Raw genomic sequence first — 223,510 nt, 5'->3', positions numbered from 1 at the left:
TACAAAGTATATCTGTAATTTCCGATAAGGTAATTGCTGAACAAGGAGCCCTTACCATTACAGATGCGGTAAGAAATGTACCGGGTGTAACACTATTTGGTTCTTACGGTGGCGTAAAAGAAAGTATGTCATCCAGAGGCTTCAGAGGTATCCCTGTTTTGAAGAACGGAGTGAGAATGGACTCTCAGTTCCAAACTGCATCAGGTATAGCTGACATGCAGGGGGTTGAAAGCATTCAAATGATAAAAGGCTCTGCTGCTATCACACAAGGAGTTATCACAGACTTAGGAAATGCCGGAGGTGTAATAAACGTAGTAACCAAAACTCCTAAATTCGTAAATGGAGGAGAAGTAGGAGTACGCGTAGGAAGCTGGGGGCAATTCCGTCCGACTTTTGACGTACAATCGGTTTTGGACAAAAACAACACTGTAGCATTCCGTCTAAATGGAGCTTACGAACGTAAAGACAACTACAGACCTGTAGTATCTATGGACAGGGTGTATATAAATCCATCTTTGGAATGGCGTCCGGATGATAAAACAACCGTTACACTTGAAATGGATTATCTGAATGACAACACAACTCCAGTAACCAGTACTGTAAATTTTGCAGACATTAGTACAAATGCATTGTATGACATGCCATATAGCAAATTTTTAGGTTTTGAAAATGATAATGTCAATACGAAGCTATTAACTTATTCAGCTCGCATCAACAGAAAACTTACAGATAACCTAAGTGTTCGCGCAGCCTATTTCAATTCAGCATACAATGTTGACAACACATCAACTGCACTCGACACTATCAATGTTTACGGGGCTAAAGATATTCGTAACTACGAAGACCCTCGAAGAAAAAGAACACTAAGCAGATCGTTAAGAGATGACAAAAATACGACATTCCAATTAGACTTGATCGGTCAGGATGTTTATACAGGAACAGTTAAGCATACTTTCCAATTAGGATTTGATTATAGAACTGCAAATGCTCAAACAAAAACTTTAGGATATAGATCAATAGATGTCATTGATGTATTAAATGGTAAAATCAACAATGCACAACAAAGTGTTACGTTCTCAAACCCAGAGTTAATAATGCCTATAATATCCGAGTATACGACATACGGCATCATGGGACAAGAGATCATTACTTTCAACAAATATTTGAAAGCTATTCTGGGATTACGTTACAGCTCAATCTCTACTCTAACTGCAACAGATAAAACATCTGACGCCGGAAGAACAGAAAGAGACGCATGGGATCCAAGCTTTGGGATCATGATATCACCTATCGAAAATGTAAACATATTCGGATCATATACAACAAGTACAAGTCTGAGATCTGCTGCACAAATTTTAACTGACAGTACAAAGGCTGGTCCTTCCAGAACAAAACAATGGGAAGTCGGCGTTAAGTCAGACTGGCTCGATAACAGGCTTCGCTTCAATTTCACTTACTTCCATATCTTCACAGATAACCTGACAAATCCCGAGTATGTTGGAACTCAACCAACAAAACTTTATTATAAGGCGGGAGACTTAAAACGTGATGGTATCGAGGTTGAACTGAATGGTCGTATTTTATCAAATCTGCAAGTAATGTTAGGATATGCTTATCTGAATGCAAGATATGACGACAGTCCTTCGTATGTAAACGGTTCAGCCCCGATGAATGCACCAAAACATACTGCTAACGGATGGGTATATTATACTGTAGACAGAGGCCCGGTTAAAGGATTATCTCTAGGATTAGGAGCATATTATGTAGGCAAACGTCCAGTGAACGAATTCAGCACACAATACGATGGCCACACATACAATCCGGGTGTAAAACCATTTGATATGCCTGCCTATACAACAGTAAATGCACAGGTAGCATATACATACAAGAAAGTGACGGCACGCGTGTTCTTCAATAATATATTTGACGAGCTTGGATACAATTCATATTTCCGTGGAGGCTACATCAACCAGATCGACCCTCGCAACTTTGCCGGAGTAGTATCTTATCGCTTTTAATCACTATTTATTGTGATTGAACGACACAAATATCATCATTTATTGTGATTGTAGGATAGTATTAAAACACCGACCTTTGTAATGATGATAGTTTAAAGAATTACTTAACTTTGATGATAGTTTGATTCCGGTGTCTTAGCAGTGCTAATTCACCGGAATTTTTCTTTATAAACGCTTAATAATAGTATATGAGACCATTCTTAAAAAAACTCCATAAATGGCTTTCCCTTCCTGTAGGAATTATAATTACAATTGTTTGCCTTACGGGAGCGATTCTTGTTTTTCAGGACGAGATATTAGAGCTATCCAATCCCTCTCACTACTTTGTAGATGAGGTAAAGGAAAAGCCTATGCGGTTGGAAGAGCTCATCCCAAAAGTAAACGCTCAATTAGATAGTAATTCTGTAGCAAGTGTACAGATATCTGACGACCCCAAGCGCACTTACCGCATGACCTTAGCCGAAGGATTCAGGATCACCGCATTTGTCAACCAGTATACCGGAGAAGTGACGGGAATGTATAAATTTCAGGAAAGCCCCTTCTATACCATCATGGTACTACACCGCTGGCTGATGGATGGTAGCCGCACATGGGGTAAATATACGGTAGGAATCTCTACGCTCATTTTCGTATTCATTCTCATTTCGGGGGTTATTGTCTGGATGCCAAAAAGATGGAATAGAAGCCGCTTCAAAATTCAATTCAGAAAAGGGCGCAAACGCCTCTTTTACGATATGCACAATGTACTCGGGGTATATGCTTGTTTAGTATTGCTTATCTGTGCACTTACAGGCATGGTTTGGTCGTTCGAATGGTATCGAAATGGATTCTTCAGGCTCTTTGGTGTCGAAGTCGCCGAATCCGGAGGACATGGAGGCGGAAGAGGTGGTCGTGGCGGACAACAGGAAGAAAAGAAAGAATTGAATGTAGCTAATTGGCAAACGGTATTCAATTCTTTACAGACATCAAATCCTGATTATGAGTATATACGGGTGCAAGACGGTTCTGCCGCCGTTCACCTGAAATCATCTGTTACATCACGAGCTACAGACCAATACAAGTTTGACAAAAAAACAGGAGAGATTACAGCTACAACCATATTTAAGGATCAGGAAGGCACTACCAAAATATGGGCTTGGGTGTATTCTCTCCATGTAGGAAACTATTGGGGCATATGGTCAAAAATATTCACCTGTATATTCGCCCTTATCGGGGCAAGCCTTCCACTCACAGGTTACTACATCTTTTTTGTGAAAAGAAAAAACAAAAAAGATGTACGGAAACGAAAAGAAATAAAAATCGCTTAATTGCATAATTTCGACAAGGGAGTAATATGAACTACTCCCTTTTTTGTTTCACTCATCATTCATTTTACCATTATTATATAAATGACTGATCTACACATCACCAAAAAATATTACCTTTGTCCACTAGGGCAAGAGCACTTCTAATTGTTATTATTTAGAATAGCATTATTCCGACACACTAGAAATATTGCATTGCTTTATTGAGAGATCTTATTCTCTAAAATAATGATGAAATATAATTTATAACCTATTAATACCTTACTTATGTTCAATAAAAGACATTCGAAATTCTATGTAAGTTTGATGATATTAATGCTAATGTCATTGGTACAAATCAACGCTCAAGATTTTATTCCGGGTCAACTCTGGACAGGCTTGAAGCAACCACAACCCCAATCTGAATTACCTAAAGGAAAAGCCCCCTTTCAAACATCAGAAAGAGTCGCAAAAAGGAATATACCAACAGCCCTTGTCCCTGTACAAAGCGGAGAATGGATTATCTCGGACGGATGGGAAATGACAGACGGAAAAACAGCAATGGCGTCGAACAAATCTATTTTCGACCCTCAATATAACACTTCTGCATGGTATAATGCAACTGTTCCGGGTACAGTGCTTACCACTCTTGTCAATCAAGGAGTGTACGCCGACCCTTATTTCGGGTTGAATAATATGAATATACCTGAATCACTAAGTCGCACCGACTGGTGGTACAGATGTAAGTTTACAGTGCCAAAAGATATTGACGGCAACCAACTGCGCTTACTTTTCAATGGCATCAACTACAAAGCAGATATATACCTCAACGGAAAAAGCCTGGGAGATATGAAAGGTGCTTTTATCCGGGGCGAGTTTAATATAACAGATCTTGTAAATAAAAATGGAGAAAACATACTTGCTGTTCATGTTTTTCCTCCACACAATCCGGGTATCCCTCACGAGCAATCTATGATTGCCGGACAGGGACTAAACGGAGGAGTACTCAGTACAGACGGACCTACATTTATCTCTTCGATAGGATGGGACTGGATTCCCGGAATACGTGACCGTAACACGGGCATCTGGCAAGATGTAAGACTAAAAGTCGGGGGCGATATCATTATCGGTGATCCTCTTGTAACCACAGATATTTTACTTCCCGATACGACACAAGCCAAAATATCAATAAAAAATATTGTAAAAAATATTACCTCTAAAACTGTCAATGGTACGCTAACTGCAAAAATTGAAAATATAAACATATCGCTACCTTTTACGTTGGCTGCGAACGAAGAAAAAGAGATAACATTTACTCCAGAGCAGTTTAAAGAACTGAATATAAAAAACCCACGTTTGTGGTGGCCAAACGGTTACGGAAGACCCGAGTTATATAATCTGGATTTAACCGTAGAGGCAAATAATAAAGTATCGGACACAAAATCCCTGAAATTTGGGATAAGAGAAATGTCGTACGAACTGATGGTAAACGACAACAGCCAAAACAAGCGTGTTCTTTATACTCCAAATGAAACAGTAAACAAAGGAAAACCCGTATTCGATTACATCAATCGTGTTGCATTCACCAAAGACAACAATCTGCCTACTATTGCTAAGGATGCAGACACTTCGGGGTTACAGCCACTATCTAACGATGATCCTGTAGGACCATTCTTTGCGATAAGAGTAAACGGAGTAAGAATTTTTTGCCGTGGTGGCAACTGGGGAATGGACGATGGCATGAAACGTGTATCAAGAGAACGTCTTGAGCCATATATCAGACTGCACAAAGATGCAAACTTCAACATTATTCGCAACTGGACAGGAGAAACAACCGAAGAGGATTTCTACGCATTGTGCGACGAATACGGGATGCTTGTGTGGAACGACTTCTGGATTACAACGGACGATACGGTAGAACCTAGCGATTTTCCTCTATTTGTGAAAAATGCAACAGATGCTGTTCGCCGTTTCCGCAACCACCCATCTATAGCAGTGTGGTGCCCTCGCAACGAAGGATTTGCACCTAAACAATTAGAAGAGAGCATCTCTGCAATGATGGCTAAAGAAGACCCTACACGCCACTATCACGGACAATCTCGCTTCTTGAATATGGGAACCAGCGGACCATGGGGATACTTCAAAGACCCATCTAAATATTATACCGAGAATGCGAAAGGATTCAATACCGAAATGGGTAGCTATGCAATTCCTACGGCAAATACAATCCGTAAATTTATTGCACCGGAAGACCAGTGGCCTATCAATGACGTATGGGCTTATCATGATCTGCACCATACGACTCAGAATTTCGGAGACTTTATCAATGCAGTAGACCGCTATGGAAAAGCAGAAAGCATGGAAGATTTTTCACGCAAATCGCAATTTGTAACTTACGATGCATGGCGCAATATGCTCGAAGCATGGAACAGCAAAATGTGGAACAATACCACAGGACTTATCCTTTGGATGAGCCACCCGGCATGGCCAAGTATGATATGGCAAACATATACTTACGATTACGAAACACCGGGATCTTATTTCGGTGCAAAAAAAGCATGCGAGCCTATTCACATACAAATGAATTTGCCAGAAAATGATGTTATGATTATTAATACAACATTGAATGATTACAAGTCTGTAACTGCCGGTCTGCGTTTCATCGATCTTCAAGGAAAAGAATTATATAAGAAGAATATAAAATTAGACTCAAAAGCAAACTCAGCAACGAAATGTTTTGTTCCCGAAAAAGGGAATAACTTACCGCAGTTGTATCTGGCTCGCCTTGAATTAAAAGATGCAAAAGGGAAAGTGCTATCAATCAATGATTATTGGATGACAAATGGAGATAAAAAATCATACGAAGCCATAAATACGTTATCGTCAACAACAGTAATTATTAAAACGATCAGCAGCAAAGGTAAAACATGGGTAGAAGTATCAAATCCCTCGAAAACATTAGCAGTTGCGGTAAAACTAAATGTAGTGGACAAAAACTCTAAAGAGATATTACTCCCTGCTTACTTCTCTGATGGATATATTAACTTGCTAGGCGGAGAAAAAAGATTAGTAGAATTGGATATACCTAAAAGTATCACCAACTACAACATAGTAGCTGAAGGTTACAATACAAAAAGTAAATAGTAATTTATCTAGTATTAGATAATAAATGTAACACAAAGGGTGACAAATAAGAATGAGTGAAAACCTGTTACTTTTGTCACCTTTTTTAGATAATACCCTGTCACCCAGTGTGACAAAAAATAAACAAATGAAAAGAATACTATTAACAATAAGCATAGCACTAGCAACAGCCAGCCTGTCTGCTCAAACAGATCCTGTTGACTATGTAAATCCATTTATAGGAACAACAAACTACGGAACAACGAACCCCGGAGCGATGTGTCCTCAAGGATTTATGTCGGTAACACCATTCAACGTAATGGGCTCTCCCGAAAACAAAAGAGACAAAGACACCGGATGGTGGTCTACTCCGTATTCGTACGACAATAGCGTATTTACCGGTTATGCGCATGTCAACCTCAGTGGTGTGGGGTGCCCCGATATGAGTAGTCTACTCTTGATGCCTATAAGCGGCGAGCTGGAAGTAGATTATAAAAAATACGGGAGTAAGTACAAAGATGAAAAAGCAACTCCGGGATATTATACTAATTTCCTGACCAAGTACAATATCAAAACCGAAGTTAGTGCAACACCTCGAGTAGGTATAGCCCGTTTCACATTTCCCAAAGGACAGAATCATATCCTACTAAATCTAGGTGAAGGGCTAACAAACGAAACAGGCGCGATGGTTCGCAAAGTAAGCGATACTGAAATAGAGGGAACAAAACTACTTGGAACATTCTGTTATACTCAGAATCAGGCAGTATTTCCTATTTACTTTGTGATGCGTGTAAGCAAAGCTCCGCAAAAATCGGGTTACTGGAAATTCCAACGCCCCGGAGGAAACTGGGAAAAAGACTGGAACAAAGATGCAGGAACATATAAGATTTATACAAAATACGAAAAAGAAATAGCCGGCGATGATGTAGGAGCTTATTTCACTTTCGACTGCGCAGAAGGAGAAACAGTAGAAGTGCAAATGGGAGTTTCTTTTGTTAGCATGGAGAATGCACGCCAGAATCTAGAGAAGGAACAACCAAAACCCGACTTCGATGCGATCCGTCTTGCTGCACGCAAAATGTGGAACGACGACCTGTCACGCATTCTTGTAGAAGGAGGCTCGGAAGACCAAAAGGTAGTATTCTACACAGGGCTTTACCACATGCTTATCCACCCGAATATCTTACAAGATGTAAACGGACAATATCCGGCAATGGAAAGCTCGGAGATAAAAACAACGAAAGAAAACCGCTATACCGTATATTCTTTGTGGGATACATACCGCAATCTCCACCAGATGATGACTCTCTTGTATCCCGATCGTCAGTTGCAGATGGTACGCACCATGATAGATATGTATAAAGAGTCGGGCTGGATGCCAAAGTGGGAATTATACTCTCGCGAATCGCTAACGATGGAGGGTGACCCTGCCATCCCTGTAATTACAGACACATGGATGAAAGGATTAAGAGATTTTGATATCAATACAGCATACGAAGCTTTTATAAAGTCTGCAACAACTCCGGGACCTCAAAACTTACTTCGTCCCGATAATGATGATTATATGAAACTGGGCTATGTACCATTAAGAGAAAAATATGACAACTCTGTTTCTCATGCCTTAGAGTATTATATGGCAGACTGGACATTGGCCGAATTGGCAAACTCTTTGGGCAAAAAAGAAGATGCAGAAAAGTTTTATAAACGTTCGCTAGGCTATAAGCATTACTACAGCAAAGAGTATGGTACATTCAGACCAATCTTGCCTAACGGAGAATTCTTAACTCCTTTCAGCCCGTTACAAGGTGCGAACTTTGAGCCTAATCCGGGTTTCCACGAAGGGAATGCATGGAATTATACATTTGCTGTTCCGCACGATATCCCGGGACTTATCAAGTTGATGGGAGGCAAGAAAAGCTTTGTAGATAAGCTACAAGCAGTATTCGACAATGGTTATTTCGATGTAACAAATGAGCCTGATATACACTATCCGTACCTGTTTAGCCAGATCAAGGGAGAAGAGTGGCGCACACAAAAGCTTGTTACAGAGATACTAGCCAAGCATTTCACGAATACGCCGGGAGGACTTCCGGGCAATGATGATACAGGTACTATATCGGGTTGGGCTGTATTCAGCATGATGGGCATGTATCCCGAATGTCCGGGAAAACCAGACTATACACTGACAACTCCTACATTCAGCAAAATAACAATCAAACTCGATCCTAAGTACTATAAGTCGGATAAGGTTGTTATTAATGTGATTAAACCTCAGGATGTGGCGGCAAATTATATAAAAGAAGTGAGAGTTGACGGCAAAACACTGAATGGATATGCCCTATCTCATGATGCGTTGACAGGAGCTAAAGAAATTACCTATGTACTGAAACCAAGTAAATAAGATACAATATCATTCTAAGGGAGTGAAGAAGGATATTCTTCACTCCCTTTAGATTTATAAAGAATTACAAGTTGCTCTTAAATCTCTCGAACTCATTCTTAGACCTGTTCACACAATCCTCCAAAGACAAACCATAGTAGTAATTGCCCAACAGATAAACACTATCGTTCTTTCGCATAGCCTGTACTTTCTCATCCATATGCAAATGATCCAATCGCATTGCAGGCAAACTATGTTCTATGAATGAAGTCTCTATTATATCGGATTGTTGAATATTCAATACATTGCATATTAGCTCCAGCTTTTCTTTCTCTGATTTTTTGCCTTTTTCAAAGTGAAAAGTAAAGCTTCTATACTCGCCATTCTCTATCAGATATCTGGATACTGCCGAAAGGAAGTCGTCTGACAAAGGAATAATACCTGCTATTTCTTTCAGCTCTATTTTATCTTTCTTTATGGTAATGTTCAAAGATTCGGAAGCAAATATCGGGATGGAGGATAACAATCCGGCTAACTCCGGTTCTATATCCTTCAGCAGACTAGAGCTCACTTTCGGATTTGCCGCCATTGCAATATTTCGTGCATAAAAGATTTGCCCGTTTGCTGTTGAAAGTAAAAAGACATCACCTTCTTTCTTTATATCAATGACTTCACTTAAAGTATTGACTTCAAGATCTCCGCTCTCTACTACTGCATTGATAAACGACGATAAGCCTCCTTTGAATGTAAAGCGTCGGGAAATATCCTTTTCTCTTTTGTCTCTCTTTTTAAGAAATATTTCCGCAGGATAATCATCCGCCGGTTGACAGATCACAGCTTTGAATGCATTCGCAAACAATCGGTCATAATTAGAAGCCCCTACGATAGGACGAAAATATTCGCGGGTAGTTTTCCCTGCTTTATCTGAAAAGAAATACTTCGGAAAGTGAAGTAGACATGATAGCTTGGATACTTCAGACATAATACTTTTTATCTTGCCCGAAGCATATAGCACATAACTGAATTTTCCGAGAGGTACTATTATGTCTGTTCTCCGTATTTCTTTCACGATAGACAACAAGCTGGTATATGAATTGTAGCAGGTATGGGACCCAAGCTCGTACCAGAAGTCGGGTTGAGCAGAAAGATGCCCTGTTTGCAATTGCCCTCCGGTATTCTGATTCTTCTCCAAGACCAATACGGCTTTACCTTCTTTTTTCAGATAGTGTGCAAAAGTAACCCCACTTATGCCCCCTCCTACAACGATACAATCATATACTTTTTGGCTCATGCTCTTCATTTTTTTACTCTATACAAATATACAAGGAATGTATGGAATAATGATATTTTACATTCCAACCCTACCCTCAAAAAAGCTATTCAATATTACCTATTTATACTTTAGGCATTTTTCACCTCTCCTAATAGACTGCAAGTCAAAACCAAAGAGATAAATTCTTTAATAATTATTTTCATTTTAAGGATTCGACTACTCTTATTTTGCAATGAGTATCCAAATATTTTTCTTACTTTTGTCCTTTCTTTTTAGAGTCTAAAAAAAATAAAACGTAAAGTCGTGGCTAATACGAAGTATATATTTGTTACAGGAGGAGTCATATCTTCCTTAGGTAAAGGTATTATAGCATCCTCACTAGGTAAACTACTACAAGCCAGAGGTTATAAAGTAACTATCCAGAAATTAGACCCCTACATCAACATCGACCCCGGTACACTAAACCCTTACGAGCATGGCGAATGCTATGTAACCGTTGACGGACATGAAGCCGATCTCGATTTGGGACACTATGAAAGATTTCTGAATCAGCCTACACATAAAGATAACAACATCACCACAGGACGCATCTATCAGAATGTGATCAATAAAGAAAGAAAAGGTGATTATCTGGGTAAAACTGTTCAGATCGTACCTCATATCACAGATGAGATTAAGCGCAACATCAAAATGTTGGGCACAAAATACAACTATGATTTTGTTATTACCGAAATTGGTGGTACAGTAGGTGACATAGAGTCACTTCCTTTTATCGAAAGCGTACGCCAGTTGCGTTGGGAACTAGGCAAAAACTGCCTATGTGTACACCTTACTTATGTTCCTTATATTGCAGCGGCAAAAGAGGTGAAAACAAAACCAACACAGCACTCCGTAAAACAATTACAATCGGAAGGGGTACAGCCTGACATGCTTGTTCTGCGTACCGAACATCCGTTGAATAAAGATATATTACGTAAGGTTGCTCTATTTTGTAATGTAGAAGTAGACGCTGTGGTACAGTCTGTCGATGTATCTACTATTTATGAAGTTCCACTCAAGATGCAGGAACAGAATATGGACGAAATAGTTCTTCGTAAATTAGGAATGCCAATAGGAGAAAAACCTGAAATGCAACCTTGGCGTGACTTCTTAAGCAAGAAAAAACATGCCAAAAGTACAATTAAAATTGGACTGGTAGGTAAGTATGTTGAGCTACCCGATGCATACAAATCTATCAACGAATCGTTGCTGCAAGCGGCAACATATAACGAGCATAAGCTCGACCTCCACTTTATACTATCTGACAAACTGACCGAAGAGAATATAGAGAAAACACTGTCATCAATGGATGGCATACTTATTGCTCCGGGATTTGGACAAAGAGGAATGGAGGGTAAAATCCATGCATTAAAATATGCCCGCGAACATGACGTTCCTACATTTGGAGTTTGTCTGGGTATGCAATGTATGGTTGTTGAATTCGCTCGCAACGTGTTAGGCCTTGAAGAAGCCAATTCTACCGAGATGAATAATCATACTCCATTTAAGGTGATAGACCTGATGGAAGAGCAAAAGAATATCACCAATATGGGAGGCACAATGCGTCTTGGAGCATATAAATGCGAATTGGAAAAAGGTTCTCTTGTATACAAAGCTTATGGCAAAAAGATGATAGAAGAACGTCATCGCCATCGCTTTGAATTCAATAACGATTTCAGAGAAGACTTTGAAAAGAATGGAATGAAGTGCACAGGAATCAATCCGGAAATGGATCTTGTGGAAGTGGTAGAAATTCCCGGAAAAAAATGGTACTTAGGCGTACAATTCCATCCGGAATATAATAGCACAGTTGTTTCACCCAATCCATTGTTTTTAAGCTTTATAAAAGCCGTTGTAGATAATAAAGAAAAAAAATAAGAAAGGAATAAAACATATAATTATAAATGGACAAGAATACGATTACCGGGTTTATCCTGATCGCAGCCGTAATTATTGGATTCACATTATTGAGTAGGCCTTCGTCGGAAGACATCGAACGCCAGAAGCAACAGCGCATAAAAGATTCTATCGAATATGCTCAAACTCTACAACGTGAGCAAGAAAATAAAATAGACACCTCTGTAGTTGAAAAAAAGACCGAGAAGATTGACGATTTCTTCAGTGCTTCCGCTCAGCAAAGCGACTCTACTGTAGCAGTTACCGACTCGCTTCCATCAGCAGAACAAAAAACGGAACAATTCATAACCCTTGAAAACAGCAAACTAAAAGCTACATTTTCTACCAAAGGAGGACGAATGGTTCGTGTTCAGCTCAAGGACTACATGAGCTACAACAGAGACGACAAGAAGAATACCGACTCTCTTTACCTATTCAACAATGATGCCGACTTTACCTTATTGCTGACCAACAAGCAACAGAAGGTTTTGAGTACAGGCAAATTGATATTTACTCCTATACAAAAAGAAGGTGACAACTCGCTGATCATGCGCTATGCATACTCAGACAGCCAGTATATCGATTTTGTGTACAAACTGGCTGATGACGACTACATGATGAAATACGACATCAATATGGTAGGCATGCAGCCGATGCTAGCCCGTACCTATAACGATGTATTCGAGATGAAGTGGTCACAGAGAATGCGCAGACAAGAGAAAAGCGTGAAGAACGAACAGCGTTATTCTCATCTCACTTACAAATATGTGGGTGGCGATGTAAAGGAAATGAGCAGTGATAAAAATGAAGAAATAGAAGTTAAAGAGCCTGCAAAATGGATCGCCTTCAAAAATCAATTCTTTGCTCCAATCCTAATTGCTGATGACAAAATAGAGACGGCTCTCCTTAACTCGAAAGTTTTGCAAACGGACGAAAATAGCGAGTATCTGAAAAGCTTTGAAGCAACACTATATGTACCTGCAAAACCGGGAGCAGCACCAGAGAGCATCACAGCAGGATTCTCTTACTACCTAGGACCAATGTCTTACTCTTTGTTGAAGAACTATGACAGTAATGTTAAAGACGCAAACAAAGAACTGGATTTAGACAAACTGGTTCCACTGGGTTGGACTTTATTCCGTTGGGTTAATCAATACTTTATAGTTCCTATATTTAATTTATTGAGCAATACCGGACTATCTATGGGTATTGTAATCTTACTACTAACAATCATTGTTAAATTAGTAATTTCCCCTCTGACATACAAGTCATTTATGTCTTCTGCCAAAATGCGTGTTCTACGCCCTCAGGTAGAAGAAATAAACGAGAAGTATCCGAAGCAGGAACAAGCAATGGAAAAACAACAGGCTACAATGGCTCTCTATAGCAAGGCGGGGGTCAATCCGATGAGTGGCTGTGTACCGATGTTGCTTCAGATGCCGATATTGATCGCCTTGTTCTCGTTCTTCCCTAATGCGATAGAATTGCGTCAGCAAAGCTTCTTGTGGGCTACCGATTTATCAACTTATGATGCCATCTTTGAATGGAAAAATCATATCCCATTGATTGGAACTCATATCAGTCTATTCTGTATTCTGATGACCATTACGAATATCATCTATACAAAGTTCAATATGGAGATGACCAATACCGGACAACAACAAATGCCGGGTATGAAATGGATGATGTATCTGATGCCGCTTATATTCTTGTTTATGTTGAATGACTATCCGTCAGGACTTACATACTATTACTTCCTTTCACTATTGATTACAATATTGCTTACTATTGCTTTCCGTTACATTATCAACGAAGAAAAAGTTTTAGCTAAGTTGGAAGCAAATAAAGCTAAGCCGAAAAAGAAATCTGGCTTTATGGCACGTCTGGCAGAGGCTCAACGTATACAACAGCAACAGCTGAACGAGAGAAACAAATCGAACAGCACAAAGAAGAAAAGATAATATAAACATCACTAAATAAAAAGAGACTGATTCTGTATAGGAATCAGTCTCTTTTTATTTGTATCCGAAATCTTTAGATTATCTTTCTCTTGTTGCGCTTGAAGAACTACTTTCTTCTGTTTTTTTCTCTGCACTTCTTCCACTACTCTTATCGTTTGTGTTAGCTGGTCTTCCGCTAGTAGATGTAGATGGACGAGTACTTTCGTTTGGTCTTGCTGCCGGACGCTCATTGGATGGACGTTCGTTTGATGGACGCTCAGGCCTTGTTGGCTCATTAGGCGTAGTAGGTCTACCCGAACTGGAATTTCCGGGACGAGTTGCTTCTCCCGGACGACTAGGACGACCGGAGCTTGAGTTTCCGGGACGATCTGTTTCAGGACGGCTAGGGCGACTAGGTCTGCTTGGACGACTAGGACGATCGATATAGATAGGTCTGCCATAGTCCGGTAATATCATCGGAGGAGCCGGAGCTATATATTCCACATCCTCGTATAAGAATTCATACCCTACAAGATAGTCATCAATAAATTCCAAAGCATAAACCTCATTTCTTGGGGTTCTGTATTCCAAAACCTCCTGATATCCATTCTGCGTATTATTCACAGCTAATATGCGGCTAGGGTCACCAACAGCTTGCACCACCTGCTCTTTTGTCATACCCGTTCTCAATTTACTTAAATCAAGAGTCTTAAACATCCCACAAGAGATGAATACAACAGATATAATCAAAAACGAAATCAGTTTTTTCATCTTTAATAGTTTTGTTTCGTTATTATCATTAATACTTATAATAGATTAAACAATATTTTGAGTCTGAGAGTTCTTTAAATACATCAAAAAGAATAGGATGTAAAAAGGTCGCCTTCTAAACAAAGCGACCTTCTATATCTTAATTTCTCAGAAATTATTTTTCTATTTCAAGAAGCTCCACTTCAAATATAAGATTAGAGAATGGTTTGATTTTGCCTGCATCTCTTCCTCCGTAAGCAAGATCGTAAGGGATATACAGAATCCATTTCGAACCAACCGGCATCAATTCCAGAGCCTCTGTCCATCCTTTTATCACCTGACCAACGCCGAAAACAGTAGGCTCTCCACGTTCCACACTACTATCGAACACAGTACCATCCATCAATGTACCATGATAATGAACTTTCACACGATCAGTAGCTGTTGGTTTTTCTCCTGTACCATTTGTGATAACCTTATATTGCAAGCCGCTAGGTAAAGTCACAACCCCATCCTTCGCCTTATTTTCTTCCATAAACTTATCGCCCTCAGCTATCTGATCGGCATACTGAGCTTTCTGTGCCTCTTCTTGTTTTGCCTGCATCTTAGCTTGAGCATCCTGCATTTTTTCGTTGAATGCTTCTGCCGGATTCTCTATATCAAAAGTACCGCCACTCATAGCAGTATACATCGCTGACACAAAAGCCTCATTGTTAAACTTTTCTGTATACCCTTCACCATACATCTGCTGCAAAAGCCCCGGCATCATTTGTTTCAGGATTTGCCCCCCTACCGAAAGACCTGTGTTGTATGCATTTTTTGCCTCAGGAGCATCCAATCCTGCTTTTAACCCTGCAATAAACTCAGATCTGTTACTCTTATTAGCGTTCAAAATAGAATCACGCTTCATTGCAGACTCCACTCCTGTAGTATCGGCAACCACACCAAGTTGGCGTAGATACATAGACAATCCTTGCTCGTAAAGACTGGCGCCAAACATATAAGACAATGAGTCCATCTCTGTCTTAAGAACAGGTTTGGCCGCTGCAACACCTGCTTTTAGAGGCTGCTTTTGTGCCGAAGTTTTTTTCTGTGCCGACAAAGCCATTGGACTTAGCATGACACAAGAAGCAAAAGAGAAAAGTAAAAATTTCTTCATATTATTTCAAATTTAATAGATATGCGATTTTATAGTTTCTGAAAATGTGTTTTTTACATCAAGCTACAAAAATAGCATTTTTATTCTTTAATTTGACAACCGCTTTAGTTTTGTTAAATATTTATGCACAGGCGTATCCGAACCAACAAAAAGAGAGCTATACTACAAAATTATATCGAATTTAGACCTTCTATTTATATCACTATCTAGCCTTTATAAGACAGTTAAAACAAAGTTATTACCCAATTATTGTAAAAACTTGAAAACTAATTACTACCTTTGCGCGTCCTTTTGACAGGCTCTCTTATGTCGAATAATTTTGGGGTGGGAGTAAGTCAAAAAAAATGAAGGGCTTTTTACCACAAAAGATATTTGAAAATTTTTAATGAAAACATTTGAAGAGTTAGGGGTTGCCGCGAATATTCGCAAAGCAATCGAAGAAATGGGTTATGAGAGCCCAATGCCTGTGCAAGAAGAAGTGATTCCATATTTGCTTGGCGAAACGAATGATGTAATTGCGCTCGCGCAAACCGGAACAGGAAAGACCGCAGCTTTTGGTCTTCCTATATTACAAAAAATAGATACAAACCAGAACGTTCCTCAGGCACTTATCCTTTGTCCTACACGTGAACTATGTCTGCAAATAGCAGGAGACTTATCCGATTATTCAAAATATATAGATAACCTAAGAGTTCTTCCCGTATATGGAGGATCAAGTATCGAGAGTCAGATAAAATCACTAAAGAGAGGCGTACAGATTATTGTTGCTACTCCGGGACGACTGATTGACCTTATCAACCGTAGAACAGTAGAGTTATCGAATGTAAAATATGTAGTACTCGATGAGTCGGACGAAATGCTTAACATGGGATTCATGGAAAGTATCGACGAGATATTATCTAAAGTGCCGGATGAGAGATTGATGCTACTATTTTCGGCTACTATGCCTAAAGAAATAGCTAAGATTACAAAAAAATACATGCAGAACCCGAAAGAAATTACTATCGGAAGAAAGAACGAAGGTTCGAACAGCGTGAAGCATGTATACTATCTTGTTCATGCTAAAGATAAATATCTGGCATTAAAACGCATAGCAGACTATTATCCGAATATATACGGAATTATATTTTGCCGTACCCGTCGCGAGACACAAGAAATTGCCGACAAGCTGATACAAGATGGTTATAATGCAGACTCTCTGCACGGAGATCTATCTCAAGCTCAGCGTGACTATGTGATGCAAAAATTCCGCATAAAAAACATACAGTTGCTTGTAGCTACAGACGTGGCAGCAAGAGGACTGGATGTAGATAGCTTGACACACGTTATCAATTATGGTTTGCCGGATGATATAGAGTCATATACTCATAGAAGTGGACGTACCGGTCGTGCCGGAAAAACAGGTACTTCTATCGCAATTATCCACGTAAAAGAAAAAGGAAAAGTAAGAGAGATTGAAAAAATAATCAACAAAAAGTTTGAGCAGGGAGCTATACCTTCGGGCGAAGCTATTTGCGAAAAACAGTTATTCAGTCTGGTAGACAGAATAGAGAAAGTAAAAGTAAATGAAGATGAAATCTCAAACATACTTCCTTCTGTTTACAGAAAACTCGATTGGCTCGAAAAAGAAGATATCATCAAACGTGTAGTAGCACTTGAGTTCAATCGTCTTATCGATTACTACCGCGATGCACAAGAAATAGAATCACCATCCGAACGTTCGTCTCGCGATGATAAGTCATTCCCTAAACGTAAAGACAGAGATCGTTCCGATCGCTCAGACCGCTCGGATCGTTCTTCCGGCGGACGCTCTGCCGAAAGAGGGTACTCTCGTTTGTTTATTAATGTAGGACGTACCGACAATGTAAATCCGGCAACGCTGATGGGACTTGTTAACGACTATGTTCCGGAAAAGGTAAATATCGGACGGATTGATATAATGCAAAACTTCTCTTTCTTCGAAGTGCCTGAAAAAGATGCGCAAAAAGTTATAAAATCCATGAGCAAACAAGAACAGAACGGACGACGTATTTCTGTAGAGGTAGCTCAAGGTGGTGGAGGCGGAAACGCTAAAGACCGTGGTGGAGATAGAGGCCGTAAAAACTTCAGCACTCGCTCAGATATCGGAACACGAAAAAGCTCTGATTATAATTCACCAAAACACTCTGATAAGAATAAAGGACGGAGTGGGCGAAAACCAAAATATTCTTAAATATCCATTTATACGAAAAGCACCGAATTTTAAAATTCGGTGCTTTTTTTATTAAAAAACATCCTATATTTACACCTACCGGTAACAATAGATAATAAAAAAAGGGAATCTCAGAAAAAAATCTAAATACTTTGTCCCGAAATTAAAAACCCGATTGTCTTATAAATACATAACAGAATTATTAACTTAGAATAAAAAATAATGAAAGAATTTTTATTACTAATTCGGGAAAATGTAGATTATGGAGATCTGTCCGTAGAAGATATGCAAGCAAACATTCAGGAACACATCAAATGGGTAGAAACGCTAGTCGAAAACGGGAACTTTAAAGATGGAAATCCCCTCGATTCTGCTGGTGTTACCTTGAAAGATGGTATTGCTACAGACGGTCCTTATGTTGAAACCAAAGAGTGTGTGAGCGGCTATTATTTCCTCCTTGCCAACTCTTTAGACGAAGCAAAAGAACTGGCAAAAGGCTGTCCCGATCTGAAACGTGGAGCAACCCTAGAAATCCGTAGAATCATCAACACTGATGAAGAACAACACTGATGAAAATATAAAAACACTTACGAGCCATCTTTTCAGAGAACATTATGGAAAGATGGTTTCCTATTTATCTCAAAAGTATGGCTATCATAAGATTGAGGATATACTAGACGCAGTTCAAGAATCTTTCGAAACAGCTCTAAATACATGGAGGTTTGGAGAAGTTCCCGAGAATCCCTTTGCGTGGCTTTATAGAGTTGCAAACAACAAGTTACTGAATAAAATCCGGCAATCAAACATCGCACAAACACACTTCAATTACCTTGCATCCACAGAAAAAGACTGTGACGAATACTCCGAAAAGGAAGTAGAGGACAGCTTACTTAAATTATTGATTTACTTTTCAAGAGCGTCTTTCTCTGAAAGGAATAAGCTAATTATTTCACTTTATTTCCTTTGTGGATTCAACTATTCGGAAATTGCCAATGCGCTGATCATTAAAACAGAAACCGTCAAGAAAGTTGTTTTAAGGAGTAAAGAAACGATCAAAGAATTTTCAGAGATTTACGATGATTTTCAGATTCAGACCATTGAGGAATTAAGCCATCTGCTTAAGATTATATACCTGCTCTACAATGAAGGATATAAAAGTTCGCAAAGAGCCGGAACCATAAATTTAGACTTGTGCTTTGAAGCCATCAGGTTAGGGAAATTATTACACCAGTATCATCCCGAAAACCCTGAAATCAATTCTCTCCTGGCAGGTATGTTTTTCAACTCCTCAAGATTTCCTGCACGAACCGAGGACGATACGTGGATATCATTGGAGAATCAGAACAGAACACTTTGGAATAATGATTTAATAAAAGAAGGTTTCTATTACTTGGAAACAGCAAAGAAGCACTTGCAAACTTTAGATAAATATTATTTAGAAGCTTTGATTTCATCCATGCATTGCTCTTCCGAATCGTATGAAAAAACAGACTGGAGAACGATTGTTTATCTATATAAACAACTCGAAAAAATGGAACCATATTCGATTTCAGTAAAGCTAAACAGAATTATTGCTGAAAGTAACTTTAAGAGTCTGCACGATCTGCTGCCTGAGCTAATTACTATGGAAAGCATGATGAACGAAGAAACAGAATTTATCTATCTCAGCACCAAGGCTCACTTTTATGCAAAAATGGAGGAATGGAATTTGGCCATTCATAATTATGAATTGTCGCTGAATTGCACCAAAAATAAAACCGATATAAACTTCATCAGCGGAAAAGTAAATCTTATAAAGAAAAAGTTGGAGAATTAATAATGATTCATTTTCTGAGAAAGTCCCAAAATCAAATTTTGATCAAAAAAATCGAAACATTTTAACTTTACATATCCTCCTAATAAATAGTAACAAATACGGACTACATGGTTGTTTACATTCTATTTACAAAGAACATTAATCAATCTCTTTTGTTTATATTATTATAACTAGGTCTAATCCTGTCTTATTTTTAAGAGAATATCTTATTCTAAATAGCTTTTGTTTTATATATTTGCTTGTTTATTACAATAGTAATAAAGATTTTTCTTCATTCCAATAGAATTTTTATGGACGAACAAAACAACAATATATCAGTATTACAGACAATAAACTCTCCCTCTGACCTTAAAAATCTAAGCATCGAGGAGCTTGAGTCTCTATGTACTGAACTTAGAAGTTTTCTTATTGATCAACTAAGCAAAAATCCCGGACATTTTGGCTCCAGTCTGGGTACAGTAGAGCTTACTGTGGCTCTGCATTACATATACAACACACCTTACGACCGCATTGTATGGGATGTGGGTCACCAAGCATATAGCCACAAAATACTGACAGGCAGAAGAGACCTGTTTCATACAAATCGTAAATTTGGTGGTCTTTCAGGGTTTCCAAATCCAAAAGAAAGCGAATACGATGCCTTTATTGCAGGACATGCTTCAAATTCAATTTCGGCAGCACTAGGTATGGCTGTCGCTTCCTCTCTCAAACATGAGAAGAGGCATGTGGTAGCCGTAATAGGTGATGGATCAATGACCGGAGGATTAGCTTATGAAGCTCTCAACAATGCAAGCTCTCAACCAAATGATATCCTTATCATACTCAATGATAATGATATGGCTATAGATGATAATGTTGGGGGTATGCGCGATTATTTGGTAAAAATGACTACCTCGCCCACCTATAACAGGGTAAGGAATGATGTTTATCAAAAGTTCAAGAAAGGAAACCTTATCACCGAACAAGGTAAAAATCTTATCCTTCGTTTCAACAATAGCTTGAAATCACTGTTGACCAAACAACAAAACATGTTTGAAGGCTTTAATATACGATATTTTGGCCCTATCGATGGACACGATTTACCAAACCTAATTCGGATACTACAAAATATAAAGGATATGAAAGGGCCTAAGATTCTACATATCCACACTATTAAAGGAAAAGGATTTAAGCCGGCAGAAGTTTCGGCTACAGTATGGCATGCTCCGGGTAAGTTTGACAAAGAAACCGGAGAACGTATTGTGACAAAGTCTAAAGATCAGCCACAACTCTTTCAGGACGTTTTTGGACATACGCTTGTAGAACTGGCTAAGAAAGATAAACGCGTTGTAGGTATTACACCTGCTATGCCTACCGGATCGTCTATGACCTATATGATGAAAGAATTCCCGGACAGGGCATTCGATGTAGGTATTGCCGAAGCACATGCTGTCACCTATTCGGCCGGATTGGCAAAAGAAGGACTATTACCGTTCTGTAATATCTACTCATCATTTATGCAACGAGCTTACGATCAGGTCATACATGATGTAGCACTTCAAAAACTGCATGTAATTATGTGCCTCGACCGAGCAGGATTGGTAGGAGAAGACGGGCCAACACACCATGGAGCATTCGATCTTGCTTATATGCGCTGTGTCCCGAACCTGACTATCGCCGCTCCTTTCGACGAGCATTATTTGCGCCACTTGATGTATACTGCTGCTTACGGTAACGAAGGCCCATTTGTGATCCGATACCCAAGAGGACAGGGTATACTGAAAGATTGGGAATGCGAAATGCAAAAGCTGGAAATAGGAAAAGGACGCAAGTTGAAAGATGGTAAAGATCTTGCCGTTTTATCAATAGGCGCAATAGGAAATACTGCACGTGAAGCTATCCACATCGTTGAAGACGAAGGCTATTCTATCGCACATTACGACATGATATTCCTTAAACCTTTGGATACTGCAATCTTAAAAGAGGTGGCAGAGAATTTTACCCATGTACTGACGATCGAAAACGGTGTTATCAACGGAGGATTCGGTAGTGCTGTTTTAGAATACTTTGCTGACAATAACTATCTGAACATAAATGTAGTGCGTGCAGGCATACAAGATAAATTTGTAACACACGGTTCGGTTGCTGACCTGAAAAAACTATGTGAGCTTGACATACAAGGATTGGTAAAACGAATGCAGTCTATCTTGCATAAACAAATAAGCCCTAATAATATAGAAGAAAAAATATATAAGTAAGAGTCGATGAGAATTGTAATTGCAGGTGCAGGTGCTGTAGGAACACATTTAGCAAAACTATTATCAGCAGAAAACCAAGACGTTGTACTCATGGACGCTGATAAAGAGAAGCTCAACTTCCTTGGCTCTAATCTTGAAATAATGACGATGACCGGGTCTTGTACTTCCCTAAAAGATTTGATGGAGGTGGATATAAAAGAAGCGGATTTCTTTATTGGTGTCACCCCTGACGAATCTACAAACATAACAGCCTGCTTATTGGCTGCGAATATGGGAGCAAAAAAAACCTTTGCTCGCATCGATAATTACGAATACCTCTTACCCAAGAATAAAGAGTTTTTTGAAAAGCTAGGGATCAACTCTATGGTTTATCCCGAAATGCTTGCGGCAAAAGAAATAGTATCAGCCTTAAAACGTCCGTGGGTACGCCAATGGATAGAACTTTGCGATGGCAATATATTACTCGCCGGAATCAAGATAAGAGAAAACTCGGAGTTGGTAAATAAATACCTCTTCGATTTAAGCAGCAAAGACAAAAAATTCCACATCGTTGCCATTAAACGAAAGAATGTAACTATCATTCCTACAGGAAAGGATATGGTTTTAGCGGGCGACATCGTATTCTTTACTGCAACAAAAGAAAACGTGAACGAACTGCCCGTAATAGCAGGCAAAGCCAGTTTTGAGGTTAAAAACATTATGATAATGGGTGGAAGCCGTATAGCTATCCGTACCTGCCAGTATTTGCCCGACAATACAAACATCAAACTATTAGAATCCGATAAAGAGAAAAGCTACCAACTTTTAGAAAAGCTGCCAAAGAATGTAACCGTGTTTCATAATGACGGCCGTAATGCTGAGTTCCTTTTGCAAGAGGGAATCAAGGATATAGACGCATTTGTGGCTGTAACCGGAAACTCGGAGGCAAACATTCTCGCATGTATGGCTGCCAAACGCTTTGGAGTACGCAAGACTGTAGCCGAAGTTGAAAATATGGACTATATGTCGATGGCTGAGAATCTGGATATCGGCTCTATTATAAATAAGAAACTAATAACAGTAAGCAACATATACAGATTTCTGCTCAGTGCAGACGTATCTAACGTAAAGTCATTAACAATCGCCAATGCAGACGTAGCGGAGATTATAGCTCGGCCAAACTCTTATGTAACCAAGAAGGAGGTAAAAAAGCTAACTCTACCCAAGAATGTTACTTTGGGCGGATTGATACGCAATGGAGAACCGATGATGATCGATGGAGATACTTTGATAGAGCCTTACGATCATGTGGTCGTTTTCTGTTTGGATGACACCCTACGTGATGCCGAGAAAATGTTCCATTAACAGGAAAAAAGTCCATGAGCAATTTTAATTACCGGTTTGTACTAAAAACAATTGGATTTTTGCTTGTCATCGAATCGCTATTCATGATGAGTGCTACCATTGTTTCATTTTACTTACACGAAGCGGCCGGCGATGCAATGCTCATAAGCTCTACAATAACATTCTTTGCAGGAGCTTTAATCCGATTGGTAGGAACCGAAGATTTCCCAAAACCGATCGGAAAACGAGAGAGCTTCTTTATGGTGGCTATTTCGTGGATCGTACTATCTGCATTCGGTATGCTTCCTTATTATCTGAGCAACTCGATACCCAGCGTCAGTAATGCCTATTTCGAAACCATTTCGGGACTAACAGCAACCGGTGCAACCATCCTAAACGACATAGAGAGTATGCCCAAGGGACTTCTCTTCTGGCGGAGTATAACCCAATGGATGGGAGGATTAGGAATCGTATTGTTCGTGGCCACGATTCTACCCATGGGAGGTAATGCATCTGTAATGTACGATGCCGAAGTCACAGGGATAGGCTACGATCGTTTTCGCCCCCGCATATCACAAATAGCCAAACGCCTATGGCTCGTTTATATATTCCTCACAGGAATTCTTATCATACTGCTTTGGATAGGGCCAATGAGCTTATTCGACGCTGTTTGCCATGCTTTTACAACGATATCCACTGCCGGATTTTCGACAAAGCAAGACAGTATCGCCCATTGGAATTCAGCCTATATAGAATATGTCATTACCCTCTTTATGTTCATCGGTGGAATAAACTTTACGCTGATCTACTTCTTTATGAAAGGCAGTGCTAAAAAGTTGTATCAGAATGAAGAATTTAAATGGTATGTATCAATTATCATTCTCTTTGTTGTCATTATTGCCATCGGGCTTTACTGTTCGGGCAAGATAGAAGGAGTAGAAAAAGCCTTCCGCACATCATTGTTTCAGGTAGTATCGATGCTTACCACCACCTGCTTCTCTACTGACAATATAATAAGTTGGGGTTCTTTCTATCAGTTCTTAGTTGTCATCTTTATGGTGTTCGGAGCATGTGCCGGATCTACAGCGGGAGGTATCAAGATAGTGAGGATCATTATCTTGTTCAAGAATTCGATCAATGAGTTTAAACGTCAGGTACACCCCAATGCGATACTCCCTATTCGATTGAATAACCATGTGATTTCGATAGACGTAGTAACCAAGGTCTTGGCTTTTATCTTCTTATACCTTGCCATCCTTATTTTCAGCTGTTTACTTTTGTCCTTATCGGGAATGCAATTCGAGAATGCTCTCGGAGCAGCAGTTTCATGCCTCGGAAACGTGGGTGGCGGATTGGCAGAGATAGGCAATACAGGTAGTTTCTCGGAAGTGCCAACCGAGTCGAAATGGTATCTCAGCTTCCTTATGCTAACAGGACGTTTAGAGCTATTTACTGTACTTTCTTTATTTATGCCTGCATTCTGGAGAAGATAACAATCATATATTCTTCCACTTACACAATATACTATCGAGCAGATCGACGATCAGGAATAAGATAAAACCGATCAGAGAAAGAACAATTATACCAAAATACATTTGGACGTAATCCACACGCATTTGGGAATCGGTAATGTAAAATCCCAATCCTTTATCCGTTCCGAATGTTTCAATAAAGAATAAGGCCGATGTTGCGATACCCAATGCCACACGAAGCGAAGAAAAGACTTCGGGCAAAATAGCAGGCAAGGTAATATGTCTCATTTTTTGTAAGCCCGTTGCCCCAAATGAAATAAGAACATAGTAATTTTCTTTCGATATATTTTTTACAGCATCACGTATCGTTATGATCAACTGAAAAACGACTATCAATATAACAATAACAATCTTTGATGTTTCGCCCAAATCGAATAATACCATGATGATAGGTAAAAGAGCTAATTTAGGAATAGGATAAGAAAAATAAATCATAGGACCCAACAGACTATTCACCCTCTTACTATATCCCATCCATACACCTAATACTAAAGCTATCCCCAAAGATATACCTATGCTATATGCTATCCGTCGCAAGCTGGCGAATGTGTGGTCTAATATCCCGTTTTCGAAAGCTTTGGAGTATCCACCATAAACCTCTGTAGGGAAAGGCAGTGCCTTCAGGCTAAGACCGGCAGCAAGAATATACCATATAACATTAAACAGGATAAAGCCACCTATTATGTAGCCGAAATAATTGCAAATATGTTTTCTACGTTTTGTCATCAGTACCCTATTTTATTGATAATAGATGCCACAAACCTCAACTTTTCCTCTTGGTACTCAGATACGTTGAACAAGGGGTTTTCTACCTGATGAATAATCCTTCCCGGCGATTTACTCATTACAATAATATGCTCACCAATAGATACAGCCTCATGTATATTATGTGTAATAAAAAGAGTGGTTACTTTGTATTTCTCCCACAGGCGCAGAAAAAGCCGTTGCGATGCTTCGGAAGTAAATGTATCTAATGATGAAAACGGTTCGTCCATCAAAAGAATATCGGGCTGAGAAATAAAGGCACGAGCCAGAGCCACACGTTGTTTCTGCCCCCCACTCAATTGCGAAGGATAGCGGTTTTGAATATCATCAATCTCTAACGAGTTGATAATCTCTGAAACTTCTGCCTCTCTTAACACCTTAGTGCTATTGAGCTTATAAGAGAGGAAAATGTTTTCTTTCACAGTCTTCCATTCCAACAAACCATAGTGTTGTGGTACATATCCGATAGATACTTCTCTGGGTGTAAACGCTCTCCCATTAAAAGCAATATGTCCGCTATAATTTCTTATGATCCCGCAAAGCACCTTCAATAAAGTAGACTTGCCGCATCCCGAAGGGCCTATAAGAGAATATATTTCCCCCTTTTTTATAGTCAGGGAGAAATCATTCAAAGCTACAGTATTTCCGTATTTTACCTCCAGGTTTTCGATCGACAGCATCTCTATTATTTAGTCAGTTGATCATTTATAAGATTCTCAACTTTGAAATCAGCTTTAAGCAGATTTTTGCCTCCAAGCCAGCTTATCACTTGTTGTATATCTTTGTCTGCAACAGTTACAGGCTGAGCATCGGTATAAGCAGGTAGAGTGACCTTCTCTGCAACAGGCTCAGGAAACTGAAGCTCTTTTACCAATATATCTTTTATATCTGCTACAGTATGTGAGTTAAGATAAGCCACACCATCATTGTAAGCGGCATACATTTTCTTAATAGCCTCACTCTTCGTGTCTATCACCTTCTGTGAAAAGACAATACCTGTAACAGTATATTTCAGGCTATCCATAGATACAAGCAGCTTGCAACCTTCGCTTGCGGCGATCAGGGCAAACGGATTAGGTAATCCCGTAGCATCTATTTTATTATTCCGCAACATCTCGAAGCGAGTCGGAATTTTATTTATCTCCACTTTCTCTACATCATTAGGAGTAAGGCCTACACTAGCCAAAGCCATATCTACACAGAAATCGATCACTGTGTTTTGAGAAACGGCTATCTTCTTGCCTTTCAGCTCCGACAAGTTCTTTATCCCCGACTGCGCACCGGCTACAATATAAAAAGGTGCTTGACATTTAGAAGTAAGCTTCATATCAAACCCACCCGAAGCTAGCAATGCTGCACTGGTATAATCGGTTACTCCTCCGTCTACAGTTCCGCTCTGAAAAGCCATATCTCGTTCATTGGCAGACATAAATTTTTGAATTTTTACATCTACACCATGTTTTGCAAAATAACCTTCACGCTGAGCTACTGCAAGAGGAAGATAATCCATCGAAGACATTACCCCCACCGTAAGCGTTTGTACCTCTGCACTTTCTTGTTTTTTACCCGAACAAGCACTTAACAATAAACTGATAGATAGAATTGAAAATATAATATGTTTCATAATTTGTATAAATAAAATAATATGTGATTACAAAAATAAGGGAAATAAATCAATAAAATTAGCAGAACGACCACAAAGAAGCAGCACAGACTCTCTCATATATCCAACTCCAAATTATTAAAAGTGACAACCAGCAGTCACAGGAGCGAAGCGTATGTAAAGGTGACAGTTTTCAGCACTTTTTATATTGTCACTTTTCATCATAACCAAACAATGACTAAAAGCCATCATATATAAGACAATTACGTCATTAATAAATAATACGACAATTATCATAACGCTGAAAATTACGCTCTGACATTAAATATCTCATGCCCCTGACCTTTTACTCACAACTTCTTTTTACCTTTGCATCCTGAATATTTTTAATCGATAAGTAATGTCACAACCTTCAATTCCTAAAGGAACAAGAGATTTTTCGCCGGAAGAAATGGCGAAGCGTAACTATATTTTCGACACTATCCGTGAAGTTTTCAAACTCTATGGCTTTCGTCAGATAGAAACTCCGGCAATGGAAAACCTATCAACACTGATGGGAAAATACGGAGAAGAGGGAGATAAGCTTCTATTCAAGATACTCAATTCGGGCGATTACCTGAAAGATTTATCCAATGAAGAATTGTTGGAGAAAAACTCTACCCGCCTTGCAACTAAAATAAGCGAGAAAGGACTTCGTTACGACCTCACTGTGCCATTTGCACGCTATGTTGTAATGCACCGAAACGAAATAACATTCCCTTTCAAACGTTATCAGATACAACCCGTTTGGCGTGCCGACCGACCACAAAAAGGACGTTACCGCGAATTCTTCCAGTGCGATGCTGACATCGTTGGCTCCGATTCCCTTATCAACGAAGTAGAGTTGATTCAAATAGCAGATGAAGTATTCAGCCGTTTCGGCATTCGGGTGAGCATCAAACTCAACAACCGCAAGATACTGTCAGGTATTGCTGAGATTATTGGAGAGGCAGAAAAAATTACAGACATTACTGTTGCTATCGACAAACTCGATAAAATAGGCCTGGAAAAGGTAAACGAAGAACTTGCTTCGAAGGGTATCCCACAAAAAGCGATCGAGCAACTTCAACCTATTATCCTTTTACAAGGGACAAACGAAGAGAAATTGAACACCTTGAAAACAGTTCTCAAAGATTCTGAGACCGGAATACAGGGCGTTAACGAACTTGAATATATACTCAACAAACTAAAAATTGTAGGAATCCGTTGCGAGCTTGAGCTCGACCTTACTCTTGCCAGAGGATTGAATTACTACACGGGTGCTATCATCGAAGTAAAAGCTCTTGATGTGCAAATAGGCAGCATCACCGGAGGAGGACGCTATGATAACCTGACAGGTATTTTCGGATTGTCGGGCGTTTCGGGCGTGGGTATTTCCTTCGGAGCAGACCGCATATTCGATGTATTGAATCAACTCGATTTATACCCAAAAGATTCTATACAGAACACACAGGTTTTGTTTGTCAACTTTGGCGAAAAAGAAGAAGCTCACATATTGCCTCTGATCTTAAAAATGCGTCAGGAAGGAATCTCTACAGAGATATTCCCCGAATCGGCAAAGATGAAAAAGCAAATGTCGTATGCCGATTCCAACAAGATTCCTTATGTAGCTATAGTTGGTGAAAATGAGATAAATGAAAACAAAATCACACTGAAAGATATGACTTCCGGCGAACAGAAATCATTGACCCTCGAAGAATGTATATCCATCCTTAGCTAATTTATTAACAGACATATTAATAAGTCCTGTCTTAGTTATTAACAAGGCAGGACTTATTTGTATATAAATACCTAATAATCAACAAACATATTCTTATCTCCCATTATTAATATTGTGTTTATAACCTGTTCATTTCATGTTGAAAACTTTTTCATACATTTTAAGTGGGGAAAGGTGGGGAAAAGTGTATAAATTTTATATCTTTACGTCGAATATTGTATATTGTTAAAATTCAAAGTATTAATGTTACAGTTTTTGGGAAATATCGAAGCAAAAATAGACGCGAAAGCACGTCTTTTTGTACCTGCTTCTTTTCGTAAGATATTGCAATCTTGCGACCAGAACACATTGATACTCAGAAAAGATCTATTTCAGAACTGCCTCGTTCTCTACCCGCTGGTAGTATGGGAAGAGGAAGTTGCGAAATTACGCTCACGCCTCAACAGGTGGGACATGGAGCAGCAAGCGTTGTTTCGTCAATTTGTTGTTGACGCCGAACGCCTCGAGATGGACACTAACGGACGTATCCTTATACCCAAAAGATACTGTCAGATGGTGGGCATTATTACAGACGTAAGATTCTTAGGAGTAGACAATACAATCGAAATTTGGACAAACGATGCTCTGGATAAAACGCTGATACCTGCCGAGGAATTCAGTGCTCGCATTCAGACATTAATGAATAACAGCTCACAAAACGACTAATCATGGCCGATGCATATCACATACCGGTTTTGCTTCACGAGAGTATTGACGGGATGAATCTTCACCCTGATAGTATTTGCGTCGATGTTACATTTGGCGGTGGCGGACACTCGAGAGAAATACTATCACGTCTCGGAGACAAAGGGCATCTCTATGCCTTCGATCAGGATGAAGATGCGATAAACAACATTGAAGCTAGCAGTAAGTTCACTTTCATCCGCAGCAATTTCCGATATCTTAAAAATTTCATCAAGTATCATAATGTAGACGGTGTAGATGCTATACTGGCTGATTTGGGCGTTTCGTCACATCACTTCGATGCCGAAGACAGAGGATTCTCTTTCCGTTTCGAAGACAGTGACTTGGATATGCGCATGAATCGCAAGGGAGGAAAAACGGCTGCGCAGATACTAAATACATACACAGAGGAAAAGCTGGCAGATGTTTTCTACCTGTATGGTGAACTAAAACAATCGCGGCGGATTGCTTCCGTGATTGTGAAAACAAGAAAAGAAAAACCTTACAAGAAAACAAGTGATTTGCTTGCAACACTCAATTCATTTGTAGGAAGAGGAGAAAAAGAGAAAAAGATACTGGCTCAGGCATTTCAGGCTCTTCGCATAGAAGTAAATGAAGAGATGGAAGTATTGAAGGAGATGTTGGAGCAGGCTCTTGACATACTAAAACCGGGGGGACGGTTGTCAGTCATTACATACCATTCGCTCGAAGACCGTATCGTCAAAAACTTCTTTAAGACAGGAAATTTTGAAGGCAAAGTAGAAAAAGACTTCTTTGGGAACTTCGAAACTCCGTTCAAGCTGATAAACAATAAAGTAATCACTCCATCGAAGGACGAGGAAGAACGCAACCCCCGATCAAGGAGTGCTAAACTAAGAGTTGCTGAAAAAGTTTGATATGACAGTAAAAGATATAAAAAAGAAGATTATGTACATTCTTGGGGGGACTGTTCTCACCGAGGATTTCTTTTGGAAAAACGCACGTTTTATCATCACGGTCTTCGTTATCATTGTGCTGTACATCAGCAATAGGTATAGCTGTATCGAGAAAATGGCGAAAATAGAATCTCTTCAGCGCGAACTAAAAGATGCGAAGTATGAGTCTCTCACCATATCGGCAGAGCTGATGGGTGTAAGCCGCGAATCGAAAGTAGAAGATATGGTTCAGAAAAACGGTGTTGATCTGAAACAAACAAAAGACCCAATATATAAACTGGGAAAGAAATAAATAGCAAGAAAGAATAGAAGATGGCGAAAAAATCTGAAGGAACATCAAAGAATATAGCGATCAGCCGATATGGGTGGATTGCACTTATTATGTCCCTGATATTTATTGCAATTCTAATATGTATATTCAATATAAAGTATGTAGAAGGCCCCATGTGGCGCGAACTAGGCATACAAGAAACCGTAAAAAAAGATAGAGAAATACGCCCCAACAGAGGTAATATTTATGCCGACGACGGACGCCTGCTGGCAACAAGCGAACCCCTCTACGGAGTATATGTCGACTTTATGGCCGATGGCATAAAGAAAGATACATTAATGAAATACGTTACACCTCTGTCACAAGCACTAGCGAAGAAGTTTCCCGACAGAAGTGCAGCCCAGTACAAAAGAGTAATATTAGACGGATGGGACTTGAGCCGTAAAGAGCTCGCCCAAATAGAAAGGAATAGGGAGAGCGGTTCAAACCAAAAAGTAAAGGTTCGCAGCCGCTATGTGCGCATTATTCGCCCCGATATAAACTATATAGACCTGAAAGAAGTTCTCACCTACCCATTTTTTAGTCAGAGAAGCAATAGGAGCGGCTTGTTTACAGAAGAAAAAACAATGCGTTTAAAACCTTTTGGTCGCCTTGCCGGAAGAACTGTAGGATCTATATACAAAGACTTTGACGCAGGAGGAGCCAGTGGCCTGGAACTAAAATACGACTCTGTACTAAAAGGAATTCCGGGTCTGAAAACACGCCAACGTGTACAGGGTCGCTGGATAGACGTTGTATTGAACGAGCCAACCGATGGATGGGATATAAAAACCACTTTGAATGTAGATGTCCAAGACTTAGCAGAGAAAGCTCTCTACAACAAACTGGTAGAGACCAATGCCGAATCCGGATGTGCTATTGTAATGGAAGTGGCTACAGGGGAGATAAAAGCCATAACCAATCTCGACCGCATGTCGCCCGGTGTTTATGCCGAAGGTAATCCAAATGCTTTTTCGTACATGTCCGAGCCGGGGTCTACCTTCAAGACAGTGTCACTGATGATTGCCCTCGAAGACGGAGTAGTTACCCCCGATGAAGAAATCTTTGTCGGCAACGGATTGTTCGAATATAAGGGACGCATCGTAAAAGACCATGACTGGCGTAAAGGACAAGACAAAGGCTATGTAACAGTGGCGAGAGGAATGTACTCTTCGCTGAACGTTGCTATCGCAAAAATGATATTAAAAGGTTATGAGAATAACCCTCAAAAATATGTACAGCGCATCCATGATCTGGGGCTTACAAAAAAAATAGAATGGGATGTTCCACTGCAAGGAAAAGAAGGAACTTCTGTCATTCGCTTCCCCGATGATAAATCAAACCCATGGTCTAAAACAACATTGCCATGGATGTCATTCGGCTATGAGACACAGGTACCACCTATTTACATGCTAATGTTTTATAATGGTATTGCAAATAAAGGGAAGATGATCAAGCCGTTTCTCACCAAAGCCTTCATGAGAGACGGAAAAATAGAAGAAGAATTTGAAACCGAGATTATAAATCCTTCATTATGTTCCGAAAAGACCCTCAAAGAGGTGCAAGATATTCTAAGAGGTGTTGTAACCGATGGTACAGGAAAAACCATTGAATCGGAAATGTTTCCTATCTCAGGAAAAACAGGAACAGCGATGATTGCAGCCAGAGGGGGATACGAAGGGTATTATGTATCATTTTGCGGATACTTCCCATCAGACAATCCCAAATATACTTGCTTTGTAGGTATACGCAGACCACAGGGAATTCCATCGGGAGGACTTATGCCGGGAGCGGTATTCAAAACCATTGCCGAAGGGATATATACTCGAAATACTGTAGCAACCCCTATCCTTGCTCAGAAAGATACAGTAAACTCACTTATACCTATCGTTAAAAGCGGTTCGTTCAAAAATACAGAGATTGTTTTGAAAAAATTAAAACAAGATTACAACTATTCGGGAGATAAAGTAGACTGGGTAAATACAGACTCTTCGATCAATGGTATTCTTCTTCAAAGCAATTCTTCTATCAAGCAAGGATTAGTCCCTAACGTCATAGGAATGGGCGCACGTGATGCCATATATTTATTAGAGATTGAAGGACTGAAAGTAAACCTTATAGGTGCAGGAAAAGTGAAACAGCAATCTATAGCTCCGGGAACAAGAACAACGAAAGGAGCAACCATAACCATAGAATTAAATTAACGAAAAAAATACAGATATGAAGTTGCAGGATTTACTTAAAAACATAGATGTAATAGAAATAAAGGGAGAACAGGATATAAATGTAACCGGAGTTTTTACAGACTCCCGCAAGGCAACTCCCGGATCGGTTTTCATTGCTCTTAAAGGCGTTCAGGTGGATGGTCATCTATATATAAAAAACGCTTTGGAACTAGGGGCTAAAGTTATTCTTCACGAAAGCAAAATAGATACTTCTAATGAAGGCATCACATATATAAAAGTAAAAGACAGTGCCGATGCTGCCGGAAAGATAGCGACACACTGGTATGGCGACCCGTCAAACAATCTGAAACTGGTAGGTGTGACAGGCACAAACGGAAAAACAACAACAGCCACACTACTTTATGAGATGTTCCGCAAGTTGGGATATAAAGTAGGCTTGTTGTCAACCGTAGCCAATTATATAGATGGCAAAGTATATCATGCCACACATACTACCCCCGACCCTATTTCGTTGAACGAAATGCTCAAAAATATGGTAGATGCAGGGTGCGAATATGCCTTTATGGAAGTAAGCTCGCACGCCATTCATCAGAAACGTATAAGTGGTCTAAAATTTGAAGGGGGAATATTTACCAACCTTACACAAGATCATTTGGACTACCATAAAACAATGGGCGAATACTTAAAAGCGAAGAAAGCTTTCTTCGACCAACTACCGGAAACAGCATTCGCTCTTACCAATATCGATGATAAAAACGGATTGGTAATGTTACAAAACACAAAGGCTAAAACAAGTACTTATTCTGTTCATTCTTTAGCCGATTTCAAAGCACGAATCATCGAAAAACACTTCGATGGTACTGCAATAGAAATCAATGGCAAAGAGTTGCAAGTACAGTTTGTGGGAGTATTTAATGTATACAACCTGCTTGCTGTTTACGGGGCAACCATATTGTTAGGACAAAGCTCGGAAGAAGCTCTGCTTGTACTTAGTACTCTGAAACCGGTATCAGGACGCTTCGAGACAATCCGTTCATCTCAAGGCTTTACTGCAATTGTAGACTATGCGCATACGCCCGATGCTCTCACCAATGTATTGGAAGCAATACACGAGGTATTGGAAGGAAACGGCCGTGTAATAACAGTTGTAGGTTGCGGAGGAAACAGGGATAAGACAAAACGTCCGATCATGGCACGCGAAGCTGTGCGTTTGAGCGATCAGGTTATACTTACTTCCGACAACCCTCGCTACGAAGAGCCGCAAGCTATAATCAATGATATGGCAGATGGGCTAAACAGCGAACAATTGAAAAAAGCACTTCTGATTGTAGAACGTGAACAGGCCATAAAAACAGCATGTGCATTAGCTAAAGCAGGAGATGTAATCCTCATTGCAGGAAAAGGGCACGAAGATTATCAAGATGTAAAAGGAGTAAAACATCATTTTGATGATAAAGAAATAGTTAAGAACATTTTTGGAGAATAACTAGAAAAATAAGAAAGACAAGATGCTATATTATTTATTCGATTACTTAGACAAATTAGATTTCCCGGGAGCAGGGATGTTTCGCTATGTCTCATTCAGGGCAGCCATGGCTGTAATATTCTCCTTGCTGATTTCTACGATTATAGGAAGACGGATCATCGACAAATTGCAAAAGCTGCAAATAGGTGAAACAGTCCGTAATCTTGGTCTTGAAGGACAACTAAGTAAAAAAGGAACCCCTACCATGGGCGGTGTTATCATTATTATAGCAATACTAACACCTGTACTACTTTTTGCCCGAATAGACAATGTATATATTATTCTCATGTTGATCACAACAATATGGCTTGGTGCACTGGGCTTTCTGGACGACTATATAAAAGTTTTCAAAAAAGATAAAGAAGGGTTACAAGGTAAATTTAAAATAGTGGCACAGGTCGGACTGGGATTGATAGTGGGTCTGACAATATACCTGAGTCCCGATATAATCATCCGTGAGAATATAGAATACCGTAATCAGGACAATGTAATAGAGCGTGTAAGCTATGTAGCTGAAGGAGTAAAATCCACTCAGACAACAATCCCATTTATGAAAAATAACAACCTCGACTACGAGGATCTTGTTGGCTTTATGGGAGAATATGCCGAACCGGCAGCATGGATACTGTTTGTGTTCATCGTTATTTTTATTGTAACTGCCGTATCCAATGGAGCCAACCTTACCGACGGACTGGATGGGTTAGCAGCCGGAAGCTCGGCCATTATCGGGGTAACACTCGGCATACTCGCGTATGTATCCGGACACATGGAGTTTGCCTCTTACCTTAATATTATGTTTATACCCGGCAGTCAGGAACTCGTAATATTTGCCGCTGCATTTATCGGGGCTACAATTGGATTCCTTTGGTATAACGCCTTCCCGGCACAGGTTTTCATGGGAGATACGGGTAGTCTGACATTAGGGGGAATTATCGGCGTTTTTGCCGTTGTTATTCACAAAGAATTATTACTCCCTATTCTCTGCGGAATATTCTTTGTTGAGAGTATTTCGGTAATGATGCAAGTGGCATTCTTCAAATTCACAAAGAAAAAATACGGAGAAGGCAGACGTGTTTTCAAAATGACTCCTTTGCACCATCATTTTCAGAAAGCAGGAAATTCGGGAATACAAGCCTTGTTTCAAAAACCAATAGGACCTATACCCGAGTCGAAGATTGTAGTGCGTTTTTGGATTATTGGAATTATTCTGGCAGTACTTACATTGGCAACATTAAAAATGCGATAAAAATAAATGATGAACAAGATTATCATATTAGGAGGAGGAGAGAGCGGCGTAGGCTCGGCTATACTGGCACAAGCAAAAGGATTTGATGTTTTTTTGTCTGACAGCGGGCCGTTAAAAGACCAGTACAAAGCCGAACTCGATCAGTATGGCATACCTTACGAGGAGAAAGGACATACCGAAGACCTCATACTGGCTGCAACCGAGATCATCAAAAGCCCGGGCATTCCTAATTATGCACCTCTTGTTCACAAAGCAGCAGAGAAGGGAATTCCTATCCTATCGGAGATGGAATTTGCCAAACGCTACACATCCGCAAAAATGATCTGTATTACAGGCAGTAATGGGAAGACAACCACTACCAGCCTCATCTACCATATACTGAAGTCAGCAGGACTAAATGTAGGTCTTGGAGGAAACATCGGAAGAAGTTTTGCCCGTCAGGTAGCAGAAGATAATTTCGACTATTATGTATTGGAACTAAGTAGTTTCCAGTTGGAAAACATGTACTCGTTTAAGGCAGATATCGCCATTCTTTTAAATATCACCCCCGATCATCTCGACAGATACGATCATGATATGCAAAAGTATGTTGATGCCAAAATGCGTATTGTACAAAACCAGACGGAAGAAGATGCTTTTATATTTTGGGAAGAAGACCCGATTGTAAGCAAAGAAATACAAAAGCTGATATCGAAAGGCAAACAATATACATTTGCCGACCACAAAGTGGGTAATGCTATTGCATACCCTGAAAACAATGAAATAAAAATAGATACTCCTAAATCGATTTTCATTATGAAAGAAGATTTACTAGCACTCGAAGGAACACATAACCTGTATAACTCGCTTGCATCAGGTATCACGGCAAAGTTGCTGGATATAACCGATGAAAACCTGCGCCACTCACTTAGTGATTTTCAGGGAGTAGAACATCGCCTTGAAAAAGTGGCCAAAGTGAGAGGTATACAGTTTATAAACGACTCCAAGGCGACTAATGTTAATTCGTGCTGGTATGCTTTACAAAGCATGAAAACGAAGGTTGTCCTTATTTTAGGAGGAACAGATAAGGGGAATGATTATACAGAGATCGAACAATTGGTTAAAGATAAAGTTCGCGCTTTGGTTTTCCTCGGAGTTGACAACAGTAAGCTGCATAAATTCTTTGATGGTAAAATAGACAATATTGTAGATACCTCATCAATGAAGGATGCAGTAGAAAAATCTTACGCATTGGCTCAAGAAGGAGATACGGTTTTACTATCGCCTTGCTGCGCCAGTTTCGACCTCTTCCAGAATTATGAGGATAGAGGTGATCAGTTTAAAGAATACGTCAGAAAACTGTAATCAAAAAATGGAATTCAATTTTTTAGGGCGGGCATTCAAAGGAGATAAAGTTATATGGTGTATATTTATCGCACTGTGTATTATCTCTTTGCTTGAAGTATTTAGTGCTACAAGTACAATTGCCTACCGTCAACATAGCCACTGGGCACCGATTCTGCGACATGCGGCATTCCTGCTTATTGGTTTTGCCCTCGTCATGTTTTTGCAGAGGGTTCCCAGCAAATATTTCTCAGTATTACTATTGGGAATACCGCTATCTGCTGTTCTGCTTGTTGTCACCATGTTTATGGGGCAAGATGTAAATGGGGCACAACGCTGGCTGGGTATCGGAGCATTTACGATACAACCTTCCGAGTTTGCTAAAATTTCAGCAATCGGCTTTGTCTCCTTCTTTTTAAGTAAGATGAAGCCTGATAATGAAGGTTGGATATTCAAGACTCTTATTATTGGTATTGGAGCTCTATGCTTACTTATTGCACCCGAAAACTTATCTACGGCATGTCTCCTTTTTGGCGTATGCTTTATGCTTATGTTTATCGGACAGGTCAGCCTCAGAAAGTTAGGATTGATTGCTTTTGTTGGGCTTGCTGCTGTAGCTATTTTGCTAGGCAGCCTTACGCTCCTACCCGACTCTTTTGCAAAAGAGTATTTACCGGGACGTTTGGCTACATGGAAAAACCGTATAGAAAGGCACTCGGAAGAAGATAAAGAGATGAGGAACGCCGACGGAACTATTGCTTATAAAATAACTGACGACAATTACCAGGTATCGCATGCCAAGATAGCTATAGCTAACGGCGGTATAATCGGTTTGCCGGGAAGCGGTGTTGAACGAGACTTTCTTCCACAAGCCTATTCCGACTTTATCTTTGCCATCATCCTTGAAGAAACAGGACTGCTTGGGGGGCTATTCGTCTTGCTTTTATATGTAGCTCTGATGTTCAGGTGTGGCGTTCTGGCTTCAAAATGCGAAAAGAAGTTCCCGAGATATCTTATACTCGGGTCTGCACTTATACTCACAATACAGGCTTTGGCTAATATGGCCGTAGCCGTCAATTTGATTCCTGTTACAGGACAACCTCTGCCTCTGGTAAGCCGGGGTGGAACGTCTACCATTATCACATGTGCCTATTTTGGCATTATCCTGGCATGCTCATCCCGACTCAACGATTCAGATCATGAAGATGTGGACGAAAGCATTGCCAATATAGATTTTGAACCCTATGTAAAAGATACAGAAGAACAATGAAAAATCTGAGAGTTATTATTAGCGGAGGTGGAACAGGAGGTCATATATTTCCGGCAATAGCTATTGCTAACACCATCAAAAAACGTTACGCTGACTCCGAAATACTTTTTGTGGGAGCCGAAGGACGCATGGAAATGGAAAAAGTTCCAAACGCAGGATACAAAATAGAAGGGTTAAATGTAGTCGGGATTAGCAGAAAAAATCCGATTAAGATATTTTCTACAATCTGGAAATTTCAGAAAAGCCTCAATCGGGCCAGCAAAATCATAAAAGGATTTAAGCCCGATATCGTGATTGGCGTGGGAGGATATGCCAGTGGCCCAACGTTGTATAAGGCAAGTAAACTTGGTATCCCTACCCTCATCCAAGAGCAAAATTCGTATGCCGGAATTACAAACAAGTTTTTAGGCAAGAAGGCTTCCAGTATCTGTGTTGCCTACGAAAATATGGAAAGATTCTTTCCGAAAGATAAAATAGTGATGACTGGCAACCCTTGTCGTGAAGAATTATTATCATCGAATATAACGAAAGAAGATGCCTATACAGAGTTTAACCTCGACCCGAATAAAAAAACGATTCTGGTTGTAGGTGGCAGCCTTGGTTCGAGAACAATAAACAAAAGTATATTTAACGGAATAGAAGCTTTGTCAGAGTCAGACATACAAATCATTTGGCAATGTGGGAAACTATACTTTTTCGAACTGAATATGGATCTGGCATCGAAAGGGAATCCACAGAATATTCATATCCATGAATTCATTTCCCGAATGGATTTAGCATATAAAGCAGCCGATTTGGTCATCTCAAGAGCAGGTGCAAGCTCTATCTCCGAACTATGCTTGTTGGGCAAACCGGTTATTCTTGTTCCTTCTCCAAATGTATCGGAAGATCATCAAACCAAAAATGCAATGGCACTGGTAAACAAAGATGCCGCTATCCTCATAAAGGATATTGAAGCAAACGATTTGCTAGTTAAAACAGCTTTGGAGACAATAAAGGATAAGGACAAATTAAAAACTCTGTCAGAAAATATTTTAAAATTGGCGCAACATGATTCGGCAAATCGGATTGTAGATGAAGCAATAGGACTAATAAAGCGAAAATAAAACATGAATAATATAAAAGCAGTATATTTCATCGGAATCGGTGGTATCGGGATGAGCAATCTGGCTCGCTACTTTATGTCGAAAGGTAAAAAGGTAGCAGGGTATGATCGTACCGAAACACCATTGACAAAAGAACTGGTAAAAGAAGGCGCAGAAATTCACTATTCGGATAGTGTAAGCCTGATACCGGAATACTGCAAAGACAAGGATACGACATTAGTGGTTTATACGCCGGCTGTTCCATCCGAGAACGAAGAAGTTATATATTTCCACGAGCAGAATTTTACGATACAGAAGCGTGCTCAGGTTTTAGGAACTATCACCAAATCGAGCAAAGCTCTTTGTTGTGCAGGAACACACGGAAAGACAACAACATCAAGTATGCTGGCTCACATCCTTAAACAATCGCACCTCGATTGTAATGCTTTCTTAGGCGGTATACTAAAAAATTATAGCAGCAATCTGATGCTTTCAGACAAGAGTGAGTTTACCGTTATCGAAGCTGATGAGTATGACCGCTCTTTCCACTGGCTGCACCCGTATATGGCTCTTATTACCTCTGTAGACCCAGATCATTTGGATATCTACGGAACGGAAGAAGAGTATCTCAAAAGCTTTGAGAAATTCACCACCCTCATTCAACAGGGAGGAGCGTTGGTTATGAAACACAATATAAAACTCTCACCCAAAGTTGGAGAAGGAGTTAAGGTATATACCTACTCTGAAGATAAAGGCGATTTCCATGCAAAGAACATAAAAATAGGCAACGGTGAAATTCGCTTCGACTTTGTTACTCCAAAGGAAGTAATAGACAACATACAACTTGGCGTTCCTGTAAGAATCAATATAGAGAATAGCATCGGAGCAATGGCTCTGGCATGGCTCAATGGTGCTACACCTGACGAACTGAGACATGCAATGCTCACATTTCAGGGGGCAAAACGTCGTTTCGATTTTATCCTTAAAACAGATAAGATCGTGATGATAGACGACTATGCGCACCACCCTCAGGAACTAGCTGCAAGCATTACTTCTGTGAAGGAGTTATATCCTGACCGCAAGGTTACAGGAGTTTTTCAGCCTCACCTCTATAGCCGGACAAAAGATTTTGCCGATGAGTTTGCAAAGAGTCTTTCTTTGCTTGACGAACTCATTTTACTGGATATATATCCTGCAAGGGAAAAACCGATAGAAGGTGTGACATCAAAAATAATTTTCGACAAGGTTACCTGTCCTAAAACATTGTGTAACAAGCAAGAATTATTACCTTTATTGGAAAATAAAAATGATATTGAGGTTCTATTAACAGTCGGAGCAGGAGATATCGATCAATTGTTGGAAGCAATAAAAGAAGTTTTAAAAGAGAAATGATAAAAAAAATATTAGTCATCGGAGGAATATGCCTTCTTGCAGGCTATCTTATTTTCTCGGCTTTTTATTTCGAAAAAAAGCCGCAGGATGACTTTTGTACAAGTTTTGAAGTAGAAATAAAAAATAGTGCCGAGGGCAATAAGTTTATCGAAACAAAAGATATTGTAAGTTACATCAAAGATAAAGGACTTGACCCTACAGGCAAACAATTAAAAAACATTAATACAAACAAGATAGAAGAGGCCATAATGGCCAATCAGCTGATAAAAGAAGCCAACGTATTTGTAACAAACAATAGAGCCGTAAAAGCCGTAATTGAAGAGCGGAAGCCGATTCTGCGTGTTATAAGCAGCCTTGGAGGAAACTATTATATAGATAATACGGGCAATAAAATGCCTCTTTCTAATCGCTCTACAGCATACCTCCCTATAGCAACAGGAGCAATAAAAGAAGAGTTTGCAAAGACCGACTTATATAAATTTGCATTATTTTTGCATAATGATGAGTTTTGGAATGCACAAATTGAACAAATAGTCGTACTACCTAACCAGGATATTAAATTAATACCCCGTGTCGGTGATCATCAGGTCATACTAGGCAGTGTGGACGGATGTAAAGAGAAGCTTGCCAAATTGCTCACCTTTTATCAAAACGGGCTTAACGAGACCGGGTGGAATAAATATTCAGTCATAAATCTGAAGTTTAACAAACAAGTTGTTTGTACAAAACGTTGAATAAAGAACAAGATCTGGACAATTCTTTCGAATTGGACTGTAAAGGAGAAGAAGATATATGGAACAATCAGGATTTATTGTAGGTATTGACCTTGGCACATCAAAAATTGTTGGTGTACTGGGACGTAAGAATGAACAAGGCGTTATTTCCATCTTGGCATCGGAATGTATACCTGCCGATTCATGTGTAAAATATGGGACAATATATAATATAGATGATGCCGCCGGCAAAATCAAAGGACTTATTCACCTGTTAGAAAACAAGACAGGGAAGAAAATAGGAAAAGCTTATGTTTCTGTTGCCGGAAAATCACTTCGGGCAATAGAACACAAAGAGACTAAATTGCTCGATAGCAACACTCCTATTACATTTGCCATACTCGACGGAATGGAACAGCAAGCTAAGCTGAACAAGCCCGATTTCTTTGCCAACTATAGCGTCCTTGCTCCTGAATACTACCTTGACGGACAATACGAAGAAGACCCGATTGATAAGGTTGCTTCTGTAATTGAAGGTCATTATCGTTTGGTTATCGGACGCCCTAATATAAAAAGCAATCTTGCAAAAAGCACAGAAAAGGCTCAGATCGATATTGCCGGATTTATTGTAGGTCCTGTAGCCGCAGGTGCTCTCGTTCTGGAAGAACAAGACAGACAAGCTGGATGTGCTCTGGTCGATTTTGGCGCAGGCACTACTACATTATCCATATATAAGGGCGGATTGCTTCGCTATATGGCAGTTGTTCCGTTCGGAGGACGTACGATTACGAAAGATGTTCAGGGATTAGGCTTTGTTTTCGAATCTGCCGAAACATACAAAATACGTTATGCCAAATTAGGTAAAGAAAAAGCAAGACCAACCAGTGATACCTCAGCCGATATAGACCTCCGAGAGTTGAACAAAGTGATACAACTACGTCAGGACGAAATTATCTTGAACGTGATTCATCAGATAAAAGAGTCAGGATTTGGAGATAAACTGGATGCCGGAATTATTATTATAGGTGGAGCATCGCAAATGACAGGGCTGGAAGAATACTTTGCAGACAAAGCACAACTTCCGGTAAAGCGGGCAACACCAAAACGTGTATATATTAATAATGCAGCCGAATTATTGCAAAATCCGGTATATACACAGGCTCTTAGCTTACTGCTTTTTGCAAATGAGAATTGCGAAAGGAAGGAAGCTTTCAGACCGGAACCTGTACCGGTTCAACAAACAACTCCTACTCCACCTGCTCCCGAAATTGAGGAAGAAGAGGATGAGGAAGAAGCTCCTAAGCCTAAAAAGGGAAAGAAAGATAAAAACAAAGGGCAAACATCGCTCTTTAGGTTCTTCGAAAAAGTACAAAACTTTGGAGGAACAGTATTCAACGATGAAGAATAATCGAAGTAAATCCCTTAAGTTATAACAAAACAAATACGCTAAGATATGGATGAAAAAATACTGGATTTTCAATTCCCAAGAAAAACTCAGACAATCATAAAGGTTATAGGTGTAGGTGGTGGTGGTGGTAACGCCGTAAATCACATGTTTAATGAAGGTATACATGATGTATCGTTTGCATTGTGCAATACCGATAATCAAGCATTGTGCGAATCTCCGGTAGAAACACGTGTCCAACTGGGAAGAAAAACCACGGAAGGACTTGGAGCAGGAAACCGCCCCGAAGTTGCAAAAGCTGCGGCAGAAGAGAGCCGTGAAGATTTGGAAAAACTATTGGGAGATGGAACCAAAATGGTATTTATCACTGCCGGAATGGGAGGTGGTACCGGAACAGGAGCAGCTCCTGTAGTAGCGCGTATTGCTAAAGATATGGGAATACTTACAGTTGGTATCGTTACTATACCATTTGTATTCGAAGGCCGTAAAAAGATTATACAAGCACTGAAAGGTGTAGAAAATATAGCACGCAACGTTGATGCACTGCTTGTGATCAACAATGAGAGACTGATTGATATCTATGCCGACCTGACTATCCCCAATGCTTTTGCAAAAGCTGATGATACACTCACAATCGCAGCTAAAGGTATTGCGGAGATAATCACAGTACACGGACATATAAATCTGGACTTTGCCGATGTGAAAACCATCTTGAAAGATGGCGGTGTAGCCATTATGAGTAGCGGACGAGGCGAAGGAGAAAACCGTGTGGAAGATGCTATTGTAAACGCACTTCACTCTCCATTATTGAATAACAATGATGTATTTGATGCCAAGAAGATTCTATTTAATATCTATTCGAGCGAAGAAGAACCGCTAATAGTAGAAGAGATGGAAGCTGTTGCCAACTTTATGAAGCGCTTTGGCCCAGAGATAGAAGTTATTTGGGGTACTGCTATAGATAAAAATCTAGGCAAGCAGGTAAAAATAACTTTACTGGCTACAGGATTCGGTATGTCGAGTATCCCGGGCATGGAAAGTGATCTTATCGAAATTGATGAGGAAGAAGAGGAAGAAAGAATCAGGCAGGAAGAAGAAGAAAAACGCCGTATCAACGAAATGATTGAAAAACATTACGGAAAAGATGGCGTGCAAACTGTAGCTGTCCGTTCTTCGTTTTTCGGACAAAAGCCGATTATCCTATCTACAGATGAATTGGATAATGATAAGATTATTGACGCTTTGGAAAATACTCCGGTATTCAAACGTGATGAGAAATTCAACCCAAGCGAATACAAACCGGAAATGAAGAAACAAGGTGGCCTTTTTAATGACTAAATCATAATAAAAAATACAACAATGAACTTATTTGATAAAGTAAGCGAAGATATCAAAGACGCAATGCGCGCAAAGGACAAAATAAGACTAGAGGCGTTGCGAGGAATCAAAAAAGAATTTCTTGAAGCAAAAACAGCGAAAGGAGCTAATGATGAATTATCTGACGAAGCAGCAACTCTTATCTTGCAAAAGATGGTGAAGCAACGTAAAGATAGCGCAGAAATATATAAGAATCAGGGTCGTGAAGACCTGGCCGGAGATGAATTAGCACAGATTGCTGTTATAGAAGCATATCTGCCAAAGCAATTATCACAAGAAGAACTGGATGCAAGAATCACCGAAATTATAGCTCAGGTAGGAGCTTCATCTCCTGCTGATATGGGTAAAGTGATGGGTGTAGCCACAAAAGCTCTTGCAGGTATTGCTGCCGGAAAAGCTATTTCTGAAACAGTAAAGAAGCTGTTGAATAAATAACACTGGTATAATTTTATTATAAATACAAAAAGCAGAATATTCGAATATTCTGCTTTTTGTATCTTATAGAGTATGAGAAATAACCGTCTCTAACATACTACTATTAAAAATAGATGCGGGGGAAATTACAACCTCATCTTTCGGTATTTTATCTCCGTATCGTTCTTTTAGTTTCTGTTGGACTTCTTCTCCTGTCAAGTCAAAGTCTCTTAAGTACTGGAGCTTGCCAACTTCAACTTCTGCTCCTCGCTTATATATTTTCCAGACAAGTTCAGAACAGTATATTTTTTCGTCCGACCAGTCAAATGCAGAGTCATAACTTTTTCCTAAAAATTTAGCCCCCTCCTCTTTCATTTTCTTCAACGTGTTAAAGGTTAATATCTGATTTGCAATCCTTAGCCGTTTGATTACATAATGACCATCCTTTCCCTTTGCTACCCACTCATCTAAAGGAGTCAGCTTTACAGTTTCAGCAGCCTCATAGACATAGAATCTACCATTATTCTTATAAATAATGCCACAGTGAGAATACTTTGAGTTTGTAGCTTGCTGAATAGCCTCACTCTGAGCCGAGAGTGAAGTCTGAAAGATTATATCGCCATCTTCTATCTGTTCTTCCCGAGTAGCCTTAGCCTTATCGGTAGAGACTGTCGTTGATGGATAAAAGTAGTAGGCACATAGCCCTAAAATAAAAAAGATACTAAAGATGAGAGAGATAATTTTCGCCTTTCTCATAGATAAATAGTTTAAGATTTACTTGAACATTTTCTCTATCGCATCATCTTCGAGCATAGAGATAATTGTTTTTCCATCAGGAGTATGTTTATATGCAGAGGAAGCAAAAAGCTGATCGACAATCTTATTCATCTCCTCTGTAGACAACGTATGCCCATAAGGGATTGATGCAGCATAAGCCATCGAAAGTGCTAGTGCTTCGCGTATTTCCTCTTTTACATCGCTACCGCTCTCTATACTCTTATTTATCATGTTGTGTACAAGCTGTACAGAGTCTATATTTGTTATTTCGGCAGGTGTACCATTTATAGCATAAGAATTATTCCCTAAATGACTCAGATCGAAGCCTACAGCCTCAAGATCGTCTGTCAGATAAGGCATCATAGCAGCCTCTGATGGAGACAGCTCGATAATCTCGGGGAATAGTGCCCGTTGTGAGATACCTCTTTTATGCTCTATCTGAGATAAAAACTGATCGAACAATATACGAATATGAGCACGATGCTGATCGATAAGCATTAGCCCCGATTTAACGGAGGTAAGGATATAGCGGTTCTTGTATTGATAATGTACCACCATTTCGGGAACTATCTTTTCAGAATCGCCTGTTTGTTGCTGACTAAAAATATCAACATCGGGGGCAACCTCTGTAGAAAAATCGGCAGTATTTTTATCACTTTCAAATCCTTTGTATAACTGATCCAAATCGAACTTTGGACGCTGATAGTTTGTCCTTGCGGGCGACTTGAATGGATTATATGACGGATCTACATTTACACGAGGCTGAGATATATTTTTTGAAGGATCGTGTATCGGTATATCTATAGCTCCTTCGGTATCAAAATCGATTGTAGGTACTTCATTAAACTTACCCAATGCCTCCTTGATGGCTGCGGTAAGAATTTGCCAGATAGGCTGTTCATTTTCAAACTTTATCTCTGTCTTTGTCGGATGTATATTTACATCAATAGTAGAAGGATCAACTTGAAAATAAATAAAATAGTTTGGATACTCGCCGTTCAGAATCAAAGGGTCGAATGCAGACTGTACAGCCTTATTAAAATATGCATGACGCATATACCTGTTATTCACAAAAAAGAACTGCTGGGCTCTGGCTTTTCGTGCCGATTCGGGCTTACCAATAAAGCCGGTTATCTTAGCCAGAGAAGTATCTATATCAATAGAGATAAGCTGCTGATTGAAGTTCTTACCTACAACATTAACGATACGCTGCCGTAAACCTCCAGCCGGGAATTTTAGTACCTCTACATCATTATCTATAAAAGTAAATTCAATGGAAGGGTTGACCAGAACAATACGCTCCAGTTCGGTAAGAATATTTCTACGTTCAGTATCGTTCGATTTCAAGAATTTACGACGGGCAGGAACATTATAGAATATGTTCTTTACAGAGAAATTACTCCCTACGGGACAAGCCACAGGCTCCTGACTTTCGACTCTCGACCCTGCTATTTGCAGCAAAGTACCGAGCTCATCTTCTGCCCTTCTTGTTTTAACTTCCACATGCGAGATAGCGGCAATAGAGGGCAAAGCCTCACCCCTGAACCCCATGGTGTGAAGATCAAACAAATCATCCGCCTTTCTTATCTTAGATGTAGCATGCCGTTCAAAGGCCATACGGGCATCTGTTGCCGACATTCCTTTTCCGTTATCTATCACCTGAATCAGTGTACGGCCGGCATCCTTAATGATAAGCTGTATACTTTCTGCACCGGCATCGATGGCATTTTCAACCAATTCCTTCACCACTGACGAAGGCCGTTGAATAACCTCTCCTGCCGCGATTTGATTGGCTATAGAATCGGGTAAAAGATGTATTATATCACTCATTATTATTCTATGGTTATTCTTCCCGATTAAAGACAGATGTTTTACTCCGTTGAGGTTTTACATCTGATGCTTTACGAGAAACTTTCCTGAATATATCATCTTTATCTAAAGGTCGTAAATAATCGTACCAATAGAAGTCTGTTAAACGCAATTGTTCGGGAGTAATCAGGTCGAAAGGTGTTGTTTTCCCTACAGATTTTGGCCAGGTAACAAGCTTCTCGAATGCTCCGTCCTTCATGAATATCTGTAGATAACTGCTTTCAAGCCAATTGAGAATACCTGACAGTTCCTTATTTTTCTCTTCGGGATACGATATTGTTTCCACATTTCCTTCTGCCAATACTCTTTGCAGTTGTTTATTCTGGAAGAAAAGCTTCATAGAACGCGATTTCAACTGATTGTAATGTAGCGAGTCTTTTTGCTCTATCGAGAAACTATATCGTTTGACATGCATATGATCGATTGTACTATCATTCATATAAATGTCTATCGTATCGCCATATAGTTGCCTGTTTGTATTCCACAGCACAGGGTCCTTATACATATGGAGTATAGAATCTCTTGAGTTGAACTGTAAAGAGTCACAAACCCCCTGCATGTCGGACCTATAAAAACGCACTCCGTAATATGCCTTTATCTCTCGGTAAGTAGTCACTTTAGGTTCTTCCTTTTTCGCGGGAGGTAATGCCGATGGCAAAGATTCGAGCGAAGAAGATATATTTACCGGCTGAGTATGCAAGGAATCGGAATGAAGCTTACCTATAGAATCGCTATGTAAAGAATCCACAGCGACTTTAGTATGCTTTTGTATCTTCTGATTGGTGGGTTTGATGCTATCTACTATTGCAATCAGCTTAAGAGTATCGGCATGGATATATAGTGTATCGCCTTGCGAATACTCGATACAGTAAGCCGAATCGGTAGCCAGCGCATAGTCTGTCAACTCATTATAGAAACCATAATGACCTCTTAGGATAACTTTTTTAGTCGTATCTTGCAAAAACATATTGCCAAATACCTCGCCATATCCTTTTGCCTTATGGTACGAGATGGAATCTCCTCTCAATATACGATTACCCTGCTTGTTTACAATCGTGGATTGATCCAACAAGAGGGACTCCTCGGTTGCAGTATTGTACCACCCTTTGCTGGAATAAATAATGCCACTGTCGGAAACAATTTTGGTAGGAGTATAGATTGTTGCAATCTTAGTATCCGTATTATACTTGAGACGATCGGAGTATAGCTTAAACTTATTGTTCACAAGAATCACGCTGTCCTTGAATGTTGCCAGCTTGAGTGCAGGCTCATATTGCCCCCAGTAGGACGTAAGCTCATTCAACGAATCGACAAGCATACCTCCATCAAAGTAATAACCGATATTCATCATACGGTCATAATTTAAACTGTCGGTAAAGAGTGTTCCGCTACCATGTTCGAGACGTACATTCTCTCTGAACATTACAACTCTTGTATTTCCATCATAATGCATATAGTTGCCGTAGAGAAATAGGGTATCGCCCTGTTCCATCCGTACGTTACTAAATGCATTAAAAGAGTTCATCTTTTCGTCATAGTAGGCACTATCGCAATACAGATACGCCCCATCGTGAAAGAATATAACACTATCTTTCAATATCTTAACATCTGAACCCGCTCGGGTAAAGAGCTCCTTGCTAAATACAATGTCTATTACTTTCTGCTTTCCTTTTGCCTGTTGAGGTTTTTGCTGACTCTGAGGCTTTTGAGGCACCTGAGAAATATCCACATTCATATGTGGAGAAATCATCATTTGTGCCGATGCATAAATAGCAATCAGGCATAAAACACTGATTGCAGATATTCTATGCCTTTGAGTTATGTATGTAATAAATTTCTTAAACACTTGTTATATTTACTTGCTAGCCTGATCTTTTTTAATCCAGTCGGGATATTGGAAATCACAGTTTTCCCAATCCTTATCTATTCTTACATAAGTACTCTTTATTTTTGTTTGGAGCCACTTTTTCAGAACCTCTTCATGCTTTTTGTTTTCTACAATCGCTTTCAATGTCTGATAGTCGTCAGAAACATTTGCGACATGTCCTTCGGTTTTGCTTTTCAACTTTATAATGGCAACAACTTCTTTACCGCTATTCTGCTTCATTGTGAATGCAGGCGATATATCTCCTACTTTCATATTGTTTACAATCTTGCCTATTTCGGTCGGTAGTTCTTCCATTGTAAAGCGAGGAGTACCATAGTTTGTACTCTCTTTGTAGTTTACCATCAAACCGTTATTCTTTCTTGTATTTTTATCGAAAGATAGGACTGTAGCATCTTCGAAAGTAAACTTGTTTGCCCTTATATCATTTGCAATAGAGTCTAGTCTGAATTTTGCTTTATTCATATCTTCTGTCGATACCTTCGGACGAAGTAGTATATGGCGGAAGTTAGCCCTATCACCTCTTCTTTCTATCAATTGAATAATATGGAAGCCGTATTCAGTCTCTACAATATTTGATACTTTTTTAGGATCAGACAAAGAAAATCCTACACTTGAGAACTCCGGCAATAACTCGGCACGTCCCATAAAGCCCAGTTCACCACCATTTGGAGCCGAACCCGGATCTTCGGAATACATAATTGCTAAAGTAGCGAAGTCGGCAGTTCCCGAGTTTATTCTGTTTGTATAATCTCTCAGTCGATCTTTTACCTGATCAATATCTTTTAATGGAATCACAGGTTCATTCGTAATAATCTGCACTTCAACCATTGTAGGGATATAAGGCAAACTATCTTTTGGCAGCTGAGCGTAATATTTTCGAACTTCGGAAGGAGTCAGATTCGTCTTTTTACCCACCAAGCTCTTCTTTACTTCTGAAACCAGATATTCATTACGAATTTGTTCGCGCCATTCGTCCCTGAGCTGTGCCATAGTAGAGCCTAGGTATTCTTCGGCTTTCTCTTTTGAACCCAGATTGGCAATAACATTATTCTCGTATCTCGATAGCTGGCTGTTAACTGCTGATGCCGGCACTTCTATACTATCTATCTTTGCCTGATCGAGGAACAGCTTTTGAACAGCGAGTTGCTCCGGAATCAAACAATAAGGGTCTCCCTCGATGCGTTCTCCGCGGGACAACATCCCCAAGCGAACTTTTTCCACATCCGATTTCAGGATAGCTTCATCCCCTACTACCCATATTATTTCATCTATAACATTATTCTGAGCGTAGGATAAAATACCCGACCCCAATAGTATTATTAATAAAATTAATTTTCTTGCCTTTTGCATCATTTTTGTCTGTTTATTAAAAAGTGGCGTAAATATAGTGATAATGTATCACTTTTTCTTAACGTAAAAAAAGAAGTTATAGTCTACTTATTATAAAACTTAATTTCATTATCCGAAATGGCCTTATTATACAAGTCCTGTTGCACCTTATTGAGGTAATCACTTTTCCTTTGTTCTGTATAAATTTCCATCAATTGATTTTTTATATACTCATAAGGAGCCTCACTTCCCACAGTCCTGTACTCTTTCACATTCAAAAGATATACGAATGAAGAATCCCGGGCTTCTATATTCTTGTTGATTTTCAAGAAGTCTGCCCCATTATCCACAGACAGTGGCATATTATCTATAATCTCGTTGAAGCTAACCCACCTATTGTAGAAATATTCGTATCCAACTGCATTCTTCAATGTATTCTTTTCTATATTTTCTACAGCTGCATCGGTCGGTTGTTTATACCACTTCAGAAAATTATTGAGTTCTTTTGAGTCAATCGGAACTTTCAGATATAGCCCCTTTATTATATTTTCTTTCAGCTTCAACTTTTCTTTATTCTGTTCATAAAAAGATTGCAATTCCCCATCGGATACGGATTTTGATAAATGCTCCGTCAACAATTGCTCTTGATATAAATTCGAAATAAGAGTTTTCCGATAATTTTCTATCAATCGTTCTATCTCCTCTTTATTTACTATATTTTTTTTCGCCTTGTCATACAGCAACTGATCATTTATCCACATTTTTATGTATGCATCTGCAGCGGCAGTACTATCTTGCGAAGAGAGTGTGCGAGGAACCGTATTGTTGAGCTCGTCCATATACAAGGTTTTATCCCCGACAGTAACTACAGGAACTTGGCTCAGATCAGGTGCATCAGTACTTCCTTTACTGCATGACAGCATAGATATCAAAATTGATGCAGATATTATAATAATATTATAGATTCTCATTTTATTGTATTCAATACAGAATTATTTATCTCCACTTTATATTTCTTGCGTAAATCAGCCTTCCATTGTTGTTCGAGCTGAGCTTGATAATCAGACTCAACAGCATGTCTCACATCATTATAGTCTATTGGCTTTGAAACAAAGTCACCCAAAACAATAAAGTACGGATACCCTATTTTTGCTTTTACTTCTTTTCCCTCAAAGACCTTATTATCTACATACGGGTTTTCGCCCTTAGCCCATATTCCGGGTTCCATCAGCACCCTAAGAGAATCTTTATTCAGAGCATGTCTTATTTTTTCAATAAGAACATCTCTGTTCTTCTCACTCTTGAACAATGATGTAGCAACAGTTAGTGCTTTTTCATCTTTTGCATAAACAATCAGCCCTCTATACTTTGTTCCGCCAAGAGAATATTTACTTTTATTTTTCTTGAAATATTCCGACAAACCTTTTTCATCAGTAGCGGCACGTTCCCATATATTCTTATTCATTACGCCAAAAGATAAAAGTCCATTTGAAATTTCATCTAATCGCTTCTTATATTCAGATTCTCTATCTGGTAGAGATAAGTAATAATAATCAGTCAGGCAACGTGAATAATATGCATTAAAATATTCTTTCAACACATCTGTGGATAACGAATTATTGATAGCCTCAGTATATACTACCGTTTCAGGAGCATCGGTCGGCTTATTAACCATCAAGTTTTGCCTCAATCGAATATATTCAACAAAGTTAGCAACAGTATACATCTTCTTATCTCCAAACGAAAATAAAATATCGTTATTATTATCAACATTTTTCAAAAAAGAAGAATCTTTAGGAGATATCTTATTTGCTATTTCATTCAGTCTGTCATAAGCCACACGATTGAAGTTAAAACCTAATTCTTGTGACATTCTTTTCCGTTTCTCAATAGTCATTTCTTCCGACTTGTCACTTTCTAGTATGCGAGCTTTCAGCGAACTCTTCATATCAGCATAAGACGGAACCGGAATTTTTTTCAGCAGCCGGATAATATGATATCCATATTCCGATTGTACAGGTTCGCTCACATCTCCTTCTTTCTTGAGATTAAATGCTGCTTCTATAAAAGCTGGAGATAGACGGGATTCCAAATTTAGAACTCCAAAATGGCACCCTTTTTCACCCATTTGCATTACACGAGTAAACTCATGACACAACGATTGATAATCTGAAGCTGTACGCATATTCCGATATTCTCTCCAAGCAACCTTCCCCACACTGTCTATTTGATTGAGGTCGGCAGGGATACGGGAAAAATTAAATAATACTTGCTCGATATCCACCGAACCTACAGCAGGGCGTTTATTTAAGACCTGTATAATATGATATCCATCCGAACATCTTATTGGCATACTGACCTCGTTAACAGGAAGAGAGTAAATCGCCTCCTCTACTTTAGCATTAAACATAAAAGGAGCAACCCAGCCAATATAGCCGTTTTGTTGATTATAATCCAAAACAGTAGAAGACGACAATACTTTATTATACCCTTCGGCAGCGAATCCATTTTTAGACAATCTGCGTTGCAGCTCTATCGCTTTTTGGTATAGAACGACTGTATCGGCAGGATATATTATTTTTTCTTCGAATGGGACAAGCACGTGATTTATTTCCACGTTTTGCTGCATCCTATTATATATCTTCAACAAATAATCATTTTCGTAAATCGTATCTTGCATATATTTACGAGACATGCCTACTCTTGCCGCAGATAAATCTCTTATATAATTTCCGGTTGTATCCACTCGCTGAGCTTTAGCCTCTGCAATATTCAACCTAAAATCTATATAAGATTGAACAAAGTCGGCAAGAGATTCTTTTTCAGCAGCAGGTCTTGAGGCATTACTTTCTCTGTAAGCTTTCTCCAATTCCGATTTCAATACAGGTTTTCCGTCAATCTGAATAGCGACAGGGTCTACCTGCTGTGCATGCAGATAGAAAGTAGCATGTAGTGTGATAAGAAAGAATATAAGTCGTCTTTTATTCATATATCAAGCTGATAAACTGTATAAAAAGCAAAGATACAAGAAATAAAGGCTCACAATGTTTTAAAATATTCTAAAATAAAGGAATACCAATAGTTTTTTTTAGTCTGAGTAACGATTAGTTAGCAGAAGTAATACCATCGAACAAGATGATAGAATATCAATAAATAGGAATGGCTACCGATTGGTAGCCATTCCTATTATAATAAATTTTGTCGAATCAAATTTTATTCTCCTCTGCTGTAATTTGGAGCTTCGCTTGTAATAGCAACATCGTGAGGATGACTTTCTGCAACACCAGCATTCGTGATACGAGTAAACTTAGCATTGTGCAGTTCATCAATATTCTTTGCTCCGCAATATCCCATTCCGGCACGAAGACCGCCGGTCATCTGGTAAACAACCTCAAACAACGACCCTTTGAAAGGAACGCGGGCAGCAATACCTTCTGGCACAAGCTTTTTAATATCAGCTTCCATATCTTGGAAATAACGGTCTTTTGAGCCTTTTTCCATTGCTTCCAAAGAACCCATACCACGATATGACTTAAACTTACGTCCATTGAAAATAATTGTTTCGCCCGGAGACTCTTCTACTCCGGCAAGCAACGACCCCATCATAACAGAGTAGCCTCCTGCAGCAAGAGCTTTCACAATATCTCCCGAATAGCGCAAACCTCCATCCGCAATCAACGGAACATTTGTCCCTTTCAGCGCTTTAGCAACATCATAGATAGCCGATAACTGAGGAACTCCGATACCTGCAACTACACGAGTAGTACAGATTGAACCCGGACCGATTCCCACCTTTACTGCATCTGCTCCGGCATCAACCAGATATTTTGCAGCATCGCCTGTTGCTATATTACCCACAACAATATCGATGTTGGAATAAGTAGCTTTTACTTTTTTCAACATTTCAACCACACCTCTTGAGTGTCCATGTGCAGTATCAATAACAATTGCATCCACTCCGGCCTGTACAAGAGCATCAACACGCTCTAAAGTATCATAGGTTACTCCTACACCGGCAGCAACACGCAAACGTCCGTTTTCGTCTTTGCAGGCAAATGGTTTATCTTTTGCCTTTGTAATATCTTTGTATGTGATTAGTCCGATTAGTTTATTATCGGCATCAACTACAGGTAGTTTTTCTATCTTATGTTGTTGAAGAATATCTGCTGCCGCTTCAAGGTCTGTAGTCTGGCGTGTTGTAATGATATTTTCTTTTGTCATCACATCATCGATCAACTCATTCATATCACGTCTGAAGCGCAGGTCACGATTGGTCACAATACCAACCAAACGGTTGTTTGTGTCCACAACAGGAATCCCCCCGATTTTGTATTCAGCCATCATTGCCAAGGCATGACCAACTGTTTTGTCTCGAAGAATACTTACAGGATTTGAGATCATTCCGTTTTCTGCACGTTTAACAAATCGAACCTGCTGCGCTTGAGCTTCTATAGACATGTTTTTATGTATAACGCCTATACCACCTTCACGAGCTATTGCGATAGCAAGCTTAGCCTCGGTAACAGTATCCATTGCAGCCGAAACGAACGGAATATTTAATTTGATATTGCGTGAGAAATTTGTCGACAAATCGACTTCGCGGGGGAGAACTTCTGAATAAGCGGGGATCAACAATACATCATCGAATGTCAATCCATCCATTACAACTTTATCTGCAATAAACGACATATATTAAAGAGCTTTTGAAATTTATTGCGCGCAAATATACATATTTTTGACGAATTATTAGCAACAAACTTTCAAAAAACGATACTTTTTTAACTTAAAAGGTTATTTCAATCTTAAAATAGGCTTATCTAACTTCCACATTAGATAAGCCTATTTAATATAACCTGAAAAGATTGTCAGGGAAATATATATTTATTTGTCAAATCATTTTTTTCTTATCAGTCTAATCAATTCGCCAATCCAGAGAACAACAGATGTGCCGCCTATAATAATGCCCCAATCTTGAATGGTTAGCGGCATAGTACGAAATACATCGCCGCCAAAAGTAACGATCAATATCTGTCCTACAAGAATAATTAAAGCTACCAACTCAAAGCCTGCGCTTTTATTTAATCCGGCAAAAGCGGATTTGCCTGTTGCATAAGCTTTGGCATTAAACATATTCCAGAATTGTAGTAGAACGAAGACTGTAAAGAAATACGACAAGAAGTAACGCTCCCTGTCTCCTTCGGCAACATAGCTAAAGAATGAATTCAAGTGAACAGTATCTGAAAAATAATACATCATTCCGAGAAGTAATATAACAAACATTACGCCTGTAAAAAGAATATGTTTAGCAATGGAAGGCGTCACGATAAAATCACTGTTCTTCCTAGGCTTAGTTTTCATCACATTCGGGTCAGGTGGTAATGAAGCTAATGCTCCGGCCGCAAAAGTATCCATAATCAGGTTTACCCAAAGCATCTGCGTTACGGTTAACGGCAATTGTTGTCCAAACACAGAACCCAAAAACACGATCAAAAGTGCAGCCACGTTGATAGTCAACTGGAACAGCATAAAGCGCTGTATGTTCTTATAGAGCGAACGTCCCCACATCACAGCAGTAGCAATACTACTGAACGAATCGTCAAGCAGGGTTATATCACTCGCCTCTTTGGCAACTGAAGTCCCCGAGCCCATAGACAAGCCTACATCAGCATAATTGAGAGCAGGAGCATCGTTTGTCCCGTCACCGGTAACAGCAACGATCTCCCCTTTCTGTTTCAGGAGATGCACAAGCCGTTGCTTATCTGTCGGACGAGCACGACACATTATCTTCAAGCCTTGCACTCTATTGAGCGCTTCCTCATCTGAGAGTTTTTCGAAATCAACACCGCCAATAATATTCAGATCGGTATCCTCATCATCCTTCCAAATACCAATCTGACGTCCTATTTCTTTAGCCGTACCATACGTGTCGCCTGTAACAATTTTTACGCCGACACCCGCACTCAAGCAATGTTGCACAGCCTCAGGAACATCAGAACGTACAGGATCGGAAATACCTGCTATTCCAAGAAATATTAATTCTCCTTTAATCAAATCTTCCACAGCCGCTTTTGCATCATCTACATACTGATATGCAAAACCGAGAGTCCGCATTGCCTGATTCTGATATTGCAATAGCTGACTATTAATTTTTTCTTTGTACTCACTTACAGGAACGAGACCTTCGGTAGTAATTACGTGCTTACATTTACTCAAAACTACTTCTGGTGCACCTTTTACATACAAAACTTTCTTTCTGAGTTTTGGAGAGTCTACAAAAGTTGCCATAAACTTACGTTCGGTAGAGAATGGCAATTGCTCTATGATAGCTTCTTTGTTACGAATATTACTATATAGTATTTTACTATTGTTGAGCCAAAGCAGCAAAGCTCCTTCGGTAGGATTTCCTAAAGCCGCCACTTTCTTAGGGTCTGAGAAATCTAAAAACGCAGTAGAGTTTACCGAAATATTTCCTATCACAAGACGGCTGATCTCGCTGTCGGTTAATCGCTGATCTTCCAATCCGTAGAAATTAGTGCTGGCAACCTGCATTTGGTTTTGAGTAAGTGTTCCTGTCTTATCTGTACAGATAACAGTGGTAGCTCCCATTGTTTCCACAGCATGCATTTTGCGCACAAGATTATTCATCTTCAACATACGACGCATACTAAGCGCAAGACTAAGCGTAACACTCATCGGCAAACCTTCGGGAACAGCAACAACAACCAATGTAACCGCCACCATAAAGGCCTGTAAGATCTCTGTGGCCGTATCCAGATTTATCCACGAACTACTATTCAGCGGATCTACGCCAAAAATATATCCGATCGATGAAATGGCAACCGTCAACAATGCTCCTGTAAAAAGCCACCTCAACCATCCTCCTTCTTTCACAGACTTAGGAAGTTTAGAGTCTTTACCGAGCAATTCGAGACCTCCATATATAATAGGCAACCATACTTTTATCATGCCCACTGCTACCCCCAACATTACACCGGCAAGCAAAGCAAGTTGTCTTTTTTGCATAGGTACAATAGGATCGAAAACAACATCCTTAAGGACAAGTACTAAAAATGTGAAAAGGGCTAATATAAGACCAACAACACCGATAAACTTAGCCAAAGAGTCTAACTGACGGTTTAATGGTGTTTCACCTTCAACTTTTTCGGTCGCCTTCACCGCTACTTTTCCAAATTCGGTATTATCTCCAATACGATGTACTTCAAAAACACCATGCCCATTTATAACCTTCGTTCCTCGAAGTACCCAGTTTGAAGGATAAGTAACTCCTTCTTCGAAATGTTCAGGGTCTGTAGTTTTATCTATACTCAGCTCTCCTGTAAGGCAGGACTCATCTATCTGCATTGATACAGCTTCGAGCAATTCGCCATCAGCCGGAACCTCGTTGCCTATCTCAAGCAAAACGATATCACCAACTACAATATCTTTTTTTGCAACCTGCTTTACATTTCCGTTGCGCATCACCATAATCTGGTCTTCGTCGTTCACCTGATTGAGGACGTCAAACTTTTTGTTGGCATCCATTTCGAACCAAAAAGAGACGCCCGTTGCCAGAAGAATAGCACAAAAAATACCGATAGTCTCTATATACTCATTATGTATAATAGAAATCCCTAAGGACAAGAATGCGGCAATAAGCAATATACGAATGATCGGATCTTCAAACTTTTTCAAAAAAAGTTTCCAAAGAGGTTCTTTTTTTGGGGGAGTGAGGATATTTGCACCATGCTTCTGCCTGCTTACTTTCACTTCACTATCGGAGAGACCTATGTATTTTTTTCTACCTTCCATTATTTATTGGTTATTTATCTTTAACGTCTTTAAAACCTTATTGGTTATTCAAAACCGACAAAGTTACGTTCATTTAACATAAGATGGAATATCTATCGGTTAAATTATTGTTACAAAATCATCTCCCCCATCATTCAATCATCATATAAACCGGGATTTAGAATCATATTTTTATTTACTTTACCTTATATTAGCACAAATGTAAATTTGATATTTTCTTATATTTACTCAACAAAGTAGAATGTTAATGTAGATGAAAAAAATTATCTTATATAAAAGGGGCTAATATGATTTGGAGAGAAAAGTTACAATCAAAGATGAACTAAACCTGTTACTTTTGTCACCTTTTTATATTTATCCAATTCTTTTATATTCCTTATATTTGCAAATAAGATTCAATAACATGATTAAAGAGCTATTAAATAAGAATCCTTTGTACGTTTTTGCACTGGAGAGTGAAGCCTCAGATAAGTTTGTAAATGAAAGTCCGCTTTTTATTGGTGTGGGAAAAGTAAATGCAGCGTATCATTTAACAAAACAGATAGCACAAAATAAACCAAGTATTATTATCAACCTCGGATCGGCAGGCAGCAACTTTTTTGAAAGAGGGGCAGTAATCTGCTGCACCCAGTTTATACAACGTGATATGAATGTAACAACACTCGGTTGTGAGTTATATGAAACACCTTTTTCTAACACAAAACCGATTCTGAAGTATGGAATCCGGGTCGACGGTCTGCAAGAAGGCATCTGCGGAACCGGAGACAGTTTCGAGGTGAGCCACAATACATCAGATTACAATATCGTGGATATGGAAGCATATCCATTGGCATATATTGCGAAAAAAGAGGACATTCCATTCCTATGTCTTAAATATATTTCGGATGGTGCTGATGACAATGCCGCCGAAGATTGGAATATTACAGTAAAAAAAGCCGCGGAGGCACTCAGACAAGCAATAGACGAACTAAAAAGATAGTAGTATTCAATCGTATAATAGCATTGAGGGGTTTCATTTTTTAAGTTAATAAGGTGGATGAAAAGAATCACTCTTTCTCATCATCAAACAAAAAATCATCGGAACATAGTTCTTCTATAGCAAGTGCGAGTTGCACATTTGAACTATCTTTCCTGTCAAGAGATTCGATTTCTTTCTTAGGAGCGTATTTCAAATTCTCCTTCTTGTTCTTGTCATCTTTCATATCCAACGTTCTTATTAGTGTATTTATCTAATTAGACGATTTAGATTTAAAAATATTTCAATTTACTTCTTTTTTTTCTTTTTTTATGATTTTACCTTTATTACGGCTTCAAAGGGAATATATTTGCTAATTTTACATCTTCAATAAGCCAAATCATGCTGAATAAGATTAAATCGTACATGATGCCTATAGCTATGCTTACCGGCATTCTGTTACACAAATATATGGGCGAACTTTCGTTCCTTACCCCTTACCTCATAGCATTAATGCTATTGATCACCTATTGCAATATTTCCTTTAAGGAGATACATTTTTCCCGACTGCATTTTTGGCTTATTGCGATACAGATATTGGGGAGCATTGGCGTTTACCTATTACTTCGCCCTTTAAATCCCATTGTCGCTCAAGGGGCAATGATTTGCGTTTTAGCCCCCACAGCCACATCTGCGCCTGTAATAACAGGCATGCTTGGAGGGAATGTTCCTAGCCTGATGGCTTATAGTTTACTCTGCAACATGGTTATTGTTATTGTTGCACCCATCCTGTTTTCATATACGGGAGAAATAGAGTCTAGTTCATTTCTTCAATCATTCTGGATTGTATTTCAAAAAGTCTCAATATTATTATTTCTTCCTCTGTTTGGCGCATTCTTACTCAAGAGGTTGTTACCCAGAGTACATCATGAGATTCAGAAAGCAAAAGGATTGTCTTTCTATCTTTGGTCGATAGCGTTGGTTATTATTACAGGAAAAACCGTACAGTTTATAATCGACCAAGAAAGTCCCAATTTTATAGTAGAACTATCGGTCGCTTTCTCGGCTTTAGCTATTTGTATAGCTCAATTTCTTGTAGGACGCCGTTTAGGCACTTATTACAACGACACGATAGCCGGAGGACAGGGATTAGGACAAAAAAATACCATCCTTGCTATCTGGATGGCTCAAACATATCTAAATCCTATATCATCTTTAGGACCCGGAGCTTATGTATTGTGGCAAAATGTGGTTAATTCTTATCAGGTATGGAGAAAGAGAAAAACCCTATAAAGAGAGTTTTTTATACTGATTGGCTCGCTTGATTCTCTGGAGATAGCAATACCATATTTTTAAGGTACTCAAATTCCAGTTCAAAACATTCACTAAAGATTTCATCGGCAAAACCCGCCTCTAATTGTTTTATAGTCCAGAACTTTCCATTCAATTTTCCGGTTCTCTTTATACTAAACTCATCGTCAACATTGGCTACAAACAAGAAATTCAAACGCTTTGTATCGTCATTCTCAAATACGTATTTGAGAACAAATTTCAAAGGAATATTTGTTTCTTCACCAAGCATTCGCCTTATACTGTTTCGTGCCGATAGGTTGATCTCATGATTAAAGAGCATATATTTTTCGAACGGATAATCCAGTTTCGAAGGGTTCAGCAAATCATTCTTGGGACGTTCCTGTAAATATATTTTCGATCCTGAAATGAGAGCTACCCGAACAACAGGATGCATAAATCGGTTCTTCATATTCAAGGATACGCTCTTGGCTATTTTACCTGTCACCTCCCCTTTCTCTGTAACGATAGGAATCCAATCTTCTTGTTTAAGTTTAGAGACCAAATTGCCTACTTTCACCGTTTGATATATTCCTATCAGAGAGATAATAAAGACCGGCGTAGCAACGAATATAACGATATCCGATGAGCGCAAAAAGTTATAATTAAAAGAGAACTGTCGATATAATAATATGGCAAAAATATGCAAAGTCAAGCCATACTGAACGAGTGTTGCACAACCATAAAACTCGCTCATGAGTGCCTTCTGAAGATGGTTTCTATGTCGAAAAAATCGTGTAGCAATATATGTCTTGCTTACTCTTAAAAGCATAAAGAGACATATTATTACAATTTCGCATATCACCAGATAGGTATTTAATTGCCAACTATATTTATGAGTTAGCAACCAGATAAACAAGGTAATAAAAATAGCTATTGCTGAAATATAGAACGTAATACTAAAGCCTCGGGTTTTGCAACACAGACGGACAAGAAACTCTCCAACTATAGCTGAGAAAAGACTGATAATTAGCGCTAATCCCTCTTCCACATTTGCTATATGAAGTATTACATATAAGAGAAATGGTAAAAGCCCGATTACCGGGTTGGACACATATTTTTTTATACCTTTGTTAAGCATTCCACATTAAAAATTCAAAAAAAAAATCTAGCTGAAATAAACAATAAACACTACTGAATATCCCTTCTTACCGGTAGTTCATTGTAAAATTTTAGAATACAAAATAAGTAAGGTTATCGTTATTCTTAATAGAACAATTAATATGGAATTTTGTTTTTAGTTGCTCGTGTAATTATTGCATTTATAATGTTAAAATATTACGTCTTACCTAGCCTCACTTTTGCTTGAAAGTAAAAAACTTATTGATTATAAATTGAATAGCAGCCACAATACATATAGCAAATGCTTTTGCCAACATATCATCCATCTTCATGACCCCAATAAACAATGTAAGCAACATGGAGCTTATAACCATGCCTACCAAAGCTATACCGGCAAAAGAAGTAAAGCGCTTCAGCTTGTTATCAGTTACCTTAAATGTAAAATAGCTGTTTAGTATAAAATTATTAATCACAGCCAGAGTGGAACTTATAATATTGGAAATAAGAATATCAAGCATCCCAACAGACATCTTTCCAGCTAAAAGAGTACTGATATGATTTGAAAAGGGGTAATGCACAGAATATTTAGTAACCAGTAAGTAGTAAATACCCATATCAATAACAAGTCCCACCACACCAACGAGACCATATTTTATCAATTGTTTTATCGAATCACTTTTAATCAGGTTACTAATTTGTTGCTTCATGTGTGTCTAATCGTTTGCTAAGGCTGAGTTAATTCCTCGATTTTATTCTATAAAATAACATCGAGGTTCTGTACTCGTTTAACTTATCACTTTTTTCTAAAAGTTCAAACTCGTATTTATTTCCATATTCTTGACGAATACTATCTGAATATTTCTCTAAGGTTACAAAATAACCTTCTTTTGGGGATTCTAAATCTATGTTCTTAAAGTTATTGTGCAGATAAAAATTTAACGCATAGAGATTGAAATACTTTTTCAGATTATTCGTAACGTATATCTCTCCATCGGGCTTATATTTCTCAGAAATCATTTCAGCAAATGGGCGAGCCGAATAAGTATCTTTAAAATTAGACAGTAAATAAGAATCCATGAAAACATTGATGGAGAACATAATTCCAAAACCTGCCATCAATATCTTTATATTGATTTTTTTGCGTAACAAATAAATGCTATTAATCGTAGCACATAGCAAAATCGAAATTCCAAATATGCCTAACCAACCTGGGGACTTGAACATGTCCGAGAAGATTTTGAAATCCTGAAGGGTTCTCTCTCTCTTAGAAAAATGTCCTGCAATAGATTCTATATCAATAATTCGTGTATATGTGAGTCCTATTATCAGAAGAGCGATAATTGAAATTCCTAACAGAATAGAGGTTGAAATACGAACCGCTTTCGGTTTTGCATCAACAAGATAGATAAAAAAGCGAGCGATAAATATTGCTATAAACGGATACACGGGCATTATATATACGCTCCTTTTCGACACAGGAATAGAATAGAACAATAGCGAAACAACAATAACTATAAGGCTATACAAAAGCGCTTTGTCCATAGTCATTATTTTACCGGCAATATTATTTATGATTTGTTTTACCGAGCCACTCATTCTTTTATACTTCAAGAAGAAAAGAGATATCACAAGCAAAATAGTCCAAGGTAAAAAGCCTGAAACCAGATATACGATGTAAATCCAAAACGGTCCTTCATGCCCCAGCTCATAGCTTGCATCCATATCAGCAGCCTTCAGATGAAGAAATCTGCCAAAATTCTCATAGAACACACGGTCGAAGAATGCCTCTCCTTTTACCTTATAAGCAGCATAATACCAAATCAGAGGTATAATAAACGCAGGGAGTGCAATCAAAATACATTTTACTGTTGCTTTGAAAAAGTTTTCTTTTTGGAACAACAAAAACACGCCGAATATCATGCATGGCAGTAAGACCCCTATAGGCCCCTTGGTGAGGGTAGCCATACTAAGAAGCAGCCAGATGGAAATAAGCTGATACGCCCGCCGCTTTTGATACCAAGCATACATTTGAATAATCGCTGCCACGAGGAGAAATGTAAGTACCATATCTACCCGAGTAGTCATGGCAGCCCTGTGTATTTCGAAGCAGGTAATCAAGATAAGACACGAAACAAAAGCCTCTATAACAGGCCTGCGACGAGCAAAAAACATAAAGCAGACCCCAATCATAGCAATAAATGCAATTGTAGATGGCAGACGCGATGTAAAAGGGGTAACTTCGCCATGCGTCAGAGCTAAAGAAAAGCCGGCTATAAGCCAATGATTAAATGGCGGTTTATATGCAAATTCATCTGCATAACTGGAAGGAATAACCCACTCTCCTTTCTCTATCATCGATACGGCCAATGCAGCCTCACGAGGTTCACCTTTGGTGTAAAAATCTCCTAATCCTATCCAAGGAAGAGTAGATAAGGTCGCTATAAGAAGAATCAGGAAGAGAGGTTTTTGCAAGTATAATGTTTGCAGAAAATGGGATTTCTTCATAGATAGTTATGACTGAATATTTCTGCAAATATAAGTTTTTATTTTTTTAATTACAGGTACTTGCTACAGTTATAATTTTGATATTGGACAAAATAGCATACTAAAATATTGTTTCTGAATAAAGAAAAATTTTAAGGTCTAGAACTATTTTCTCCGTTCAGAAACAACATATATGAATTTACGAAGCTGTGAGACAACTGGTCATCATATCATAAAATGCAGGCGATTTTGCAAGTTCACCTCTGCAATACCTCCATCGATATCCAGATACAAAATATTCATATTCGGATATATTTCCTTTATCCGTTTTTCTACCCCCTTGGCTACAATATGATTTGCAATACACCCGAACGGTTGCAGACAAACAACTTTATTTACACCCTTACGAGCATAATGAGCAATTTCTCCGGGGATAAGCCAACCTTCCCCAAACTGATTGGAGAGGTCTAAAACTTCTGAAGCTGCTTCCGCTTTCGCATAGATAGACTCTGAGGGCTCGTAAAATTTAAACTTGCTCAATATCATCTCCGACCTTTTCACTTTACTATTTATATACCACCAAATAAGGGGTTTTAGAGTCTTCGAAAAAATTGTTTCTTCACTAAGCCCATTTTCTACATTTACCTTACTGTTGACAAAAAACTGCATAAGGAAATCTAACAATGGAGGAGTAGAAACTTCTACATTACGAGACCGTAACCATTCCGATATATTTGACTGTGCATAATTATTGTACTTCACAAATATTTCTCCGATAAGTCCCACTTTAGAATATTCTTTATCGTATATAGGCACATTATTAAAATCCTCAACAGCCTCTTTCAGTAATCTATACAATGTTTTCGCATCCTTTGCCCGAACAGCATCAATGCCTCGTTCTATATAGAAATCAAATATCTGCTGCGACGACCCTTCCTTTTTTTCACGCACAGAAATAGCACTATGCATTTGTTGCAAGCCATCGCCATACAATACAATTGGAACTGCGATCTTTGCTATTTTTTTCCATTCCAACGTAAATTCACTCTCGTCATTCTGATACGTTTCTCCCGAACTGAGTGCTATTACAGGAATATCATTAAAGCCTGCATTTTGCAATCCGGCCTTGATCTGTGCTATATAATTTGTAGCACGGCATTGACCTCCTGTTTGTGTAATTGCCAGCACAATATCTTTCGCATCATGGTTCCCCGACTGGAGTGCATTGATAATATCTCCCAAAATGAGGGTAGACGGATAGCACACTTCATTGTTTCCATACATCAAACCAAGATCAGCAGATACTTTATTTGATTTAGGAAGATTCTCTACCTTCAACCCAAGAATTTCACCTAATGCCGGAGCAAATGGCGAGATAAAATCACAAAGCCAAGGAATAAGAACGGTTTTATTTTTGTCTTTCTCTTTTTTATATGGAGCAGAATAGCCTTTATATGAATCGCTTACTACCAGATCATAAGACTTTACAGCTTTGAGCGACTCTACCAATGAGCGCAAACGCAAACGAATAGAGCCCGGACTGGCTATCTCATCGATACGAAGAACGGTTATATTTTTGCCGGCAGCCTTCAATATATCTCGCGTCTCGTCCATAAAGAAGGAGTCGGGACCACAACCAAATGAGTTGAGCTGTACCAATTGTATATTTTGTGGCAACTTGGCTACTTCCATCGCTGCCTGTACGACACGGTTGGGGTAAGACCATTGCGAAATAATATTCAACTTACTAAAGCCTTGACTTTCGGGTTTGCGAAATACATCATCGGTGAGTACTATAACCCCGAGGTCTGAAAATATCTGACCTACCTTCTGATGAATCAATGGGTCTGTATGATATGGACGACCTGCAACGATAAATGTCAACTCCCCTGTCTCTAAGGCTTTATCCAACAACTCTTTCTGATAGCCATAAAGTTCTTGTTTTAAACTATCCTTTACAGCTAATGCTTGTTGGAATGCCTGATTAAAAACCTCTTTAGATACTCCCAAGCCCGAAAGATAGTTATAACAGCCTTTGGCCAAAGCCTTATCACTGCTGAATGTTATCACCGGCTCATCATAAGGGATACCGTGTCTGCCTGATGGATCTATAGAACTTTGTATAACGTCAGGATATCCACTAACTACAGGACAATTGAAAGAGTTAGACGATTGCCCGAATTCTTTTTCTTCTTTAGGTACAATCGGATAAAAAATCCTGTCTACCTTTTGCTCTATAAGAGCGAGTACATGTCCGTGTACAAGCTTGGCAGGAAAACAAATATTATCAGACATCACCCCTCCCACTCCTTTTTGATATAGCGGGAACGTTGATTCGGGAGATAATCTCACATTAAATCCACATGCTGTAAATAAAGTATGCCAGAATGGATAATTATCGAACATATTCAGCACACGAGGGATGCCTATCGTTTTTCCTTTTTCTATATTATCAGCTTTTACAGGACGATTGAAAAGGATTTCATTTTTCCTGTCAAAAGCATTATAGCCTTCCTTACGATCATTATTTTTATTATAGAAAACTTTCTCACATTTATTTCCGGCATAGCTGATATTCCCGTTGTTAAACTTGAATCGTAATACCGAGCATAGGTTTGTACAGCCTTTACAGGTCAACTCCTTAGAGTTAATTGTAGACAGATCAAACAAAGCCTCTTCTCCCGAGAAAGTTGTTGCGTTTTGGTTTTTCTCCCATAATCGTTGAGAATATAATGCGGCACCCAAAGCTCCCATCAATTCGGGATGATCGGTAGAACTCACAGTCTTACCCGACAGCATTTCTAATGCACGATAAACGGCATCGTTCCTGAATGTACCACCTTGTACAACGATATGGTCTCCAAGCTGTTTCAGGTTAGAGATTTTGAGAACCTTAAACAAACAGTTCTTAACCACAGAGTAAGCTAAACCTGCTGCAATATCATCATTTCCGGCATTCTCCCTTAAAGACTGCTTTACCTTTGAGTTCATAAACACCGTACAACGAGAACCCAAATCACTTGGATACTTAGCCAAACAAGCAGCATGAGCAAAATCAGAAAGTTCCATGCTCATTGTAGATGCAAAGTTTTGCAAGAAAGAACCACAACCCGCAGAGCAGGCTTCATTCAGCTCTATATTCGAAATCAACCCATTATTTATGAAGATTGACTTAATATCTTGCCCTCCTATGTCGAGCACAAACGATACATCGGGATCAACATATTGTGCTCCTGACAGGTGCGCTATGGTTTCTACAATTCCATAATCGAGCCCGAGAGCAGACTTCATCAAATCTTCTCCGTAGCCTGTGGCTGCTGATGAAAGGAATTTCACAGTTACATCTTTCTCTTGAGCCTCTTTATAGAATAAGGATAACCCCTCCATCACTTTTCTCAGAGGATTTCCTTCGTTATTACCGTAAAACTTATATATGATATTGGCATCTGTATCCATCACCACTACTTTGGATGTAGTAGATCCAGAATCTATACCCAAAAAACATTCTACATACTTTTCCTCACCCAGAGGTTTAAACTTAAGAGCTTTTACATTGCGGTTCGCATCCCACTCAATATATTCAAGTTCGTCTTTGAAAAGTGGTTCGAGTGCATCACTATGATTTGATGACGTAGATTCCGAAAGTTTATCCACCAGTTCGTGCAAATCAAACGTTTTTGCATCAGCTTCGTGATAAAGAGCAGAACCCCATGCAGGGAAGTACTCCCCATTCTCGGGAACAATTATATCTTCACTCTGTATTTTAAGAACCTCGCTAAAAGCATTTCGCAACGCAGGAATAAAAGTCAACGGTCCCCCGATACAAATTATCTTAGGGATAATCTCGCACCCACGTGCAAGGGTAGTAACCGATTGTAAGGCAACAGCATGAAGTATAGAAGCGGAGATATCCGCAACAGGGATATTCCGGCTAATAAGATTCTGCACGTCAGTCTTAGCAAACACACCACAACGCGAAGCTATCGGATATATTTTGTCAAAATCCAGCGCCGTTACCCCTAGCTCTTCGATGGTAATATTCATAAGACTTGCCATCTGATCTATAAAAGCACCTGTCCCTCCGGCACAACTCCCATTCATCCGTATATCAGGGTGACGACCCTCGCTGAAGAATACCATTTTAGCATCTTCTCCTCCCAAGTCGATTAATGTATGAGCAGCAGGGTAAACATTCTTTACCACCTCCACGGCAGCAACAACTTCCTGTACAAATGAAATACCGACACGTTCGCCAATACCCATTCCCGCTGATCCTGATATATTTATTGTAAACTTTGCTTGGGGATATACTTCAATCACCTTTTGCAGTTCGGCTATCAGAGTCTGCTGTATATTCGCCTGATGCCTACAGTATGATTTGTAAATAATTGTATTATTATCATCCAAAACTACAATCTTGACGGTTGTTGACCCAACATCAATTCCCATTTTATATTGTTGTTCCTTATTCATAATTATTGTGTTAATTTATTTCGTTTGATCTCATTATCGCACGGTTTTAGTGCGTTTATAGTAAATTCTATCACATATTTTTCATGATTGGCTATCAGCTCATTGTAAACGCCTGACGGAATCTCCATCAATGTTTTGGCCAGATTTCCAAACATAAAAGGGAACATGCATAAAGACAATATATTCAATAAGAAATCAGCTGCCGGCGTTTCTCTTATTGTTCCTTTCTCCACTTCTTCTGCTATACGCTTTTCTATTTTACTGAAAGAACTATAAGGATTTTTATTTTTTATACGCTGGGTAAGTCCCTCCGGATTGAGGCTCACTTCATTTAGAATAAATGCTGCAATTTCGGGATATTGGAAAAGAATTTCATAGTAAGTGTGTATCCATGTTTCGATTAACTCAAAAAATGGAAGATCGGAGGTTACAGTCTCGAATATTCTTTTAGTAAGCACATCCAATGCGTCTTCGAATATAATCTCAAATAAATTATATTTCGACTGAAAATAATAATTCACCATTGCCACATTCGTACCCGAAGCCTTAGCTATATCCCTGACACTGGTACCTTTGTAGCCATTTTTTATGAAAAGGATTTGTGCTTCACTCAGAATCCGTTTCCTTACTTCCGAAGAATCTTCATTATTAAACATGTGTTCTAAACGATTGTTTAAGAAGCAAAAATAAAAAATAAAATCAACTTAAACAAGGGTTTAGCTCATAAACAGAAATCTATATTGTTGTTTAAGGCTTACTTATTTCAGCAGCTTTATCGCTCTTTCCATATCTTCGGGAGTATCGATGCCTATTGTTTCCACATCTGTATAACCCACTCGTATACGGTAGCCGTTTTCTATCCAACGGAGTTGCTCCAGCGATTCGGCTTTCTCGAGTGAAGATTGCGGCAGTTGAGTGATTTCTTTTAACACATCCACACGATAAGCATACATCCCTATATGCTTATAAAACATATGTTTATCAAGCCATTCTGTATGATGGGCATCTCGTATATATGGAACAATGGAACGACTAAAATAGATTGCTTCGTTCTCCTTATTTATAACTACCTTTGGAGAATTAGGATTGAACAAAACATCAAAGCCATCTTCTTTTTTGAAAGGTTTTACCAACGTTGCCAACTCCACATCTTTGCTATCAAAACACTCTTTCAGAGATTCGATTTGCTCGGGCTGAATGAACGGCTCATCCCCTTGCACATTGATAACCACATCAAAATCTTCCCCAATCTTAGAATAGGCTTCTTGAATACGGTCGGTTCCACTCCGATGCTCTGTTGAAGTCATAACAGCTTTCCCCCCGAACGCCTTTACAGTTTCGAAGATGCGGGAATCATCTGTTGCAACCCATACATCGTGAACCGCTCGCTTCACCTGTTCATATACACGTTGTATCATCGGTTTACCTCCCATATCCGCCAATGGCTTTCCGGGAAAACGAGTAGAGGCATATCGAGCCGGAATGATTGCTATAAACTTCATATTTTTACTATTATCCTACAAATGTATAAAAATGCCTCAGAAATAAAGTTTCGCCGTTCATCCTATTTCGAAAATGCAGCGTATATTTGCACCTATTATGAACAAAGCGCTTCTCTGCATAGGAACAAATGAAGATACAGAAACAAATTTAAGACTCTGTCATCAACTGCTCAACAGCTCTTTTGGAGAGATATCTTACTCCGACACTTCTGTCACTACTCCTTATGGAGCACACTATAAGAATGACTTCTTAAACCAACTGGCTGTTATATATACCGATCAAGACAAAGCGGAAGTCCACCTCCAACTTAAGTCTATAGAGCGACAAATGGGACGCCATCCTCAGGACAAAGAAAAAGGGATTGTAAAAATCGACATCGACCTTGTTATCTGGAATGACGAAGTTCTGAAGCCTGCCGATGTAAGTCGCAAGTACATTGTAGACCTACTACCCAGCTTAAAAAAATAAGCATCTGAGACAATCTAGTATACTTTTGTGACACACCTCCAATTTGTTCTTTAACAAATACATATAGATTATACAAACAAAGTATTTTTACATAAGGATTTTTTTATCCATAAAACATTTGTTATCACCATAATCTATTAACACATGAATAAATTCAATCTAATTATTATTAGTCTATTATTGGTTGCAACCGGTTGTGCCCAAAGACAACAAATAAGGTATACAGACTATGTAAACCCGTTTTTAGGAACAGCCACACTATGGGATAGTATCGACTTAGGCTACAAGCCAACTCGCAGAACCTGGGGAGCCGAAGTATTTCCCGGATCATCCCTTCCCAATGCAATGGTTCAGGTAAGCCCGGTAACATTGTTCAGAAGTGGCTCCGGTTACCAATATGAAGACACTGTTATATATGCCTTTACACATACCAACAAAGGTCATTGGAATCTTTGCCATATTCCGATTCTTCCTGCAACAGGGAATTTTACAGCAGATGATTATTGTTCGACATACAGTCACAACAACGAATCTGCCCATCCCGGCTATTATCAGGTTTTCCTCCAGCGATATGGGATAAATGCAGAAATGACATCAACCCTGCGCTGTGCATATCACAGGTTTACATTTGAAGCCGGAAAGGATAAAAAGCTGATACTAGACCTTTCTACATCAAACGAAAGGATTAAGGATTGGCAAATAACACAAGAAAGCGAAAACGTATTCTCAGGCTTTCAGGAGAATAGCGAAAAGATGTACTTCTACGCAGTTTCGAATCATGCAATAAAAAATATAGATTCGATAAGGAGTGAAAGCAAAAGCCTGTCAATAGTTAACTTTGCGAATAGCAAAGAACCTCTGGAATTAAAAATAGGATTCTCTTTTGTTAGTATCAAGAATGCAAAAGAAAACCTAGAAAAAGAAATAGGGAATAAAGACTTCGCCGAAATAAGGAATGAAGCTACAGAAACATGGGAAAACCTTTTATCAAAAATAAAAGTCTCGGGTGGCACTGAAAAGCAAAGATGGGTATTCTATTCCTCACTATATCGTTCCTTCTTATGGCCGGCACTAAGAAGTGATGCAAATGGAGAGTTTACCGATGCGAAAGGCGAAGTTGTAAACAAGGGCTTCCGCTATTATACCGATCCTTCGTTTTGGGACGACTATCGGAATAAACTTATCTTGCTCGGAATGATTTCGCCCAATGTTGCAGCAGATGTAATTAACTCCATCACCGACAAAGGAGAAAAGACAGGATTTATGCCTACGTTCTTTCATGGCGATCATGCCTCCACATTCGTTACTGGCTCTTATCTGAGAGGGCTAAGAGGATTTGATGTCAACAAAGCATATCATCTCATCCTGAAAAATGCCACAGTAGAAGGAGGTCGTCCTCATCTGATGGAATATATAGCAAAAGGATATATTTCTGAGATGGATATTAAAAATCCGAAGATAGAAACCGTAGCGAAAGCAGCTGTTACAAAAACGCTAGAATATGCCTACGACGACTACGCTGTTGCTCTATTAGCTAAAGAGTTGGGAGACGAGGAGAACTACAATATGCTAATGAAAAGAACCGGCAATTACAAGAACCTCTTCGACCCTTCCACCGAACTGATGAGAGGTCGACTCGAAAACGGTGAATGGGTTACCCCTTTCGACCCTGAATTCCCTTACTATGAATACCTGTATCGTGAAGCGAATGCCTGGCAATCATCTTTCTTTGCACCACAAGATACCAAAGGGTTGATAAATCTTTATAAAAGCAAAGATGACTTCGAAAAGAAAGTCGACTCTCTATTTACCATTCCATGGGGAGGATATGAGGCACATAACCTGTCGGGATTTATCGGACAATATTGCCACGGCAATCAACCCGATCATAGTTTCCCTTTCCTCTATTATTTTGTGGACAAACAAGAGAAATCACAAGTCATATTAGATAGCTGCCTCAATCACTTCTACGGAATGGGCAAACATCAACTGGCTCTTGCCGGAATGGACGATGCCGGAGAAATGTCTTCATGGTACGTATTTAACGCCATCGGGCTTTATACATATTCCCCTGCCGACCCTTCGTACATCATATCAGCTCCTCTTTTCGACAAGATAGAATTCACGTTCGGTGATGGCACTCAGTTTTCTATAAGCAAGAGAAACTCAGGCAAGAAAATTACTGATATTACTTACGGAGGTAAGAAAGTTGATGGTTACTTTATATCACATAGCGATTTGAAGAAAGGGAAAGAACTGGTAATTACCACCAATCAATAACGACTTAGATTATATATATTTTTAGAAGAGGATTCTGCTGGACTAATCTTGTTTCCAAAGTGCGGTACGAATCCTCTCTATAATGCTTTCACTATCATCATTAAACTTACGAGCAAAATAAGGGAATCGCCGCCCAAACTCATCATTGAATTCCATGCGAGTTTCTAACAGATCAATATGACGCTGCTCTATTATAGCAGGAGGATTAGGTACATCCCAATCGGTATATGTAAGGTTTGCATGTGTTCTATCTCTATAGCGAGAGTTACCTATAATTGTCTGGAAGAAAGCTTCATCCGGCACTAAGGTATGACTGAAAAAATCAAAATACCTTCTATCATCCTTTACGGTATTCAGAATATATCCCACGCATTCACGGGTAAGAGCAAACCATTGTGAACCGGCATATATCTTAAAAGGAGCTTTCCTTTTTATCTTCAGCTTTTTAAGCAACACCTCAATTAAGAACTTCGGATTGTAATGTTTCAGATTGCGCCGATTATAATCGAAGTAATAATACTCGTAACGTTCCGCAGGCTTGTAAGGCACAGGGAGAGGTGCAATATCTATATACTCTTTCCCCTTTTCTAATAGGTGATGCAAAAAAGCCTTCGAACGGATAGGATAATCTACACCACTAAGCAATATATAATAGTCGGCATCAGAGGAATGTTGCACTCCAAATTCCAAGAGAGCCAATGTGGCCTCTACCATAGAAATCCCTCCCCAGTTTATATCAATGGAGGTGGGAATAATTGTAGCGTTACTCTTTTTAGGAATATAGTCCTGCCCTGCCTTCTTGTCTAAATGAATATAGAAAGTGCTATCTGCATCATCCAAAGCATCAATCAAGCAATCTAAATGCCTGAAATTATTATGAGCTAATATAATGTAGCAGATCTTCATCAAACTATATTTTTTAATGATATCAATACAAATGTACTGAAAAAGGTTATTCCTTTCGAAATAACCTTTTTTATATTTCGTGAATGTCTGATCAAAATACAATCTGCATTTGCCCTAATACAGCATTCGAATTTTTCTCACCCCAACTCTTTGAATAATTTGAGTAAGTATAATTTATCTGAAAACGGCATGCTCCGTAAAAATAATAGTTCAAGCCCAGTGTATAATCAATCACCTCCTTGCTTGTATCTCTATTCTGATTCAGATAGTCTACCTTTGCAAAAGCATTGAACTTTTTAGGAACAAAATAATAGAGCCCCATTCCGTGAAGACCTTCTTTGCTGATACCTCCATCATTGCCTCTTATCCATTCGGCACGAGCATATACTCTCTCTGAACGATAATCGGAGCTTGCAATCCAACGGTTACGAACATGATCATTCTTTTCTGTTTCTCCGGGTTTTATATACTTAGCTTCTCCAAGATATACTCCTCCACCGATTCTAAAATTCTTTATGGGTTGAAGCATCAAGTTTGCAGCGAAGTCTTTTGAGTTATTATTTTCTGTGGTATTAATACCTGTCCCCTGAAACAAACCTACCTTATATTCGAGTAGGTCGTGCGTTTGCGTTTTTAACAAGTTTCCGTATGCCATCACACCGGCATCACGTCCTGTATTATTCTTATTATTTTGTTGTCTCTGTACATCATCGCCCATTCCGATAAGAGCAGAAATAGAACGAGTGTTGAAAACCCCTTCAATATCGGTTAATGATATTTGATTTTCGAGTGAAAGAGGCGTTTTCATCTGTCCTAGCCTGATATTAAACTCTTTAGCCGGAGTCCATTCTCCCCAAAATTCGTACGGCATTGGGTTAACAAACTCTGCCAAAATAAAATATTTCAGATTTTTGGTCAGTTCGCCACGCATCGATAAGAATATTACTCTCGGTTCAAAATCATGCTTAACATTCGCTACGTCGCTATATCTGTACATGAATAATCCATATCCTCCGAAACGCATGTATGGAGTATTAAAAGCCTGCCTGATTTTTTCGGTAGTACCGTTTCCCAATGCACTTTTAGCTGGTGCATTTCCTCGTATCGAGTCGGCTTCACTTTGAGTCAATATATTTTTCTCTACTAACTTTTTTAACAGTTCACTATTTGAGTCCTGAGCATACACAAGGGTACATGCTACACATAAAGAGAGCACGAATAAGAGCTTTTTCATTAATATAATTTATTATTGTTTAAATTAACCTTATTTAAAGAAGCGACAAAATTAGTGTTTCCATCTAATATCAGCAAGACCCTAATTCTTAAAAGATTTCAGATTTTAATCTTTTCTCCCAGATACTTTGGCTCTTTGCCTGTAGCGATATCCACAAAGACTTTTACCCTTGCAAACAACTCCCTTATTTTTGTTCTGTATGACGATCGGTTAAGCGATAAATCTTTTGCATTATATCCATAGGCTGTCATCCCGTAATTCTGAGCCAAAAACACAGCCCTTTCGTTATGAAACTCTTGCGACACGATAATAAACGAATCCTGTCCAAATATTTCATTCATCCTCACCACCGAATCGAGTGTGCGCAAGCCCGCATAATCGCAATGTATAATACTGTCGGGCACGCCGGCATCGACAAGAGCGGCACGCATATCGTCTGCCTCATTATAATCTTTGCGGCTATTGTCTCCGCTTACAACAAAGACCTGCACTTTACCGGCATCATATAATTCTTTCGCAGCCTGAATGCGGTAGGTGAAATATAAGTTGGGCCGATTGCCTATATTCTTAGCAGCACCCAAAACCAACGCCGCTTTCTGTGCGGGTATGCTATCTACTTCATTGTATACAAAACCTTTGGAATCGTGGGGAATCTTCCAGTTAGCAAAAAGGATTGCTAAAACAGATAAAATCAGTCCGATTGATAATACCCAAAACATCCGCTTGAGCCTCTTTTTTGTTTGTGCCTTCATTAAATACGCTCTAATACCTTCTTTATTAAATCTTCTATCGAACCCTTATAGTTTGAGTTTGATTCTCCTGCCAAACGATTGGCTATTATTGTGCATACAGTCATGGCCTTATGTCCCATCAACCGGCTCATTCCTGCCAACGGTGCGCTTTCCATCTCGTAGTTGGTAATCGAATCTTCACCAAACCTGAACAACTCTATTTTACTATTCAGATCGGGATTAGCCAACGGCATACGGACATATCGCCCCTGTGGCCCATAAAAGCCAATGGCAGATATGGTAACTCCTTTTATCATGTCATGCCCTATACGTTCTACCAATTCCTCATCGGCCTTTACAACATACGGAGCGCAGTGCTGGGGATTCCAGCCAACATGTATCTTAAAGGTATCCTCAAAGTCAGCCAATGTCACTTTATCACGATTTGCATAATAGTTGAGTACTCCGTCGAAACCGATCGACTTTGCTGCAACCACATACGAACCGATTGGGCAATGAGGCTGCAATCCTCCTGATGTTCCTACACGCACCATTGTGAGCTGTTTGAAGTCTTTCTTTACTTCACGTGTCTTGAAATCGACATTAGCCAACGCATCCAATTCTGTAATTACAATATCTATATTGTCGGGGCCGATACCATGCGAAAGCGCAGTAATGCGTTTCCCTTTATACGTTCCGGTAATCGTATGAAATTCCCGGCTTTGGATATCACATTCTATACTATCAAAAAAAGATGCGGTAAGGCTCACTCTGTCGGGGTCGCCCATCATTATTATTTTGTCCGATAATTGTTCCGGCTTTAGATGTAAGTGAAAAACACTGCCATCACTATTTATAATCAGTTCTGAATCGGGAATTATTCTCATATCGTTTATTTGTGTTTATTTACAAAGATATAAATTGTTTTACTTGGTTCTATTCTTTAGTTACTATTCATATAAAAAGTGACAAAATCCGAAAAGAACGAAACACTATATATCAATACTTTACAGCCAAAAGGTGACAAAAGTGACACTTTTTGAAATGTTTTTTGTTGTTACCTTTTTCTTTGATTTTGTATATCAGAGTCTACTCTATTAGATAATTTTATTCTTAGAAAGCGAATTGCTATAAAGGAATTTATTCGATAGTCAACTCTTCAGTAGGGTCCCAGAATACTTTCTTCCAATTGATGATTCTATCATTTACAACACCAACTCCTTCCTCTTCTAAGAGCTTCTGCATTTCGTTCGAGTTTCCGAATGCTTCTTTGGCCGAGAGTACTCCCTGACTATTTACTACCCTATGTGCCGGAATACCCGAAATGACAGAATTGCACTCTCCCATCAACCGACCTACCAAACGTGACATATTGGGATAGCCGATAGCCTTAGCAATTGCGCCATAACTTGTAGCCCGTCCGTACGGAATACTCCTCACAACGTCATACACTCCTCGTCTGAAATCTTCTTTATCCAAATGTGCCATTCTTCTTTTATTATAAGCTCTATTTTATAAAATATAAAGATATAAGCTTTAACTATAAGGATATATTATTCTATGAGAATTGTTATATTTGTACACCGTGATGATCTAAAATAAAAATCTAAATATCTAAAAAAGTAACCCATGAGTAAAACACTAAGATTATTTCTACTTTTAGTGTGCGCGCACACAACAATTCTTTTTGCCAATGAACCCGAGAAAACGCAACGAGATGATGGCGAATTATTTAAGGTAGCCATAGCCGGATATACATTTGTAAATTTCAATCTGGATGAGACCCTCAAAATGATGCAAGAGGTAGATGTTCACTATCTTTGTATCAAAGATTTCCATCTTCCGCTGAATAGCACAGACGAAGAAATTGCCGCATTCCATGCTAAACTGGCAAAGTATGATGTTACAGGTTATGCTGTAGGCCCTATCTACATGAAGACCAAAGAAGAAGTGGACAAAGCGTTTGATTATGCCAAACGTGTTGGCGTAAAACTTATCGTAGGTGTTCCCAATCATGAACTACTGCCTTATGTAGACAAGAAAGTAAAAGAATATGATTTCAAATATGCCATTCATCTTCATGGTCCCGACATCGAACTATATCCGCATGCAGCTGATATCTATGAACATGTAAAAGACCTAGACCCTCGTATCGGAATGTGTCTCGACATTGGTCATGATGCACGTGCAGGACATGATCCGATTGCCGACCTAAAAAAGTACAGCGACAGAGTGTTCGACATCCATATGAAGAATACAACCGCAGCAACTAAAGCCGGAAAGACAGGTGAAATCGGTCGGGGCATAATAGACATTCCTGCTTTTGTGAGAATGCTTCGCGAAGTGAAATACTCAGGAGCTTGCAGCCTCGAATACGAGCGAAATATGAAAGCCCCTTTAGCGGGAATAGCCGAATCTATAGGTTATTTCAGAGGTGTGATTGATGCAACGAAATAAGGAAAAAACTTATTTTTTATATAACAGGATAGGCAGCAAGAAATTGTTGCCTATTTTTGTAATGAAAAACTAGAAAATATGAAAATCATTCTTCTCGCTATAGGCAAAACCGATGCAGGCTATTTTGTAGAGGCTATCAACGAATACCAGAAAAGGTTAGAGCATTATATCCCTTTCGAAATACAAATTATACCTGATATAAAAAACACCAAAAGCCTTACGATGGAACAGCAAAAAGAGAAGGAAGGTGAGTTGATATTAAAAAACATACAGGCGGGAGATTATCTCGTTCTGCTCGATGATAAGGGAAAAGAATATACCTCGATGCAGTTTGCCTCCTATATAGAAAAGAAAACACATACGGTAAGCAAGCGGCTCATATTTGCCATCGGAGGCCCTTATGGTTTCTCGGAAGCAGTATATCAAAAGGCGAATGAAAAACTAACACTATCACGCATGACTTTTTCGCACCAAATGGTACGCCTTATATTTGTGGAACAGTTGTATAGAGCAATGACAATCTTAAACAACGAACCTTACCATCACGAATAATCTCTTATTCGAAACGAAGTGATTTTGCAGGAGATATTTTTGCTATCAGATAAGAAGGCCCAACCATAGCCAATACCGACAAGGTTAAGGTAGCAATGTTGATAAGAATAATGTGTAATATATTTATATCCACCGGCATTTCGGATACATAGTAAGTATTGGGATCTAGCTTTATCAAGCCAAAATACCGTTGAAGCAACAGCACAGTTAGGGCTATAATATTTCCCCACAACATACCTTTCAATATCAGGAATGAAGACACATAGAGAAATGTTTTACGAATATTAAAATTTCGTGCACCTAAGGTTTTAAGTATACCAATCATATTGGTGCGCTCCAAGATTATAATAAGCAATCCCGATATCATCGTAAAAACGGAAATAGCAAACATCAAGATCATGATTACCCATACATTCATATCCAACAAATCGAGCCAACTGAATATCATCGGGTTCATTTCTTTAATAGAGCGGGTCAGAAAAGTATTCCCATCCACATCCCGATAAGTCATCATATCTAAATAGATATTTTGTGTAAGCTGGTCAAGTTGCTCAAAATCGTTTACAAGCAGCTCTATACCGCTTACCTGATCGGGTTGCCACTTATTAAGCCTTTGTATAAGTCTGATATCTGTTATAACAAATAGTTTGTCGTAATCTTCAAAATTGGTACTGTATATCCCCGTGATGTTAAACTTACGGGCACTGCGTTCCTGAACAAAATACGAAATAAAACTATCGCCTGTCTTCAGATTAAGTTTATTCGCTATATTCTTGGAGATAATAACCTGATTGGTGATTGTGGTATCATCAGGGTTGATGATCTTACCGTCAATCATATTCTTCTTGAAAAAGTCCCAATCGTAGTCTTTCCCTACCCCTTTTAGAATTATCCCCTGAAATGCACTATCTGTTTTTATGATACCCGGTTTTGTAGCATATACCTGTGCATGTGCTATACCCGTCTCATGGCTCAATGTATCTAAAAGACCGGGAGTAACAGCTACCGGCAATGTTTCGTAAGACGTGGTGTTATTCAGATTGGTAATCTGAATATGAGAGCCGAAGCCAACAACCTTGTTGCGTACCTCTTTCTTAAAGCCGATAACAATAGACAATGCCAGAATCATAGCTGCCAATCCTATTGCAACACCTGCAATAGCTATTTTAATAGCAGGTGAAGACGCTTTTTTCTCTCCTTCGCCTTTACTAAAATGGATCCGCTTGGCTATAAATAATTCTAAGTTCAATGTTTTATTCTTTTAAAATAGAAATCCTTGCTCACTCTCTCTTTTCCTTCCCAGATGTTTATAGGCAAGGTCTGTCACTTCACGTCCACGGGGAGTACGCTTCATAAAACCTTCCTTAATAAGGAACGGCTCATATACCTCTTCGATCGTCCCCCCGTCTTCTCCCAATGCGGTTGCTATTGTAGAAATTCCTACCGGCCCCCCTTTGAATTTATCGATCAGGATAAGCAATATTTTATTATCTATCTCATCCAATCCATACTTATCTATATTCAATGCTTCGAGAGCATAAGAAGCGATATCTTTGTCTATCTTACCCGATCCTTTTACCTGAGCAAAGTCACGCACACGGCGCAGCAAGGCATTCGCAATACGGGGCGTACCACGACTACGTGAAGCAATTTCTATAGCAGAATCTTTCGAAGCAGGTACATTCAAGATATCTGCCGATCGTAAGATAATATGCACAAGGGTATCTATATCGTAATATTCGAGATGCATGTTTATCCCAAAACGGGCACGCAGAGGGCTTGTAAGCAGACCACTACGAGTCGTTGCACCAACAAGGGTAAACGGATTGAGTTCTATCTGTACAGAACGAGCGCTAGGCCCTTTATCTATCATTATATCGATGCGATAGTCTTCCATCGCACTATACAGATATTCTTCCACAACGGGCGATAGGCGGTGTATTTCATCTATGAAAAGAACATCGTTCGGTTCGAGCGAAGTAAGCAGTCCGGCCAAGTCTCCGGGCTTATCTAATACAGGGCCTGATGTGATCTTAAACCCTACACCAAGCTCATTGGCTATAATATTCGACAGGGTTGTTTTACCAAGTCCGGGAGGGCCATGCAACAGAGTATGGTCGAGCGATTCGCCACGCATTTTTGCAGCTGTCACAAAGACTTGTAAATTTTCTACAACTTTACTCTGTCCACGAAAACTCTGGAAGGTGAGAGGGCGCAACGCATTCTCAAACTCCTTCTCATTTTCATTTATATTCTCCCTGTGTATATTAAATGTTCCTTCCATAATGTATGGTTGCAAATTTACATCAATATATTCAATTTACAGACAGATACCGATTGATTTGCAATTACTAAAAATATAAAAGATTTAAATATTCTTCATTTTAATCGTAAAATAATATTTCTTTGTGGTTCATTTTCAAGATATACGCCAATGCTTCGCAAAATTATAGAATGGGATAAAGAACTCTTTTTGTATCTGAACAGTAAACATATGGGTTGGCTCGACCCTGTTATGTTATTTTTCAGTTCGTACCATTTTTGGATAATTATGTGTATCCTGATGGCTGTGTTTATCTATTACAGATTAGAGGTTTGGAAGAAAACGAGTGTTATATTTTTCTTGCTTTCTATCGGTGCAAGTGCATTATTAACCAATATTATTAAGATGATGGTAGAACGTCCACGTCCGATACATAATCAAGATTGGACAGGTGTTATACATGCAATAGAAAGGTACAGTTCGAGTACAAGCTTCTTCTCATCGCATTCTGCAACAACGTTTACGATGGCTACTTTTTTCCTTTTATTATTCCGTAAGACCGGCTCTAAGTATTACGGTTATCTGGCAATAATTTGGGCTACAATTGTCGCATATAGCCGCATCTATCTTGCCAAGCATTATCCTATCGATGTTGCTTGCGGTATATTATTTGGAATCACAATAGGGATTATAGGATACAAGCTCCTTGAATATTATAAAAACAAGAAGAAGGGATTAAACCCTTAAAATATCTCTACCGATGGTTGATAAAAATGAATACAAATGTAACTAAAGAAGAAGCTATCACAACAAACAAAAATGATAAAACCATACTTACCAACGTCTTACATACAGTCTTGATAGGTGAATTCTTTCCAAACAATTGTATATATACCCAAAATTGATATAAATAGCAAAATAAGAACGTCAGCAATACGCCCCATATGGAGAGGGTGAAATAATAAATAGGATAAGTCAAAATAAGAATTAGGATCTGCATTCCTACTATATATGAGTTTATAACCAGAAACTCCACGAAATTGTAACCTGACTTCTTAAATACTATATAGGATGCTAATGCATAAAATGGAATAAAAGCCAGCATAACAAAAGAATAATGCCCATACATCCAATCGAAAACCAATTGACTGTAATTATTGGCTGCAGCATCTGTCTGGAGATAGGCAAATGAGTTTTCAGGATATACTTTTAGGAAAAAACATATAAATCCGTATATAGTCCCTAAAATAAGAATAAATGAAAACGGTTTGAAATGGGTGATTCTTTTACCCGATAAGTATTCGCGAATAGAGTCACCGGGTCTCGTAATGAGTTCTTTTATTGTGTGTAAAATTCCTCTATCTACATGAAAAATACTATGTTGTATTTCGTGTATAATATAATGGAAATTAATACGTGCAGTAGCTGTTGATTGTCCACAGTTTGAACAATATTTTCCAGAGACAGGAGTACTACAATTTTTACATATATCTGACATATTATTATTTACTCTATTAGATTTAAATTCTGTAATTACAACCATTTCCCAACTTTCCGCTTTTCCAATCCGGAATATATTTTCAGGAAAATAGGGAAAGCTCTTCCAATAGGAAAAAAGAAACGAAACAACAAGGATGGGTAAACATTCTCCTTCCCTTTCTCGATCCCTCTGATAATTTTTTTTGCTACTGTTTGCGAGTTTTGTGTAGGAAATGGCAAAGGCGTACTATTTTCTCCGGTTGCTTTATCAAAAAACTCTGTGCGAGTGGCAACAGGATAAACTGCTGTTATCTGTAAGTTTTCAGACTGCTCGTACCTATAGGTTTGCACAAAATGGTGCAGTGCGGCTTTTGTAGAACAATAGAGTGAGTAAGCAGGCAAAGAAACCAAGCCTGCGCCCGATATAGTACAAGCAAATACAACTCTTTTATTATTAGTGCCAGCGAGGAGTTTCTCCAGTGAATAGATAGGAGAAAATACGTTCAGATTGAAAATATTCTCTATATGCTGCCAATCGGGATTATTTATTTTTTCGAGGTAAGCAAAACCGGCATTAGCGATAAAGACATCAACTCCCCCGTCAAATATTTCCTGAGCATAATTGAATACATTATCAACTCCATCTTTACTGCTTACATCAGCAGCATAAGGGTATACAACCCCTTCTTTTTGAGGGATACGGTCAGCATGACGGGCAACAGCTACAATTCTGACATTCGGATATAAGGCTAAAATATCGAGCATATCTCTCCCAATTCCTGAAGAGGCGCCCGTGAGAATGATATTTTTACCTTTTAAATCCATGATTTTATGTCCTTATCTTATCGAAGCCCTCGCCGTAAACTCCCCGAACAGTACTTTGTGAGATAAAAGCTTTCTCGTCAATACTTTTAATCAGGCGGAATATCTCCAGAGCTTCGTTGCGTTTAGCTAAGACAATCAGAACCTTTGTAGGCTTCTTCGTATACCACCCCATACCATCCAAAACGGTACAGCCCCGATGCAATTCATGATTTATGGCAGTGGCTATAATCTCATATTTCTCGGAGAAAACAAGTATCTGAACCGACTGACGGAATCCGTTGATAACCATATCTATACTATATGTCATCACCCCCATCACAATAAGTCCGTATATAATGGTCTGATAATTCTGGAATACAAAATACGAACAACTGATTATCACAAAGTCGCACAGAAGCATTCCTCGCCCAAAAGCTATATTTTTATACTTATTGATAAGTGCTACAACGATATCTGTCCCCCCCGTACTACCATTCGAACTGAATACCAAGCCTATCCCGACTCCGCACATCATCCCTCCGATAACACCTGAAAGAAGCGGCTCATTTTTTACAATAGGTTCGGTTATCATGGACTGACAAATAGTAAGCAAAAAAGTGAGCACAACAACTCCATAGATGGTCTTTATCATAAACTTAAGACCAAGCACTTTAAGAGCCACAAACAACAATCCACAGTTTACAAGAAAATAGGTATACTGCAAAGGAATCTTCGCATTTGTAGCGTATTCCACAAGCAGGGCTATCCCTGTTAACCCTCCGGTAACGATACCTCCGGGTTTTATAAATCCAATAAGCCCTACGGCATACAGAGCCAGTCCAACAAATATAGTTGCGTAATCCTTCCAGTAAAACTCCTTTAAATATCTTTTAGGCATGGATTGTTATTGATTACAATACGACATTTATCATTTTCTTGGGAACAAAGACGACCTTCTTCGGTGTTTTTCCGTCAAGCCATTTCTGAGCTAGCTCATGACTTAACACCGCTTTCTCCACATCTGCCTGTACGGCATCTGCCGAAAACTCAAGCTCGAAACGTACCTTACCGTTAAAAGCGACTCCATATTTGAATGAATCTTCTGCAAGATATTCTTCATTAAAAGCAGGCCATTTTGCATCACAAACAGATGTTGTATTACCCAATGCAGACCAAAGTTCTTCGGAAACGAACGGAGCAAAAGGAGCAAGCAAGGTAACCAACTCTTGCAAAATCGCTTTTTTACTGCATTTTAAAGAAGTCAATTCATTCACACAAATCATAAACGCTGAAACAGATGTATTGAATGAGAATGATTCGATATCAGCAGATACTTTCTTTATGAGCTTATGCAATGATTTTAGCTCTTCTTTTGTCGGTTCTTCATCGATAACAACAAACTCTTCACCCTTATAGAACAGACTCCATACTTTACGTAAGAAGCGGTGAACACCATCGATACCATTCATATCCCAAGGCTTGGACTGCTCCAATGGCCCAAGGAACATTTCGTACATACGCAGTGTGTCTGCTCCGTACTTTTCAGCAACATCGTCAGGATTTACGACATTGTGATATCGTTTACCCATTTTCTCGATATTCCATCCGCAAACGTACTTCCCATCTTCAAGTATAAATTCGGCAGTCTCGTATTCAGGTCTCCATGCTTTGAATCTATCTATATCAAGCACATCATTATGCACAATATTTACATCCACATGGATTTCTGAAGTTTCATATTTGTCCTTCAGGTTATAAGATACAAATGTATTTGTTCCATTGATACGATATACTAAGCTGCTACGCCCTTGTATCATACCCTGATTGATAAGCTTTTTGAATGGCTCATCTTCACATGAAACGCCTATGTCGAATAAAAATTTATCCCAGAAACGGCTATATATCAAGTGACCTGTAGCATGCTCTGTACCACCGATATACAAATCAACATTGCGCCAGTATTCATCTTTCTCTTTCGAAACCAGTTCCTGATCATTATACGGATCCATATAATGCAGATAGTACGCCGATGAACCGGCAAATCCCGGCATTGTATTCAGCTCGAGAGGGAATATTGTTTTGTGATCTATCTTAGATGTATCTACAACCTTTTCATTGGCTTCATCCCATGCCCATTTAGTTGCACGTCCTAATGGTGGTTCTCCCGATTCGGTAGGCAAATACTTATCTACTTCAGGTAACTCAAGGGGAAGTTTATCTAATGGCAACATGTAAGGAAGACCCTCTTTGTAGTACACAGGGAATGGCTCTCCCCAGTAACGTTGGCGGGAGAAGATAGCATCACGAAGACGGTAATTTACTTTTACACGTCCTAGTTTGTTTTCTCTTACATATTCTTTTGTTTTCTCAATCGCTTCCTTAACAGTCATCCCATTCAGGAATCCTGAATTCATCATGATTCCTTCTTTTGCATCAAAACTTTCTTCCGAAACATCACATCCTTCAATCAAAGGTATAATCGGCAAATTGAAATGTTTAGCAAAAGCATAGTCACGGCTATCGTGTGCAGGAACAGCCATAATTGCACCTGTACCGTAACCGGCAAGTACATAGTCAGAAACCCAGATCGGTATTTCTTTGCCATTAAGAGGATTGATAGCATACGAGCCGGTGAATACTCCTGATATTTTTTTATCCATCAGGCGGTCACGCTCAGTACGGCGTTTTGTAGCATCCAGATATTTTTCTATTTCGGCTTTTTGCTCGGCAGTTGTCACCTGAGGAACGTATTCGCTTTCGGGAGCAAGTACCATAAACGTAACTCCAAAGATAGTATCGGCACGGGTAGTAAAGATTTCGAATTCAACATCCGAATCTTTTACTTTAAATTTCATTTCAGCACCTTCGCTACGTCCAATCCAGTTGCGTTGTGTTTCTTTGATAGAATCACTCCAGTCTATTTTATCCAGACCTTCGAGCAAACGCTGTGCATAAGCCGACACACGCAAGCTCCACTGGCGCATCAAGCGTTGTTCTACCGGGTATCCCCCACGCTCCGACAAGCCATTTATAACCTCATCGTTAGCCAATACAGTCCCTAAAGCCTGACACCAGTTTACAGTTGTTTCGCTGCGGTAGGCTATACGGTAGTTGAGCAATATTTCTTGTTTTTGTTTTTCAGAATATGACTTCCAGTCGGCAGCGCTAAATTGCAATTCTTCGCTGCAAGCTATATTTAAACCTTCTGTGCCAACTTGTTCGAAAGCTGCGATCAGTTCGGCAATCGGGCGTGCCTGGTTCTCATCATAGCAATAGTAGCTGTTGAACATTTGGATAAATGCCCATTGCGTCCATTTATAATATCTGGGGTCGCAGGTCTGAATCTCACGGCTCCAATCGTATGAAAAGCCAATCTTATCCAACTGCTCACGATAACGGTTTATATTCTGAGCCGTAGTAATGGCTGGATGCTGCCCTGTCTGTATAGCATATTGTTCGGCAGGAAGTCCGTAAGCATCATAACCCATTGGATGGAGAACATTAAAACCTTTTAGCCTTTTGTAGCGAGAATATATATCGGATGCGATATATCCGAGCGGATGCCCTACATGCAGCCCTGCTCCTGATGGATAAGGGAACATATCAAGGACATAATATTTAGGTTTGCTTTTATCCTCTTTTACTTTGTAAGTTTTATTATCAATCCAATATTGATGCCAACGTTTTTCTATTTCTTTAAAGTTGTATTCCATAGCCGAATATCTTGCAATTTTTTATTGGCGCAAATATAGTTATTTCTTCAGATTTAAACGAATTAATAACGATGCTTTCAGAGCATAATTTGTTCGAACTGCAAGTCTTAGATAAAGATAAAGCAATTAAACATGCCTATTGGCTATTGTTTAATTGCTTTACGAAGCATGATACTTATTTTGAAATTATTATAAAAACTTCTTGCGCAACCACTCCCGAATAGGCAGATCATAAAACCTCATAGCAAGATACGCTGTAGCAACAGCAGCTATTACAACAAGTAAACCATAATGCCATGACTGTTCTAAAGTTAGATTATTATTTGTTACCCATGCCATGTATACATATGCAATAGGGAAATGAGTAATATAAATCGGATATGAGATATCACCGAGGAATTTGCATACTTTAGAAGCCTTATATCCTTGTACTTTGCCTCCTGCTCCTAGCCAAATTATAAAAGGAAACATTATGATAAGACAGAAACATTCGTATAGCCCGTTTAGCCAAAGACTATCCGCATCGCCCAAACGTGGAACGGAAAGCAAAACAACCAACAATAGAGCCGCAGATAGAAAAGCATTTTTCGTATAACGAAGTTTACCCATTCTGGCCAACAGAAGCCCTGCTAAGAAAGGGAATGCCAAACGAATAAACCCGATTTTCAATTGAGTAGAATCATCGATAGACCATCCTCCTATAATATCTCCATTGGGATTGGTTAAGGCGTAGTGAATGGTAAATCCGGCAGCAACCACCACTAAAATAGCGAGTACAATTTTTGATACCCGACGCAAAACAAGCGCATAAACAATATTAGCGATATATTCGAAGAAGAGAGACCATGCCGGTCCATTGAGCGGATGCATTTCATTCCAACCTCTTATATCCAAACCTTTTCCTACTGGTATTAGGGTGAAACCAATCAGCATCACTAACAACATCTTCCAAACCGGAACTTCGTTTATTCCACCCCATCCTAATGTCGGTGAATCCTGAAAATAAAACAATAATGCTCCAATAATAGACCCTATAATAATCATAGGCTGCAAACGAATAATACGACGCTTAAAGAAATCTTTCAATGTCATTTTCCCCCAGCGATCGTCATATGCATACCCAAGCACAAAACCCGAGAGCAGGAAAAAGAAATCGACCGCTAAATAACCATGATTGATAATCTGTTTACTATGGTCGCCATGTGAATGAATCTCAAAAACATGAAACAAAACCACTAACAACGCAGCAACGCCTCTTAAGCCATCAAGTATTTCATAATGGGGCTTGGAGCTTTTAATATCTATTGCTTCTTTCATTCACCTTTACAAATTAAAATTCTATTATAGGCAACAAAAATATACCAAAAACGACATACTCAATTGTTTTATATTTTATTATACTTGTCTTATATTTGCCTTTTGTAAACCGAATACATTAAAAATGCTCGAAAAAGTAAAATATGCTCATATACCTGCACAACGTGAATATTCATTTCATTTTGACCATGTAAAAATCAAATGGAATGAACAAATAACACTTCACCAACAAAAAACATGGGAACTCTCTTATGTTATAGTCGGAAGTGGAACACGCATTATAGGGGATACCATAGAGCCATTTTCAAGAAATGAAATCATACTGATACCACCGAATATCCCTCATTGCTGGTCATTCGACGAATTAGATGCTAATAAAAACGGAGAAATAGAAAACATAACCGTCACTTTCTCCGAACAGTTATTGGAGAAATGTTCTTCTGCTTTTCCTGAACTGGAGACCTATATAAAAAAAATTCAAAAAAATACTGAAGCCCTTTCTTTCAAGGGGGAAACATTAGTTCGATTGCAGAGCATTTTAATACAAATGGCAAAAGAGACAACAATAGACCGACTGTCTTCTTTCATCAAACTATTATCAATAATCTCATCTGTAGAAAATACGAGTGCAGTAGGCAGACCCATAGTTGAAGACAAGAAAACAAAAAGGATGCAAAAAATATTACTTTATGTAATGAATAATTATCAGAATACCATAACATTGGAAGAAATGGCTCAATTGGTGCAGCTTGATAAATCTTCTTTTTGTATTTTCTTTAAAAAAATGACAGGGAAAACATTTTTTTCATACCTGACAGAATACCGCATCGAGTCTTCGTGCCAAATGCTAACAAAAACAAATATGGCAATTGCCGAAATATGTTTCGCTTCGGGATTCAAAGATATCCCCTATTATAACCGGGTCTTTAAGAAAATCAAAGCAGTTACCCCAACTGAATATAGGGAAAGAATTTAGGTATATGGAATGTGATTTTTATTAATATATTATTCTGTTCAACCAGACAAAACAATAGGCATCACATTCCATATATTCAATATTTTTTTAGTTTTCGGGCTCTACCCAATCACCATTCTCTTTTATAAGCTGAACAAGACGTTCTACAGCTTCCGCTGAAGAAATATTTTTCTCTATAAGGTTCTTCTTTTTGTAAAGAGAAATTTTTCCTTTTTCTGCGCCTACATAGCCATAGTCAGCATCAGCCATTTCTCCGGGACCATTGACAATACATCCCATTACGCCAATTTTAAGATGTTTCAGGTGCGAAGTTGCCCCCTTTACCAATGCAACAGTTGTCTGTAGATCAAATAAGGTACGTCCGCAGCTCGGACACGAAATATATTCAGTTTTGCTTGTACGCACTCGTGATGCCTGCAAAATACCAAACATATAAGCATCAATATTCTTTAGAGGAATTGTACCTTCGTTCTGCAACATAATACCGTTCCCAAATCCATCGAGATACAATGTCCCGAAGTCTGCTGCGGCTTTTATCTGAATATCTTCCGACTCATTTTCTGTATAGTGGCGATTAAGGACAACAGGCGTATCACAATCGTTATTCATCAATGTATGAATAAAAGCCCGCTGTTCGCCTACTCCGTTAATATGATCGGTAGAAACAATAATAACGATAGACTTATCATTCTTCAACAAAGCTAAAATATCTTTATCCAACTCAGGATAAGACAAGCGGAGGAATTTTATAGCCGAATCTGTTTCTTTGATTTTATTCCAATTCGATTTATCAAACAACGGATAAGTATTTCTCTCACCTTTCCAGCCCTCAACGTCTATAATAGAAGGAATTGCCCGAGGTGCAGCAGCAGGAAGTTCCTTGCCTACATATAAATAGTCGGGCAAGAAGTGACTATTTAGCTCAAAATTACCTTGCGAACGATCTGAAATGACAACAGGAACACTATCACCTCCTATATTTCCTACTACATACGTCTCACGTCTGTCAGTAGAAAAAGGAGAGAACTTATCACTTGCTGTGGCTACTATTTCAGGATGATTTTCTTTTTGCTTAATATATGCTATCAGCTTACGGGCAACCGGCACTTCATATTCTGGATCTTCACTCAACGATACACGAATCGTGTCTCCGATTCCATCCGACAGAAGCGAGCCTATACCAACCGCTGACTTGATGCGCCCGTCTTCACCGTCTCCGGCTTCGGTTACACCCAAATGCAGAGGAAAATTAAGACCTTCTTTTTCCATACGAGCAATCAGCAGACGTACAGCCTTCGACATAACCACCGTGTTTGATGTCTTCATCGAAATGGCAATATCCTTAAATCCTTCTTCGAGGCAGATATGTAAAAATTCCATGCAGGATTCTACCATTCCTTCAGGTGTATCACCATAGCGGCTCATAATACGATCGGAGAGAGAACCATGATTTACCCCGATACGGATAGCCGTCTTATGTTCTTTACAGATATCCAGTAAAGGAACTAGTTTAGCTCGTATTTTATCTATTTCCTGAGCATATTCTTCGTCGGTATATTCAAAGGTTTCGAACGTTTTTACCCTATCTACAAAGTTTCCCGGATTGATCCGCACTTTTTCTACAACCTTAGCTGCTGCTTCGGCTGCACGGGGGTTGAAGTGTATATCGGCAATGAGCGGAGTATTATATCCTCGCCCACGCACCACTTCTTTTATATTTTTCAGATTATCGGCTTCACGAACCCCCTGTGCGGTCAGGCGCACATAATCGGCTCCGGCTTCTACTATTCTTATTACCTGTTCGGCACTTGCTTCTGTATCGTTCGTATTGGTGTTTGTCATCGACTGCACCCTGATAGGGTTATTTCCGCCCAGTGGAGTATTCCCTATTCTGGTTTCGGATGACAGACGTCTTTTATAATTAAAGTAATTCATATGAATTTTATGTTGTTTTTTAGTTGGGATCCGAATATTATAACAAAGATAAACTTTTTTTGTTTCACTGATAATGAATCCCTGTGAGCCTTAATAAGGCAAGAGAAAAATACTTGTTTCTCATTTGCTTTAAAAATAAATTTTTAATGTTTATTTTTACAAAAAATATTTAATACCATGACAAAAAGAACATTACTCTTACTCTTTTTCTGCCTTTTGTGCTTTGCTTCAGCACTTCACGCAGAAGTAAAACTAGCTAACATCTTCTCCAACAACATGGTTCTTCAGCGTGACAAACCTATCAAAATATGGGGTTGGGCAGACAAGAATGAAGCTATTGAAGTACATTTTCTGAATCAAATAAAGAAAGTAAAAGCCGACAAAACAGGCGCTTGGATTGCAACACTCAATCCTGTATCGCATGGCGGTCCTTACACAATGGAAGTAAAAGGAAAAAAGAATAGTATTACATTGAATGATATCCTTATCGGTGAAGTATGGCTATGTTCGGGACAATCGAACATGGAAATGGCTGTGCACGGATGGGGATCAGTATATAACTATGAGCAGGAAATAAAGGATGCCAATTATCCTCAGATCCGTGCATTCAACGTAGTGAAAGATATCAGCATGAAACCCAAAGACAATTTAAGCGGAACATGGCAGGTATGTTCTCCACAAACCGTATCGGAGTTCTCTGCCGTTGCATACTTTTTTGCTCGCAAATTGAATAAAGAATTAAATATCCCTGTAGGCATTATCAACTCCTCGTGGGGAGGGACAGATATAGAAACATGGACAAGCAGCGATGCATTTAACAGCCTTCCCGAGAAATTCAGAGAAAGATACAAAGATTTTAAGGTTGACAACTTTGATGAGTTTGCCAAAACCAATGAAGAAAACAAAGCCAAATATCTGAATGCACTGAATAACGATCCGGGCATCAGTGAAAAATGGTACGAACCTTCATTCAACACCTCAGCGTGGAACAAGATGCAATTGCCACAGATGTGGGAAAATGTAATTGGCAATGTTGATGGTATTATATGGTTCAAATATAACATTTCACTGCCAAAAGAAAGTGAAGGAAAAGCTGCAACAATAGATTTAAGCGTAATAGACGATAATGACATTGTATGGATAAACGGTATAAAAATTGGAGAAACAGAAGGTTATGCAGTGAAGAGGAGCTACAAGATACCGGAAAATGTACTAAAAAGTGGAAACAATACCATTGTTGTAAAAATCACCGATAACGGCGGCGGCGGGGGTATATATGGAAAAGCAGAACAAATGTATCTGCAAGTGCAAGGGAAGCAATACCCTTTGGCCGGAGAATGGCAATACAAAGAAGCCGTAACCAACAAAATGTATCAGTTTATCGATATTTCTCCGAATATGTATTATTCGCTGCTATACAACGGCATGATAAGCCCTATAACCCGATTGGCGATCAAAGGAGCTATTTGGTATCAGGGAGAAAATAATGCATCGCAGGCTTACAATTACCGTACCCTATTTCCTACAATGATAAACAACTGGCGTACAAAATGGGGCTACGAATTCCCATTCTACTGGGTACAGCTGGCTAGTTATACGGCAAAGGACGACAAGCCGGTGAATAGCGAATGGGCAGAATTGCGTGAAGCCCAAACAATGACACTCTCTCTTCCTCAAACAGGTGAAGCTGTGATTACAGATATAGGCGATGCAGATGATATTCACCCTCGCAACAAACAGGATGTTGGTCTTCGCCTTGCTCTTATCGCACTCAATAAAGATTATGACAAGAAGGATATCGTATATTCAGGTCCTACATTTAAGGAAATGAATATTGAAGGTAATAAAGCAGTCATTTCGTACAACAACACAGGCAAAGGGCTATGCGTAAAGAATAAGTACGGATACGTTGACGGTTTTGCCATTGCAGGAGCAGACCAAAAATTTGAATGGGCAAAGGCTTATATCGACGGAGATAAAGTAGTGGTTTACTCAGAGAAGATAGCTAACCCTGTGGCTGTACGTTATTCTTGGGCAAATAATCCGGATGTGAATCTGTTTAATCAAGAAGGATTGCCTGCCGCACCTTTCAGAACCGATAATTGGAAAGGAATTACACAGCACGATTAAAAAACAGAAAAAATAGAATAGGCTGTCCTAAAAGTAGAAATTACGTTTAGGACAGCCTATTTTATATAAGTCACTATCGTCTATTACGTGGGTGATGCTCTATGATCTCCTGACGCAGATACTCTCTGTCCATATGCGTGTAAATCTCGGTAGTGGTGATCTTTTCGTGTCCGAGCATCAATTGAATGGCTCTGATATTTGCACCACCTTCAAGCAAGTGTGTCGCAAACGAATGGCGGAATGTATGCGGACTGATCGTTTTCTTTATACCTGCCTGTATAGCGTATTCTTTAATAAAATGAAATACCATAATACGGGATATCGCAGTACCTCTGTTGCTCAGAAAGAGGGCATCCTCCGAACCTTTCTTTACATTTATTTCCTTGCGGTATATCAAATATTTCTCTATTTCGTTGATTGCCGTATGCGATATAGGGACAAGACGCTGCTTACTTCCCTTACCTTGCACTTTGATAAAACCTTCATCAAAAAACAGATCGGAGAATTTGAGTGTAGTAAGTTCTGATATACGCAAACCACAACTATAAAGAGTTTCTAAGATTGCACGATTGCGTTGTCCTTCTTTTGTTGACAGATCGATCACCGACATTAATTTTTCTATTTCGTCCAGAGCAAGTACGGTTGGCAACTTCAATCCAATCTTCGGGCTATCGAGTAATTCGGTCGGGTCGTTTTGAATATAGCCATCCAATACTAAGAAATCATAAAAGGACTTTATTCCTGAGATTATCCTTGCTACAGAACGTGCATTTACCCCTATATCATACAATTGGGCTACAAACTGTTGCAGATTATCGAGCGTAACATCTTCTACTTTCAGATTCTCATTTTGCAGAAACCCCGATAGTTTAGCCAAATCAGTCATATATGCATCAATGGAGTTGGGCGATAATGATTTCTCCAACAATAGATAATTCTTGTATTTTCTGACTATATTATCTTCTTTTGCCATCCTGCTATATTGATAAGCCGATATCCATAAAGAATATCTTTTAACCTTATTTCATTTATTTATAACTACAAATATATATCTTTGTAGACGGAGTATAGTACATCCGGATTATCTTAATTGTTTTTAGTTTTTATGAAGATTTTCAAATCTATATTCAACTATCTTATTACCAGATATACAAAAGTACAATTACTTATTATGCTGGTAATCATATTTTTTGCATTCTTCATCAGCGATAGTAATATATTTGCTCGCTTTGGATACGATGCAAAAATAATGGAGTTGAATAGCCAGATAGATTATTACCGTGAAAAAACGGAACAAGATAAGGAAAAATTGAAGTTGCTGGAATCAGATAAAGACCAGATCGAAAAATTTGCACGCGAAAACTACCTGCTTAAAAAAGACGATGAAGATGTCTTTGTGGTAGAATAACATATCTAACTTTGTAATGAAGCAAAATCCTAAGCTTAAAAACATCCTGTTTCAAGTATCAGCTATCCTAATTCTCTTAGCTGCAATTATTTATTATTTTCAGCCCGAAATAGCCAAATATATACTGATAGCCGGAGCTGTGGGGTATACAGCTATTACCTTCACAACGCCTTATCCGGGAAAGAGCATTCGCGGAAAGCGACTCTTCAATATAATGGTGTTTGCAGCACTGCTGATGTGTGTATCTGCCTATCTGATGTTTGTAAATATTACAGGATGGGTAGTCACCATACTTATTGCCGCTATACTTACTTTGTATAGTACCATTGCCATGTCGATGGAGTATAAAAAAGAACAAAAAGACGAGAAATAAAAATGAAAGGGATTACTAACACTACTATAACGTAATCCCTTTCCCAATCTCTATTTACAATAAATGCTTAATCACTAAGCGAGGAGATTATATTTTCAGCTTCAACATCAGGGCTTCATACCCAATGCGGAAATGTATCCTGCGTTCTTGGTGCAATGTTTAAATTTCATATTTTCCAGCAAATCAGTCATCGCTTTTTTCACTACCTCTTGGTTGGGTCTTGCTGCTCGTATTTTTGCAAAATTTCCCCTGTCTTGCTTAGTATACTCAACTATCAAATCCCAATTTTCGGGTTTAGGTATCGTTACCATACAGCTATTAGGAACCATTTTCTTATATGGCCAGTAATGCCATCCTATATTGTTACGCTCCATCAGGCGTGTCCATCCGGCAATCCATTGATCTGTATTTTCGCCCGTTTCACCCATATATATCGGTAAATTTACGCTATCTCTAAACTGTACAAAATCCTGAATATTAGACTGCAATGTGTCGCACCAATAGCGATGGCAGGTATACATCAGTTTATCATCAAATTTAGAGTCTTTAAACACCTTGAAGTTTCCATTCCACTGTGCTCCGCCAAGTAACACAATATGATTCTTATCTACCATGCGGATAGTATCTACACATCTTTTGTATAGCGGCTCTAACGAATCATTCAGATGAGCATATTCTTCTAGAAAATAATGTGCTATGGGCTCATTCAGTAGATCATAACCCAGTATAATCGTGTCATTCGCATAATGCTCTGCTACTTTTTTCCATATATTACAAAACAATTCTTTGCTCGGCTCACTTTCCATCAGCCAAGGATATCCGTAGCTATCATCAATATTATCTCCTGTTTGCCCCCCCGGAGCATCATGCATATCCAGTATAACATACAAACCTTCTTGGCGACACCACTCTACAACCTGATCTATCATTCCAAAGCCGTTATGATCGGAAGCCTGTCCCATATAATCCTCATTCGTAAAGAGCTTATAATGAAATGGTATCCTCACGGAATTCATACCGGTTTGTTTGATATATTTTATATCTTCTTCGGTTATATAATTCTTTTTAAATTCATTCCAAAACCAATTTGTAAAATCAGGCCCTACCATTTCACAAAAAGCCTCATTGATCAGGCGATACGAGCTTGCATCCTGAAAGAAAAACATATATCCTTCGGGATTGAGCCAGTTACCCAAATTGATCCCTTGAATAAGAAATTTTTTACCATCGGGCTTTATCAAATTAGGTCCCTCTACACGGATGAAACGATCGGAAGATTGTTTCTCTTCCATCTTCGATTGACAGGATAGAAAGATTATAAGCAAGGGCAATAAGTAAAATAATTTTCTCATAGTTTTTATATTATAATTGCGTTTTGACATAAGAAGAGGCTGTCTTAAAATCAGTAACTATTCTTATATAAGACAGCCTCTTGTTGTACTTTATTCTGTCACAGAGAAAGTACCCTTTAGGGTAGCGTTGCTATGACCGCCTACCCAAACATTAAAATCACCTTTTTCAGCCTTCTTCACTAAATCTCGACCGTAGAATGCTAAATCATCTGTTGTAAGTTTAAATTCAATTGTCTTTGCTTCTCCTGCTTTCAGAGCTACTCGTTGAAAGCCTTTCAATTCTTTCACAGGGCGCACAACCGAGCCTACAATATCCTGTACATACAGTTGGGCAACTTCTGTTCCATCTACACTTCCTGTATTTTTAAGAGTTGCTTTTACTGTCAGTGTACCATTCATAGGAACAGTTGAAGCGGAGAGCGTTATATTTGAATATTCGAATGTCGTATAAGAAAGTCCATATCCGAAAGGAAATAGCGGATCTTTACCCGAATCTAAGTAAAAGGATGTATTACCAAGAGAGGTCTGCCCTGCTTCGAGTGCAATATCATCAAGTGTCATCACCTTCTCAGGAGCCGGACGCCCCGTATTATTATGGTTGTAATACATCGGTATCTGTCCCACCTCACGTACAAACGTAGCTGGAAGCTTTCCACTTGGATTGGCTTTTCCGAATAATAGATCGAGAATAGCAGGGCCTCCCATGGTTCCGGGATGGAAGTTAAATAACACGGCATCGGCATATGGAAGATCCCGCTCTATTGTCAGCGGACGACCTGCCATAATAACTAATACTACAGGTTTACCTGCACTTTTTACCGCCTTCAGCAAATCTGATTGTAATCCTATCAGATTAATATTGGACAAAGAGTGTGCTTCACCCGAAAGGATAGCTTCTTCTCCCAAGAAAACTACAGCCACATCTGCCGAGGCTGCAGCTTGTTTTGCCTTCTCAAAATTAGCAGTACTCTTATCACGGGAATATGCTAATCCTTGCTCGTATACATAATTAACATCTTTATATTCGCCTTTCAGTGCAGCAAGAGGAGTTACCGTGTAATTCTTATCACCATCAAAAACCCATGTCCCCATTTGATCGTGTGGCGCATCTGCCATCGGCCCTATAATAGCCACCTTTTTGCCTCGTGACAATGGTAATGTATTATTATCATTCTTCAACAAAATAGCAGACTCTATAGCAGCCTGTCTTGCCGCTTTTAGATGTGCATCAGCATATAAGACAGATTCCTTTTTGGTATCTACATAAGGATTTTCGAACAGCCCCATCCGGAATTTGATACGGAGTATATTACGAACCGCGTTGTCAATAGTTTCTATTGAAACTTTTCCTTCTTTTACCAATTGGGGCAGATACTGAACATACGAACCACTAACCATTTCCATATCCAAACCCGCATTGGCTGATATTTCAGCTACCTGCTTGCCATCCTTAGCAAATCCGTGAGCGATCATCTCCGTCATGGAGGCCCAATCGGAAACGACAAACCCATCAAACTTCCATTCGTCACGCAAAATCTTTTTCAGTATATAATTATTCCCAGAAGCAGGAATACCATCATTATCGTTGAATGAAGTCATAAGTGTTGCAGCGCCTGCCTTAATTGCCTGTTGGAATGGAGACAGATATACATTATGCAACAAAATCAGAGGTATATTTGTACTGTTATAGTCACGTCCACCTTCGGCTGCGCCATATCCCACAAAATGTTTTACACATGCAGCTACAGAATTAGGATCATTGAGATTTCCATTTCCCTGAAACCCCTTTACCATAGCAGCACCAAGCACACCTGCCAGATATGGGTCTTCTCCCAAACTTTCGGCTATACGCCCCCAACGTGCATCACGAGATATATCAAGCATCGGAGCAAATGTCCATGTCACTCCTGTAGAACGAGCTTCTACGGCAGCAACACGTGCCCCCTCTTCCACTATTTGCGGACTGAAAGAAGCTGCCTGACCTAATGGAATAGGAAATATTGTTTTAAATCCGTGAATTACATCACGTCCTATAATCAGAGGAATACCCAGCCGGCTGTTTTCCATCGCTTCTTTCTGAAGCTTGTTAACCATTTCCGGATCGATAACATTCAGCAAGGAACCTATTCCTCCCGCCTTAACTGGCTGAATGATGCTGTTATCTAACATCTGTGCCGCAGCTTGCCGGATGAGAGCAACCTTTTCAGCCTTGGTCATTTGCGAAGGCTTTTTCTGCCCCTGACCACCGGCAATGCCCATCCTTTCGAGGAAGGTATTCATATCATCTTCGCTATATTGAGCGATAGCCTTATCGTCTACAGCGAAGAAGCTAACCTGATTCATTTGCCCTATTTTTTCTTCAAGGGTCATTTTTGAAATAAGGTTTTCAATACGCTTCTCTACATCGTCTTGAGCCAAACATGTTGAATACAAACCAAACAATACGGATATACCTAACAATCCTAATTTTTTAATTATCATATATTTTATTCTTTTTGATATACTCTTACATAATCAATCTCATAAGTAGCCGGCAAAGCTGATTCGTCAACACCCTGAGCTCCTCCCCAGTTGCCTCCCCATGCAAGGTTTAGCTTGAGGTAAAACGGAGCATTAAACGGCCAGGTATCTTTGTTTCCTTTTTTATCATTTTCAAAAGTAAAAACAACTTTACCATCTATATATGTCGTTATTTTATCTGCCGTCCATTCAAGGGCATATACATGAAACTCAGTCTCAAGATCTGGAACCGCTTTTTCTGCCTCTTTTTGGGTATTTATACTATGGTTATAAGATTTAGTATGAATCGCAGAGTGTGTCACATCTTTTTGATAACCTACATATTCCATAATATCAATTTCGCCATCATCGGGCCAAGCCGTGAAATTTTTTGGCATCATCCAGAAAGCGGGCCAAGTGCCTTTTCCTCCGGGAAGCTTCAGCCGTGCTTCAAAATAGCCGTACTGCCAGCTTTTATTTGTATTCACACGAGCAGATAATATCTCTTTTCCAATCTTTTTAGCAATTATTTTCAGTGAGCCATCGTATATCATGGCACATGTATCTGTTCCTCTATGACCTGCAATATAAGTTTGCAACTCATTGTTTACCCAACCCGGAGCAGCCGTTTCATAAAACCATTCGGTTGAATTGGGTAATACTGCTTTTCCTTCATTTGTTCTTGGGTCATTAAATTCATCTTGCCAAACAAGGGTGTATCCCGAAGGAACATAGTTGACCTCTTTTCCTGCCTCTTGCTTGATGATGTATTCTTTTTTGTCAGCACCTCTACTAAAGGTTAAGGTAGCTGTACGTTCTGATGTTGTGTTATTGGTCGTTACATTTACTTTTATCGTTGTAGTTTCATCGGCATAGCCTACCGTAGGTGTTATTGTACACCACGATTGGTTAGATGAAATTGTATAGTACCGATTCGATTTTATTATTATTTCCTTCTCTCCAACATCACTTGTAAAAGTCAATTGAGCCGGCTCAAATGTTATATCAAAGACAGTAACCGGTGTGGGATCTTTCTCTGAATCTCCACAAGCAAAAAGAAATATGGGTATTATTGCTAGTAGTGTAATATAATATCTTATCATCATTATTCGCTTTTTCTAAAAAAATAGGAAGATCTCAGAGTTAGAATATATAAAGAATAAGAAGCCTGCTTTCAAGCTATACCCGAAAACAGGCTTCTATCAACTTATTCTCATTCCACTCTTATCTTAAAAGTCTGAGACTTATTTGTTCTCTTGTGGTTTAAAGACCCATATCCAACCGAACTCATCTTTACCTGGTACATTTTTATAAACTACAGGCACATACAAGATCAATTCATTATCTGTAAGTTTAATAATTTGATATTCTCTGTGAGATCCGGCATCCGGGTCATTTGATCCTAATAAATTAGCATCTCCTGAGATAGAGAATTTTTTAAAGTCTTTACTGAAAGAGAATTCTCCTTTTTTAGGGTTTTTATCATCTTTAGAAGAATATGTTCTAAAATTCAATGCAGCATTCTCAACATCGAATGCCATATAAGCATCCTCTCCAAAAGCAGGACAGCAACGACCTTTATCCCACCACATAGAACCTGACGACTCGGGGGCTGTCATAGCATACCATACACTTGCATCTCTGTTAAACACCCAGTTTTTCCCCTCCATATTTTTTCCCACTAAAGCATAAAAATAATCATGAAGCTTTGTATCAAGCTGCGTTATTTTAACCTTTATTGTTTTCTTGACATACTCTACTTGACCAACGTTACTGCCATCAGATAAATAAGGAGTAGTCACATAAAAAGTTAATGGCACTTCACCTCTAAATGGATATACAATATCATCAACCTGATCTGTAAACACCTTCTTTTCAAGAACATAATCCCAATACCCGGTAACTCCTTTCGTTGCCATTTTTATAGATACTTTGTTGCCTCCAGGAGTAGATTGAGTTGCCTCCAAAACAATATTGTCCGCAGAGAAACTATTCTTTAACTCATCTCTATCTTCAATTGGAGAGCAAGCATATATGAAAATCAACAAAAAAAGTATAGAAGTTGATTTAATTATTTTTGAAATATTCATATTCATCTCTTTTTAAATTGTATTAAAAATCACCATCCTGGATTTTGTGTATAAACCCCGTTAGATAAACGGATTTCAGACTCAGGTAAAGCAACCAGACCTTTAGTTTCAGGACGGTACGACACCTTATATTTTCCTGTACTTCCTGAATTATTTACGTCAATTTGTATACCGAAATAATTCTTATTTTCATTATTTACATCTCCCCAACGAACAAGGTCAAACCAGCGAAGTCCTTCGAATGCAAATTCATATTTACGCTCATTTTTAAGAGCATCTAGAGAATAAGCAACAGGAGGTAAACTCACGCGAGCACGCACCTTGTTTATACCATCAGCTGTTTCAGTAAGTTCAGAGTGCATTAAATAAATGTCTGAAAATCTAAGGTAATAAAAGTCCTGAGCCGCCCATAACTGCATAGGATCACCATTAACCATTTTATAGAGATAGAAGAACAGTCCTTTGACTCCATCTTTTCCATTATGTTGAAGTGTCGTATATTTTCTGTTTACAAGACCTGTTTCCTGATCACCCTTACTGCTCTGCCAATTAGAAGTTCCTTCATCTGCACTTTTCTTTGTCAAATCAATAACAGAAGCTTCTTTTCGCAAATCATCTTTTGTCCATGAATCATAGAAGGCGGTATGTACAGTTCCCCATCCCCATCCTTCTCCGAATGGTACCATAGAATTTCCACGAATACCGAAGAATAAAGGATAGCGATTATTATATTTTTGACCAATAGACCAATTTGCCAAACCAAAACGTAAAGCAAACATTACCTCTTTGTTTCCTGTTCCTATTGTTGATTTTGGTCCATCTTGTCCAACCCATTTCAGCCCAAGTTTATCAGCCCAAGGCAATGGAGGTTTTGCCGGATCATAATTTGCATCAAAATTCTTTGCATTTTCATTTACGTAAGCATACGGCCACAAGTTTCTATAATTTGGAGTTAGTTCATAACCACTATTATCTCTTACATCTTCAAGTTCTTTTACCACTTGAGCTTTTGTCAAACTTCCTTCAGTAAGAGGGATCTCTGCAGTAGCAGTACCTTCAAGATTGGTCATATAACCTGTATAGAAGAGATAGGTTCGAGCTAGATAGGCTTTGGCTACCCAAAGGTTAGCGTGCCCATACTCATCCAACTGAAGATCAGCCCCTTTGATGCGAGGCAAATGCTCGATAGCTTTAAGGAAATTTTCAGCAATAAAAGAAAATGTTTCGGTAAAAGATGCTCGCGGCACTTTACGATCAGCATTTGCAGCAGGAATTATAGGCATACCTCCAAAAAAGCGAGCAGCTCTATACATTAAAAATCCTCTCATAAAGTAAGCTTCTCCTAAAGTATTATTTAGGAATTCCTCTGTTTGTTCTTTTGTCTCGAAATAGGAAGAAAAATCTTTAGTCTGAACAGCTTCAATAATAGCATTCGCTCTATAAACACCATTATATGTTTCAATCCATAAAGAACGATAAGTATCCTCTGCCGGGTCTAAAAATTGATCTACATTTTTTGCACCTACATCATCAGGACCACCACCGCCTAACATACAATCGTCCATTAAGCCGGCAGAACAAAACTCTTCACTAAAAATTCCATCCACATAAAGTGCACTATAAACACCATTCATCGCTTCATCAATATCCTTGGGCGAACTATAAAAACTATCCAAATCTTTTTCATAAAGATTTTTTGTGTCGAGCTCATTTTCGCAACCACTAATCAGAAAAGGTAATAAAGCGTATATGATTGTATATACTATTTTTTTCATATTCAATAATTATAAAGTTATACTAACACCAAACATTACTGTACGAGGAAGCGGGTAAAGGCCTAAATCTACACCTCCAGCCCAGCCATAATCATCATATATGCCGTTACTTCTTGCATCACTACCACTCCAACCTCTTTCAGGATCCATCCCGTCATAATTAGTAAATGTATACAAGTTATTAATAGAGATATAAGCTGAAGCTCTTTTTATAAAATTAGATTTCTTTAATAATTTATCAAAATTATATCCGATAGTCAAGTTGCTTACTCTCAAATAATCTGCATCATGCATATATATATCTGAAATCAAAGTATAATTTGCATTTGTAGTATACGTCAAGCGTGGCAATCTGTTAGAAGTTCCTTCCCCATGCCAACGGTCAAAAATTTGAGTTGTATAGTTTTGCCATGGACTATCAGCAAACGAACGATAAGATTGCATTACCTGCATACCAAATTTCCCAACCAGGGTTGAGTTTACATAAAAACCTTTATATTCGGCATTTAATTGTATCCCCATTTCAAAATCAGGCTGATACTTACCTAACATAACTTTATCATCTTCATTTATCACTCCATCTCCATTTTGGTCAACAAAACGTACATCTCCGGGTTTGCGAGCTATACCATCTTCAATTCCTATTTTTATAGGATTTCCATTTTTATCGACATACGCATCCACTTCTTGTTGATTCTGTAAGATACCGTCAGTTTTATAACCATAGAAATATCCCATAGGATAACCAACTTTTAAGCGTGAAATATAAGGAGTCCCTTGTGACAGTACATCAGGAAGACCCGTCATTATACCTTCTGCATTAGCTATGCGAATAATCTTATTCTTGTTATGAGCACCACTTAGCGTAACTCCATATTTAAAATCATTGTAAGAGTCATTCCAGTTTAATGCAATCTCATATCCCGAGTTACGCACATCTCCCCCATTTACAAAAGGAGCACCAGCACCATATGTACCTAAAATTGGAGGTTTAACGAGCCAATCCTTAGTAGTCTTAACATAGTAATCAAATGTCAACCCAAGTCGAGAGGCCAAAAATCTAGCGTCAAGTCCAACATTGACCTGTTCTGAAGTTTCCCATTTTACATCAGGATTAGGAACATTAGCAGGAAGAGCACCAGCAGATGGAACCTCTTTGTTGGAACCAAAATAATATCCTTGATTCACATACCTGATATTCGAAGAATAAACAAAATTTGATATACTTTCATTTCCATTTTGCCCCCAGCTAGCTCTTAACTTACCATAATTAAGCCACGTAGATGTTGGTTGCATGAAACTTTCTTCAGTAAAATTCCATCCGGCAGAAATCGATGGAAAATATCCCCAACGGTTACCTTTTGCAAAGTTAGAAGACCCATCGGCACGGAATGTGAAATCTACCATATATCGTTCTTTGAAATTATAATTCAAACGACCAATGTAAGAGAGTAATCCCCCTCCTTGAGCTGCCCAATCAGCTCCTGTTGTAGATATTTGTGACACAGACAAAGGGTTTTCTGCATTATTTAAATATGCATGATCAAATGAGCCCGGATATTTTGAATCAGACTTATGTCCGCTAAGTTCAGAGTTAGTCATTTGATTTTCCCATTCTGTTCCCAATAATCCACTAATTTTGTGATCATTTATTTTTCTTTCATAGGACACGGTATTTGTCCATGTTGTTGTAGCCCCCATATTCATTGATTGGTCAATTCCGTCTGTGGTATTCTCTTGGAACTTACCTAATTTATAAATAGGTGCATATGATCTACTTTTACCGAACCATGAGTTAACACCATAAGAAGATCTCAACTTTAATCCTTCTATTGGCTCAAATAAAGCATAAACATTTCCCACTATTGTATTACCGCTTCCCGAATTGTATTGGTGGCGGAAATACATTCTTGCCAAAGGATTTATAAGGTTAGAAGAAACTCCCTCAAGAGCAGGTCCATAGCCCCATGTTTTCGGCAATATATTCTCATTATCTCTCCAGTATGCAGGTATCAATGGAGTAGAAACTAATGCATCGTGCAAATCATTCCAGTAGATATTACCATTAGCTACAGCTCTGTTTATAGTATTTGTATAAGTTACATTTTCTCCTATCGTTAACATAGGCTTGCTACCTCTTTTCAATACTGTAAACTCAGTATTCATCCTACCTGTAATACGTCTGTAACCTGCATCTGTTACATTTCCACCAATAATACTTTTTTGATCATAATATGAGAATCCAAGTGCATAAACTACATCTGTACCCGATCCGGTAATATTGATCGTATGACTTTGAACTGGGGCATCCTTTTGGGATATTTCGTCCACCCAATCAGTCCCCTTCCATCCTGACTGTAATTTATCCCAAATATATTGACCATATTGCTGACCTACTTTTCCCACAAAAGATTCATCCAAATAAAGATTGTCATTAATTATTTTATTTTTCCAATCGAAAAGAGGAAGACCTTCGTTAGAACGAGCCTCATCAATAATATACATATATTCCTGAGCATTCAAAGTTGGCAACTTTTTATATATATTTTGAACTCCGAAATATCCATCATAATTTATTGTAGGAGATGCACCCTTCTCTCCTTTTTTTGTAGTGACTAGGATCACACCATTAGCAGCTCGCGAACCGTAAATAGCAGTAGAGGCCCCATCCTTCAAAACATCAATAGATTGTATATCTGCAGGGTTCAAATAATCTATACCTCCAACAGCAATACCATCCACGATGTAGAGAGGATCAGATTTACCAATGGTACCCATCCCACGAATAGTAACTTTTGTACCCGATCCTGGTGCCCCACTATTACGTGTAATGCTAACACCTGGTGCAACACCCTGAAGAGCCTCCATCGCTGTAGTAGGTTTGACTTCAGCTATTTTATCTCCTTTTATGTTTGTATTTGCTCCCGTTAAAAGAGCTTTCTTCTGTACACCATATCCAACAACAACAACTTCATCAAGTTCTTTTGCGGATTCGATCAGAACAACATTTATTTGTTTCTGATTTCCTACTTTTATTTCCTGACGGATATACCCTACATAGGAAAATACAAGTACATCGTTGCTATTGTCAACTTTGATTGAATATTTTCCGTCAATATCGGTCAATGACCCAACCGCTTTACCCTTAAGGGCAACAGTGGCTCCGATGATCGGTTCTCCTGTATTGTCAGAAACTACTCCTGTAATCTCTTGTGAAAACAATTGAATGTAACAGGATAATGTTAATAATAATAACAAAATTTTTCTCATGCTTAATTAATTTTGCTGAATTCAATTTGCTGATTAATGCTACTAAATTCTGTTTTGTTTATAAATTCTTTGACTGAAGTGAGATGATTCGTATTTTTCTAGAGTCTTGTATATAGACTTATGCTATCGGTAAATAAGTTCTCTAGTAAAATTAGGTAAATTGTATTTATCTTATGATATAATGAAATAAGTTTGTTTGTTTTTCTCACTCTTATGCAATCGGTTAATGTTTTTCATACTAGATTTTCGTTAGCCATGTCTATAAGGTTTTTTGTTTAGTTACAATGAGTTAAATATATAAGAATCATAACCTCTTTATTCTTTCAGTAAAAGGGCGGCTTCTTTTCCCTTGAAAACCAAAAGGCTTAAATATTTACGATTCTGTATCATTTGATTATGAAAATTTTAAACTGTTTGAGAACAATTCAGGAAAAAACATCCTTCATATTTGCTAGGTCTCTATAAAATTTTATATATAAAAATATGTATTCTGGGAATTGGTATTTATAAATAAGGTAATTAGATTAATTGGAAAACGGTATAAAGGATAATCTTCTTCTCTCCTTTTACCACATAGATATTCTTAAATTATTCTACCATGATCAGATTTAGGATTAAGTTAACATGTAAGAGAAATAGGTAACTCTTGTTTTTATTTGTTAACACAAAAATAGGGTTGATGTTTTTGTTTTTACATATTTTCACTACAACAAAAACTCAAAAAAGAACTAAATTAAACACTACATCAGTACTACACATAAAATATAATTATCTATATATAAGATATATATAAAATTTAATAAGATTTGTATAATTTCCACATAGATCAAAAAAGTATATCCAAGTCGTCCGAAAATAATATAAATAATAACTCCTTGCCCAATTTTAAAAATCTAAAATAGTAGTAGTATTAGAAATATATTGGTTATTTTTCTAATCGATTTAAGCTAAATATATAGCACTTTCACTACTACAAACAGAAGATATATCATCTGTATATCAAACCATTAAAACAAAAAAAAACTTTACACCCATTTTTTATAATTATATTTGTATATTTGATACCAATAGGAATATAAATGTAGAGATCCAGAAGAAAACATTAACGTCATATGATATCAACTGCCCATTTGAAATTTCGATAGTTAACCATATTTTATAAAAAAATATAACAATAAAAATTAAATTCAAATATATAAGAGGATTTATCTAGTAGTAGCACAACTCGATTGATCATATGATAAACACATCGTTGGGAAAATGAATAAACACATATTATCTTTTATATTTTCAGTAATAATTGGAGTATCACTGATTGTTCCTGCACATTCCACGTCTATCTGGCAGCGTAAAATCACAAATTATGAACGAAGCCAATACAAAGCCGGATTTCAGAACTGGATGATAACACAATCTGACAAAGGATGGATATATTCGGCAAACTCAAATGGCTTGTTAGAGTTCGATGGAGTAAACTGGACATCATATCCAATAAGAAATAATGTGATACGGATTATTAAAATTATTGATAACAATATATATATTGGCGGGAGTTCCGAATTTGGCCTTTTTAAACCAAATGCAATCGGTCAGCTAACATACCGCTCCCTATCAGACAAAACAAAAAATTGGGGAGGAGAAGTTTGGAATATAGAGGATGGGGGAGATGTGATTTACTTTATAAGTGAACGTTATATCCATATATACCATAAAAAGGCAGGAAATGTCAGCATGATAGATTCCGATACAAAAATAGACTGTTCTCTTTTACATGAAGGAACATTGTATCTGGCAACACCTAATGGAATCTTTTATCTAAACTCGAATAACAAACTAACATTACTGGAAGCATCCGAACCATTGAGTGGGCATAAAATTGTAAGTCTATTATCATACAATAAAGATATATTAGTAACATCGGCGAAGAAAGGTTTATATCTGTTAAATAAAAACAACATACAACAAATTAACTCCATAGCTGATAGCTTCATACAGAAGAATCAATTATTTAGCACAGCCATATCAGGATCAAAAATCGCTATTGGATCAGTCCAAAACGGCGTCATCATATTCGACCTAAAAGATCCGTTCTACAAAGAAGAGTTTAATATTAATAATGGCTTAAAAAATAATACAGTTTTAGGGTGTTTTTTTGATAGTAACCAAAACTTATGGCTCGGACTTGATAAAGGGATAAGCTATATAAGCCTCAACTCTCCCATCAGGCCATTATTTGCAACAGTATCACCGATCGGCACAGGATACAGTAGCGCCATGTACAATAATGAACTATATTTTGGGACTAACCAGGCTCTTTATAAGCTCGATAAAGATAATCGCTATCAATTAATAAAAGGCTCGGAAGGGCAAATCTGGTCTACCAACATAATAGATAATACACTCTTTAGTTCGGGGGATAATGGTATAATGGTAATAACCCCCACAGAGACGTACAAAATAGACCTTTTGGGAGCTTGGGAAACTCATGCCCTAAGTGAAGACAAGAATAAGCTTATGGTTGCCACCTATTCGGGATTCTGTATTCTGAAGAGAGAAAATGGACGTTGGATGTTTTCACATAAAATTCCCGAATTTAGAGACTCATTCCGAGGATTTATAGAAGATGACGAGCCCTATAATTTTTGGGTGGCAAATGCGAATGGTACCATGCGCCGACTAACCTTCGATAAAAATTTTGAGAAAATAATCCGATACAAGACCTATACGCTAAATAATAATGCTTTCGATTCCAATATTATTATCAGAAAGATAGAGAACAATCTGGTTATATGTACCCGCAACGGAATACTCCAATATAGCCGGATAACCGACTCGTTCGATCATTATACACAACTCGAGTTGATGCTGGAAGGACCAAAGTATTATGAATTTCTCTATGTAGATAAATACAAAAATATTTGGTTTGTTGCCGATCGCAATCTAAAAGTTTTACCATATAGCGAAGGTAAATACCAAGAATATATACACAACTGGGGGCTTTCGAACGAACTGATAGACAGCTATGAAAATATAAACATGATCGATCCCGAAACGGCTATTGTAGCCGTCGATAATGCCTTTGCAAGAATAGACATGTCAAGAAAAAATGGTAAATTCTCAACTATAAATACTTACATCCGAGAAATAACTTGTAGTAAAAACGACAGTATCTTAAGCTATGGCAGCAGCGAAAAAAGACTTTCATTGCCATACTCATTAAATTCTATAAAAATAAATTTTGCAGCAACCTTCTACGATCATTCCTCAGATATATTATATAGCTTCAGGCTGAAAGGAATAGATGACGATTGGAGTATCCCCTCGACCAATACTGTTAAAGAATACACAGGTCTTCACGAGGGTAAATATGTTTTCGAGGTAAAAGCATTTATTGATGGCAACCCCGATTCTTCGAGCATTACATCATTTAGTTTTACAGTCCACCCTCCTTGGTACAGATCGGTACTAGCTTATTTGCTTTATTCATTAGCTATAGTGATTTTAATACTTATCATCTATAAAAAAACAATCAGTAAACAAAAGAAAATTATACATCAGAAGGGCGAGGAACTAATTGCTCAAACCAGACGCTATGAAGAAGAAACAAAGCTGAAAGATGAAGCGATATATGAGCTACAAAACGAGAATCTGAAAAATGAATTGAAATATAAGACGCAAGAGCTGAATGGTTATATGCTGAATGTGATCCGTAAAAATGAGATGCTCGAAAATGTGAAACGAAATGCATTAAATATATCCAAAGCCATTGATGAAGAAAAACAAATAAGCACAATCAAACAAAAGGTGATGAGTCTAATCAGCCAGATCAATACCAATATTGAGCATGACACAGACTTCGAAATATTCCAATCAAACTTTGACCTGATACATCAGGATTTCTTCAAGCTACTTGACGAACGGTTCCCTAATTTGACACGCAATGATAAAATACTGTGTGCATACCTCAATATGAACCTTTCCTCGAAGGAAATAGCACCATTGCTCAACATATCTATACGGGGTGTAGAAGTAAACAGATACAGATTACGAAAGAAGATGGATCTGGATAGAGATGTGAATTTATCTGACTTCCTGCAAAGTTTGAAGCAATACGTCTGACATTTTGATAACAACAGGTAGACTAACAGACGCTGAGAATATTCAGACCTATTCGATTTTCACTATTTAACTTACAGATATTGATATTTTGTCGTAAAACATATTGAGAAATATACTCAATATATTTTAGGATAAAAATATAAATCTTATCTTCGAGAGATGTAACCAAGAATCAAACATCATGGACATCAGACTTGATAATAGATTACCCGAATATCCGTCTTTTGTTGAAGGGATACGCCGTGCACCCGATAGAGGCTTTAGGCTCAGTGCTGCTCAGACAATAACAGCACTTAAAAATGCTTTACGATATATTCCCGTCGAATTACATGAAACCTTAGCTCCTGAGTTTCTCAAAGAGCTTAAAACCCGGGGACGCATCTATGGATACCGTTTCCGTCCACAGGGAGACATCTTCCCGAAGTCTATCGACCAATATAAAGGAAACTGTATCGAAGGAAAAGCCTTTCAAGTAATGATAGATAATAACCTTTGCTTCGATATCGCATTATATCCGTACGAGTTGGTTACGTATGGCGAGACAGGGCAAGTTTGTCAAAACTGGATGCAATATCAATTGATAAAAAAGTACCTTGAAGTACTTACGAGGGATCAGACCTTAGTTATTGAGTCCGGACATCCTCTTGGTCTGTTCAAATCGAAGCCTGATGCTCCGCGAGTCATTATCACAAATTCTATGATGGTGGGCATGTTCGACAATCAGGCTGATTGGGAAATTGCTGCGCAGATGGGTGTTGCCAATTATGGACAAATGACAGCCGGAGGATGGATGTATATAGGACCACAAGGTATAGTACATGGTACATTCAATACTCTATTAAATGCCGGACGGAAAAAACTAGGCATTCCTCAAGATAAAAACTTAGCAGGCTATCTGTTTGTTTCGTCAGGCCTGGGAGGCATGAGTGGAGCACAACCCAAGGCTGCCGATATAGCGGGTGCTGTTTCTATTGTAGCGGAAGTAGATCACTCTCGCATCGAAACACGTTTCAGACAAGGATGGGTACATCATATCATATCCGAAGCAAAAGAGGCTTTTGATATGGCTAAACAGGCCCAAAAAGATAAAAAGCCTTGTTCCATAGCTTATCATGGCAATATTATTGATCTGCTGGAGTATGCAGAAATAAATCAAATTCACATAGACCTACTTTCAGATCAGACCTCCTGCCATGCAGTATACGAAGGCGGCTATTGCCCTGTTGGGATATCATTTGAAGAGAGGACAAGATTATTAAAAGAAGATAGGCAAACATTTCACAAGCTAGTAAACGATTCTCTTAGACGTCATTTTGAAGTTATCCGCAAGCTAGTTGCTAAAGGCATATATTTCTTCGATTATGGTAATTCTTTCATGAAAGCAATATACGATTCAGGTATAAAAGAAATATCTAAAAATGGCGTCGACGAAAAAGATGGCTTTATCTGGCCTTCGTATGTGGAAGACATTATGGGACCCGAATTGTTCGATTATGGATATGGACCTTTCCGTTGGGTTTGCCTCAGCGGAAAACATGAAGACCTCATCAAAACAGACCATGCGGCAATGGAATGCATCGACCCTACACGGAGGGGACAAGATAAAGACAATTACGAATGGATCCGCGAAGCTGAAAAAAATCAACTTGTGGTTGGTACACAGGCACGTATCTTATATCAAGATGCGCTGGGAAGAATGAATATTGCCTTACGTTTCAATAAACTGGTTAGGGATGGAGAAGTCGGCCCGATAATGTTGGGGCGCGATCATCATGATGTAAGCGGTACAGATTCTCCTTTTCGGGAAACAGCAAACATAAAAGATGGCAGCAATGTAATGGCAGACATGGCTGTACAATGTTTTGCCGGAAATGCGGCAAGGGGAATGAGCCTCGTTGCGCTTCACAATGGAGGAGGCGTTGGCATTAGCAAAGCTATTAACGGAGGATTTGGATTAGTTTGCGATGGTAGTGAACGAATTGACGAAATTATACGTTCATCTATGTTATGGGACGTGATGGGAGGAGTAGCACGCCGTTCGTGGGCACGAAACGAACATGCAATCGAAACTTGCGAGTCTTTTAATGAGACTCACAACGATGGTTATCACATCACTATACCCTATATTGCAGATGATGAATTAGTAAAGAATATTATAGAAAATAATTAATGAAGAAACTTATCACAATTATACTTCTGCTTTTATCAGCTAATGTTTTTAGTCAGAATATAGACCTAAAAAAGATAGCCGATCAAATTACCGAAGAAGGAAAATACCTTTACCGTCTCGAAATTACAGCATGGCATGGGACAGATATTTTTACAAAAAGCTTCAAAGAGAAAGAGCGGATCGGTGGATATTTCTCCTATATTGATAATGGAACTGCAAAGTGTTTGTTCTTTTCAAGAAGTGCAAATCCAAAAGTAATCGGGGTAGTTTCGTTCGGAGATATCAAAATAGTAGAAACAGCAACTATAGACTTCAAGGAACGAGACTTCAGGGAAGATGAAAAGCAGCTGTTTACTATACGGCAAAAAGCTTTAGCCGAAATACAGGAAGACAGCGTCTTATTCAAGACATATAGCAATACAAACTTCAATCTTATCCCCTATATCCGCAACGGAGAAAAGAGAGTATATGTATTAACCGCTCCAAAGGTTACCGGAGTAATGCTCTTCGGAAACGATTATCTGCTAACGTTTGACGAACAAAACAATGTGAAAGAGAAAAAAGAAATTCACAGGAATCTAATTCCTATCGACTTTGACGGAGGAAAAGAAGCTGTAGTCTCAGTTCACTCTCATGCTCCTGAGACAGGTGACTTTATTACGCCTACTGATATTTGTACGTTGATGCTTTATGCACAGTATGCCGGATGGGACACACATATCGTACTTTCCGACAATTATGTGAGTATATGGGATTGTGATACAGAATCACTTACCTTGGAGACAAGAGCAGATTATGATAAAACGAAATAAGCAGGATAATAAATAAAATTAAAATCTGTCTATCATCATGAGTTACGAAGGTTCTCCAAAAATATCTGCACGCTATAAAAAAGGTAGTAACAAGTCTTAATAAAATAATATCATGAGCTCAAACAAAATCGTTGAATGCGTACCAAATTTTAGCGAAGGACGCGATCTTGAGAAAGTAGAAAAGATTGTAAATGCTTTCCGTGCAAAAGAAGGCGTAAAACTGTTGGACTACAGCACAGACAAAGACCACAATCGTATGGTAGTAACCGTTGTAGGCGAACCAGATGCTCTAAAAAAAGCAGTGATAGAAGCTATAGGCATAGCAGTACAAGTAATAGACCTTAACCACCACAAAGGACAACATCCCCGTATGGGCGCTGTTGATGTAGTTCCTTTCATTCCTATCCGCAATGTAAGTATGGAAGAAGCCGTCAATCTCTCGAAAGAAGTAGGACAGGAAGTCGCAGAACGCTATGGATTGCCGGTATTCCTTTACGAAAAAGCAGCATCTGCTCCTCATCGCGAAAATCTGGCTACAATCCGGAAAGGAGAGTTTGAAGGACTGAAAGAAAAGATGACTCTACCCGAATGGAAGCCCGATTTTGGACCCGATCAGCCACACCCAACAGCCGGAGGTGTTGTTATAGGGGCACGCATGCCGTTGGTAGCATACAATGTAAACCTGAATACCAACAAGCTCGAGATAGCAGACACGATAGCAAAGAAGGTGCGATTTCTAGGTGGTGGATTACGCTTCTGTAAGGCTATGGGTGTGGAACTGACAGAAAGAGGAATCGTACAAGTCTCGATGAACCTGACAGATTTTACTAAAACAGCTATCTACCGTGCCCACGAGTTAGTAAGAATAGAAGCAAATCGCTACGGAGTATCTGTTGTAGGAGCAGAAATCATCGGTCTTGTTCCGATGGATGCCCTGATAGATACGGCAGCTTACTATCTGGGGCTTGAAGATTTTTCGACAAAGCAGGTACTGGAAACACATTTGATGGAGTAGACTTTCCCTGTCATTCTGACCAAAGGGAAGAATCTTTTGTCTCAATAGAGTCGAGATGTTTCGTTACACTCAATATGACAATAATGGATAACACATGAAAAAAGGAAACATCATTATAAAAAATGCAGCACAATTAGTTACTTGTTCCGGCTTTTCGGCAAAGAAGGGAAGAGAAATGTCTAACCTATCGATCATCGAAAACGGATCAATTATTGTCACAGGAGGTATAATCACATTCGTTGGCAAAAGTGCAAATTGCCCTCCGCTGTCAGATTTTCCCGAACATACAATCATTGATGCTACAGGAAAAGCTGTACTCCCCGGATTTGTGGACTCTCATACACATTTTGTTTTCGGAGGCTATCGTGAAGAAGAATTCTCATGGCGTATGCGTGGCGACAGCTATATGTCTATCATGGAGCGTGGAGGAGGTATCCACAATACAATGACAGCAACTCGCAATACTTCTTTTGAAGAACTGAAAGAAGCCGGGCGCAAAAGACTCGACAAAATGTTCGCTATGGGTGTAACCACTGTAGAAGGTAAGAGCGGTTATGGAATGGACAAAGAGACAGAGCTTAAACAACTTGAAGTGATGAAAGCTCTGAACGAAGAGCATCCTATAGATATCGTAAGCACTTTTATGGGAGCACACGCCACACCAGAGGAATATAAAGGCAGAGAAGATGCCTTCTTAGACTACCTGATAAAGGAAGTGATACCTTTAGTAAAGGACAAGAATCTGGCAGAGTGCTGCGACATATTTTGCGAAAAGAATGTATTTGACATACAACAATCACGAAGATACTTAACAGCAGCAAAAAATCTTGGCTTTAAACTAAAAATACATGCAGACGAGATCGTGACACTCGGTGGAGCTGAACTGGCTGTAGAATTAGGTGCATTATCGGCAGACCATCTGCTACAGGCATCAGACAAAGGAATTGCAGATTTAGCAAATAGCAATACTGTCGCTACCTTATTGCCATGCACCGCATTTTCTCTGAAAGAAGATTATGCACGAGGCCGATATATGATAGACACGGGCTGTGCTGTCGCTTTAGCCACAGACCTCAATCCGGGAAGCAGTTTTACGAATTCCATACCTCTTTTATTTGCTTTGGCATGCATTTATATGCAGCTTTCGCCCGAAGAAGCTGTTACTGCGCTCACTATAAACGGGGCGGCAGCTTTGGGAATAGCGGACAAGATTGGTAGTATTGATGTGGGCAAGCAAGGCGATTTAGTGATATTGGAATATCCTTCTTACAAGTTTCTGCCTTACCATATAGGAATGAATATTGTAGAAAAAACAATTAAAAATGGAGTTATTTTTAATTAACAATTAATTTTCGGGCTTAAATTTATCTATTATAGAGTATTTTATATTAAGTTAGAGGGATAAAAAAGTAACAACCGAAAACATCAAAAAACTGTTACTTTTGTTACTTTTTAACAATTAAGCGTTTTACTATGCAGAAACAATAAAATCTATTATAAAAACTATCTTGGTTCTTGTTTTAATATGTTTTATCATACTGCCGGTAAGAGACATTCCATATACTAATGGAAAAGGAAATGACAAAAAGAAAGAAAAACATATTGCTAATAATTTTTATCTTTCCGATAACTATCATTATTGGTATGCTTTATTTTGTCAAACTGGGAGGATACTTTATTCTAAATAAAGCAGAGACAGGCATATATATAAATGATATTAAGAATAGTCCGGAGTTGCCAAATAGATTCTATGAGATATACAATATAATCTATCCGGATGCTTTAGATAACAACGCTTGGGAGCATTTCTTAAATAAAACGTTAGAGAAAAATGATTCCCCGTGTGCATGTGAGAAAGTGATCTCCATAAGCTGGTATCCCCTACACACAAAGACATCTGAAGTAATATTACTCACATCTTTGACAGAAGATTACGCATCGCAAAAAGAGTGCTTGAGATATTATGCCTCAAAATTTGTATTCCCTAATAAAATAATAGGAGTGCGGAATGCTGCTATACAATATTTTCATAAACAAATTTATTTCTTGAGTGATTCAGAGTTTACAGAACTCATATTAATAATGAAAAATCCATTCATTTATAATAAAAAACGCTATCCGAATAGAGTGCGAGCAGACATAAATAATATTCTTAAGAAATTACATAATTCTTAACCTTTTAAATTGTAGTACCATGCTAGTAAACCTATCAGTTAAAGATTTTTTAGCAAAGACAGCAGGAAATGACCCTGTACCCGGAGGAGGTAGCATTGCAGCATTAAATGCAGCAATAGCATCAGCATTGACAGAAATGGTAGCCAATCTTACCATTGGTAAAAAAAAGTATGAAGACAAAGAAGGATTGATGAAAAAAATTGTCGCTATAACAGAAAACTATAGGGCAAGCTTTATGAAAGATATAGATGCCGATTCGGAAGCATACAATAATGTTTTCGCCGCATTCAAACTCCCCAAAGAAACAGACGAAGAGAAAACAGAACGCAACAATCAGATACAGGAAGCAACCAAAATTGCAGCAGAAATACCAATGGAAGTAGCACGCAAAGCCGTGGACATAATGGATGTCATAACACAGGTAGCTGACCAAGGCAATCAGAATGCTATAACGGATGCCTGTGTAGCTATAATGACAGCCCGCACTGCTGCGATAAGTGCTATATTGAATGTAAAAATAAATCTTTCCTCAATCAAAGACATAGAATATGTAGCGCTAATGACACAGGAGGCAAACTACCTGGAGAGCGAAGCCATCATGAAAGAGCAGGAGTTATTGAGTAGAGTAAGTAAAATACTATAAGTTTATGAAGAATGTCTATTATATCGGTTCCGGAGAGTTGGACTTCGAGATCATTGAACAAATAATCAACAAAAACCTTAAACTAGAATTAGCTGCTGATGCTAAAGAACGTATACAAAAGTGCAGGGATTATCTGGATCAAAAAATAGAGTCGCAAAAAACACCGATGTATGGCATTACCACAGGTTTCGGTTCGCTCTGCAACAAGAACATATCTCCGGATGAGCTTACACGTTTGCAGGAGAACCTTGTTAAATCGCATGCTTGCAGCGTAGGTGAAGAAATCTCTCCTGTTATTGTCAAGTTGATGATGCTTCTCAAAGCTCATGCCTTATCATTGGGGTATAGCGGAGTACAAGTTATTACTGTTCAGCGTATAATCGACTTTTTCAATAATGATATTATTCCCATCGTTTGCGATCGTGGTTCACTGGGTGCATCAGGCGATTTAGCGCCACTGGCAAATCTATTCTTACCCCTTATTGGTGTCGGCGACGTTTATTATCAGGGGCGTAAACGTGAAGCGATGAGCGTTCTCGATGAGTTTGGATGGAAGCCAATCCGCCTGATGAGCAAAGAAGGGCTGGCACTGCTGAACGGAACGCAGTTTATGAGTGCGAATGGCGTATTCGCTATGTTGAGAGCATTCAAACTATCTAAAAAAGCGGACTTAATAGCTGCCGTTTCACTCGAAGCTTTTGACGGCTGCCTCGATCCGTTTTTAGATTGCCTCCACCAGATGCGTCCGCATAAAGGACAAATAGAAACCGCCGATAATTTCAGAAAACTACTTGAGGGAAGTGAGCTTATCGCCAGGGAAAAAGATCATGTACAAGACCCTTACTCTTTCAGATGTATTCCTCAGGTACATGGAGCAACAAAAGACGCTATAAGATATGTGGCTTCGGTACTGTTGACAGAGATAAACTCAGTAACGGATAATCCGACCATCTTCCCCGATGAGGATAAAATTATATCAGGAGGAAACTTCCACGGACAACCCCTCGCTATTTCGTACGATTTTTTGGCAATTGCCTTAGCCGAATTAGGAAACATTTCGGAAAGACGTGTAGCCCAACTAATTATGGGACTACGAGGACTACCTGAATTTCTCGTGGCTAATCCGGGTGTAAATTCGGGGTTTATGATACCTCAGTATGCTTCGGCTTCGATGGTTAGCCAGAATAAGATGTATTGTTATGCTGCATCAAGCGACTCTATTGTTTCATCCAATGGACAAGAAGACCACGTGAGTATGGGAGCCAATGCTGCGATTAAGATATTCAAAGTAATGGATAACTTAAATCATATACTCGCCATCGAATTAATGAATGCGGCTCAGGGAATAGATTTTCGCCGTCCTGCAAAAACATCACCTATACTCGAAAACTTCCTGAAAGAGTATCGCAAAGAAGTAGCCTTCGTAAACGACGATATCGTTATGTATAAGGAAATACACAAGACTGTAGCTTTTCTGAATAGAATATCACTTGAGTTTATGGACTGAGAATTTGTCGTTTAATATAAAACCGATAAAAAATATAGTAAAGTAAATATTTGCATTACAGCACTGTCAAGATCAATAAGTTAAAATAACTTCATAAAAATCTCTTTAGTATGTGATTTTTAATTGGAAAGATTGTCTTATTAATATAACATATTACAATCTAATATTTGATACTTAATCTTCTCAAACTATGCGCAGATATGACATTGACAGTTTACGAGTAATCGCCTTTGCTCTATTGATTTTCTACCATGTGGGAATGTTTTTCGTTCCGTGGAGTTTTCACATAAAAAACTCAGTGATATATGAAGGAACTGTTTTCCCGATGCTTTTTCTCAACCAATGGCGGTTGGCTTTGCTCTTTGTAATATCAGGAATGGGAACTTACTATGCTCTGACAAAGCGAAGTGCTATCCAGTTTGCGATAGAGCGTCACAAAAGGCTTCTAATTCCACTTATCGTAGGTATGATCTTTGTCGTTCCACCACAAGTTTATTTCGAACGATTAGACAAAGGGCAGTTTAGCGGCAGCTATTTTGATTTCTGGCCTAAAGAAGCATTCATCGGATCATATCCCGAAGGGAATATATCGTGGCATCACCTATGGTTTATACTTTACCTACTGATATTCTCTATGGTAATGCTTCCGGCTTTTCTTTATCTGCGGAAGCATCCCGAAGCATGGCTGATAAGAAAACTGAAAGCCATCGTATCAAAAGCTTTTGGACTCTATATATTCATCATACCACTCTTCTTATGGCAGTTATTTCTAGCACCTTACTTTCCGCAGACAAACGGGCTAATAAATGACTGGTACAATCTTGTTAATTATTGTACATTCTTTTTCTTTGGTTATCTGTTAATTTCATTGAAGGATTCTTTTTGGGATGCAGTAACTAAAAACAGACTGAAATTTCTGATTAGTGGTGTTATTGGGTTTCCTCTGTTGATGTGCCTTTGGTATGTGATCGGCGATTTTCCCTTCAAGGGCGAGGTGCAAGCTTTGGTGAAGGTTTTTAATGCCTGGTCGTGGATTTTAACGTTGATTGGCTATGCCGCTATATATCTCAACAAACCAAGTAAAATAGTGGCATACGGAAACGAAGCTGTATATCCATTTTATATCCTGCATCAAACAATTATCATTGCTCTGGGATATTATCTGAAGTATGTCAATATAGGGTTCTTTCCTAAGTTCTCAATCATGGTGATAGGTACATTTACTATCACATGGGTGATATACGAATTTGGGATAAGACGCTATTCTATCATAAGGCCTTTGTTTGGGATGAAGCCTAAAAATAAGAATAAGGCAGATATATAAAAAAACGGCTAAAGGAGTTCATATTATCTTCCTTTAGCCGATCTTTTATAGTTTTTTTATTTCTCTGCCAGCAAATCGTCTACTACTTTATTGAAGTCTTGTTTAAACTCCTCATAAAACAGCCCGGTAGCAGGACCATTGAATCCAGTGTGTATCTTTCTTACAATTCCTTTCTTATCGATAAAGATAGTAGTAGGATAACCCATTATTTTACTCACCTGCGGAAGAGCCTTAGCAGTAGCATCATCACCCAGCTTGCCTGCAAACAGGATTTCATAATCTACATTGTAACGCTTTACCAAGCGGGAGAGCACAGTCTTTACATATTCCGGATCATCTTTACGCTCAAATGCCAACCCGATGATTTCAACGCCTCTCTTACTGTTTTCTTTATACCATGGAGATAGGTATTCCATTTCGTCCAAGCAATTCGGACACCAACTGCCAAGGATGGATACAATTACCACCTTGCCTTTGTAACGAGAGTCGGATAAAGAGACTTTCTGACCTTCTACATTAGGGAATGTGAAATTGAGGCGATCCTCTCCTTTCTTCATATAAGCTAAACTATATGGATCGGCAAGAGTAGCTTCGGCATTGCGCTTACCAACAAGTTTTGTTACACCTCGTGTGGTATAGAATTCCCCTGTAAAACTATCATTTCCTTCAAACTTTCCTTTTATCAGATATGGGCTAAGACCCGCAAATGCAGAAAACTGAAAGCCATCGTTTGTCAAAGCTCCTTCGAGATAACGAAGGTCTCCTGCATTGGTCAGAATAGAGCCGGTAAGAATATTTTTATCCTGACTGAAAATCCCTACATTGTGAGCAGTATCTCCTTTTTGTCCTATAAACTGGATATCCCATTTGCCCGCAAGAGAAATCTCTATAGCTTTGTCCGCAACTTCAAAACGCGGAGCATCACTTTTTTCTGCCGAAAAAGACACACCTTCATCGTTATCTATAAATAGCTTTTTGAATTTCCCTTCAAATTTACCATTGGCTATTTTACCTGTTAATACAGCATCATAAGCCAATATTGGAATAGTTACCGTATCGTTGGAGTAAACCACACCTTTGAGTGGAACACGCTCTGCCCCGTTTATCAGATACACGGTTGTTGAGTCTGTTGCAGAACCTTCGACGTCAAACAAGAATGGAAATTTCTGATCTGAAATAGAGAATTCACCTCTCCATTTTCCGTCTGTCAGCTTATGTTCCGACGCCTTATTACAAGACATTAGTACAAATGCAGCAGCCATCATTATTAAATATTTCTTCATATCTTTATTATGCTTTTGTTTGATGTAAAGCTACAAACTACTTTTTAAACACCCACAATTTTGTTTCTATTTTATCATTACCCTGTGCAGACAGAGCTTCTTGATAGTTGGCTTTATTCACATTCTGTTCCTTAGTAGGGTAGTATAAACGTCCAGGAACACCTCCATCTCCAAACAACGGATCGAAACGATATGTTACTCCTGCGCCATCTATCGTCCCTTGAAATACAACATCTCCTTCTTTTACCAAGAATGAAGGATAGCCTGTACGGCGATATTCACTCCATGATTCGAGACCTTGCATATAAAGAGCGATATACTTTTGTGTCAAAACATTCTCTTTACTAGCAGCAGGAAGAGACTCCAAATAAGTATTCACATTGTCGGTTGAGACTCCCCACTTTTCGAGAGAAGCCCGAACACCTGATGAATAATCAGCCTGAGACCAAGAATTATATTCTGAAACTAGGAACTTTACTTCGGCGTATTCCATCAATACCTCAGCATAGTTTGCCGCATTGATAACCGCTCCCGGCAAACTCACTCCTGTTGCTGCGAATTTACCCGCCTGATCGTTTGCTAAGCCATAAGGAAGTCCTACATAAGTATTAGTAGCTGTTGCCGGTAAGGCATATAGCGGTAAACGAGGATCTGAAACGGGCAAAATTGCATTCTTCCCTTGAAGCAGATCCACAAAGATATTAGATATCGCAAAGTCTTTCCGATTGGCCGTAACCGTAGCTCTATATAAAGGAGCTTCGTTAGGCGAAGTAGCAGAATACTTGAATGCTGCATTATCAGCATTACTTGTAAACACACCTTTACTCAATGCATCCTGAAAATGTTCTTGATAAAAAGCCTGATTCTTATCTTTTATGCGTGTAGAAAAGCGTAGGCGCAGCGAGTTTGCAAACTTTGCCCACTTCTGATTGCTACCTGCATAAATAATATCAGCCTTGCCAAAAGTTGTTTCCGATTGATATTTGATCAATGTATCTCCGGCTGCTTTCAGCTCATTCAATATGTCCGCATAGATTTTCTCCTGCGACGCATACTTAGGAGTTATATTCTCAGGATTTTGTTGTAATGCCTGAAAGTCTTCATCTTTATTACCGTAAGATTGATAAGGGATATTCCCAAACACATCGGTAAGAGCATAGAATGCATACGACTTCAATATACGGCTTATCGCTATCTGAGTAGCATTGCGTCCTGCTCCATTAGCAGTTGCCACATCTTTTGTTAAAGGATCAGTATTCAACTTTACTACCTCCTCCAGATTATTTAATGTTTTATATAACCCTTTCCAGTAATCATCAGAATAACTGAAAGGAATATCATACCGCGATTGGGTAGTATATGTATTTTGAGAAAAATACTGAACAAACAACATGGAACCTCTCAACGATGCCTGTTCGCTACGGAGATTATCAACCAGCAATTTCTCAGCAGAAGTGATCAAAGAGGTGGTTGGCACTGATGTTGGGCGGTTGGGATCTTCATTTATATCATCAACACAAGAAGACAATAAAACTGAAGCAAATAAGCCTAATATATATAGTTTATTAATTTTCATACAGATAGTTTATTTTAAAATTTGAAACCAAGATTTATACCGTAGGTTACAGGAGTAGGTAGGTTACCGCCTTCTATACCTTGTACATTGCCACTACTATTGGTTAGTTCGGGGTCAATATCCTTGCTCTTGGTGTAAATATTCCATAAGTTGCGGGCATAAGCCGTTACGTTTATACTCTTAACTTTCCATTTTGGAAGATTGAATGTATATCCAAGAGTTAACTCTCGAAGCTTAATAAATGTAGCATCAAAAACGGTATATGCTGTTGGCCCGTTATACTGATTCTGTGCCCATGCCTGAGCAGTTACACGCTTGTCGTTTGTCGCTGTATTAGAAACAGTATATGTTCCATCGGCATTGAATACAACATTACCGGTAACGCCATCAAGTATAATACCATCTTCACGAATATTATTCGCTGCTGTAGATTCTAAGATACCTGAGTACATACCCACTTTGTAAGTCTGAGAGAAGAATTTACCACCAACACGGGAATCGATCAGGAATCCGAATGTAAAGTCTTTGTATCTCAACTGATTTTGGAAACTCCATAAGAAATCAGGCAATACGCTCCCAAGCGAAGCAAACTGATCGGTACGCATATATACGCCATCACTATTTACGACCTTCTTTCCATCAGGTGCATATACAAAATCATAGCCTTTTATCTGTCCGTAACTCTCACCTTCTTGTGCGACAAGCGAAACCAAAGTATTACTCAATTGTAATGTATTAACTGCATCCGACAATTTGATAATTTTATTACTGTTTTTTGAGAAGTTTGCAATTGCTGTCCAGTCCCAATCCTTTTGACGGATCGGATTTACGGTCAGTGTAGCTTCTATACCTTTATTGTTTATCTTCCCTGCATTGATCAGTTTATAACTATATCCAAAAGCATCTGATGTAGGTAATTGTATGATCTGATTACGGCTATTATTGTTGTAATAAGTAACATCCAATCCGATCAGATTATTAAATAATTGCAATTGCAATCCTGCCTCCCAAGATGATGTAATCTCAGGCTTTAGATTAGGATTATTTAATTTATCTGATAAAGTATAAGATATATTTCCGTCAAATGCATTCAAAGCCTCATAAGTCTTATACAACTGATAAGGATCAGTATCATTACCAACTTCTGCCCAGCCCAAACGGACTTTACCGAATGACAGCCAGTTCTGATCTTTAAATACCGGAAGCTCTGTGAATACAAAAGATGATGTAAGAGATGGGTACAAGAACGAATTATTATCTGTAGGTAAGGTCGAAGACCAGTCGTTACGGATAGTACCATCTAAGTACAACATACTTTTCCATCCATACGAAACACTTCCGTATACTGATGATATTGCTTTTTTGTAAAGACCTGTAGACGGGTTTATAATGACAGAGGAAGCGTTATTCAAGCTATAATATGCCGGAATCATAAGCCCACCCGATGTTTGTATATCGCTTACTCGTCTGTTACGTCTCATATAATTCGCACCAAGGTTAGCGATTAAAGAGTGATCACCCCAACGGTTATTCGATGTTGCCAAGAATTCATAATTAAACTCATCAAACTTTTGGGAATATTCCTGATACATCGACTGCGAACGAGAGTAATATGCAATACGATCTTGCGAATTGTATTGATACACATCACCATTTATACGTCCTGTCAGACTCAACCATTTAGTCGGGGTAATCACTAAACCTATATTACCATACAACCTGTCTCTGTTCTCTTTCAGATAACTTTCGTAGGCTGACCAATAAGGATTATCTATATATTTTGTTTTCTCGGCAGCTGTTGTATTTTCCCAGCTTGTACGATTCCATGCACGAGGCGTACCATCGGCACGTTTATATTCACTGAGTCTCTTATAATCTACCTGCACTTGTCCCCATTGATATGCTTCGAGGATAATATTACGGTTCGAAGCTCCTGTCCACGGACGACCTGTAGATTTATTATTTATATAGTTTACATTTCCGAAGAATGAAACCAGATCCCCTTTTGTACTCCCCGATATATTCACTGCATTTCTGCTCAACGAAGAATTGGGAACTGTACCTTTTACATTCTTATTGGTAAATGATACACGAAAAGCACTACTTGATGAATTCTTTGAAAACGCTATATTATTTGTATTCGACACTCCGGTACGAAAAAAGTCTGTAACATCATTCTTTGGATAAACCCAAGGCTCAGGATTCAGATAATCATTGGCATACTCAGGATCGAGATTATACCAGTGTAATACAGGTGTCCCATCAAGCTTTGGACCCCAGCTCTCATCAGCCGCATAATCTACCACATTGTATTCTTTTCCGTCTATCGCTACTTTCTGGAACGAAGTACTATATCCCCCACCATATAATTTCTGACGTTTGGGCAGTCTAACTACATTTTCAAGCTCGATACCCGTATTTACTTGAATATCTAAACGATCTGTATTACTGCTGCCTTTTTTTGTTGTTATCAGTATCACACCATTTGCAGCACGTGTTCCATAAAGAGCTGCAGCCGAAGGGCCTTTCAATACATTTATATCTGCTATATCGTCCGGATTTATATCCTGTATTGTACTTCCAACATCTTTTCCTGCACTACCATTAATTGTAGAAGAGGTATTCATGTCGGTATTATCGAGAGGTACTCCGTCGATAATATACAATGGCTGATTATTTCCTGTAATAGAATTTATACCACGCAGCGTTACACGAGAAGATCCTCCCATATTTCCTCCACTAGATATAACTTGCAAACCCGATATTTTCCCCGAAAGGGCACTCAATGCATTGGTTGGCCTTGTCTCCAGAGCTTTCCCCGATACGGCTTGTACGGCATAACCCAAAGCCTTTTTTTCGCGAGGGATATTTAACGAAGTCACTACTACTTCATCCAGTTCGGTACTATTTTCTTTCAAAACTACATCGATTGGTTTATTCGATAATACTTCAACCTGATGTGTTTCAAATCCTAAATATGAGAATATCAGAATTTCGTTTTTTTTCACTGATATGGAGTAATGACCATCTATATCCGTCAGGGTTCCCGACTGAGCATTACCCTTCACTTGTATTGTCACCCCGGGCAGGTCTGTACCTCCAGCATCTGTTACATGTCCTTTTATCGTGTATATGTCGCCTGTTTGTGCGGAAACAAATAAAGTAAGAACAGTAAATAATAACAGTAACTTTAATTTTCTAAAATTTAGCATAACCTTTTTATAATTTAACTCAAACAATCTTTATAGATATATTAGATATTTATTTGTTAAAAACAGATAATATCTATCACAAAAGTATAATGAGCAAATTAGGTATGAAATCCCCTTGATGTGGTATATTTATACCTCAAACATGGTATGCTTTTATGAGTTTGATAAAATGGTTATCCGTATGAAAAAATCGACATTTTCATAAAACACTAACAAGCAACAATATAAAATCGCCCAGAGATTTTAGTTTGTCTGCTTAATCTACATCTACTATTTCAGGCAATTTAACATTTAATGCCTGACCTATCTTATACAATGTTATTATTGTTGGATTTGTACGCCCTTTTTCTATTCGTATCAGATTATTATATTCTATATCCAGCATATCTGCCAAATCCATTATGGATAAGTTTTTACCCTCCCTTATACTCCTGATTTTCAGACCAATTTTCCTTTTGAGGATTTCCTTGTCCATATTTAAACTATCATTAATGATTGTTGTTAAAGAAAATTGTTTAGATTTGCATTTCAACAATCTTTAATGATTGTTTTGTTAAAAGGAGTATGCTGAAAATCCTATTTAACAGAGTAAGCCCAAATATTAAACATTTTTAAGGAGATGCCCGCCATGAAAACATAGTATTCAAAAGCCTAAAACCAAAATCACACCACACCTTAATCAAAATCCCAAAATTTAAAGTCGATTATTAACAATTTTACTTAAAATTGATGAAGACACAACAAAAATTTAATACCCGGCCTATCAGATCATTCAAAATGTTTTCCTTATTAACTTTTACAATAGCAGGAATCACATTATGCCCATACAACCTTCAGGCCTCCGACCGAAACGATACGAATAAAGCCATAGTGCACGAAACAGCACCTTTGCAAAAAGGTAAAACAGTAACAGTAACAGTAACAGTAACAGTAAGCGACAATATTGGCCCTGTAGTTGGCGCCAATGTAGCGGTAAAAGGAACTACAAATGGAAATATCACAGATATCGATGGAATAGCCAGATTGGACAACGTGCCCGAAAATGCTACTTTGCTTATTTCATTTGTAGGATATATATCGAAAGAAATATCCGTAGCCGGACAAACATCTTTTAACGTACAGCTACAAGAAGACACCAAAACACTGGATGAGGTAGTCGTAATTGGATATGGTACATTAGAGAAGAAGCAAGTAACCAGTTCGGTAACATCCATATCAGCAAAAGACCTGATGACAGGAGTAGGCGGATCGGACGTATCCTCCGCTTTACAAGGTAGAGTTAGTGGACTTATTATGAACAATATCGGTAGTGCAAATGCAGGAACTACATTCCAGCTGCGAGGGATGACTTCTATAAACTCAGGAAAGTCGCCTCTTATCGTTATCGATGGGTTTCCGGGGGGAGATATACGCTCACTCTCGCAAGACGATATCTTGACTATCGATGTCCTTAAAGATGCCTCTGCCGGAGCTATTTATGGAACACGTGCTGCATCGGGTGTAATACTCATTACTACCAAAAGTGGATCGAACACAAGCGGTAAGGTGAAAATGACTTATTCGACCGAAATGACAAAGAAACAAAATTACGGAGCTCCAAAGATGCTAACAGGAAGAGAATATGCAGAGCATAAGATCGGCACAGATTATGGTACAGATACAAATTGGTGGAAAGAGCTTATCAACGATGATAACTTTTCACAGAAGCACCATCTTTCTCTCGAAGCCGGAACAGAGAATGCTCAGATATATTCTTCCTTTTTTTATGAAAAAAATCAGGGAATTTCAATCAAAGATGAACGTCAGGATTACGGAGGAAGATTTAACGCCAACTTTAAAGTTCTTGATGGATGGCTCGAAATCAGACCGAGCGTAGATTATCGTCAGGCGATGCGCAATAACAACTATCCAAACTTCCAGCAGGCGATGCGCAACAACCCAACCAGATCTCCTTACGACCCTGATAACGAAACAGGCTACAATGTATGGACCAACGAAACACTGGACTATAACGTTTTAGCTGATGCTAACCTGAGTACTTACGAAGGACTGGACAAATGGTTCAAGCCCGAAGCTACTTTCAAATTGAATATAAAACCTATACCCGGCCTGTCATTTCAGCAAGTAATAGGATATGAAAACCGCCAGTGGGAATACCATTTCTACAAATCGCGCTATCACCGAGAAGAGATAGAAGACAGACGAAGAGGAGCCGCAACCCTCACTTTCGACAAAACAGAAAATCTTACTTCCGAAGGTTTCGCAACTTACATCAAAGAATTTGATGGCGGACATGTACTAAATGCTGTGGCCGGGTATTCTTATTTTGAGAAAAACGGTGAGGGATTCAGTGTTTCCAATTACGATTTTGATGTAGATGGAATAAAATTTTGGAATATCGGTGCCGGATCGTATCTGAGTGATGGCAAAGCCGGAATGAGTTCAGGCAAGGATATCACAGAACGTTTATTCTCTGTATTTGCACGTGCCAATTATTCGTATCAAAACAAGTATCTATTACAGGCTTCACTAAGACACGAAGGTTCATCAAAGTTTGCCGCAGACAACCGCTGGGCCGATTTCTGGTCTTTATCGGGTGGATGGCGCATCTCGGGTGAAAAGTTTATGAAGAATATAAGCTGGATAGATGACCTCAAAGTCCGGGTTGGTTATGGAGTAACAGGAAATAACGACTTCAGCTCTTCTTATATGGCAGATATGCTGGGCTCTGATGCGTACTGGATGCTTCCTGACGGAACATGGGCATACTCATTTGGTAAAACCCAAAATATAAATCCAAATCTGGGATGGGAAGAAAAGAAAGAATGGAATTTCGGTTTGGATTATTCGCTTTTCGATGGTCGCCTATATGGTAAATTCGATTATTACAGACGTAAGATCGACAACCTTATCTACAGCGTTAAAGTTCCTCAACCACCATTCACACAAGGTTCTCAGTACCAAAACATAGGTAGTATGGAGAGTAAAGGATGGGAGTTTGAAATTGGCGGAGACATCATCCGTACTAAAGATTTCACATGGAACAGCAACCTCAACCTAGGTCACAACTCGGGTAAGATTCTTACACTTTGGGGGAATAATACATATTACAACGGGAATGGTTTTCCTGCCCCGGGTAGCCCGGGAGATGCAGCACGCATAGAAGAAGGTTCTACAATAGGTGCGTTCTATCTTTGGAAGTTTGCAGGATTCGACGATGATGGAAAATTCTTACTCTACAACAAAGAAGGAAAAATAATACCGGCATCCGAAAAAACCGAAAATGATAAACAATACATCGGAAATTATACACCTAAGCTCATCCTGGGATGGAGACACACCTTGCAGTATAAAAATCTCGACATGGGAATCAGTCTGCGAAGCTGGATCGACTTTGATGTATACAATGCCCTAAACATGTACTTCGGAATTCAAGGGCAGGGAAATACGAATGTATTAAAATCAGCATATGGCGAATTCAACCATATTAAAGGGGAAAAACAAATCTGTGACTATTATCTCGAAGACGGTACATTCTTAAAGATAGATGCGATCACACTCGGGTATACCCTTTCTATGAAGAAATATACGAAACTGATAGACCGCCTACGCATATACGGAACCGTAGGTAATGTTTGCACCATTACCGGCTATAGCGGCATGAACCCCCAAGTGAATATCACAGGATGGGAAGGTGGTACGGAAAAATTCTGGTCAAGAGATGATTTTTATCCTACAACGCGCACTTATACATTAGGTCTTCAGTTAAATTTCTAAACATACACAAAAGATGAAAAAGTTTAAAATATATAATTCCGTCTTAATCGGAATTACGATTTGTCTATTCGCAATTACTTCGTGTAGCGTAGAACCTACATTTTATTCACAGGTAGTTCCTGAGACATTCTACACCTCTCAGGAAGCTGTTTGGGAACGTTTCAACCGTCCATTTACACATTGGCGCTGGTATATTGCCAACAATGAGCCTCGCTGGATGTTGCAAGAATTGGGTACCGATGAATTTTGCTTGCCTACACGTGGTAGCGACTGGTATAATGGAGCCCTGTATCAAAAATTCCATCACCATGAATACACTGAGGACATGGCTTTTATAGAAACAGGATGGACTAACTTTGCTATGGGAGTGGCTCTCGCATGGGATGCTCTCGAAGATTTAGAAAAAGTAAACTTCGATGCTTTGGGATTTGCTGAAGGCACACGAGAATCGATGTTAAATCAGCAAAAGGCACTTGTAGCCTCTTTTTATCTGGATGGTCTGGATTTCTTTGGAGGAGTACCTCTATATACCACTACACAGAGTGAAGTAAAAGGACGTTCTACTGATAAAGAGACTTTCGACTTTATAGAGAAATTACTCAAAGAAGCTATTCCTAATCTTCCTGTAAAAGAAGAGCTTGGCGGATTGGAAAACGGAAGTATCAATCGGGCTGCCGGAGCAGCTTTACTGGCTCGTCTTTATTTTAACGCCAAATCATATATCGGCGAAGAAAAGTATTCAGAAGCAGCAACAATCTGCCAGGATATCATTGACGGAAAATACGGCAAATACAAATTGGATACAGACTGGACAAATATATTCGGATTCGATAACGAAACTAGTCCCGAAATTATTTGGTCTGTACCAAGTGAGAATGCTAAGCTCGAAACTGACGGTATGTATTGGAGCTATATGGTACCTTACAACTACAAGAATTATTTGGGAGGATTAGAAGGCTCAGGCTCTAATAACGGTATTGGACTAATACCAAGCCTCGATCCGACAGGTAAAAAATATTCTTACAAATTGGGTGGTGCTTATGCCAAGTTCAATGATAACGACATTCGCAAACAACTATATGTATACGAAGGAGCCGGCAAGTATCGTGGAATGTTTATTGTAGGAGAACTTGTAAATCCAACAAATCCAAGCTGGACATGTACAGGGAGCCGTGAATACAGCGGAAAAACACTTGTAGTAAGAGATCAGGTTGCTTATTTTGCAAAAGTTGGATCGGCAGAATATCCGACATTGGAGTCACTTCCATCTACAATTGCCACAGCAGAAGAAGCTTCTTGTGTGCGTGTTACTAAACGTAGCCCACGTCCTAATCAGAGTGAGAAAAACCGCAAATTCGATCCGGACGTTCCTGTAATTCGTCTTGCAGAAATTTATTATACATTGGCAGAATGCAAAATGCGAGCAGGAGACAAAGATGGTGCAGCCGAACTGATCAACACCGTACGAAAACGCTATTTTGCAAATGGCAACGACCCTGACCCTGTAACGGGCTCTAAACTGGATAAATACCGCATGCTGGATGAATGGCAATTAGAATTTTTGGCAGAAGGCAGAAGACGAACCGATTTAGTACGTTGGGATGCCTATGTAACAGAAAATTGGTGGGATCATAAAGCAACTAACAATACAGACCTGAATAGATTCCCTATTCACTATAGTCTGATAGGAGCGAACAACTTATTGAAGCAGAATCCCGGATATTAAAAATTAAAATCTCTGTAGTGCATCCGTCTCTGTTTGCACTACAGAGATAATAATCGATAAAATGACAACTAAATGCCCTCAAAGTCTCTAAAAATCTTTAATTAAGCAACATTTTAAGAACAAATGAAATATTTTTATCTAGTTCCTTAAATAATAAATATTTACCTTTGTCTTTCTATAAATATATTATATATGGAATCGTTGGAAAATGGCTCATTTAAAGTCCGCTTCGGAGTTATAGGCACAAATTTTATAGTAGACAAAGTTCTGGAAGCGGCGAGACTTGACCATCGTTTCGAACTTACAGCAATCTATTCCCGTACACAAGAACGTGCAGATGAATTTGCGAAAAAGCACAACGTTCCCCATACGTTCACTTCTCTTGAAGATATGGTTTCGAGCAATTTGATAGACGCGGTATATATTGCATCACCGAATTCGCTACATGCTTCACAAAGCATTTTGTGTATGCAACATGGCAAACACGTATTTTGTGAAAAACCATTTGCATCGAATGCGAATGAAGTAAAAGCCATGATAGCGGCAGCCGAGAAGTATAATGTAAGGCTAATGGAAGCAATGAAGCCGACAATGACCCCAAACTTCTCTGTAATAAAAGACAACCTAAAAGAAATAGGAACAATACGTAAATATTTTTCTTGCTATTGCCAATACTCCTCTCGGTACGACAAACTAAAAGAAGGCGTTATATTAAATGCTTTCGACCCGTCATTATCTAACGGAGCAGTAATGGATTTGGGCGTATATACCATATATCCGATGGTAGTCTTATTCGGGCGACCTAAAAAAATTAGTGCTACAGGCCTTAAACTGTTTACAGGAGCCGATGGACAAGGAAGTGTTAATTTTGAATATGAAGGCATGGATGCAACAATCATGTATTCCAAAATAGCAGATTCGAGCCTACCAACAGAGATACAGGGAGAAGAGGGTACAATAACTGCCGACCGGATAAATATCATAAACAAAGTAACACTAAAAAAACGAGGAGGAGAGGAAACTATAATAAGTACTCCCAATCCTACACATGAGTATTATTTTGAAGTCGCAGAATTCATTGACCTGATTCAAAAAAATGAAAGAGAATCTACAATCAATAGCCTTGAAAATTCATTAATTACAATAGAAATTATTGATGAAATAAGGAAACAATTGGAGATAATTTATCCTGCAGATAGCATATAATATTAAATTGTCACAAATACGCGTTTGTTTTATTACATTATTTTGAATAAAAAAAGATTTTTGCTCTAAGAGATTTACTATTGTTATACAATTTATTATAAATACCAACTTTTTTTAACAGTAATGAGAGATTTACTTATTTAAAATATTCCTAGCTTTATTCCGCATTTTCATTTACTTTTTAGGATTGAATAAATGCTACCGTGATTGCACATTATAGCACTCATTAACAAAAACTTAAAGCCGTCTTGTTTGTCATTGACAAAATAGGCTCAAGACAACAAGAAAAATGCTCAGCTTTTTATAAATTATATGAACAATTAAACAATCTATATTTTAACTTTCTTGAAAAAGACAGAACTTATTATTTACTAACCCATGAATAAACTAACATCTTATTCGCGCCCTCAGACCCTCTGGCTGGTAATACTCAGATTACTGATTGGCTGGCATTTTTTATACGAAGGTCTTGTAAAACTCTTTAGTTCAAGTTGGACTGCTTATCCTTACCTTATGGATTCACGAGGATTTATGGCAGACTTCTTCCACAGTATTGCCGAAAACGCAGAATTTCTAGCCTTTTCGAACTATGTTAATATCTACGGATTAACACTTGTCGGACTCGGACTTATACTTGGTTGCTTTTCGCGTTATGCATCTATCGGAGGTATCGTTTTTCTTAGCCTATACTATTTGTCTCACATACCTTATATAGGCGCAAATTCTATGATGCCAACCGAAGGCTCTTATCTATGGATAGACAAGAACCTGATAGAGATAGGAGCATTGATGGTATTAATATATTTCCCTACCTCGCACATTATCGGATTTGACCGATACATTTCAAGATTATTAAAACGCAAAACAGCTTAACAAACATGACATCCGAAGATAAGATAGTTCCAGAGCCAAATAAAGATAACAACGCTCAGTCTAACGACAGTCAACTGCCCGAATCACAAGGCAGACGAGAAGCATTGAAGGCATTAGCTACAGTTCCTGTATTGGGAGCTTTAGCCTATGGTGTTTATAAGAAGCAAAAATATGATAAGACGATGCACGATGTGAGCGACGTCTTTAAATTAAGTAAAGAAACAGCAACTATCCCCGAACTACAGCCAAATGGAAAACAGATTCGATTAGGGATTATTGGTTGCGGCATCAGAGGGAAACAATTGTTAAGAGCTGCAGGATTTGCAACCCCAGAATCTCTCCAAAAGCTGATTGACTCTTCAAAAAAAGACAAAAAGGATACTAGATACCAACTATTTAGAGAACAAGAAAACCTCAATATCGTCTTAACAGGCGTGTGCGACATATTCGATACATTTGCCGAAGAAGGTATTGCAGCCGGATCAAATATAAACAGGGAAGGTGTAGGCGGTAAACTCGGACCTGCTCCAAAACGATATCGTCACTATCAGGAAATGCTTGCAGCCGACGACATCGACGCTGTTATTATTGCTACACCCGATCACTGGCATAGCACAATGGCTATGGATGCAGCAAAAGCAGGAAAACATGTGTATGTAGAAAAACCCCTTTCGTGGACTGTACCCGAAACGTACATGATAAGAGAGGTTATTAAACAGACCGGCGTAGTTTTTCAGCTAGGACATCAGGGCAGACAGGTAGACAGCTATCATAAAGCTAAAGAGATATTAGACAAAGGACTACTTGGCCCTGTTACGCTTATAGAAGTTTGTACAAACCGTAATGATCCTAACGGAGCTTGGGTTTATGATATCCATCCTACAGCAAACCCACAGACAGTTGACTGGAAACAATTTGAGGGTGATCCTGAAAGAGTGAAAGAGTATATGGACTATATGACAGCGCATAATCTTGCCAAATATGTAGGTCCGGATGCTAGAGATAAGTTTAGCCTCGAACGTTTCTTCCGTTGGCGTTGCTGGTGGGATTACAGTACAGGACTAAGTGGAGACTTGCTTACACACGAGTACGATGCTGTAAACCAATTGATGGGCGTGGGCATTCCTCATTCTGCAACTTCTTCCGGTGGTGTTTATTTCTTCAAGGATGGAAGAACCGTTCCGGATGTGCTGCAAACAACATTCGAATTCCCTGATAAAAATATGACAATGCTATATAGTGCAACATTAGCCAGCAACCGCAATAGGGGAAAAGTAATCATGGGGCACGATGCATCGATGGAAGTCGGAGATACGCTAACCGTTAAAGTAGATAGTGGATCTACAAGATACAAGGAGAAGATTGAAAAAGGAATCATCAAACCCGATGTACCTTTCTATACATACGTTCCGGGCAAAAGCAATGTAGACGCAGTAACTTCTGCCACCGAGTTGTATTTTGCACAACGTGGTCTGTTATATTCGTATCTGGGAGGAAAGCGATATGATACAACATTCCTTCATATCAGAGAATGGCTGGAGTGTATCCGCGACAACAATAAGAAAACTTCTTGTGGTATCGATGCTGCTTTCGACGAAGCCATTACAGCACACATGGGAACTCGTGCATATCTGGAAGGTCGTACAATGTATTGGGATAAAGACAAAGAGGAAATAGTAAGAGGCGAAATAAATTAATATATTTACAATTTAGCAGTGAAAAGTGAAAACTAAAATATACCATTAAATCTAAAAACAATATTAACCAAAAAACAAAAAAAAATTATGGCATCAGACATTTCGAGAAGAAAGTTCCTCTCAACAGGAGCAAAAGCCGCTATTGGACTGACGATCATCCCAAGCACTGTATTGGGGAAAAACTTTGGGCATGTAGCTCCGAGTGACAAATTGAATATTGCTGCTGTTGGTATTGGCGGCATGGGACATGCTAATATCAAAGCTGTGGAAGCTACAGAAAACATAGTCGGACTATGTGACGTAGACTGGAAATATGCGAAAGGTGTATTTGAAAGATTCCCAAATGCTAAAAAATATTGGGACTTCCGTAAGATGTACGACGAAATGGGTAAATCCATTGATGCGGTAATAGTAGCAACAGCAGACCATACACATGCTATCGTTTCTGCCGATGCAATGACAATGGGCAAACATGTGTACTGTCAAAAACCGCTTACTCATACAGTTTATGAATCACGCTTGCTAACTAAGTTGGCTAAAAAACATAAAGTCGCTACTCAAATGGGTAACCAAGGCTCATCGGGTGAAGGCGTTAACCTCGTTTGCGAATGGATTGCCAATGGCGAGATAGGCGAAGTAACAAAAGTTGAATGTGCTACCGACCGCCCTATTTGGCCACAGGGACTGAATGCCCCTGAAAAAGTAGACAAAATACCAAGTACCCTAAATTGGGACTTATTTTCAGGTCCTGCAAAAGTACGCCCTTATAATGCATTATATACTCCTTGGAACTGGCGTGGCTGGTGGGATTATGGTACAGGTGCATTAGGCGATATGGCTTGTCACATCATGCACCCGGTATTCAAAGGCTTGAATTTGGGCTACCCTACTAAAGTACAAGGTTCATCTACCTTGTTGTTGCAGGATTGCGCACCACAAGCACAACACGTTAAATTGACATTCCCTGCTCGCGATAATATGCCGAAAGTGGGTATGCCTGAAGTGGAAGTACATTGGTATGATGGCGGTATGATGCCGGATCGTCCAAAAGGTTTCCCTCAAGGAAAACAATTAATGGGCGAAGGCGGTGGATTGGTTATCTTCCATGGAACAAAAGATACACTGATTTGCGGATGCTACGGAGTGAACCCTTGGTTGTTGTCGGGTCGTGTTCCGAAAGCGCCTAAAACACAACGCCGTGTAGAAACATCTCACGAAATGGATTGGGTACGCGCTTGTAAGGAAGATGCTTCCAGTCGTGTAATAACTAAATCCGATTTCAGCGAAGCAGGCCCATTCAACGAAATGGTAGTAATGGGAGTATTGGCTATTCGTTTGCAGACCTTGAATAAGGAATTGCATTGGGATGGAGACAACATGAAGTTCACAAATATCGATCCTAACGAACAAATTAAGATATTAGTTAAAGATGACTTCAAGATCGTTGACGGCGACCCTAAGTTCAATAAGATCTGGACTGATCCTATCAATGCTCAGGAGTTTGCAAATGAACTGATCAAGCATACATATCGTCAGGGATGGAAGTTGCCTGATATGCCATAACTAAGTAATATTGTTTTAATTTAAAAATCAAAATAAAGATGAAAAAAATTATCTATTCATTAAGCTGTTGCATGATTGCCGGAGCATTTATTGCTTGTGGCGGTGGGGCTAAGAATGCTGAGAAAAAAGGGACTGATACTGATTCAACAAAAACAACTGAAGCAATGAAACCTGAATATACTGTATTAGACAAACCTCAAGTAGACTTGTCTAAATTCAAAAAAGATAAAGACGGTTATATCGTTATCTTCGATGGCAAATCTACTGAAGGATGGAGAGGATACGGAAAAGACGTCCTACCTGGAAAATGGAGTATAGATAACGGAGCTCTGAAATTTACTGGTTCTGGTAAAGGTGAAGCTCAGGAAAAAGACGGTGGCGACATTATCTTTGCTCACAAGTTCAAAAATTTTGAACTGGAACTAGAATGGAAAGTGGCTAAAGGAAGCAACTCCGGTATTTTCTATCTGGCACAAGAGGTTCAAACAAAGGATCCTAAAACAGGAGAGTTAAGAATGGAACCTATCTATATTTCAGCTCCTGAAGCTCAAGTATTAGACAACGCAAATCACCCTGATGCAAAATTGGGTAAAGACAACAATCGTCAATCAATGTCATTGTATGATATGATTCCTGCTAAACCACAAAATTCCAAACCTTTTGGTGAATGGAACAAAGCGAAAGTCATGGTTTACAAAGGAACTGTGGTTCATGGACAAAATGGCGAAAACGTAGTTGAATATCACCTATGGACTCCACAATGGACAGAAATGCTTCAAGCAAGCAAATTCAGCGAAGAAAAATGGCCTTTGGCATTCGAACTGCTAAACAACTGTGGTGGACCTAATAGAGAAGGATATATTGGTCTTCAAGATCATAGCGATGATGTTTGGTTCCGTAATATCAGAATCAAAATCCTTGACTAATAACTAGTTTTTTCTATTAAAATATCTTCCAAATCCTTGAAGGGCTTGCCCCTTCTTGGATTTGGCTTTTAAATAATCTTACATTATCATGAAAGTATCAATTATTATAGCTACTACTCTCCTTATGTTAGCTTCTTGCAATCCAAAAGCAGATGCAACTCAGCAACAAGCTGCACCTGTAAAGAAAGATATTTCTCTACAATTGTACTCGTTGAGAGACGATATTGCTAAAGACTACGATGCAACAATCAAGAAAGCCGGAGAAATGGGATTCACATCGGTAGAGGCTGCCAACTATGCAGACGGAAAATTCTATGGAAAAACACCTGAAGAATTTAAGGCAAGCATAGAAAAAGCCGGAATGAAAGTGCTTTCTTCTCATACAGGAAAAGGCCTTACAGAAAAAGAACTGGCTTCTAAAGATTTTACAGAAGCGCTTAAATGGTGGGATCAATGTATTGCAGCACACAAAGCAGCAGGAATGAAATACATTGTAACTCCATGGATGGATACACCTAAAACATTGAAAGACTTACAAACATATTGTGAGTACTATAACGAAATAGGCAAGAGATGTAAAGAAAACGGCATGCTCTTTGGCTATCACAATCACGACTTCGAACTGAAAAATAAGATCGAAGATAAGCTTATGTACGACTACATGCTAGAAAACACAAACCCTGAATATGTATTCTTCGAAATGGATGTATACTGGGTAGTAAGAGGAGGAAAAAGCCCTGTAGATTATTTCAATAAATATAAAAACCGTTTCACTTTACTGCATATCAAAGACAACAGAGAACTTGGACAAAGTGGTATGGTAGGCTTTGACGCCATCTTCAACAATACTGATGCTGCAGGAGTTAAACATCTTGTGGTAGAAGTAGAGCAATACAGCTTTACTCCTGAAGAAAGTGTAAAGAAAAGCCTTGACTATTTATTAAATTGTCCTTTAGTAAAAGAAAGCTACGACAAATAAGAAAAATTAGATATGCTTTTGTCAGATTGGACGGAGTGGTTTGAAGATCTATTTAGCTAATGTATATTTCTTTAAAGAAATTCTTCTCTCCGTTCATTATGACAAGCCGCATCGCTAAAAAAGTATATAAGCGAATAGATGAACGCAATAATGGCCGACAACGGCTCCTTCTACTACAATATACAAGGTAGAGCCGAAGGAACCAGTTATAATATTATATATCAAGATAGTGAAGATAGAGATTTTCAACCCGAAATAGAAGAGTTGCTTGCCAACTTTGAGAAATCATTATCGGTATATGACAATGAATCCATTATTTCGCGAGTCAACAGAAATGAAGACGTAGAAATAGATGATTATTTTTATACAGTCTTCAACAAAGCAAAAGAAATAAGTGCCCACACAGAAAATACTTTCGATATCTCGGCAGAGCCGCTATTCAGGGCTTGGGGATTTAGCTCTCAAGAAAAATGTCCGCCCAATAAGGAGGAGATAGAAGAGATGAGGAAGTATATAGGAATGGACAAAATAAGCATCAAGGACAGACGCATTGTAAAAGATCATCCCAACATTGTATTGAATGTAAATGCTATTGCAAAAGGATATTCTGCTGATATTGTAGCTTTATTCTTGGAACAGCATAAATGCCTTAATTATCTTGTAGAGATCGGAGGAGAAATTCGAGTAAGAGGAGAAAACCTTCATGGCGAAGACTGGAGAATAGGTATTGACCGCCCATCCGAAAGCAACCTCATTCCGGGACAGGATATGCAAGCTATTTTACAAATTACAAATAAAGGAATAGCGACTTCCGGAAATTACAGACAATTTTATATCGAAAATGGAGAAAAAATAACGCATACAATCAATCCGGCAACGGGCTATCCGGCACAGCATAATCTACTATCCACAACAGTGATAGCGAACGACTGCCTCACAGCAGATGCTTATGCCACAGCATTTCTGGTTGCGGGAGTAGAGAAGTCGTTGGAATGGATAAATAACAACGCTGAGATTGAGGCTATATTTATCTGTGACGAGGATGGAGAGTATAAAATGTACTGTACTCCGGCATTAGAAGACAAGATCATTCAAGGAGACGAATAAGATGCCTTTCTTACTGTGTTAAAAAGAAATAAATATTAAAACATATCCGCTTTGTTAGATATTATTTGTATTATTTTGTCAACTGAAAACAATCTAACAGAAATAATATCATAAAGCACTAAAAAAACAAAAATCATGAATACCTTATTATTTTTAGGAAATCTGGGAACAGGTGAAATCATCATCATAGCCATAGTTGTACTTTTACTTTTCGGGGGACGCAAAATACCTGAACTAATGAAAGGACTAGGGAAAGGTATCAAAAACTTCAAAGAGGGAGTTAAAGGTATAGAAGATGATATAACCGGGGATAACGATACAACAACTAAAAAAGATTGATGTAGTATACTTCTATGGAAGAGAACAGTGGAGGAATGTCCTTTTGGGATCATTTAGAAGAACTACGGTGGACCCTTGTCAGGTCTATCATTGCCTTATTTGTTTTTGCGATACTTGGTTTTGCAATCATGCCGTATATATACGACAGCTGGATAATGGGTCCTACCCGTGCCGACTTTGTATTGTATAAATATCTATGTTATGTGACATCATCCGTGCCCTTTATGCCCGACTTTTGCGATGATACATTTCATATTAAGATTATAAACTATAATCTTACTTCGCAGTTTTTCAGGCACATGACCACTTCATTTTGGTTTGCTCTAATATTGACATTCCCATACCTTGCATTTGAAGTGTGGCGCTTTGTAAGCCCTGCTCTCTATTCTAATGAGAAGAAGAGTATCAGATGGGTATTTCTGTTCGGAACAGGTATGTTCTTTATCGGATGTGCTGTAGGATATTTTCTTGTATTTCCTATGACATTCCGATTCTTATCGACATACCAGTTAAGTGAGATGATCGAGAATACAATTTCGCTCGATTCGTATATGGATAATTTCCTTACATTGATATTCATCATGGGAATTGTATTCGAACTTCCTTTGGTATCATGGCTTTTATCTCAATTGGGCTTTTTAAATAGATCTTTTTTCAAGAAATTTAGAAGGCATGCCATTGTTGGACTATTGGTATTATCTGCTGTAATCACTCCATCAGGAGATCCATTTACCCTTTCTGTCGTGTTTGTGCCGCTTTATCTGCTCTTTGAATTGAGCCGCTTTATGGTAAAACCTGCACCGAAAGAAACTGATGAGGAAGATGAGGATGAAGATGAAGATACTGCCGATATAGAAATAAAGACTTCGTAATTGTAAATATTACTTGGGAGAGAAATCATCAAAAGAATCTGTATTTCTATTAAAAGATAAAATATCGATAAATAAAAAACCCCGATTGGTAACCAATCGGGGTTTTTATTATATATAAGATTTCTTATGCGCTTAAGCCTCTGCCGGAGCATCTCCGTTTGCCTTCTGTACAGGCTTCTCTGGTCTTGGAGGACGAGGAAGAAGAACCTTACGAGACAGTTTGAACTTACCTGTCTTAGGGTCGATATCGATGAGTTTCACCTCAATCTTATCACCTTCTTTCAATCCTACTTTTTCCATGTCTTCTACGCGATCCCACGAAATTTCAGAGATATGAAGCAATCCGTCTTTTCCTGGAAGGAATTCACAGAATGCACCGTAAGGCATTACCGAACGTACTTTTGCAGTATATACCTCTCCTACTTCCGGCACAGCAACAATTCCTCTAATCTTAGCCATTGCAGCTTCGATAGCAGTTTTGTTAGTAGCTGAAACTTCAACGCGTCCATAACCATCAATTTCTTCGATAGTAACAGTTGCTCCTGTTTCTTCCTGAATACCTTGAATGATTTTACCACCGGGTCCTATTACAGCTCCGATAAATTCTTTGCTGATAATTAGCACTTCGATACGTGGAGCATTTTCTTTGAAGTCGGCACGTGGTTCAGGTAATGTCTCAAGGATTTTACCCATAATATGCAAACGTCCTTCACGAGCCTGATTCAATGCCTTTTCTAGAATTTCGTAAGAAAGTCCATCTACTTTTATATCCATCTGAGTAGCTGTAATACCATCTTTTGTTCCACAAACCTTAAAGTCCATGTCTCCCAGATGATCTTCGTCACCCAAAATGTCTGAAAGTACAGCAAAGTTAGTACCTTTCTTCTCTGAGATAAGTCCCATTGCTATACCTGTCACCGGCTTTTTGATCTTCACCCCTGCATCCATTAATGCCAATGTACCGGCACAAACTGTAGCCATAGATGAAGAACCGTTCGACTCTAATATATCAGATACCACACGTATAACATAAGGGTAATCGGAAGGAATCATTGGTTTCAATGCACGGTGTGCAAGATTACCATGACCGATTTCACGACGACCTACTCCACGTTGTGGTCTTGCGTCTCCTGTTGAGAACGGAGGGAAATTATAATGTAGCAAGAATCTCTCCTTACCATTGTTCAATACATCATCAATGATTTTCTCATCAAGCTTTGTACCTAATGTTACAGTTGTCAATGATTGTGTTTCACCACGTGTGAAAACAGCCGATCCGTGAGCTCCCGGAAGATAATCTACTTCGCTCCAGATAGGACGTATCTCTGTTGTTGTACGACCATCAAGACGTTTTCCTTCGTCTAAGATAGAACGACGCATCGCTTCTTTTTCTACATCATGGTAGTAACGAGAAATCAATGCACCTTTTTCTGCAAGCTCTTCCTCAGTAAGGTTCGCTTTATATTCTTCTTCTATAGCCTTGAAGTTATCTACACGCTCATGTTTGTTTGTATTTCCTGATGCTGCTACAGCAAAAGCTTTATCATAACATTTTTCCCAAACATCTTTGCGTAGGTCTTCGTCATTTGTTTCGTGGCTATATTCACGTTTTTTTGTAGTACCAACAAGCTCCATCAATTCGATCTGAGCCTGACATTGTACTTTAATCGCTTCATGAGCAAACTTGATAGCTTCCAGCATTTCTGCTTCCGAAACTTCTTTCATTTCACCTTCCACCATCATAATGTTATCAATAGTAGCACCTACCATGATATCCATATCAGCTTTAGCTAGTTGAGAAAATGTTGGATTTAAAATGAATTGTCCATCAACACGAGCTACTCTTACTTCTGAGATAGGACCATTGAACGGTATATCTGAAACAGCTAAAGCTGCCGAAGCTGCCAATCCGGCCAATGCATCAGGCATATCTTCACCGTCGGAAGAGAATAGAGTCACATTAACAAATACTTCGGCATGATAATCGTCCGGAAACAATGGACGAAGTGCACGGTCTACCAAGCGGCAAACCAATATTTCGTAATCTGAAGCACGTCCTTCTCGGCGTTGAAAACCTCCCGGGAAGCGGCCATATGCTGCAAATTTTTCTTTATACTCTACCTGTAAAGGCATAAAATCAACACCCGGATTTGCATCTTTTGCGGCACATACAGTGGCTAATAACATCGTATTACCCATCCGTACCATTACAGACCCATCAGCCTGTTTTGCCAATTTTCCGGTTTCAATGGTGATAGTCCTTCCATCACCTAAATCGATACTCTTTGTAATCGGATTAATCATAAATTTTTTTCTTAACGTCTTAAAATCAAACAAAGGTAAGTAAAGTTTTTGAAAATTAAGGGAATGGAGATCGAAAACTCCATCCCGAAAGACGAAATACAATAATAATATCAAGGTTTTCTTTTAGTTAATTTCATTCATCTAACCACCCGTTTACGTTCAATATTCCTATTCTAGGCTTATTCTGAGAATAAAAAATATCACTACATCTAGTGATTGACTGCTATTTTAAGTTTTCATACATTTGCAGATCAACTAAAAACTATAAATATCAACACATTAAGAAATAATGAGATCAAAGTCCTTTCTCTTTTTGACCCTCTTATTCTGTGCCATTATCAATAATACTTATGCTGATGATATCGTCATTGATAATGATTCTATCAAAATGAAATACACAGCAAAAGAGGTTGTAATAGAATCATTTAAGCAAAATAGTGATTTATCGATACAACCTGTCTCGGCATCCGTTCTATCTGAAAGTATTATTAAAGAAAACAATATAACCAACATAAAAGAGGTGACGGCTTTTGTACCCAATCTATTCATGGTAGACTATGGCTCTAAAATGTACTGCCCGGTTTTTATACGAGGAATAGGGGCTGCAAAAAACACCCCTTCTGTAGGGCTATATGTAGATGGAGTGCCGTATTTCGACCGCTCAACTTTTGATATGAACATTAGCGATATAGACCGTATTGAAGTTCTGCGAGGGCCACAAGGGACTATTTATGGCAGGAATACCATGGGGGGTATCATTAATGTTTTCACAAAATCCCCATTAAAGACAAAAGGAACTTACTTGAATCTCTCTGCCGGTAATTACAATACTTATCAGACGGGAATTTCACATTATGGAAATGTAGATAATAAAATAGGCTATTCTCTATCCGGTAATTATTCCCATTCGGGAGGTTACTTTATGAATAAAACCACAGGAAAACGAGCCGACCCGATTGATGGTGTTTCTACTCGTGCCCGACTAAGTTGGCGTATTATGCCACGGTTGACGATGAACCTTATTTTTGCTTATGAATATTCCGATCAGGATGGTTATCCTTACCGTATCTATGATAAAAAAACGGGCAAAATAGAAGATATAAATTATAATGAACGGAGTTTCTACCGTCGTAATATGTCTAACAATGGACTGAATATAGAATATGTGACAGACAATTTCAAACTGAGTTCGCAATCTTCTTTTCAGTTTTATGATGGAAAACAAGGTATCGATCAGGACTTTTCGCCCAAAGACCTTTACTACGTAAACTTCTATCACCGTCAGCAAATGTACTCTCAGGAGTTTAATATCAAATCAATAAAAGAAGACAGCAAGTACAAATGGCAGTTTGGAGTATTTGGATTCCACCAGAATTATTTCCAAACAAACGATACCGACTATCGCACATCGGGAAAACATGCAATCCAAAATGTAAACAATCCGACCGAAGGAATCGCCCTATATCACCAGTCTACTTTGAATGATATTTTCATCCCAGGATTATCTGCGACACTTGGAATTCGCTACGACTGGGAGAAAACAAAATCTTCATTGATACGCATCACTGCAAATCCGAATGTAGACCCTGTTGTCGATCCCGAAGTAAAGGCTAAGGACGATTTTTCTCAAATTACACCAAAAGCATCTATCCAATATGCGTACAATCAGGATGGATTGACATATTTATCTGTAAGTAAAGGATATAAAACAGGAGGTTTCAACAATACGGCCGATGAAGATAAAGACCGTACGTTTGATCCTGAATATAGCTGGTCTTACGAATTAGGAACAAAATCAAGCTTTCTGAATAATCTGCTCTTCGTAGATTTCAGCCTCTTTTATATTAGATGGAGCAACCAACAGATTTCGCAGGTTAAACCCACAGGGCAAGGTTTTTTGACTCGCAATGCAGGGAAATCGGAAAGCAAAGGCTTTGAATTGACAACTCAGATAAACCCTTCGAGAAATCTGAACTTCCAGATAGCCTATGGTTATACGCATGCTAAATACAAAGAGTATAAAGAAAGCGAAACGGTAAATTATAATAATAATTACTTGCTCATGGTGCCTAAGCATACATTGGCGATATCTGCAAATTACACCATAGCCACAAACCTGAGATGGCTCGACAATGTTGTGCTTAACGCTCAATATACAGGAGTAGGTAAATTATATTGGAATGATGCCAACGATGTCGAACAACCATTTTATGGAGTGTATAATGGGAAAGTTTCTTTCGTTAAAAAACAATTTTCACTAGATTTGTGGGCTAAAAATATAGGTTCTAAAGATTACATCGCATATTACTTCGCAACATCAGGTAATAATTTTGTACAAAAAGGGAAGCCTTTCACATGTGGATTAAATCTGAACCTTAAATTCTAATATGGGAATAAACATTCAAAAAGGAGAAAAGCTATTTACATTCTTTTGCCTGTACATTGCACAATCTATACCGATGAGTTTCTTCTCTACGGTGATACCTGTAATTATGCGGCAACAGAACTTCTCGCTCGAAAGTATAGGTATGCTCCAATTGCTAAAACTCCCTTGGATACTAAAATTTCTATGGTCTCCTGCGGTCGACCGTTCTACTTTTAGAATAGGTGATTTTAAAAGATGGATTTTCTCCTCAGAATTAATATATGCATCCATCATATTTGCTGTCTCTTTTCTCGATTTTCAAACCACACCTTATCTTATCATTGGGCTTGTAGTATTATCTTTTATCGCTTCAGCCACACAAGATATTGCAACCGACTCTCTTGCTGTTCTGTCTTTTAGTAAAAAGGATAAGAGCCTTGCAAACAGTATGCAGTCGATGGGAAACTTTGCAGGTGCTATGATTGGCGGCGGCATATTATTGTTACTCTATCATAAATTCGGGTGGGGAAATCTATTGCCATTCCTTGCTGTATTTGTTATTATAGCTCTGATTCCTCTAATATTTTTCAAGAGGGGAAATAACCAAGTAATCATAAAAGCAAAACAAGAGAAGAAGCCAACCCCCGACGATCTTCTTGGCTTTTTCAAACAAAAAGGTATCTGGAAACAAGTTGTCTTCTTATTTGTATATTATGCAGGTCTTATTGGAGTGTTAGCCATGCTTAAGCCCATGCTGGTAGACTATGGCTACAACATGAAAGAAATAGGCGTCATGTCGGGGATTGTAGGTACATCTATTGGCTGCCTTGCTTCTTTTGGGGGAGGCTTTATCGTTCGAAAAATAGGTAGACATTCCGCTCGAATATTGTTTGCCGTTTTCACATTGATTACCACTATCTATTTCTGCCTGTTAGTATCTGCTCTTCCTATAAATATAGCAACTCTGCATTTAGGCATCTCATTACTTTGGGCAAGTTATGGTATGGCGGTCATTGTTGTATATACCACAGCTATGGACTGTGTACGCCCGGGTTTTGAAGGAACAGACTTTACAATACAAACTGTGATTACACACCTGAGCGGAATTATTATGGGTGTAAGCTCCGGTAAAATAGCAGCAATGATAACATACAAAGGACTCTTTGTTGTGGAAATGTGTATCGCAGCCATATCTCTGGCATTTATCTTATTTGCATTCAAACTTAAAGCACCGAAAGAACAAAATGAAACAAGAATTACTGAATAAATATAGCATCCCGGTTCCAAGATATACAAGCTACCCTCCGGCTAACCTTTTCAATGAATCATTTACTGCCGATTCATATAAGGCGGCTATTATACAATCGAATAAACAAAACCCTCAGCATATATCCATCTATATACATATCCCTTTTTGCTATCACATGTGCTATTATTGCGGCTGTAATTCACAGTTGCTCAAAGACAAAAATGTAGTAAAAAAGTATATAGAGACCTTGAAAAAGGAGATACGGATGGTGCTTCCCCTACTCGACCATAGTCGTAAAATATCACAAATACACTATGGAGGAGGAACACCCACGTCACAGCCTGTCTCCGTACTAAAAGAAATCAACCGGATAATCTTATCCGAGTTTGAATGCATCGAAAATCCGGAAATTGCCATAGAATGTCATCCCGGATATCTGGATGAAGACTATTGGAATGATCTGATTGATGCAGGATTCAATCGAATAAGCATTGGCATTCAAGATTTTAACGAAGAGGTTTTGAAGGCTTCCGCCCGTAAGCCATCACGAATGGCGATAGAGGATATAATACACATACTCAGGAGTAAAGGTATATCTGTAAATATGGATTTTATATACGGACTACCTCTACAGACTCCTGAATCTTTTGCAGAAACCATTAATAAGGCAATATCCCTCAAGCCGGACAGGATTGTCACTTTTTCTTACGCCCATGTTCCTTGGGTGAATGAGTTACAGAAAAATCTTGAAAAGGTAGGCTTACCATCAGTTTCTACAAAAAACGAAATATACGAAACAGCTAAGAAATTGCTAATCGATGCTGGATATAAAACGATAGGGCTCGACCACTTTGTATTAGCAAACGATGAGCTCTACGAGGCTTTACAAAGAAAATCACTGCATCGCAACTTTCAAGGATACTGCACCCGACGCACCACAGGTCAGGTTTATGCATTCGGAAATACCGGGATCAGCCAACTTTCTACAGCCTACAGCCAAAATGCAAAAGATCTGAACACATATATATCATCAGTAAATGAGGGTAAATATCCCATAACTAAAGGGTATATACTGAATAAGGAAGAGCAAATTACCCGTGAAGTAATAGCTTCACTAATGTGTAACTATACAGTAAGTTGGTCGGATATAGCGAACCGAATGAATATGTCTGAAAAGGAAGTAAGAAATGCCCTGAACTACAACAAAGAGCAACTCTTTGATTTTCAAAAAGATGGAATTATTGAATTTTCGGAAGATCACATTACTGTATTACCGGAAGCTGCTCCCTTTGTCCGCAATGTTGCTGCTTCGCTGGATAAACTGATGGTAAATAACGAGAAACGTTATTCCAAATCGGTATAATCAATTTTTGGGTAATAGTTTATTAAAGAAAAAGATCTTTCAAGCATGGCTTAATTAATAAAGAATGTATATCTTTAACAAATAGATTAAAAATTAACATTAATACTATGAAAGCTTATTCACAAATATTACTTCTTTTCATCTTTATGTCCTGTCTTTTTATATCCTGCAGCAATGATAAAGACTTACTAGAAGAAAATAAAACATACACATTTCATTCTATTATGTGGAAGTTAGAGGAGGGAGATAAACAAGAGGTAATAGAAGACCATAGAAGCATCTCTATCCATAACAACGTAGACGAACCAGCTATAATAACAAATAAATCAGAAGATTACATTAAAGACTATTCCCATTTTCATAACTCAGAGGATGCAGAACTATTAGCCCAATTAATGGGTGAAGATTATACTGTCTCTATACCATCTGAGATCAGTCTCTTATCTTCTGATTATGTTTATTATTCGGGTAAAGAAGCTCCGCTACGCATTGGAGAAAAAGTAGAGCTAGAACCTTCCACAAAGGTTAAAGAATCTACAACATTACCACCACATAGCAAGTTAACTACTAATGTGACGATATATCAAAATAAAATAACAGCCACATATCGCATTCGTCTAGTGGCAGACGATGGTTCTTTTGATTACAAAGATATACATGGAAAATGGACCGGCGTATTTTTAAGAAATATGGAAAGTAGCTCTGTCGTTGAAGAAATAAAATAAAAACGAATCATTGGACAACATAATAATAAAAAACGGCTTCAATATAATTTGAAGCCGTTTCTATTTTGATACAATATGTTTTTACATACCTCCTGTTACAGGAATAACTTCTCCTGTAACATAAGCGGACAAATCCGATGCAAGGAATACAGCAACATTCGCTACATCCTCAGGTGTTCCTCCACGACGTAACGGAATTTGCTCTGCCCATTTTTTCTTTACATCTTCAGACAATACTCCTGTCATTTCTGTAATGATGAATCCCGGACAAATACAGTTTGCACGAACATTTCTCGAGCCGAGTTCTTTTGCGACAGATTTAGCCAAGCCAATCATCCCTGCCTTAGATGCAGAATAGTTAGCTTGTCCGGCATTACCGTTAAGCCCAACGATAGAACTCATATTTATGACATTTCCGCTCTTTTGCTTCATAAATATTGGAGTAAGTGCGTGAATAAAGTTGAATGCAGACTTTAAGTTTATATTGATTACCATGTCCCATTGCTGTTCAGTCATACGCATCATCAGTCCGTCACGGGTAATCCCTGCATTATTTACAAGAATATCTATCTGTCCGAAATCTTTAGCTATTTCTTCTACCACTTTATGAGTGTCTTCAAAATTTGCAGCATTAGATGCATATCCTTTTGCTTTCACTCCAAATTTTTCAATCTCTGCTTCAGTCGCTTTTGCGTTGTCATCTATAGCTAAGTCAGTAAATGCAATATTTGCTCCCTGCTCTGCAAATTTAAGTGCGATGGCTTTACCTATACCACGAGCTGCACCTGTAATAATAGCGGTTTTACCTTCTAGTAATTTCATAATTTAAAGTATAAATTAAATTTATATAGTTTACAATCTACTTTTTCTTCTTTTTTATTCCCTCAAATATAAGGTAAGCAATATTTTCTCTTTGGGATTCGGTTTGCAGGCTCTCTGCTCTAATCTGCCCTCTGATGTAAGGTACTTCCAATCCTTTGAGCGCATGGTGAAGTATTTCAGCTGTAGCTTGAGTGTCGGGCATCTCGAAAGTACCCTCTTCCACTCCTTTGTTCAGAATATCTTTCAGTACCTGAATTTCTTTTCTATCAAACGATTTCCTTACATTTTGCACACGCCAGATATCACGGAAGAAATCGGCTTTCAATGTACCATTCCTTGCCACAACATTTTTCACTGCATCAAATCGCGTATAAAAAAACAAAAGAAGTTTCTCGTCTGCAGGAAGATTCTTATTTGCTACAGTCTGCAAAGCATGGTACATCTGATCGAGCTCCGTCTCCAGAACCGCCTGATACACCTCATTCTTATTATTGAAATATGTATATAGTGTCCTCCGCCCTTTGTGCGAAGCTACTGCAATATCATTCATGGTGGTATTTTCCACCCCCAACCTTGCAAATAGCTGACGAGCTACATCTATCAGGATATTTCGGGTTTTGTTTATGGCCATAAACTAAATTTGCACACAAATATTACAAGTGTGCAAATTTAGCATAAAAATATTGAATACATAAGATTTTCCTTTGGTTTTATCACTTTTAGGAATTTTATACATACAGAATAAGTATAAGCCTACTCATGCTTTTATCCTGTCGACTACGTATATATCAATAGCAAATGCTAAAGACAAGTCATTATGGGAGGTTCCGGAAGTTTAAAAACCTCTCTGTCTCATCGCCTCAAAAGTAAGGATAGCGGTAGAGACAGATACATTTAGAGAATCGATCTTACCCCTCATTGGAATCTTTACACGATAGTCGGCGTTATCGAGCCAAAAGTGAGTCAATCCATCTGCTTCTGTACCCATAACGATAGCAGAGGGTTTAGTAAAATCAGTATCCTGATACCATTGTGAAGCATTCAGTTCAGCAGCAAACGCCTTTATATTTTTACTTTTCAAATAGCTCAATGCTTCCTGAGATGTACAAACGGCTGTCTGCACAGTAAAAAGACATCCTACGCTGGAGCGTATTGCGTTCGGATTATAGATATCAGTGGCAGGATCGCAAACAATTACAGCATCAGCTTGAGCTGCATCGGCCGTACGTAGAACAGCGCCTAAATTACCGGGTTTTTCTACAGATTCGAGTATAATAAGGAACGGGTTATCTGAAAGGTTAAGGTCTGCCAACGTATGTCCTTTGGGTTTAGCCAAAGTTAAAAGCCCGTCAGAGCCTTCACGATAGGCTATTTTTTCGAAAACGGCTTCCGAAACTTCAAATTTTTTATTGTCAGATACAGATTCAAGAACATGGGGATAATCTGTTTTCACAAACAGTTCGGGACATACAAACACCGAGTCAACCTCATAGCCCGCCATCAGAGCAAGATTTAATTCGCGAGCCCCTTCTATTATAAATAAATTTTGCTCTCTCCGTTCTTTTGCTTTCGAAAGCTTTACAATATTTTTTATCCTCGCATTTTGCAGGCTGACAATTTTTTCCATTATATGCTAATTGTTATCATAATGCAAAAATAAGAATTAATTACCGACAAAATCCTGTTATTTTATACCTTTGTAAGCTTTATTAGACAATCAATTTATATATACAACTCTAAACGATAATTATTTTATGAGATATATCTGGATGCTTTCCGTTGGTATTCTATTCTTAATAAGTTGCAGCACAAAAGGAAAAAATAAAGAAGAGGTTCCAACCGAGCCAAAGAAATATACTCGTTTCAACGGGAATTACAATCTCACATTCAACGATTTACCGGACTTACATATCGAGGCCGCCGAAGCAAACGGCGTAGGACCTTTGGAGACAAGAGCAGACACTGCATTATATCAGGACAAGCTTGTACGTATCCCAATAGAACTGGACATTTACCGTGTTGATAAACTTACACACTCAATGCCTTTTCTAGTTCCTAAAGCAGCAAATTTACTATCCGAAATCTGTATCAACTTCAGAGACTCGCTCATCAGTAAAAAAATGCCGCTTTATAAACCGATCATTACGAGCATAACACGCACCAATGATGATGTAAAAGGGCTAAGCAGAAGAAATAGAAATGCAAGTGATAATTCTGCACACCGTTATGGAACAACAATAGATATAGCGTGGACACGATTTGACAAAGTGAACCCAACAGACAGCCGGGTTTTGGACGACGGCAGACTAAAAGCCATATTGGGGCAGGTTTTGCATGATCTGCATGAACGCGACAGATGCTATATCAAACATGAGAGAAAGCAATCTTGCTTTCATATCACGGTAAGATAATTTTTAAATAAGCAATTGGCTGCTGCTAAAAATATGAAACGTTACTTTATATACCTTGCATACAATGGAGAAAATTACTGTGGTTGGCAAATACAGCCGAATGGTGTATCGGTACAAGAAACCATAGAGAGGGCTCTCACAACGTTACTGCGTACTCCGACAACAATAGTGGGTGCGGGGCGTACCGATGCGGGTGTGCATGCGCGAATGATGGCAGCACATTTTGACTATGAGACTGAAAATCTTGATTTACCGCTTCTCGCCAAAAAATTAAATAGCATACTCCCTAAAGATATTTCGATATATAATATTGTAAAGGTAAAACCCGATGCTCACGCACGTTTTGATGCAACAAGCAGGCTATACAGATATTATATCACTACAGAAAAAGATCCTTTCTTACATCATTTGAAATATAAAGTACATGGAAATCTTGATATAGATAAGATGAATGCATGTGCTGATATCTTATTCGAATATGAAGACTTTACGAGTTTTAGCAAGTTGCACACCGATGTAAAGACGAATAATTGTACCATTCTAGCTGCGCAATGGGAGAAAAAAGGCAATGATTACATCTTCACCATCAAGGCAAATCGCTTCCTGCGCAATATGGTACGCTCCATAGTGGGCACATTGCTGGAAGCAGGAAAAGGGAAGATAGATTCGGGAGAAATGCGAAGGATTATAGAGGCTAAAAACAGAGGTGAAGCCGGAATATCCGTTCCGGGACATGCTCTTTTTTTAGAAGAAATAGAATACAATAATGACATTTTTATACAATGAGAATAAATATTCTTAGCGGTAGGACATTAAGAGGGTTCATGGAAAGTGAAAAGTCAGGAGGACTTGTGCTTATTGTTTGCACAATCGTCTCCATACTTTTGGCAAACTCATCATGGATTGGAGAACAATACAGAGGCATCTGGGAATTTGGGGTAGGAAGCCATAGCGTTGCCGAATGGATAAACGATGGTTTGATGGCGGTATTCTTCCTGTTGGTAGGACTTGAACTTATACAGGAAATATACGAAGGAGAGCTATCTAATATAAAACGTGCGATGTTACCCATATCCGGCGCATTAGGCGGCATGTTAGTACCCGCAGGTATTTATATGTTTCTCAACCACGGCACACCTACCCTATCGGGTTTTGGTATTCCGATGGCTACGGACATTGCTTTTGCATTGGGTATTTTATCCCTGTTGGGCAATCGTGTGCCTACTTCCTTGAAAGTGTTCCTCACGGCTCTGGCTGTAATTGACGATCTGGGAGCAATTATCGTAATTGCCATATTTTATACATCCTCTCTATCGTGGGTTAGCTTGCTGATGGCTTTAGGAATATTTGTTCTTTTATTATTGTTGAATAAAAAATTCCATGTCAATAATATGATCCCTTACATTGTCGGGGGGATCGTCATGTGGTATTTTATGCTCAACTCGGGAGTACATGCCACTATCGCAGGTGTATTATTAGCTATAACGATCCCTTTCAAGAAAAGGGAAAAGAAATGCATGTCGAATCGTTGGCAGCACTTTTTGCACTACCCTATAGCTTTCGGAGTATTACCTTTGTTTGCTTTGGCCAATACAGCAATGATAATAGAAGGAAACTGGGATCAGTCCATAGGTGAACCTTTCGCACAGGGTATCCTGCTAGGACTCATTGTAGGAAAACCAATCGGAATCACTCTCTTTAGCTTTATCTTTGTGAAAACAGGTATTTGTGCCTTGCCAAGAGGAATCAATTGGAAGGGGCTATTGGGTGCCGGCATGCTTGGAGGAATCGGATTTACAATGTCCATTTTCATTACCCTTCTTGCCTTCGATGATATACATTATATCAACGAATCAAAATTGATGATACTGCTGGCCTCTTTGGCTTCAGGTATTATCGGCTATACATGGCTAAACTTCGTGATGAAAAAAGAAAGAGAACGAATTTCGTAGATAATAAGATTTAAATAAATGTGGCTAGCTCTCGCCTTTGTTTCAGCGTTCTTCCTTGGATGCTATGATATTTGTAAAAAAAAATCAGTAGATGGAAATGCAGTAATTCCCGTATTATTTCTTAACACGCTTTTTTGTTCCTTATTGCTGCTTCCGTTGGTCGTTATATCAAAAATATCACCCGATTCTCTGTACGGAACAATTGGATATGTTCCATCGGTGTCGATAGAAACTCACGGATATATTTTTGTAAAGTCGGTTATTGTACTTACATCATGGATATTCGGCTATTTCGCTATCAAACATCTTCCCCTGACAATTACAGGGCCCATAAACGCCACACGCCCCGTTATGACTCTGGTGGGAGCATTGCTGATATTCGGTGAGAGGCTCAATTTATATCAATGGATAGGGGTGATTATCACTATTATTTCATTCTTCCTGTTATCCCTTTCGGGCAAAAAAGAGGGAATCAGCTTTCACAAAAACAAATGGATACTCTTTATGATTCTGGCTGCTATAGCCGGTACAGCAAGCGGGCTATACGATAAATTTCTGATGCAGAAATTCAGTTCTACCGCAGTTCAATTCTGGTTCAACTCGTACCAATGTCTGCTGATGCTGATCGTGATGATTGTATTATGGTATCCTAAAAAAAAGAACAACACTCCTTTCAGATGGAAATGGAGTATTATCTTAGTTTCTGTTTTCCTTACGATAGCGGACTTTGTGTACTTCTATGCCCTTACAGACCCGGATGCAATGATCTCAATCGTATCTATAGTAAGGCGCAGCAGCGTGCTTGTTTCTTTTGCCGGAGGAGTACTCTTATTCCATGAAAAAAACTTAAAAGGAAAAGCGATAGACCTTGTTTTAATAATCATAGCAATGTTTTTCCTATATTTGGGGACAAAATAATTCGATACAAAATGAGAAAGTTTATACTTGCAATTATTATCATATTCAGTACTGCCTCCGGTGTTTCAGCTCAAGATCTGAAAACAATTTTTCTTGCTATGCCCGAAAACATGATTACAGGACTAGACGCAGCCGGAAAAGAAAAACTACTTTCCAATCCGAATGATACTACAGGCATTACAGCTCCAAGGGGTTCTTTTGGAGAAGTAGAAAGAATTGGCATTTCTTCTGATTACATATCCCTGCAAACTTCCGAGGCCGGAACAGTTCAGATAAAGCTTTTGCCTTTGATAAACGAGTCGAAAATAATTTGCGTTGTAAAGACTGTTTGTGGAAAAGCGTGCGACAGTCAAATACAATTTTATACTACACAATGGTTTCCAATACCTCAAAATGATCTGTTTCCGAAGATAAACAAGGATACTTTCATTATAGCAAATACAGACAAGAATAGCCAAGAATTTCGCAACGCTTATGCTGCACTGGATATGAATCCGATAACAATAGATCTTTCGCCCGACAGCACATCATTAGAAATAAGTTACGATATAGAGAATTATCTTACCGGGGAAGATTACAAGATGATAGAGCCTTTCCTTATCGAAAATCCTAAACGCTATACATGGGATAAGCTCTCTTTCAAGCCCGAATAAGTGCTACCAGTTTAGCACATGGATAGAATGACATGCGGCTAATGCAGCCGTCTCGGTACGCAAGCGGCTTTCCCCTAAAGTAACAGGTTGAAAGCCATTTTTTATTGCCTCTTCTACTTCCTGCTCCGAAAAATCGCCTTCAGGGCCAATCAAGATCAGAACACTTTCCCCTAATTTATAAGCATCCTTCAACGATTTCTTTTCAGAGGGGTAGCAATGAGCGATAAATTTTTGTCCTTCAAAATCTTGTTTAACAAACTTCGAAAAAGATTGCATTTCATCCAATTGAGGAAGGATTGCTTTTTGCGATTGCTTCATTGCCGAAACGAGAATTTTCTCTATCCTCTGAAGCTTTATCTCTCTGCGCTCCGAATGTTGACAAAGAAGCGGAGAGAATCGATCTAGACCTATTTCTGTTGCCTTCTCGGCAAACCATTCGATTCGATCTATATTTTTTGTAGGGGCAAAAGCAATATGAATATTACATTCCCAGTTTTTGGGCTGTACTATTGTTTTCAGGATATTTACGTGACAATGTTTAGGGTTAGCCTGTATGATTTCAGCATCATAAAAACTCCCTTTCCCGTCTGTTAAAAGAATCTCATCCCCCTCCTTTTTACGCAGTACCTTTATACAATGTTGCGCTTCCTCGAGAGGTAATTCGGGATTACTCAATATATCGGGTGTATAGAAAATTGTCTTATCCATTCTTCTTAAAAATCAGATCCTCTTTACAAAGATACATACTTCTTCATAAAGAGGACACTACCAAAATGTTTAAATCACTTACTTCTATTCTTCAAAAATAATTTTATTCGCTCCCAATTCTTTTATTTTAGCTAGCGACTCTACATGAATCCCGAGCTCGCGCAAACGTCGTCCACCGTCCTGAAAGCTTTTCTCGATGATAAAGCCCATACCGTATAGTTCAGCGCCCGATTGCTTAATAATATCATATACACCTACCGCAGCATTTCCGTTTGCAAGAAAGTCATCAATAAAGACCACCTTATCATCCTTTGTAAGAAAATCACCACTTACCGACACGGTATATTCCTTGTCTTTTGTAAAAGAATATACTGTAGTAGACAACATATTCACCATTGTTTTAGGTACGGCCTTCTTTACGAAAACAACAGGCAGCTCGAGTAAGTATCCCAACATAATAGCCGGAGCAATACCACTAGCTTCAATTGTAACAACTTTGTTGATAGGCATATTCCCAAAACGACGAACAAATTCAACGCCTATCGATTTCATCAGGATAGGATCCATCTGATGATTGATAAAACTATCTACTTTAAGGATTCCCCCTTCAAAACTTTTTCCGTCTTTTAGAATACGATCTTTAAGTAATTTCATTGTAATATTTTTTATTCCTTAATACGGATAACAACATTAGCGATTATAGCAACTACACCTCCTGTAGTAATACCGGACGAGAAAATACCGCTTATGGTAGCAGGCATCTGCGAAAGAATATTAGGTACTAGTTCAACTCCCAGTCCGCATGCAAAGCTTACTGCAAGTACAAGTATTGCTTTTCTGTCGATATCCTGAGAAGCAATAATACGCACACCAGATGCAGCTACCGTACCGAACATCAAAAGTGTAGCTCCACCCAATACAGGCTCAGGCATAATAGAGAATATACCTCCAACAAAAGGGAAAGCACTCAGAATAACCAGAAATGCGGCAATATAATAACCTACACGACGACTGGCAACACCTGTCAACTGTATCAAACCATTATTTTGAGCAAATATTGAATTCGGGAAAGAGTTGAGTACCCCAGCCAAAGCGGAATTTATACCATCGGCCAATACGCCTCCTTGTACACGTTTCATAAATTTAGGACCTTCAATAGGTTCTCCACCAATCATCGAATTGGCAGTAATATCACCATAAGCTTCTATCGAAGTTATAAAGTAGATAAGAGCAACCGCGATAAATGCCGACAGGTCAAAGCCCAGACCGTATTTAAACGGCTGAGGAATTGTTATTGCCCCTATCGCTCCCATCTTAGAGAAATCTATCCAGCCCATAAAATAAGCAGTCACATATCCTATGATAATACCTATGATAATAGAACTCATGCGGATATATTTATTTCTTATACTGTTCAATACAAGTATAGAAACAAGAACAAGTGCTGCCAGACCTAAGTTCTGCATACTGCCAAATGATCTTGCACCCTCAACACTCATTGCATTGAAACCTCCTCCACAAGAAATAATCGCTACTTTTATAAGAGAAAGTCCTATCATTGTAACCACGATACCTGAAACAAGGGGAGTGATAATCTTTTTTGTATATTTAAGTAATCGGCTAACTATCATTTCCACAGGTGATGCGGCAATACATACTCCGAATATAGCGGCAAGTATAGCAGCTTCGCCCATATCACCTTTGGCGGCAAAACTAGCGGTAAGCGCACCAATGAAGGAGAAACTTGTTCCTTGTATACAAAGCAGGCCACAACCTACGGGGCCAAACTTACGGCATTGTATAAATGTAGATATACCCGATGCCAATAAAGCCATAGAAACAAGAAACCCTGTTGTTTCGACTGTAAAATTTAGAGCCTGGGAAATAATCAGCGGAGGGGTTATTATTGCTATAAATATAGCCAAAAGGTGCTGTAGACCGGCAAAGACAGCCTCTTTAAATGGAGGATTATCTTCTATCTGATAAATAAGATCTGTTTTACGAATCGGTTGGATAAATTTATCAACCTCATTTTCTGTCATTTCCATTTGAGCCTCCTTCTTTTTTGATTATTAACCTTTTATATTCATCGATTCCATATTGAAGCTATATACTTCTTCAATCGGAATAGCATTTCTTTCTATAGTATTGATGTCTTTAGCTTCTTCAGTCCACAAAAAAGGGAAAAAACTATATGCATAGTCAGGGCGCAGATGCATTACATCCTGTTGCCAGCCATCCCACCTCATACCGGGATAAAATTCATCCATATCTGTCTCGAAGCAGAATAAAAGAAACTGGCTATATTCCATTTCCAAAGGAATCCATTGAAGCATATCGGGAGCAAAGTAGTACAGGTTTCCGGTGTCTTCTCCCAAAAAACCGCCGTTAATTGCATAAAACCCGCCGATGGCATCGTCTGCAACCAATAAATATGGAGCAGGTTCTCCAAATTCAGAAAAAGATTTGCCCATATTCCAGTCGGGAAGAGTTCTTTTCATACGATCACTGCCTGATCCAAGAATACGAATCCATCCATTGTCGATTAATAGCCCGCCTGTTTCGTAGATAATTGCTCCCATCAGAGAGCGTGTGGTAACTTGTGCGTGTATCAGACTTTTTTCGGCTCGTTGACGCTCGCAAGGCAGAATTTCCACCTTGTTTTTGGCCTGATCAATCCATTTTTTTACAATCGGCCAACCCGGGTCTTCCGTGTTTACAAGCTCTTGTAGCGTACGCATTGGCACATATACTGATGGTAAAACGTCGTTTACCTCATTTTTAATTTAAGGTGCAAAAGTAGTATATTTATAGATATTCTCTAAATAATTAATGAAAGAATAATAGAATATATACGGACACACCACCAAACATACATTTAAACAATTGATTATAAGAACAAAATATCGGCCTAATCAATTATAAAAGAATACAAAATAGCAGCTGTTTGCAGTATTAAAAATCCCATTCAACAAAAAAAGAATGTCCAAGTTCCGACAATTTTTATTAAATTTATACCCATAAAAGCGTGAAATACTGTATTTTTAACCATTTCCTAATTGCTAGGATTACCGAAGGGTTAAATTATATTCACATATAATAGATTATATAGAGCATTCATTTGTAGATAAATAAACTATCCACATGAAACAGTTTTGTCTAAAAAGAAAGTTCTAGTTCACATATAAAATAAACATAATGACTCATTTACCATCTATAATTAGCGATTTAGCTTTTATATTGATAATTGCGGGAATAATAACCATCATATTCAAATGGTTAAACCAACCTTTAGTATTAGGGTATATAGTTGCAGGATTCTTGACAGGTCCACACTCCAGTTTTTTCCCTACAGTTACCGATGCTGAAAATATAAATATCTGGGCAGAGATTGGTGTTATATTCCTCTTATTTGGTATGGGGCTTGAATTTAGCTTCAAGAAACTCATCAGTAATGGAAAGACAGGATTTATAACACTCATCATGATTGCCATAGGGCTCGGTGTATCCGGTTACTTTATCGGGCTATGGCTCGGATGGGGGACATGGAACAGCCTTATACTGGGCTGTATGCTCTGTTTGTCGTCCACTACTATTATCGTAAAAGGATTCGAAGACCCAAAATATAGAGGCAAACGTTTTACAGAAGTAGTTTTCGGCATACTTATATTTGACGACCTTTTTGCCATCCTCGTCATGGTATTTATGGGAACAATTGCCGTAAGCCGCCACTTTGAAGGCACCGAAATGTTGCTCAGTTTAGGGAAATTGATCTTCTTTATGGTCGTATGGGTTGTATGTGGTATCTTCCTTATACCTACCTTTCTCAAAAAAGCAAAAAAATGGCTCAATGATGAAACACTGCTTATCATTTCCTTAGGCTTATGTTTGGGTATGGTAGTCTTTGCTACAGAAGTTGAACTTTCTTCGGCATTGGGCGCATTTATCATGGGATCTATTTTAGCAGAAACAATAAAGCTCGAAAAAATAGAAACCCTCACCAAACCTATAAAAGACTTTTTCGGAGCTGTCTTTTTTGTTTCGGTGGGTATGATGATGAATCCTACCGTAATACAAGAGAACCTCGTGAGTGTAATCATAATTACACTGGCAGTTTTATTAGGAAAAATAATATTCACTGCTATAGGGGCACGCTTATCCGGCGAATCGATGTTAGTATCCATCCAGTCGGGATTCAGTATGGCTCAGGTTGGCGAGTTTGCTTTTATTGTGGCAAGTTCGGCGATAGCCTATCAATTGGCCGACAATTTTATTTACCCTATCATTATTGCCGTTTCTATACTTACTACGTTTACGACCCCATACCTTATGGCTGCAAGCATTCCTTTCTATAATTGGATGATGAAAACCATACCCGACTCATGGAGGCAGAAAATACTTGAAAAAGACGAAAGGCTTGAAAATCCTAAAAATCAAAGTGACTGGAGTGTATTTTTAACTAATTACATATCGAATGTCATTGTTTTCATATCATTATGTATTGGTGCTATTATCGTTACATCGAGCTTCATCGCTCCATTTATCAACGAACATATAGCAGAACCTTGGGGAAATATTATTTGCCTTGTAATCACTTTTCTGGCTATCTCTCCAATTCTCAAAGGGCTTGTCTATAGAGGAGGGCAACAGCCTTACCTGATATTGAAACTTTGGCAACGAAGTGTAAAAAACCGGATTATACTATCTTCGTTAATACTACTTCGATTTATCATTGCTTATGCTTTTATCTATGTTCTCTTATGGCTGTTTCTAACCATCCCTATTTGGGTATCGGTACTGATTGCTGGCGTGCTTATCTTCCTTGTGATACAGTCGAAGCACCTGCTCAAGCTATATTGGAAAATAGAATACAGGTTTGTAGTAAACTTTAACCAGAGGATATTGGAAGAAAGACGAAGAAATTCCCTAAAGCAGAACGGTGGAGTAGTCGTTTACGATCTGGACAATACAAACTGGATAGAAAGCAACCTGTATGTAGGGAAATTCAAACTGGAACCCGGTTCTGAATATGAGCATAAAATGCTTAAGGATACCGACTTCAGGCAACGATACGATCTGATCATCATTACAGTACGCAGAGGCGAAGAAGATCTATATTTTCCGAACGGAGACTTTGTGCTAGAGTCCGGCGACCTGCTCTTAGTGGCCGGAAACATTATGAATATTGACCGCCTGATGACTATGAAGAATTGCATAACAATGTTCAAGAGTACTTTGCGTACAATACACGAATTTTCTAAGCAGCAAGACAATGATCCGCATTCCAACATCAAATGCATATCGCTCATCGTGGAAGAAAATTCTGTTCTGAATAACAAAAGCCTATACGAATCGGAAATGGGCAAAGAAAAGAAATGCTTTGTCGTGGGATTTGAGAGTAAAGGAACAGTTAAAATCAATCCTCCGGCAAATACAACCTTCTCTACTGGAGATATTTTGTGGATTATCGGAGATAAGCAAAGTATATATGGTTTTGTAAAAGAAAATCTTCATCTATAAAAAGTTAGAAAGATAAATCGGGATATAATTTTTTAGCAACAAGAATAATGAATATTTACAAAGCAACTTTGGATGATATTAGCGATCTGATCCAACTTCGGATTGATTTCTTGACAATGGATCAGGGACGTTTATCAGATCAGAAAAAAAAGGATATCCGGGCTCAACTAAAAGTGTATTTGGCAAAGCATATCCCGTTGGAAGATTTCATAGCTGTGATAGCTAAACACCCAACAGGCAAAATAGCATCTGCCGCATTCCTCATCATACAAGAAAGGCCTGCAAACCCTTCTTTTATCACAGGACTGACAGGTACATTGCTAAATGTTGTTACTTATCCTGAATTCAGGCGCAAGGGCATTGCTTCACAAGTTATTCGAGAGATCATAAATGAAGCGAGACAGAAAGGGGTTTCTTCTATCGATCTGTACGCAACAGATGACGGTAAGGAACTATATAAAAAATTAGGTTTTGTAGAGCCTTCATATACATCCATGCGCTTAAAATTATGACAGACAAAAACAATCATCTATTTTTGTCGTTATATTTTAAACATTTTGATCGCAATATATGCTGATTCAGTTTCTTTTTATACTTGCCGCAATTATTGTAGGCGCGCGTTTGCAAGGTATCGGCCTTGGAGTGATGGGTGGTCTCGGATTGGCTATTCTGGTCTTCGGGTTTGGTTTGGAGCCAACCTCCCCTCCTATCGACGTAATGCTGATGATAGTCGCTGTAATAGCAGCAGCGGGCTGTATGCAGGCAGCTGGCGGACTCGACCTTATGGTATCCCTTGCGGAAAAATTTCTGCGTAAACATCCCCAACGGATCACACTGTTCAGCCCAATCGTCACATATCTATTCACATTCGTAGCCGGAACAGGGCATGTCGCCTACTCCGTACTGCCGGTAATAGCCGAAGTAGCACGAGAAACGAAAATACGCCCCGAGCGACCTCTTTCAATTGCCGTAATCGCCTCACAGCAAGCCATAACCGCCAGCCCGATCTCTGCGGCAACGGTTGCCCTATTGAGCATGCTTGCCGGATACAATATATCCTTACTCAACATTCTAATGATAAGCATACCATCAACCCTGATAGGAGTCCTGCTTGGTGCATTAGTGAGTATGCGCATGGGAAAAGAATTGCATGAAGACCCTGAATATCTTAAACGCCTCGGTGCAGGAATGTTCAGCCAAGATAAAGTCTCTGACAAAAAAATATATAGTCTAAAAAGTAAGGCAGGGTTATCTGTCCTTATCTTTATATTGGCTACTGTTCTCATTATTCTTTTCGGGTCTATAGATGGGTTAAGGCAGATAGGAGGTAAAACGCTGAATATGCCCATCATTATAGAAATACTGATGCTTTCGGCTGCTGCACTCATTCTGCTCTTAACCCGTACTGATGGGATAAAAGCGGCTCAGGGGTCTGTATTCGTCGCAGGAATGCAAGCGGTAGTTGCCATCTTTGGTATTGCATGGATGGGAGATACTTTTATCAACGGCAATATGGAGCAACTTCGAGCTTCTATAGAAGGGGTGGTTACTTCCATGCCCTGGATATTTGGTGTGGCCTTATTTGTTATGTCTATTCTATTATACAGCCAAGCTGCAACCGTACGGGCATTGATGCCGTTAGGCATTGCTTTGGGTATATCACCCTGGATGCTTATCGCATTGTTCCCTACAGTCAACGGGTACTTTTTCTTACCCAACTACCCAACAGTAGTGGCTGCTATCAACTTTGACCGCACAGGAACAACCCGCATCGGACGATGGGTACTCAATCACTCGTTTATGATTCCGGGTCTGGTGGCTACGATCACCGCTGTATGCGTAGGGTTATTAATCATCACTTTAACAGGTCTATAAAATATACAAAATGAAAACGGAGAAAGAGAAAATGCTGGCAGGCGAATATTATGATCCGGGAGATACCGAATTAATTACACGCTGGCATTTGGCAAAAAAACTAACACAGCAATACAACCAAACAGCAAGCGACGATAAAGAAACGCTAGATAAATTGCTCGGTCAGATCCTTGGATCGAAAGGAGAAAACGTTTGGATTACTGCACCTTTTTATGTCGATTATGGTGAAAATATCCATATTGGAGACAATTGCGAAATCAATATGAATTGTGTGTTTCTTGATTGCAACAAAATAACAATCGGGAATAATACAGGTATAGGTCCCAATGTACAGATATACGCTGTTTCACATCCCGTAAACCCGAACGAACGCTTATCTTACAATACCGATGAGAATGCTGCGCCTTCGTTCTGGAAAATAGATTCGGCTCCTGTTACTATCGGTTCCAATGTATGGATATGCGGGGGATCTATTATACTTGCCGGTGTAACTATCGGCGACAATACTACTATCGGAGCAGGGAGTGTGGTCACAAAATCGATTCCAGCAAATTGTCTTGCAGCAGGCAATCCATGTAAAGTAATAAGAGAATTAAAGTAAATTGAGTTTGCTTTTCGTTTTTTTAATTACATTTACACCGATACTCTACAACAAAACATTATTACACCAGAAATAAACTGTAAAATATTGCTTAAACCACTCCTGAAATATTACATCACAATATTCAGCTTTATCTGCTTACACTTTACTTCGCTAAATGTATTGGCACAAGATAATGCGGATGATTCTATACCTGTGCGCATTGGGCAAAATATAGAAAAGCCTATCTATTCTAACGAAAAGAAAAAGCACAGTTCGTTTTACACCTGGGCGTGGGGAAAACATTACAGAGACGTATACTACAAACCCATCACAGCCAAAGCAGCGTCTTTAGATTCATCTTATGGAGGGCTATCCATTATCAGCGAACGCCCGATGCTTCATGCGTTTATTCTGAAGAACAAACGAGACCAGCTATTTATGCTAAAGCCACTTGGCGGTTCTTCAAGCTTTTTGGAGTCCAAATTTTTCAGAGATGTATATCATCATGAAGATTTTAAAGATACATATCTGGATGATTTTATTACTGAAGCGTATACAATCGTTCATCCATATATGTTTCTTGTGTCGGAAAAGTTGGCTAGGTCGGCAAATATTTGTTCGATGAATACCCGTATTTACTACATGCTTGATGACGGAACGGACACGATTATAGACGATAATCAACTAAAGAATAAGCTCGTGAGCATATCAGAGCTTCCCGCTTTGAAGAATAAAAAAATCCTCACCAATGTAGAGGCATTAATAGATAGCCTGCACAGTACAAATCCTACATCAGTAGATCAGAACTTATATATCAAGATGCGCCTGTTTGATATGCTTATCGGCGATTGGAACAAAGTATCGGAAAACTGGTATTGGGTATCAACGCAGAAAGGTGATTCTGTTGTATATCAACCTCAAGTGATAGACAGAAGCCATGCCTTCTCGAAAGTAGACGGCTTTCTCTTCAAAGGACTATTAGGGATGCTGGGTGTCGGCTTTATTACCAACTATGAAGCTCATATAAAAAATATCAAGAAAATAAATACACTGGCTCAGCCTCTCGATATTGCAATTACACAAAGAAGCACAGCCGAAGATTGGCAAGAGCAAGCACGAATATTAAAATTAGACTTAACAGATAGGGATATAGACAATGCGTTTTCAGCGCTACCGAAGGAAATGCAAAATGAGGATATCAACAAACTAAAAGAAAGACTTAAAGCCAGAAGAAAAAATCTGGAGGATATCGCTTTGAAATATTATAATACTACTTTACAAAAGAATCCGGTTATAACGGGTACAGATAGAAGCGAGAAGTTTGTAATAGATCAGAATGGAAAGGAATTGCACATACGCATCTTTGATAAAAACACCAATAAGCTCACTTTCGACAAAAAATATTCACCAAAACGGACGAAAGAGATATGGCTATACGGACTAGGAGGTGAAGACAGCTTCGAGGTAAATAAACGGAGAAGAAATATTGCAGTCTTACTTATTGGGGGTAACGATAATAACGACTATGATGTAAAACAAGGGAGTAACGTATTTATTTACGAGTCGAAGTCGGAGAAAGAACAGCTAAAAGCCATCAACAACGCAAAAGTAATTATCCCTAACGACGAAAATGCGTTGGAGTATGACTATCAGCGGTTGAGACATACATCACTTTCTGTGACTCCGATAGGAATCTATGACTCCGATTTGGGTTTGAATCTCGGAACATCCTTTTCATATACCGTATACGGCTTTAGACGAGCTCCTTATACTCGAAGACATCAGATAAGCTACGATTTAAACAATGGGTTTATATATCAGGGAATTTTTCCAAGCTATGATGAGAAAAAAAGCCTGCACGTATTGGCCCTGGTGGGTAGCCCTTCTTATTTTAGCAACTTCTTCGGGTTCGGCAACAACACGGATGGTTATAAAAATGAGAACAAGAACTACAATCGTGTTAATATCAAAAAGTACATGTTAAAGCCGTCTTTCTATTACAATATCAACAAAGACCAGACATTCAACATCTATACTTCCATAGAATCGTATCAAGTGAAAAACCCTAAAAATCGTGATCGCTTCATCAATACATTTTACGATGATGACAACTCGATATTCTCTACCAAATACTTTGTTGATCTTGGGGCGGCGTATGAGTTCAATAAAAAAATACAATCTTTTGTTTCGTCTGTCAAGTTCTCCGTTTCATCAGGATGGACTGTGAACGTAACCAAACCTCAGAACAATTTTGCCTATACAACAGGAGAATTCGGTTTGAATCTTAAACTAACAGACAGAATTACTTTTGCTACTCTACTTAAAGGAAAGAGCCTGTTCTCTGACAAATATGATTTCTTTCAGGCAGCAACAACCGAACTGAGAGGATATCGGAGTAACCGCTTCATCGGTCGTCATTCATTCTATCAGTACTCGGATATACGGCTTGATATGGGACGGCTCAACAATCCCCTCACACCACTTAACTATGGAGTGTTTGTTGGAGTAGATCATGGACGTGTATGGTATCCTAACGATGTTTCACAAAAGTGGCATTCCTCTTATGGAGGAGGATTCTGGCTAACATTACTCCGCAAATTCACAGGTAAATTCTCTTATTTTGGTTCGAGCGATGCCAACAGGCTAATGTTTGAGCTTGGTATGGGATTTTAAGTCTGCAGTTGAGAAGAAATCACTTGTTACGCTGTCATCCTAAACGACATGAAGAACCTCTTGCAAATAAAACAGACTGTGTTTTATAATCCATAATTTATCTTATATCAGTTACTGATCAGGACAAAAAGGTGACAGATAAAAACAGGCTAAAAAGTGTCACTTTTGTCACCTTTTATTCTCAAAACAGCTGATAAAAACATTATAATGTGACACTTAACAAGCTTCTGGGATTATCGTATAAAAATCGTATTTTGTCACTTTTTAAACTTTATAATGTTGGAAATAAAAAAGATGTTGGAATAAGTTCTTTTTCATAACTGTAAAAAATAATGTAGATTTGTATCTGTAATACTTTCAGAAGAAATTTGTAACAAAAAAATAGTTAGCCCGTGAAAACAGAAAATGAAGACAAGATAAGCGGATTACCTGAAAACGCTTTTCATGAGCTCAAAGAGGGAGAAGAGTACAACCCCATAATGTCTCCCAATAAGCAATACAAAGAAGTTACGCCATGGTCGGTTATGTGGGGACTGCTGATGGCCGTTTTGTTTAGTGCTGCAGCAGCCTATCTGGGTCTGAAAGTAGGACAAGTATTCGAAGCCGCTATACCTATCGCTATTATTGCCGTAGGGCTATCGAGCGCTACCAAGCGTAAAAACGCACTTGGTGAGAATGTCATAATACAATCCATTGGGGCAAGTAGCGGGGTTATTGTAGCCGGAGCTATATTCACCCTGCCTGCACTTTACATCCTGCAAGCTAAATATCCCGATATTTCGGTCGATTTCTTTCAGGTGTTTCTTAGTTCGTTGCTGGGAGGTATTTTAGGAATCTTGTTCCTTATTCCTTTCCGTAAATACTTTGTTTCCGATATGCACGGAAAATATCCTTTCCCCGAGGCTACCGCCACTACACAAGTACTGGTATCGGGCGAAAAGGGAGGAGATCAGGCCAAGCCCCTTATTATAGCCGGGCTGATCGGAGGACTTTATGACTTTGTTATAGCCACATTCGGTACATGGGGCGAAACCTTCACATCACGTGTGATCCCTTACGGTGAGACCTTAGCCAATAAAGTGAAGATGCTATTCAGCGTTAATGTTGGAGCAGCAGTTCTCGGCTTGGGATATATCGTAGGACTAAGATACGCCGCTATCATCTGTGCCGGCTCTGCATTGGTTTGGTTTGTTCTTGTTCCTCTTCTGCCATTATTAGGAGATACGACACTGCAAATGTTAAATCCTGCACCTTATTTGCCGGGAGGAGGGCTTATTGACGGAATAGCATCTGCCAGCCCTGAAGTGATATTCTCATCTATGGCACGCCATATTGGTATCGGAGGTATTGCAATGGCAGGTATAATCGGTATCATTCGGTCATGGCCTATTATCAAAAGTGCTGTAGGACTTGCTTCTAAAGAGTTTAAAGGAGGTAATAAAGATGCATCGAAAATAGATAAGCGCACTCAGCTTGATCTCCCCATGAAAATAATTTCTATCGGAGTAATAGTCGCTTTGCTTGCAACATTCATTTTCTTCTATCTGGGTGTAATGCACAATCTGTTCTACGCTGTCATAGCTATTCTGGTGGTAGCGATAATTGCTTTCTTATTCACCACCGTAGCTGCCAATGCGATTGCAATAGTAGGAACAAACCCTGTTTCGGGGATGACACTGATGACCCTTATCCTTGCCTCAGTTATCATGGTGGCAGTAGGACTAAAAGGGACTTCGGGTATGGTGGCAGCGCTGATTATGGGAGGGGTAGTATGTACGGCCCTGTCTATGGCGGGTGGATTTATAACCGACCTAAAGATCGGTTATTGGCTGGGAACGACTCCGGCTAAACAACAATCGTGGAAGTTTCTAGGAACACTCGTTTCTGCTGCAACAGTAGGAGGAGTAATGATCATATTGAACGATACGTACGGCTTTACCGGAGAGGGTGCTCTTGTAGCTCCACAGGCTAACGCAATGGCTGCCGTTATAGACCCGTTGATGTCGGGTACAGGTGCGCCATGGATACTATATGGTATTGGTGCATTGATAGCTCTATTGCTTACACTCTTTAGAGTGCCAGCTCTTGCCTTTGCTTTAGGAATGTTTATCCCGCTTCAACTGAATGTGCCGCTATTGGTTGGTGGTGCAGTAAACTGGTATGTAGGCAGTCGTAGCAAAGATAAAGCATTAAATTCGGCACGATTGGACAAAGGAACATTATTGGCATCAGGATTCATTGCCGGAGGTGCTTTGATGGGAGTTGTTAGCGCAACCTTACGTTTCGGAGGAGTTGATCTTGTTGACAAAGAGTGGTTAGACTCTGCCGGCTCACAATGGCTCGCATTGTTCATGTATGCGGTAATCATATTCTATCTGGGCTATTCATCAATGAAAGCTAAAAAAGACGGACTGAAATAAGACGAGATATATGTTAGTTTGAAACAAAAGCAGATGATTGATGATTTAGTAAACTTAACAACAGAAAACCTTACCGATGAGCACTTATGCTGCATTATCCGTAGTAAAAAGACTCATCAAGGTATTGAAGCAAAAAGACAATGGCTCTCAGACAGACTGACTGAGGGCCATGTCTTTAGAAAACTAAATGCAAAAGCTACAGTTTTTATTGAATATGCCCCTTTGGAAACGGCTTGGGTTCCCATAATCGGCGACAACTATTACTATGTATATTGCTTGTGGGTTTTAGGCAATTACAAAGGAAAAGGGTATGGAAGATCGTTGATAGAGTATTGCTTGGCTGATGCAAAGAAAAAGGGCAAATCGGGCATCTGCATGCTCGGAGCACAAAAACAAAAATCGTGGCTCTCTGACCAATCATTTGCAAAAAGGTTTGGGTTCGAGGTTGTTGATACGACCGACAATGGATATGAATTACTGGCACTTTCTCTTGACGGAACAACACCTCAGTTTGCACAAAACGCCAAGAGCCTGAAAATAGAAAACAAAGAGCTTACAATATATTATGATATGCAATGTCCTTATGTCTATCAGAGTATTGAGATGACAAAAGAGTATTGCGAAACGAACAACGTCCCGGTGTCATTCATTCAAGTGGATACGCTGCAAAAGGCAAAAGAGCTGCCTTGTGTTTTCAACAACTGGGGAGTGTTTTATAAAGGAACTTTTGAGACAGTGAATCTGTTAGATATATCCTACTTAAAGAGAATACTCAAAGACTGAAAATATATTTTCTTATGCGGTATTTTTCTTCAAACCAAGTCTGAATCCTTTCTCGGCAACATATACACCGAATAGAATAAATACAGACCCTAGAAGAGCAACCAATGTAATATGCTCATCTATTACAATGGCAGAAGTAAGCAGTGTTACCAGCGGTACAAAGTAGATATAGTTGGATGTTTGTACAATACCAAGTTCTTTCACGGCCGTGTTCCATGCTATAAAGCAAAGCAGTGAAGCAATCAGCCCTAAGAACAACAGGTTAGCAATAATAATAGGCTGCACAAGCAATTCAGGATGAAGGGATGAAGGACTAAAAGCAAGAAAAGGAAGCATGGTAATTATACCATAAATAAATACCTTACGGGTAATAAAAAGTGTTGAATAACGCCCGTTGACCTTGCGCAATACAATCCCATAAAAAGCCCACGACAGGGCAGACAGTATTGTCAAAATATCACCTAGAGGATTGATCTGCAATATAAAGCTACCATTGAAAACAACCAAGCCAACCCCAAGCAGAGCTGTGAGAGAACCAAATATAAGGGATGCTTTCAATTTTTCCTTTCTGTACATCAAGTAGGAAAGGAAGGCAGTAAATATAGGAGAGGTACATATAATAAGAGATACATTCGATGCCAGCGTTATTTGCAGTGCGGTATTTTCGAATACAAAATAGAGGGAACCCCCGCATAGTCCGGCGGCAACAAACAGGAGCTCATCTTTAACGGATTTAGCAAAAAGCCTTTTCGGGCAGACAAACCAAATACCTATATATGCCAACAGGAAACGATAAATCAGAATTTCGGAAGGGGATAATCCATACCCTATAAGAACCTTTGTGGAAACAAAGGTAGTACCCCAAACAATTACTGTGAGAATAGCAATAGTATGATACCAGTAGTGTTTAGATATAGCCATAGCGTTGTTTTGTTGAGATAAACCTGAATGAGATTGCAAAAGTAATAGGTATTATCTCATGTGGCAACGATCTGCTAAACAATCTTCAGAACAGCGTGCAAAAGAATTATATCTGTCTATATATTAAGATGGTATAAAGCATATCGAGAGTGGAAACAAACAGCCTATCTGATTTGTTTTAATTAAAATATATTCGGATATTAGAGGATAGTATTCATAAATATAATAACATATCATGAAATTCTTTATCGACACAGCGAATTTGGATCAAATCCGCGAAGCTAACAATTTAGGAGTATTAGACGGAGTAACTACCAATCCGTCCCTTATGGCAAAGGAAGGAATAAAAGGAGTAGAAAATCAACGGAATCATTATTTGGAAATCTGCAAAATTGTAGATGGAGATGTCAGCGCAGAGGTGATCTCTACAGATTATGAAGGGATGATACGCGAGGGTGAAGAGCTTGCGGCTTTACACAAAAACATTGTCGTGAAAGTCCCTTGTATAGAGGATGGAATCAAGGCGATTAAATATTTCACGAAGAAAGGAATCCGCACGAATTGCACATTGGTATTTTCAGTTGGTCAGGCTTTATTAGCAGCAAAAGCTGGGGCTACCTATGTATCTCCATTTGTTGGGCGCCTTGATGATATTTCAAGTGATGGCATCGAGTTGGTAAGCAAGATTGTAGATATGTACACTACTTATGATATGTCTACTCAGGTGTTGGCTGCATCTATCCGCAGTACTCAACATATTATACAGTGTATTGAGGTAGGGGCTGACGTTGCTACTTGCCCATTGTCTGCAATCAAAGGATTACTGAAACATCCTCTTACAGATAGCGGATTAGCCACATTCCTTGCAGATTATAAAAAGGTAAACGGATAAATCTGAAATATCTTTCGTTGTTCTGAGTGAAGTGAAGAATCTATTTTGAGTCTGGCTCTAAAGATGCTTCGTTTCCCTCAGGATGACAAAGAGATTATAAGTGATGGTTTAATATAAAATCAGGTATTCTATTTTTTTAGCTTGAATAAGAATTCCAAGCCTCCTTCTTTTCTGTTTTTTGCGATAATAGAACCATTGTGAAACGCGATGGCATTCTTAACGATAGAAAGCCCTAAGCCGGAGCCCCCTGTATCACGTGTACGGCCTTCGTTGACTCTATAGAAGCGTTCGAATAAGCGTTTCAGGTGTTTTTCATCAGAGATCCCTACCCCTGTATCGTAGAATGAGAAGTAATAATAGTCTTTGTCTTCGTTGTATACACTTACACATATCGTTACATCTTCTCCTGCATAGCGAATGGTATTATCCACCAAATTACGAAAGATGGAATATAACAAACTCCTATTCCCGTTTATCGCCAAACCTTCAGGAATATTATTGGTTGTCATTACTATATTTTTGCTCTGCAAAGCTGTCGCAAGATCGTCATTCAATTCATTAAGCAACTGATAGATATTCACTTCTTCTTTTCGGAAAGAAGTGGGTGCCTCCTCTATTTTAGTTATGAGGCTCATATCTCCGATCAATTCCGAAAGGATAATTGTCTGATTGTAAGCCTTGCTTATAAAGTGCTGCTTCTTATTTTCGTCTAAAGCCGATTGTACAAGGACTGTTTCAAGATATCCCCGTATGCTTGTTACAGGTGTGCGCAATTCGTGTGCTATATTGCTTGTCATTTCCTGTTTCAGTAATCGGGTTTTTTCTTCCTCTGTCATGTCATTCAGTACGATCTCAAAACTACGGTCTTCAAATATATTCAACCGCAGAATAAATAGTCTTCCATGCTTTCTGATATGTATCTCAAAATAATTCTCTTCCTTATCTTCACGCGACAGAAAATCATTGAGTTCATCAAAAGCACTATCTGAAAATATTTCTTTGGGATTGCTATTCGGTTCACTCGAAATTGTGTTGAGATATTGAATAAATAGCCCATTATAAAATTCAACATTTCTATCTGCCGAAAAGAAACAAATTCCTTCTTCGGATGAATGAACGTGTTGCAATAGCTTCTCTCGTTCGAGAGCTATTCGCTTTTGGCTTCTTCTTAGCTGTTTGTAATTTTCTACAAGCTTGGTACTTATTTGCCCCAATTCATCATTCGGAAAATCAAGCTTCGGAAGCTTATCACTATCTGAAGTCATTACAAAATCTCGAAGCTGCCTGATGGATTTTCCAAAACGGTTTGTTATGGCATTCAGCAGAATGAGTATAATAAAGAAAAATGCTAATATAAAATACAAAAATAAATTATCAGGCTCCAAAAAACGACGTGTTTGAATATCATACGGAAGGGCTACCCGAACATAACCGTTGCCTATTTTCTTTGCATAATATAGATATTCCTTGTTGAGAGAAGCAGACATTCTTATATTACTACCTCGTCCTTTTGCTATTGCAGCTTGTACTTCGGGGCGCATTGTATGATTTTCGAGAGAATGTACATCTTTTACAGAGTTGTCGTACAATACATTCCCGTCATTATCGATTAAGGTAAGGCGTATATTTGAAGGAAGAAGCTGTTCGAGGCTATCCAGAGACAGGAAACCATGACTAGAGTTAATGATTTCCGCATAAGCATCCAATTTTTCTTCCAATGCTTCAGTCCTCAACCTCCGCTCCCTCGACTGCTCGAACACAAAGATTCCAGCAGTAAATAGAGTGAAAATAATAGCAAAGTATAAAAATAATCGTTGCTTATAAGTCAGCTTCATTATTCTCCTATATTAAATCTATAACCATAACCCGAACGATTAGCGATAAGTGAGGAGTATTCTCCCATTTTTTTCCTCAGGCGGGCAATATGCACATCCACAGTCCGCTCTGTAATATAAGGGGTTTCGCGCCATACAGTCTGGATAATATCTTCACGAGAAAACACCTTATCTACATTTGTTGCCAATAAAGCAAGTATCTCAAACTCGGTTTTTGTAAGCGCTACTTTTTCTCCATCAACAGTCAATTCTTTTTTGTCCATATTGATCACAATACCGGCAAAGGTTAACTCAGTAGTTGACTCTTTTGTATTTTTTTTGACTTCGAGCCTTTTTACCACTGCCTTGATACGGGCAATGACTTCCTTTATAGAGAATGGCTTCGAAATATAATCATCTCCTCCCACCGAGAAACCAGTAAGCATATCATTCTCGGTATCTTTGGCTGTTAAGAAAACAATAGGAATATTATTGCCTTCTTTCCTCAGCTTTTCCGCCATTTTGTAGCCGGACATTCCGCCCATCATCACATCTAGGAGGATAAGAGAAAAATCGGGGTTCAATTTCTTAAGGGCTTCTTCTGCCGAATAAGCTAATTCAACGTCAAAGCCTTCGTTGCTTAAATTGAACTCTAATATCTCGCAAATGTCTTTCTCGTCATCAACGATCAGAATCTTATTTCCCATACATTCTGTATTTACTCTTTACAAAGATAAGTTATTCAAGAAATTACTCATCTTTTTTTTCGATTTTTCCTATTTTACCCGAGTGTTTAAGAACTTTGGCATCAACATAAAAGACAATTTCTTCTACGATATTGCTACAATGATCTCCAATGCGCTCCAACTTGCGAATAAGCAGTAAAAGTTTCAAGCCACAATATATAAAAGTAGGGTTATTTTCCAGATAGACTGTCAATACCTCTATGGCATTGCGATAGATATTATCTACCTCTTCATCTTTAGCTAATATTTTACCGGCTATTTTTGTGTTTTCCGACTCGAGAGCTACAAATACATCCGAAAGCATTCCTATCAGTACATCGAATACTCTTTCTAATTGCAATTCTTCCAACAATTGTGAGCCCGGCTTATTACAGTCATCATCGATCACATATCGAGCTATTCCATCACAGAAATCACCAATACGCTCCAACGTGCTACTAATCTTTATGAGTGATAAGATCAGCCTTAGGTCTACAGCCACAGGACTGTAGAGAGCAATATAGTTTTCACAATCGCTATCTATTTTCAGCTCGAATGCATTCACGCGCTTCTCACGGCTTACAATCTCACGGGCAAGCTCTACATCTCCATTAAGAAAAGATTGTTTTGCTTTTTCTAACTGAGATATAACCAACTTCCACATCTGATTTACCTCTTCTCTCAGAGCTAACATTTCCCGTTCTGTATGTTTCATCATATTCATCTCTTTCTTCTTTTAATAGTAATTTTAAGAAACTAATTTTAATTTAACCTCCTTCTTAACCGAATCTTCCGGTTATATAATTTTGAGTTTCTTGCTTTTGCGGATTCAAAAACATCTTTTTTGTCTCACTGAATTCAACCAATTCTCCTAACATGAAGAATCCGGTTTTATCACTTACCCGCGCCGCTTGTTGCATATTGTGAGTAACAATAACAATTGTATAGTCTTTCTTAAGATTATGAATCAGTTCCTCTATTTTTGAAGTAGAGATCGGGTCGAGAGCCGATGCCGGCTCGTCCATCAACAAGATAGAGGGAGAAACGGCTAATGCCCTCGCAATACAAAGACGTTGCTGTTGTCCTCCCGATAATTCGAATGCCGATTTCTTTAGTTTATCTTTCACCTCATCCCATAAGGCTGCTGCCTTGAGAGACTCTTCAACTCGCTGCTCCAAATCTTTTTTACCAGCCATGTCATTCACGCGCAAGCCATAGGCTACGTTTTCAAATATCGATTTGGGAAAAGGATTAGGTTTCTGAAAAACCATCCCCACTCTTTTCCTCAATTCATCTACCTGAACTGTCTTATCGTATATATTTTCATTTTCAATTAAACACTCTCCGGTAAGTCTTGTTCCGTCGATAAGGTCATTCATCCTATTAAAAAGGCGTAGGAATGTAGACTTTCCGCAACCTGAAGGTCCGATGAAAGCCGTAATAGTATTGGCCTCCATTTTCATATTTATACCCTTCAATGCATGAAAGTCTCCGTAATAAAAATCTATATTTTTTGCTTCAATCATTTTCTTATTCTAATTAATTAGTCTTTACTTTTTTGCCGAAGTAACGTCTTAAAACAGTAGCTAAAATATTCATAAACAATACAATGACAATCAATACCAATGCCGTTCCGTAAGCAATAGGACGAGAGGCTTCTATATCGGTACCACTAGTGGCAATTACATATAGATGATATGGCAATGCCATGACCTGATCATACATACTTTCGGGCAACTTAGGCAAGAAATAGGCTGCAACCGTAAATAGAATAGGAGCAGTTTCTCCTGACACACGCCCTATAGACAGAATTAAACCGGTAGTTATATTGGGAAGAGCAGCAGGCAAAACAACCCTGCGAATGGTTTGTAATTTAGTTGCTCCCAGTGCCAGACTTCCGGTACGATACGAATCCGGTACAGCTTTGAGTGCTTCTTCGGTAGTACGAATAATAAGAGGAAGAACAAGCAAGCCAAGTGTTAATGAGCCGGCAATAATAGAATCGCCAAAACCGAGCGTATTTACAAATAAAGCCATACCGAAAAGTCCAAAAACAATGGAAGGAATACTCCCCAGATTATTGGTCATTACGCGTATGAATTTTACAATCCAGCTGTTTCCGGCATATTCATTTGTATAAATAGCAGACATTACTCCCAATGGAAAAGCAAATATCATACTGCCTATAATCAGATACATAGTTCCTACGATAGCCGGAAATATTCCACCCGAGGTCATACCTTCTGTTGGAGCTGAAGTTAAAAACTCCCAATTGATAACACCTATACCGTTGTAGATAATAAATCCTAATATCCAGAAAAGGATACCTACTACTGCTATACCCAGTATACGAAATATAATAAATGCAATGCGCTGACTTAATTTCTTATCCATAACTATAATCCTTTATTATATTGCTTTTTAGAAATTGCCTCAGCTGTAATGCTGATAATCATAGTTATCACAAATAGAATACATCCGAGCAAAAACAAAGCCTGATAATGAGCTCCTCCTGCCGGAGCTTCACCTAATTCGGCTGCTATAGTTGCAGGAATTGTCCGCACCGATTGAAACACAGAGTGTGGTATTATAGCTGCGTTCCCCGTAACCATCAACACTGCCATAGTTTCACCTATAGCCCTGCCTATACCTAATACAACTGCGGCTGATATACCCGATATCGAATAAGGAATAACTACTTTGTAAACAGTTTGCCAATGGGTAGCACCCAATGCCAGACTTGCTTCACGCATAGCCCGAGGCGTATTACGCATCGCATCTTCGGCAACAGTTATAATGGTGGGTAATGCCATAATAGCAAGGATAAGGCTACCTGTAAATGCAGTTTCGCCGACAGGTAAGTGAAAAGCCTTTTGCACAATCGGAACCAAAACCACTAAGCCGAAGAAACCATAGACCACAGAGGGAATTCCCGCTAATAGCTCAATTGTTGGTTTCATAAGCTTGCGTGTTCGTTCATTAGCCAGCTCTGATATATAGATAGCAACTCCGAGCCCCAAAGGAAGTGCAATCAGAATAGCAACTATACTCACAAGTAGAGTTCCCAATATCAAAGGTAATACCCCGAATAAAGGAGCAGGCGTTGCTGTGGGCATCCATTGCTTTCCTCCAAAAAAATCCTCAACATTAATGTTTCCTGTTGTAATCACCTTCACCCCGGGCATATTTGTTGGGGCATATTTTTCAGGTAAAAATGCTATTATATTCGGGTTTTGGGCAATCACTTCACCTAGCTTTTGTGGTAGTAGAGCATAATCTTCTCCAAATTCTTCTTCAGAATACATATTAAAAATATCATCTATTCTGAAAATCTTTATTTCTTCATCTGCTCCGCCAAGCTCTGCCCAATTCGTTATTTCTGAATCAAATATCTCTTTTATTTCAAGAACATTTAATTTGTTAACTGCATTCTTAGAGTTTACAACAAGTGTATAGCCATGTTCGACAGAAGGAGAATTAAACAATCCGAATCCTTCCTTGAATAAGAATATTACGATAAGGAGTATAGCGATGCTTGTTACAGCACCGCTAACTGTTAGTATGCTTTCAACTATCCGCTCTAATATTCGTTTTAGTTGTTTCATGTTATTCCTTTTGTTTCTGAAATCGTTATTTTACAGGGATAAATCCAACGTCCGATACTATTTTCTGTCCTTTAGCTGACAATACATAATCAACAAAAGGTTTTACTGTTTTCTCTGATTTTGCTTCGTAATAGAAGTATAGAGGACGTACAACAGGATAAGTCTTATTCTTGGCATTGGCTACTGATGGCTCTATAAATTTCTTTCCTCCATCATACGATACATGCACTGATTTTACCGATTTATTAAGATAAGCAAGCCCTACATAGCCGATAGCCCCCTTCGTTTGTCCTACCGACTGGATAATAGCTCCTGTTGCCGGCAAGCTCATTATTCCGTTTACATAGTTTTTATTTGCCAGCACGTGCTCTCTAAAAAACTCGTAAGTACCCGATGATGTTTCGCGTGAATAAGGAACTATTTTTAAGTCTGCTCCACCTACCTGTTTCCAGTTAGTTATCTTTCCTGTAAAAATACCTTCCAGTTGTTCGCGAGTTAAGTTCGATACTTTATTCGAAGGATGTACTACTACCGCAAGTGCATCATAGGCGATAATTACCTCTTTCGCCTCTTTCCCTTTATCTTTTAGCTGTTGTCTCTCCGAGAATTTAATTTTTCTAGAGGCTTGTGCGATATCAGTAGTTCCTGCCAAAAGCGAAGATATACCAACTCCACTTCCTCCTCCTGTTACTGTAACAGTTCTGGATGGATTTGCCTTCATAAAACTTTCTGCTTCTTTTTGTGATAAAGGCAATACTGTGTCCGAACCTTTAATCTTTTGAGCACTAACACCAATACTTAATGATAGTAATGCTATAGAAACCAAAATTGTTTTTTTCATAATCTTTTTATTTTTAGTGATATTTTATTCCCTTGTTTTTACAGCAACAAAATTATTACACTGTTGTTACAGCCTCTTTTCTATTTTGTTACGTTTACGTTAAGATTTGTTTAGGCAAAAGTCTATCACACACCAATCATTCGCCTGTAATATTGACATTTATGAAAAAATATTTGATGTAAGGATCTATCTATCCAAGAATACATCCACGGGAGGTTTCTCTAAGATTTAAGATGGTTTTTAGAATGGAGGGTAATAAGGAGGGGTTGCAATACTAATCACTTTATTGTAAGAGCCTGTTTAGATTTTATTTAAACAGGCTCTTATATGTTTTATAAATAAAAAGGAGTACCCTTTGATCTGGTCTGAACAATAGTAGATACCGGACAAGTTACGAATAAAATGTGTTCTCTTTATTCGTTTTTTGGGAGAAGGTGCTTAGCTTTCCCTTTTCTAAAAATCATCGCATCATTTTTAATACCCTTGCGCAATATCTTTCTTTGCTCTTGAGGTAGTGTGACTATATTTTTGCAAGCATCAGAACAGCAATTATGCATCTTTTGGGCACATTTCGAGCATTGTATAAACAAAAGATGACAACCTTCGTTTGCACAATTAGTATGCGTATCGCAAGGCTCTCCACATTGATGGCAATGAGCTATAACATCATCGGTGATTCGTTCTCCGAGGCGGTTGTCGAAAACAAAGTTTTTGCCTATGAATCTCGATTTCAGTCCTTCCGACTTTATTTGACGGGTATATTCGATAATACCGCCTTCTAGCTGATAGACGTTTTTGAAGCCTTGGTGTTTGAAATATGCACTCGCTTTTTCGCAACGGATACCACCGGTGCAGTACATCAGTAGTTTTTTAGACTCTTTGTAGTCCTTCAATTGCTCATCTATAATCGGAAGCGATTCTCTGAATGTAGTAACATCGGGAGTGATAGCCCCCTCAAAATGCCCGATCTCACTTTCGTAATGATTACGCATATCGATAACGATGGTATCGGGATCGTCCATCATATTGTTAAAGTCTTGTGCTTTGAGATGAATGCCTATGTTTGTAACGTCAAAGGTGTTGTCGTTAAGCCCATCGGCCACAATTTTATCTCTTACCTTTATTTTCAACTTGAGGAAAGATTTATTGTCATGCTCTACTGCTATGTTCAACCTGATGTCTTTCATAAAGGTATAAGTGTCCAAAAAATCTTTAAAGGCACTCATATTATGAGCGGGTAATGATAATTGGGCATTGATCCCTTCTTTGGCTACATATATACGTCCCAGCACATCGAGCTCGCTCCATCTGACAAATAGTTCGTCTCTGAACTGTTGGGGATTGTCGATGTGGGCATAAGCGTAGAATGATAAAGTAAGCCTATTAACACCGGCTTGGTCTATTAATTTTTCTCTTTCTTCGTTACTTAATGTATTATATAATTGCATTTTATATATTAATTAAAATAGTTGAACTGATTATAAGTTTCGATACGAGTACAAATATATAATATGATTTACTGATATAAGTGAAGATTTAATAGATATAATCAATGCGAGATAGGTGAATGTTTGCCTTAAGTGTGCAGATAGGTATCGTTGTTCGGCATAAAGTTTTGTTGTACCGTAAGCGAAATCCGTCTCTCGATCAGATAATCTACTGCTTCGGATTACTTGTCAGAAGCAATTTCATTACACATCATAATTTATTGTTTAAATGAGTTAATGGCTCAACAATAAATACCTCATTTATGGTATTTATGATTAAACGAAAGTCTTATATTTTTGCAATTGTTATATAAGTTAAACAAAAAATATGAAAATGATTATGGAAAAACTACTAGAGGTTTATTCACTGTCTCGGCGAATAAACCATTCATCAATCAATTACAAAAAGCTGAATTTACTCTTTCGCTTTTGTAACATCAACTACCTTCTATCTCCTAGCCTACTTAATACAGCCCCTTCCTTTTCAGCACGAATGTGTTGTTGTAGATAATACTTTCCCCTTACATTCTTTATTTTGACTTATTATAGTTCATTAGTAAACAAAAGTTAACTGATTGAATTTTGCATCAAGAATTTTTATAATATTCTTGAGTTATACAAATAAGCAAAATGTGTTACAATCGTATATAAAAAAGAGAAGTTTTAATTATAAAAATAAACACTTCCTCCTCCGACGGCAATTGGTATTGGAAGTGTTCAATCTAAAATAGAATATGACAAATATACTTATTTTTTGGAAAAAAAAGCATCAACCCTCATGTGTTAAAAAGCATATTTATGTATTTTTAGTATTATTGATGCTATCTACGTTTGGGCTTTATTCCCAAACCATTATAAGAGGGAACGTTATAGACGAGAAAACCAAAGAGCCTATTATCGGAGCTTCCGTCGCCTTAAAAGCAACGACAAATGGTACTCTTACTGATGCTCATGGTGGATTTTCGTTACAAGTAACAAAAGCTCTACCCGCTACTTTATCTATAAGTCTGGTAGGATATAAATCACAAGATATTGATGTTTACGATGCAGAGGAACCTATCATCCTATCATTAAAAGAAGACTTTAACTTTCTTGACGAAGTTGTTGTAACAGGTTATACATCCCAACAACGAAGATCAGTCAGTGGAGCTATAACTTCCATTAATCTTTCAGATGAAATAAAAGAAACTGCGGCTTCCGGATTTGACCAGCTATTACAAGGAAAAGCTCCCGGCGTACAGATCTCATCAAATACCGGAGTTCCCGGAGGTGGTGTTATCTTTCGGGTAAGAGGTAGTAACTCTATTAATGCAGGAGTAGACCCATTATACATTATTGATGGTGTATTTATTAGCAACAGCAATCTCATTTCTACCGGTATGGGAGGACAAACCCAGTCAAATCCATTATCGGATATTAATCCATCAGACATCGAGAACATTACTGTACTTAAAGACGCTAATGCGACCGCAATATACGGATCATTAGGAGCAAATGGAGTAGTTATAATAACAACTAAGAGAGGTAAACAAGATACAAAAGCGAAAATATCGGTATCCCTGTCTCATGGATGGGCAAATGCTATTAAAAAATTCCGATCTATAACAGGCCGTGAAACGGCTATACTTGCTAACGAAGCAGCCTACAATACAGGTATAGATAGAGGACTGTCCCCATCTGACATAAAGTTACCTTTTGCTGATCCCTCCGGTATGCCCACATACGATCGCAATAGTGATTTATTTAGAACGGCTACTTTATCAAATTATGAAATCTCAGCACAGGGAGGTAATTCCAACAGTACCTACTATGTCGGCCTCGGATACACCAAGCAAGAATCTGTTGTTAAGCCTTCCGATTTTGAACGCTATTCGGGACGACTCAACTATGACAATAATTTAACAAGCAAATTGAAAATAGGTACAAGCATTAACCTAAGTAAAGTATATCGTAATGTAAGTAGCAATGACAACAACCCAAAAGGAGTAATCAATTCAGCTATATTCGTTCGTTCATATTTACCTATTTACAATGAAGATGGCAGTTATGCCAGATATGGAAGTTTTGATAACCATCTGGCGCTGATAGAGCATCTTGATAACAATGCTACTACATGGCGAACTATCGGAAACTTGTTCTTGGAATATAACCTTCTCAAAGAACTTAAATTTCGTTCAAGCTGGAGCTTAGATAATACTGATCTGACTGAAAGCAATTATGCTGATACATTCATCAGTGCCGGGATAGCAACTAATGGTTCTGCTACCTCATACAAAGCTAAAAACATTGTTTATACAGCAGAACAATTACTCACCTATAATAAGGTATTTAAAAATAAACATGCGCTTAATGTTTTACTTGGAAATACGGTCAATGCTGTACAAGAAGAGTACACCAGTGCATCGGGGCAAGGTTTTGCAACCAATGATCTAAAAGATATTTCTGTAGCAGCAACTAAATCGGGTTCAGCATCCAAGTCTGAAAGTAGATTACTATCATTCTTTGGAAAAGCTAGTTATACGTATAATAATAAATATACAATAGATGGAAGCATAAGGGCTGATGCCTCATCTAAGTTCGGGAAGAACAAGCGTTGGGGCTACTTCCCGTCTGTTGGGCTTACATGGGATGCAAGTCAGGAGAGTTTTATAAAAAACATAAATTTCTTTGATGCGCTCAAATTTAGGGGCAGTTTTGGATATTCGGGAAATCAAAATGGAATAGGGTCATACGCTGCTTTAGGTTTATGGTCAGCAGGATCGAACTATTTAGAGACTGCCGGCACAGCCCCTTCTCAATTGGCAAATCCAGACCTGACATGGGAAACCACACGTCAGTTAGACCTCGGCTTTGATTTTGCAATCCTGAAAAATGCAATAAGCTTTAGTTTCGACTATTATAATAAATACACATACGATTTATTATTGAATGTTCCTGTTCCTTATCGTTCAGGGTTTACATCTTTTCTTCAAAACTATGGTGCTGTAAGAAACAGTGGGGTGGAATTAGGAATACAATCGACTAATATCAATAAAAAAGACTTCAAATGGACTACTGAATTTAATATATCATGGAACAAAAATAAAATAGAGAAATTAGCTTCTGATATTACCCTTGGAGCTTCGGGACGTAACGCATCCATATTACGCGAAGGCTATTCAGTAAACTCTTTTTATTTGTACAAACAGCTATATGTAGACCCTGAAACAGGAAATGCTGTTTATGAAGATGTTAACAAAGATGGTTTTATCACTTCAGCGGACAGACAAATTGTAGGTAATGCCTTACCTAACTATACCGGAGGCTTTACAAATGATATTACCTATAAAGATTTTTCACTGAATCTATTCTTTTATTTTCAGCAAGGAAATAAAATTCTTAGTATGCACGATTTCTTCTTAGTACATGGTGGTACTCAAAACAATATAGGCTTTATTCCGAGACAACTAGAAAGATGGCAAAAAGCCGGAGATATAACTGATATTCCCCGTCTGACCACATATAGTGGCGACCCGACTATCAACGGAGGTTCGGCAAACAACTATGGAGGGAATGTTGCAAATATGAGTAGCCGATATTTGAGTGACGGCTCGTTTATCAGGCTCAAAAATCTGGCTCTAAGCTACAATCTGCCTAAATCTATTATAAGAAATTTGCAACTAAGTAGACTCAGAGCGACAGTCTCGGTTACCAATCTGTTTACCATTACAAAGTATAAAGGGCTCGACCCGGAAGTAAATGCACAAAGTAGTAGCCAGAATACTTATGGATACGATTGGGCAACAGTGCCACAACCACGCACTATTCAGCTCACATTGAATGCTACATTCTAAAAAAAGAATTCATATTTAAGTTCCACAAAAACAAAAACAATGAAAAAGTTATATAAAAACTTAATTATCATAGCAGCTCTCTCAACACTCTTATTGTTCACTGCTTGTGAGGATTTTCTAGATTTGTCCCCCACAAATTCTATACCTTCTACGGTTGCAATAACGAATAAAGGAACAGCAAATGCTGCTATTATCGGAGCGTATAATTCAGTTCAGAATTATTATTCTAATTATTACATAACATTAGGAACAATAACGGCAGACAATGTTTCCTACAATGGGACATTGAGCCAATACTTACAACTCGATCAGAATTCGGTTTCTCCTGATAATGCCGGTACTGTTTATGTTTATCAAACTATTTATGCGGGCATCAACTCTGCAAATTCTATAATCGCAGCTATCGGGAATGTAAATGATCCATTATTTAGTGAAGCTGAGAAGAATAAGATTCTAGGCGAAGCATACTTCATAAGAGCGCTTGGCTATTTCGACCTAGCTCGTGGATGGGGCGGAGTACAACTTCAATTGAACCCAACAACAGATTTAGGAGCATTATCAGGGATAAAAAGAAGTACTCTCGCTCAGACTTACGATCAGGTACTTGCCGATCTGACAAAAGCCGAAGAGTTACTTCCAGAAGACGATGCGACAACACGCAACAGAGCTCAGAAAAATGCGGCTAGAGCTTTAAGAGCAAGACTCCATCTTTATAGAGAACAATGGGCAGAGGCGGAAACATATGCTACATCGGTAATAAACAGTACCAAATATTCTCTGGTGAAACCTTTTAAAACCTTTTTTACATCACCATTTCTGTCTCCGGAATCTGTATTTGAATTAACTTTTACATCAAATGACAAAAATAGTTACTGGAATCTTTGGTATCCAAGTACTGTAGGAGGGCAATATACCTTAAAGCCGTCGGATGCATTAGTTGCCAAATTGAACGATTCGGATGTAGGGGGAACAAGAAAAGAAATTATAAAAGGTAGCGGAAACTCAGTATACGGAGTATTGTATAATACCGTATCAACAAGTACCGACCCGGCTTATGTTATTCGCATTGCTGAGCTATACTTAATCCGGGCTGAGGCAAGAATAAAAAAAGCAACTCCGGATATATCAGGTGCTTTATCAGACTTAAATAAGGTTCGTAATAGAGCGGATGTTCCCGACTTTAATAGTACGGATAAAAATGTAATTATTCAAGCTATTGAAGATGAGAATAGTATTGAGTTTGCCTTTGAACCTCACCGTTGGTTTGATCTGGTTAGAACAAAAAGGACAGGTTCAGTCCTCGGTCTGACAAATACCGACTATTGGCTGTTTCCATTCCCCGCTTCAGATATATTATCGGATCCTGATGTTGAACAAAATCCGGGCTATTGATAAATATTTTGCCTTTGGCTGATATTACAGGTTTGTGATATCAGCCAAAGTTATTATATCAACAAGTAAATATTATAACAATGAAAGAGTATAATGTTACAAATAGTGTATTAGATATGGTGGGCAACACGCCCATGATAGAAATTACAAAAATAAATACAGGCAAATGTAGATTGTTTGTCAAGCTCGAAAACCAAAATCCGGGGGGCTCGATAAAAGATCGTATAGGATTATCGATGATAACCATTGCCGAACAAGAAGGAAAGTTGAAACCCGAAGATACAATAATAGAAGCAACAGCAGGCAATACGGGTTTAGGTTTAGCCCTTATTGCTAAGATGAAGAACTATAAATTGAAACTGGTGATTCCCGACAAAATGAGTCAGGAAAAAATCAATCACCTCAGAGCCTTAGGCGTCGAAGTAATAATCACACGTTCTGATGTAATAAAAGGACATCCCGAATACTATCAGGATTTAGCACAGCAAATAGCAAAAGACACAGGAGCTTATTACATTAACCAGTTCGAAAACCCGGCTAACCCCCTAGCCCACGAAACTACCACAGGTCCCGAGATATGGCAGCAAATGAATAAAGATGTTGATGCTGTCGTTGTCGGAGTTGGATCTTCAGGTACATTGACGGGACTAACTCACTTTTTTAAGAAAGTTTCTGATAAAACAGAATTTGTATTAGCCGACCCCAATGGATCAATATTAGCCGATTATGTAAATAAAGGAATTATACGATCCGACTCAGGATCGTGGTTGGTAGAAGGTATAGGTGAAGACTTCATCCCATCAATAGCCGATTTCTCACTTACTAAAAAGGCTTATTCCATATCAGACAAAGAGAGTTTTGATGCAGTATACGAACTCCTTAATAAAGAAGGTATTCTTGCCGGATCATCTTCAGGAACACTTCTTTCGGCTGCCATTAAATATTGTCAGGAACAAACAGAACCGAAACGCGTAGTAACTCTCGTTTGCGACAGTGGGAACAAGTATTTATCGAAGATGTACAATAATTACTGGCTGCAAGACAATGGACTAGAAAATAAAAAAGTACACAACGATCTTAGAGATTTTGCACAACGTAATATAGAAGATAAAGCCATAATATATGCGCAACCTTCTGATACATTACTGACTGTATATAAAAAAATGAAGCTTTATGATATATCTCAATTACCTATACTCAAAAATAATAAAGCAGTAGGGATTATAGATGACTCAGACTTATTAAAGGCATATATAGAGGGATATACAAACAAGACGCCGGTATCTCAGATAATGGCTAAAAATCTAGTCACTATAGCATATACTGCCAGTTACGAACAACTTCTTGATATACTCAACGAGGGTTATGTAGCTATATTGGAAGGTGATGCAGGACTCTTTGTGGGATTAGTCACGAAAATAGACATTCTTACTAAAATCAATAATAATCGCATTGTACAAGCATAACTAAAAGACGAATTTCATGAGAAATGTATCCATTTTAGATACAGGTAATGCTGAATTTCTAAAATCTCGCTTTAGTATTGTTCCTGAGCTGGATGCCGATCTTAAAGTTAATTTAATAAAAATAAAATAATTAAAACGATATGAGAAATAAATATAGTCAATATGGATTTGACACCAAAGCAATTCATGCAGGAGAAACACCTGATTTCAGAGATGGAGCAACCGGAGATGTTGTAGTCCCAATACATTTGTCTACCACTTTCGCCAGAGAGAAAGTTGAGGAACCTACTGCCGGATACGAATATACGCGGTCGTTGAATCCAACCAGGAAAGCTCTGGAAGAAAAACTAGCTGCTCTTGAAAATGCAAAATACGCATTTGCCTTCAGTTCCGGATTAGCTGCTGAAACAAGTGTGATATTAGCCTTATTAAAAGCAGGAGATCATATCATTGCCTCTGACGATCTGTATGGCGGAACGAAGCGGCTATTCAACAAAATATTCAATGAGTATAAGATCGAGGTATCCTATATTGATACTATAGACATCCTGAATTTAGAAAAAAGCGTACGTCCTAATACCCGTTTAGTGTGGCTGGAATCACCAACTAATCCCTTACTTAAATTATCGGATATAGCCGCAGTATCAACCATCACGAAAAAGGAAGGATTAATTTTGGTAGTAGACAATACTTTTCTCTCTCCATATTTTCAAAGACCACTTAGCCTAGGAGCTAATATTGTACTACATAGTTCTACGAAATATATTGGAGGTCATAGTGATGTTTTGGGTGGATCTGTTATGCTGTCTGATGATAATTTATATCAAAAAATACAGTACTATCAAAATGCAGTAGGTGCAGTTTTATCCCCATTCGATTCTTACCTTACTTTAAGAGGAATTAAAACATTAGGACTAAGAATGCAGAAGCATGAGGAAAATGCTTTATTAATTGGAGCTTTTTTAGAAGAACATCCGAATGTTACGAAGGTTATTTATCCGGGTCTTAAGAGCCACCCTCAATACGATTTGGCAAGAAAACAAACGACAGGTTCTGGTGGAATTATCTCATTTGAACTAAAAGGAAATATAGATAATTCGAAACACTTTCTAGAATCTCTTCATCTATTTGCTCTGGCCGAAAGTCTTGGAGGTGTAGAATCTCTTATCGAACTGCCGGCATTAATGACTCATGCTTCTGTTTCGAAAGAAGAACGTGAAGCTATAGGTATAACAGATACCCTGATACGCTTGTCTGTAGGTATAGAAAATATAGAAGATCTTATTACTGATCTTAAAAAGGCATTGGATACTTATCTCTAAATTCATATTGCGTAGGATAGAAACAAATGGCACTATCCTACGCAATTGATATAGATCGTTGTATGCAAAATACCATAATTGTGGTATTTTATAAAGCCATTCATATTTTTATTTTTGTATCAGATAGTTTTATAAATATATCTTATAGAATATTGAAAAAAATGAAAATCATTCGAAACAGCATTGCTAAGTTGAAAAAGCCAGACCAACAAGCATCACAACACGAAAAAAGTGATGATTATGTTGCAGGAATTATCTCTGTTCCTGCTCGTTCTTTGCTATTACCTTCCTTCCTCTTTTTCTCAATGCGAATGCATTGCTGTTGATTCCAACTCTCCCACTCAATATTTTACTATTTATTTTCATTTGATATTGTGCCTCTAGCAATATTAGCTCATTTTATATATAAAATTTCAAAATTATGAAAGCTATAAAGCAAGTTCTTACAACAATAATATTATCCACTTTAGCATTATCGCTTAATGCCCAAAATACAATATCCATCAAAAGCCAAAAACTGGTTTCGCCATTAGTGAGTAAGTGGGTATCTGAATATAAGAATGTTAATTCAGGTCTAAAAATAGAAGATGCTCATAAAAATAATTCAAATCCAGATATAGAATTAATAATAACTGATCAACCCGATAGTTTACTATATGGCAAAGATGTTTTTTATGTAGTGAAATATGCATTACTGCCAATTGTCTCCAAAAATTATATCTATACAGAGAATCTCGAAAAAGAAAAGTATAACAAGAAAAAATTAAGAGAAATATTTTTCGAAAAAGATCTTTTGGATGAAGACGACAGTAAACCATCAAAACTGGCAGAACGATTTACAGTATACTCAGGCAATAAAAAAGAGTCTGTAGCCAGTGTTTTTGCTGCACATTTTGGTTATCCGGCAAATACCTTAAGAGGGACAAAAATAGCAGGAGATGATATATTTCTACTAAACGCGATAAATAAAGATAATACAGGCGTGACATTCAATAGCCTATCTTATTTATATGATCTGTCTACCCGTCAACTAAAATCAGATATAAAGCTATTGCCATTAGATATAAAAAAGGAATATCGAGAAGTATTGGAATCGTCAACAATAGACGATGTGTTAACCTTAGTTGAGAATGAAGATCTGGACTTAATCCCAATACAAAAAATAGGTTTTGTAATTAACAACTCCGCAGCAACCAAACCCGAAGTTAAAGATTTTATAAAATGGGTTTTAACTGAAGGACAGCAATATAATCACGACTATGGATTTCTTCGTCTAAGCCGGGATATTCAATTAGCCCAAATCCGGCAAATAGAATCTAAGTATCTTACGCTCAATAAATAGTAAAAAAACAGCTAAAACATCTCAGACAAATAACTCACCTCTTTCTCCGACGGCAAATTGGTATTGGAGGTTTTTAATCAAAATAGAATATGAAAAAACTTGCTATTATTATCCTGCTATTTATAGCAGGGCTATATTCCTTTGCTCAAAACGACTATTATTTCGGGAGGGATAATCAGTTCGATCGTAAAATACCTACCCCCGAACAGTTTTTTGGATTTCCCATTGGTTCGTCATTAGCCAGATATGACAAAGTTGTTGAATATTACAAGTTACTGGATAATTTATCCGATAGGGCGCAACTCGAAGTTATAGGGAAAACTTACGAAAACAGAGAGCAGGTTGTACTCATTGTCACAAGCCCTGACAACCAAAAGAATCTGGAATCTATACGTCAAAATCACTTGAAACTTATAGATCCTAAGAGTTCCTCTTCAAATAATGATCAAAAAGTCATAGTGCATTTAGGTTATAATGTCCATGGAGGAGAAATAGCCGGAACAGAAGCTGCAATACTTGCCGCATATTACTTTGTAGCTTCTACAAACAATGAAACAATCAAAAATCTGGAACAAGCAGTTGTTTTGATCGACCCGGCATTAAATCCTGATGGAAGAGACAGAGCTGCCTCATATTTTAATACATTCAAATCCTTTCCTCCTGTATCCGATCCGAATGATATAGAGCATGCCGGAGGATTTACACCACATAGAGGGAACCACTTTTGGACAGATCTTAATCGTGACTGGTTTCCATTGGTACACGTTGAAAGTAAAGCAAGAGTTGATTTTTATCACAAATGGTATCCTAATATATATGCCGACTATCACGAAATGGGAAGCAACAGTGCCTATTACTTCGAGCCGTCGCCACCACGCAGCACATGGAACCCAACAATCCCCGAAGAAACATACAATGTGTTAAATCCTATATTAGCGAAATACTATTCGGAATCTTTGGATAAAATAGGGTCTCTTTACTATACAAAAGAAGATTTTGACAATATTTCACCAATTTATGGATCTACTTATCCCGATTTTCAAGGAGGTGTTGGGACTACCCTCGAAGTAGGAAGCTCAGCCGGAATAGAGATAGAAACCGAAGTGGGGGTAAGAAAATTCTCCCGAAACATCAAAGACAATGTTGTTACCAGCATAGCAGCAATAAAAGCCGCAGTAGCAGAAAAAGACGTATTATTCAAACATCAGAAAGATTTCTTCTCCAGTGCACTTTCTTTAGCGAATAAAAGAGCTGACAAGTATATTGTATTCGGAGACAAAAATGATAACAATCTGACAAAATTATTTCTCGATCATTTACTTAGCCACAAAATAGATGTGTATGAACTCCCTGACAAGTTTTCTCAAAATGGAAAAGATTTTGAACCGGGGAATGCTTATGTTGTGCCATTTTCTCAACCTCAATATCGTATTTTAAATGCTGTATTCGAAGAAAACACAACATTTGTAGATAGTATCTTTATGGACATTACAGCATGGAGCACTGTACATGGATATGGAATACCATTTGTGAAAGTAAAAGGAGCAGTAAGACAAGGACAAAAAGTAACAGATATCCCTCAGATAAAGAAAGGAGGAGTCAGTCAAAAATCTGACTATGCCTACATATTTAATTATACTGACTATCTAGCATCTAAGTCTCTGTACTATCTACTAGACAAAGGTGTTGTTGTAAAAGCCGCATACAAAGACTTTTCTGCTTCTGTAGCAGGAACAGAATATAAGTTTAACAAAGGAGCAATAGTCATACCTGTTGAATATCAAAACATATCTTCCGACCAATTGTATAATATAGTAAAAGAGGCGGCCGAGCTGACAGATATAAAAATATTAGGAGTAACAACTGGTTTCAGCACCACTGGTATAGACTTAGGTAGCAATAATATAAGAAGAGTAGAAAAACCTGTTGTAGCGACATTGGTCGGAAGTGGAATAAATTGGACAGATGTGGGTGAAACCTGGTTTTTGTTAGGCAACAGATTAAATATACCTTTAACCAAAATCAATGTAGCTTCAGCTGATTGGGCAGACCTCAATCGTTATACATCAATAATCTTATCAGATGGTAATTACAACTCGTTGTCTCCTAACTTTATCGGAAAGCTCCAACAATGGGTCGCTAACGGAGGAACACTTATCACATCAGAAGGTGCTTCTAAATGGGCTATTGATAATAAAATAGTAACAGGTTTCGTTCCTGATAGCATTCCGCGAAGCAAAAACGAATATAAACGATTAGACTATATTTCACAACGAGAAAACGAAGGTCCTCAGAGAATTGGCGGTGCTATATTCGATGCAGATTTGGATATAACCAATCCTCTTGCCTTCGGAATAGTATCGAGAGAGACATACGCAATCAAAACCAGTAATTACAAATTACCAAGACCTAAAAGTAATTACGCTACAGTTCTACAATTGACAGATAAACCTCAAATAAGCGGATTTTTGACAAAGAAAAATCAACAGGAACTAAAAAATGCACCGTTAGTAGTCTTCGAAAACAAAGGTAAAGGAACTGTTGTTCTGTTTGCGGAATCGCCTACTTTTAGAGGGTATTGGTTAAGTAGCGGACGAATATTGACTAACGCTATCTTTTTTGGGAGCAATCTTTCTTCTCCGGGACGATACAGACCTTAAGTTTTTTAAATTATAGTTAGATTAGTTGCTTTTGTAAAGATAAAAAGTTGAGGCTATTAATTTATTATTGGAGACAACGATTATTAATGGCCTCTCCAATTATTTACTAATTAATATAACAGAAAATCAATATGAAAATTATAAACGGATTTATTATTGTATCTGCGCTTACAATGCTACTCACTTCTTGCGGAGGTAAAAAGAACAACGACCCTAACTATATTAAAGTAGGTGTAGCCTCGGGACCTGAATATGTTATAGCTGAAGCGGCAAAAAAAGTAGCAAAAGAGAAATACGGACTTGATGTAGAACTAGTTCAATTTAATGATTACATAATGCCAAACACAGCATTAGATCAGGGTGATATTGATGCTAATGTTTTTCAGACGAAGCCGTTCTTAGACGAACAGATAACACGTCGCGGATATAAATTTGCTATTGTTGGAAATACATTTATATATCCTATGGCAGCATATTCAAGGAAAATTAAGAGCTTGGATGAATTAAAAGACGGAAGTACAGTAGTCATCCCCAATGATGCAGCTAACAATAGCAGAGCTTTGTTGCTATTACAAAAAGTAGGGTTGCTAAAACTTAAAGAAGGAGTAACAGCTCCAAGGCTAGTTGATATAGTAGAGAATCCTAAAAATCTGGAGATACTGGAACTCGAAGCCCCTCAATTACCTAGAGTCTTAGATGATGCAAAAGTAGCTTTGTCTATTATCAACAATAACTTTGCAGGGCAAGCAGGACTGCTCCTTAAAGATGGAGTGTTTGCCGAAGATAAAGACTCTCCTTATGTCAATCTTATTGTTACAAGAGAAGAAAATAAGGATGAGGAGAAAGTAAAAAAATTCGTTCAGGCATATCAGTCAGACGAAGTAGATAAAGTAGCTACCGAAGTATTTAAAGGTGGTGCCGTAAAAGGTTGGTAACCAAACGGGAGGAAAACGAACAGGAGTGAATCTAAAGAAAGAACTCATTCTCAAATTGTAATCATATGGTATCAAACTCATTAGCCTTGTATCAGTAGACCGATGGGCTAAATATAACGAAATGCCTGAATACTATTTTCCTCAGAATGTATTTCCAAACATTAAAGGTTTTCGCGGAGTATTTTTCCCCCGAGACGGATATGGAAACATATCTATTTTGGATCTAATCAGACAAATGATGATAAAGAAAAAATCCAGTGAAAATTCACTGGATTTTCTTATTTATATCAATCTGGACTATAATCTATAACGAAGGCATCACTCTCCTTATACTTCCATCTTTTTCAAATTCAAGTCGATCCATACACACTTCACGTGAAGTCCCCGGGTAAACTTTCTTAATACCATCAGGACGAGATATACGGTGGTAAACAATATACCACTCATCTTTGCCGGGAATCTGTAAAACAGAGTTATGCCCTGTTCCAAAAATTGCTTTGGAATCATCTTTCATTATCACTATATTATCCGAAGGAATAGTCAATTGACCTAACGGTGATTTCGCTGTAGCATAGCGTACTTTATAGTTGGCACTACCAGTATCATCCTCTGACCACAAAAAATAATACAAACCCTTGCGATAGAATACATAAACAGCCTCTCTAAAAGTATTATCAGGAGTCATTACCTTAATAGTTTTCTTTTTTAGAGAAATCATATCAGCATTTAACTCTGCTCCGGCCATATAGCCATTACCCCAATAGATATAGTTCTTTCCGGTCTTTGGGTCACAAAACACATCAGGATCAATCTCTTGTCCTCCATCTACACCTTTAGGCTTGAAATCAATAAGCGGACTTCCCGAATCTAAAAAAGGCCCTGAAGGATCATCGGCTAGTGCAACTCCAATTTTCTTAGAACCTCCATCTTTACCTCCACTAAAGTAATAATAATACTTATAGTCATTCCCAACTTTCTTTTCTATAATACAAGGAGCCCATGCATTTCCATTTGCCCACGAAACATTGTTTTTCAAGTTTAGAATAACACCCTCATCTTTCCAATCTTTAAGGTTATCAGAAGAAAAAGTTTTAAAGTAATAGCCACCCCATCCGTCAAATCCATCGCTGGTAGGATAAATATAATATTTCTGAGTCTTATTGGAATAAAGAACATCGGGATCGGCATAATAACCTGCAAATATTGGATTATTTGGGATCAGAGGATAGCTCTCAGGTTTTCCCCATTTATCAATAAGTGACTCTAATTCTTTTTTTGTAATAGGAATAACAGAACCATGACGAGGATGAAAATCCATTGATATTTCATGATCTATAACTTTAAAACTCTCCAAATCGGTACTCTCACAAAACTGATATTTCCCTTTCATATATACATCGTACATCAAAATATACGTATCGGTATTTATCATTCTGAACACACTAGATCCTTCAACAGCATCAGATGTTTGCTGCTTATACCCTTCATGTTCTGCCCATCGTCCAGACGTAAGAGAAGTCGTTGTTGCCAGCTTGATACCATTTCCATGTCCTTCTGTTTTATAAAACATGTAGAAGACGCCATCTTTCAAAACAATATCGGCATCTATACACGATTTACCATTGGATGGAAAAAACAATTGCTTTGGCTCACCTACCAAGTCAGAGAAATCATTATTTGCATATGCATAATATATAACATCCTCTCCTTCTCCATGTTTCATAGACCAGTATACCATATACTTACCGATCTCCGGATCATAAACTGTTTGTGGAGCCCATACTCTTTTCAGATTATCCTGACCGGAGTATTTTTTCTGAATATTAATTATACTTGATGTCCAATTTATTAAATCATCAGATTTCATCAAGATCATCGCCCTATTTGAATCCCATCCCTCAGACGAAGTCATATCGGTAACTACCATATAGAAGCATTTACCATCTTCTGATCTCAACAAATGAGGATCGCGGACACCTCCGGTCGAACTTATAATCTTGGAATCAACAACAGGCTTATTTTTATTCAAAGAAAAATAGTTATAACCGTCTGCACTGATTGCATAATGAATAGCTTCTTCCTCTACCTGATTCCCGGTAAAATAGGTAAACAGATAAGCTACGTAGTCTTTTTCTTGAATACCCGTCCGATATTCCTGAGAAAAAATCACATGGGGTATAACAGACAAAAAAGTAACAAATAATATAAATCTCACAATTTTCATAATAAATTAGTTATCAGCACATCTATCAGAAAAAAGTAACAAAAGTGACAGTTTTCACAGAGTTTATTCATGTCACTTTTGTTTCTTATTTCATGTTTATAATTCTATAAATAGATAAATTTCCCGGATTTTATTTATTCCATAAAAGCACACTATATTTCTTATTTTAAATCATATACAACCGTCAATACAGAAGCCGGATTAACAAATATAGAGTTCCCTACATTCTGAACAACCGCCTCTGCCAAATCTTGAGTCTGACTTGTTGTATATGTTTTTATTGAATTCACCTCCGCACTACCAATATCAGCCCTCACATCATAGCGGGTTGAAGATAAATTGGTGTAAACAGCAACAAGTTTTTTACCATCGGGTGATAGATATGCGCTACCAAAGAGGTTTTTGGATGTGTTTTCCATTTTAAGTTCCACTCGTTTATAGTCAGGACGGATAAACAAACTATAATTACCTAAAACCCACAAAGTCTTAGTCGCTTCGTGTGTACCACTTTGTGTAATATCTCCGTAATCACCTCCTGCAGGAGTTACTTTTATCAGCAAGAATCTGTTTTTATGACTCCAACGCTCCAGATCAAGACTTGTCCAGTAAGACCATGATGAGACATTGGCATACACCAGATCGCAATGTATTACTTTCGACATATATAAGGCAATATCCATATACGAGGCATTGTCGAAGCCAACAAATTCATTCCCATAGCCATCGCCGAGCATGCTCCATTCGGTTTGATAGACCTTCAATCCTGCTGCTGATGCTTTCGATGCCACTTGTGACCTTACATCTACCATTGTTTGCCAGCTTCCGTCTGTCCAATAGCTATGACCGGCAATAACTGGAGCCACATGAGTCAGATCTCCTACATAGTTAGACGAAGCATTATCAAACAAGTTATAGATAACATTTTTCCTTCCGGCATCGCCATCCGTTTCATATAAATAATTCCATGCACCGGATTCACCTAACAAGATCTTAGTATTTAATCCTTTTGCCTCTATTGCCTTATCTATTTCTACGGTAAGCCTTTTTATTTCACTATTCTGCCAACCCGAACCTTCCTGTCCGCTTTCCCAGTTGTACTGAGGTTCATTAAGCGGGCTGATATAGGTAAAGTTTATTGCTTTATTCGATTTGAAGTAGTCTAAAACAGTTGCTATATATTTAGCAAAATCATCGTAACTGTCATCCTTCAGATTTGAATAAGCTCCCATATCCGAATATCCCTTACCATTACGGGTTAAATATACAGGAGGAGTGTTACTAAACATGACGAACTGTTCACAACCATATTGCTTTGCCTTTTCCAGGAAGTACTGTTGCCCGGCTTGCTTTGTCCAGTCTAATGTACCATCAACAGGGCTCATAAATGATTCGGCACGTCTGGCTGCATCTTCTATTCCGCTGGCAGCACCTTGCTGAGCTGTACCGCCACCTAGATTAAAACGCCATCCCGATAAACCTATACCTTCGGGTTGTCCATCAGCAACCTTGGCTGAAAATAAAAGCTTAGCAATCGCTTCTTTCTCTTCGTTAGCCCAATAGGTACCAATATAGTTAGGCGCCCAGCAATCGGATGCCGAAAAACTTTCTATTGTCTGATATGTCTGACTGAGATTGATAACCACGTTCTCTGAGCCTTCCGGAGTTTCATTGCCGGAACCTTTATCAGGGGCTATTGTCGGATCAGGTCCATCATTACAGGAAAAAGCAGCCAAAAGCAGCCAAGCGGATAATATATATCGTATTTTCTTCATAAATATCATGTTTAATTAATATAGATAGTGTACCCACCTCTGAGTACACTATCCGAGCCTAAATACCTCTTATCCCAATTAAAAATTAGGATTTTGAGCGATGCTTCCACCCGAAAGAAGAACTTCAGTGTTAGGTATAGGGAATAACAAGTCTCTGTTTTCCTGAAATGTTATACCTTTATTACTATTCTCTTTCTGGTTTGTTATTTCATATTCATCTGTCGATTCAATCATATTATATCTGACAAATGTCCCATTTTCACCCATAATATTGCATATCGCTTTCTTTCCGTTGTCATCTGTCCATCTGCGAATATCATATAAACGTTGAAACTCAAGTGCTAACTCAAGCCTTCTCTCCAACCTGATCGCATCACGCAGTGTTTTCCCGGATGCCGTTACTTCCGGCAGGCTTACCCTGTCTCTCACTCTCTTCAAAGCTTTACGAGCCTCGCTGTCATTTCCTTCTTCATTCGCAGCCTCTGCATACATAAGCAGTACATCCGCATAACGAAGTAAGCGATGATTCAAATTATTATGATCCGAATCATAAGGGCTGGGACGCAAATCATGTGGTACATAAAATTTCCTGTTGATGCGAGCTGATTTGTGTTTATCCGGAGATATAACATAATCCTTACCCTCATCAGTATCGTCTCCAGGAACGTCGTCTCCATTTTTCACGATTGTCCAGCGAAGACGCTCTGTGTCACCTGCATCAATAAAAGCCTTCTCCAGATTGCTGGTAGGTAATCCCCACGACCATCCCGAATCGTCACGAGAGCCCGTAAATACAGGCAATCGACCTCCAAGACTATAGCTTATATCAGAACTGTATTGTACTTCGAATAAAGATTCTATACTATTGTTATTCGCAATAGACCATACATCTTTAAAATTGGTACACAAGTCGTACTCCTGAGTATTAATCAAGTCTCCCAGTATTTTAAATGCCTCTTTGTATTTTCCCTGATATAGATAAGCTTTTCCTAAATATCCCATTGCTGCACCTTGTGTAGCACGCCCCAAATCAGCGGAAGAATACTCGCTTTTAAGAGGCAAATCAGTAATTGCATCTTTCAGGTCTTGTTCTATGACAGCGTATGTACCCTCTACTGTTTCTCTCTGTATACCCTGAATTTCACTTGGTAACTTCATTCCGGTAATAACAGGAACTCCGCCGTAATTCTTAACCAGCTCAAAATAATTAAATGCGCGTAAAAACTTAGCCTCTGCTATAATTCTCTTCCGTAAATCCTCATTTGAAATAGGGGCTGTAGCTACTTTTTCAATAACAATATTACACCTCAATATTGACTTATAGCGATATTGCCAATAATTACTTAAAGGCCCATCTTGCTTCGGGTTTCCATAATGAGCCATTCTTAGCCAGTCACTCTGAGACTGAGTTGTATTGCCCATCCATAAGTCATCTGTAGCCATATCAAAGCCTACATTTGGTGCTGCTATCTGCCACCAGCCATCCCAGAATATACCTTGGTAACATCCTGCCAGCTGCTTTAAACACTCCTCTTCACTTTGAAAATATGTATCGAGATTTTCCTGACCTAAAACAGGTTCATCCAAGAAGGAGGAGCAACTACTCGACAATAGCGCAAATGCTCCAAATATGAATATTTTGAATATATTTTTCATTTTATTTCTGATTAAAAGTTAATGTTAACACCTAGCAGGAATGTACGAGGATTAGGGTAACCTAGATTATCGATTCCGGCTTCCAACACACTGTAAGTACCATTCACATTTGCTCCCATTGACGCTCTTTCCGGATCCATACCCGAGTAGCTAGTAATTGTGAATAGATTCTGAGCCGAAGCAGAAATACGAACTCCGATACCTTTTGTCATCTTCCTTGGTAATGTATATCCCAACTGTAATAGTTTGCAGCGGAAATATGAACCATCCTCAACAAAGAAAGAAGAAACACGGCGATAGTTTAAGTTCTTGTCATTAACAGAAAGACGTGGATAAAAATTGCTTGTTCCTTCGCCTCTCCAAGCTTTGTCGTATGCATCTGCAAAAACGTTTTGTCCATCGGTTCCTGCATACAGACCTCCCATTGCGCTATTGTATATATCATTCCCGATTGTTCCATAGAAGTTAGACACTAAATCGAAATCTTTATAACCCAAACGGATATTTAATCCGATCATAACATCCGGAAAAGCTTTACCAATATAGGTTTTATCGCTTTCGTCCAATACTCCGTCATTATTTAAATCTTTGAAACGAATGTCTCCCGGTTGTGCATTGGGCTGAAGAAGTGTTCCATTATTACTTGTATGGCTATTTATTTCTGTCTGATTCTGGAATATTCCATCAGCAATATAGCCATAGAAACGGCTGATTTCGCCACCCTCTTCATTTCGGATAATATAGTCATTAAAAAAGCCTCCTCTAAGTACAGGTGTATTATCTACCAAGGTCTTAGCCTTATTCTTTACTCCTGAAAGATTGATTCCGGCTTCATAGGAAAAATCACTTATCTTATCTCTCCAGTTAATGGATAACTCCCAACCTTTAGCTTCCATACTACCTATGTTTGTCCACATCTCACCATTCCACATCGGATAACCCAAGATTAGAAGATTTTGTCTTTTCATAAGCATATCTTTTGACTTCTTAGAAAAGAGATCTGCAGTGATTTCAAGACGGCTATCTAAAAAGCTGGCATCAATCCCCAGATTATAATCCTCTACTGTTTCCCATTTCAGTTTATTATTTCCAACTGAACTGATTGCAGTTCCTACATAACGATCTCCGTTAGCTCCGAAAACATAATCTCCTGCTCCTATCAGATTCAGGTAAGCATTGGGATCAATACTTTGATTTCCGACACGTCCCCATCCGGCTCTCAACTTAAGATTAGAAACAACGCTCTGGTTCTTCATAAATGCTTCTTCTGAAATTCTCCAAGCAACTGACACCGCCGGAAATGTAGCATATTTACTTCCTGACGGGAATTTAGATGAACCATCTACACGAACAGATCCTGTCACATAATAGCGGTTATCATAATTATACATTACACGTCCAAGATAAGATAGCAGTGAACTGTAAATATTAGTTCCTTCTGCTTTCGGATTTATTGTTCCGGCATTCACATATTGCAGTTCTGTGATGTTGCTCGGGATACCTTCACGAGAACCTACCAGATTATATTCAGCGAATCGTTCCATTGTATAACCAGCCATGAAATTGAAGTTATGCTTCTCTTCAATAGTTTTCATGTAGTTAAGTGTATTTGTCCAGTTCCAGTCTACCCAGTTATATGATTTACGTTCAGCTTTAGACTCTGCATTCTGTTCCAGATTGTCGATAAAGAATTTTGGCGTAAATTCATCTGTCATTCTGAAACGCGCATTTACACTGAACTGAGTACGAAAAGTCAATCCTTTTATTGGCTCTACACTCACATATGGATTCATCATTAAACCGTACTCATTGCTATGCTTGTTCTGACGGGCAAGAGTAGCTACCGGATTCCATTCCTGATTGTTATAGGAACGCGCATAGTTATTTAACGAATTTGAAGTCCAATCTTCTTTAGCTCTATATACAGGTGTAGTCGGATCCATTTTCATTGCTGCTCCAAACAAATTTGGAGTATCATCCCAACTTTCGTAACGAGGGGCAAAATCAATCCCGGCTTTTACTTTTTCTGAAAATTTATATTCAGTATTGAACCGTCCTGTTATACGCTCCCAGTAACCAACATCATATTGTGAGTTCTGACGAAAATAACCAAGGCTACCACTATATGTAAATTTGTCTACACCTCCCTGAAAACTGATATTATAGTTTTGTGTATATGCAAAATCATTTATTGTCTGATCCCACCAATCTGTATTTCCCGAACCTTCAGGCGTATTCCACACAGGAACGCTACCATCATTGGTATATCTTTCTTTAAATACTTTTTCGTAAGTTGTAGCATTTGCCATTTTAGGCTTATTCAATGTCTGAAAGCCAAAAGATGCATTTGCCTGAAATCTGGTTTTACCTGCACTACCCTTTTTAGTAGTCACCATAATGACACCATTTGAACCTCTTGTACCGTAGATTGCTGATGCTGATGCATCTTTCAACACTTCTATACTTTCTATATCATCCTGATTGAGAAAATTAATGTTAGTCCCAATCGGTACACCATCTACAACATAGAGCGGACTAGAACCATTAATAGTAGTAACCCCACGTATAATAACCTGAGGTGAACTACCCGGACCACCTTCTCCCGTAATCTGTACTCCATTAGCCTTACCTTGGAGCGAGTATAGCGCATTTCCTGATGTTATACTTTTCAGATCATCGCCTTTTACTGTAGTAATGGAACTTGTAAGGTCACTTTTCTTTACTACACCATAGCCAATGACTACAACATCATCCAGTATCTTTGTATCATCTGCCATAGATATATTCCTTACTCCTCCCTGACCGACTTTTATCTCTTGCGAAACAAAACCTATCATTGAGAAAACGACAGTACCGCCTTGCGAAACATTCGGCAAACTATAATTACCATCTAAATCGGTCAGAACACCATTCGACGAACCTTTCTCTACAACTGCAACTCCGATAAGCGGCTCATTATCAACTACTGATGTAACCTTTCCTGTTACAGCCACCTTATTTTGAGCAAAAAGATAGAGAGGCAAGGTTAACAATAGGAATATTAGATATTTTTTCATGTTAGATATATGTTATATTATTACTCAAATTTATTCTACTCACGAACTAGTTTTCCTCTACCTAAGTGAGCATCAAAGTATAATTTGTAGCTACCAGTTTGCTTAACAAGCGGTTTAGCCCAATTATCAAGAGTTGTATTAGGCTTGGTCCAAGCCGGATTTTTATAATTACCGTAGTAACCAAATATTTCCGGCTCCTGAGAGTCATCTACACGCCAAGTACAATAATTCCACCAACCATCAGAATGCCAATTATGAATAACGAAATTCATATTTTCACCCGCTTCTAAGGTTAGAGCTTTATCTAAATAAAAAAGGTGAGGATTGGTCGCATCTTGTACAAACCGTGTTACTTCTTTTGGATTAGAAGTCATATAGCCAAAATAGAACTCCTGAAGCCAGCTACCTCCATCTCCCCAAGTATCCAGACTCACAGAACCAAATTTATGAGGAATAGGGTCAATTGCCTCAGCGATAGAATAAGTCTTAATATCATAAACCGCAGTTTTCACATTAAATGTAATTTCGTAATATACATTGGCTTGATTCAACACAATTGGTTTTGCAACATCTGGGTCATCTGTCAATTTTGTATTATCTACGGGATCAATACCGAAACAGATTGGAGTGAAGTCACTTTTTTGAGGAAGGAAGAATATCTCTGTACCTGCCTTCCGACAATAGTAATTGGCTTTATATTGATAAGCTCCGGTACGTTCTATACGCATAGGCACACCAAACACATCACTGTTCAGCTCGTTTACCGTTGCGACATCCGCCAGATACATTTTAGGAAAATCAGGCATTTCAGAAACAGTTATCACACTAGTCTTGGATGTTTCCAAACCGGATTTGTCTATCGCACGCAATATCAAATTATATGTTGCAACAGTAGAAGGCAATGTTACAGGATCATTAAATACCAGAGTCTTATTTGAGTTTGTAAATTCTGTTATTTCTTTTGAATAATTAAGTTCAGGGATATTAATTACAACAAGACCTAATGCTTTATCGTCTTCTACAGTAAACTTAACATTCAGTCTGGTCTGGTTTTTAAGAAGAACAGTAATGGCTTCATCAGGAGAGACAGTGAATACAGGATTGGTAAAATCACCATCCATTGTTACCAATACAGTTTCATTTACTGTACGACCACCTAAGTCTGTAACTGTTACTTCCACCGAAAAGCTATCTCCTTCAAGACCTTTTATCGTTTTGTATTTATAGTCTAAATCGAAAGAATAAACAATACTATCTAAGGTAAGATCTATTGTTTTATCCAAATTGAAACTTGTGTTTTTCAGATTGATTGACCGAAGACCATCTTTATCTTCTACCTTCGCTTTAATTACAAATTCGCGCCCGGGTTCAGTCTTGATATTAGATGTACTAAGGACAATAGTAGGAGGTAATCCGTCTACATCCGAATACTTATAATCATCACTACATGCGGTGAAGAAAAATAAAAGAACCATCAAAAAGCTTAAATACTTTCTTGTTTTCATGAAATTAGATTTTAGTTTATCATATATATATAACTCAGAAACACATAATTAAAATATACTTTACGGCAGATATGCTTCGAGTTAAATAACCAGAACAAATATATGTATTGCTTAACAACAGGCAGGGATATAAAACAATCATTAATAGGATTCAAATCAGTCAATAGCTAGTTTGAGGGTCTATATTCTCAAAATATAATTACTTTTGATATACTAATACAGATCCCATGAAAATAAAGCTTCTCTTTCTCTTTACCCTAATAGCTTTTATGCCAACTCAGGCTCAACAGTATAACATAAAACAGCTAGGCTTGGAACAGGGTCTTTCTAGTAATTATGTTGTAAGCGTCACTCAAGATAAAAGAGGTTTTTTATGGTTTGCCACCGAATCAGGGTTAAACAGATTTGATGGTAATAAGTTCAAGGTTTACAAAAAAAATGGAACATCAGAATCAAACAATATTAGCGGAAATGAACTGAATAAAGTATATGCTGACAAATATGAAGATAAAATATGGATCGCAACCCAGCGGGAAGGATTAAATATGTTTGATTGCAAAACTGAAACATTCAAACACTACAAACACACAACGGAAAGTAAAACAGGCATTATAACGAACGACATAACTGACATTACCTCCTCTAAAGATGGCAATTTATGGCTTTCTACATACCATAGAGGGGTGGATTATTTTGATAAGAAAACCGAAACATTTACACATTATAATCGTACTACCATTCCGAATATGGTTAGTAACAATGTATGGTCTGTAATGGAGGACAATAAAGGATTTGTATATATAGGGCATGTGTCATCCGGTTTGAGTATCTTGTCTCTAAAGGATAAGAAAATAAAGAATTTCAGGCATGATGCCAACAATAAAGAAAGCTTGCCAGGAGATGAAGTAAAAACAATATATGTAGATAAGAATGACAATATATGGATAGGAACAAACAATGGTTTGGCTCTCTTCAACAGTGATAAAGAATCATTTACGACATTCAGACATAACCCTCAAAACAAACAATCGCTCATATCCAATTATATATATACAATAAATCAGGTAAGCGATGGTAAACTATGGGTTGGGACAGAAAAAGGAGGAATAAGTGTTCTGGATTTGAAACAGAATATGTTTCTTACCCCTCAAAGTATTCCCTTTGAGAATATCTCATACAATGATGGTTACAGGGGTCTTTCTAATCCGACAATACGCAGTATATACCAAGATTCTTTCAACAATATGTGGATTGGCACATATGGAGGTGGAATTAACTTTATCAGTCATCACCCCACAGACTTTAATACATGGATCTATTCCCCTATACCGGGATTAAAAAACACATTGAATAACCCTACAGCATGGGGCATATGTGTAGACAAATATGATCGCATCTGGGTGGGTACGGATGGTGGAGGCATCAATCTTTTTGCAAATGGAGAAAGGGTACAGATATTTGATAAAAAAACAAATAAAATTACTGATGACGCCATATTGGCGGCAATTAAAGATTCTGAAGATAATCTATGGTTTGGGACATTCAACGGTGGAGTAAACATTTATGATCAAAAAAGAAATGACATACAAAAATGCCTGATAGACGACAAGAGCAGAGATATAAGGTGTTTCTTTGAGGATAAGGAGAAAAATATGTGGATCGGGTGCAATAACGGTTTATACAAATATAATATTATAACAAAACAAGGCCAACTCTATTCTACCGACAATTCCGATTTATCGGATAATCTTGTTCGTGCTATATCAAAAGATGACAAAGACCAGATATGGATTGGTTTTTTCGGTGAGGGTCTTGCTGTCTTTGACAAGAATCTCAAAATCATAAAGACATTCAAAACAGATAAAGGGTTCCCGTCCAACACCGTAGACAATATATACAAAGATAACAGAGGGCAAATGTGGGTTGCCACTGGAGAAGGCTTAGTATGCTTTACCTCCCCCGGAAAAACTGATGAATATATTGTCCTCAATACACAGAATGGAATTACAAACAGCCACATCAGAGCTATAACAGAAGACAAGCAAGGAAATATATGGTTTAGCACCAATAGAGGCATAAACAGATTTATTCCATCTCTAAATAAAGTTTATAATTACAATCATTATAATGGAATCCCTTTGGGTGACTTTATGAGTGGGTCTGTCACAAAAGATTCTAAAGGTACAATCTATTTCGGGTCTCAAAATGGACTATGCTACTTCAATCCTGAATCAATCCCAACAACAATAGAGCTACCTGAGACTATTATCACCGGATTCAGAATTTATGGAAACCAAACAAATACATTTGAAAATGAGATCTATAAACCCATAACATCCATTATCGAATTAAAATACAACCAAAACACATTTAATGTGTCATTCAATGTCCTTGATTATTCACTCAATCATTTAGTAGACTATGCATACATGTTAAAGGGCTTAGAAGATTTATGGTATAACACACAGGATGAAAATGCAATTACTTTCCGCAATGTTCCTCCCGGAACATACGAGTTGCAGATAAAATCGAGAGTAAAAAATCAGGAATGGTCAGACTCTATAACATCATTAAAAATTATTGTAAATCCGCCGATATGGCTTACTTGGTGGGCAAAGACCCTGTATATACTGACTGTCTTAGGCATTGTTTTTCTTATACTTCGCTTTTATAAACGAAAGCTGGATTTGGAAAATACTCTCACTTTAGAAAAGAAGAACCATATACAGGAACAAGAATTGAATAATGAAAGACTTCGGTTCTTTACGAATATAACTCACGAGCTACGCACTCCCTTAACGCTGATACTTGGCCCATTAGAAGATTTACAAGCAGATACAAATCTACATGAAAAACATGCGTCTAAAATATCGGTCATATACAGAAGCGCAACACGCTTATTGAACCTCATCAATCAGATATTGGAATTCAGAAAAACTGAGACACAGAACAAGAAACTTTGTGTATACAAAAGTGATATATCCCAATTAGTTCAAGAAATAGGATTAAGATACAGAGAACTCAACACCAACAAGCGCATTTCTGTTAATACTATAATAGATACTCAAAATATTAATCTATATTTTGACCCCGATGCAGTAATTACAATCCTAGAGAATCTATTATCCAATGCATTCAAATACACACAAAAAGGAAATATAACACTCACCCTAAGAGATGTAACTGAAAACAATATAAATTATACGGAAATAGAAGTAAGCGATACAGGAAAGGGTATTCCTACAGAATCGATATCCAAAATATTCGACAGATACTATCAGGCTGAAAGAGATCAACAACTATCAGGAACGGGTATCGGATTAGCTCTTGTGCAAAATCTAGTATCAATACATCAAGGAAGCATATCAGTAGAGAGCAAACCCGGAGAAGGCTCTATATTTCGTTTCAGAATACTGTCTGACAATACTTATCCCGACGCCTTACATATCAATGATACTAACAATGATATTATTGAAAACGGTATTGAAACCAAAGACACTGAAAATTCTGATTCCAAACAAATCATACTCATTATAGAAGATAATGAAGATATCAGGGACTACATTTACAGCTCCTTATCGGAACAATACAAAGTATACACGGCTAATAATGGAAAACAAGGTCTAAAAGCAGCTTATAAACACATTCCTGACATTATCATAAGTGATATCATGATGCCTGAAATGGATGGTTTTGAATTAAGCAAGATCTTAAAAGAAGACGTAAGAACCAGCCATATTCCTATTGTACTTCTTACAGCTAAAGATTCAATACAAGACCGTACCGAAGGTTATAACATCGGTGTCGAATCTTATATCACCAAACCTTTCAGTGCCACACTACTGCAAAGCCGTATTGTAAATTTACTGGAAGCCAGAAAGAAAATTGCCGAACTGATAAACAATAATACTACAAATAAAAACGTCATTATAACAGAGTCTTTAAGTAAAATAGATAACGAATTTATCGAAAAAGTAACCACGATTATCGAAGACAACTTGGATTCAGATAAAGTGGATGTGACTTTTATTGCAGACAAAATGAATATGAGCCATTCTACACTTTACCGAAAAATTAAAGCTCTTTCCGGCATATCTGCCAATGAGTTTATAAGAAAAGTAAGAATACGCAACGCAGAACAATTACTTTTAACAGGTAAATATACAATATCTGAAATATCCTACATGGTAGGAATAAACAGTATCACGTATTTCAGGCAGTGTTTTAAAGAAGAGTTTGGTATGGTACCATCAGAATATATAAAGCAAATAATGAATAAGAAATGACTAAATGATGAAATGACGAGTTTACTAATCAAACTTGCATGAAACAAGCCCCTCCATATTCTGACACATAGTCTATTTTTGTCATTAAATAAATGCAAATTATTATATCATGAAAATTACTACGCTATTTCTGACTGCGATACTATCCATAACTTCCATTTCTATAATGGGACAGGTTTCTTTCGGTCAGTCCGAAAAAATTAATTCTTCTTGGAAGTTCTATCTATCTGATATCCCTGAAGCGAAGGCGAAAGCTTATGACGACTCGAAGTGGAAGTCAGTAGAGATTCCACATGACTGGAGTGTAAAAGAACAACTAAGCCCAACTTTGGCCAGTGCAACAGGTTATCTACCCGGAGGCATAGGATGGTACAGAAAAACAATAAATATCCCAAAAGAAAAGCAAGACGAAAAAACATATATTTATTTCGAAGGTGTATATAACTATAGTGAAGTGTTCATTAATGGGCATCTGTTAGGAAAGCGCCCGAATGGTTATATCTCTTTTATGTATGACATTACTCCGTATATCGAATATGGAAAAGATAATACAATAGCTGTTCGTGTAGATCATAGCCAATCGGCAGACTCCAGATGGTATACGGGCTCAGGGATCTACCGTGATGTATGGCTCATTTATGCAAATCCGATACATATAGCTCAATGGGGTGTATATGCATATCCCGAAATGGATAAGAGTACAGGAATACTAAATATTGAACTAGAACTAGAAAACAACACAACAGACAAATCCAATCTGACTATAGTTAATGAACTTGTTAGCTCTGATAATAAAGTAATCGCAAAAAACACTCAGAGATTATCAGTTGCAGGAAATCAGAATGAAAAAATTACGACAAATCTGAAAGTAAAGAATCCCGCATTATGGAATCTAAGTAATCCGAATCTATATAGCCTCAAAACATTTGTAATTAAAGACGGAAAAGAAATAGATGCAACAATAACCAAGACTGGTTTCAGATCATTCACCTTCGATCCCAATAAAGGGTTTGCTTTGAATGGCAAATGGATGAAAGTAAAAGGTGTATGCATCCATCATGATGCTGGGGTATTAGGTTCTGCTGTGCCTCATGATGTATGGAAACGTAGGTTACTAACCCTTAAAGAGATTGGAGTGAATGCTATCCGCACCAGCCATAATCCACAAGCTCCGGACTTATACAGCTTATGTGATGAACTGGGATTATTAGTTCTCAACGAAGCGTATGATGAGTGGGAGTATCCTAAACGAAAATGGCTCGAAGGCTGGAATGTAGGTACTCCGGGATTTCAGGGCAACTATTCTTTCTTTGAAGAATGGGGAGAGAAAGACCTTGCCGATTTGGTTCGCCGAGACAGAAATCACCTCTCTATATTTGCATGGAGCATTGGAAATGAAGTAGACTATCCGAACGATCCATACTCTCACCCTATATTGGATGGAGGAAAAAACACAGGTTTTACTCAGGCTACATTTGGCGGATATAAAAAAGATGCACCCGATGCAATGCGTTTGGGAGATATAGCAAAACGTCTGGTTGGCGTTGTTAAGAAATACGACGAATCACGACCTACAACAGCAGGCTTAGCCGGTGTTGCCATGTCAAATGAAACAGCATATCCGGGAGCATTGGATATTGCGGGATATAATTATACCGAAAATAGATATGACCTTGATCATAAAAAATATCCTAATCGTGTTATATTTGGTAGTGAAAACCGCCATGAACTTGCAGCATGGAAAGCCGTAAAAGACAATGAACATATATTCGGGCAGTTTCTCTGGACAGGGATAGACTATCTGGGAGAATCGGGCAGATGGCCTTCCAGAGGGTTTTATTCAGGACTATTAGACTTCGGAGGCTTCATCAAGCCGAGAGGCTATTTCCGTCAATCGCTCTGGTCTGACAAGCCGATGGCTTATTTGGGAACCTATCCTACTCCTGGCAGAGGTAGCAAAAGTCAAGTAAAGGATGTTTGGTCACAACTGGACGCAGAAAATGAAGGTAGTAACTATGAAGAAAAAATACCATCTATGGACGCATGGTCTATCTGGAATTACCAAGAAGGGCAGTCCATACGGGTAGTATGTTATACAAACACACAAAAAGCCCGATTGCTGCTAGACGGAAAGGAAGTAGGACAAGTAAAAGATTATGATGACAATACAGGGATTATCTTTTGGGATATTCCTTATCATGATGGAAAGCTTGAAGTAATAGGAATGGATAAAAACGGGTATGAAACAGCTCGCTATGCAATACAGTCTTCAAGACAACCATATGCATTGGACATACAAGCAGCAGATAAAGAAATCAGTAAAGATGGCTTGGCACAGATTGTAATACAAGTAGTGGACGAGAATGGTACTCCTGTTATGCTGTCCGACAATGAAATAACTTGCCAAATACAAGGCCCGGCTAAATTACTAGGATTGGAAGCGAGCAACAATGAAGACATGTCTGACTATACAGATAACAGGCATCGCACTTATCATGGTCGCATACTGGCTTATATACAGCCTACAGGCAAACAAGGTGAAGTAAAAGTAAGATTCACATCTCCTTGGCTAAAACCGGCGGAAGCGATTATAAATATAAAATAAAGACTCTTTTCTATATCGTAAAAGCGGCGAGAATAAAATCTCGCCGCTTTTTTTTAGACTTAAAACGATATCTTTGTATATTATTGCAGGCCGCTATAGCTTGTTGGTGATGCAGGTGTGGATAAATGGCAAATACCTGGTAGAGAATAATCATCGTATTCATTTCTAAAAGATAAAGCTTTCGACCTGTGGCTCATACAAACTATAAATTTTATTTTTATCGCGTCATTTTTGATGTAAAATTCGTGAGAATAAATCCAATGAATCGCTGTAATTGTCCTTATTGGATAGTTTTCTTTCTAATTCTCTTACCAATCGACCTACTATAGTTCTGATTTTAAACTGGCTGCACGAGCTTTCTCCTTTATTTTTGGTATGATTGCTAAAACGAACATCAACATAAAGCTTTTTTAATGTTCGAGTGTACAATATATTTGTTTGATTTTACTTTGATATTATTTTGCTAAGTTACTTTCCGATACAACAAATATAAATTATATCATATCAATACTTTAAATATTTAACGGTACAAATCGATTTATAAGTTCTGTTTGCGTTCTATTCTGTATCAGAAAGTTAGGTATTTTTACCAATGTGCCAAATTTTTATTTATTAGACGAAACATTATATGGGAAGTAATGTAAATATTATCCAATATTTCATCTAAATATTTATTGGGTAGTACTACTCAATAAAAACTACCCTGTTAACTACCCTAAAATGAAATTGTTTTTTACCTTTGTTAAATGTCATATAAGCCACCATATAAGATTACACCAAAGATTATAGACCTCGTTTCTAAGATAAGCGAAGCGGTGGGTAGTTTTTATGCTCAGGAGGAATTAAGGCTACATCGAATTAACCGAATAAAAACGATTCAAGGGTCTTTGGCTATCGAGGGTAACACCTTGACTATAGATCAAATTACGGCTATTCTTGATGGTAAACCTGTCATAGCTTCTATTAATGAGGTGCAAGAGATTCGCAATGCTATTAAAACTTATGAATTACTTGAAACGTTAAATCCGAACAGCATGGAAGATCTGCTTAAGGCACATCTTACAATGGAAACAGGATTGATTGATGATGCAGGGCATTTCCGAAGTAAGGGTGTTGGTGTGGCTTCGGGAGAAGAGATTATTCACTATGCACCTCCTGCTGAACGAGTACCACAGTTAATGAAAGAACTTTTTGAGTGGTTGAATAATACAGAAGAACACCCTTTGATAAAGAGTAGCATATTTCATTATGAATTTGAATTTATACATCCTTTCTCAGATGGTAACGGACGAACAGGCAGATTGTGGCAAACGCTTATCCTCGCCAATTGGCGACCTGTATTCAAAAATCTGCCTATTGAGAATATTGTTTATAAATATCGCAAGGAATATTATAAAGCTATTGCAGTTAGTGGTGGAGAAGATGGCTGTACGCCATTTATAGAGTTTATCTTAGGTGTAATTGATGAAACTTTGGCTCTTGAAAACAGAACACCACATTCAACAAAAGATAGAATCATAGAACAAATACACAACAATCCCAAAATAACACGCAACGAAATTTCAGCCATATTAGGTATAACTTCTGATGGTGTTAAATATCACCTTCAAAAAATGACAACAGAAGGTATTATTGTCCGTCATGGCTCAGCAAGGGGTGGATATTGGGAGGTTCTAGATAATTGATATATTATGAAAAGGAGGGTTATCAAGAAAAGATTATATGTATTATTTTAAGATATATCTAGTGTGACAGTAATTAGCAATTTGAAACTAGTCGCAGAGAATGGTGCTTTGGAGAAAATTGGGTATAGGAGAATGACTGTATATAGTTAATTCACATATTATTCTAACCTCAAATAAAAATTAAAAATAATTATGGCAAAACAAAAAATAGTGACGGAAGAACCTCTTGAAAAACAGTTGTGGAAAACAGCTGATAAACTACGTAAAAACATAGACGCAGCCGAGTACAAACACGTTGTATTGGGTCTGATATTCTTGAAATACATTTCAGATGCTTTTGAGGAGCTTTATGGCAAACTGAAGGCAGAAGAAGCCCAAGGTGCCGACCCTGAAGACAAAGATGAATATAAAGCTGAAAATGTGTTTTTTGTACCCCAAGAGGCACGTTGGAAGTTACTGTTGTCGCAAGCCAAACTACCCACTATTGGTAAGTTGATAGATGATGCCATGGATGCCATAGAAAAAGAAAACCCCTCGCTCAAAGGAGTGTTACCCAAAGTATATGCCCGACAAAATCTTGACCCCACCAGTTTGGGTGAACTTATCGACCTTGTAGGAAATATTGCGTTGGGTGATGCCAAAGCACGAAGTGCCGATGTATTAGGACATGTGTTTGAATATTTTTTGGGAGAATTTGCTCTTGCCGAGGGCAAAAAGGGAGGTCAGTTCTACACGCCGCGCAGTGTTGTTGAATTGTTAGTCGAAATGCTCGAACCTTACCAAGGTCGTGTGTTTGATCCTTGCTGTGGATCGGGTGGAATGTTTGTACAATCCGAAAAATTCGTTGCCGACCACCAAGGTCGTATCAATGATATTTCGATTTATGGGCAAGAAAGCAATCAAACCACTTGGCGGTTGTGCAAGATGAACCTTGCCATTCGTGGAATAGACAGTTCACAAGTAAAGTGGAACAACGAAGGATCGTTTCTTAACGATGCACACAAAGACATCAAAGCCGATTATATCATAGCCAATCCACCTTTCAATGTGAGCGACTGGGGAGGCGACTTATTACGAAACGATGGACGCTGGCAATACGGAACACCTCCTGTGAGCAATGCCAACTTTGGATGGTTGCAACACTTCATCTATCATCTATCACCTAGCGGACAAGCCGGAGTGGTGTTGGCAAAAGGTGCACTTACTTCTAAAACAGGAGGTGAAGGCGAAATTCGCAAGGCTTTGGTAGAAAAGGGCTTGATAGACTGTATCGTAAACCTGCCTGCTAAACTGTTTCTTAACACACAGATACCCGCTGCCCTGTGGTTTATGAGTCGTAACCGCAGCAACGGAAAATTCCGTAATCGGACAAATGAAATACTCTTTATAGATGCTCGCAACTTGGGACACCTCATCAATCGCCGCACACGCGAATTATCAAACGGTACAGTGAACCCCGATGATAATGATATAGCAAAAATAGCCTCTACCTACCATAATTGGCGAAATACCGATGGTAACTATGAGGATGTTGCAGGCTTTTGTGCCTCGGTGCCTATTACTCGTGTTGCAGAACTCGACTATGTGCTCACCCCCGGACGCTATGTAGGCTTACCTGACGAGGAAGACGACTTTGACTTTGCTGAACGTTTTGCCTCATTACAAGCTGAACTAGATGGACAGCTAAAACAAGAAGCCGAACTAAACAAACGTATTTTGGAAAATCTGGCTAAAATAGAAATGAAATGAGTGAGTGGAAAGAGACAGATTTAGGAATGGTTCCTATTGATTGGGAAAATAAAACAGTTAATGATCTTGTAGAGGAAGATATTATTGAAAAACCCCTTGACGGAAACCATGGTAATATTCACCCTAAAGGTTCTGACTTTGTTAAGAAAGGAATCCCATTTATTATGGCTTCTGATATAAAAGGAGGTAAGGTAGATGTGGAAAATTGCAGTTTTATTTCGGAGGAGCAAGCAAATACTTTACAAAAAGGATTTTCAATAACAAATGATGTCCTATTAACACACAAAGCTACTTTAGGTAGAACTGCAATAGTTGGATGTTTAAAAACTCCCTATATTATGTTAACTCCTCAAGTTACATATTATAGGGTAAAGGACTATAATAAACTTAATAATATTTATTTAAAGTATTATTTCAGTTCTTCTATTTTTCAGGGCGTTTTAGAGAATCATGGAAATAGTGGTTCTACTAGATCGTATGTTGGTATAACAGCTCAAAGAGAATTACCTATCTTATTACCTCCCATTAATGTACAAGAAGACATTGCCAAAGTATTGAGTAGCTTGGACGACAAAGTGGATTTGCTCCAGCGTCAAAATGCAACTCTTGAATCAATTGCCGAAACACTTTTTCGTGAATGGTTTATCCTAAAAGCAAAAAAAGATTGGGAGGAAAAGCCATTAAGTTCTATTGCTAAATTTTTAAATGGGCTTGCTTGCCAAAAATATCCACCTAAAAATGATCTTGAAAAATTACCTGTTCTAAAAATAAAAGAGTTGAGTGCAGGATTCAGCGAAAATTCAGATTGGGCAACAACAGATGTGAAAGATGAATATATTGTAGAAAATGGTGATGTCATTTTTGCATGGTCAGCCTCATTAATGGTAAAAATTTGGACAGGAGATAAATGTATCTTAAACCAGCATTTATTTAAGGTTTCGTCACATGATTTTCCAAAATGGTTCTACTATCTATGGTGTAAACATCATCTTGTAGAATTCATTTCAATAGCTGAAAGTCATGCTACTACAATGGGGCATATAAAAAGAAAAGATTTAGATGAAGCAATTGTTTTAGTACCTACACCAAATGAAATTGAAGAGATGAATAATATTATTTCTCCAATAATTACTAAAATAATTCAAAATAATAAGCAAATCCAAACTCTCACAAAATTACGTGACACCTTGCTACCTAAGCTAATGAGTGGCGAGGTAGGAGTAAAAATATAAAAGAGTGAAGCATGGAAAAACTACGGAAAGTTATAGAGCAACATGGACGATGGAATATTTTATCGGAATACATAAACCGTATTGAAACTTTTGTTGATTCAGATTTTAGTTTAGCTTTTGAAAATTCAAAAGCCATGCTCGAAAGTATTGGAAAAGAAATTTGCAAACTAAATGGGATAAATCTTGAAGATAAATCCACAATGAATGGGGTTTTGAAAAATGCGACTAAAGCCTTAGGATTTACCGATAAAGATTTCGAAATGAATGTTTCAGCTTCGTTAGGAACCATAGGACAACATCTTGGGAACTTGAGAAACGAAATAGGGACAACATCTCATGGAAAAACTTTAGATGAAATTCAAGACCGGAATAATCGCGTTAATTCATTGACAAAAGAGTTTCTTCTTGATAGTATTGAAATTCTTAGTTGTTTTTTAATTAGAATATTTGAAAATAAGCTTGAAATACCTCAATTTGGAAAACAAGAAGATGTAGATTATTACGAAAATGATACATTTAATGACTATTGGGACGATATTTATGGTGAATTTGAAATGAATGATTACTCTTTCTCTGCTAGCGAAATATTATACAATGTAGACAAAGATGCTTATATCAATGAATATAAAAGCTATACAGATTATATAGCACAAGAAATACAGGAGGATGAAATATGGCATGCATCACTGAACAAAGCATTGAAAACTTTGCCATAGAGCTACTCGAGCATCTAGGCTACGAATACATCTATGCACCTAACATAGCCCCCGATGGCGATACGCCCGAACGCAGTAGTTACGAACAAACTTTGCTCACCGGCAGGCTGATGGCAGCTGCCAAGCATATCAACAAGCACCTGTCGGCAGACGTTATAGCCGATGCCGTACGGCAAGTAGAGCGCATAGCTTCGCCCGAGTTGTTAGCGAACAACGAAGCCTTTCACCGTCTGCTCACCGAAGGCATCCCCGTACTGAAGCGTGTGGGCAACGAAGAGCGTGGTGACCGTGTGTGGCTCATCGATTTTGAGCGTCCGCACAACAACAATTTTGTAGTAGCCAATCAGTTTACGATGATAGAAAACGGCGTAAGCAAACGCCCCGACCTCATACTTTTTGTCAATGGAATACCTTTGGTGGTCATAGAACTGAAAAACCCAACAGATAAAAATGCTACTGTCCGCATGGCATATAATCAGATAGAAACCTACAAACAAGCTATCCCATCATTGTTTACCTACAATGCCTTCGTGGTGGTGTCTGACGGCTTGGAGGCTCGTGCTGGAACCATATCGGCAGGTTTTAGCCGTTTTATGGCATGGAAATCTGTCGATGGTCTTGCCGAAGCATCGCACTTGGTAGGTCAAATGGAAGTGCTTATAAAAGGGATGCTCAATCATGATACGCTTATCGACCTTGTACGCCACTTCATCGTATTCGAGCAAAACAAAAAAGAAGATCCTCAAACAAAGGTCATTAACATACAAACCGTAAAAAAACTTGCCGCCTATCATCAATATTATGCCGTAAACCGTGCAGTAGAATCAACCTTGCGTGCATCCAACCATCTTCAAGCACAAAGCAATATAGTAAGCGAAGCACCAGAAATTTATGGCTTGCCCGATATTAAACACCAGCCCATCGGCGATCGTAAAGGCGGTGTGGTGTGGCATACACAGGGTAGTGGTAAATCGTTGTCGATGGTGTTTTATACCGGAAAAATAGTGCTGGCAATGGAAAATCCCACGGTGGTTGTAATCACCGACCGCAACGATTTGGACGATCAGCTATTCGATACCTTTGCCGCTTCCAAACAATTACTTCGCCAAGAACCTGTGCAAGCTACCGACCGCACCCACCTCAAAGAATTACTGAAAGTGGTTTCAGGAGGAGTGGTGTTTACGACCATACAGAAATTTCAACCCGAAGAAGGAAATGTTTATGAGCAACTGTCCGACCGAGAAAACATCGTGGTGATTGCCGATGAGGCACACCGTACCCAATATGGTTTTGCAGCCAAAACTGTGGACGACAAAGACGAGTCGGGCCAAGTGATAGGTAAGAAAATAGTATATGGCTTTGCCAAATATATGCGTGATGCCTTGCCCAATGCCACTTATTTGGGATTTACAGGCACTCCGATAGAAAGCACCGATGTAAACACTCCGGCAGTCTTTGGAAACTATGTGGACATTTACGATATTGCTCAGGCTGTTGAAGACGGAGCAACTGTGCGCATATTTTACGAAAGCCGCTTGGCTAAAGTAAATCTGGATGAAAAAGGAAAACTTCTGGTAAAAGAGCTGGACGATGAATTGGATCAGGACGAACTGACCGAAACACAAAAAGCCAAAGCCAAATGGACTCAACTCGAGGCATTGGTAGGTAGTGAAAATCGCATTCGAAATGTAGCGCAGGATATTGTTCTGCATTTTGAACAGCGTCAGGAGGTCTTCGATGGCAAAGCGATGATTGTGTGTATGAGTCGCCGCATAGCTGCCGAGCTGTACAAAGCCATTGTTGCTCTTCGTCCCGATTGGCATTCGGACGAACAAAGTAAAGGTGCAATAAAAGTAGTAATGACTTCGGCTTCGTCTGATGGTCCCGAAATATCGAAACATCACACCACTAAAGAACAAAGGCGAGCCTTGAGCGAACGGATGAAAAATCCGGACGATGAACTCAAACTGGTTATTGTTCGCGATATGTGGCTCACCGGATTTGATGCTCCATGTATGCATACACTGTACATAGACAAACCTATGAAAGGGCACAACCTGATGCAGGCTATTGCACGCGTAAACCGTGTGTATAAAGACAAGCCAGGAGGGTTGGTTGTCGATTATTTGGGTATAGCATCCGATCTCAAAAAAGCGCTCTCTTTCTATTCCGATGCCGGAGGAAAAGGTGATCCTACCATAGCACAAGAACAGGCGGTTGCTATGTTGCTCGAAAAAATAGAAATAGTTTCGGATATGTTTCATGGTTTCGAATACGAAAATTATTTCGATGCCGATACTTCCGTAAAACTTTCAACTATTCTTTCGGCCGAAGAGCATATACTGGGTTTAGGTGATGGTAAAAAACGTTTTATCAATGAAGTGACAGCCTTGTCAAAAGTATTTGCCATAGCTATTCCGCACGAACAGGCAATGGATGTGAAAGACGAAGTGTCTTTCTTTCAAGCAGTAAAAGCTCGTCTTGCTAAGTTTGACATCACAGGTAGTGGAAAAACAGATGAAGAAATAGAAACTACCATCAGGCAAGTGATCGACAAAGCACTTGTAAGTGAGCAGGTGATTGATGTGTTTGATGCAGCTGGATTGAAAAAGCCGGATATTTCCATCCTTTCGGAAGAGTTTTTATTGGAACTAAAAGGGATGGAGCACAAGAACGTTGCTCTAGAAGTATTAAAAAAGCTTTTGAATGATGAGATAAAGGGTATTGCTAAAAAGAACCTGATAAAGGGTAAATCTTTGATGGAGATGCTCGAAAATTCGATTAAAAAATATCACAATAAGATCCTCACAGCAGCAGAAGTTATTGAAGAATTGATCAATCTAAGTAAAGATATAGTACAGAGCAATAGCGAAGCTAGTGCGATGGGTTTAACTGACTTTGAGTATGCATTTTACACGGCTGTCGCCAACAATGATAGTGCATTAGAACTGATGCAGAAAGAAAAGTTGAGAGAATTGGCTGTTGTATTATCCGAAACGGTAAAACAAAATGCAACAATTGATTGGGCAATAAAAGAAAGTGTAAAAGCCAAATTGAAGGTGGCAGTAAAACGATTACTAAGAAAATACGGTTATCCACCTGATATGCAGATGCTGGCGACTGAAACTGTGCTCAAACAAGCCGAAATGATAGCAGGGAACTTAAATACTTCCCCTTTCTAAAACTGTTATACACCTCCCATACAACAAGAATAAAAAATGCAAGACTTTTCCTGAAAATACTCTTTTGAAAAAAGGAAGATTTTCAGGAAAACCGTCAGGCTATGGTCTTGCTGATTTATTCTTGGTATATATCTTTGTATAGCTGATGGAGAAAGGAATTACTCCGATTTTAGTTTACTGGCTTCCTTTTGAAGCCTCTTAGCTTCTTGCTCTTTCAACTCAGCCTGCTCCATACGTCTAGCTCTATCTATGACTTCTTGCTCATATTTTTCGACAGATTGACGGATCTCTTTAATAACCTTCGAATCTCGATTGTATTCAAATACGTCTTCAAGCATGTAAACACTGACGGAATCAGCTTTATTAAAGGCTTTGATATAACGATATTTCAAGTCATTATCTGATAGATTATTGATAACCTCCCTTTGCCTATAATGAAAGAATAAGGAGGCAAGTAGCATAAGCCCAATTACCATAATTGTGATAAATACCCGCGAAGAGGTAATATCTATAGAAATACGATGATGCACTTTCTTTGGAGCTGTTTGAGCCTGCTCAAGCTGCTCTAATTTTTGCAGAATCAGTTCTTCTGATTGGCTGACTTGATTTGTAATATTTGCCAAATCGGATGTGCTGATTATATCTTGTGTTAGAGAACTCTCTGGTTTTGTAGAATTAGATTCTACTCGTTTTAGTATCTGTTTTAATTCTTCAAACATGACACTTATAGTGGATAAATCGCTCATAATGTTTTAATTTATAGGTTTAAAATTTAGGTCTGAATTGTCGTTTCTTCTTACGTTTCTCTTCTTCATATTCCATCCTATTTTTGAATACTTCTTCTTCATAATCATCTCCGTGAACTTGCATACTGCCAATTCCGGATAAAGCATCCAAAGTCGATTCAACAATATCTTTCGTCTGACTTTGCTGCTGGCTCTTGTTTTGGGTTTGATTCAGTGAAAATCCATTTTGTTTTAGCTGATAGTCTATTTTGGAATAGCTAAACATTCGATCAACCTTAGAGCCTGTAAATGAATATCCATTCTTAGTAAAAGTGATACCCTGTATCTCATCTGTCTGTCCTTTATATTTGAATTGCGAATCAACACCATATCTGTTTAGATTATATAATAGCTGTTTCCAACTTTTACATTTTGGAACAAGTTGAGTAAGTAGATTATATATCTCATACTTAGTTCTATCAGGGTCTTTTAGTCGATTAGTCTTTACTTTCTCTTTGCCAGAAGATATGTACAGACCATATTTGGCTGTCAGCTCCTTACAGATCTTTTCACTTCTATATCTGTCGTTTTTATCAGATATTGTTTTTCCTTTATTATCAATCCGATTAAAGCATAGATGGATATGTGGATGCTCTTTGTCAAAATGTCTCGCAATGATGTATTGGGTATCTTTAATACCCATTTTCTGCATATAGTCACGAGCCACTGTCACCATCATTTCATTAGTAATTTTATCCTTGTCCTGTGCCGAAAAATTTAATGAGATATGACCCACTGATCTACTTAGATTTGGGTTCAACTTTGCCTGTGAAACAAAACTCTGAATGATAGAAGCTTTGCTTTTTAGTCTAACATCCTTTGCTTCCAGAAGTGTTGTTCTTTTCTTGCTATCCAAAATATAATTGACACAGCCTTTAAAACCTTTTCCTTTTATAATCTTTGCTATCATTGTTCAAGTCGCTTTATTACATTATCTATTCTTTCAGCCATAGATTGAAACTCAATAGCGATATTACGATATTCTTGTGTATTTGCTTGTCGGGCAATCTGATTCAGATTATTTGCCATTCCACAAAGTTTTCGGATATAGTCTAGTTGCTCAACCGTGATCCGTTCTTTTACATATCCTTTTTTCAGGCAATCTCTAACAAAGTCACTAATTGTCGTCTTTGTATTTTTCACTTTTGCGATTAAAGAATAATACTCTTCTGTTATCAATTTTATGTTGATTCGATAGGTCTTTTTCTGTCCAAAATCTTTTTTCGGACGACCTCCTTTTTTACGATATTCTATCATCTTTTTAATTCTTAAATGTTATACATCAGACCAACGGGATGATCCCTTTCTGCGACCATCGGAAGCGGAAAGCAAGTTGTTTTGGGCATACCAAAACATAAACTTGCTCCGCTTAATTTGGCGAATGGTGGGGATATTGCATCCGCTGATTCATTGAGCAATTATTTACGTCTACTATCACCCTTAAGAGTGATAAAATTGAACATCATTTTCAGCCTGTCACCAATCATTCCCCCATAGAAATCATTAGAAGCTAAAGTCTCTAATGTGAAGTTTGTAGTACCATGAGTTATTGCTCCGATATCTAACCTGACACTTAATAACTCGGAAATAGGTCTTAGAATATTTCCATAGTCTTGTATCGTTTTCGACTCCCTGCCAAACTCATCAATTACTAAAGGTTTGTATGTAAATGATTGGATCGATTGCTTCATGAGCTGCTCTTGCAAATTCACCGATTTGATGAATGTGAATAGAGGGATAGGTATTGCAAAACGAAGTATCATGTGATTATGAAGCAAAGTATAAGTTTCAAGAATAGCAGTTTTTCCGCAGCCATATTTCCCTTGAAGCATGATTCCTTTATTCAGATCCCCATCAAAAGAAGAGTCATTTTTTATATACAGGTATAGTTGTTTTATTATAAACTCATTATTTGCATCTATAACAAAATCATGTTGCTGATTCTGTCTTTTAAAATTGTAAGAACCAAACAAAATAAACAGGTCACAGAATTCAGAATAGTCCAGATTAAGAGGTAACCTCTGCTGTTCTATCTTTTCTTTTTCACGGGTTACTATATCCTGAATATCATTCTTTAGGATGTCATACAATGTAACATTAGTCGAAGTCACTTCCCGAATGGATAAAGCCTTTCTTTTTTCCATAAGTATTGGTATTATTATTTTTCTCTTTAGTATTTATATTATAGGATGAGAGTTTAGGTGTAGAGTTAGGTTCTAGAATCTGATACTTAGTTTTAACCCTAAATCCACCTCTGGTGACAAAGCTAATTAGCTGAGCATTTTTCAATTTCTCCCTAGCTGATTTTAAAACTTGGAGAGAAATATTTGCATTTGCAACCATTTTTTTTATCTGCATATTCGATCCATCCAGACCAGTATGAACGATTAGCCAAGTATAGAAGAAAGAAATATAAACGTGTTTCATTTCCGCTAAAGCTTTCTTGTTCATCAAGTCGCCAAAAGTTTTTCTGCAAATCAAATAGATTCATCGCCTTCTCGACTTAGAATATAGGTCGGCTTCCATTTCGGCTCTGATATCCAAAATGGTTTTCTTTTTTCCTTTGGCTATCCACTCCAAAAGCTCCTCTTCAAAGAAGAATAGCTTTTTCCCTCGTTTATAGCTCGGCAATAATCCTTTTCTTACTAAAGCGTAAATTGTGGGCTTTGCTTTTTGAATAATTCGACAAGCATCATCAATTCCGATCGGAATCCGTTTTTCGGGTAGTTCTGTTTTATTTTTTACAAGCGATTTAATCTCTGCAACCGCTTCGATAAGATAAGCAACCGCTTCGGGTAACTTATCAAAAGTAAGATCCTTACATTCCATATAATTCTGATTTTAATTAATGAAATGCAATAGTATATGATGACTTCAGGGTGAAAAATTGCACCTGAAAGTCTCTTTTACTTAGTGTGATTTTATGATATAAACATTGATAATCAGCGGTGTAAAGTTGGTGATATTGAAGAGACAAACAAATAGGGCAGAATTTTTTCAACTCAGCCCTAAAAAATTACACCTTCACTGAAAGAAAACCAAGCAAATATCACTTCTCTGTTCTTTCAGTTCCTTTATTTTCAAATAACAGTTAC

At 38.4% G+C, this 223,510-nt stretch carries 163 protein-coding genes; 90 read left to right on the top strand and 73 right to left on the bottom strand.

The genetic code is table 11. The features are described 5' to 3' along the window. The 4 genes from PKC55_RS09775 to PKC55_RS09760 all read left to right on the top strand — a co-directional run. Nucleotides 1-2,018: TonB-dependent siderophore receptor (locus PKC55_RS09775; protein WP_324372863.1), on the top strand; the 2,018-nt coding region annotated here is incomplete at its 5' end. 188 nt (nucleotides 2,019-2,206) lie between these two features. After that, a complete protein-coding gene (locus tag PKC55_RS09770; RefSeq protein WP_291128002.1) occupies nucleotides 2,207-3,325 on the top strand; it encodes a PepSY-associated TM helix domain-containing protein in 1,119 nt (372 codons plus the stop codon). A gap of 264 nt (nucleotides 3,326-3,589) precedes the next feature. Then, complete coding sequence (locus PKC55_RS09765) at nucleotides 3,590-6,445, top strand: glycoside hydrolase family 2 protein (protein ID WP_324372861.1); 2,856 nt, start codon at nucleotides 3,590-3,592, stop codon at nucleotides 6,443-6,445. A 127-nt stretch (nucleotides 6,446-6,572) separates the two neighbouring features. Next, nucleotides 6,573-8,825 (top strand): GH92 family glycosyl hydrolase, encoded by a 2,253-nt coding sequence (locus PKC55_RS09760; protein WP_324372859.1) that lies wholly within the window; start codon nucleotides 6,573-6,575, stop codon nucleotides 8,823-8,825. Between the two features lie 64 nt (nucleotides 8,826-8,889). Here PKC55_RS09760 and PKC55_RS09755 read toward each other — a convergent pair whose 3' ends face one another. Further along, entirely contained in the window at nucleotides 8,890-10,095 is a 1,206-nt protein-coding gene (locus PKC55_RS09755; RefSeq protein WP_324372858.1) for a protoporphyrinogen/coproporphyrinogen oxidase, read from the bottom strand. A gap of 285 nt (nucleotides 10,096-10,380) precedes the next feature. On the opposite strand from PKC55_RS09755, the gene pyrG reads away from it, so the two are divergent. Together pyrG and yidC are read left to right on the top strand one after the other, a co-directional pair. Next, nucleotides 10,381-11,994 carry a CTP synthase gene (gene pyrG, locus PKC55_RS09750; RefSeq protein ID WP_135106785.1) on the top strand — a complete coding sequence of 538 codons (1,614 nt, stop codon included), beginning with the start codon at nucleotides 10,381-10,383 and terminating at the stop codon, nucleotides 11,992-11,994. Between the two features lie 26 nt (nucleotides 11,995-12,020). Beyond that, entirely contained in the window at nucleotides 12,021-13,973 is a 1,953-nt protein-coding gene (gene yidC / locus PKC55_RS09745) for a membrane protein insertase YidC (protein ID WP_135106783.1), read from the top strand. A gap of 78 nt (nucleotides 13,974-14,051) precedes the next feature. Here yidC and bamE read toward each other — a convergent pair whose 3' ends face one another. Further along, nucleotides 14,052-14,723: an outer membrane protein assembly factor BamE domain-containing protein gene (bamE, locus tag PKC55_RS09740; RefSeq protein WP_135106781.1), complete on the bottom strand. Its 672-nt coding sequence runs from the start codon at nucleotides 14,721-14,723 to the stop codon at nucleotides 14,052-14,054. A gap of 154 nt (nucleotides 14,724-14,877) precedes the next feature. Then, nucleotides 14,878-15,861: an FKBP-type peptidyl-prolyl cis-trans isomerase gene (locus PKC55_RS09735; protein WP_135106779.1), complete on the bottom strand. Its 984-nt coding sequence runs from the start codon at nucleotides 15,859-15,861 to the stop codon at nucleotides 14,878-14,880. Between the two features lie 385 nt (nucleotides 15,862-16,246). Between PKC55_RS09735 and PKC55_RS09730 the strand changes: the two genes are divergently transcribed. From PKC55_RS09730 to PKC55_RS09705, 6 genes are all read left to right on the top strand, one after another. Further along, complete coding sequence (locus tag PKC55_RS09730) at nucleotides 16,247-18,073, top strand: DEAD/DEAH box helicase (protein ID WP_291129119.1); 1,827 nt, start codon at nucleotides 16,247-16,249, stop codon at nucleotides 18,071-18,073. 201 nt (nucleotides 18,074-18,274) lie between these two features. After that, a complete protein-coding gene (locus PKC55_RS09725) occupies nucleotides 18,275-18,622 on the top strand; it encodes a YciI family protein (RefSeq protein ID WP_291129116.1) in 348 nt (115 codons plus the stop codon). Continuing rightward, the gene (locus PKC55_RS09720) at nucleotides 18,606-19,868 is read left to right on the top strand and encodes an RNA polymerase sigma factor (protein WP_291129114.1); all 1,263 of its coding nucleotides are present in this window, start codon (nucleotides 18,606-18,608) and stop codon (nucleotides 19,866-19,868) included. The genes PKC55_RS09725 and PKC55_RS09720 overlap by 17 nt, the downstream gene beginning before the upstream one ends. 290 nt (nucleotides 19,869-20,158) lie before the next feature. Next, complete coding sequence (gene dxs / locus PKC55_RS09715; RefSeq protein ID WP_135106771.1) at nucleotides 20,159-22,105, top strand: 1-deoxy-D-xylulose-5-phosphate synthase; 1,947 nt, start codon at nucleotides 20,159-20,161, stop codon at nucleotides 22,103-22,105. A gap of 6 nt (nucleotides 22,106-22,111) precedes the next feature. After that, nucleotides 22,112-23,449, top strand: a complete 1,338-nt coding sequence (gene trkA, locus PKC55_RS09710; protein WP_283685719.1) for a Trk system potassium transporter TrkA — start codon at nucleotides 22,112-22,114, stop codon at nucleotides 23,447-23,449. A gap of 14 nt (nucleotides 23,450-23,463) precedes the next feature. Continuing rightward, the gene (locus PKC55_RS09705; RefSeq protein ID WP_291129111.1) at nucleotides 23,464-24,921 is read left to right on the top strand and encodes a TrkH family potassium uptake protein; all 1,458 of its coding nucleotides are present in this window, start codon (nucleotides 23,464-23,466) and stop codon (nucleotides 24,919-24,921) included. Nucleotides 24,922-24,924: 3 nt separating this feature from the next. Here the strand turns inward: PKC55_RS09705 and PKC55_RS09700 are convergent, their stop codons facing one another. The 3 genes from PKC55_RS09700 to PKC55_RS09690 are packed head-to-tail and all read right to left on the bottom strand — an operon-like array spanning nucleotide 24,925 to nucleotide 27,349. Next, on the bottom strand, nucleotides 24,925-25,686 hold the full coding sequence (locus PKC55_RS09700) for an ABC transporter permease (protein WP_291129108.1): 762 nt from the start codon (nucleotides 25,684-25,686) through the stop codon (nucleotides 24,925-24,927). Beyond that, nucleotides 25,686-26,405 carry an ABC transporter ATP-binding protein gene (locus tag PKC55_RS09695; protein ID WP_291129105.1) on the bottom strand — a complete coding sequence of 240 codons (720 nt, stop codon included), beginning with the start codon at nucleotides 26,403-26,405 and terminating at the stop codon, nucleotides 25,686-25,688. Before PKC55_RS09695 ends, PKC55_RS09700 begins: the two co-directional genes overlap by 1 nt. A 5-nt stretch (nucleotides 26,406-26,410) precedes the next feature. Next, nucleotides 26,411-27,349, bottom strand: a complete 939-nt coding sequence (locus tag PKC55_RS09690; protein WP_291129102.1) for an ABC transporter substrate-binding protein — start codon at nucleotides 27,347-27,349, stop codon at nucleotides 26,411-26,413. 379 nt (nucleotides 27,350-27,728) lie between these two features. Between PKC55_RS09690 and hisS the strand changes: the two genes are divergently transcribed. From hisS to PKC55_RS09615, 15 genes are all read left to right on the top strand, one after another. Further along, on the top strand, nucleotides 27,729-29,087 hold the full coding sequence (hisS, locus tag PKC55_RS09685; protein WP_324372849.1) for a histidine--tRNA ligase: 1,359 nt from the start codon (nucleotides 27,729-27,731) through the stop codon (nucleotides 29,085-29,087). 243 nt (nucleotides 29,088-29,330) lie between these two features. Continuing rightward, on the top strand, nucleotides 29,331-29,792 hold the full coding sequence (locus tag PKC55_RS09680) for a division/cell wall cluster transcriptional repressor MraZ (protein ID WP_291127636.1): 462 nt from the start codon (nucleotides 29,331-29,333) through the stop codon (nucleotides 29,790-29,792). Between the two features lie 2 nt (nucleotides 29,793-29,794). Beyond that, nucleotides 29,795-30,706: a 16S rRNA (cytosine(1402)-N(4))-methyltransferase RsmH gene (gene rsmH, locus PKC55_RS09675; protein ID WP_291127634.1), complete on the top strand. Its 912-nt coding sequence runs from the start codon at nucleotides 29,795-29,797 to the stop codon at nucleotides 30,704-30,706. 1 nt (nucleotide 30,707) lies between these two features. Further along, on the top strand, nucleotides 30,708-31,037 hold the full coding sequence (locus PKC55_RS09670) for an FtsL-like putative cell division protein (RefSeq protein ID WP_006841453.1): 330 nt from the start codon (nucleotides 30,708-30,710) through the stop codon (nucleotides 31,035-31,037). A gap of 20 nt (nucleotides 31,038-31,057) precedes the next feature. Continuing rightward, entirely contained in the window at nucleotides 31,058-33,259 is a 2,202-nt protein-coding gene (locus tag PKC55_RS09665; protein WP_324372847.1) for a PASTA domain-containing penicillin-binding protein, read from the top strand. 16 nt (nucleotides 33,260-33,275) lie between these two features. Beyond that, a complete protein-coding gene (locus PKC55_RS09660; protein ID WP_291030790.1) occupies nucleotides 33,276-34,727 on the top strand; it encodes a UDP-N-acetylmuramoyl-L-alanyl-D-glutamate--2,6-diaminopimelate ligase in 1,452 nt (483 codons plus the stop codon). A 22-nt stretch (nucleotides 34,728-34,749) separates the two neighbouring features. Beyond that, entirely contained in the window at nucleotides 34,750-36,012 is a 1,263-nt protein-coding gene (gene mraY / locus PKC55_RS09655; protein WP_135106750.1) for a phospho-N-acetylmuramoyl-pentapeptide-transferase, read from the top strand. Between the two features lie 6 nt (nucleotides 36,013-36,018). Then, nucleotides 36,019-37,356: a UDP-N-acetylmuramoyl-L-alanine--D-glutamate ligase gene (gene murD, locus PKC55_RS09650; protein ID WP_291127628.1), complete on the top strand. Its 1,338-nt coding sequence runs from the start codon at nucleotides 36,019-36,021 to the stop codon at nucleotides 37,354-37,356. A 7-nt stretch (nucleotides 37,357-37,363) separates the two neighbouring features. Then, nucleotides 37,364-38,605 carry an FtsW/RodA/SpoVE family cell cycle protein gene (locus tag PKC55_RS09645; RefSeq protein ID WP_135106748.1) on the top strand — a complete coding sequence of 414 codons (1,242 nt, stop codon included), beginning with the start codon at nucleotides 37,364-37,366 and terminating at the stop codon, nucleotides 38,603-38,605. After that, nucleotides 38,602-39,711 (top strand): undecaprenyldiphospho-muramoylpentapeptide beta-N-acetylglucosaminyltransferase, encoded by a 1,110-nt coding sequence (gene murG, locus PKC55_RS09640; protein ID WP_283685708.1) that lies wholly within the window; start codon nucleotides 38,602-38,604, stop codon nucleotides 39,709-39,711. Before PKC55_RS09645 ends, murG begins: the two co-directional genes overlap by 4 nt. Before the next feature lie 3 nt (nucleotides 39,712-39,714). Continuing rightward, complete coding sequence (murC, locus tag PKC55_RS09635) at nucleotides 39,715-41,082, top strand: UDP-N-acetylmuramate--L-alanine ligase (protein WP_291130329.1); 1,368 nt, start codon at nucleotides 39,715-39,717, stop codon at nucleotides 41,080-41,082. Next, nucleotides 41,079-41,816, top strand: coding sequence for a cell division protein FtsQ/DivIB (locus PKC55_RS09630; protein WP_006841461.1), 738 nt, complete (start codon nucleotides 41,079-41,081; stop codon nucleotides 41,814-41,816). The genes murC and PKC55_RS09630 overlap by 4 nt, the downstream gene beginning before the upstream one ends. Before the next feature lie 58 nt (nucleotides 41,817-41,874). Further along, nucleotides 41,875-43,203 (top strand): cell division protein FtsA, encoded by a 1,329-nt coding sequence (gene ftsA, locus PKC55_RS09625; protein WP_291130333.1) that lies wholly within the window; start codon nucleotides 41,875-41,877, stop codon nucleotides 43,201-43,203. A 45-nt stretch (nucleotides 43,204-43,248) separates the two neighbouring features. Next, the gene (gene ftsZ, locus PKC55_RS09620) at nucleotides 43,249-44,538 is read left to right on the top strand and encodes a cell division protein FtsZ (RefSeq protein WP_135106740.1); all 1,290 of its coding nucleotides are present in this window, start codon (nucleotides 43,249-43,251) and stop codon (nucleotides 44,536-44,538) included. Between the two features lie 21 nt (nucleotides 44,539-44,559). Further along, nucleotides 44,560-45,012 carry a GatB/YqeY domain-containing protein gene (locus PKC55_RS09615; protein ID WP_291130335.1) on the top strand — a complete coding sequence of 151 codons (453 nt, stop codon included), beginning with the start codon at nucleotides 44,560-44,562 and terminating at the stop codon, nucleotides 45,010-45,012. 63 nt (nucleotides 45,013-45,075) lie between these two features. Here the strand turns inward: PKC55_RS09615 and PKC55_RS09610 are convergent, their stop codons facing one another. From PKC55_RS09610 to PKC55_RS09575, 8 genes are all read right to left on the bottom strand, one after another. Continuing rightward, entirely contained in the window at nucleotides 45,076-45,747 is a 672-nt protein-coding gene (locus PKC55_RS09610) for a YiiX family permuted papain-like enzyme (protein ID WP_291130338.1), read from the bottom strand. Between the two features lie 18 nt (nucleotides 45,748-45,765). Continuing rightward, entirely contained in the window at nucleotides 45,766-47,598 is a 1,833-nt protein-coding gene (gene mutL, locus PKC55_RS09605) for a DNA mismatch repair endonuclease MutL (protein ID WP_291030772.1), read from the bottom strand. A 13-nt stretch (nucleotides 47,599-47,611) separates the two neighbouring features. Next, on the bottom strand, nucleotides 47,612-49,387 hold the full coding sequence (locus PKC55_RS09600; RefSeq protein ID WP_291130381.1) for an OstA-like protein: 1,776 nt from the start codon (nucleotides 49,385-49,387) through the stop codon (nucleotides 47,612-47,614). A gap of 105 nt (nucleotides 49,388-49,492) precedes the next feature. Beyond that, entirely contained in the window at nucleotides 49,493-50,878 is a 1,386-nt protein-coding gene (locus PKC55_RS09595) for a peptidylprolyl isomerase (RefSeq protein WP_185146749.1), read from the bottom strand. Nucleotides 50,879-50,958: 80 nt separating this feature from the next. Beyond that, nucleotides 50,959-51,777, bottom strand: a complete 819-nt coding sequence (locus PKC55_RS09590) for a peptidylprolyl isomerase (RefSeq protein ID WP_291130341.1) — start codon at nucleotides 51,775-51,777, stop codon at nucleotides 50,959-50,961. 44 nt (nucleotides 51,778-51,821) lie between these two features. Next, nucleotides 51,822-53,843: a peptidylprolyl isomerase gene (locus PKC55_RS09585; RefSeq protein ID WP_291130344.1), complete on the bottom strand. Its 2,022-nt coding sequence runs from the start codon at nucleotides 53,841-53,843 to the stop codon at nucleotides 51,822-51,824. A gap of 224 nt (nucleotides 53,844-54,067) precedes the next feature. After that, nucleotides 54,068-55,543, bottom strand: a complete 1,476-nt coding sequence (gene guaB, locus PKC55_RS09580; RefSeq protein ID WP_135106728.1) for an IMP dehydrogenase — start codon at nucleotides 55,541-55,543, stop codon at nucleotides 54,068-54,070. Between the two features lie 204 nt (nucleotides 55,544-55,747). Beyond that, the gene (locus tag PKC55_RS09575) at nucleotides 55,748-58,663 is read right to left on the bottom strand and encodes a calcium-translocating P-type ATPase, PMCA-type (RefSeq protein WP_291130350.1); all 2,916 of its coding nucleotides are present in this window, start codon (nucleotides 58,661-58,663) and stop codon (nucleotides 55,748-55,750) included. Nucleotides 58,664-59,066: 403 nt separating this feature from the next. Here PKC55_RS09575 and PKC55_RS09570 point away from each other — a divergent pair, with 403 nt between their 5' ends. Then, nucleotides 59,067-59,642: a 5'-methylthioadenosine/S-adenosylhomocysteine nucleosidase family protein gene (locus tag PKC55_RS09570; protein WP_291130353.1), complete on the top strand. Its 576-nt coding sequence runs from the start codon at nucleotides 59,067-59,069 to the stop codon at nucleotides 59,640-59,642. Between the two features lie 67 nt (nucleotides 59,643-59,709). Here the strand turns inward: PKC55_RS09570 and PKC55_RS09565 are convergent, their stop codons facing one another. Then, nucleotides 59,710-59,865, bottom strand: coding sequence for a hypothetical protein (locus PKC55_RS09565; protein ID WP_006841474.1), 156 nt, complete (start codon nucleotides 59,863-59,865; stop codon nucleotides 59,710-59,712). A 155-nt stretch (nucleotides 59,866-60,020) separates the two neighbouring features. On the opposite strand from PKC55_RS09565, the gene PKC55_RS09560 reads away from it, so the two are divergent. After that, the gene (locus PKC55_RS09560; RefSeq protein WP_324372834.1) at nucleotides 60,021-60,911 is read left to right on the top strand and encodes a bile acid:sodium symporter family protein; all 891 of its coding nucleotides are present in this window, start codon (nucleotides 60,021-60,023) and stop codon (nucleotides 60,909-60,911) included. A gap of 10 nt (nucleotides 60,912-60,921) precedes the next feature. Here the strand turns inward: PKC55_RS09560 and PKC55_RS09555 are convergent, their stop codons facing one another. The 6 genes from PKC55_RS09555 to kdsB all read right to left on the bottom strand — a co-directional run bounded on the left by PKC55_RS09555 (nucleotide 60,922) and on the right by kdsB (nucleotide 70,489). After that, nucleotides 60,922-62,049: an NUDIX hydrolase gene (locus PKC55_RS09555; protein WP_135106720.1), complete on the bottom strand. Its 1,128-nt coding sequence runs from the start codon at nucleotides 62,047-62,049 to the stop codon at nucleotides 60,922-60,924. Nucleotides 62,050-62,263: 214 nt separating this feature from the next. After that, nucleotides 62,264-62,737 carry a GtrA family protein gene (locus PKC55_RS09550; protein ID WP_291130358.1) on the bottom strand — a complete coding sequence of 158 codons (474 nt, stop codon included), beginning with the start codon at nucleotides 62,735-62,737 and terminating at the stop codon, nucleotides 62,264-62,266. A gap of 28 nt (nucleotides 62,738-62,765) precedes the next feature. Beyond that, nucleotides 62,766-64,535 (bottom strand): ArnT family glycosyltransferase, encoded by a 1,770-nt coding sequence (locus PKC55_RS09545; RefSeq protein ID WP_291130361.1) that lies wholly within the window; start codon nucleotides 64,533-64,535, stop codon nucleotides 62,766-62,768. 204 nt (nucleotides 64,536-64,739) lie between these two features. Beyond that, on the bottom strand, nucleotides 64,740-68,987 hold the full coding sequence (locus PKC55_RS09540; protein ID WP_324372831.1) for an acyl-CoA dehydratase activase: 4,248 nt from the start codon (nucleotides 68,985-68,987) through the stop codon (nucleotides 64,740-64,742). Nucleotides 68,988-68,989: 2 nt separating this feature from the next. Beyond that, a complete protein-coding gene (locus PKC55_RS09535; protein ID WP_283685692.1) occupies nucleotides 68,990-69,643 on the bottom strand; it encodes a TetR/AcrR family transcriptional regulator in 654 nt (217 codons plus the stop codon). 102 nt (nucleotides 69,644-69,745) lie between these two features. Further along, nucleotides 69,746-70,489: a 3-deoxy-manno-octulosonate cytidylyltransferase gene (gene kdsB / locus PKC55_RS09530; protein ID WP_324372828.1), complete on the bottom strand. Its 744-nt coding sequence runs from the start codon at nucleotides 70,487-70,489 to the stop codon at nucleotides 69,746-69,748. A gap of 97 nt (nucleotides 70,490-70,586) precedes the next feature. Between kdsB and PKC55_RS09525 the strand changes: the two genes are divergently transcribed. Both PKC55_RS09525 and PKC55_RS09520 read left to right on the top strand, forming a co-directional pair. After that, nucleotides 70,587-70,958 carry a 2-amino-4-hydroxy-6-hydroxymethyldihydropteridine diphosphokinase gene (locus tag PKC55_RS09525; RefSeq protein WP_291130375.1) on the top strand — a complete coding sequence of 124 codons (372 nt, stop codon included), beginning with the start codon at nucleotides 70,587-70,589 and terminating at the stop codon, nucleotides 70,956-70,958. A 144-nt stretch (nucleotides 70,959-71,102) separates the two neighbouring features. Beyond that, the gene (locus PKC55_RS09520; RefSeq protein ID WP_324372825.1) at nucleotides 71,103-73,238 is read left to right on the top strand and encodes a GH92 family glycosyl hydrolase; all 2,136 of its coding nucleotides are present in this window, start codon (nucleotides 71,103-71,105) and stop codon (nucleotides 73,236-73,238) included. A gap of 42 nt (nucleotides 73,239-73,280) precedes the next feature. Here PKC55_RS09520 and PKC55_RS09515 read toward each other — a convergent pair whose 3' ends face one another. The 5 genes from PKC55_RS09515 to PKC55_RS09495 form a co-directional block, all read right to left on the bottom strand. Next, nucleotides 73,281-74,144: a beta-1,6-N-acetylglucosaminyltransferase gene (locus tag PKC55_RS09515; RefSeq protein WP_291124086.1), complete on the bottom strand. Its 864-nt coding sequence runs from the start codon at nucleotides 74,142-74,144 to the stop codon at nucleotides 73,281-73,283. 91 nt (nucleotides 74,145-74,235) lie between these two features. Next, on the bottom strand, nucleotides 74,236-75,378 hold the full coding sequence (locus tag PKC55_RS09510) for a porin (protein WP_291124088.1): 1,143 nt from the start codon (nucleotides 75,376-75,378) through the stop codon (nucleotides 74,236-74,238). A gap of 98 nt (nucleotides 75,379-75,476) precedes the next feature. Then, nucleotides 75,477-76,130 (bottom strand): SanA/YdcF family protein, encoded by a 654-nt coding sequence (locus PKC55_RS09505; RefSeq protein ID WP_291124090.1) that lies wholly within the window; start codon nucleotides 76,128-76,130, stop codon nucleotides 75,477-75,479. After that, on the bottom strand, nucleotides 76,130-76,996 hold the full coding sequence (locus PKC55_RS09500; RefSeq protein WP_291124092.1) for a nucleoside phosphorylase: 867 nt from the start codon (nucleotides 76,994-76,996) through the stop codon (nucleotides 76,130-76,132). Before PKC55_RS09500 ends, PKC55_RS09505 begins: the two co-directional genes overlap by 1 nt. Before the next feature lie 253 nt (nucleotides 76,997-77,249). After that, a complete protein-coding gene (locus PKC55_RS09495) occupies nucleotides 77,250-77,597 on the bottom strand; it encodes an MGMT family protein (RefSeq protein WP_291124094.1) in 348 nt (115 codons plus the stop codon). A 141-nt stretch (nucleotides 77,598-77,738) separates the two neighbouring features. Between PKC55_RS09495 and PKC55_RS09490 the strand changes: the two genes are divergently transcribed. Beyond that, entirely contained in the window at nucleotides 77,739-78,566 is an 828-nt protein-coding gene (locus tag PKC55_RS09490; RefSeq protein WP_006841490.1) for a sugar phosphate isomerase/epimerase family protein, read from the top strand. A 78-nt stretch (nucleotides 78,567-78,644) separates the two neighbouring features. Beyond that, nucleotides 78,645-79,118, top strand: a complete 474-nt coding sequence (rlmH, locus tag PKC55_RS09485) for a 23S rRNA (pseudouridine(1915)-N(3))-methyltransferase RlmH (RefSeq protein ID WP_135106692.1) — start codon at nucleotides 78,645-78,647, stop codon at nucleotides 79,116-79,118. A gap of 4 nt (nucleotides 79,119-79,122) precedes the next feature. Here rlmH and PKC55_RS09480 read toward each other — a convergent pair whose 3' ends face one another. Beyond that, entirely contained in the window at nucleotides 79,123-80,367 is a 1,245-nt protein-coding gene (locus tag PKC55_RS09480) for an ABC transporter permease (protein WP_291124098.1), read from the bottom strand. Between the two features lie 12 nt (nucleotides 80,368-80,379). Then, nucleotides 80,380-81,402 carry a Holliday junction branch migration DNA helicase RuvB gene (ruvB, locus tag PKC55_RS09475; RefSeq protein ID WP_135106689.1) on the bottom strand — a complete coding sequence of 341 codons (1,023 nt, stop codon included), beginning with the start codon at nucleotides 81,400-81,402 and terminating at the stop codon, nucleotides 80,380-80,382. A 150-nt stretch (nucleotides 81,403-81,552) separates the two neighbouring features. Between ruvB and PKC55_RS09470 the strand changes: the two genes are divergently transcribed. Then, nucleotides 81,553-82,128 (top strand): phosphatase PAP2 family protein, encoded by a 576-nt coding sequence (locus PKC55_RS09470; RefSeq protein WP_291124100.1) that lies wholly within the window; start codon nucleotides 81,553-81,555, stop codon nucleotides 82,126-82,128. Nucleotides 82,129-82,135: 7 nt separating this feature from the next. Here the strand turns inward: PKC55_RS09470 and PKC55_RS09465 are convergent, their stop codons facing one another. From PKC55_RS09465 to PKC55_RS09445, 5 genes are all read right to left on the bottom strand, one after another. Then, nucleotides 82,136-82,879 (bottom strand): DUF3667 domain-containing protein, encoded by a 744-nt coding sequence (locus PKC55_RS09465; RefSeq protein WP_283685678.1) that lies wholly within the window; start codon nucleotides 82,877-82,879, stop codon nucleotides 82,136-82,138. A gap of 35 nt (nucleotides 82,880-82,914) precedes the next feature. Next, nucleotides 82,915-83,685, bottom strand: coding sequence for an SDR family NAD(P)-dependent oxidoreductase (locus PKC55_RS09460; RefSeq protein WP_291124103.1), 771 nt, complete (start codon nucleotides 83,683-83,685; stop codon nucleotides 82,915-82,917). 4 nt (nucleotides 83,686-83,689) lie between these two features. Further along, nucleotides 83,690-84,562: a YitT family protein gene (locus tag PKC55_RS09455; protein WP_135106681.1), complete on the bottom strand. Its 873-nt coding sequence runs from the start codon at nucleotides 84,560-84,562 to the stop codon at nucleotides 83,690-83,692. Between the two features lie 13 nt (nucleotides 84,563-84,575). Further along, nucleotides 84,576-87,377, bottom strand: coding sequence for a leucine--tRNA ligase (gene leuS, locus PKC55_RS09450; protein WP_291124105.1), 2,802 nt, complete (start codon nucleotides 87,375-87,377; stop codon nucleotides 84,576-84,578). Nucleotides 87,378-87,566: 189 nt separating this feature from the next. Then, a complete protein-coding gene (locus tag PKC55_RS09445) occupies nucleotides 87,567-88,694 on the bottom strand; it encodes an acyltransferase family protein (RefSeq protein WP_291124107.1) in 1,128 nt (375 codons plus the stop codon). Between the two features lie 124 nt (nucleotides 88,695-88,818). On the opposite strand from PKC55_RS09445, the gene PKC55_RS09440 reads away from it, so the two are divergent. Then, on the top strand, nucleotides 88,819-89,670 hold the full coding sequence (locus PKC55_RS09440) for an AraC family transcriptional regulator (RefSeq protein WP_291124109.1): 852 nt from the start codon (nucleotides 88,819-88,821) through the stop codon (nucleotides 89,668-89,670). An 87-nt stretch (nucleotides 89,671-89,757) separates the two neighbouring features. Here PKC55_RS09440 and PKC55_RS09435 read toward each other — a convergent pair whose 3' ends face one another. Next, a complete protein-coding gene (locus PKC55_RS09435) occupies nucleotides 89,758-91,605 on the bottom strand; it encodes a 4-hydroxy-3-methylbut-2-en-1-yl diphosphate synthase (RefSeq protein ID WP_324372813.1) in 1,848 nt (615 codons plus the stop codon). 177 nt (nucleotides 91,606-91,782) lie between these two features. On the opposite strand from PKC55_RS09435, the gene PKC55_RS09430 reads away from it, so the two are divergent. Next, a complete protein-coding gene (locus tag PKC55_RS09430) occupies nucleotides 91,783-93,735 on the top strand; it encodes a sialate O-acetylesterase (RefSeq protein ID WP_291124115.1) in 1,953 nt (650 codons plus the stop codon). 73 nt (nucleotides 93,736-93,808) lie between these two features. Here the strand turns inward: PKC55_RS09430 and xerD are convergent, their stop codons facing one another. Continuing rightward, complete coding sequence (gene xerD / locus PKC55_RS09425) at nucleotides 93,809-94,708, bottom strand: site-specific tyrosine recombinase XerD (RefSeq protein WP_291124117.1); 900 nt, start codon at nucleotides 94,706-94,708, stop codon at nucleotides 93,809-93,811. Between the two features lie 132 nt (nucleotides 94,709-94,840). Between xerD and PKC55_RS09420 the strand changes: the two genes are divergently transcribed. Together PKC55_RS09420 and PKC55_RS09415 are read left to right on the top strand one after the other, a co-directional pair. Beyond that, nucleotides 94,841-95,143 carry an FtsB family cell division protein gene (locus tag PKC55_RS09420; RefSeq protein WP_135106667.1) on the top strand — a complete coding sequence of 101 codons (303 nt, stop codon included), beginning with the start codon at nucleotides 94,841-94,843 and terminating at the stop codon, nucleotides 95,141-95,143. 16 nt (nucleotides 95,144-95,159) lie between these two features. Then, entirely contained in the window at nucleotides 95,160-95,516 is a 357-nt protein-coding gene (locus PKC55_RS09415) for a hypothetical protein (protein ID WP_291030727.1), read from the top strand. 107 nt (nucleotides 95,517-95,623) lie between these two features. On the opposite strand, the gene PKC55_RS09410 is transcribed toward PKC55_RS09415, so the two are convergent. The 6 genes from PKC55_RS09410 to PKC55_RS09385 all read right to left on the bottom strand — a co-directional run bounded on the left by PKC55_RS09410 (nucleotide 95,624) and on the right by PKC55_RS09385 (nucleotide 106,502). Continuing rightward, entirely contained in the window at nucleotides 95,624-96,868 is a 1,245-nt protein-coding gene (locus PKC55_RS09410) for a glycoside hydrolase family 5 protein (protein WP_228093947.1), read from the bottom strand. A gap of 90 nt (nucleotides 96,869-96,958) precedes the next feature. Next, entirely contained in the window at nucleotides 96,959-99,349 is a 2,391-nt protein-coding gene (gene bglX / locus PKC55_RS09405) for a beta-glucosidase BglX (protein ID WP_324372808.1), read from the bottom strand. Between the two features lie 5 nt (nucleotides 99,350-99,354). Beyond that, complete coding sequence (locus PKC55_RS09400) at nucleotides 99,355-100,473, bottom strand: family 16 glycosylhydrolase (RefSeq protein WP_291124071.1); 1,119 nt, start codon at nucleotides 100,471-100,473, stop codon at nucleotides 99,355-99,357. 138 nt (nucleotides 100,474-100,611) lie between these two features. Then, nucleotides 100,612-101,457 (bottom strand): hypothetical protein, encoded by an 846-nt coding sequence (locus tag PKC55_RS09395; RefSeq protein WP_283685666.1) that lies wholly within the window; start codon nucleotides 101,455-101,457, stop codon nucleotides 100,612-100,614. A gap of 29 nt (nucleotides 101,458-101,486) precedes the next feature. Then, nucleotides 101,487-103,232 carry a RagB/SusD family nutrient uptake outer membrane protein gene (locus PKC55_RS09390; protein WP_291124068.1) on the bottom strand — a complete coding sequence of 582 codons (1,746 nt, stop codon included), beginning with the start codon at nucleotides 103,230-103,232 and terminating at the stop codon, nucleotides 101,487-101,489. A gap of 9 nt (nucleotides 103,233-103,241) precedes the next feature. Then, entirely contained in the window at nucleotides 103,242-106,502 is a 3,261-nt protein-coding gene (locus PKC55_RS09385) for a SusC/RagA family TonB-linked outer membrane protein (protein ID WP_291124066.1), read from the bottom strand. Nucleotides 106,503-107,762: 1,260 nt separating this feature from the next. Between PKC55_RS09385 and PKC55_RS09380 the strand changes: the two genes are divergently transcribed. The 9 genes from PKC55_RS09380 (at nucleotide 107,763) to PKC55_RS09340 (ending at nucleotide 120,267) form a co-directional block, all read left to right on the top strand. After that, entirely contained in the window at nucleotides 107,763-110,621 is a 2,859-nt protein-coding gene (locus tag PKC55_RS09380) for a triple tyrosine motif-containing protein (RefSeq protein WP_291124064.1), read from the top strand. Nucleotides 110,622-110,802: 181 nt separating this feature from the next. Then, nucleotides 110,803-112,791, top strand: coding sequence for a urocanate hydratase (hutU, locus tag PKC55_RS09375; protein WP_291124062.1), 1,989 nt, complete (start codon nucleotides 110,803-110,805; stop codon nucleotides 112,789-112,791). Next, entirely contained in the window at nucleotides 112,791-113,603 is an 813-nt protein-coding gene (locus PKC55_RS09370) for a hypothetical protein (RefSeq protein WP_291124060.1), read from the top strand. The genes hutU and PKC55_RS09370 overlap by 1 nt, the downstream gene beginning before the upstream one ends. Before the next feature lie 112 nt (nucleotides 113,604-113,715). Continuing rightward, complete coding sequence (ftcD, locus tag PKC55_RS09365) at nucleotides 113,716-114,618, top strand: glutamate formimidoyltransferase (RefSeq protein WP_324372802.1); 903 nt, start codon at nucleotides 113,716-113,718, stop codon at nucleotides 114,616-114,618. A gap of 94 nt (nucleotides 114,619-114,712) precedes the next feature. Beyond that, nucleotides 114,713-115,960, top strand: a complete 1,248-nt coding sequence (gene hutI, locus PKC55_RS09360) for an imidazolonepropionase (protein WP_291124058.1) — start codon at nucleotides 114,713-114,715, stop codon at nucleotides 115,958-115,960. A 236-nt stretch (nucleotides 115,961-116,196) separates the two neighbouring features. Continuing rightward, entirely contained in the window at nucleotides 116,197-116,793 is a 597-nt protein-coding gene (locus tag PKC55_RS09355) for a transglycosylase domain-containing protein (RefSeq protein ID WP_291124056.1), read from the top strand. 19 nt (nucleotides 116,794-116,812) lie between these two features. After that, nucleotides 116,813-117,436, top strand: a complete 624-nt coding sequence (locus PKC55_RS09350; RefSeq protein WP_291124054.1) for a cyclodeaminase/cyclohydrolase family protein — start codon at nucleotides 116,813-116,815, stop codon at nucleotides 117,434-117,436. Between the two features lie 4 nt (nucleotides 117,437-117,440). Next, nucleotides 117,441-118,943, top strand: a complete 1,503-nt coding sequence (gene hutH, locus PKC55_RS09345) for a histidine ammonia-lyase (RefSeq protein ID WP_324372798.1) — start codon at nucleotides 117,441-117,443, stop codon at nucleotides 118,941-118,943. A 190-nt stretch (nucleotides 118,944-119,133) separates the two neighbouring features. Further along, nucleotides 119,134-120,267 (top strand): acyltransferase family protein, encoded by a 1,134-nt coding sequence (locus PKC55_RS09340; RefSeq protein WP_291124048.1) that lies wholly within the window; start codon nucleotides 119,134-119,136, stop codon nucleotides 120,265-120,267. Between the two features lie 56 nt (nucleotides 120,268-120,323). Here the strand turns inward: PKC55_RS09340 and PKC55_RS09335 are convergent, their stop codons facing one another. The 4 genes from PKC55_RS09335 to PKC55_RS09320 form a co-directional block, all read right to left on the bottom strand. Further along, a complete protein-coding gene (locus PKC55_RS09335; RefSeq protein WP_291124046.1) occupies nucleotides 120,324-121,550 on the bottom strand; it encodes a TlpA disulfide reductase family protein in 1,227 nt (408 codons plus the stop codon). Nucleotides 121,551-121,587: 37 nt separating this feature from the next. Then, entirely contained in the window at nucleotides 121,588-123,126 is a 1,539-nt protein-coding gene (locus tag PKC55_RS09330; protein ID WP_291124044.1) for a SusD/RagB family nutrient-binding outer membrane lipoprotein, read from the bottom strand. Between the two features lie 14 nt (nucleotides 123,127-123,140). Then, nucleotides 123,141-126,338: a SusC/RagA family TonB-linked outer membrane protein gene (locus PKC55_RS09325; RefSeq protein WP_291124042.1), complete on the bottom strand. Its 3,198-nt coding sequence runs from the start codon at nucleotides 126,336-126,338 to the stop codon at nucleotides 123,141-123,143. 256 nt (nucleotides 126,339-126,594) lie between these two features. Next, nucleotides 126,595-126,813 (bottom strand): helix-turn-helix domain-containing protein, encoded by a 219-nt coding sequence (locus tag PKC55_RS09320; protein WP_135106629.1) that lies wholly within the window; start codon nucleotides 126,811-126,813, stop codon nucleotides 126,595-126,597. 254 nt (nucleotides 126,814-127,067) lie between these two features. On the opposite strand from PKC55_RS09320, the gene PKC55_RS09315 reads away from it, so the two are divergent. The 11 genes from PKC55_RS09315 (at nucleotide 127,068) to tatC (ending at nucleotide 141,403) form a co-directional block, all read left to right on the top strand. Continuing rightward, nucleotides 127,068-130,115 carry a SusC/RagA family TonB-linked outer membrane protein gene (locus PKC55_RS09315; RefSeq protein WP_324372795.1) on the top strand — a complete coding sequence of 1,016 codons (3,048 nt, stop codon included), beginning with the start codon at nucleotides 127,068-127,070 and terminating at the stop codon, nucleotides 130,113-130,115. A 13-nt stretch (nucleotides 130,116-130,128) separates the two neighbouring features. Continuing rightward, entirely contained in the window at nucleotides 130,129-131,841 is a 1,713-nt protein-coding gene (locus PKC55_RS09310; RefSeq protein ID WP_185146748.1) for a RagB/SusD family nutrient uptake outer membrane protein, read from the top strand. 192 nt (nucleotides 131,842-132,033) lie between these two features. Then, nucleotides 132,034-133,047, top strand: a complete 1,014-nt coding sequence (locus PKC55_RS09305; protein WP_291124039.1) for a Gfo/Idh/MocA family protein — start codon at nucleotides 132,034-132,036, stop codon at nucleotides 133,045-133,047. 378 nt (nucleotides 133,048-133,425) lie between these two features. Then, nucleotides 133,426-133,920, top strand: a complete 495-nt coding sequence (locus PKC55_RS09300; protein ID WP_135106623.1) for a DoxX family protein — start codon at nucleotides 133,426-133,428, stop codon at nucleotides 133,918-133,920. Between the two features lie 5 nt (nucleotides 133,921-133,925). Then, nucleotides 133,926-135,617 (top strand): Gfo/Idh/MocA family protein, encoded by a 1,692-nt coding sequence (locus PKC55_RS09295; protein ID WP_291124036.1) that lies wholly within the window; start codon nucleotides 133,926-133,928, stop codon nucleotides 135,615-135,617. A gap of 87 nt (nucleotides 135,618-135,704) precedes the next feature. Next, entirely contained in the window at nucleotides 135,705-137,180 is a 1,476-nt protein-coding gene (locus PKC55_RS09290) for a glycoside 3-dehydrogenase (RefSeq protein WP_324372790.1), read from the top strand. Between the two features lie 38 nt (nucleotides 137,181-137,218). Beyond that, nucleotides 137,219-138,106: a 3-keto-disaccharide hydrolase gene (locus PKC55_RS09285; protein WP_135106617.1), complete on the top strand. Its 888-nt coding sequence runs from the start codon at nucleotides 137,219-137,221 to the stop codon at nucleotides 138,104-138,106. Nucleotides 138,107-138,194: 88 nt separating this feature from the next. Further along, nucleotides 138,195-139,085 (top strand): sugar phosphate isomerase/epimerase family protein, encoded by an 891-nt coding sequence (locus PKC55_RS09280; RefSeq protein ID WP_291030684.1) that lies wholly within the window; start codon nucleotides 138,195-138,197, stop codon nucleotides 139,083-139,085. A gap of 138 nt (nucleotides 139,086-139,223) precedes the next feature. Further along, nucleotides 139,224-140,192, top strand: coding sequence for an FAD:protein FMN transferase (locus PKC55_RS09275; RefSeq protein ID WP_324372787.1), 969 nt, complete (start codon nucleotides 139,224-139,226; stop codon nucleotides 140,190-140,192). 135 nt (nucleotides 140,193-140,327) lie between these two features. Then, nucleotides 140,328-140,531, top strand: a complete 204-nt coding sequence (gene tatA / locus PKC55_RS09270) for a twin-arginine translocase TatA/TatE family subunit (protein ID WP_006841533.1) — start codon at nucleotides 140,328-140,330, stop codon at nucleotides 140,529-140,531. 14 nt (nucleotides 140,532-140,545) lie between these two features. After that, on the top strand, nucleotides 140,546-141,403 hold the full coding sequence (gene tatC, locus PKC55_RS09265; RefSeq protein ID WP_135106611.1) for a twin-arginine translocase subunit TatC: 858 nt from the start codon (nucleotides 140,546-140,548) through the stop codon (nucleotides 141,401-141,403). A gap of 132 nt (nucleotides 141,404-141,535) precedes the next feature. Here tatC and pnp read toward each other — a convergent pair whose 3' ends face one another. Continuing rightward, entirely contained in the window at nucleotides 141,536-143,707 is a 2,172-nt protein-coding gene (gene pnp, locus PKC55_RS09260; RefSeq protein ID WP_283685644.1) for a polyribonucleotide nucleotidyltransferase, read from the bottom strand. Between the two features lie 289 nt (nucleotides 143,708-143,996). Here pnp and PKC55_RS09255 point away from each other — a divergent pair, with 289 nt between their 5' ends. From PKC55_RS09255 to PKC55_RS09240, 4 genes are all read left to right on the top strand, one after another. Continuing rightward, nucleotides 143,997-146,093, top strand: a complete 2,097-nt coding sequence (locus PKC55_RS09255) for a TonB-dependent receptor (RefSeq protein WP_291124029.1) — start codon at nucleotides 143,997-143,999, stop codon at nucleotides 146,091-146,093. 1 nt (nucleotide 146,094) lies between these two features. Beyond that, nucleotides 146,095-147,339, top strand: a complete 1,245-nt coding sequence (locus PKC55_RS09250; protein WP_291124027.1) for an MFS transporter — start codon at nucleotides 146,095-146,097, stop codon at nucleotides 147,337-147,339. After that, on the top strand, nucleotides 147,317-148,684 hold the full coding sequence (gene hemN, locus PKC55_RS09245; protein WP_291124025.1) for an oxygen-independent coproporphyrinogen III oxidase: 1,368 nt from the start codon (nucleotides 147,317-147,319) through the stop codon (nucleotides 148,682-148,684). The genes PKC55_RS09250 and hemN overlap by 23 nt, the downstream gene beginning before the upstream one ends. Nucleotides 148,685-148,908: 224 nt before the next feature. Next, nucleotides 148,909-149,409: a hypothetical protein gene (locus PKC55_RS09240; protein WP_291124023.1), complete on the top strand. Its 501-nt coding sequence runs from the start codon at nucleotides 148,909-148,911 to the stop codon at nucleotides 149,407-149,409. A gap of 81 nt (nucleotides 149,410-149,490) precedes the next feature. Here PKC55_RS09240 and fabG read toward each other — a convergent pair whose 3' ends face one another. From fabG to PKC55_RS09225, 3 genes are all read right to left on the bottom strand, one after another. Next, nucleotides 149,491-150,231 carry a 3-oxoacyl-[acyl-carrier-protein] reductase gene (gene fabG / locus PKC55_RS09235; protein WP_283685639.1) on the bottom strand — a complete coding sequence of 247 codons (741 nt, stop codon included), beginning with the start codon at nucleotides 150,229-150,231 and terminating at the stop codon, nucleotides 149,491-149,493. Nucleotides 150,232-150,268: 37 nt separating this feature from the next. Next, nucleotides 150,269-150,862 carry a TetR/AcrR family transcriptional regulator gene (locus PKC55_RS09230; protein WP_291124020.1) on the bottom strand — a complete coding sequence of 198 codons (594 nt, stop codon included), beginning with the start codon at nucleotides 150,860-150,862 and terminating at the stop codon, nucleotides 150,269-150,271. A 204-nt stretch (nucleotides 150,863-151,066) separates the two neighbouring features. Further along, nucleotides 151,067-151,858 carry a TrmH family RNA methyltransferase gene (locus PKC55_RS09225; RefSeq protein WP_291124018.1) on the bottom strand — a complete coding sequence of 264 codons (792 nt, stop codon included), beginning with the start codon at nucleotides 151,856-151,858 and terminating at the stop codon, nucleotides 151,067-151,069. A gap of 127 nt (nucleotides 151,859-151,985) precedes the next feature. On the opposite strand from PKC55_RS09225, the gene PKC55_RS09220 reads away from it, so the two are divergent. Genes PKC55_RS09220 through PKC55_RS09200 form a run of 5 tightly spaced genes read left to right on the top strand, consistent with a single transcriptional unit; the run spans nucleotide 151,986 to nucleotide 156,165 of the window. Next, on the top strand, nucleotides 151,986-152,642 hold the full coding sequence (locus PKC55_RS09220) for a DUF5715 family protein (protein WP_006841542.1): 657 nt from the start codon (nucleotides 151,986-151,988) through the stop codon (nucleotides 152,640-152,642). 33 nt (nucleotides 152,643-152,675) lie between these two features. Then, entirely contained in the window at nucleotides 152,676-153,428 is a 753-nt protein-coding gene (gene truA, locus PKC55_RS09215; protein ID WP_324372780.1) for a tRNA pseudouridine(38-40) synthase TruA, read from the top strand. After that, nucleotides 153,425-154,594: a Na+/H+ antiporter NhaA gene (nhaA, locus tag PKC55_RS09210; protein WP_135106591.1), complete on the top strand. Its 1,170-nt coding sequence runs from the start codon at nucleotides 153,425-153,427 to the stop codon at nucleotides 154,592-154,594. The genes truA and nhaA overlap by 4 nt, the downstream gene beginning before the upstream one ends. Nucleotides 154,595-154,612: 18 nt before the next feature. Next, on the top strand, nucleotides 154,613-155,512 hold the full coding sequence (locus PKC55_RS09205; protein WP_291124015.1) for an EamA family transporter: 900 nt from the start codon (nucleotides 154,613-154,615) through the stop codon (nucleotides 155,510-155,512). Between the two features lie 11 nt (nucleotides 155,513-155,523). Continuing rightward, entirely contained in the window at nucleotides 155,524-156,165 is a 642-nt protein-coding gene (locus PKC55_RS09200) for a DUF3256 family protein (RefSeq protein WP_291124014.1), read from the top strand. A 3-nt stretch (nucleotides 156,166-156,168) separates the two neighbouring features. On the opposite strand, the gene PKC55_RS09195 is transcribed toward PKC55_RS09200, so the two are convergent. The 4 genes from PKC55_RS09195 to PKC55_RS09180 all read right to left on the bottom strand — a co-directional run bounded on the left by PKC55_RS09195 (nucleotide 156,169) and on the right by PKC55_RS09180 (nucleotide 159,614). After that, nucleotides 156,169-156,873, bottom strand: coding sequence for a 16S rRNA (uracil(1498)-N(3))-methyltransferase (locus tag PKC55_RS09195; protein WP_291124013.1), 705 nt, complete (start codon nucleotides 156,871-156,873; stop codon nucleotides 156,169-156,171). Between the two features lie 84 nt (nucleotides 156,874-156,957). After that, nucleotides 156,958-157,527, bottom strand: a complete 570-nt coding sequence (gene xpt / locus PKC55_RS09190) for a xanthine phosphoribosyltransferase (RefSeq protein ID WP_135106583.1) — start codon at nucleotides 157,525-157,527, stop codon at nucleotides 156,958-156,960. Nucleotides 157,528-157,538: 11 nt separating this feature from the next. Then, nucleotides 157,539-158,921 carry a nucleobase:cation symporter-2 family protein gene (locus PKC55_RS09185; RefSeq protein ID WP_135106581.1) on the bottom strand — a complete coding sequence of 461 codons (1,383 nt, stop codon included), beginning with the start codon at nucleotides 158,919-158,921 and terminating at the stop codon, nucleotides 157,539-157,541. A gap of 24 nt (nucleotides 158,922-158,945) precedes the next feature. After that, nucleotides 158,946-159,614, bottom strand: a complete 669-nt coding sequence (locus PKC55_RS09180) for a DUF2625 domain-containing protein (protein ID WP_283685631.1) — start codon at nucleotides 159,612-159,614, stop codon at nucleotides 158,946-158,948. A 457-nt stretch (nucleotides 159,615-160,071) separates the two neighbouring features. On the opposite strand from PKC55_RS09180, the gene PKC55_RS09175 reads away from it, so the two are divergent. The 7 genes from PKC55_RS09175 (at nucleotide 160,072) to PKC55_RS09145 (ending at nucleotide 170,727) form a co-directional block, all read left to right on the top strand. Continuing rightward, nucleotides 160,072-162,393, top strand: coding sequence for a monovalent cation:proton antiporter family protein (locus PKC55_RS09175; RefSeq protein WP_324372773.1), 2,322 nt, complete (start codon nucleotides 160,072-160,074; stop codon nucleotides 162,391-162,393). 47 nt (nucleotides 162,394-162,440) lie between these two features. Continuing rightward, complete coding sequence (locus PKC55_RS09170; RefSeq protein ID WP_291124011.1) at nucleotides 162,441-162,905, top strand: GNAT family N-acetyltransferase; 465 nt, start codon at nucleotides 162,441-162,443, stop codon at nucleotides 162,903-162,905. Nucleotides 162,906-162,963: 58 nt separating this feature from the next. Then, nucleotides 162,964-164,268 (top strand): anaerobic C4-dicarboxylate transporter family protein, encoded by a 1,305-nt coding sequence (locus tag PKC55_RS09165; protein WP_291124010.1) that lies wholly within the window; start codon nucleotides 162,964-162,966, stop codon nucleotides 164,266-164,268. 10 nt (nucleotides 164,269-164,278) lie between these two features. Continuing rightward, nucleotides 164,279-164,869 carry a sugar O-acetyltransferase gene (locus PKC55_RS09160; protein ID WP_006841553.1) on the top strand — a complete coding sequence of 197 codons (591 nt, stop codon included), beginning with the start codon at nucleotides 164,279-164,281 and terminating at the stop codon, nucleotides 164,867-164,869. A gap of 87 nt (nucleotides 164,870-164,956) precedes the next feature. After that, a complete protein-coding gene (locus tag PKC55_RS09155) occupies nucleotides 164,957-167,524 on the top strand; it encodes a BamA/TamA family outer membrane protein (RefSeq protein WP_324372770.1) in 2,568 nt (855 codons plus the stop codon). Nucleotides 167,525-167,916: 392 nt separating this feature from the next. Beyond that, the gene (locus tag PKC55_RS09150; RefSeq protein WP_291124008.1) at nucleotides 167,917-169,944 is read left to right on the top strand and encodes an OPT family oligopeptide transporter; all 2,028 of its coding nucleotides are present in this window, start codon (nucleotides 167,917-167,919) and stop codon (nucleotides 169,942-169,944) included. Nucleotides 169,945-169,977: 33 nt separating this feature from the next. Next, the gene (locus PKC55_RS09145; protein ID WP_291124007.1) at nucleotides 169,978-170,727 is read left to right on the top strand and encodes a GNAT family N-acetyltransferase; all 750 of its coding nucleotides are present in this window, start codon (nucleotides 169,978-169,980) and stop codon (nucleotides 170,725-170,727) included. Between the two features lie 12 nt (nucleotides 170,728-170,739). On the opposite strand, the gene PKC55_RS09140 is transcribed toward PKC55_RS09145, so the two are convergent. Continuing rightward, nucleotides 170,740-171,648 (bottom strand): DMT family transporter, encoded by a 909-nt coding sequence (locus PKC55_RS09140; protein ID WP_291124006.1) that lies wholly within the window; start codon nucleotides 171,646-171,648, stop codon nucleotides 170,740-170,742. Between the two features lie 235 nt (nucleotides 171,649-171,883). Between PKC55_RS09140 and fsa the strand changes: the two genes are divergently transcribed. Next, nucleotides 171,884-172,540: a fructose-6-phosphate aldolase gene (gene fsa, locus PKC55_RS09135; RefSeq protein ID WP_135106566.1), complete on the top strand. Its 657-nt coding sequence runs from the start codon at nucleotides 171,884-171,886 to the stop codon at nucleotides 172,538-172,540. Between the two features lie 128 nt (nucleotides 172,541-172,668). Here the strand turns inward: fsa and phoR are convergent, their stop codons facing one another. From phoR to trhO, 8 genes are all read right to left on the bottom strand, one after another. After that, nucleotides 172,669-174,375 (bottom strand): sensor histidine kinase, encoded by a 1,707-nt coding sequence (gene phoR, locus PKC55_RS09130; protein WP_291124005.1) that lies wholly within the window; start codon nucleotides 174,373-174,375, stop codon nucleotides 172,669-172,671. Beyond that, the gene (gene phoB / locus PKC55_RS09125; RefSeq protein WP_006841561.1) at nucleotides 174,375-175,061 is read right to left on the bottom strand and encodes a two-component system response regulator PhoB; all 687 of its coding nucleotides are present in this window, start codon (nucleotides 175,059-175,061) and stop codon (nucleotides 174,375-174,377) included. Before phoB ends, phoR begins: the two co-directional genes overlap by 1 nt. Nucleotides 175,062-175,104: 43 nt before the next feature. Beyond that, nucleotides 175,105-175,797 carry a phosphate signaling complex protein PhoU gene (gene phoU, locus PKC55_RS09120; RefSeq protein WP_324372764.1) on the bottom strand — a complete coding sequence of 231 codons (693 nt, stop codon included), beginning with the start codon at nucleotides 175,795-175,797 and terminating at the stop codon, nucleotides 175,105-175,107. 61 nt (nucleotides 175,798-175,858) lie between these two features. Beyond that, nucleotides 175,859-176,605, bottom strand: a complete 747-nt coding sequence (gene pstB / locus PKC55_RS09115) for a phosphate ABC transporter ATP-binding protein PstB (RefSeq protein WP_135106560.1) — start codon at nucleotides 176,603-176,605, stop codon at nucleotides 175,859-175,861. A gap of 13 nt (nucleotides 176,606-176,618) precedes the next feature. After that, nucleotides 176,619-177,473 (bottom strand): phosphate ABC transporter permease PstA, encoded by an 855-nt coding sequence (pstA, locus tag PKC55_RS09110; RefSeq protein ID WP_283685624.1) that lies wholly within the window; start codon nucleotides 177,471-177,473, stop codon nucleotides 176,619-176,621. A gap of 2 nt (nucleotides 177,474-177,475) precedes the next feature. After that, nucleotides 177,476-178,684, bottom strand: a complete 1,209-nt coding sequence (pstC, locus tag PKC55_RS09105; RefSeq protein WP_135106556.1) for a phosphate ABC transporter permease subunit PstC — start codon at nucleotides 178,682-178,684, stop codon at nucleotides 177,476-177,478. A 25-nt stretch (nucleotides 178,685-178,709) separates the two neighbouring features. Then, nucleotides 178,710-179,525, bottom strand: a complete 816-nt coding sequence (locus PKC55_RS09100; protein ID WP_283685622.1) for a PstS family phosphate ABC transporter substrate-binding protein — start codon at nucleotides 179,523-179,525, stop codon at nucleotides 178,710-178,712. A 413-nt stretch (nucleotides 179,526-179,938) separates the two neighbouring features. Continuing rightward, nucleotides 179,939-180,973, bottom strand: coding sequence for an oxygen-dependent tRNA uridine(34) hydroxylase TrhO (gene trhO / locus PKC55_RS09095; protein ID WP_291130872.1), 1,035 nt, complete (start codon nucleotides 180,971-180,973; stop codon nucleotides 179,939-179,941). 857 nt (nucleotides 180,974-181,830) lie between these two features. On the opposite strand from trhO, the gene PKC55_RS09090 reads away from it, so the two are divergent. The 8 genes from PKC55_RS09090 (at nucleotide 181,831) to metQ (ending at nucleotide 193,962) form a co-directional block, all read left to right on the top strand. After that, nucleotides 181,831-184,845, top strand: coding sequence for a SusC/RagA family TonB-linked outer membrane protein (locus tag PKC55_RS09090; protein WP_324372759.1), 3,015 nt, complete (start codon nucleotides 181,831-181,833; stop codon nucleotides 184,843-184,845). A 39-nt stretch (nucleotides 184,846-184,884) separates the two neighbouring features. Further along, nucleotides 184,885-186,237: a RagB/SusD family nutrient uptake outer membrane protein gene (locus tag PKC55_RS09085; RefSeq protein WP_291126346.1), complete on the top strand. Its 1,353-nt coding sequence runs from the start codon at nucleotides 184,885-184,887 to the stop codon at nucleotides 186,235-186,237. A gap of 80 nt (nucleotides 186,238-186,317) precedes the next feature. Then, nucleotides 186,318-187,703: a pyridoxal-phosphate dependent enzyme gene (locus PKC55_RS09080; protein WP_324372756.1), complete on the top strand. Its 1,386-nt coding sequence runs from the start codon at nucleotides 186,318-186,320 to the stop codon at nucleotides 187,701-187,703. 140 nt (nucleotides 187,704-187,843) lie between these two features. Next, nucleotides 187,844-189,025 carry a cystathionine gamma-synthase gene (locus tag PKC55_RS09075; RefSeq protein WP_291126342.1) on the top strand — a complete coding sequence of 394 codons (1,182 nt, stop codon included), beginning with the start codon at nucleotides 187,844-187,846 and terminating at the stop codon, nucleotides 189,023-189,025. Between the two features lie 26 nt (nucleotides 189,026-189,051). Next, nucleotides 189,052-189,351 (top strand): hypothetical protein, encoded by a 300-nt coding sequence (locus tag PKC55_RS09070; protein WP_324372754.1) that lies wholly within the window; start codon nucleotides 189,052-189,054, stop codon nucleotides 189,349-189,351. 95 nt (nucleotides 189,352-189,446) lie between these two features. Then, the gene (locus PKC55_RS09065) at nucleotides 189,447-190,367 is read left to right on the top strand and encodes a hypothetical protein (RefSeq protein WP_291126338.1); all 921 of its coding nucleotides are present in this window, start codon (nucleotides 189,447-189,449) and stop codon (nucleotides 190,365-190,367) included. Between the two features lie 89 nt (nucleotides 190,368-190,456). Beyond that, nucleotides 190,457-193,027 (top strand): M14 family zinc carboxypeptidase, encoded by a 2,571-nt coding sequence (locus PKC55_RS09060; RefSeq protein ID WP_291126336.1) that lies wholly within the window; start codon nucleotides 190,457-190,459, stop codon nucleotides 193,025-193,027. 131 nt (nucleotides 193,028-193,158) lie between these two features. Next, nucleotides 193,159-193,962, top strand: a complete 804-nt coding sequence (gene metQ, locus PKC55_RS09055) for a methionine ABC transporter substrate-binding lipoprotein MetQ (protein WP_283685614.1) — start codon at nucleotides 193,159-193,161, stop codon at nucleotides 193,960-193,962. A gap of 304 nt (nucleotides 193,963-194,266) precedes the next feature. Here the strand turns inward: metQ and PKC55_RS09050 are convergent, their stop codons facing one another. The 5 genes from PKC55_RS09050 to PKC55_RS09030 form a co-directional block, all read right to left on the bottom strand. Beyond that, nucleotides 194,267-196,186 carry a glycoside hydrolase family 43 protein gene (locus PKC55_RS09050; RefSeq protein ID WP_324372751.1) on the bottom strand — a complete coding sequence of 640 codons (1,920 nt, stop codon included), beginning with the start codon at nucleotides 196,184-196,186 and terminating at the stop codon, nucleotides 194,267-194,269. Nucleotides 196,187-196,347: 161 nt separating this feature from the next. Further along, nucleotides 196,348-197,958: a glycoside hydrolase gene (locus PKC55_RS09045; RefSeq protein WP_291126331.1), complete on the bottom strand. Its 1,611-nt coding sequence runs from the start codon at nucleotides 197,956-197,958 to the stop codon at nucleotides 196,348-196,350. A 78-nt stretch (nucleotides 197,959-198,036) separates the two neighbouring features. After that, entirely contained in the window at nucleotides 198,037-199,614 is a 1,578-nt protein-coding gene (locus tag PKC55_RS09040; protein ID WP_291030614.1) for a RagB/SusD family nutrient uptake outer membrane protein, read from the bottom strand. A gap of 11 nt (nucleotides 199,615-199,625) precedes the next feature. Beyond that, entirely contained in the window at nucleotides 199,626-202,670 is a 3,045-nt protein-coding gene (locus tag PKC55_RS09035) for a SusC/RagA family TonB-linked outer membrane protein (protein WP_291126329.1), read from the bottom strand. Nucleotides 202,671-202,705: 35 nt separating this feature from the next. Continuing rightward, nucleotides 202,706-204,175 carry a hypothetical protein gene (locus PKC55_RS09030; protein ID WP_291126327.1) on the bottom strand — a complete coding sequence of 490 codons (1,470 nt, stop codon included), beginning with the start codon at nucleotides 204,173-204,175 and terminating at the stop codon, nucleotides 202,706-202,708. 227 nt (nucleotides 204,176-204,402) lie between these two features. Here PKC55_RS09030 and PKC55_RS09025 point away from each other — a divergent pair, with 227 nt between their 5' ends. From PKC55_RS09025 to PKC55_RS08995, 7 genes are all read left to right on the top strand, one after another. After that, nucleotides 204,403-208,461: a hybrid sensor histidine kinase/response regulator transcription factor gene (locus tag PKC55_RS09025; protein ID WP_291126325.1), complete on the top strand. Its 4,059-nt coding sequence runs from the start codon at nucleotides 204,403-204,405 to the stop codon at nucleotides 208,459-208,461. A gap of 109 nt (nucleotides 208,462-208,570) precedes the next feature. After that, nucleotides 208,571-211,066, top strand: coding sequence for a glycoside hydrolase family 2 TIM barrel-domain containing protein (locus tag PKC55_RS09020; protein WP_324372746.1), 2,496 nt, complete (start codon nucleotides 208,571-208,573; stop codon nucleotides 211,064-211,066). 746 nt (nucleotides 211,067-211,812) lie between these two features. Next, nucleotides 211,813-212,751, top strand: a complete 939-nt coding sequence (locus tag PKC55_RS09015) for a Fic family protein (protein ID WP_291129053.1) — start codon at nucleotides 211,813-211,815, stop codon at nucleotides 212,749-212,751. A 192-nt stretch (nucleotides 212,752-212,943) separates the two neighbouring features. Further along, entirely contained in the window at nucleotides 212,944-214,500 is a 1,557-nt protein-coding gene (locus tag PKC55_RS09010; protein ID WP_291129051.1) for a type I restriction-modification system subunit M, read from the top strand. Then, nucleotides 214,497-215,732, top strand: a complete 1,236-nt coding sequence (locus PKC55_RS09005) for a restriction endonuclease subunit S (protein ID WP_291129049.1) — start codon at nucleotides 214,497-214,499, stop codon at nucleotides 215,730-215,732. The genes PKC55_RS09010 and PKC55_RS09005 overlap by 4 nt, the downstream gene beginning before the upstream one ends. Nucleotides 215,733-215,743: 11 nt before the next feature. After that, nucleotides 215,744-216,448: an abortive infection family protein gene (locus tag PKC55_RS09000; protein WP_291129046.1), complete on the top strand. Its 705-nt coding sequence runs from the start codon at nucleotides 215,744-215,746 to the stop codon at nucleotides 216,446-216,448. Continuing rightward, the gene (locus PKC55_RS08995) at nucleotides 216,406-219,630 is read left to right on the top strand and encodes a type I restriction endonuclease subunit R (RefSeq protein ID WP_291129043.1); all 3,225 of its coding nucleotides are present in this window, start codon (nucleotides 216,406-216,408) and stop codon (nucleotides 219,628-219,630) included. The genes PKC55_RS09000 and PKC55_RS08995 overlap by 43 nt, the downstream gene beginning before the upstream one ends. Before the next feature lie 158 nt (nucleotides 219,631-219,788). Here the strand turns inward: PKC55_RS08995 and PKC55_RS08990 are convergent, their stop codons facing one another. The 6 genes from PKC55_RS08990 to PKC55_RS08965 form a co-directional block, all read right to left on the bottom strand. Next, entirely contained in the window at nucleotides 219,789-220,376 is a 588-nt protein-coding gene (locus tag PKC55_RS08990) for a hypothetical protein (protein ID WP_324372739.1), read from the bottom strand. A 19-nt stretch (nucleotides 220,377-220,395) separates the two neighbouring features. Next, nucleotides 220,396-221,325, bottom strand: a complete 930-nt coding sequence (locus PKC55_RS08985) for a relaxase/mobilization nuclease domain-containing protein (protein ID WP_324372737.1) — start codon at nucleotides 221,323-221,325, stop codon at nucleotides 220,396-220,398. Next, on the bottom strand, nucleotides 221,322-221,672 hold the full coding sequence (locus PKC55_RS08980) for a MobC family plasmid mobilization relaxosome protein (RefSeq protein ID WP_324372735.1): 351 nt from the start codon (nucleotides 221,670-221,672) through the stop codon (nucleotides 221,322-221,324). The genes PKC55_RS08985 and PKC55_RS08980 overlap by 4 nt, the downstream gene beginning before the upstream one ends. 161 nt (nucleotides 221,673-221,833) lie before the next feature. Further along, nucleotides 221,834-222,559 carry a hypothetical protein gene (locus PKC55_RS08975; protein ID WP_324372733.1) on the bottom strand — a complete coding sequence of 242 codons (726 nt, stop codon included), beginning with the start codon at nucleotides 222,557-222,559 and terminating at the stop codon, nucleotides 221,834-221,836. Beyond that, on the bottom strand, nucleotides 222,513-222,842 hold the full coding sequence (locus PKC55_RS08970; RefSeq protein ID WP_324372731.1) for a hypothetical protein: 330 nt from the start codon (nucleotides 222,840-222,842) through the stop codon (nucleotides 222,513-222,515). Before PKC55_RS08970 ends, PKC55_RS08975 begins: the two co-directional genes overlap by 47 nt. Before the next feature lie 60 nt (nucleotides 222,843-222,902). Then, nucleotides 222,903-223,244: a helix-turn-helix domain-containing protein gene (locus tag PKC55_RS08965; protein WP_324372729.1), complete on the bottom strand. Its 342-nt coding sequence runs from the start codon at nucleotides 223,242-223,244 to the stop codon at nucleotides 222,903-222,905. Nucleotides 223,245-223,510: the final 266 nt, after the last annotated feature.

It is taken from the genome of Dysgonomonas sp., assembly GCF_035323175.1.
GTDB lineage: Bacteria > Bacteroidota > Bacteroidia > Bacteroidales > Dysgonomonadaceae > Dysgonomonas.
Note: the sequence above shows the minus strand (reverse complement) of the source record. Positions and strands in the feature narration are given on the sequence as shown.

Coding starts and splice junctions, on each gene's coding strand:
- PKC55_RS09770 (WP_291128002.1), top strand. CDS start 2,207: ATGAGACCATTCTTAAAAAAACTCCATAAATGGCTTTCCCTTCCTGTA.
- PKC55_RS09765 (WP_324372861.1), top strand. CDS start 3,590: ATGTTCAATAAAAGACATTCGAAATTCTATGTAAGTTTGATGATATTA.
- PKC55_RS09760 (WP_324372859.1), top strand. CDS start 6,573: ATGAAAAGAATACTATTAACAATAAGCATAGCACTAGCAACAGCCAGC.
- PKC55_RS09755 (WP_324372858.1), bottom strand. CDS start 10,095: ATGAGCCAAAAAGTATATGATTGTATCGTTGTAGGAGGGGGCATAAGT.
- yidC (WP_135106783.1), top strand. CDS start 12,021: ATGGACAAGAATACGATTACCGGGTTTATCCTGATCGCAGCCGTAATT.
- bamE (WP_135106781.1), bottom strand. CDS start 14,723: ATGAAAAAACTGATTTCGTTTTTGATTATATCTGTTGTATTCATCTCT.
- PKC55_RS09735 (WP_135106779.1), bottom strand. CDS start 15,861: ATGAAGAAATTTTTACTTTTCTCTTTTGCTTCTTGTGTCATGCTAAGT.
- PKC55_RS09730 (WP_291129119.1), top strand. CDS start 16,247: ATGAAAACATTTGAAGAGTTAGGGGTTGCCGCGAATATTCGCAAAGCA.
- PKC55_RS09725 (WP_291129116.1), top strand. CDS start 18,275: ATGAAAGAATTTTTATTACTAATTCGGGAAAATGTAGATTATGGAGAT.
- PKC55_RS09720 (WP_291129114.1), top strand. CDS start 18,606: ATGAAGAACAACACTGATGAAAATATAAAAACACTTACGAGCCATCTT.
- dxs (WP_135106771.1), top strand. CDS start 20,159: ATGGACGAACAAAACAACAATATATCAGTATTACAGACAATAAACTCT.
- trkA (WP_283685719.1), top strand. CDS start 22,112: ATGAGAATTGTAATTGCAGGTGCAGGTGCTGTAGGAACACATTTAGCA.
- PKC55_RS09705 (WP_291129111.1), top strand. CDS start 23,464: ATGAGCAATTTTAATTACCGGTTTGTACTAAAAACAATTGGATTTTTG.
- PKC55_RS09700 (WP_291129108.1), bottom strand. CDS start 25,686: ATGACAAAACGTAGAAAACATATTTGCAATTATTTCGGCTACATAATA.
- PKC55_RS09695 (WP_291129105.1), bottom strand. CDS start 26,405: ATGCTGTCGATCGAAAACCTGGAGGTAAAATACGGAAATACTGTAGCT.
- PKC55_RS09690 (WP_291129102.1), bottom strand. CDS start 27,349: ATGAAACATATTATATTTTCAATTCTATCTATCAGTTTATTGTTAAGT.
- hisS (WP_324372849.1), top strand. CDS start 27,729: ATGTCACAACCTTCAATTCCTAAAGGAACAAGAGATTTTTCGCCGGAA.
- PKC55_RS09680 (WP_291127636.1), top strand. CDS start 29,331: ATGTTACAGTTTTTGGGAAATATCGAAGCAAAAATAGACGCGAAAGCA.
- rsmH (WP_291127634.1), top strand. CDS start 29,795: ATGGCCGATGCATATCACATACCGGTTTTGCTTCACGAGAGTATTGAC.
- PKC55_RS09670 (WP_006841453.1), top strand. CDS start 30,708: ATGACAGTAAAAGATATAAAAAAGAAGATTATGTACATTCTTGGGGGG.
- PKC55_RS09665 (WP_324372847.1), top strand. CDS start 31,058: ATGGCGAAAAAATCTGAAGGAACATCAAAGAATATAGCGATCAGCCGA.
- PKC55_RS09660 (WP_291030790.1), top strand. CDS start 33,276: ATGAAGTTGCAGGATTTACTTAAAAACATAGATGTAATAGAAATAAAG.
- mraY (WP_135106750.1), top strand. CDS start 34,750: ATGCTATATTATTTATTCGATTACTTAGACAAATTAGATTTCCCGGGA.
- murD (WP_291127628.1), top strand. CDS start 36,019: ATGATGAACAAGATTATCATATTAGGAGGAGGAGAGAGCGGCGTAGGC.
- PKC55_RS09645 (WP_135106748.1), top strand. CDS start 37,364: ATGGAATTCAATTTTTTAGGGCGGGCATTCAAAGGAGATAAAGTTATA.
- murG (WP_283685708.1), top strand. CDS start 38,602: ATGAAAAATCTGAGAGTTATTATTAGCGGAGGTGGAACAGGAGGTCAT.
- murC (WP_291130329.1), top strand. CDS start 39,715: ATGAATAATATAAAAGCAGTATATTTCATCGGAATCGGTGGTATCGGG.
- PKC55_RS09630 (WP_006841461.1), top strand. CDS start 41,079: ATGATAAAAAAAATATTAGTCATCGGAGGAATATGCCTTCTTGCAGGC.
- ftsA (WP_291130333.1), top strand. CDS start 41,875: ATGGAACAATCAGGATTTATTGTAGGTATTGACCTTGGCACATCAAAA.
- ftsZ (WP_135106740.1), top strand. CDS start 43,249: ATGGATGAAAAAATACTGGATTTTCAATTCCCAAGAAAAACTCAGACA.
- PKC55_RS09615 (WP_291130335.1), top strand. CDS start 44,560: ATGAACTTATTTGATAAAGTAAGCGAAGATATCAAAGACGCAATGCGC.
- PKC55_RS09610 (WP_291130338.1), bottom strand. CDS start 45,747: ATGAGAAAGGCGAAAATTATCTCTCTCATCTTTAGTATCTTTTTTATT.
- mutL (WP_291030772.1), bottom strand. CDS start 47,598: ATGAGTGATATAATACATCTTTTACCCGATTCTATAGCCAATCAAATC.
- PKC55_RS09600 (WP_291130381.1), bottom strand. CDS start 49,387: ATGATTTCTCCACATATGAATGTGGATATTTCTCAGGTGCCTCAAAAG.
- PKC55_RS09595 (WP_185146749.1), bottom strand. CDS start 50,878: ATGATGCAAAAGGCAAGAAAATTAATTTTATTAATAATACTATTGGGG.
- PKC55_RS09590 (WP_291130341.1), bottom strand. CDS start 51,777: ATGCTGTCATGCAGTAAAGGAAGTACTGATGCACCTGATCTGAGCCAA.
- PKC55_RS09585 (WP_291130344.1), bottom strand. CDS start 53,843: ATGAATAAAAGACGACTTATATTCTTTCTTATCACACTACATGCTACT.
- guaB (WP_135106728.1), bottom strand. CDS start 55,543: ATGTCGTTTATTGCAGATAAAGTTGTAATGGATGGATTGACATTCGAT.
- PKC55_RS09575 (WP_291130350.1), bottom strand. CDS start 58,663: ATGGAAGGTAGAAAAAAATACATAGGTCTCTCCGATAGTGAAGTGAAA.
- PKC55_RS09570 (WP_291130353.1), top strand. CDS start 59,067: ATGATTAAAGAGCTATTAAATAAGAATCCTTTGTACGTTTTTGCACTG.
- PKC55_RS09565 (WP_006841474.1), bottom strand. CDS start 59,865: ATGAAAGATGACAAGAACAAGAAGGAGAATTTGAAATACGCTCCTAAG.
- PKC55_RS09560 (WP_324372834.1), top strand. CDS start 60,021: ATGCTGAATAAGATTAAATCGTACATGATGCCTATAGCTATGCTTACC.
- PKC55_RS09555 (WP_135106720.1), bottom strand. CDS start 62,049: ATGCTTAACAAAGGTATAAAAAAATATGTGTCCAACCCGGTAATCGGG.
- PKC55_RS09550 (WP_291130358.1), bottom strand. CDS start 62,737: ATGAAGCAACAAATTAGTAACCTGATTAAAAGTGATTCGATAAAACAA.
- PKC55_RS09545 (WP_291130361.1), bottom strand. CDS start 64,535: ATGAAGAAATCCCATTTTCTGCAAACATTATACTTGCAAAAACCTCTC.
- PKC55_RS09540 (WP_324372831.1), bottom strand. CDS start 68,987: ATGAATAAGGAACAACAATATAAAATGGGAATTGATGTTGGGTCAACA.
- PKC55_RS09535 (WP_283685692.1), bottom strand. CDS start 69,643: ATGTTTAATAATGAAGATTCTTCGGAAGTAAGGAAACGGATTCTGAGT.
- kdsB (WP_324372828.1), bottom strand. CDS start 70,489: ATGAAGTTTATAGCAATCATTCCGGCTCGATATGCCTCTACTCGTTTT.
- PKC55_RS09525 (WP_291130375.1), top strand. CDS start 70,587: ATGAACAAAGCGCTTCTCTGCATAGGAACAAATGAAGATACAGAAACA.
- PKC55_RS09520 (WP_324372825.1), top strand. CDS start 71,103: ATGAATAAATTCAATCTAATTATTATTAGTCTATTATTGGTTGCAACC.
- PKC55_RS09515 (WP_291124086.1), bottom strand. CDS start 74,144: ATGAAGATCTGCTACATTATATTAGCTCATAATAATTTCAGGCATTTA.
- PKC55_RS09510 (WP_291124088.1), bottom strand. CDS start 75,378: ATGAAAAAGCTCTTATTCGTGCTCTCTTTATGTGTAGCATGTACCCTT.
- PKC55_RS09505 (WP_291124090.1), bottom strand. CDS start 76,130: ATGAAGGCACAAACAAAAAAGAGGCTCAAGCGGATGTTTTGGGTATTA.
- PKC55_RS09500 (WP_291124092.1), bottom strand. CDS start 76,996: ATGAGAATAATTCCCGATTCAGAACTGATTATAAATAGTGATGGCAGT.
- PKC55_RS09495 (WP_291124094.1), bottom strand. CDS start 77,597: ATGGCACATTTGGATAAAGAAGATTTCAGACGAGGAGTGTATGACGTT.
- PKC55_RS09490 (WP_006841490.1), top strand. CDS start 77,739: ATGAGTAAAACACTAAGATTATTTCTACTTTTAGTGTGCGCGCACACA.
- rlmH (WP_135106692.1), top strand. CDS start 78,645: ATGAAAATCATTCTTCTCGCTATAGGCAAAACCGATGCAGGCTATTTT.
- ruvB (WP_135106689.1), bottom strand. CDS start 81,402: ATGGAAGGAACATTTAATATACACAGGGAGAATATAAATGAAAATGAG.
- PKC55_RS09470 (WP_291124100.1), top strand. CDS start 81,553: ATGCTTCGCAAAATTATAGAATGGGATAAAGAACTCTTTTTGTATCTG.
- PKC55_RS09465 (WP_283685678.1), bottom strand. CDS start 82,879: ATGTCAGATATATGTAAAAATTGTAGTACTCCTGTCTCTGGAAAATAT.
- PKC55_RS09460 (WP_291124103.1), bottom strand. CDS start 83,685: ATGGATTTAAAAGGTAAAAATATCATTCTCACGGGCGCCTCTTCAGGA.
- PKC55_RS09455 (WP_135106681.1), bottom strand. CDS start 84,562: ATGCCTAAAAGATATTTAAAGGAGTTTTACTGGAAGGATTACGCAACT.
- leuS (WP_291124105.1), bottom strand. CDS start 87,377: ATGGAATACAACTTTAAAGAAATAGAAAAACGTTGGCATCAATATTGG.
- PKC55_RS09445 (WP_291124107.1), bottom strand. CDS start 88,694: ATGAAAGAAGCAATAGATATTAAAAGCTCCAAGCCCCATTATGAAATA.
- PKC55_RS09440 (WP_291124109.1), top strand. CDS start 88,819: ATGCTCGAAAAAGTAAAATATGCTCATATACCTGCACAACGTGAATAT.
- PKC55_RS09435 (WP_324372813.1), bottom strand. CDS start 91,605: ATGAATTACTTTAATTATAAAAGACGTCTGTCATCCGAAACCAGAATA.
- PKC55_RS09430 (WP_291124115.1), top strand. CDS start 91,783: ATGACAAAAAGAACATTACTCTTACTCTTTTTCTGCCTTTTGTGCTTT.
- xerD (WP_291124117.1), bottom strand. CDS start 94,708: ATGGCAAAAGAAGATAATATAGTCAGAAAATACAAGAATTATCTATTG.
- PKC55_RS09420 (WP_135106667.1), top strand. CDS start 94,841: ATGAAGATTTTCAAATCTATATTCAACTATCTTATTACCAGATATACA.
- PKC55_RS09415 (WP_291030727.1), top strand. CDS start 95,160: ATGAAGCAAAATCCTAAGCTTAAAAACATCCTGTTTCAAGTATCAGCT.
- PKC55_RS09410 (WP_228093947.1), bottom strand. CDS start 96,868: ATGAGAAAATTATTTTACTTATTGCCCTTGCTTATAATCTTTCTATCC.
- bglX (WP_324372808.1), bottom strand. CDS start 99,349: ATGATAATTAAAAAATTAGGATTGTTAGGTATATCCGTATTGTTTGGT.
- PKC55_RS09400 (WP_291124071.1), bottom strand. CDS start 100,473: ATGATGATAAGATATTATATTACACTACTAGCAATAATACCCATATTT.
- PKC55_RS09395 (WP_283685666.1), bottom strand. CDS start 101,457: ATGAATATTTCAAAAATAATTAAATCAACTTCTATACTTTTTTTGTTG.
- PKC55_RS09390 (WP_291124068.1), bottom strand. CDS start 103,232: ATGAAAAAAATAGTATATACAATCATATACGCTTTATTACCTTTTCTG.
- PKC55_RS09385 (WP_291124066.1), bottom strand. CDS start 106,502: ATGAGAAAAATTTTGTTATTATTATTAACATTATCCTGTTACATTCAA.
- PKC55_RS09380 (WP_291124064.1), top strand. CDS start 107,763: ATGAATAAACACATATTATCTTTTATATTTTCAGTAATAATTGGAGTA.
- hutU (WP_291124062.1), top strand. CDS start 110,803: ATGGACATCAGACTTGATAATAGATTACCCGAATATCCGTCTTTTGTT.
- PKC55_RS09370 (WP_291124060.1), top strand. CDS start 112,791: ATGAAGAAACTTATCACAATTATACTTCTGCTTTTATCAGCTAATGTT.
- ftcD (WP_324372802.1), top strand. CDS start 113,716: ATGAGCTCAAACAAAATCGTTGAATGCGTACCAAATTTTAGCGAAGGA.
- hutI (WP_291124058.1), top strand. CDS start 114,713: ATGAAAAAAGGAAACATCATTATAAAAAATGCAGCACAATTAGTTACT.
- PKC55_RS09355 (WP_291124056.1), top strand. CDS start 116,197: ATGACAAAAAGAAAGAAAAACATATTGCTAATAATTTTTATCTTTCCG.
- PKC55_RS09350 (WP_291124054.1), top strand. CDS start 116,813: ATGCTAGTAAACCTATCAGTTAAAGATTTTTTAGCAAAGACAGCAGGA.
- hutH (WP_324372798.1), top strand. CDS start 117,441: ATGAAGAATGTCTATTATATCGGTTCCGGAGAGTTGGACTTCGAGATC.
- PKC55_RS09340 (WP_291124048.1), top strand. CDS start 119,134: ATGCGCAGATATGACATTGACAGTTTACGAGTAATCGCCTTTGCTCTA.
- PKC55_RS09335 (WP_291124046.1), bottom strand. CDS start 121,550: ATGAAGAAATATTTAATAATGATGGCTGCTGCATTTGTACTAATGTCT.
- PKC55_RS09330 (WP_291124044.1), bottom strand. CDS start 123,126: ATGAAAATTAATAAACTATATATATTAGGCTTATTTGCTTCAGTTTTA.
- PKC55_RS09325 (WP_291124042.1), bottom strand. CDS start 126,338: ATGCTAAATTTTAGAAAATTAAAGTTACTGTTATTATTTACTGTTCTT.
- PKC55_RS09320 (WP_135106629.1), bottom strand. CDS start 126,813: ATGGACAAGGAAATCCTCAAAAGGAAAATTGGTCTGAAAATCAGGAGT.
- PKC55_RS09315 (WP_324372795.1), top strand. CDS start 127,068: ATGAAGACACAACAAAAATTTAATACCCGGCCTATCAGATCATTCAAA.
- PKC55_RS09310 (WP_185146748.1), top strand. CDS start 130,129: ATGAAAAAGTTTAAAATATATAATTCCGTCTTAATCGGAATTACGATT.
- PKC55_RS09305 (WP_291124039.1), top strand. CDS start 132,034: ATGGAATCGTTGGAAAATGGCTCATTTAAAGTCCGCTTCGGAGTTATA.
- PKC55_RS09300 (WP_135106623.1), top strand. CDS start 133,426: ATGAATAAACTAACATCTTATTCGCGCCCTCAGACCCTCTGGCTGGTA.
- PKC55_RS09295 (WP_291124036.1), top strand. CDS start 133,926: ATGACATCCGAAGATAAGATAGTTCCAGAGCCAAATAAAGATAACAAC.
- PKC55_RS09290 (WP_324372790.1), top strand. CDS start 135,705: ATGGCATCAGACATTTCGAGAAGAAAGTTCCTCTCAACAGGAGCAAAA.
- PKC55_RS09285 (WP_135106617.1), top strand. CDS start 137,219: ATGAAAAAAATTATCTATTCATTAAGCTGTTGCATGATTGCCGGAGCA.
- PKC55_RS09280 (WP_291030684.1), top strand. CDS start 138,195: ATGAAAGTATCAATTATTATAGCTACTACTCTCCTTATGTTAGCTTCT.
- PKC55_RS09275 (WP_324372787.1), top strand. CDS start 139,224: ATGAACGCAATAATGGCCGACAACGGCTCCTTCTACTACAATATACAA.
- tatA (WP_006841533.1), top strand. CDS start 140,328: ATGAATACCTTATTATTTTTAGGAAATCTGGGAACAGGTGAAATCATC.
- tatC (WP_135106611.1), top strand. CDS start 140,546: ATGGAAGAGAACAGTGGAGGAATGTCCTTTTGGGATCATTTAGAAGAA.
- pnp (WP_283685644.1), bottom strand. CDS start 143,707: ATGATTAATCCGATTACAAAGAGTATCGATTTAGGTGATGGAAGGACT.
- PKC55_RS09255 (WP_291124029.1), top strand. CDS start 143,997: ATGAGATCAAAGTCCTTTCTCTTTTTGACCCTCTTATTCTGTGCCATT.
- PKC55_RS09250 (WP_291124027.1), top strand. CDS start 146,095: ATGGGAATAAACATTCAAAAAGGAGAAAAGCTATTTACATTCTTTTGC.
- hemN (WP_291124025.1), top strand. CDS start 147,317: ATGAAACAAGAATTACTGAATAAATATAGCATCCCGGTTCCAAGATAT.
- PKC55_RS09240 (WP_291124023.1), top strand. CDS start 148,909: ATGTGGAAGTTAGAGGAGGGAGATAAACAAGAGGTAATAGAAGACCAT.
- fabG (WP_283685639.1), bottom strand. CDS start 150,231: ATGAAATTACTAGAAGGTAAAACCGCTATTATTACAGGTGCAGCTCGT.
- PKC55_RS09230 (WP_291124020.1), bottom strand. CDS start 150,862: ATGGCCATAAACAAAACCCGAAATATCCTGATAGATGTAGCTCGTCAG.
- PKC55_RS09225 (WP_291124018.1), bottom strand. CDS start 151,858: ATGGAAAAAATTGTCAGCCTGCAAAATGCGAGGATAAAAAATATTGTA.
- PKC55_RS09220 (WP_006841542.1), top strand. CDS start 151,986: ATGAGATATATCTGGATGCTTTCCGTTGGTATTCTATTCTTAATAAGT.
- truA (WP_324372780.1), top strand. CDS start 152,676: ATGAAACGTTACTTTATATACCTTGCATACAATGGAGAAAATTACTGT.
- nhaA (WP_135106591.1), top strand. CDS start 153,425: ATGAGAATAAATATTCTTAGCGGTAGGACATTAAGAGGGTTCATGGAA.
- PKC55_RS09205 (WP_291124015.1), top strand. CDS start 154,613: ATGTGGCTAGCTCTCGCCTTTGTTTCAGCGTTCTTCCTTGGATGCTAT.
- PKC55_RS09200 (WP_291124014.1), top strand. CDS start 155,524: ATGAGAAAGTTTATACTTGCAATTATTATCATATTCAGTACTGCCTCC.
- PKC55_RS09195 (WP_291124013.1), bottom strand. CDS start 156,873: ATGGATAAGACAATTTTCTATACACCCGATATATTGAGTAATCCCGAA.
- xpt (WP_135106583.1), bottom strand. CDS start 157,527: ATGAAATTACTTAAAGATCGTATTCTAAAAGACGGAAAAAGTTTTGAA.
- PKC55_RS09185 (WP_135106581.1), bottom strand. CDS start 158,921: ATGGAAATGACAGAAAATGAGGTTGATAAATTTATCCAACCGATTCGT.
- PKC55_RS09180 (WP_283685631.1), bottom strand. CDS start 159,614: ATGCGTACGCTACAAGAGCTTGTAAACACGGAAGACCCGGGTTGGCCG.
- PKC55_RS09175 (WP_324372773.1), top strand. CDS start 160,072: ATGACTCATTTACCATCTATAATTAGCGATTTAGCTTTTATATTGATA.
- PKC55_RS09170 (WP_291124011.1), top strand. CDS start 162,441: ATGAATATTTACAAAGCAACTTTGGATGATATTAGCGATCTGATCCAA.
- PKC55_RS09165 (WP_291124010.1), top strand. CDS start 162,964: ATGCTGATTCAGTTTCTTTTTATACTTGCCGCAATTATTGTAGGCGCG.
- PKC55_RS09160 (WP_006841553.1), top strand. CDS start 164,279: ATGAAAACGGAGAAAGAGAAAATGCTGGCAGGCGAATATTATGATCCG.
- PKC55_RS09145 (WP_291124007.1), top strand. CDS start 169,978: ATGATTGATGATTTAGTAAACTTAACAACAGAAAACCTTACCGATGAG.
- PKC55_RS09140 (WP_291124006.1), bottom strand. CDS start 171,648: ATGGCTATATCTAAACACTACTGGTATCATACTATTGCTATTCTCACA.
- fsa (WP_135106566.1), top strand. CDS start 171,884: ATGAAATTCTTTATCGACACAGCGAATTTGGATCAAATCCGCGAAGCT.
- phoR (WP_291124005.1), bottom strand. CDS start 174,375: ATGAAGCTGACTTATAAGCAACGATTATTTTTATACTTTGCTATTATT.
- phoB (WP_006841561.1), bottom strand. CDS start 175,061: ATGGGAAATAAGATTCTGATCGTTGATGACGAGAAAGACATTTGCGAG.
- phoU (WP_324372764.1), bottom strand. CDS start 175,797: ATGATGAAACATACAGAACGGGAAATGTTAGCTCTGAGAGAAGAGGTA.
- pstB (WP_135106560.1), bottom strand. CDS start 176,605: ATGATTGAAGCAAAAAATATAGATTTTTATTACGGAGACTTTCATGCA.
- pstA (WP_283685624.1), bottom strand. CDS start 177,473: ATGGATAAGAAATTAAGTCAGCGCATTGCATTTATTATATTTCGTATA.
- pstC (WP_135106556.1), bottom strand. CDS start 178,684: ATGAAACAACTAAAACGAATATTAGAGCGGATAGTTGAAAGCATACTA.
- PKC55_RS09100 (WP_283685622.1), bottom strand. CDS start 179,525: ATGAAAAAAACAATTTTGGTTTCTATAGCATTACTATCATTAAGTATT.
- trhO (WP_291130872.1), bottom strand. CDS start 180,973: ATGCAATTATATAATACATTAAGTAACGAAGAAAGAGAAAAATTAATA.
- PKC55_RS09090 (WP_324372759.1), top strand. CDS start 181,831: ATGCTATCTACGTTTGGGCTTTATTCCCAAACCATTATAAGAGGGAAC.
- PKC55_RS09085 (WP_291126346.1), top strand. CDS start 184,885: ATGAAAAAGTTATATAAAAACTTAATTATCATAGCAGCTCTCTCAACA.
- PKC55_RS09080 (WP_324372756.1), top strand. CDS start 186,318: ATGAAAGAGTATAATGTTACAAATAGTGTATTAGATATGGTGGGCAAC.
- PKC55_RS09075 (WP_291126342.1), top strand. CDS start 187,844: ATGAGAAATAAATATAGTCAATATGGATTTGACACCAAAGCAATTCAT.
- PKC55_RS09070 (WP_324372754.1), top strand. CDS start 189,052: ATGGCACTATCCTACGCAATTGATATAGATCGTTGTATGCAAAATACC.
- PKC55_RS09065 (WP_291126338.1), top strand. CDS start 189,447: ATGAAAGCTATAAAGCAAGTTCTTACAACAATAATATTATCCACTTTA.
- PKC55_RS09060 (WP_291126336.1), top strand. CDS start 190,457: ATGAAAAAACTTGCTATTATTATCCTGCTATTTATAGCAGGGCTATAT.
- metQ (WP_283685614.1), top strand. CDS start 193,159: ATGAAAATTATAAACGGATTTATTATTGTATCTGCGCTTACAATGCTA.
- PKC55_RS09050 (WP_324372751.1), bottom strand. CDS start 196,186: ATGAAAATTGTGAGATTTATATTATTTGTTACTTTTTTGTCTGTTATA.
- PKC55_RS09045 (WP_291126331.1), bottom strand. CDS start 197,958: ATGAAGAAAATACGATATATATTATCCGCTTGGCTGCTTTTGGCTGCT.
- PKC55_RS09040 (WP_291030614.1), bottom strand. CDS start 199,614: ATGAAAAATATATTCAAAATATTCATATTTGGAGCATTTGCGCTATTG.
- PKC55_RS09035 (WP_291126329.1), bottom strand. CDS start 202,670: ATGAAAAAATATCTAATATTCCTATTGTTAACCTTGCCTCTCTATCTT.
- PKC55_RS09030 (WP_291126327.1), bottom strand. CDS start 204,175: ATGAAAACAAGAAAGTATTTAAGCTTTTTGATGGTTCTTTTATTTTTC.
- PKC55_RS09025 (WP_291126325.1), top strand. CDS start 204,403: ATGAAAATAAAGCTTCTCTTTCTCTTTACCCTAATAGCTTTTATGCCA.
- PKC55_RS09020 (WP_324372746.1), top strand. CDS start 208,571: ATGAAAATTACTACGCTATTTCTGACTGCGATACTATCCATAACTTCC.
- PKC55_RS09015 (WP_291129053.1), top strand. CDS start 211,813: ATGTCATATAAGCCACCATATAAGATTACACCAAAGATTATAGACCTC.
- PKC55_RS09010 (WP_291129051.1), top strand. CDS start 212,944: ATGGCAAAACAAAAAATAGTGACGGAAGAACCTCTTGAAAAACAGTTG.
- PKC55_RS09005 (WP_291129049.1), top strand. CDS start 214,497: ATGAGTGAGTGGAAAGAGACAGATTTAGGAATGGTTCCTATTGATTGG.
- PKC55_RS09000 (WP_291129046.1), top strand. CDS start 215,744: ATGGAAAAACTACGGAAAGTTATAGAGCAACATGGACGATGGAATATT.
- PKC55_RS08995 (WP_291129043.1), top strand. CDS start 216,406: ATGGCATGCATCACTGAACAAAGCATTGAAAACTTTGCCATAGAGCTA.
- PKC55_RS08990 (WP_324372739.1), bottom strand. CDS start 220,376: ATGAGCGATTTATCCACTATAAGTGTCATGTTTGAAGAATTAAAACAG.
- PKC55_RS08985 (WP_324372737.1), bottom strand. CDS start 221,325: ATGATAGCAAAGATTATAAAAGGAAAAGGTTTTAAAGGCTGTGTCAAT.
- PKC55_RS08980 (WP_324372735.1), bottom strand. CDS start 221,672: ATGATAGAATATCGTAAAAAAGGAGGTCGTCCGAAAAAAGATTTTGGA.
- PKC55_RS08975 (WP_324372733.1), bottom strand. CDS start 222,559: ATGGAAAAAAGAAAGGCTTTATCCATTCGGGAAGTGACTTCGACTAAT.
- PKC55_RS08970 (WP_324372731.1), bottom strand. CDS start 222,842: ATGAAACACGTTTATATTTCTTTCTTCTATACTTGGCTAATCGTTCAT.
- PKC55_RS08965 (WP_324372729.1), bottom strand. CDS start 223,244: ATGGAATGTAAGGATCTTACTTTTGATAAGTTACCCGAAGCGGTTGCT.